The 217,906-nt window shown below is 63.9% G+C and carries 181 protein-coding genes and 3 tRNA genes (1 of these 184 only partly in view); 86 read left to right on the top strand and 98 right to left on the bottom strand.

Annotation, left to right across the window (positions count from 1 at the left end; all coding sequences use genetic code 11):
• From ilvA to C8K18_RS14080, 3 genes are all read left to right on the top strand, one after another.
• Nucleotides 1-975, top strand: a 975-nt coding sequence (gene ilvA, locus C8K18_RS14090; protein ID WP_107707805.1) for a threonine ammonia-lyase, biosynthetic, incomplete at its 5' end; no start/stop codon positions are given.
• Nucleotides 976-1,223: 248 nt separating this feature from the next.
• On the top strand, nucleotides 1,224-2,402 hold the full coding sequence (locus C8K18_RS14085) for a 4-hydroxybenzoate 3-monooxygenase (RefSeq protein WP_006052830.1): 1,179 nt from the start codon (nucleotides 1,224-1,226) through the stop codon (nucleotides 2,400-2,402).
• A gap of 154 nt (nucleotides 2,403-2,556) precedes the next feature.
• Nucleotides 2,557-2,808, top strand: a complete 252-nt coding sequence (locus C8K18_RS14080) for a hypothetical protein (RefSeq protein WP_006052829.1) — start codon at nucleotides 2,557-2,559, stop codon at nucleotides 2,806-2,808.
• A gap of 87 nt (nucleotides 2,809-2,895) precedes the next feature.
• On the opposite strand, the gene C8K18_RS14075 is transcribed toward C8K18_RS14080, so the two are convergent.
• Together C8K18_RS14075 and C8K18_RS14070 are read right to left on the bottom strand one after the other, a co-directional pair.
• Entirely contained in the window at nucleotides 2,896-3,165 is a 270-nt protein-coding gene (locus C8K18_RS14075) for a hypothetical protein (RefSeq protein WP_006052828.1), read from the bottom strand.
• Between the two features lie 114 nt (nucleotides 3,166-3,279).
• The gene (locus tag C8K18_RS14070) at nucleotides 3,280-3,654 is read right to left on the bottom strand and encodes a hypothetical protein (protein WP_029968545.1); all 375 of its coding nucleotides are present in this window, start codon (nucleotides 3,652-3,654) and stop codon (nucleotides 3,280-3,282) included.
• A 659-nt stretch (nucleotides 3,655-4,313) separates the two neighbouring features.
• Here C8K18_RS14070 and C8K18_RS14065 point away from each other — a divergent pair.
• Nucleotides 4,314-4,868, top strand: coding sequence for a cytochrome b (locus tag C8K18_RS14065; RefSeq protein WP_181324897.1), 555 nt, complete (start codon nucleotides 4,314-4,316; stop codon nucleotides 4,866-4,868).
• Between the two features lie 58 nt (nucleotides 4,869-4,926).
• Here the strand turns inward: C8K18_RS14065 and kdgR are convergent, their stop codons facing one another.
• The 3 genes from kdgR to kduI all read right to left on the bottom strand — a co-directional run bounded on the left by kdgR (nucleotide 4,927) and on the right by kduI (nucleotide 7,597).
• Nucleotides 4,927-5,805: a DNA-binding transcriptional regulator KdgR gene (gene kdgR / locus C8K18_RS14060; protein ID WP_107707804.1), complete on the bottom strand. Its 879-nt coding sequence runs from the start codon at nucleotides 5,803-5,805 to the stop codon at nucleotides 4,927-4,929.
• Between the two features lie 110 nt (nucleotides 5,806-5,915).
• Entirely contained in the window at nucleotides 5,916-6,716 is an 801-nt protein-coding gene (gene kduD / locus C8K18_RS14055; protein WP_006052823.1) for a 2-dehydro-3-deoxy-D-gluconate 5-dehydrogenase KduD, read from the bottom strand.
• A 44-nt stretch (nucleotides 6,717-6,760) separates the two neighbouring features.
• On the bottom strand, nucleotides 6,761-7,597 hold the full coding sequence (gene kduI, locus C8K18_RS14050) for a 5-dehydro-4-deoxy-D-glucuronate isomerase (RefSeq protein ID WP_107707825.1): 837 nt from the start codon (nucleotides 7,595-7,597) through the stop codon (nucleotides 6,761-6,763).
• 323 nt (nucleotides 7,598-7,920) lie between these two features.
• Here kduI and kdgT point away from each other — a divergent pair, with 323 nt between their 5' ends.
• The gene (gene kdgT, locus C8K18_RS14045; protein ID WP_053858142.1) at nucleotides 7,921-8,937 is read left to right on the top strand and encodes a 2-keto-3-deoxygluconate transporter; all 1,017 of its coding nucleotides are present in this window, start codon (nucleotides 7,921-7,923) and stop codon (nucleotides 8,935-8,937) included.
• 59 nt (nucleotides 8,938-8,996) lie between these two features.
• Here the strand turns inward: kdgT and C8K18_RS14040 are convergent, their stop codons facing one another.
• Together C8K18_RS14040 and C8K18_RS14035 are read right to left on the bottom strand one after the other, a co-directional pair.
• Complete coding sequence (locus C8K18_RS14040; RefSeq protein ID WP_258196115.1) at nucleotides 8,997-9,575, bottom strand: GNAT family N-acetyltransferase; 579 nt, start codon at nucleotides 9,573-9,575, stop codon at nucleotides 8,997-8,999.
• A 107-nt stretch (nucleotides 9,576-9,682) separates the two neighbouring features.
• Nucleotides 9,683-11,128, bottom strand: a complete 1,446-nt coding sequence (locus C8K18_RS14035; protein ID WP_107707802.1) for an NAD-dependent succinate-semialdehyde dehydrogenase — start codon at nucleotides 11,126-11,128, stop codon at nucleotides 9,683-9,685.
• Between the two features lie 306 nt (nucleotides 11,129-11,434).
• Here C8K18_RS14035 and C8K18_RS14030 point away from each other — a divergent pair, with 306 nt between their 5' ends.
• Both C8K18_RS14030 and C8K18_RS14025 read left to right on the top strand, forming a co-directional pair.
• A complete protein-coding gene (locus C8K18_RS14030) occupies nucleotides 11,435-11,638 on the top strand; it encodes a cold-shock protein (protein WP_006052818.1) in 204 nt (67 codons plus the stop codon).
• Nucleotides 11,639-12,119: 481 nt separating this feature from the next.
• Complete coding sequence (locus C8K18_RS14025) at nucleotides 12,120-13,007, top strand: ProQ/FinO family protein (protein WP_107707801.1); 888 nt, start codon at nucleotides 12,120-12,122, stop codon at nucleotides 13,005-13,007.
• Between the two features lie 31 nt (nucleotides 13,008-13,038).
• Here the strand turns inward: C8K18_RS14025 and C8K18_RS14020 are convergent, their stop codons facing one another.
• Nucleotides 13,039-14,379: a TAXI family TRAP transporter solute-binding subunit gene (locus C8K18_RS14020; protein ID WP_006052816.1), complete on the bottom strand. Its 1,341-nt coding sequence runs from the start codon at nucleotides 14,377-14,379 to the stop codon at nucleotides 13,039-13,041.
• A gap of 490 nt (nucleotides 14,380-14,869) precedes the next feature.
• On the opposite strand from C8K18_RS14020, the gene C8K18_RS14015 reads away from it, so the two are divergent.
• Nucleotides 14,870-15,616, top strand: coding sequence for a glucose 1-dehydrogenase (locus C8K18_RS14015; protein WP_107707800.1), 747 nt, complete (start codon nucleotides 14,870-14,872; stop codon nucleotides 15,614-15,616).
• Between the two features lie 73 nt (nucleotides 15,617-15,689).
• Here C8K18_RS14015 and C8K18_RS14010 read toward each other — a convergent pair whose 3' ends face one another.
• On the bottom strand, nucleotides 15,690-16,559 hold the full coding sequence (locus tag C8K18_RS14010; protein ID WP_107707799.1) for a LysR substrate-binding domain-containing protein: 870 nt from the start codon (nucleotides 16,557-16,559) through the stop codon (nucleotides 15,690-15,692).
• A 133-nt stretch (nucleotides 16,560-16,692) separates the two neighbouring features.
• Between C8K18_RS14010 and C8K18_RS14005 the strand changes: the two genes are divergently transcribed.
• Nucleotides 16,693-17,925, top strand: coding sequence for a 2-aminoethylphosphonate--pyruvate transaminase (locus C8K18_RS14005; protein WP_107707798.1), 1,233 nt, complete (start codon nucleotides 16,693-16,695; stop codon nucleotides 17,923-17,925).
• 40 nt (nucleotides 17,926-17,965) lie between these two features.
• The gene (phnX, locus tag C8K18_RS14000) at nucleotides 17,966-18,769 is read left to right on the top strand and encodes a phosphonoacetaldehyde hydrolase (protein WP_107707797.1); all 804 of its coding nucleotides are present in this window, start codon (nucleotides 17,966-17,968) and stop codon (nucleotides 18,767-18,769) included.
• Between the two features lie 26 nt (nucleotides 18,770-18,795).
• Here phnX and C8K18_RS13995 read toward each other — a convergent pair whose 3' ends face one another.
• The 3 genes from C8K18_RS13995 to C8K18_RS13985 are packed head-to-tail and all read right to left on the bottom strand — an operon-like array spanning nucleotide 18,796 to nucleotide 24,169.
• On the bottom strand, nucleotides 18,796-21,729 hold the full coding sequence (locus tag C8K18_RS13995; RefSeq protein WP_181324894.1) for an Hsp70 family protein: 2,934 nt from the start codon (nucleotides 21,727-21,729) through the stop codon (nucleotides 18,796-18,798).
• The gene (locus tag C8K18_RS13990; RefSeq protein ID WP_107707796.1) at nucleotides 21,726-23,585 is read right to left on the bottom strand and encodes an Hsp70 family protein; all 1,860 of its coding nucleotides are present in this window, start codon (nucleotides 23,583-23,585) and stop codon (nucleotides 21,726-21,728) included. Before C8K18_RS13990 ends, C8K18_RS13995 begins: the two co-directional genes overlap by 4 nt.
• Nucleotides 23,582-24,169, bottom strand: coding sequence for a DUF2760 domain-containing protein (locus tag C8K18_RS13985; RefSeq protein ID WP_107707795.1), 588 nt, complete (start codon nucleotides 24,167-24,169; stop codon nucleotides 23,582-23,584). The genes C8K18_RS13990 and C8K18_RS13985 overlap by 4 nt, the downstream gene beginning before the upstream one ends.
• A 468-nt stretch (nucleotides 24,170-24,637) precedes the next feature.
• Between C8K18_RS13985 and deoC the strand changes: the two genes are divergently transcribed.
• From deoC to C8K18_RS13950, 7 genes are all read left to right on the top strand, one after another.
• On the top strand, nucleotides 24,638-25,645 hold the full coding sequence (gene deoC, locus C8K18_RS13980; protein ID WP_029968522.1) for a deoxyribose-phosphate aldolase: 1,008 nt from the start codon (nucleotides 24,638-24,640) through the stop codon (nucleotides 25,643-25,645).
• Nucleotides 25,646-25,659: 14 nt separating this feature from the next.
• Nucleotides 25,660-28,074, top strand: coding sequence for an aldehyde dehydrogenase family protein (locus C8K18_RS13975; RefSeq protein WP_107707794.1), 2,415 nt, complete (start codon nucleotides 25,660-25,662; stop codon nucleotides 28,072-28,074).
• A 163-nt stretch (nucleotides 28,075-28,237) separates the two neighbouring features.
• Nucleotides 28,238-29,206, top strand: a complete 969-nt coding sequence (locus C8K18_RS13970; protein WP_107707793.1) for a ribokinase — start codon at nucleotides 28,238-28,240, stop codon at nucleotides 29,204-29,206.
• Between the two features lie 49 nt (nucleotides 29,207-29,255).
• Nucleotides 29,256-30,329, top strand: a complete 1,074-nt coding sequence (locus C8K18_RS13965) for an ABC transporter permease (protein ID WP_107707823.1) — start codon at nucleotides 29,256-29,258, stop codon at nucleotides 30,327-30,329.
• A 130-nt stretch (nucleotides 30,330-30,459) separates the two neighbouring features.
• Nucleotides 30,460-31,464, top strand: coding sequence for an autoinducer 2 ABC transporter substrate-binding protein (locus C8K18_RS13960; RefSeq protein ID WP_006052803.1), 1,005 nt, complete (start codon nucleotides 30,460-30,462; stop codon nucleotides 31,462-31,464).
• Between the two features lie 60 nt (nucleotides 31,465-31,524).
• Nucleotides 31,525-33,072, top strand: a complete 1,548-nt coding sequence (locus C8K18_RS13955; RefSeq protein WP_006052802.1) for a sugar ABC transporter ATP-binding protein — start codon at nucleotides 31,525-31,527, stop codon at nucleotides 33,070-33,072.
• 15 nt (nucleotides 33,073-33,087) lie between these two features.
• Entirely contained in the window at nucleotides 33,088-34,170 is a 1,083-nt protein-coding gene (locus tag C8K18_RS13950; protein ID WP_053858132.1) for an ABC transporter permease, read from the top strand.
• Nucleotides 34,171-34,248: 78 nt separating this feature from the next.
• Here the strand turns inward: C8K18_RS13950 and C8K18_RS13945 are convergent, their stop codons facing one another.
• Complete coding sequence (locus tag C8K18_RS13945) at nucleotides 34,249-34,974, bottom strand: DeoR/GlpR family DNA-binding transcription regulator (protein ID WP_006052800.1); 726 nt, start codon at nucleotides 34,972-34,974, stop codon at nucleotides 34,249-34,251.
• 250 nt (nucleotides 34,975-35,224) lie between these two features.
• Here C8K18_RS13945 and C8K18_RS13940 point away from each other — a divergent pair, with 250 nt between their 5' ends.
• The 4 genes from C8K18_RS13940 (at nucleotide 35,225) to C8K18_RS13925 (ending at nucleotide 38,912) form a co-directional block, all read left to right on the top strand.
• Nucleotides 35,225-35,476, top strand: a complete 252-nt coding sequence (locus C8K18_RS13940) for a DUF2934 domain-containing protein (protein WP_053858130.1) — start codon at nucleotides 35,225-35,227, stop codon at nucleotides 35,474-35,476.
• Nucleotides 35,477-35,529: 53 nt separating this feature from the next.
• Nucleotides 35,530-35,805, top strand: coding sequence for a hypothetical protein (locus C8K18_RS13935; protein ID WP_006052798.1), 276 nt, complete (start codon nucleotides 35,530-35,532; stop codon nucleotides 35,803-35,805).
• A gap of 186 nt (nucleotides 35,806-35,991) precedes the next feature.
• Entirely contained in the window at nucleotides 35,992-37,047 is a 1,056-nt protein-coding gene (locus C8K18_RS13930; protein ID WP_107707792.1) for a glycosyltransferase family 4 protein, read from the top strand.
• A 38-nt stretch (nucleotides 37,048-37,085) separates the two neighbouring features.
• A complete protein-coding gene (locus tag C8K18_RS13925; RefSeq protein WP_107707791.1) occupies nucleotides 37,086-38,912 on the top strand; it encodes an HAD hydrolase family protein in 1,827 nt (608 codons plus the stop codon).
• A gap of 47 nt (nucleotides 38,913-38,959) precedes the next feature.
• Here the strand turns inward: C8K18_RS13925 and C8K18_RS13920 are convergent, their stop codons facing one another.
• The 4 genes from C8K18_RS13920 to C8K18_RS13905 all read right to left on the bottom strand — a co-directional run bounded on the left by C8K18_RS13920 (nucleotide 38,960) and on the right by C8K18_RS13905 (nucleotide 45,217).
• Nucleotides 38,960-41,935, bottom strand: coding sequence for a winged helix-turn-helix domain-containing protein (locus C8K18_RS13920; RefSeq protein WP_107707790.1), 2,976 nt, complete (start codon nucleotides 41,933-41,935; stop codon nucleotides 38,960-38,962).
• A gap of 202 nt (nucleotides 41,936-42,137) precedes the next feature.
• Nucleotides 42,138-43,115: a helix-turn-helix transcriptional regulator gene (locus C8K18_RS13915; protein WP_107707789.1), complete on the bottom strand. Its 978-nt coding sequence runs from the start codon at nucleotides 43,113-43,115 to the stop codon at nucleotides 42,138-42,140.
• 428 nt (nucleotides 43,116-43,543) lie between these two features.
• Nucleotides 43,544-44,365 carry an alpha/beta fold hydrolase gene (locus C8K18_RS13910; protein ID WP_029968505.1) on the bottom strand — a complete coding sequence of 274 codons (822 nt, stop codon included), beginning with the start codon at nucleotides 44,363-44,365 and terminating at the stop codon, nucleotides 43,544-43,546.
• 333 nt (nucleotides 44,366-44,698) lie between these two features.
• Nucleotides 44,699-45,217 carry a Dps family protein gene (locus tag C8K18_RS13905; RefSeq protein ID WP_006049061.1) on the bottom strand — a complete coding sequence of 173 codons (519 nt, stop codon included), beginning with the start codon at nucleotides 45,215-45,217 and terminating at the stop codon, nucleotides 44,699-44,701.
• 295 nt (nucleotides 45,218-45,512) lie between these two features.
• Here C8K18_RS13905 and C8K18_RS13900 point away from each other — a divergent pair, with 295 nt between their 5' ends.
• The 10 genes from C8K18_RS13900 to C8K18_RS13855 all read left to right on the top strand — a co-directional run bounded on the left by C8K18_RS13900 (nucleotide 45,513) and on the right by C8K18_RS13855 (nucleotide 59,295).
• Nucleotides 45,513-47,384, top strand: a complete 1,872-nt coding sequence (locus C8K18_RS13900) for an amidohydrolase (protein WP_107707788.1) — start codon at nucleotides 45,513-45,515, stop codon at nucleotides 47,382-47,384.
• 72 nt (nucleotides 47,385-47,456) lie between these two features.
• On the top strand, nucleotides 47,457-48,926 hold the full coding sequence (locus tag C8K18_RS13895) for a mechanosensitive ion channel family protein (protein ID WP_107707787.1): 1,470 nt from the start codon (nucleotides 47,457-47,459) through the stop codon (nucleotides 48,924-48,926).
• Between the two features lie 211 nt (nucleotides 48,927-49,137).
• Nucleotides 49,138-49,779, top strand: coding sequence for a phosphohydrolase (locus tag C8K18_RS13890; protein ID WP_053858123.1), 642 nt, complete (start codon nucleotides 49,138-49,140; stop codon nucleotides 49,777-49,779).
• 24 nt (nucleotides 49,780-49,803) lie between these two features.
• Complete coding sequence (locus C8K18_RS13885; protein WP_006049057.1) at nucleotides 49,804-50,055, top strand: DUF1427 family protein; 252 nt, start codon at nucleotides 49,804-49,806, stop codon at nucleotides 50,053-50,055.
• Nucleotides 50,056-50,148: 93 nt separating this feature from the next.
• Nucleotides 50,149-51,117 (top strand): glyoxalase, encoded by a 969-nt coding sequence (locus tag C8K18_RS13880; RefSeq protein ID WP_107707822.1) that lies wholly within the window; start codon nucleotides 50,149-50,151, stop codon nucleotides 51,115-51,117.
• Nucleotides 51,107-52,723, top strand: a complete 1,617-nt coding sequence (locus tag C8K18_RS13875) for an alginate export family protein (protein WP_258196114.1) — start codon at nucleotides 51,107-51,109, stop codon at nucleotides 52,721-52,723. Before C8K18_RS13880 ends, C8K18_RS13875 begins: the two co-directional genes overlap by 11 nt.
• Before the next feature lie 52 nt (nucleotides 52,724-52,775).
• Nucleotides 52,776-54,503 carry an FAD-dependent oxidoreductase gene (locus C8K18_RS13870; protein ID WP_006049053.1) on the top strand — a complete coding sequence of 576 codons (1,728 nt, stop codon included), beginning with the start codon at nucleotides 52,776-52,778 and terminating at the stop codon, nucleotides 54,501-54,503.
• 11 nt (nucleotides 54,504-54,514) lie between these two features.
• Nucleotides 54,515-55,528 carry an MBL fold metallo-hydrolase gene (locus C8K18_RS13865; protein ID WP_107707786.1) on the top strand — a complete coding sequence of 338 codons (1,014 nt, stop codon included), beginning with the start codon at nucleotides 54,515-54,517 and terminating at the stop codon, nucleotides 55,526-55,528.
• Nucleotides 55,529-55,627: 99 nt separating this feature from the next.
• The gene (locus C8K18_RS13860) at nucleotides 55,628-56,167 is read left to right on the top strand and encodes a DUF3331 domain-containing protein (RefSeq protein ID WP_107707785.1); all 540 of its coding nucleotides are present in this window, start codon (nucleotides 55,628-55,630) and stop codon (nucleotides 56,165-56,167) included.
• 113 nt (nucleotides 56,168-56,280) lie between these two features.
• Nucleotides 56,281-59,295 (top strand): winged helix-turn-helix domain-containing protein, encoded by a 3,015-nt coding sequence (locus C8K18_RS13855; RefSeq protein ID WP_107707784.1) that lies wholly within the window; start codon nucleotides 56,281-56,283, stop codon nucleotides 59,293-59,295.
• Nucleotides 59,296-59,378: 83 nt separating this feature from the next.
• On the opposite strand, the gene C8K18_RS13850 is transcribed toward C8K18_RS13855, so the two are convergent.
• From C8K18_RS13850 to C8K18_RS13835, 4 genes are all read right to left on the bottom strand, one after another.
• Entirely contained in the window at nucleotides 59,379-60,314 is a 936-nt protein-coding gene (locus C8K18_RS13850) for a LysR family transcriptional regulator (protein WP_107707783.1), read from the bottom strand.
• Between the two features lie 131 nt (nucleotides 60,315-60,445).
• Nucleotides 60,446-61,357 (bottom strand): MBL fold metallo-hydrolase, encoded by a 912-nt coding sequence (locus C8K18_RS13845; protein ID WP_107707782.1) that lies wholly within the window; start codon nucleotides 61,355-61,357, stop codon nucleotides 60,446-60,448.
• A 76-nt stretch (nucleotides 61,358-61,433) separates the two neighbouring features.
• Entirely contained in the window at nucleotides 61,434-62,372 is a 939-nt protein-coding gene (locus tag C8K18_RS13840) for a LysR family transcriptional regulator (RefSeq protein WP_107707781.1), read from the bottom strand.
• Between the two features lie 123 nt (nucleotides 62,373-62,495).
• Entirely contained in the window at nucleotides 62,496-63,449 is a 954-nt protein-coding gene (locus C8K18_RS13835; RefSeq protein WP_107707780.1) for a 2-hydroxyacid dehydrogenase, read from the bottom strand.
• 424 nt (nucleotides 63,450-63,873) lie between these two features.
• On the opposite strand from C8K18_RS13835, the gene C8K18_RS13830 reads away from it, so the two are divergent.
• On the top strand, nucleotides 63,874-65,271 hold the full coding sequence (locus tag C8K18_RS13830) for an MFS transporter (RefSeq protein WP_107707779.1): 1,398 nt from the start codon (nucleotides 63,874-63,876) through the stop codon (nucleotides 65,269-65,271).
• A gap of 37 nt (nucleotides 65,272-65,308) precedes the next feature.
• On the opposite strand, the gene C8K18_RS13825 is transcribed toward C8K18_RS13830, so the two are convergent.
• Nucleotides 65,309-65,626: a zf-TFIIB domain-containing protein gene (locus C8K18_RS13825; RefSeq protein WP_107707778.1), complete on the bottom strand. Its 318-nt coding sequence runs from the start codon at nucleotides 65,624-65,626 to the stop codon at nucleotides 65,309-65,311.
• A 33-nt stretch (nucleotides 65,627-65,659) separates the two neighbouring features.
• Nucleotides 65,660-66,418, bottom strand: a complete 759-nt coding sequence (locus C8K18_RS13820; protein ID WP_044020922.1) for a TerC family protein — start codon at nucleotides 66,416-66,418, stop codon at nucleotides 65,660-65,662.
• Between the two features lie 143 nt (nucleotides 66,419-66,561).
• Between C8K18_RS13820 and C8K18_RS13815 the strand changes: the two genes are divergently transcribed.
• On the top strand, nucleotides 66,562-67,443 hold the full coding sequence (locus tag C8K18_RS13815; protein WP_006049042.1) for a LysR family transcriptional regulator: 882 nt from the start codon (nucleotides 66,562-66,564) through the stop codon (nucleotides 67,441-67,443).
• On the opposite strand, the gene C8K18_RS13810 is transcribed toward C8K18_RS13815, so the two are convergent.
• The 6 genes from C8K18_RS13810 to C8K18_RS13785 form a co-directional block, all read right to left on the bottom strand.
• Entirely contained in the window at nucleotides 67,416-67,877 is a 462-nt protein-coding gene (locus tag C8K18_RS13810; RefSeq protein WP_107707777.1) for a hypothetical protein, read from the bottom strand. The genes C8K18_RS13815 and C8K18_RS13810 overlap by 28 nt on opposite strands.
• A gap of 217 nt (nucleotides 67,878-68,094) precedes the next feature.
• Nucleotides 68,095-69,531 carry an aspartate aminotransferase family protein gene (locus C8K18_RS13805; protein WP_107707776.1) on the bottom strand — a complete coding sequence of 479 codons (1,437 nt, stop codon included), beginning with the start codon at nucleotides 69,529-69,531 and terminating at the stop codon, nucleotides 68,095-68,097.
• A 37-nt stretch (nucleotides 69,532-69,568) separates the two neighbouring features.
• The gene (locus tag C8K18_RS13800) at nucleotides 69,569-70,903 is read right to left on the bottom strand and encodes a glutamine synthetase family protein (RefSeq protein ID WP_029968479.1); all 1,335 of its coding nucleotides are present in this window, start codon (nucleotides 70,901-70,903) and stop codon (nucleotides 69,569-69,571) included.
• 30 nt (nucleotides 70,904-70,933) lie between these two features.
• Nucleotides 70,934-71,728 carry a gamma-glutamyl-gamma-aminobutyrate hydrolase family protein gene (locus C8K18_RS13795; protein ID WP_029968477.1) on the bottom strand — a complete coding sequence of 265 codons (795 nt, stop codon included), beginning with the start codon at nucleotides 71,726-71,728 and terminating at the stop codon, nucleotides 70,934-70,936.
• A 306-nt stretch (nucleotides 71,729-72,034) separates the two neighbouring features.
• On the bottom strand, nucleotides 72,035-72,268 hold the full coding sequence (locus tag C8K18_RS33690; protein ID WP_244230926.1) for a hypothetical protein: 234 nt from the start codon (nucleotides 72,266-72,268) through the stop codon (nucleotides 72,035-72,037).
• Nucleotides 72,269-72,542: 274 nt separating this feature from the next.
• Nucleotides 72,543-73,286 carry an SDR family NAD(P)-dependent oxidoreductase gene (locus tag C8K18_RS13785; protein ID WP_107707775.1) on the bottom strand — a complete coding sequence of 248 codons (744 nt, stop codon included), beginning with the start codon at nucleotides 73,284-73,286 and terminating at the stop codon, nucleotides 72,543-72,545.
• An 80-nt stretch (nucleotides 73,287-73,366) separates the two neighbouring features.
• Between C8K18_RS13785 and C8K18_RS13780 the strand changes: the two genes are divergently transcribed.
• Together C8K18_RS13780 and C8K18_RS13775 are read left to right on the top strand one after the other, a co-directional pair.
• Nucleotides 73,367-74,044, top strand: a complete 678-nt coding sequence (locus tag C8K18_RS13780) for a TetR/AcrR family transcriptional regulator (RefSeq protein ID WP_107707774.1) — start codon at nucleotides 73,367-73,369, stop codon at nucleotides 74,042-74,044.
• A gap of 242 nt (nucleotides 74,045-74,286) precedes the next feature.
• Nucleotides 74,287-74,628 (top strand): cupin domain-containing protein, encoded by a 342-nt coding sequence (locus tag C8K18_RS13775; RefSeq protein ID WP_006049034.1) that lies wholly within the window; start codon nucleotides 74,287-74,289, stop codon nucleotides 74,626-74,628.
• Nucleotides 74,629-74,649: 21 nt separating this feature from the next.
• Here C8K18_RS13775 and C8K18_RS13770 read toward each other — a convergent pair whose 3' ends face one another.
• On the bottom strand, nucleotides 74,650-76,122 hold the full coding sequence (locus tag C8K18_RS13770) for an HD domain-containing phosphohydrolase (RefSeq protein ID WP_107707773.1): 1,473 nt from the start codon (nucleotides 76,120-76,122) through the stop codon (nucleotides 74,650-74,652).
• Nucleotides 76,123-76,407: 285 nt separating this feature from the next.
• On the opposite strand from C8K18_RS13770, the gene C8K18_RS13765 reads away from it, so the two are divergent.
• Both C8K18_RS13765 and C8K18_RS13760 read left to right on the top strand, forming a co-directional pair.
• Complete coding sequence (locus C8K18_RS13765) at nucleotides 76,408-77,112, top strand: FMN-dependent NADH-azoreductase (RefSeq protein ID WP_107707772.1); 705 nt, start codon at nucleotides 76,408-76,410, stop codon at nucleotides 77,110-77,112.
• Nucleotides 77,109-77,567, top strand: a complete 459-nt coding sequence (locus C8K18_RS13760) for a cupin domain-containing protein (RefSeq protein WP_107707771.1) — start codon at nucleotides 77,109-77,111, stop codon at nucleotides 77,565-77,567. The genes C8K18_RS13765 and C8K18_RS13760 overlap by 4 nt, the downstream gene beginning before the upstream one ends.
• A gap of 74 nt (nucleotides 77,568-77,641) precedes the next feature.
• Here C8K18_RS13760 and C8K18_RS13755 read toward each other — a convergent pair whose 3' ends face one another.
• Nucleotides 77,642-77,953, bottom strand: a complete 312-nt coding sequence (locus tag C8K18_RS13755) for a hypothetical protein (protein WP_006049030.1) — start codon at nucleotides 77,951-77,953, stop codon at nucleotides 77,642-77,644.
• A gap of 289 nt (nucleotides 77,954-78,242) precedes the next feature.
• Between C8K18_RS13755 and C8K18_RS13750 the strand changes: the two genes are divergently transcribed.
• A complete protein-coding gene (locus C8K18_RS13750; protein ID WP_006049029.1) occupies nucleotides 78,243-79,595 on the top strand; it encodes an MFS transporter in 1,353 nt (450 codons plus the stop codon).
• Nucleotides 79,596-79,623: 28 nt separating this feature from the next.
• Here C8K18_RS13750 and C8K18_RS13745 read toward each other — a convergent pair whose 3' ends face one another.
• Nucleotides 79,624-82,140, bottom strand: coding sequence for a penicillin-binding protein 1A (locus tag C8K18_RS13745; protein ID WP_107707770.1), 2,517 nt, complete (start codon nucleotides 82,138-82,140; stop codon nucleotides 79,624-79,626).
• A gap of 320 nt (nucleotides 82,141-82,460) precedes the next feature.
• Here C8K18_RS13745 and fabV point away from each other — a divergent pair, with 320 nt between their 5' ends.
• Nucleotides 82,461-83,657, top strand: a complete 1,197-nt coding sequence (fabV, locus tag C8K18_RS13740) for an enoyl-ACP reductase FabV (protein ID WP_006049027.1) — start codon at nucleotides 82,461-82,463, stop codon at nucleotides 83,655-83,657.
• A 116-nt stretch (nucleotides 83,658-83,773) separates the two neighbouring features.
• On the opposite strand, the gene C8K18_RS13735 is transcribed toward fabV, so the two are convergent.
• Nucleotides 83,774-84,397, bottom strand: a complete 624-nt coding sequence (locus C8K18_RS13735) for a glutathione S-transferase family protein (protein ID WP_029968457.1) — start codon at nucleotides 84,395-84,397, stop codon at nucleotides 83,774-83,776.
• A gap of 344 nt (nucleotides 84,398-84,741) precedes the next feature.
• Between C8K18_RS13735 and C8K18_RS13730 the strand changes: the two genes are divergently transcribed.
• Together C8K18_RS13730 and C8K18_RS13725 are read left to right on the top strand one after the other, a co-directional pair.
• Nucleotides 84,742-85,107 (top strand): hypothetical protein, encoded by a 366-nt coding sequence (locus C8K18_RS13730; protein WP_006049025.1) that lies wholly within the window; start codon nucleotides 84,742-84,744, stop codon nucleotides 85,105-85,107.
• A 322-nt stretch (nucleotides 85,108-85,429) separates the two neighbouring features.
• Nucleotides 85,430-86,362, top strand: a complete 933-nt coding sequence (locus tag C8K18_RS13725; RefSeq protein ID WP_029968456.1) for a LysR substrate-binding domain-containing protein — start codon at nucleotides 85,430-85,432, stop codon at nucleotides 86,360-86,362.
• A gap of 121 nt (nucleotides 86,363-86,483) precedes the next feature.
• Here the strand turns inward: C8K18_RS13725 and C8K18_RS13720 are convergent, their stop codons facing one another.
• The 4 genes from C8K18_RS13720 to aldA form a co-directional block, all read right to left on the bottom strand.
• Complete coding sequence (locus C8K18_RS13720) at nucleotides 86,484-88,145, bottom strand: GMC family oxidoreductase (protein WP_107707769.1); 1,662 nt, start codon at nucleotides 88,143-88,145, stop codon at nucleotides 86,484-86,486.
• Between the two features lie 3 nt (nucleotides 88,146-88,148).
• Complete coding sequence (locus tag C8K18_RS13715; protein WP_107707768.1) at nucleotides 88,149-89,366, bottom strand: mandelate racemase/muconate lactonizing enzyme family protein; 1,218 nt, start codon at nucleotides 89,364-89,366, stop codon at nucleotides 88,149-88,151.
• Nucleotides 89,367-90,713, bottom strand: a complete 1,347-nt coding sequence (locus C8K18_RS13710) for a nitrate/nitrite transporter (protein WP_107707767.1) — start codon at nucleotides 90,711-90,713, stop codon at nucleotides 89,367-89,369.
• A gap of 94 nt (nucleotides 90,714-90,807) precedes the next feature.
• Complete coding sequence (gene aldA, locus C8K18_RS13705) at nucleotides 90,808-92,262, bottom strand: aldehyde dehydrogenase (protein WP_107707820.1); 1,455 nt, start codon at nucleotides 92,260-92,262, stop codon at nucleotides 90,808-90,810.
• A gap of 274 nt (nucleotides 92,263-92,536) precedes the next feature.
• Between aldA and C8K18_RS13700 the strand changes: the two genes are divergently transcribed.
• Entirely contained in the window at nucleotides 92,537-93,715 is a 1,179-nt protein-coding gene (locus tag C8K18_RS13700) for a porin (RefSeq protein WP_107707819.1), read from the top strand.
• 13 nt (nucleotides 93,716-93,728) lie between these two features.
• Here C8K18_RS13700 and C8K18_RS13695 read toward each other — a convergent pair whose 3' ends face one another.
• From C8K18_RS13695 to nirB, 5 genes are all read right to left on the bottom strand, one after another.
• Nucleotides 93,729-94,229 carry an MgtC/SapB family protein gene (locus tag C8K18_RS13695; protein ID WP_006049018.1) on the bottom strand — a complete coding sequence of 167 codons (501 nt, stop codon included), beginning with the start codon at nucleotides 94,227-94,229 and terminating at the stop codon, nucleotides 93,729-93,731.
• A 75-nt stretch (nucleotides 94,230-94,304) separates the two neighbouring features.
• Nucleotides 94,305-95,027, bottom strand: a complete 723-nt coding sequence (locus C8K18_RS13690) for a type IV pili methyl-accepting chemotaxis transducer N-terminal domain-containing protein (protein ID WP_107707766.1) — start codon at nucleotides 95,025-95,027, stop codon at nucleotides 94,305-94,307.
• A 37-nt stretch (nucleotides 95,028-95,064) separates the two neighbouring features.
• The gene (locus C8K18_RS13685; protein WP_006049016.1) at nucleotides 95,065-96,432 is read right to left on the bottom strand and encodes an MFS transporter; all 1,368 of its coding nucleotides are present in this window, start codon (nucleotides 96,430-96,432) and stop codon (nucleotides 95,065-95,067) included.
• 150 nt (nucleotides 96,433-96,582) lie between these two features.
• Nucleotides 96,583-96,936, bottom strand: coding sequence for a nitrite reductase small subunit NirD (gene nirD, locus C8K18_RS13680; RefSeq protein ID WP_006049015.1), 354 nt, complete (start codon nucleotides 96,934-96,936; stop codon nucleotides 96,583-96,585).
• A gap of 33 nt (nucleotides 96,937-96,969) precedes the next feature.
• Entirely contained in the window at nucleotides 96,970-99,510 is a 2,541-nt protein-coding gene (gene nirB, locus C8K18_RS13675; protein WP_107707765.1) for a nitrite reductase large subunit NirB, read from the bottom strand.
• Between the two features lie 773 nt (nucleotides 99,511-100,283).
• Here nirB and cobA point away from each other — a divergent pair.
• Nucleotides 100,284-101,063: a uroporphyrinogen-III C-methyltransferase gene (cobA, locus tag C8K18_RS13670; RefSeq protein WP_107707764.1), complete on the top strand. Its 780-nt coding sequence runs from the start codon at nucleotides 100,284-100,286 to the stop codon at nucleotides 101,061-101,063.
• 36 nt (nucleotides 101,064-101,099) lie between these two features.
• Here the strand turns inward: cobA and C8K18_RS13665 are convergent, their stop codons facing one another.
• Nucleotides 101,100-101,981, bottom strand: coding sequence for an MOSC domain-containing protein (locus C8K18_RS13665; protein WP_107707763.1), 882 nt, complete (start codon nucleotides 101,979-101,981; stop codon nucleotides 101,100-101,102).
• Between the two features lie 275 nt (nucleotides 101,982-102,256).
• Between C8K18_RS13665 and C8K18_RS13660 the strand changes: the two genes are divergently transcribed.
• Together C8K18_RS13660 and C8K18_RS13655 are read left to right on the top strand one after the other, a co-directional pair.
• The gene (locus tag C8K18_RS13660; protein ID WP_006049011.1) at nucleotides 102,257-102,661 is read left to right on the top strand and encodes a heme-binding protein; all 405 of its coding nucleotides are present in this window, start codon (nucleotides 102,257-102,259) and stop codon (nucleotides 102,659-102,661) included.
• A gap of 160 nt (nucleotides 102,662-102,821) precedes the next feature.
• Nucleotides 102,822-104,999, top strand: coding sequence for a malate synthase G (locus tag C8K18_RS13655; protein WP_107707818.1), 2,178 nt, complete (start codon nucleotides 102,822-102,824; stop codon nucleotides 104,997-104,999).
• Nucleotides 105,000-105,173: 174 nt separating this feature from the next.
• On the opposite strand, the gene galU is transcribed toward C8K18_RS13655, so the two are convergent.
• Entirely contained in the window at nucleotides 105,174-106,088 is a 915-nt protein-coding gene (gene galU / locus C8K18_RS13650; protein ID WP_006049009.1) for a UTP--glucose-1-phosphate uridylyltransferase GalU, read from the bottom strand.
• Nucleotides 106,089-106,374: 286 nt separating this feature from the next.
• On the bottom strand, nucleotides 106,375-106,545 hold the full coding sequence (locus tag C8K18_RS33300) for a hypothetical protein (protein WP_157140611.1): 171 nt from the start codon (nucleotides 106,543-106,545) through the stop codon (nucleotides 106,375-106,377).
• Nucleotides 106,546-106,765: 220 nt separating this feature from the next.
• Between C8K18_RS33300 and C8K18_RS13645 the strand changes: the two genes are divergently transcribed.
• Nucleotides 106,766-108,001 carry an acyltransferase gene (locus tag C8K18_RS13645; protein ID WP_107707762.1) on the top strand — a complete coding sequence of 412 codons (1,236 nt, stop codon included), beginning with the start codon at nucleotides 106,766-106,768 and terminating at the stop codon, nucleotides 107,999-108,001.
• A gap of 115 nt (nucleotides 108,002-108,116) precedes the next feature.
• Here C8K18_RS13645 and C8K18_RS13640 read toward each other — a convergent pair whose 3' ends face one another.
• The 3 genes from C8K18_RS13640 to C8K18_RS13630 are packed head-to-tail and all read right to left on the bottom strand — an operon-like array spanning nucleotide 108,117 to nucleotide 114,291.
• On the bottom strand, nucleotides 108,117-110,591 hold the full coding sequence (locus tag C8K18_RS13640) for a glycosyltransferase family 4 protein (RefSeq protein WP_107707761.1): 2,475 nt from the start codon (nucleotides 110,589-110,591) through the stop codon (nucleotides 108,117-108,119).
• Nucleotides 110,588-112,054, bottom strand: coding sequence for a flippase (locus tag C8K18_RS13635; protein ID WP_107707760.1), 1,467 nt, complete (start codon nucleotides 112,052-112,054; stop codon nucleotides 110,588-110,590). Before C8K18_RS13635 ends, C8K18_RS13640 begins: the two co-directional genes overlap by 4 nt.
• A 35-nt stretch (nucleotides 112,055-112,089) precedes the next feature.
• Nucleotides 112,090-114,291, bottom strand: a complete 2,202-nt coding sequence (locus C8K18_RS13630; protein WP_107707759.1) for a hypothetical protein — start codon at nucleotides 114,289-114,291, stop codon at nucleotides 112,090-112,092.
• 696 nt (nucleotides 114,292-114,987) lie between these two features.
• Here C8K18_RS13630 and C8K18_RS13625 point away from each other — a divergent pair.
• From C8K18_RS13625 to C8K18_RS13610, 4 genes are all read left to right on the top strand, one after another.
• On the top strand, nucleotides 114,988-116,085 hold the full coding sequence (locus C8K18_RS13625; protein WP_107707758.1) for an acyltransferase: 1,098 nt from the start codon (nucleotides 114,988-114,990) through the stop codon (nucleotides 116,083-116,085).
• A gap of 46 nt (nucleotides 116,086-116,131) precedes the next feature.
• Nucleotides 116,132-116,881 carry an SGNH/GDSL hydrolase family protein gene (locus C8K18_RS13620; protein ID WP_107707817.1) on the top strand — a complete coding sequence of 250 codons (750 nt, stop codon included), beginning with the start codon at nucleotides 116,132-116,134 and terminating at the stop codon, nucleotides 116,879-116,881.
• A gap of 38 nt (nucleotides 116,882-116,919) precedes the next feature.
• The gene (gmd, locus tag C8K18_RS13615; protein ID WP_006049001.1) at nucleotides 116,920-117,963 is read left to right on the top strand and encodes a GDP-mannose 4,6-dehydratase; all 1,044 of its coding nucleotides are present in this window, start codon (nucleotides 116,920-116,922) and stop codon (nucleotides 117,961-117,963) included.
• 247 nt (nucleotides 117,964-118,210) lie between these two features.
• The gene (locus C8K18_RS13610) at nucleotides 118,211-119,713 is read left to right on the top strand and encodes a Fic family protein (protein ID WP_107707757.1); all 1,503 of its coding nucleotides are present in this window, start codon (nucleotides 118,211-118,213) and stop codon (nucleotides 119,711-119,713) included.
• 24 nt (nucleotides 119,714-119,737) lie between these two features.
• On the opposite strand, the gene C8K18_RS13605 is transcribed toward C8K18_RS13610, so the two are convergent.
• The 10 genes from C8K18_RS13605 to C8K18_RS13560 form a co-directional block, all read right to left on the bottom strand.
• Nucleotides 119,738-120,904: a glycosyltransferase family 4 protein gene (locus tag C8K18_RS13605; RefSeq protein WP_006048999.1), complete on the bottom strand. Its 1,167-nt coding sequence runs from the start codon at nucleotides 120,902-120,904 to the stop codon at nucleotides 119,738-119,740.
• A 73-nt stretch (nucleotides 120,905-120,977) separates the two neighbouring features.
• On the bottom strand, nucleotides 120,978-122,207 hold the full coding sequence (locus C8K18_RS13600; protein WP_107707756.1) for a glycosyltransferase family 4 protein: 1,230 nt from the start codon (nucleotides 122,205-122,207) through the stop codon (nucleotides 120,978-120,980).
• The gene (locus C8K18_RS13595; RefSeq protein WP_107707755.1) at nucleotides 122,204-123,730 is read right to left on the bottom strand and encodes a glucose-6-phosphate isomerase; all 1,527 of its coding nucleotides are present in this window, start codon (nucleotides 123,728-123,730) and stop codon (nucleotides 122,204-122,206) included. The genes C8K18_RS13600 and C8K18_RS13595 overlap by 4 nt, the downstream gene beginning before the upstream one ends.
• A gap of 3 nt (nucleotides 123,731-123,733) precedes the next feature.
• The gene (locus C8K18_RS13590; protein WP_107707816.1) at nucleotides 123,734-124,939 is read right to left on the bottom strand and encodes a glycosyltransferase; all 1,206 of its coding nucleotides are present in this window, start codon (nucleotides 124,937-124,939) and stop codon (nucleotides 123,734-123,736) included.
• A 73-nt stretch (nucleotides 124,940-125,012) separates the two neighbouring features.
• A complete protein-coding gene (locus C8K18_RS13585) occupies nucleotides 125,013-125,945 on the bottom strand; it encodes a glycosyltransferase family 2 protein (RefSeq protein ID WP_006048995.1) in 933 nt (310 codons plus the stop codon).
• Between the two features lie 61 nt (nucleotides 125,946-126,006).
• Nucleotides 126,007-128,205, bottom strand: coding sequence for a polysaccharide biosynthesis tyrosine autokinase (locus C8K18_RS13580; RefSeq protein WP_107707754.1), 2,199 nt, complete (start codon nucleotides 128,203-128,205; stop codon nucleotides 126,007-126,009).
• Between the two features lie 43 nt (nucleotides 128,206-128,248).
• Nucleotides 128,249-129,484, bottom strand: a complete 1,236-nt coding sequence (locus C8K18_RS13575) for a polysaccharide biosynthesis/export family protein (RefSeq protein WP_029968417.1) — start codon at nucleotides 129,482-129,484, stop codon at nucleotides 128,249-128,251.
• Entirely contained in the window at nucleotides 129,478-129,915 is a 438-nt protein-coding gene (locus C8K18_RS13570; protein WP_107707753.1) for an exopolysaccharide biosynthesis protein, read from the bottom strand. The genes C8K18_RS13575 and C8K18_RS13570 overlap by 7 nt, the downstream gene beginning before the upstream one ends.
• A 53-nt stretch (nucleotides 129,916-129,968) precedes the next feature.
• Nucleotides 129,969-131,441 carry a UDP-glucose/GDP-mannose dehydrogenase family protein gene (locus C8K18_RS13565; RefSeq protein ID WP_107707752.1) on the bottom strand — a complete coding sequence of 491 codons (1,473 nt, stop codon included), beginning with the start codon at nucleotides 131,439-131,441 and terminating at the stop codon, nucleotides 129,969-129,971.
• Between the two features lie 31 nt (nucleotides 131,442-131,472).
• Nucleotides 131,473-132,870, bottom strand: a complete 1,398-nt coding sequence (locus tag C8K18_RS13560) for an undecaprenyl-phosphate glucose phosphotransferase (protein WP_107707751.1) — start codon at nucleotides 132,868-132,870, stop codon at nucleotides 131,473-131,475.
• Between the two features lie 668 nt (nucleotides 132,871-133,538).
• Here C8K18_RS13560 and C8K18_RS13555 point away from each other — a divergent pair.
• Entirely contained in the window at nucleotides 133,539-135,104 is a 1,566-nt protein-coding gene (locus C8K18_RS13555; protein WP_107707750.1) for a mannose-1-phosphate guanylyltransferase/mannose-6-phosphate isomerase, read from the top strand.
• Between the two features lie 115 nt (nucleotides 135,105-135,219).
• Here the strand turns inward: C8K18_RS13555 and C8K18_RS13550 are convergent, their stop codons facing one another.
• On the bottom strand, nucleotides 135,220-136,656 hold the full coding sequence (locus C8K18_RS13550; protein WP_107707749.1) for a transposase: 1,437 nt from the start codon (nucleotides 136,654-136,656) through the stop codon (nucleotides 135,220-135,222).
• A gap of 599 nt (nucleotides 136,657-137,255) precedes the next feature.
• Complete coding sequence (locus C8K18_RS13545) at nucleotides 137,256-137,552, bottom strand: YciI-like protein (protein ID WP_029968407.1); 297 nt, start codon at nucleotides 137,550-137,552, stop codon at nucleotides 137,256-137,258.
• Between the two features lie 467 nt (nucleotides 137,553-138,019).
• Between C8K18_RS13545 and C8K18_RS13540 the strand changes: the two genes are divergently transcribed.
• The 3 genes from C8K18_RS13540 (at nucleotide 138,020) to C8K18_RS13530 (ending at nucleotide 140,036) form a co-directional block, all read left to right on the top strand.
• On the top strand, nucleotides 138,020-138,313 hold the full coding sequence (locus C8K18_RS13540) for a PsiF family protein (protein ID WP_006048987.1): 294 nt from the start codon (nucleotides 138,020-138,022) through the stop codon (nucleotides 138,311-138,313).
• A 313-nt stretch (nucleotides 138,314-138,626) separates the two neighbouring features.
• Nucleotides 138,627-139,079: a hypothetical protein gene (locus C8K18_RS13535; protein WP_029968406.1), complete on the top strand. Its 453-nt coding sequence runs from the start codon at nucleotides 138,627-138,629 to the stop codon at nucleotides 139,077-139,079.
• A gap of 369 nt (nucleotides 139,080-139,448) precedes the next feature.
• Nucleotides 139,449-140,036, top strand: coding sequence for a YSC84-related protein (locus C8K18_RS13530; RefSeq protein ID WP_006048985.1), 588 nt, complete (start codon nucleotides 139,449-139,451; stop codon nucleotides 140,034-140,036).
• Nucleotides 140,037-140,414: 378 nt separating this feature from the next.
• Here C8K18_RS13530 and C8K18_RS13525 read toward each other — a convergent pair whose 3' ends face one another.
• The 11 genes from C8K18_RS13525 to mltG all read right to left on the bottom strand — a co-directional run bounded on the left by C8K18_RS13525 (nucleotide 140,415) and on the right by mltG (nucleotide 151,803).
• On the bottom strand, nucleotides 140,415-141,482 hold the full coding sequence (locus tag C8K18_RS13525) for a glycosyltransferase family 4 protein (protein WP_006048984.1): 1,068 nt from the start codon (nucleotides 141,480-141,482) through the stop codon (nucleotides 140,415-140,417).
• Between the two features lie 252 nt (nucleotides 141,483-141,734).
• Entirely contained in the window at nucleotides 141,735-142,901 is a 1,167-nt protein-coding gene (locus C8K18_RS13520; RefSeq protein ID WP_107707815.1) for an AAA family ATPase, read from the bottom strand.
• A 100-nt stretch (nucleotides 142,902-143,001) separates the two neighbouring features.
• Entirely contained in the window at nucleotides 143,002-144,411 is a 1,410-nt protein-coding gene (gene otsA, locus C8K18_RS13515; RefSeq protein WP_053858086.1) for an alpha,alpha-trehalose-phosphate synthase (UDP-forming), read from the bottom strand.
• Between the two features lie 290 nt (nucleotides 144,412-144,701).
• Nucleotides 144,702-145,940: a mechanosensitive ion channel family protein gene (locus tag C8K18_RS13510; protein ID WP_029968404.1), complete on the bottom strand. Its 1,239-nt coding sequence runs from the start codon at nucleotides 145,938-145,940 to the stop codon at nucleotides 144,702-144,704.
• 318 nt (nucleotides 145,941-146,258) lie between these two features.
• A complete protein-coding gene (locus C8K18_RS13505; protein ID WP_006048979.1) occupies nucleotides 146,259-146,615 on the bottom strand; it encodes a Rap1a/Tai family immunity protein in 357 nt (118 codons plus the stop codon).
• Nucleotides 146,616-146,791: 176 nt separating this feature from the next.
• Nucleotides 146,792-147,529 (bottom strand): ankyrin repeat domain-containing protein, encoded by a 738-nt coding sequence (locus C8K18_RS13500; protein ID WP_107707748.1) that lies wholly within the window; start codon nucleotides 147,527-147,529, stop codon nucleotides 146,792-146,794.
• 47 nt (nucleotides 147,530-147,576) lie between these two features.
• On the bottom strand, nucleotides 147,577-148,368 hold the full coding sequence (locus C8K18_RS13495) for a TatD family hydrolase (RefSeq protein WP_029968401.1): 792 nt from the start codon (nucleotides 148,366-148,368) through the stop codon (nucleotides 147,577-147,579).
• A 33-nt stretch (nucleotides 148,369-148,401) separates the two neighbouring features.
• Nucleotides 148,402-148,926, bottom strand: a complete 525-nt coding sequence (locus C8K18_RS13490; protein ID WP_107707747.1) for a GNAT family N-acetyltransferase — start codon at nucleotides 148,924-148,926, stop codon at nucleotides 148,402-148,404.
• A 104-nt stretch (nucleotides 148,927-149,030) separates the two neighbouring features.
• On the bottom strand, nucleotides 149,031-150,074 hold the full coding sequence (locus tag C8K18_RS13485; RefSeq protein ID WP_107707746.1) for a DNA polymerase III subunit delta': 1,044 nt from the start codon (nucleotides 150,072-150,074) through the stop codon (nucleotides 149,031-149,033).
• 97 nt (nucleotides 150,075-150,171) lie between these two features.
• On the bottom strand, nucleotides 150,172-150,792 hold the full coding sequence (gene tmk, locus C8K18_RS13480; RefSeq protein ID WP_006048974.1) for a dTMP kinase: 621 nt from the start codon (nucleotides 150,790-150,792) through the stop codon (nucleotides 150,172-150,174).
• Complete coding sequence (gene mltG, locus C8K18_RS13475) at nucleotides 150,793-151,803, bottom strand: endolytic transglycosylase MltG (RefSeq protein WP_029968395.1); 1,011 nt, start codon at nucleotides 151,801-151,803, stop codon at nucleotides 150,793-150,795.
• Nucleotides 151,804-151,880: 77 nt separating this feature from the next.
• On the opposite strand from mltG, the gene C8K18_RS13470 reads away from it, so the two are divergent.
• The gene (locus C8K18_RS13470; protein ID WP_029968394.1) at nucleotides 151,881-152,957 is read left to right on the top strand and encodes a folate-binding protein YgfZ; all 1,077 of its coding nucleotides are present in this window, start codon (nucleotides 151,881-151,883) and stop codon (nucleotides 152,955-152,957) included.
• A 137-nt stretch (nucleotides 152,958-153,094) separates the two neighbouring features.
• A complete protein-coding gene (locus tag C8K18_RS13465; RefSeq protein WP_029968393.1) occupies nucleotides 153,095-153,976 on the top strand; it encodes an NRDE family protein in 882 nt (293 codons plus the stop codon).
• Here the strand turns inward: C8K18_RS13465 and C8K18_RS13460 are convergent, their stop codons facing one another.
• The 5 genes from C8K18_RS13460 to C8K18_RS13440 form a co-directional block, all read right to left on the bottom strand.
• Nucleotides 153,977-154,936: an alpha/beta hydrolase gene (locus C8K18_RS13460; protein ID WP_107707745.1), complete on the bottom strand. Its 960-nt coding sequence runs from the start codon at nucleotides 154,934-154,936 to the stop codon at nucleotides 153,977-153,979.
• A 64-nt stretch (nucleotides 154,937-155,000) separates the two neighbouring features.
• Nucleotides 155,001-155,894 (bottom strand): SDR family oxidoreductase, encoded by an 894-nt coding sequence (locus C8K18_RS13455; protein WP_107707744.1) that lies wholly within the window; start codon nucleotides 155,892-155,894, stop codon nucleotides 155,001-155,003.
• 227 nt (nucleotides 155,895-156,121) lie between these two features.
• Nucleotides 156,122-157,120: an NADP-dependent oxidoreductase gene (locus tag C8K18_RS13450; protein WP_107707743.1), complete on the bottom strand. Its 999-nt coding sequence runs from the start codon at nucleotides 157,118-157,120 to the stop codon at nucleotides 156,122-156,124.
• 116 nt (nucleotides 157,121-157,236) lie between these two features.
• The gene (locus C8K18_RS13445) at nucleotides 157,237-157,722 is read right to left on the bottom strand and encodes a PaaI family thioesterase (protein ID WP_006048967.1); all 486 of its coding nucleotides are present in this window, start codon (nucleotides 157,720-157,722) and stop codon (nucleotides 157,237-157,239) included.
• A 126-nt stretch (nucleotides 157,723-157,848) separates the two neighbouring features.
• Nucleotides 157,849-159,396 carry a PLP-dependent aminotransferase family protein gene (locus C8K18_RS13440; RefSeq protein ID WP_107707742.1) on the bottom strand — a complete coding sequence of 516 codons (1,548 nt, stop codon included), beginning with the start codon at nucleotides 159,394-159,396 and terminating at the stop codon, nucleotides 157,849-157,851.
• Between the two features lie 213 nt (nucleotides 159,397-159,609).
• On the opposite strand from C8K18_RS13440, the gene C8K18_RS13435 reads away from it, so the two are divergent.
• Both C8K18_RS13435 and C8K18_RS13430 read left to right on the top strand, forming a co-directional pair.
• On the top strand, nucleotides 159,610-159,966 hold the full coding sequence (locus tag C8K18_RS13435) for a hypothetical protein (protein ID WP_107707741.1): 357 nt from the start codon (nucleotides 159,610-159,612) through the stop codon (nucleotides 159,964-159,966).
• Between the two features lie 68 nt (nucleotides 159,967-160,034).
• Entirely contained in the window at nucleotides 160,035-160,538 is a 504-nt protein-coding gene (locus tag C8K18_RS13430) for an LEA type 2 family protein (protein WP_006048964.1), read from the top strand.
• A 10-nt stretch (nucleotides 160,539-160,548) separates the two neighbouring features.
• Here C8K18_RS13430 and C8K18_RS13425 read toward each other — a convergent pair whose 3' ends face one another.
• The 3 genes from C8K18_RS13425 to C8K18_RS13415 all read right to left on the bottom strand — a co-directional run bounded on the left by C8K18_RS13425 (nucleotide 160,549) and on the right by C8K18_RS13415 (nucleotide 165,799).
• Nucleotides 160,549-161,727, bottom strand: a complete 1,179-nt coding sequence (locus C8K18_RS13425; RefSeq protein WP_107707740.1) for an acetyl-CoA C-acyltransferase — start codon at nucleotides 161,725-161,727, stop codon at nucleotides 160,549-160,551.
• A 116-nt stretch (nucleotides 161,728-161,843) separates the two neighbouring features.
• Nucleotides 161,844-163,928 (bottom strand): 3-hydroxyacyl-CoA dehydrogenase NAD-binding domain-containing protein, encoded by a 2,085-nt coding sequence (locus tag C8K18_RS13420; RefSeq protein WP_107707739.1) that lies wholly within the window; start codon nucleotides 163,926-163,928, stop codon nucleotides 161,844-161,846.
• Nucleotides 163,929-164,113: 185 nt separating this feature from the next.
• Nucleotides 164,114-165,799 (bottom strand): 3-(methylthio)propionyl-CoA ligase, encoded by a 1,686-nt coding sequence (locus tag C8K18_RS13415; RefSeq protein ID WP_029968383.1) that lies wholly within the window; start codon nucleotides 165,797-165,799, stop codon nucleotides 164,114-164,116.
• A 221-nt stretch (nucleotides 165,800-166,020) separates the two neighbouring features.
• On the opposite strand from C8K18_RS13415, the gene C8K18_RS13410 reads away from it, so the two are divergent.
• From C8K18_RS13410 to C8K18_RS13390, 5 genes are all read left to right on the top strand, one after another.
• The gene (locus tag C8K18_RS13410; RefSeq protein WP_107707738.1) at nucleotides 166,021-167,577 is read left to right on the top strand and encodes a YdiU family protein; all 1,557 of its coding nucleotides are present in this window, start codon (nucleotides 166,021-166,023) and stop codon (nucleotides 167,575-167,577) included.
• Between the two features lie 61 nt (nucleotides 167,578-167,638).
• Nucleotides 167,639-168,061 (top strand): peptide-methionine (R)-S-oxide reductase MsrB, encoded by a 423-nt coding sequence (gene msrB, locus C8K18_RS13405; RefSeq protein ID WP_006048959.1) that lies wholly within the window; start codon nucleotides 167,639-167,641, stop codon nucleotides 168,059-168,061.
• A 176-nt stretch (nucleotides 168,062-168,237) separates the two neighbouring features.
• Complete coding sequence (locus tag C8K18_RS13400; RefSeq protein ID WP_006048958.1) at nucleotides 168,238-168,768, top strand: septation protein A; 531 nt, start codon at nucleotides 168,238-168,240, stop codon at nucleotides 168,766-168,768.
• Nucleotide 168,769: 1 nt separating this feature from the next.
• Entirely contained in the window at nucleotides 168,770-169,081 is a 312-nt protein-coding gene (locus tag C8K18_RS13395; RefSeq protein ID WP_006048957.1) for a BolA family transcriptional regulator, read from the top strand.
• Between the two features lie 11 nt (nucleotides 169,082-169,092).
• Nucleotides 169,093-169,872 carry a peptidylprolyl isomerase gene (locus tag C8K18_RS13390; protein ID WP_006048956.1) on the top strand — a complete coding sequence of 260 codons (780 nt, stop codon included), beginning with the start codon at nucleotides 169,093-169,095 and terminating at the stop codon, nucleotides 169,870-169,872.
• A gap of 55 nt (nucleotides 169,873-169,927) precedes the next feature.
• Here C8K18_RS13390 and C8K18_RS13385 read toward each other — a convergent pair whose 3' ends face one another.
• From C8K18_RS13385 to purL, 3 genes are all read right to left on the bottom strand, one after another.
• Nucleotides 169,928-171,220 carry a HipA domain-containing protein gene (locus C8K18_RS13385; protein WP_107707737.1) on the bottom strand — a complete coding sequence of 431 codons (1,293 nt, stop codon included), beginning with the start codon at nucleotides 171,218-171,220 and terminating at the stop codon, nucleotides 169,928-169,930.
• On the bottom strand, nucleotides 171,210-171,497 hold the full coding sequence (locus tag C8K18_RS13380) for a helix-turn-helix domain-containing protein (RefSeq protein WP_006048954.1): 288 nt from the start codon (nucleotides 171,495-171,497) through the stop codon (nucleotides 171,210-171,212). Before C8K18_RS13380 ends, C8K18_RS13385 begins: the two co-directional genes overlap by 11 nt.
• Before the next feature lie 314 nt (nucleotides 171,498-171,811).
• Nucleotides 171,812-175,906 (bottom strand): phosphoribosylformylglycinamidine synthase, encoded by a 4,095-nt coding sequence (gene purL / locus C8K18_RS13375; RefSeq protein ID WP_107707736.1) that lies wholly within the window; start codon nucleotides 175,904-175,906, stop codon nucleotides 171,812-171,814.
• Nucleotides 175,907-176,256: 350 nt separating this feature from the next.
• On the opposite strand from purL, the gene C8K18_RS13370 reads away from it, so the two are divergent.
• The 3 genes from C8K18_RS13370 (at nucleotide 176,257) to pgi (ending at nucleotide 181,362) form a co-directional block, all read left to right on the top strand.
• Complete coding sequence (locus tag C8K18_RS13370) at nucleotides 176,257-177,564, top strand: FAD-dependent oxidoreductase (protein ID WP_107707735.1); 1,308 nt, start codon at nucleotides 176,257-176,259, stop codon at nucleotides 177,562-177,564.
• 245 nt (nucleotides 177,565-177,809) lie between these two features.
• Complete coding sequence (locus C8K18_RS13365) at nucleotides 177,810-179,396, top strand: bifunctional ADP-dependent NAD(P)H-hydrate dehydratase/NAD(P)H-hydrate epimerase (protein WP_006048951.1); 1,587 nt, start codon at nucleotides 177,810-177,812, stop codon at nucleotides 179,394-179,396.
• Between the two features lie 343 nt (nucleotides 179,397-179,739).
• Nucleotides 179,740-181,362, top strand: coding sequence for a glucose-6-phosphate isomerase (gene pgi, locus C8K18_RS13360; RefSeq protein ID WP_006048950.1), 1,623 nt, complete (start codon nucleotides 179,740-179,742; stop codon nucleotides 181,360-181,362).
• A 188-nt stretch (nucleotides 181,363-181,550) separates the two neighbouring features.
• Here the strand turns inward: pgi and C8K18_RS13355 are convergent, their stop codons facing one another.
• Nucleotides 181,551-182,237, bottom strand: coding sequence for an ABC transporter ATP-binding protein (locus C8K18_RS13355; protein WP_029968371.1), 687 nt, complete (start codon nucleotides 182,235-182,237; stop codon nucleotides 181,551-181,553).
• Between C8K18_RS13355 and C8K18_RS13350 the strand changes: the two genes are divergently transcribed.
• Together C8K18_RS13350 and C8K18_RS13345 are read left to right on the top strand one after the other, a co-directional pair.
• Complete coding sequence (locus tag C8K18_RS13350; RefSeq protein WP_044020871.1) at nucleotides 182,236-182,982, top strand: arylesterase; 747 nt, start codon at nucleotides 182,236-182,238, stop codon at nucleotides 182,980-182,982. The genes C8K18_RS13355 and C8K18_RS13350 overlap by 2 nt on opposite strands.
• Nucleotides 182,983-183,098: 116 nt before the next feature.
• Nucleotides 183,099-183,440 carry a hypothetical protein gene (locus C8K18_RS13345; protein ID WP_006048947.1) on the top strand — a complete coding sequence of 114 codons (342 nt, stop codon included), beginning with the start codon at nucleotides 183,099-183,101 and terminating at the stop codon, nucleotides 183,438-183,440.
• A gap of 188 nt (nucleotides 183,441-183,628) precedes the next feature.
• Here the strand turns inward: C8K18_RS13345 and C8K18_RS13340 are convergent, their stop codons facing one another.
• Both C8K18_RS13340 and C8K18_RS13335 read right to left on the bottom strand, forming a co-directional pair.
• On the bottom strand, nucleotides 183,629-185,569 hold the full coding sequence (locus tag C8K18_RS13340; RefSeq protein ID WP_107707734.1) for a SurA N-terminal domain-containing protein: 1,941 nt from the start codon (nucleotides 185,567-185,569) through the stop codon (nucleotides 183,629-183,631).
• Nucleotides 185,570-185,652: 83 nt separating this feature from the next.
• A tRNA-Asp gene (locus tag C8K18_RS13335) sits at nucleotides 185,653-185,729 on the bottom strand.
• Nucleotides 185,730-185,973: 244 nt separating this feature from the next.
• Between C8K18_RS13335 and C8K18_RS13330 the strand changes: the two genes are divergently transcribed.
• The 3 genes from C8K18_RS13330 to C8K18_RS13320 all read left to right on the top strand — a co-directional run bounded on the left by C8K18_RS13330 (nucleotide 185,974) and on the right by C8K18_RS13320 (nucleotide 188,812).
• Nucleotides 185,974-186,879, top strand: a complete 906-nt coding sequence (locus C8K18_RS13330; RefSeq protein WP_107707733.1) for a LysR family transcriptional regulator — start codon at nucleotides 185,974-185,976, stop codon at nucleotides 186,877-186,879.
• 116 nt (nucleotides 186,880-186,995) lie between these two features.
• Nucleotides 186,996-187,673 carry an HAD-IA family hydrolase gene (locus C8K18_RS13325; RefSeq protein ID WP_107707732.1) on the top strand — a complete coding sequence of 226 codons (678 nt, stop codon included), beginning with the start codon at nucleotides 186,996-186,998 and terminating at the stop codon, nucleotides 187,671-187,673.
• The gene (locus C8K18_RS13320) at nucleotides 187,670-188,812 is read left to right on the top strand and encodes a DSD1 family PLP-dependent enzyme (protein ID WP_107707731.1); all 1,143 of its coding nucleotides are present in this window, start codon (nucleotides 187,670-187,672) and stop codon (nucleotides 188,810-188,812) included. Before C8K18_RS13325 ends, C8K18_RS13320 begins: the two co-directional genes overlap by 4 nt.
• A gap of 35 nt (nucleotides 188,813-188,847) precedes the next feature.
• Here the strand turns inward: C8K18_RS13320 and C8K18_RS13315 are convergent, their stop codons facing one another.
• Nucleotides 188,848-189,351, bottom strand: coding sequence for a flavin reductase family protein (locus tag C8K18_RS13315; protein ID WP_107707730.1), 504 nt, complete (start codon nucleotides 189,349-189,351; stop codon nucleotides 188,848-188,850).
• A 125-nt stretch (nucleotides 189,352-189,476) separates the two neighbouring features.
• Between C8K18_RS13315 and C8K18_RS13310 the strand changes: the two genes are divergently transcribed.
• The 3 genes from C8K18_RS13310 to C8K18_RS13300 all read left to right on the top strand — a co-directional run bounded on the left by C8K18_RS13310 (nucleotide 189,477) and on the right by C8K18_RS13300 (nucleotide 192,267).
• Complete coding sequence (locus C8K18_RS13310; RefSeq protein ID WP_107707814.1) at nucleotides 189,477-190,259, top strand: SDR family NAD(P)-dependent oxidoreductase; 783 nt, start codon at nucleotides 189,477-189,479, stop codon at nucleotides 190,257-190,259.
• Between the two features lie 9 nt (nucleotides 190,260-190,268).
• Entirely contained in the window at nucleotides 190,269-191,639 is a 1,371-nt protein-coding gene (locus tag C8K18_RS13305) for a 3-deoxy-D-arabino-heptulosonate 7-phosphate synthase (protein WP_107707729.1), read from the top strand.
• Nucleotides 191,640-191,742: 103 nt separating this feature from the next.
• Nucleotides 191,743-192,267, top strand: coding sequence for a cyclophilin-like fold protein (locus tag C8K18_RS13300; protein ID WP_258196112.1), 525 nt, complete (start codon nucleotides 191,743-191,745; stop codon nucleotides 192,265-192,267).
• A 142-nt stretch (nucleotides 192,268-192,409) separates the two neighbouring features.
• Here C8K18_RS13300 and C8K18_RS13295 read toward each other — a convergent pair whose 3' ends face one another.
• Complete coding sequence (locus tag C8K18_RS13295) at nucleotides 192,410-192,685, bottom strand: DUF4148 domain-containing protein (protein WP_107707727.1); 276 nt, start codon at nucleotides 192,683-192,685, stop codon at nucleotides 192,410-192,412.
• A gap of 234 nt (nucleotides 192,686-192,919) precedes the next feature.
• Here C8K18_RS13295 and C8K18_RS13290 point away from each other — a divergent pair, with 234 nt between their 5' ends.
• The 6 genes from C8K18_RS13290 (at nucleotide 192,920) to C8K18_RS13265 (ending at nucleotide 197,482) form a co-directional block, all read left to right on the top strand.
• Nucleotides 192,920-193,813: a LysR family transcriptional regulator gene (locus C8K18_RS13290; RefSeq protein WP_107707726.1), complete on the top strand. Its 894-nt coding sequence runs from the start codon at nucleotides 192,920-192,922 to the stop codon at nucleotides 193,811-193,813.
• Between the two features lie 345 nt (nucleotides 193,814-194,158).
• Nucleotides 194,159-195,346: an MFS transporter gene (locus C8K18_RS13285; RefSeq protein WP_107707725.1), complete on the top strand. Its 1,188-nt coding sequence runs from the start codon at nucleotides 194,159-194,161 to the stop codon at nucleotides 195,344-195,346.
• A 212-nt stretch (nucleotides 195,347-195,558) separates the two neighbouring features.
• Nucleotides 195,559-196,140 (top strand): RNA polymerase sigma factor, encoded by a 582-nt coding sequence (locus tag C8K18_RS13280; RefSeq protein WP_181324891.1) that lies wholly within the window; start codon nucleotides 195,559-195,561, stop codon nucleotides 196,138-196,140.
• Between the two features lie 12 nt (nucleotides 196,141-196,152).
• Nucleotides 196,153-196,461, top strand: a complete 309-nt coding sequence (locus C8K18_RS13275) for a hypothetical protein (protein WP_006048934.1) — start codon at nucleotides 196,153-196,155, stop codon at nucleotides 196,459-196,461.
• 2 nt (nucleotides 196,462-196,463) lie between these two features.
• Nucleotides 196,464-196,760: a 4Fe-4S dicluster domain-containing protein gene (locus C8K18_RS13270; RefSeq protein ID WP_006048933.1), complete on the top strand. Its 297-nt coding sequence runs from the start codon at nucleotides 196,464-196,466 to the stop codon at nucleotides 196,758-196,760.
• Nucleotides 196,761-196,765: 5 nt separating this feature from the next.
• Complete coding sequence (locus C8K18_RS13265) at nucleotides 196,766-197,482, top strand: O-methyltransferase (protein WP_107707723.1); 717 nt, start codon at nucleotides 196,766-196,768, stop codon at nucleotides 197,480-197,482.
• 153 nt (nucleotides 197,483-197,635) lie between these two features.
• Here C8K18_RS13265 and C8K18_RS13260 read toward each other — a convergent pair whose 3' ends face one another.
• The 7 genes from C8K18_RS13260 to tig form a co-directional block, all read right to left on the bottom strand.
• A complete protein-coding gene (locus C8K18_RS13260) occupies nucleotides 197,636-199,258 on the bottom strand; it encodes an MFS transporter (RefSeq protein ID WP_107707722.1) in 1,623 nt (540 codons plus the stop codon).
• Between the two features lie 188 nt (nucleotides 199,259-199,446).
• Nucleotides 199,447-199,522, bottom strand: a tRNA-Val gene (locus C8K18_RS13255).
• A 59-nt stretch (nucleotides 199,523-199,581) separates the two neighbouring features.
• Nucleotides 199,582-199,854: an HU family DNA-binding protein gene (locus C8K18_RS13250; protein WP_006048930.1), complete on the bottom strand. Its 273-nt coding sequence runs from the start codon at nucleotides 199,852-199,854 to the stop codon at nucleotides 199,582-199,584.
• Between the two features lie 332 nt (nucleotides 199,855-200,186).
• Nucleotides 200,187-202,610, bottom strand: coding sequence for an endopeptidase La (lon, locus tag C8K18_RS13245; RefSeq protein WP_006048929.1), 2,424 nt, complete (start codon nucleotides 202,608-202,610; stop codon nucleotides 200,187-200,189).
• A gap of 198 nt (nucleotides 202,611-202,808) precedes the next feature.
• Complete coding sequence (gene clpX / locus C8K18_RS13240) at nucleotides 202,809-204,080, bottom strand: ATP-dependent Clp protease ATP-binding subunit ClpX (RefSeq protein WP_107707721.1); 1,272 nt, start codon at nucleotides 204,078-204,080, stop codon at nucleotides 202,809-202,811.
• 180 nt (nucleotides 204,081-204,260) lie between these two features.
• On the bottom strand, nucleotides 204,261-204,914 hold the full coding sequence (clpP, locus tag C8K18_RS13235) for an ATP-dependent Clp endopeptidase proteolytic subunit ClpP (RefSeq protein ID WP_006048927.1): 654 nt from the start codon (nucleotides 204,912-204,914) through the stop codon (nucleotides 204,261-204,263).
• A 171-nt stretch (nucleotides 204,915-205,085) separates the two neighbouring features.
• On the bottom strand, nucleotides 205,086-206,432 hold the full coding sequence (gene tig / locus C8K18_RS13230; RefSeq protein ID WP_006048926.1) for a trigger factor: 1,347 nt from the start codon (nucleotides 206,430-206,432) through the stop codon (nucleotides 205,086-205,088).
• A 399-nt stretch (nucleotides 206,433-206,831) separates the two neighbouring features.
• Between tig and C8K18_RS13225 the strand changes: the two genes are divergently transcribed.
• Nucleotides 206,832-207,977: a glycerate kinase gene (locus C8K18_RS13225; RefSeq protein ID WP_107707720.1), complete on the top strand. Its 1,146-nt coding sequence runs from the start codon at nucleotides 206,832-206,834 to the stop codon at nucleotides 207,975-207,977.
• A 64-nt stretch (nucleotides 207,978-208,041) separates the two neighbouring features.
• A complete protein-coding gene (locus tag C8K18_RS13220) occupies nucleotides 208,042-208,494 on the top strand; it encodes a MarR family winged helix-turn-helix transcriptional regulator (protein WP_029968344.1) in 453 nt (150 codons plus the stop codon).
• Between the two features lie 136 nt (nucleotides 208,495-208,630).
• On the opposite strand, the gene C8K18_RS13215 is transcribed toward C8K18_RS13220, so the two are convergent.
• Both C8K18_RS13215 and C8K18_RS13210 read right to left on the bottom strand, forming a co-directional pair.
• Entirely contained in the window at nucleotides 208,631-210,163 is a 1,533-nt protein-coding gene (locus C8K18_RS13215) for a DUF3999 domain-containing protein (protein WP_107707719.1), read from the bottom strand.
• Nucleotides 210,160-213,675, bottom strand: a complete 3,516-nt coding sequence (locus tag C8K18_RS13210) for a DUF2339 domain-containing protein (RefSeq protein ID WP_107707718.1) — start codon at nucleotides 213,673-213,675, stop codon at nucleotides 210,160-210,162. Before C8K18_RS13210 ends, C8K18_RS13215 begins: the two co-directional genes overlap by 4 nt.
• A 531-nt stretch (nucleotides 213,676-214,206) precedes the next feature.
• Here C8K18_RS13210 and C8K18_RS13205 point away from each other — a divergent pair.
• The 3 genes from C8K18_RS13205 to C8K18_RS13195 all read left to right on the top strand — a co-directional run bounded on the left by C8K18_RS13205 (nucleotide 214,207) and on the right by C8K18_RS13195 (nucleotide 215,341).
• Complete coding sequence (locus tag C8K18_RS13205) at nucleotides 214,207-214,494, top strand: hypothetical protein (protein ID WP_006048921.1); 288 nt, start codon at nucleotides 214,207-214,209, stop codon at nucleotides 214,492-214,494.
• A 345-nt stretch (nucleotides 214,495-214,839) separates the two neighbouring features.
• Nucleotides 214,840-215,067, top strand: a complete 228-nt coding sequence (locus tag C8K18_RS13200) for a hypothetical protein (RefSeq protein WP_053858052.1) — start codon at nucleotides 214,840-214,842, stop codon at nucleotides 215,065-215,067.
• Between the two features lie 34 nt (nucleotides 215,068-215,101).
• On the top strand, nucleotides 215,102-215,341 hold the full coding sequence (locus C8K18_RS13195) for a hypothetical protein (RefSeq protein ID WP_107707717.1): 240 nt from the start codon (nucleotides 215,102-215,104) through the stop codon (nucleotides 215,339-215,341).
• A 218-nt stretch (nucleotides 215,342-215,559) separates the two neighbouring features.
• On the opposite strand, the gene C8K18_RS13190 is transcribed toward C8K18_RS13195, so the two are convergent.
• Nucleotides 215,560-215,646, bottom strand: a tRNA-Leu gene (locus C8K18_RS13190).
• Between the two features lie 230 nt (nucleotides 215,647-215,876).
• On the opposite strand from C8K18_RS13190, the gene C8K18_RS13185 reads away from it, so the two are divergent.
• A complete protein-coding gene (locus C8K18_RS13185; RefSeq protein ID WP_107707813.1) occupies nucleotides 215,877-216,737 on the top strand; it encodes a squalene/phytoene synthase family protein in 861 nt (286 codons plus the stop codon).
• Between the two features lie 25 nt (nucleotides 216,738-216,762).
• On the opposite strand, the gene C8K18_RS13180 is transcribed toward C8K18_RS13185, so the two are convergent.
• Nucleotides 216,763-217,906, bottom strand: partial view of a DUF1501 domain-containing protein gene (locus tag C8K18_RS13180; RefSeq protein WP_107707716.1) — the 3' portion only. It continues 59 nt past the right edge of the window; only the last 1,144 of its 1,203 coding nucleotides appear in the window; its start codon lies beyond the right edge, outside the window; its stop codon occupies nucleotides 216,763-216,765.

The following is a 217,906-nucleotide window of genomic DNA, read 5'->3' as shown; positions in this document are numbered from 1 at the left end:
GGCGGACTCGCGGCGGGAGTCGCGGCGTATGTGAAATCGGTGCGCCCCGAGATCAAGGTGATCGGCGTGCAGACCGACGATTCGTGCGCGATGGCCGCGTCGTTGAAAGCGGGCGAACGTGTGACGTTGAACGAGGTTGGTCTGTTCTCCGATGGCACTGCCGTGAAGCTCGTCGGCGAAGAAACCTTCAGGCTGTGCAGCGAGTATCTCGACGACGTGCTGCTGGTCAACACCGACGCACTCTGCGCCGCAATCAAGGATGTCTTTCAGGACACGCGCAGCGTGCTCGAACCGGCGGGCTCGCTCGCAGTCGCGGGCGCAAAGCAGTATGCCGAGCGCGAAGGCATCGAGAACCAGACGCTGATCGCGATCACGTCGGGCGCGAACATGAACTTCGACCGGATGCGCTTCGTCGCCGAGCGCGCCGAAGTCGGCGAGGCGCGCGAAGCCGTGTTCGCAGTGACGATCCCCGAAGAGCGCGGCAGCTTCAAACGATTCTGCGAACTGGTCGGCACACGCAGCGTGACCGAATTCAATTACCGGATTGCGCAAGCCGAATCCGCGCATATTTTTGTGGGCGTGCAGATCAGGAACCGAAGCGAATCGGCGCAGATCGCAAGCGCCTTCGAGGCGCACAACTTCGCCACCGTCGATCTGACTTTCGACGAACTCTCGAAGCAGCATATCCGCTACATGGTCGGCGGACGCTCGCCGCTCGCACACGACGAACGTCTGTTCCGCTTCGAATTTCCCGAGCGCCCGGGCGCGCTGATGAAGTTTCTATCGTCGATGGCGCCCGACTGGAACATCAGCCTCTTCCACTACCGGAACCAGGGCGCGGACTATAGCTCGATTCTCGTCGGCATTCAGGTGCCTGAAACGGATAACGCGGAGTTCGATCGTTTTCTCGCGACGCTCGGCTATCCGTATTGGGAAGAGACGCAGAATCCGGTTTACCGGCTGTTCCTCGGCTGAACGTTATCGGCGCACTCGGGGTTTACCTTGAGCGCCTCACGTACGAGCAATCGCACCGCATAAACAGGCACTGCGCTGCAAGCGCCGTCAACAGGGCGTCGCGCCGTATCGGCGGCTTTGCGTGACGCTTGCAGCGCCGTCCTGCTATCTCAAAAGAAGATACAGCGTATCCGCCGTATCGCGTTGCGCGATAGCCGGGCCAATCGTCAAACTGGGCGCAAATCACATTCGCACTCAGGAGACACATCATGCGCACTCAGGTTGGCATCATCGGCGCGGGGCCCGCGGGCCTGCTTCTTTCCCATCTTCTTCATTTGCGCGGTATCGAGTCCGTCGTGCTCGAAACGCGCACGCGCGAGCAGATCGAATCGACGATACGCGCCGGCGTGCTCGAGCAGGGCACGATGGATCTGCTGACGCAAGCCGGCGTCGGCGAGCGCATGAAGGCGGAGGGCGCGCTGCATCACGGCTTCGAGCTTGCGTTCGAAGGCAAGCGCCGCCGCATCGATCTGACCGGACTGACGGGCCACTCGATCACCGTGTATGCACAGCACGAGGTCATCAAGGATCTGGTCGCGGCGCGCGTGGCAGCGGGCGGGGAATTGCGCTTCGGCGTATCGGAGACGTCGCTGCATGGCATCGACACCGACAAGCCGTCGATCCGCTACCGTCACGAAGGCGAACTCTGCGAGTTGCAGTGCGACTTCGTGATCGGCTGCGACGGCTCGCAAGGCGTTTCGCGCGCATCGATTCCGCAGGCATTGCGCCGCGACTTCGAACGCGTGTACCCGTTCGGATGGTTCGGGATCCTATGCGAAGGGCCGCCGTCTTCCGATGAACTCATTTATGCGCGCCACGACCGCGGCTTTGCGCTGATCAGCACGCGCTCGGCCAACGTGCAGCGCATGTACTTTCAATGCGATCCGAAAGATTCCGTCGATAACTGGTCCGACGACCGCATCTGGGCCGAACTGCATGCACGCGTCGATTCGCACGATGGTCAGCACGTGAAGGACGGCAAGATCTTTCAGAAGAACATTGTCGGCATGCGCAGTTTCGTTTCGGCGACGATGCAGCATGGCCGACTCTTCCTGGCCGGCGACGCCGCGCATATCGTGCCGCCGACCGGCGCAAAAGGGATGAACCTCGCGGTCGCCGACGTGCGGTTGCTCACGAAGGCATTGAACGCGTTCTACGTCGAGAACCGCAGCGATCTGCTCGAACGCTATAGCGAAACGGCGCTCAAGCGCATCTGGCGCGCGGAGCATTTCTCGTACTGGATGACGAGCATGATGCATCGGATCGAAGGCGCGTCGCCGTTCGAGCAGCAGCTTCAGGTGGCCGAACTCGAATACGTGACGACGTCGCGCAGCGCAGCCACGGTGATGGCGGAGAACTACGTCGGCGTGGCTGTGCCCCAAGACTGAGCGCAACGCCAGCGGCTGCGATTGTCGGTGCAACAGCAACAGTGAATTCAGGATTAGCGGATTTATCGTCTACGACGGTGCACCTACACTGCCTTCACCGCTGCAACGAATTCCGTTCGCGGCACACATAAGAAGCATGACTGGAGGTGGTCAAATGAAATCGCTCATTCAGGCTGTTGCAGTTGCCGTCGCGCTCGGCGCGCCGATCGTTTCGATGGCGCAGACGTCGGGGCAAGCCGCGCAGCAAGGCGTCGAGGTTATTCAAAGTCAGGCCGCGAGCCAGCAGGGCGCCGCGCGAGTCGAGAACAGCGGCTATGGTTCGGGCAGCCACGGTTCGTGGCAAGCGGGCCGCGGCGGCGACGTCACGTTCAGTTCGTATTCGCCGCCGGTTTATAACGCACGATAAAGTTTGTCGAAAGAGCAGGGCGCGGAGTTTTCGCGTTCAAACCGCAAACGAAAAAACCGCGTGACGCCCTAGGCGCCGCGCGGTTTTCTATTTCTGCATCGTGCCGGATTGCGGCGAGCGCAACAACGTCATCTCGTTGCGCAGCAGTGCGATGAGGTCGTCGTCGGTTGGTCGCGTGCCCCAATGCCGCGCGCCCGCGACGGACGCAATCGCCATCCACGAATGCGGTGGAAACCATTCGCGAACGAGCGCGCCGTTCTGCCGCAAGCACAACTGGCCGGTCTGTTCGCTGTACTCCGCGCAGACGAGCATGCCGTCGATCTGCGCGCTGACTCGTCGTGGATCAGTGCGTACCAAGTTGTCGCTCCTGCAAGCTGCCGATGCAAACGCAAACGCAGACCTCAATGCAAAGGCAAAGCCCAATGCAGCGCGGCGCGATCGTCATAACGTGTAGCGCCGCACTACGCGCGATCAATGATCGCCGCCGTGGCCGTGCCACTCGCCGCGGCCATGCCCTTCGCCGTGGCCGCGCCAGTCTCCGTGCGGACCGCGCGCGTCGCGCCATTCGCGTTCGCGATGACGCTCTTCCCATTCGCGACGTTCCCAATAGCGATGACCGTCGTAGTAACGCTCGCCATACCAGCCGGGACTGACGACGACCACCGGCGGTGGCGGCGCATACACCGGCGGCGGAGGCGGCGCGTAAACGGGCTCGGGCGCATACACGACGCCCGGAACGCCGATGTTCACGCCGACGTCGACGTGAGCGAGCGCCGCCGACGACGCCCCGATGCCGACACCGGCGACGATCGCAATAGAGAGCAAGCGGCTTCGTGATTGATTCATGGGGTGGGTTCCCGTGTTCTTATGATTGAGTGTGTAGGGCTCGGCGCGCGCCGCGATCAGTAACGGTCGTGGTAACGGTAATGGTTGTGATAGCCGCCATCGGGCACCACGATGCAACCGCTCAACGCGGTGCCGAGCGTCGCCGCCAGAATGACCAGCGCAAAAATTCGTTTCATGAGATTGCTCCTCGTTGCTGTTGATCCGAACTCTACTGAGAGGCGGTATTACCGTTGTGTTCGTGTGTAACAGGACGTGTCGCGTGCATCGCGTGGACTGTTTGTGCAGGGCGCGCGCAGGCGAGGGCGCATGAGGCGTGCGACGACCGCGGCTACGAAGTGCAAACGAGGGGCAAGCCATTGAGCACGCTATGAAAAGGCCGCGTACGCAGGTCTTGGATGAGCCGTGGCGCAACAAAGGCGTGGTGCAAGCAGCGCTGAAAAGCGGAAGGCAAGGCCAGACGCGGTCTATATACCGCGCGGATACATTCGGTTGCAGACTGGCGTTTTACGTTGATCGTTTGCGACGCGAGGCCTGAGATTGGTCAATCGGCCGGACCGCAGTTCAGCTTTTATTAATATTTGACCGGTAGCATACTGGCTCGCACGCTGGCGCCCGCCCCGTGCCCAACCCACGATGCCAAACGAGAAACGAGACGTCCTATGAAGATGCAATCCTTCGATACGAATGCGCGCCGTTATGCGACCGGCTATGACGGCGTCGCCCGCTTGCTTCACTGGCTGATCGTCTTGCTGATTGCGGCGCAGTTCGTGATCGGCTGGACCATGCCGGACATTCACAAGGGCACGCTGCCCGAAGGGCTGATTGCGTGGCATCTCGGTGTGGGCGCAACCTTGATTGCGGCCGTCGTGCTGCGAATCGTCTGGCGTGCCACGCATCGTCCGTCGCCGGCATCGGTGTCGCCGTTTTTTCGCGTCGTTTCGCACATCACGCATGGCCTGCTGTATCTCGCGCTTGTCGTCGTGCCGGTGCTCGGATGGGCGAACGCGTCATCGCGCGGCTGGACGATCAAGCTTTTCGGCGTGCTGCCGTATCCGTCGATTTCGCCGACCGGCTCGAGCGTCGGGCATGAGATGGGCGACATCCACGGGTATCTTGCGTGGGTCTTGCTCGTGCTGATCGGCTTGCATGTGGCGGGCGCGCTCTTTCATCGCTTCGTGCTGAAGGACGATGTGTTGCAGCGGATGCTGCCTTGAGCGGTGCGATTGCATGGACGCAACCTGAACGCAACCTGAACGCTGCATCGGCGCTCGATCAACCCGGTTCGGCGGCCGCATGCTCCGGCGCCGCTGCCTCGCGATAGCCGAGCCGCGTCGAGATCGCAAGGCCCGACTCGCGCAACAGCGCGACGTAATGCGACTTCGTATCGGCGCCGCAGCGCATGGTCGGAAATGAAATGGACAGGCCGGCGATCACGCGGCCAAAGCGGTCGAACACCGGCACCGCGATACACTGCAAGCCTTCTTCCTGCTCCTCGTTGTCTTCGCCATAGCCTTGCTCGCGAACGCGCGGCAGAATGCTCAGCACTGCCTCGGCCGACGACAACGTCTTTTGCGTCGACTTGCGGAATTCGACGTGAGACAGCACCTCGCGCGCGTCGGCCGGCTCCATCCACGCGAGCAGCACCTTGCCGATTGCCGTGCTGTGAAGCGGATTGCGCCGGCCGATCCGCGACTGCATGCGCAGCCCGTAATCGGCGTCGATCTTGTGGATATAGATGATCGCGTCTTCGTCGAATGCGCCGAGGTGCACCGCCTCGCGTGTGAGCTGGCCGATGCGGCGCATTTCGACGTCGGCTTCGCGCACGAGATCGACGCTCTCCAGCGCCTTCGCGCCGAGTTCGAAAAGACGGATGGTCAGACGGTAGCGCTCGGTCTCGACTTCCTGCGTCACGTAGCCGAGCGCCTTCAGCGTCTGCACGACGCGATGCACGGTCGTCTTCGACATGCCGAGCCGTTGCGACAGTTCGCTGATGCCGATCTGCCCGCTGTCGCCGATCGCGCCGAGGATCGCGAACACGCGGCCAATCGACGAAGCCGATTCGCCTTTGTCGCTGCCGCACTCGACGCTGTCCGCGTCGTGCGCAAGACTGGCGGGAACGTCCTTACGCTGCTGTTTGCCGGTTGCTGCCATTTCCGTGATTCCCTGATCGAACTTCTATCGAACCATATTCGAACGCTATTGCGTGCCGCGTTGCGGCGGACGCCGGGAGCATACCGCGTCTCGTCGCGTATGTTGAAGACTCAGCGCGCGAGCCATCCGCCGTCTACTGCGAGTGTATGCCCGTGCACGTAGTCCGACGCGGACGACGCCAGAAAAACCACCGGTCCCGCGAGATCGTCCGGCGCGCCCCAGCGGCCGGCCGGAATGCGGCTCAGGATTTCGTCGTTGCGCTGCGCGTCTTCACGCAACGCCGCGGTGTTCGCGGTGGCCATGTAGCCGGGCGCAATCGCGTTGACGTTGATGCGCTGCGCGGCCCATTCGTTGGCAAGAAGCCGCGTGAGGCCGAGCACGCCGCTTTTCGACGCCGTGTACGACGCGACGCGTATGCCGCCCTGAAACGACAGCATCGACGCGATGTTGATGATCTTGCCGCCGCTTTGCTGCGCGACGAATTGTCTTGCCGTGGCTTGCGCGAGAAAGAAGAGGCTTTTCAGATTGAGGTCCATCACGGCGTCCCAGTCGTCCTCGGTGAAGTCGAGCGCGTTCTCGCGACGGATGATGCCTGCGTTGTTCACCAGCACGTCGACGCGTCCGAACGCTTCGACCGCGGCCCGCACGATGTCGTCCACTGGCGCAATCGAGGCGAGGTCCGCGCGCACGTCCGCGAATCTGCGCCCCGCGGCGGCGACGCGCTCGGGCGTATCGCCCGCATCGGCACGCGACACGCCGACGATGTCGCAGCCCGCCTCGGCGAGCGCGAGCGCCATGCCCGCGCCGAGGCCCGCGTTGCTGCCGGTGACGATGGCGACCTTGCCGGTCAGATCGAACGGATGGGTCGCGGAGCGGTTGGTGGCGGAGATGTTCACAATGTCAAAGCCCATGTCGTGAGTTTCGTATGGCGAGCGGCCGATGCGATGCGATGCGCTCAGCGCAGATCGCGCACCGCGATATGGTCCATGTCGCTGAACACCTGGTTTTCGCCGACCATGCTCCAGATGAACGTATAGGCCCGCGTGCCGACGCCCGAGTGGATCGACCAGCTCGGCGAGATCACCGCCTGTTCGTTATGCACGACGATGTGCCGCGTCTCGCTCGGCTCGCCCATCATGTGAAAGACGGCGGCGTCGTCGGCGACATTGAAATAGAAATACACCTCCATGCGCCGCTCGTGCGTATGGCAGGGCATCGTGTTCCACAGACCGCCGGGTTCGAGCTTGGTCATGCCCATCGACAACTGGCAGGTCGGCAGCACCTCGGGCACGATGAACTTGTAGATGGTGCGACGGTTGCTCGTCGCGGCATCGCCGAGCGTTTGCGGCGACGCCTGCGCGAGCGAGATCGTGCGAGTCGGATGCGACTCGTGCGCGGGCGCGCAATTCAGGTAGAACTTCGCCGGCTGCGTGGCGTCGTCGCTGCCGAAAGCCACAGCTTGCGCGCCGCGGCCGATGTAGATCGCCTCCTCGTTACGCACCGTGTAGCGCGTGCCGTCGACGTCGACCCAACCGTCGCCGCCGATGTTGATCGCGCCCAGTTCGCGCCGCTCGAGCAGATAGCTGACGCCGATCGCCTTGCCGAGCGAGCCGGGCACTTCGACGGCGCGCGCGGCGGGCCACGCGCCGCCCACGATGATGCGGTCGATGTGGCTATAGGTGAGCCGCAGCGCGTCGCGCTCGAACACCTCGTCGACGAGGAACTCCTTGCGCAATCCGGCGGTATCGAGCGTCTTCGCATACTCGCTGTTGACGGCCTGCCTCACGTGCAGCGTTGCTTCCATGATTCTGTCTCCGGTGGGTGGGCGCCTTCCCGCAGTTACCCAGCTTAGCGGCGGCGCACGCATGGGCTCGACTGTAGCGCGTTATTCGCTATTTCGGAACAGTGGTCCATAAAAAATTGCGAAGCATGGGTGAGCCAGCGGAGGCCCGCCAGCATAGGCCGGGTAAACGATTATCCTCGTCGCGCAAAAAATCGGAACGACGTTCCTGACTCGATGCTATATTGCGCCGAAAGGGAGCAGCCGGCGTCAGACCGGTGCTTACCCAAGGTGGAGTTACCGGACAACTGGACGTCAAGTCCACGGAGGAGACAATGAAGCTCAAGAAGGCCATCGACCGCATTCCTGGCGGCCTGATGCTCGTGCCGCTGCTGCTCGGCGCCTGCGTTCATACGTTCGCGCCCGGCGCGGGCAAGTATTTCGGCTCGTTCACCAACGGCCTGATCGCCGGCACCGTGCCGATTCTCGCGGTCTGGTTTTTCTGCATGGGCGCGACGATCGACCTGCGCGCCACCGGCACCGTGCTGCGCAAATCCGGCACGCTGCTCGTCACGAAGATGGTCGTCGCGTGGATCGCGACCCTCGTGGCATCGCATTTCATCCCCATCGACGGCATTAAGGCCGGGCTCTTCGCCGGGCTCTCGGTGCTCGCGATCACGACGTCGATGGACATGACCAACGGTGGTCTCTACGCCGCGGTGATGCAGCAGTACGGCACGAAAGAGGAGGCCGGCGCATTCGTGCTGATGTCGGTCGAGTCGGGGCCGCTCGTCAGCATGATCATTCTCGGCGCGACGGGCGTCGCGTTCTTCGAGCCGCGTCTTTTCGTGGGCGCGGTGCTGCCGTTTCTGATCGGTTTCGCGCTCGGCAATATCGACAGCGATCTGCGCGAGTTCTTCGGCCGCTGCGTGCATCCGCTGATTCCGTTTTTCGGTTTCGCGCTCGGCAACGGCATCGACCTGAACGTGATCGCGAAGAGCGGCATGGCGGGCGTGCTGCTCGGCCTTGCGGTGATCGTCGTGACCGGCATTCCGCTGATTCTCGCCGACCGCTGGATCGCGGGCGGCAACGGCGCGGCGGGACTCGCGGCTTCGTCGACGGCGGGCGCGGCGGTGGCCAACCCGGCGATCATCGGCGAGATGATTCCGAGCTTCAAGCCGCTGGTGCCGGCCGCGACCGCGATGGTCGCGACCGCCTGCCTCGTGACCGCGATTCTGGTGCCGATGCTGACCGCGCTGTGGGTGCGCCGTCATCATGCGCGCGATACGTTGCGCGAGGAATTGCTGACGCCCGCGGCGACGCCGCTGAAGGAGAGCGACGTGCATGTGTGAGCGGGTGTGAGCATGCGCGCTGATGCTCGCTGACCGAGCGTAGAAACGCCGGGGCCGCTTTAACGCGGCCCCAGTTTCGTTTCGAGCATGGCCTTAACGTGCGCCCATTCGTCGTCGATGATGCTAAAGCGCACCGAGTTGCGCTTGCGGCCGTCCGGCATGATGCGCTCGTGGCGAACCACGCCTTCCTGCTTTGCGCCGATTCGCAGAATCGCCGCGCGCGACTTGTCGTTGAGCTCGTCGGTGGTGAACTGCACGCGCACACATTGCATCGCTTCGAATGCATGACGCAGCAGCAGATATTTCGCCTCGGTATTGACGGCCGAACGCTGCGCCGATTCGCCGAGCCACGTGTGCCCGATTTCGAGCTTGCGATTCGCGTAGTCGATTTTCCAGAACCGCGTGCTGCCGACCACCGCACCCGTATCGCGGCGCACGATCACGAACGGCATGACTGTTCCCGCGTCACGTCCGGCGAGCGCCGCGTCGATATAACCGTCGATCGTGCCGGGCCCTGGCACGACAGTCAGCGTCAGATTCCACAATTGCCCATCGGCGGCGGCTTCGAGCAACGCTTGCGCGTGATCGCGTTCCAGTGGCCGCAGTTCGACCGTGTTGCCCGTCAGCGTGGGTTGCATGAGTTCGCACCAAACATTCGTCGATGAAATAAAAAAGTCCGCGAGCATCAACTCGCGGACTCTCTACAGCCAGCAACGATCAGCCGTTGCCAGCGTTACCCCATGCGTTACGACGACATCACCGTCACGGCCTTCGTGACCAGATACGCTTCCATCGCTTCCGGTCCGCCTTCCGAGCCGTAACCCGAATCCTTCACGCCGCCGAACGGCATTTCTGGCGTCGGCGTGGCGGGCTGGTTGATCCACAGCATGCCGACTTCCAGTTGCTGCGACAGCAGATGCACGTTCGCGAACGACTTCGTGAACGCGTAACCTGCGAGACCGAACGGCAGGCGGTTCGCTTCGGCGATCGCTTCCTCGAGCTTGTCGAAACCGCGGATCGCCGCGATTGGGCCGAACGGCTCGTTGTTGAACACGTCGGCTTCGAGCGACACGTTGGTGAGCACCGTCGGCGCGAAGAAGTTGCCTTCGGTGCCGACGCGCTCGCCGCCCGTTTCGATCTTCGCGCCGGTCTTGCGCGCGTCGTCGAGCACCTTGCTCATCGCCGTCAGGCGGCGCGCGTTGGCGAGCGGCCCGAGGGTCGTGCCGTCCGCGAGACCGTCGCCGAGTTTCAGGCCCTCGGCGTGCTTGACGAGCGCCGCGGCGAACTCTTCGCGGATGCTGTTGTGCACCAGAAAGCGTGTCGGCGAAATGCACACCTGGCCCGCGTTGCGGAACTTCGCACCGCCCGCTGCCTTGACCGCGAGCGCGACGTCGGCGTCTTCAGCGACGATGACCGGCGCGTGGCCGCCGAGCTCCATCGTCGCGCGCTTCATGTGCGCGCCGGCCAGCGAGGCCAGTTGCTTGCCGACCGGCGTGGAGCCCGTGAACGTGACCTTGCGGATCACCGGATGCGGGATCAGGTAGTTCGAGATTTCGGCCGGATCGCCGAACACGAGGCCGACGGTGCCGGCCGGCACGCCCGCTTCGACGAACGCCTGCAACAGGCCCGCTGGCGACGCCGGGGTTTCTTCCGGCGCCTTCACGAGGAACGAGCAGCCGCTCGCGAGCGCGGCGCTCAGCTTGCGCACGATCTGGTTGACCGGGAAATTCCACGGCGTGAAGGCGGCGACCGGGCCGATCGGTTCCTTCAGCACGAGCTGCTGCGCGGCGAGATTGCGCGACGGCACCACGCGGCCATAGAGGCGGCGGCCTTCGTCGGCGAACCATTCGATGATGTCCGCGGCCGCCAGCACTTCGACCTTCGCTTCGGCGAACGGCTTGCCCTGTTCCTGCGTCATCAGACGGCCGATGTCGGAGGCGCGCTCGCGCACCAGCGCGGCTGCCTTGCGCATCACCGCGGCGCGCTCGTGCGCGGGCACCTTGCGCCAGGCTTCGAAGCCGCGCTGAGCCGCTTCGAGCGCCCGGTCGAGATCGGCGATGCCGGCGTGCGCCACCTTGCCGATGACCTGGCCGGTAGCGGGGTTCAATACGTCGAGAGTCTTGCCGCTCGCGGCATCGCACCACTCGCCGTTGATCAGAAGTCGGGTATCGGTATAGCTCGAAATTGCCATGCTGGTTCCTGTAAATGGGAAAACGACAGGCTGCGCTGCGCTCGCGTACAGAACCGAACGCGCGTGGCCGAGAATGGACTGCCGATAAGGAAACATCTTATCTGATTGCGCTCAAACGTACCGGCGGCCGCTCCGCTCGCGGCGGGCGCGGCACGCATCTTGCGACCCCAGTTTCCGGACGGCCGCCGCGGCCTGTGCGTCGACGCCAGGCGCTAGTCATGGAAAGCCCGGGGAGAGCGCCGGCGCGTCAAGTGGCGTACAGTCGAGCGGCAGTCCCAGTCAACCAGATGCACATGAGGAATCGACATGCCTACCGGTACAGTGAAGTGGTTCAACGACGCAAAAGGCTTCGGCTTCATCACACCCGACGACGGAGGTGAAGACCTGTTCGCCCATTTCTCGGAGATTCGCTCCGAGGGTTTCAAATCGCTGCAGGAAAATCAGAAGGTCAGCTTCGAAGTGAAGCAGGGGCCGAAAGGAAAGCAGGCCGCGGACATCAAGCCTATCTAGCCGGCGATGCGGCTAGCGCCGCGCACACGTTCGCGATCGTTGCGCGGCGCTTTGCATGATGACGGCGAGCGCCGCGCTTGCTGCGATCGCCGCAGCGCGTGGCGTCGTCGCGGACGCCGCGCTCGAGCGTCGCCGGCTTCGGTGAGCGCGGCCCGTCGTGCGCCGATGGGGTCGTCGTGGCCGCGCTGAGCGGCCCGCTGAGTGGAAACTTGCCGGCAAGTTAATCAGCATCCCGAAACCTTCTGCAACCCTCGTGCGGGCGATGCCGACGCAATGCCCGTGCGGACACCCGGTTCGCTCGCCGGGCGGGGAGCGAGCGTCCGAACGGTTATTGCACCTTGCATAATCCGCTGCGTTAGTGCCTAACGGCATCGCAAAGAGGCGCCCGCGCATGCTGGCAGCCCGCCCGGCGTTGCAATGCCGTCACTAATCTCTTACGGAGCGCTGCTACAATCTCCCCTTTCTTGATTGGTTGTGCGCTATGGGTTTCGAACAACTCGCTGAACTGAAGAAGCAACTGGCCGCGGCACGGGCCCAGGCTGCGCCGGCCGCGAAGGCTGACGGCAAATCCGGCGCGAGGCCCGAGGGCAAGCCGGATTCAAGGCGCGATGTCAGGAGCGATGGCAGGCCGGCTGCGAAATCCGCGAAGCCGGGCGCGGGCCCCGGTGCGGGCGCCCGACAGGGCGCGCGGCCTGCCGGCAAGCCGTCGCAGCCGTCACAATCGCGGCGCGGTCCCGGCGGGGGTCCCAATGCTGGCGCGCCGGCCGCGGACGCCAAGCCGGTCGATCCGGTGGTGAAGTCCATCGGCCGTCTGCAAAAGCGCTTCCCGAACGCGTTCCCGAAGAACCCGGCGCCGAAGCTGCCGCTGAAGGTCGGCATCTTCGAAGACCTCGTGGTGCATGCCAAGGAACTGTCGCTGAGCGAAGCGGAGTTGCGCGACGCGATCAAGACGTGGTGCCGCGGCAGCCGCTACTGGAAGTGTCTCGTGGAAGGCGCCGCGCGCGTCGACCTGACGGGCGCCGAGGCGGGCAAGGTCACGGCTCAGGAAGCGGCGGGCGCGCAGCGCCTGCAGGCGCATCGCGCGGCGAAGAGCGCGAAGAGTGCGGCGGCAGCGGCTGCGCCGGCTGCATCTGCTGCTTCCGCCGATGCGGTCCATGCGCAGAACCAAGCGCCTGTGGATGCGCAAGCGTCACAGCAGGGTTCGCAAGAAGCGTCGCAAGCAACCTCACAGGAAGCGTCGCAAGCAACCCCGCAACAAGCCGAGCCCAACGAGCCGCAATCCACCGCCGCCGATGCGCCGTCTGACGACAAACTCGCTGCGCAATCCGCCAACCTCTCCGAGACGGCGCCCGCCACTCGCGAAGCCTGAGCATCGGCCACCTGAATCACCCGGTGGCCGCTCAACGCACCGCCGCCCCCAGCCGGCCGCGCACGAAGCCGACGTGTTCGCGCAGCACATAGAACGCGTCGGCGTAAGCGAGCGGCATGCGCAGCCGATTCAACGATTCCTCGATCTGATCCAGTTCCGCGAAGAGCCGCTTGCGCTCTTCGTCGGTGGTTTGCGCGAGCGCGCCGCGCTCGATCGCGATCAGCGAACCATAATAGCGATAGATGCGCGAACGCACCCGCCAGCGATACAGCGCCGGAACCAGCCGCATCGCCGGAAAAAGCAGCACGGCGATCGGCAACAGCAGCACGAGCGTGCGGTCGCCGATGCTCGCGAGCCAGAACGGCAGCGTCCGGTATAGGAAGCTCTTGCCGGTGCGGTAGTAGCGCTGCGCGTCTTCGCTGATCTGATACTCGTGCGCGATCGGGCTCGGGAATTGTCCCGCGCGCTGCAGCAGGCCCGGCCTGCCGTGCACTTCCTGCGCCGCCTCGATCAGCAGATCGGAAATGGCCGGATGCAGATCGGTACGCGCGACAAGCTCGACGGTCGGGCTGATCAGATGTACGGTCTCGGGCGGAATCTTGTGCCGCAGATCCAGCACGCCAGGCGGCAGATCGATCTGATCCAGATACGGAAAGAGCCGCGTATAGGCGCTGGCTTCGTCGAAATTCATCACCGAAATGCCGGGCACGCGAAGCAGGCGCAGCATCAGCCCGCGGGTCGCGGAATCGCCGCTGAGAATCGCCGCATCGACCTCGCCCGCGACGAGCTGCGTGGCCGCTTGCAGACCGTCGCTCGGCACGAGCGTCGTATCGTCGCCGGACCCAATGCCGTTCGCGTCCAGCAGCTTCAGCGCGAGCAGGCGCGTGCCGCTGCCTTCGCGGCCCACGGCGATCCGCTTGCCTTCGAGCTGCGCGAGTTCCGTCACGCCGGTGCCGCGATAAAAGACCACGATCGGCACATAAAACACACTGCCGAGCGACATCAGCGACGACGTATCCAGACCGTCCGCCACGCCGCCTTGCACGAGCGCGAGGTCGACGTGCTGCTTCGGATCGAGCAGACGCTGAAGGTTCTGCACCGAGCCGTCGGATTCGAGTACGTTCAGTTTGATGCCGTTTTGCGCGAGAATTTTCTTGTACTGATCGGCGGCGGCGACAAACGAGCTATCTTGCGGACCGGCGCTGAGCGTGATCGTTTTCGGCGGCGCCGGATCGACGAGCCACACGATCAGCGTGACGACAAGCGCGACCGCCGCGGCGACGACAATATAGGGCAGCGTGTGATCGCGCCACTCGGCATGAAGCGATTCGCGAGGAAGCGGCGGAGGACGACGCGGACGTTGCGCTTTCATAGGCATGGCGTGCGGTAGCCGGGATCAGGGCATTGTCTACTGCGGCGGGCGGACTTGTCGTCGGAAGTTTGCTCTATTGTTGGTTGCCCTGTTGTTTGCCTGATTCGCGGCGCGCGTTGCAAAAGTCCTTTAATCGAAGGGCCATGCAATCGTTCTCAAGCAATGAGCAGCCCGAGCTGCCAAGGAGACGATCGTGTTGTCTGCTGCATTGGATACTTTAGGTGCATTGGCGGTGCTGCTGAGCATCGCTCTGCATATTCTCGTCTTCGGACGCAAGCGGTGAGCGCGACACATCGCCGGCCGACCGCATCTTTCCCATTGTTCGGCTGCCTTGACGTATCTATTCGCCTTGAGCCGCTTTATCCGCGTGGCCGTGGTGCTTACATTGTCACCAGTGTCAGCGCCGCAGCGTCCTGCTGAAGCAGCGTGAATGCCGCGATTCTCCGCGGCAGCACGCCGGCGCAAATCCAGTCAAAGGACGAACCAGATCATGAGTAAGCTCACAGGCAAGGTCGCAGTCGTAACGGGTGCATCGAAAGGTATCGGCGCGGCAATCGCAAAGGGATTGGCCGCGCAAGGCGCGTCGGTAGTCGTGAACTACGCGTCGAGCAAGGCCGGCGCGGACGAAGTGGTGGCCGCGATCACCGCCGCGGGCGGCAAGGCCCTCGCCGTCGGCGGCGACGTATCAAAAGCCGCGGATGCGAAAGGCATTATCGACAGCGCCGTCGAAACCTACGGCCGCCTCGATATTCTCGTCAACAACTCGGGCGTGTACGAATTCGCGGCGATCGAGGACATCACCGAAGCGCACTTCCATAAGCACTTCAATGTGAACGTGCTCGGTCTGCTGCTGGTCACGCAGGCAGCGGTCAAGCATCTGGGCGAGGGCGCGAGCATCGTCAACGTGAGCTCGGTCGCGAGCCGCATCACGCCGCCGACGAGCGCAGTCTATTCGGCGACGAAGGGCGCGGTGGACAGCATCACGGGCGTGCTCGCGAAGGACCTCGCGCCGCGCAAGATTCGCGTGAACTCGGTGAATCCGGGCATGGTCGTGACGGAAGGCACGCATAGCGCGGGCATCATCGGTTCGGACCTGGAGCAGTGGGCGCTGAGCACGACGCCGCTTGGCCGCCTCGGCCAGCCGGACGACATCGCGGACGTGGTCACCTTCCTCGCATCCAACGACGCGCGCTGGATCACCGGCGAAAGCCTGATCGTCAGCGGCGGCGTGCGTTAAGAATATCCATTGAAGTAGCGGCAAAGCGGCGCCCTCGGGTGCCGTTTTTTTTGCGCGTCGCTTTTTGCCTCGCTTATTCCTCGCTCCCCGGCAAGCGGACGGCAAAGAGCGCATCGAGCAGATTCGACCCCGGCCGTCCGGCGAGCCGCGTGAGCGATTCGGTCATCCGCACCTGACAATCGTCGAGCGGAATCATTCTGATACGCCGCGACGGGTTGAACTCCGCGCGCGCGATCACGCCGACGCCCATGCCTTGCGCGACGGCTTCCTCGAGCGCCTCGCGGCCGTCGACATACATGACCGGCTCAACTTGCAGCGACTCGCGCACCAGTTCGATCTCCAGCAATTGCTGCGTGACCGATTGCGGCTCGCGAAAAATCATCGGCTGCTGCACGAGTTCCCCGTAACTCAGCTTGCGTTTCTTCGCGACGGGATAGCGCACCGGCACCATCGCGACCAGCGGGTCGCGCCGCAACACGCGCGATTCGAGCCGGCTGTGAACCTGCGGCGCGGCGGTAATGGCGGCGTCGACGGCGCTCGACAGCACGCGCTGCATGCAGTCCGCCGCATTGGCGATGGACAGCGTCACCACGATCCCCGGATGCAGCTTGCGAAACGCGCGGATCAGCGCGACCGCGAGATCGGGCGCGTCCGCCGCGAGCGACAGCGACCCCGACTCCAGGCCGCCCGCCGATTCGAGCAACTGCCGCGCGTCGCGCTCGCAACCGAGCATCTGCCGCGTCACGCTGAAAAGCCGTAGCCCGAGTTCGGTGGTCTCGACGCCGCGCGGTCCGCGCTCGAACAGCTTCACGCCGTAATCCTGCTCGAGCCGCCGCACGTGGTCGGACACCGCCGGTTGCGAGAGCGACAACGCCTCGGCCGCCCGCGAAAAGCCGCCATGTTCCGCGACCGCATGAAACGCCCGCAATTGCGCGTATTGCACCTGAGCCTCCGTCGCAGCGAAACTCGCCAGCTATAAGTATTTACGATGAGCGCATCGATTATATCGATTTTACCGATGCACCACGTTTCGGTACTGTAGGCGCTATCTCAACCAGCCAGACCGGAGATTCGGCATGCAAAGCGCGACTGGCAATTCCCCGGCGACAGCGCAACAGAGCGCAAGCTGCGCGCCGCCGGCCCAAGGCGAGCCTTATCTGTTGACGCCCGGCCCGCTGACCACCGCCTTCTCGACCAAGCAGGCGATGCTGCGCGACTGGGGTTCGTGGGACGGCGACTTTCGCGCGATGACGGCGCAACTGCGCCGCAGCCTGCTCGACATCGCAGGTGACGCAAGCGACGCAGCCGGCGAATACGATTGCGTGCCGTTGCAAGGCAGCGGCAGCTATTGCGTCGAAGCGATGCTGGGCAGTCTGATTCCGCGTGACGGCCATGCGCTCGTGCTCGCGAACGGCGCCTACGGCAAACGCATCGCGACGACGCTGCGCTATCTCGGCCGCGCGCATACCGTGCTCGACAAGGGCGATTACTTGCCGCCGCGCGCCGCGGAAGTCGAACGCATGCTCGATGCCGAGCCGGCCATCACGCATGTCGTCGCCGTGCATTGCGAAACGAGCTCGGGCATTCTCAATCCGATCGAAGAGATTGCCGCAGTCACGGCGGCGAAAGGCCGCAAGCTGCTGATCGACTCGATGAGCGCATTCGGCGCGATGCCGCTCGACGTGCGCGAGATCGCGTGCGAGGCGTTCGTCTCGTCGGCGAACAAGTGTATCGAGGGCGTGCCCGGCTTCGGCTTCGTGATTGCGAAGAAGAGCGCGCTGCACGACGCGCGCGGGCGCAGCCATTCGCTCGCGCTCGACGTGCACGATCAATGGGACGTGATGAACCGCACCGGCCAGTGGCGCTTTACGCCGCCAACGCACACGGTCGCCGCGTTTATCGAGGCGCTGCGGCTTCACAAGCTCGAAGGCGGGCAGCCCGCTCGCCTCGCGCGTTATGCGAACAATCGCGACGTGCTGGTCGCGGGCATGCAGGAACTCGGCTTCGAGCCGCTCCTGAATGCACGCTGGCGTTCGCCGATCATCGTGACGTTTTTCTCGCCGGCGCATCCGTCGTTCAGCTTTGAGCAGTTCTACGAACTAATGAAGCAACAGGGTTTCGTCATTTATCCGGGCAAGCTGACGGTGGTGGAGAGTTTCCGCATCGGCTGCATCGGCCAGGTGGATGCGCAGGTGATGCGCCGCGTCGTGCAAGCCTGCGCGAGCGCGCTGCGGACGATGGGCGTCGATCACGCCGCGCCGCCGGCCGCGGCCATCGAAGAACGCAAGCTGCTGGCGGAGCTTGCATGAGCGATAGCAGACAACATCGAATGGAAGCGAACGAAACACGATGAAGCACGTCAAGGCGGTGATTTTCGACTGGGCCGGCACGGTGGTCGACTACGGTTCTCTTGCGCCGATGGGCGCGTTTGTCGAAACCTTCGAGCAGTTCGGCGTGCCGATCACGATCGACGAAGCGCGCGGACCGATGGGCATGGCCAAGCGCCCGCATATCGCGGCGCTGATGGCGCTGCCGCGCGTCGCGCGCGCATGGGCCGACAAGTATGGCCACGCGCCGGGCGACGCCGACATCGACGCCGTGTACGACGTGTTCGTGCCGAAGAATATCGCGGTGGCCGCGAGTTATAGCTCGGTGATTCCGGGCGTCGCCGAAGTGACGAGCGCGCTGCGCGGCGACGACATCCGCATCGGCACGACGACGGGCTACACGCGCGAGATCATGGCCGAGATCGTGCCGGGCGCGGCGGCCCAGGGCTTCTCGCCGGACAGCATCGTGTGCACGGGCGATACGCCCGAAGGGCGGCCGTCGCCGTACATGATCTACAAGACGCTGCCGGAACTGGGCGTGTGGCGCGCGAAAGACGCGATCAAGGTCGACGATACGGAAGTCGGCATCGAGGAAGGCATTAACGGCGGCACGTGGGCGGTGGGTGTCGCCGTCAGCGGCAATGCGTTCGGTATGGCGGAGGACGACGTCAAGGCGCTCGCGCCCGACGACTTCGCGCGGCGCCGCGCGGCCGCGATCGACAGATTGCGGGCCGCGGGCGCGCATTATGTGATCGACAGCGTCGCGGATCTGATGCCGGTGGTCCGCGATATCGACGCGCGGCTCGCGCGAGGCGAGCGGCCTTGAGGGGCGTGTTGGGCGCCGGTCCAAACTTAGTCGGAAATCAGCTTCAACCCCGCGGGCAAGGACTCGCCGAACACCCGGCCTTCGTCCGCGTTATCCAGTTCGACGACCTCGCCGACCATCGCGATCCACGCGCGCGGCGCGCTGGTCGCCTCCAACCTGCGAATCACGGCGTCGCGCAACTTGTGCGGCAGATCGCGCGAACGGTCGCCGGTCATGCGCGCGATCTGCACGGCGGCGAACGCGGCCGGGTCGATCTTCTTCCAGTCGAGCGCGAGAATCGCGTCGAGCCATCCACTCGCGACATCCGCCGGCACGACGTTATGCGCGCTGCCATAGAACGGCCGGCGCGCGCCGATCCGCCCGACGGCCCACCAGCTCTGATGATTCTCCGAAGGCTTGCGCAAACGCGCGAGCACCGACTCGCCGAGTTCGATCTTGCGCTCCACCGGAATGCGTTCCAGCGACGCGCTCAGCCGAACCATATCGGCGATGCCCGTTTTCGCGACGTCGAACGGCAGCTTGTGACGCGACTGCGCGGCCGTTTGCAGATAGGCCATTGCATCGAGCACGCGCAGTTGCGCGGTTTCGTCGAGGCCGCCCGCGGCGCGCCGCCACAGCGTCCACCATTCGGACCAGACCTGGCTTTCCTGGATGTACTGAATACCGTCGTCGAAGAGGGACCACAGTTGTTCGACGCGCCATTCGTCGAGCGGATAGCCAAAGCCTGGCCGCACGCAATAGCCGGCGAGATTCAGCCAGAGCCGCTCGTGATCCGCCGAGCGGCGCCGTCTGCGCGCGCGTTCCCACAGCGCGCCGAACAGTTCGCGTAGCAGCGCGCTGTTCCAGCTCTCGCGCGGGCCGAGCAGTTGTTCGAGCTGCGAGCGCAGACGTTTGACTTCTTTTTTATCGACGTCTTGCGAGCGCGAACCGAACGAGCGGTCGATCTGCGCGATGGCTTCGTCGAGCCGCGGATGCCGCGCCGCGGCGGCATCGTCCGCGAGGTTGACCTGCGCATGCTCACGACGCAACTGGAACTCAAGCAACCAACGCTCGGCAGGATTGTCGCGGTCGATGCAGTGGACTTCGAGCGTGCCGACTTCGGTCAGCGAGGTGGCGATGCGCACGGCTCGCTCGCGGGCGCTGCCCGCGCCCTGCGGCGGGACGATGGTGGCGATGGGCGGCAGGCGCACGAAGTCGCCGCCCGCAAGGTCGGCCAGCTCGCCTGGCGCATACACGGTGTCCGCGCTCGACGACACCAGGTGAAAGCGCACCGGATGCCCGAGCCGCAGCGCGAACGTGCGATCGGCGATGAGGATTTCGTGGCCCTCCTCGGTGCCGCGCGGCAGGAGGCAGATGCCGCGTTGGGTGGTTTGCTCGGGCGGTGCGGGTTGCGAACGCTGCCTTTCCTCGCGCGCGTCGGCGGGTTCGTCCAGTACGAGAAAATAGCTGCGCGGCGAACCGCCGCCGATCTTCGGCGCGCCGCCCGCGCGCGCGAGGCTATAGGCAACAGCGCCGCGCGCCACGGCGACGTCCGGATTGTCGTTCTCCAGCACATGCAGCGGTTCGCCGCGCCACGCGCCCAACGTATCGGCGAGGCGCTGCGTCAACGCCTGCGCGCGGAACACGCCGCCGTTGAGCAGCAGCGTATCGGGGACGGGGAGTGGGGCGGATTCATCTTTGTCCCGCCCCAACGCCTTGCGCGACTGCGCCTCGAAGCGGCCCAGAAAAGCGGCGATATGCCGTGTGACGGCGGCATCGGTTGCATACGGCAGACCGAACTCGACGATCGCGCCGCGCGGCCGGCCCGGCCGTTCGTGTGCAGCCACCGCCGGAAAAAATCCATCGACGATCACACGCTCCACCTCGTCGCGCGTGACCTGCGCCGTGCGCGCGCCGCCGACGAGCTTCGCGCCCGCGCCGAGCAGCGTGATCGACGCCGAGTCGGGCGCTTGCGGCCCGAGCAGCAACTCCTTCGCGCCGCGGCAGCGCTCGACCAGTTGCGACAGGCTCGCCGCCGACAAACGCGCGCGCTCGCCGCCGCCAGGCAGCCGCGCTTCGACGAGATGCGCGAGCGCGAGGTCCATGTTGTCGCCGCCGAGCATCAGATGATTCCCGACGCCGATACGTGTGAGCTGCGGCTCGCCGTCGGCCATGCTCACTTCGATCAGCGTCAGGTCGGTGGTGCCGCCGCCGACGTCGCAGATCAGCACGAGACGCGTGTGCGCCAGTTCGTCGGCAAGCCGCTCGCGATGATGGAACAGCCAGTCGTAGAACGCCGCCTGCGGCTCTTCCAGCAGCCGCAACGACGGCAGCCCGGCCATGCGCGCCGCTTCGACGGTCAGCGCGCGCGCGCCTTCGTCGAACGATGCGGGGACCGTGAGCACCACGTCCTGCTGTTCGAGCGGCGCGTCGGGAAAGCGCTGATTCCACGCCGCGCGCACGTGCGCGAGATAGCTCGCGCTGGCTTCGACGGGCGAGACCTTGCGGACATCGTAGGCGGCGCCCCAAGGCAGGATCGGCGCGACGCGATCGACGGCGGCATGCGAGAGCCAGCTTTTTGCGCTGGCGACGAGACGTCCGGGAACCTGCGCGCCGAGCACGCGAGCGAGCCGGCCGATGACGATGGACGGCGCGTCCTGATCGTCGGTGGAAGGCGCCGCGGCTCGCGCCGCGCTTTCGCCCGAGACCGAGACCGAGACCGAGACCGAGACGCTTGCCCCGACCGCCTGCACCCCGCATCCCGAGGTCCACGGCAACTGCAAATCCCCCGCATCCAGCTCGCCCGGCGCGGCGTGATACCGCATCGAAGGCAGTAGCGGCCGCGCGGCAACCTCGCCCGGACTAACAAGCTGCTCGATCTCGAAGACGCGAATCTCCTGCGAGCCGGCCTGCGCATACGCAAGCACCGTGTTGCTCGTGCCGAGGTCGATGCCGACGCTGTACCGCTTCATCTCAGTCATGCATTCGCGTTGCCGCGCACATCGAATTCGACTTTCCAGCGCTCGTCCGTTCCGCGCGGCACAGCTTCGAGTTCAAGCGTGCCCGCTTCGGTCACGCGCGCGTGCAGCTTCACGGGCACGACCTCGCCGGACGTGCGGCCGGAGGCGGGCAGCGTCGCCTGAATCTCTTCTAGCTCCTGCAACTCATCGGGGCCCCAGAAGTCGAGCAGCGTGCCGACCTGATCCTGACGACGCACCGACGATCCGAAGAAGCGGAAATGCACCGGCTCACCGACGACAAGCCCAAACTCCTGCGCGGGCAACTCCGCCTCGGTGCCTTCTTCCATGCCGAACGGCGCGACGCACAGCGCCTGGATGGGCGGCTCGAGGCCAGGGACGGCGGGCATCGCCGATTCGATCGCGATGTAGTACGCCCGCGCGGTGCCGCCGCGAATCCGCACGCCCTGGCCGCGCCGCACGTAGCCGTAATACGCCGCGCCGCGCGCGACGGCCAGATCGAGATCGGCGCCTTCCAGCAGGCGCGCGGGCGCCGCGCCTTCCGCGGCGAGCCAGCCGTTCAGCGTGCTCATGATCCGCTCGACGAGCAGCGTCGACTTGAACACGCCGCCGTTGAACAGCACCGCCGTCGGATGCAGGAAGCTCGCGCCTTGCACGGACGCGTCGGCAGCCGTCTCGCGCAAGCCTTCCAGTTCCGCGAGCGCGCCGACCTGACGGCCGAGAAACGCCGCCAGATGCCGCGTGATGCCCGCGTCCTGCGCATACGGCAAGCCGAGTTGCGTGAGGCCGGCGCGCGTGCGGCTCACCGGCCGCGCCGCGCTGTCCACCTGCGGGAAAAAGCCGTCGAGAATCGTCTGCGTCAACTCGGCGCGCGTGAGCTCCGTGCGGATCGATCCGCCGATCAGCTTCGAGCCGCGGCTCGGCACGACGAGCGGCACGGTGTCGGTGGTCGGGTCGCTTAGCAGCGTTTCCTTCGCCGAGCGGCACGCATAGGTGAGGGCGCGCAACTGCCACGCGTCGGCCTGGGTGCCTTGCGCCGCGAGCTTGCGCGCGACCACGTGCGCGAGCGCGAGGTCCATGTTGTCGCCGCCGAGCAGAATGTGTTCGCCGACCGCCACGCGATGCAGTTCGAGATTGCCCTCGCGCTCGACCACCGCGATCAGCGAGAGGTCGGTCGTGCCGCCGCCGACATCGACCACGAGAATGATGTCGCCGACCTTGACCTGCTTGCGCCACTGGCCGCCGCTCTTCTGAATCCAGCTATACAGCGCGGCCTGCGGTTCCTCGAGCAGCGTCATGCGGCCGTAGCCCGCGGCTTGCGCGGCTTCGGCGGTCAGTTCGCGCGCGGCCGGATCGAACGATGCGGGAATCGTCACCGTGATGTCCTGCTCGTGAAACGGCGCGTCTGGATGCGCGTGGTCCCACGCTTCGCGCAAATGCGTCAGATAGCGGACCGAACTTTCGAGCGGCGACACGCGCGCGACTTCGGGCGGCGCATCGCTCGGCAGGATCGCCGCGCGCCGGTCGACGCCCGGATGGCACAGCCAGCTTTTCGCGCTCGAGACGAGCCGGATCGGCGTCGCCGCGCCGCGGCTGCGCGCGAATTCACCGACCGCGAACTGGCGCTCGCCCGTCCACGGCAGATGCAGGTCGCCGGAACCGAGTTCGTCGGGATGCGGCAGATACAGGAACGAGGGCAGCAGATCGAGATCGGCAATTGCGCCGGGGCCCGTCAATTGCGCGATGGGCAGCACCGCCAGCGTGGTCTTCTCGCCGTCGCTTGCGCTGGTGTCGACGTAGGAGAGCGCGCAGTGCGTGGTGCCGAGATCGATGCCGATGGAATAACGCGCGCCGCTCATAGCTCCACCTCGGCCGGCGCGATGACCTTCGCGTTATGGCTTTCCGCGAGCTTCGGCAGACGCACGTCGTCGACGCGCCAGCCGCGGTGGCTGATGCTGCCGACAAACGGCGCGCGGCCGACCACGTTGCCCGTCAGACGGATCGCGCTCGCGTCGAAACCTTCCTGAAGCGTGACGCGGCTGCCTTCCGCCTCGTCGCGCACCGGGCGGATCGTGAAGTGCTCGCGCAGCGTCGCGCGGCAGCCTTCGTGCACGAGGCGCGCGGCGGCGCCGATGTCGGCGTCGCTGAAACGCTTGATGTCTTCCTCGACGAAATCGATGAAGCGCGCGTCGCGTTGCAAGAGGCCGAGCAGTTGCAGCGCGGCGTCGGGGCTGGCTTCCTTGAGCGTCGGCGCGGCCTTGGGGGCGGGGGCCGGCGAGGGCGCCTGGGTTTGCGTTTGCGCTTGAGTCTGCGTTTGCGCAGCCGCGCCGCCGTCGCGCACGCGCAGCACCGCGGCGGCGAATTCGCCATCGCCGAGAATGCGGAAAAACGCGCTGACGGCCAGCGAAATCCTGCCGAGGAAGGATGGGTTCGAATCGGTCATAAATGCTCCTGAGAGGCTCTGTTAGAGGACGAGCTGTCCTGTGTCCGGGAGTGGGCGCGGCGGGCGAAACGGCCCACGGCGCCCTATGGCGATGTTCGTATCGCGGAAAGCCTGCGACGCAGCGAGCGGTGCGCTTCGCTTGGCGCGACCGGCGCAATCCGCGCGCGCAAAACCCGTATTTTGCCTTGTGACGCGCCGGCTGCGGGCAAACCCGCACGTTCTCGCGTGAGAAACGCAGTCAGATTGGCGGCTTGGGAGGGGGCAGCCCAACAACCTCGCAACCTCGTTTGTGACATCTACATCACGTGCAAGCGCCTCGCCTCACATCCGCCGACCGCAGCAACGGCGTTCGCCGCCCGCAATGTGAGGATTTACCCGTACTGCGTGTGACAATCCTATCAAACGGAGTAACATAGCCCCGTCATTCGCCGGCTCGCCGTCGTGCCGCATTCCAACCCCGGACGCCTCATGCCTGATTCTTCTCCGTCGTCATCGGTCGTCGCGCTGCGCGGCGGGCCGCTCGTTCATCCGGTGCGCAATCCGGGCATGCCGTTCGACGCTTCGTGGCTCGACGGTTTGCGCGTCAACCAGTCGGCGGTCGAACGGCGCTCGGCCACACTCGTCACGCGCCGCAGCGTCAAGAAAGACGCGCAGGCCGCTTGGCTGCTGAAAGCGGTCACCTGCATCGACCTCACTACGCTCAGCGGCGACGACACCGAAGGCCGCGTGCGGCGCCTGTGCGCGAAGGCGCGCCAGCCGGTGCGCGCCGATATTCTCGACGCGCTCGGCATGGCGCCGCAGCGCATCACCACCGGCGCGGTATGCGTCTATCACCGCTTCGTCGCCGCCGCCGTGGATGCGCTAGAAGGCAGCGGCGTGCCCGTCGCGGCGGTGTCGACCGGCTTTCCGGCCGGACTGATTCCGCATCCGCTGAAGCTGAAGGAGATCGAGGCGTCGGTCGCCGACGGCGCCGCGGAAATCGACATCGTCGTCACGCGCGAATACGTGCTGACCGGCAACTGGCAGGCGCTTTACGACGAAGTGCGCGAGTTTCGCGCGGCCTGCGGCCCGGCGCATCTGAAGGCGATTCTCGCGACCGGCGACATCCGCACGCTGTCCAACGTGGCGCGCGCGTCGATGGTCTGCATGATGGCCGGCGCCGACTTCATCAAGACGTCGACGGGCAAGGAGGGCGTGAACGCGACGCTCGACGTGTCGCTCGTCATGGTGCGCATGATCCGCGAGTACCACGAGCGCACCGGCGTGCTCATCGGCTTCAAGCCGGCAGGCGGCGTGTCGAGCGCGAAGTCGGTGCTGGCGTATCAGATCCTGATGAAGGAAGAACTCGGCCGCGCGTGGCTCGAACCGGAGCTGTTGCGCATCGGCGCATCGAGCCTGCTCGCCGACATCGAGCGGCAACTCGAACATCACGTGAGCGGCCGTTATTCCGCTTTCAACCGTCACCCCGTAGCCTGAAGCAGACCCAACCCATGAGCGTAGCGGAGTATTTTTCTTCGATGGAATACGGCCCCTCGTCCGAGGGCGACCAGCCCGCGCGCGCCTGGCTCGCGCAACATGACGCGCGCTTCGGGCATTTCATCAACGGTGCGTGGCACGCGCCCGCAAGCGGCGCGCATTTTGTGTCACACGCGCCGGCAAGCGGCGAGCGCCTTGCCGAAGTCGCCCAGGGCGACGCGGCCGATGTCGACGCCGCGGTAGCCGCCGCGCGCGCCGCGCAACCCGGCTGGCTCGCGGCGGGCGGCGCGGCACGCGCGCGGCATCTGTATGCGCTCTCGCGCATGGTGCAGCGGCACAGCCGGCTATTAGCGGTGCTCGAAGCGCTCGACAACGGCAAGCCGATTCGCGAGACGCGCGACATCGACGTGCCGCTCGTCGCGCGTCATTTTCTGCATCACGCCGGCTGGGCGCAGTTGCAGGACAGCGAGTTCGCCGATCATGCGCCGCTCGGCGTGATCGGCCAGATCGTGCCGTGGAATTTCCCGCTGCTGATGCTCGCGTGGAAAATCGCGCCGGCTATCGCAACGGGCAATTGCGTCGTGCTGAAGCCGGCCGAATACACGCCGCTCACCGCGCTCCTGTTCGCCGAGCTCGCGCATCGCGCCGGCCTGCCCGCGGGCGTGCTCAATGTCGTGACCGGCGACGGCGCGACGGGCGCGGCGCTCGTCGAGCACCCGCAAGTGGACAAGCTCGCGTTCACCGGCTCGACGGAAGTGGGCAAGCTGATCCGCTCGGTCACGGCGGGCTCGGGCAAATCGCTGACGCTTGAGTTGGGCGGCAAATCGCCCTTCATCGTATTCGACGACGCGGACCTCGACGCTGCCGTCGAAGGCGTGGTCGACGCGATCTGGTTCAACCAGGGCCAGGTGTGTTGCGCGGGTTCGCGTCTGCTGGTGCAGGAGGGCGTCGAAGCGCGCTTCATCGCGAAGCTCAAGCGTCGCATGGAGTCGCTGCGCGTCGGAACGTCGCTCGACAAGAATGCCGACGTCGGCGCGATCGTCGATCAGGTACAACTGGAACGGATTCGCTCGCTCGTCGAAAGCGGGCGGCGCGAGGGCTGCGCGATCTGGCAGGCGAGCAATACGACGCTGCCTGCCAACGGCTGCTTTTATCCGCCGACGCTGGTCACGAACGTTGCGCCCGCATCGACTCTGGCTCAGGAGGAAATCTTCGGCCCGGTGCTCGTGTCGATGAGCTTTCGCACGCCGGAAGAAGCCGTCGCGCTCGCCAACAATTCGCGCTACGGGCTCGCTGCGAGCGTGTGGAGCGAGACCATCGGCCGCGCGCTCGACGTCGCGCCGCGGCTCGCGGCGGGCGTGGTGTGGATCAACGCGACGAACCTGTTCGACGCGGCGGTCGGCTTCGGCGGCTATCGCGAGTCGGGCTTTGGACGCGAGGGCGGACGTGAGGGCATTTACGAATATCTGAAACCGCGCGCGTGGCTCAATCTTCCGAAGCGCCGGCCGCCGAGCGCGACGCAAGAGGACAGCGACGGCGTAAAGACGGCTGCCGAGTGGGACACGACGAACACCGCGAACATCGTATCCATCGACCGCACGGCGAAGCTCTTTATCGGCGGCAAGCAGGTGCGCCCGGACAGCGGCTATTCGCTGACGATTCACGCGCCGGACGGAACGCCGGTCGGCGAGGTGAGCGAAGGCAATCGCAAGGACATACGCAACGCGGTCGAAGCGGCGCGCGCCGCGCACAAGTGGTCGCAGGCGAGCACGCATAACCGCGCGCAGGTGCTGTTCTATCTCGCCGAGAATCTCGCGGTGCGCGCCGATGAATTCGCGCATCGGCTCGTCTTGCGGCATGGCGTGACGGCTGACGCGGCGCGTGCGGAAGTGGAGGCGTCGGTCACGCGCCTCTTCACGTACGCGGCGTGGGCCGACAAGTTCGACGGCGCGGTGCATACGCCGCCGTTGCGCGGTGTCGCGCTTGCGATGCACGAGCCGCTCGGCGTGATCGGCATTGCGTGTCCGGACGAAGCGCCGTTGCTGGCTTTCGTTTCGCTGATCGCGCCGGCGCTCGCAATGGGTAATCGCGTGGTCGTGCTGCCGGGCGAGGCCGGTTCGCTCGTGGCGACGGACTTCTATCAGGTCGTCGAGACGTCCGACGTGCCCGGCGGCGTGGTGAACATCGTCACAGGCAAGCGCGCGGCGCTGCTGCCGGCGCTCGCGAGCCACGACGACGTCGACGCGGTCTGGTGCTTCGGCAACGCGGCGGATTCGGCGCTGATCGAGCGCGCATCGGTCGGCAATCTGAAGCGCACCTTCACCGACTACGGGCACCAGTTCAACTGGTTCGACCGTGCGAGCGAGGGCAGGCCGTTTCTGCGCCAGGCCGTGCAGGTGAAGAACATCTGGATACCGTACGGAGATTGACCGCACCGCAGCACACGCACCGCAGCGCAGAGCATGCGCGTCGATCACAAAATGAAGGAGACAACGTGCCGAACATTCTGGACTTCCTGCTGTTGACGAACGCTGCGCCATCGCACGCGGCGCGCCGCATGACGAAGCACGCGGCGCACGAAGGGCTGCCGTCATGAGCGCGCAGCAAGCGAGCGGACGCGTCGTCATTCTCGGCATCTACGTAACCGATCTGACGTTTCGCGCGGCGCGCATGCCTTCGATCGGCGAGACGATTGCGGGCTCCGCGTTCGCGATGGGCCCTGGCGGCAAGGGCTCGAACCAGGCCGTGGCAGCGGCGCGCGCGGGCGCGCAGGTCGTGTTCTGCACGCGCATCGGCGACGATGCGTTCGGCTCCATCGCACAGGCCACCTGGGCGCGCGAGGGCATCACGGCGCGCGCGTCGGTGGTGGCCGGCGTGGCGACGGGCGCGGCGCACATCTTCGTCGACGACACCACGGGCATGAACGCGATCATCGTCGCGGCCGGCGCGGCGGGCACGCTCGGCGCAGCCGACGTCGATGCGATAGAAGCCGACATTGCCGGCGCGCGCGTGTTCGTCACGCAGCTCGAGCAGCCGCTCGCGGCCGCGCGGCGCGGACTCCAAGTGGCGCGTAAGCATGGCGTCATCACGGTCTTCAATCCCGCACCGGCCATGCCGCTTGACGACGACATCTTCCCGCTGTGCGACTACATCACGCCGAACGAAAGCGAGGCGGCCGCGCTCACCGGCGTGCCGATCGCGAATGTCGACGACGCGCGGCGCGCGGCCGACGTGCTGCTCGCAAAAGGCGTGGGCGCCGCGATCGTGACGCTCGGCGAAGGCGGCGCGTTGCTGCACGACGCCACGCAATCGGTGTGGCTGCCTGCGTTCCGCTGCGGTACGGTAGTGGAAACGGCGGGCGCGGGCGACGGCTTCACGGGCGGCTTCGCGGCTGCGCTTGCGCGCGGCGAAGACCCGATTGCGGCGATGCGCTTCGGCTGCGCGCTCGCGGGCATCTCGGTCACGCGTGCGGGCACCGCGCCCTCGATGCCCACGCTTGCCGAAGTGAACCAGGTGTTGAGCGAGTACAGCGAGTCGGGCCAGACCGCGCAGGTGTCGTAACTCATCCGTGCAGTAACGTGCAGTGCAGTGTCAGGAGATCATGAGCGCCATGAAGTCTTCGTTTGCTGCGGGAAAACTGTTTGCCGACCGGCAACTCAACTTCCTTCTGATCGTCAACGTGCTCGTCGTGCTGGTCGCGACGTGGCTCTCGCGCGGCCAGTTCGTCGACATCGACAATCTTCAGTCGATGGGCGGCCAGTTGCCCGAACTCGGTCTGCTCGCGCTCGGCATCATGCTGTCGATGGTGTCGGGCAACGGCGGCATCGACCTGTCCGGTGTCGGCCTCGCGAACCTGTCGGGCATGGTCGCGGCGATCGTGGTGCCGCGCTTCGTCAACGGCGACGATTCACCGATGCTTTACACGTCGCTCTTTTGCGCGATCGTGCTCATCATGGGTCTGCTCGGCGGCCTGCTCAACGGCGTCGTGATCGCGCGCCTCAGACTCACGCCGATTCTCTGCACGCTCGGCACGCAGTTGCTGTTCACCGGCTTCGCGGTCGTGATCAGCAACGGCGCATCGGTGCACGTCGACTATGTCGAGCCGCTGTCGGACATCGGCAACGGCACCGTGTTGCAGGTGCCGATTGCGTTCTGCATCTTCATCGCCGCGGTGATCGTGCTGGGATGGCTGCTCAGGCGCAGTCCGTTCGGCCTGCGTCTCTATCTGATGGGCACGAATCCGAAAGCCGCGTTTTACGCGGGCATTCCGCGCGCGCGCATGCTCATCACGACCTATGCGATGTGCGGCGTGCTCGCCTCGCTTGCCGGGCTGATCAGCGCGACGCATACGTCCAGCGCGAAATGGGATTACGGCAACTCGTATCTGCTGATCGCAATCCTCATTGCGGTGATGGGCGGCGTGAATCCCGCAGGCGGTTATGGGCGCGTCGTCTGCGTGTTTTTTGCGGCGACAGTGCTGCAGTTTCTGTCGAGCCTCTTTAATCTGCTCGGCGTCTCGCAGTTTTTCGGCGACTGCGCGTGGGGCTTTTTGCTGCTGCTCTCGCTGGCCTTTGCGGGCGGCGAACGCGTGCGCGCAATCTTCGGCTTCGGCGGCAGTGGCGCGCGTCCGGCAACGGAACCGGCAGCGGCTCGCGCCGACGGCGGCACGCCGCCCAAGCGCTAACGCATAGCGAAGTATCGGTAAAAGCAAACGCAACGCAACGCAACGGATGAAGGCGGACAGGGTGCCCTCCCTGTTCGCGACGGCTGACACGGCCAGCACGGGCGACATCGAACGATAAAGGAGACATTGCATGAAACTGACTCGACTGGGTGCCGCGCTCGCAGCAGGCGCAGTGGCGGTGGGCGCGATCGCCGCGGCGCAGGCCGCCACCAACGAAACCATTGTCACGGTCGTCAAGGTGACGGGCATCAACTGGTTCAACCGGATGGACGACGGCGTCAAGGAATTCGCGAAGGAAAACACCGGCATCACCGCGTACCAGACGGGCCCGGGCCGCGCGGACGCGGCGCAGCAACTGAAGATCATCGAAGATCTGATCGCGAAGAAAGTCACCGCGATTGCAGTCGTGCCCTACGATCCGCCGACACTCGAACCGGCGCTGAAGAAGGCGATGGATCGCGGCATCAAGGTCGTCACGCATGAAGCGGACAACGCAAAGAACACGATGGTCGACATCGAGGCGTTCGACAACACGGCCTACGGTGCGGGTCTGAACGAACGGCTCGCGTCGTGCATGCATAACGAAGGCAAGTGGGCGGTGCTGGTCGGCTCGCTCGGCAGCCGTTCGCAGGTGCAATGGGCCGACGGCGGCATTGGAAACGCCAAGGCCAAATACGCGAAAATGAATCTCGTCGAGCCGAAGCTCGAAACCAATAACGACGGCGAGCGCGCGTACGAAGTCGCAAAAGAAGTGCTGCGCAAGCATCCGGATCTGAAGGGCTTCCAGGGTTCGTCGTCGCTGGATGTGATCGGCATCGGCCGCGCCGTCGAGGAAGCCGGCATGCAGGGCAAGATCTGCGTATACGGCACGGGTCTGCCCACCGAGGCGGGCAAGTTCCTCGAGAGCGGCGCGATCAACGGCATCGCGTTCTGGGACCCGAAACTCGCGGGCATCGCGATGAACAAGGTCGCGAAGATGCTGGTGGACGGCAAGACCGTGGAGAACGGCGCGGACCTCGGCATTCCGGGCTACACGAAGGTGACGGTCGCGAAAGGGCCGGGCAAGGGCATCATCGTGCGCGGCCAGGGCTGGGTGAACGTCGACAAGTCGAACTACAAGCAGTATCCGTTCTGATTCCGTTGTTCACTTCGGGGCGCGTCCGGTGGGCGCGCCCCGGCATCGCGACCGCTCATCATGAATCGACAAGACGTCTCTTCCGCCCAGTCTTCGCAACCCTTTCTGCAAGTGGTCGGCGTGCATAAACGCTTTACCGGCGTACATGCGTTGCGCGGCGTGAGCCTCGCGTTCGAACGCGGGCAGATCTATCACCTGCTCGGCGAAAACGGCTGCGGCAAGAGCACGCTGATCAAGATCATTTCCGGCGCGCAGCCGCCGGACGAAGGCCAACTCGTGATCGAGGGCGTGCCGCACGCGCGGCTCTCCGCGCTCGAGGCGCTCGCGGCCGGCATCGAAACCGTGTATCAGGATTTGTCGCTGCTGCCGAACATGAGCGTCGCCGAAAACGTTGCGCTCACATCGGAACTCGCGACGCATGCAGGACGGCTCGCGCGCACCTTCGATCGCCGCGTGCTCGCCGCCACGGCCGCGCGCGCGCTCGAAGCGGTGGGCCTGCCCGGCAACGCGGATTTCCAGGCGACGCTCGTCGAGCAACTGCCGCTCGCCACGCGGCAGCTCGTCGCGATTGCGCGAGCCATTGCGAGCGAGGCGAAGTTCGTCATCATGGACGAGCCCACCACGTCGCTCACGCAAAAGGAAGTCGACAATCTGATCGCGGTGCTCGCGAATCTGCGCGCGCAGGGCGTGACGGTGCTGTTCGTGAGCCACAAGCTCGACGAGTGCTATGCGATCGGCGGCGAAGTGATCGTGCTGCGCGACGGACAAAAGATGGCGCAAGGACCGATCGCGCAGTTCACCAAGGCGCAGATCAGCGAACTGATGACGGGCCGCCATCTGTCGAACGAGCGGTATCGCGAAAGCGCGCACGCGGACGACGTCGTGCTCGACGTGCGCGGCTTCACGCGCGCCGGTCAGTTCAGCGACGTCACGTTCAGGCTGCACGGCGGCGAGATTCTCGGCGTCACGGGACTGCTCGATTCGGGGCGCAACGAACTCGCGCGCGCGTTGGCGGGCGTCGCGCCGGCGCAAGCGGGCGAGGCGCGGCTCGACGGCAAGCCGATCGCGCTGCGCACGCCGTCGGACGCGAAACGCCACCGCATTGGCTACGTGCCGGAAGACCGGCTGAACGAAGGGCTCTTTCTCGACAAGCCGATTCGCGACAACGTGATCACCGCGATGATTTCGAGCCTGCGCGACCGCTTCGGCCAGATCGACCGCGCGCGTGCGCAGGCGCTTGCCGAGCAGACGGTGAAGGATTTGCAGATCGCGACGCCCGGCGTCGACAAGCCCGTGCAATCGCTTTCCGGCGGCAACCAGCAGCGCGTGCTGATCGGCCGCTGGCTCGCCATCGACCCGCGCGTGCTGATTCTGCACGGCCCGACGGTGGGCGTCGACGTGGGCTCAAAGGACATCATCTACCGGATCATGCAGCGGCTCTCGCAGCGCGGCATCGGCATCATTCTGATCAGCGACGACCTGCCCGAGCTTCTACAGAACTGCGACCGCATTCTGATGATGAAGAAGGGACGCGTGGCCGCCGAATATCAGGCCGACGCATTGAGCGAGGCCGATCTGTATCACGCGCTGCTTTCCGAAGCGGCCTAGAGGACGTCAACCGCCATGAACTCGCGCATCCAGCCGCGCATTGATTTGCCCACCGAATCGCCCATGAAGCAGACCATGACCACTCCGAATGTCGTCGAAGTCGCGCCGAGCGTCGAACCGGGAGGCTTGCGCATGCGGCTCGCGCGCAACCCCGAGTGGTTCACGGTCGCGCTGATCGTGGTCACGTGTCTGATCGTCGGCGCCATCAACCCGCGCTTCTTTCAGTTGGCGACGCTGTTCGATCTGCTGCATTCGGCAACGACCATGTCGCTGTTCGCGCTCGGCACGCTCGTCGTGCTCGCGTCGGGCGGCATCGACGTGTCGTTCACCGCGATTGCCGCGCTGACCATGTACGGCATCACCAAGGCCGTATTCGCGTTCTGGCCGGACGCGCCGTTCGCGCTGATTCTCGTAGCGGGTGCAGTGGGCGGCGTCATGCTCGGCGTCGTCAACGGCTTGCTCGTGCATCGGCTGAAAGCGCCTTCGCTGATCGTCACGATCGGCACGCAATACCTGTATCGCGGCTTGCTGCTGACATTTATCGGCACGACGTTCTTCATGAACATTCCGCACAGCATGGATCGCTTCGGCCGCATTCCGCTGTTTTTCTATCACACCGCGGACGGCTTGCGCGCGGTGCTGCCGGTCTCGGTGCTGGCGCTCGTCGCCGCCGCGTTCGTCACCTGGTGGCTGCTCAACCGCACGATGATGGGCCGCGGCGTCTACGCGATGGGCGGCTCGCTTGCGATTGCCGAGCGGCTCGGCTACAACCTGCGCGCGATCCATCTGTTCGTGTTCGGCTATACGGGCATGCTTGCCGGCATCGCGGGCATTCTGCATGTGTCGAACAACCGCCTCGCGAATCCGTTCGATCTGGTCGGCTCGGAACTCGACGTGATCGCCGCGGTGATTCTCGGCGGCGCGCGCATTACGGGCGGCACGGGCACGGTGGTGGGAACACTGCTCGGCGTGGTGCTGGTTACGCTGATCAAGAGCGTGCTGATTCTGGTCGGCGTGCCGACTACGTGGCAGAAGGTGATTATCGGCGCTTTTATTCTGCTCGCCGGCACGCTGTTCGCGCTGCAACGCAAGCGCTGAAAACGCGCCGCGCGGGGTTGCGTTCGTGCGAGCGGAAGGCGCGTCGCGATGCGCGCCTGCCGCTTCACGCTAAACGTATTACGTGCGCTTGCGCGGCGCCTGGCCTTCTTCGGTGATGATCGAATCGAAGTCTTCGATCTGTGAAAAGCGCACGGCTTTCACGACGCCGAACTTGCTTCTGTCCACGACCAGATGCCGCTCGACGGCGCTCGCCATCGCGGCCTGCTTCACTGCGACTTCGTGGAAATTCCAGCAGGTCACGCCGCGCGCGGTGTCCACGCCGCCCGCCGAGATAAACGCCTTGTTGATGCCCATGCGGCGCAGCATCTCGAGACTTTCCTCGCCCGCGAACGAATCCGACGAAGGCACATAGACGCCGCCGAGCAGAATCATGCGCACGTTCGGCTTGCGCCGCAAAATCTCCGCGACGTTCAGCGAATAGCAGACCACGGTCACATGGCGCTCCGGCGGAACGAGGCGCGCGAGTGCAGCGAGCGTCGTGCCGCAATCGATGAAAAGCGTCTCGTTGTCGCCGATCAATCCCGCCGCGATCGACGACGCGTCGGCCTTGGCCTGCGCGAAGTGATCCTTTTCCTGCTCCAGCGAATAGCCGGCGTTATTCGGCACGTCCGTCGCGCTGACGATATAGCCGCCGAGATACGTGAAGCGATCCGAATTCGCGGCAATGTCGCGGCGCACCGTCATTTCCGATACGCCGAGCAGCGTCGCGGCATCGCGCAGGCGCATCACGCTTTGCCGTGTCAGCGCGTCGGCCAGAGCGCGAAGGCGATCGGGTTTGAGCATGGAGGTCCTGGCGCGTGGAGAGAATGTGAATGTCGTTAGATTTGATTCATGCTTGCTGAAACGATTATAACGACAGGCTCATCGTGAGGCGAGCGGAAAGCCAACGCAGTCGCGCAAAAGCGCTTGCTTCGAGACTTCACATGCAGCGTGCGCACATCGCGCATGGGAACGCGCTTTGCTCACCTCACCGGCGCAGCGGCCCGCATCGCGTGCGCTGTTTCCACTGACGACAAACGTTTGGAGAATTGCCATGGACGGCCTGCCGGGCGAACCCACCGTAGAGGACCGAATCCGCAAGCGCGCGTATGAGCTATGGCAGAGCGACGGCTCGCCGGAAGGAAGCGCCGACGATTACTGGACACGCGCTCAGGCGCAGATCGAAGCCGAAGGCGATACGGGCAACGCCGAGCCGCCGGTTGCCGTCGACCAGTCGAGCAAGGGGCGACGCGCGGACGAAGCCGTCGGCGAAGACAGCGCACCGCGAGCCGATAACGGTTCGTGAGGGCACCTGGCAACACAACTGAGCGACACAACCACGACACGCGGGAGAACATCATGGATTTCGAATACGGAGGGTGCATCGTTCATCTGACGGCAGGCGTCGACGGCGGCGCGATCGTTGCCCACGCGAGGATCGAGGTCACGCCAGGCAGCGTGAGTTCGGGCGACGATACGCATGACATGGAGTTTCACCGCGATTTCGTCGATGAACACGAGGCGCTCGAATTCGCACGTGAACGCGCGACGGCATGGATCGACGAGCACGTCGAACGGGCAAACGGAGCGGAGCCCGCGGCGTCCGCCGATGGCTATAGCGGCCCGATCAGCTAGCGGCGCATGCAGTCCGCTCGGGTTCAGAATGACCACGCGACTGACCATTGCCGCGCGTACCGCTTAATTTCATCGCCGGCCTGTACATTTTTCCATCGGCGAAAAGTACTGCGGCTCGGGCGTGAGGGCGCCGGGCATGCACGATGCGGCGGCTTCCGAACATAGGTTCGTCGAATGGAGCAGGGCATGCGTATCGCGCAGGTTTCGCCGTTGTATGAGAGGGTGCCGCCCGTGGCCTATGGCGGCGTCGAAAGAGTGGTGGCGTGGCTCGTGGACGGTCTCGTCGCGCGAGGCCACGACGTGACGCTCTTTGCAAGCGGCGACTCGCGCACGCGCGCGCGGCTCGTCTCGGGCAGCGACTGCGCGGTTCGTCTGATCGAAGATACCGCCGACCCGCAGGCCTTCCATTTCGCGATGCTCGAGGACGTGGTGCGGCGCGCCGACGAATTCGACATCGTGCATTTTCATACCGATTACGCGAGCTTTCCGTTTGCGCGGCGTTTGAGCTGCGCGTCGCTGACGACCTTGCACTGGCGGCTCGACGTGCCTGGCTTGAGCACGCTTTACCGGCAGTTCGCCGACATGCCGGTGGTCTCGATCTCCGCCGCGCAACGCGCGCCGTTGCCGTGGCTCAACTGGCGCGCCACCGTGCATCACGGCTTGCCCGTCGACCTGCTGCGCTTTCATGAAGAGCCGGGCGACTACGTCGCGTTTCTCGGCCGCATCGCGCCCACCAAACGCCCCGACCGCGCGATCGAAATTGCGCGGCGCGCGGGCTGGCCGATCCGCATCGCCGCAAAAATCGACAACGGCGATCGTGCGTATTTCGAGCAGGAAATCGCGGAGCTGTTCGAGCTGCCGCATGTCGAGTATTGCGGCGAAGTCGGCGATTCCGACAAGAACGATTTCCTCGGACGCGCGCGTGCGTTGCTGTTTCCGATCGACTGGCCGGAGCCCTTCGGCCTCGTGATGATCGAAGCGCTCGCGTGCGGCACGCCGGTGATCGCCTTCGATCATGGCGCGGCGCATGAAATCGTCGAACACGGCGTGACCGGCTTTCTCGTTCACTCCGTCGACGAAGCGGTCGACGCGCTCGCGAAGATCGACACCATCAGCCGCGCCGCATGCCGCGCGGCCTTCGAGCGCCGCTTCACCGTCGAGCGAATGGTCGATCGGTACGTCCGCATTTACGAAGCGATGCTGCGCGACGCGTGCGACGCGCAACCGCTCGAGGCCGGCTGAAACAAGGCTGAACAACACGCGATCACGGAGCGCTTTCCATGCGATTTTTTGCCATTGCGACCGACTACGACAACACCCTTGCATCCGACGGACGCGTTGCCGACGCGACGTGGGCCGCGCTCGAACGCCTGCGCGCGTCGGGCCGCCAGGCGATCCTCGTGAGCGGCCGCGAGATGGACGATCTGCTCGCGATCTGTCCGCGGCTCGATCTGTTTTCGCGAGTCGTCGCGGAAAACGGCGGCGTGCTGTACACGCCGTCGACGGGCGCGCGGCGCCTGCTCGCTCCACCGCCGCCGTCGGCTTTCGTCGACGAATTGCGAAGCCGCGGCCTGCGCCATTTCAGCGTCAGCGAAACGCTCGTCGCGATGATGAAGCCCGCGGAACAGATCGCGCTCGCGGCGATTCGCGATCTCGGCCTCGGCTTGCAGATCATCTTCAACGGCGACGCGGTGATGATCGTGTCGCCGGGCATATCGAAAGCAACCGGCTTGCATGAGGCGCTCGACGAACTCGCGTTGTCGGCCTTCAACGTCGCCGGCGTCGGCGACGCGGAAAACGATCACGCGCTGCTCGACGCGTGCGGTTTCTCGGTGGCGGTGGCAAATGCGCTGCCGGCGTTGAAGCAGCACGCCGACATGGTCACGAGCCAGGCGGCTGGCGCGGGCGTCGCGGAACTGGTCGACGCGATCGTAAAGGACGACCTGCGCGAACGCGCGTGCGCCGCGCCGAAGAGCCGCGTGCTGATCGGACATGCACGCGATGCACGCGATGCACACGACACGCGCGAACCCGCGGACCGTTACTGCCCGGCGCACGGCACGGTCGCGCTGCTCGCCGGCGAATCGGGATGCGGCAAGTCGACCGCGTGCGCGGGTCTGCTCGAACGCCTCGCGGGCATGCATCAGCAGTTGTGCATCATCGATCCGGAAGGCGACTATCAGAACGACGAGGATACGATCGTGATCGGCGACGCGCACACCGCGCCGGTCATCGATGAAGTCGTGCAGTTGCTGTTGCGGCCTCCGCGTCCGGCAGTCGCGGTCAATCTGCTGCGTGTGCCGTTGCCCGAGCGGCCCGCGTTCTGCGCGTCGTTGCTGCTCGAAGTGCAGCAGTTGCGTCTGCGAACCGGGCGGCCGCACTGGCTCGTATTCGACGAGGCGCATCATTTGTTTCCGGCTGGCTGGGCCGGCGCGAACCAGGCGATTCCGCAGGCGCTCGAGACCGCGCTCGCGATCACCGTTTCTCCGCAGCAACTGGACGGCGCGTTCCTGCGTCAGGTGAACCTGATACTCGCAATGGGTCCGAGCGCCGGCAAAGCGGTGCAGGAACTCGCGAACGCCACGGGCCGCCCGGCGCCGCAGCTTCAGGAAACGCAGCTCGAAACAGGGCAGGCGTTGTTATGGCGGCTCGATGAGCCCGAGCCCGAAGGCGTGATCCGGCTCGAGCCGGGCAGCAAGCATCGCCTCAGGCATCGGCGCAAATACGCGGAAGGGCTGCTGATTCCCGAGCGCAGTTTCTATTTCCGCGGACCGCAGAACGCATTGAACCTGCGCGCGCATAACCTCGTGCTGTTCGTCGAAATCGCCGAGGGCGTCGATGCGGGCACCTGGCAGTATCACCGCGAGCGCGGCGACTATTCGCGCTGGTTCGAAAAGGAAATCGGCGATCCGGATCTCGCGGCGCAAGCGCGGCAGATCGAGCAGGACGCTTCGCTCGATGCAGCCGCGAGCCTCGCGCGCATCAAGGCCGCCGTGCAGGAGCGTTATACGCAGCCGGAGAATCCGTCGATGCCCGCGGTGCTGACGGCGAAGAATGCGGACGTGGCGACGGCAGATGGCGGAGACGCGGATGGAAAAAAAGAATAGTTCGGATGGCGTAATAAATCCGCGCTCGGGGCTTGCGCGACGCTAATCTAATCGACGCGCGCGAGGCTCGCGTTCGGTTTGCGCGCGGCTTTGCGACGACCATCCAGCGGTGCCGGACTTGTCAGCATCGGCGACGCAGTGCTCACCGTGCGTTCCGCTCCACGCATCGTGCTGAGCGTGTCGAACAGCGCACGCACATCGGCGGCATTGGACCGCACATCGAAACACAGCGCGAGGCGCTCGAGCATGTGCAGCGCGTGCGAATGGCGCTCCGCGTCGCGAGGTTCTTCACGCCACAGCGCGGCCAGCGAGAGCGACGCGCGCAGCTCCCACATTGTCGCGCCTTGCCTGCGGGCCATTTGTATGGCCGTGGTGAAATGCGCTTCGGCGTCGGCGGATCGGCGTCGTGCGCGCGCGGCGATACCGAGCACGCGCCACAGTTCAGGGACGAACATCATCTCGCCGTTGTTCTCGCAGAACTGCAACGTGTCGTTGAGCCGGCGCACCGCTTCGTCGATTCGTCCTGCTGCAACGAGCGCTTCCGCATAGGCCGCGATGAACAGCGTGATGAGCCGGCGAAAGCCCCGCGCGATCAGCGCGTCGAGCGAACTCTCCAGCAATGCGACGCCTCGCTGCAGTTGGCCGTCGAGAATGTCGCGATGCGCGGACAAACAGTTGCAGTAGTCGCGCCACACGTCGAGCCCATGCAGCGCCACCTGCGAGCGCATGATGTCCAGATACACGGCGGCGCGGCCGAGGTCGCCGCACATCAGCGAGAGCGGCGCGGCCGAAGCGCCGAGCGTATGCGTGAGCGACGGCTCCATGATGTCGGGCCGCACGAGGCCGACGAGCGTGTCGACGAGCCGCATCGCCTCGCCGCAATGTCCCTCGAGCCATGCAATGCGCGCGAGCGTGCCATTGCAGTAGACGAGCGGATCGACGGCAATCGTGTTGTCGCGCTGTCCGCTGTATTCGAGCTCGGCGAAGCGGTTTCTCGTGCGAAGCAGTTCGGCCTTGGCCTCCGCATGGCGGCCGAGGCAATGCTGCGAAATGGCGGCGATCTGATCGGCTAACGTTTCCTGCCAGGCGTTCTCGCGTTGCTGCGCGAGCTGCCGCAAGCGCACTGCGAATTCCGCCGATGCGTGGATGTTGCCGCTTGAAATCATCGTGGTCCACAGGCCCCACAGGGCGCGCGCGTGGTACGCGTCGTCGGCGCGTTCCGTTGCGAGCGCATAGACCTTGCGCCACAATTGCTCGGCTTTCGAGACCGAGCCGCGCACATGCGGCAACGCCGAAGCCAACGCCGCGCGCACACGCATTTCGTCGCGCGCATCGATGCTCGCGGCGGGCAGCGCGTCGAGCGCGTCGAGCGTGTCGACGGCGCGCGTCGCGCGTTCGCAGCATTCCGCGATCATGCCGCCGTCGAGCAGCGCAGCCGACAGCGTCGATGCCAACTCGACGCCGAGTTGCACATCGCCGTCGGGCGAAAACGCCCAGTCGTACGCATGGCGCGCGTCGTCGAGCGTGTGTTTGAGTGCGGCGGCGAGTGCGGCGGCGCTGTCCGCGTTGCCGCGCACGGTTTGCGCGGTGTGCGTGATGAAGCACTGCGACAGATAGCGCGCGTGGCGCACCGCGAGTTCCTGGCGCTCGCCTTCGGCTTGCAGCTTGTCGAGCGCGTATGCGCGGGTCGATTCCGACAACCGGTAGCGCGCGACCGGCCCGTCGAACTCCACATTCACGAGCGACTTCGCGAGCAGTTCGCTGATCGCGATGATCGCATCGGCGACCGTCAGCGACGCATCGCATGCGACCGCGCACATTGCTTCGAAGCTGAACACGCCGCCGAACACGGCGCTTCGCCTGAACAGTGCCTGCGACTTCGCGTCGAGCAGCGCGAAGCTCCAGTCGAAGGTCGCGCGCAAGGTCTGGTGACGCGGCAACGCAGTGCGATAGCCGCCCGCGAGTATCGCGAGGCGATCGTCGAGCCGTTGATACACGCCGACCACGCCGAGCGTCACGACGCGCGCGGCCGCCAGTTCGAGCGCGAGCGGAATGCCGTCGAGCCGCCGGCAGATTTCGCCGACGAGCCGCAGTTCGGCGCTGTCCGTGGCCACCTCGCGCTGCATCGAGTTGGCGCGCAGCAGAAACAGATTGACGGCGGAGCGCCGCAGGATGTCTGCATCGGCGCTGCCGGGCTGCGGCACGTCGAGCGGCTCGACGCGAAACACCGCTTCCGCCATGATCCGCAGCGGCTCGCGGCTCGTTACGAGCATGCGCAAATCCGCGTTGACGGCGGCCAATACTTCGACGGCCTCGGCGACGTGCTCGATCACGTGTTCGGCATTGTCGAGCACGAGCAGACGGCGTCCGGCGAGCGCGGAAGCGATTTGCGCGAGGCCCGGCGTGGCGTGTTCGACCGGCAGTCCGCAAGCTTGCGCGATGGCGGCGAGCACTTCGTCGCGCGTGCCGAGCGTCGCGAGTTCGACGAACCAGACCGGTTCCGTGAAGGGCTCAGTGACATCCGCCGCGGCCTGGCGCGCGGCTTCGACGGCGAGACTCGTCTTGCCGATGCCGCCCGCGCCGACGAGCGTCAGCACGCGCGTATGGGCCAGCATCGAGCGGATCTGGACGACGTCCGCTTCGCGCCCGACCAGTTGCATGCGCAACGGCGGAAGCGGGCGTCCGACCGGCGCGCATTGTGCCTCTGGCGAAGACGCCGCGATGCTCGCCGCACGGTGCCGCTGCACGAGCTGATAGCCGCGGCCAGGCACGGTCAGGATCAGGTCGCGGTCGGCGCCGAGAATCTTGCGCAACGCGGACAGATGAACCTGGATATTGTTTTCCTCGACGATGGTGTTCGGCCACACGGCGTCCATCAACTCGTCCTTGGTGACGAGGCGGCCGCCGGCCTTGACGACCATCGCGAGAATGTCGAAGGCGCGCGAGCCGAGCGGCACACGTTCGCTGTCACACCATAAGGTGCGCAGTTCCAGATCGATTTGAAAGCGGCCTAGTTCAATCATGTCGTTTTCAATTTCCGGACAACGGGCTGAGGGAAAAACGTGCAGGCGGTAGGGCAGAAATTACCGCGTCCGCGCCTCGGCGTCTTGTCGGTTAGTGCGATGCTTTGTAGGAAAGTCTCGCGATGGCGAGCGCAGACGGCTGTCATGCCGGCGGGGCGTTGCGTGCGGCGTGTGGCGCGTGACGTGCGGCGCCTGACGTGCCTTAACGCCCAGCCTGTCGACGCCAATGTCCAGGGGGCGTGCCGACCAGTTGCGAGAATGTGCGCGTGAAATGGCTCTGATCCGAAAACCCACAAGCCATGGCGATGTCGGACAGCGAACGGTCCGATCGTTTCAGAAGTTCGCGCGCCTGGTCGACGCGCCGCTCGAGCAGCCATTGATGCGGCGTGCGCTGCGTGGTCTCGCGAAACGCGCGAATAAAATAACTGCGCGACAGATTGCACGCGCCCGCGATCTCTTCAATAGAAACATTGCCCTGCGATCTGGCGAGCAGCATCTCCTTCGCGCGCGCTTCCTGCAAGGGTGAAAGACGGCGGCTCGCCTGACCCGTTCCACGCGCGGGCTCGCCATATCGATCCAGCAGATGCGTGCCGATGGTCACGCCAAGTTGTTCGACGAAAAGCGGGCTCGCGTTGTTCTCTGCGTCGAGTGTGAGCGCGAGCACCTGAGCGAGATGGCCGAGCACCGGGTCCTTGTGTCCCGCGACGGTCGCGATGCGTGCGAGGCCGCGGCCGCGTTCATGGCAGGTGTCGCTGACGAACGCGCGCGACAGTTCGATCAGCACGAAGTCGAAGCCGCCCAGCAGTTCGGCGCGATAGTCGTCGGCGAGATCGCGCACGTACACCGAGTCGCGCTCGAACTCATGCGTGGTCCATCGATGCTGCGAGTGGATGCGCCGCCGATGTCCCGTTCTCAGCGATACGCCGATCAGAAAGCCGCGGCCCGAGCCGTCCATGACGACCGGGTTCATGTCGCTGCCGAGCGTGCATTTGCGATAGAACCTGAACTCGCCGGTATCGAGTTCGCGGTCATGCTGCAAGCGGCTCGACAGACAGCCGAGCGAATCCTCGCGAGCCGCGGTGGCAGACCCTGTGGAAGAAGCGGTGGAAGAAACGGTGGAAGAAACGGTGGAAGAAGCCCCAGTGGAAGAAGCGGCGGATGCAAGCCTATCGTTGAGCATGGTCGTTACCCCTGTTCGTCGCAGCGCCCGACTGCATGCCGTTAATTTACTCGGAAATAATTAAATGTAAGTGAATTGTCATTATGCCGGGTTTTCCGGCGAATTGGGGATGGCGGCTCATTCGCCATATGCACAAACAATAGGCAAAAAGCGCGATAAGAAGCGCACAAGAAGGGCGAGAGCCGCGCCGGGACTGGCTTTGCGCGCAGGAGCGGGATGGCGGACGCCCGGCGGCAATTGATTTTGTGATTTCTTTAGACGTATTGCCGCAATCGAGCGCGTGTCAAAATTCAGCGCCGACAACAGTCATGTATTTGAAGTGCATCTATTAATCGGCAACGCGCGCTTTGCAGCCACGAAGAAGGCGCGGCGCCGCTGCAATCGCGGCGCCGCGCCTCAGCCATTAACGGCATTAACAGCTAACAGCATCAGCTCTGCAGGAACTCCAGCAGATCGGCATTGACCTTATCCGCGTGCGTCGAGCACATGCCATGCGGCGCGCCGGCATACACCTTCAGCGTCGCGTTCTTGACCAGCTTGGCCGACAGTCGCGCCGCGCCGTCGATCGGCACGATCTGGTCGTCGTCGCCGTGAAGGATCAGCGTGGGCATGTCCATCTTCTTCAGGTCCGGTGTGTAGTCGACCTCGGAGAACTGCTTGATGCATTCATACTGGCCTTTGATCGAGCCGAGCATGCCTTCGCGCCAGAACTCGTCGATCAGGCCTTGCGACACTTTCGCGTTCGGCCGGTTGAAACCATAGAAGGGCACCGCGAGGTCCTTGTAGAACTGCGAGCGGTTCGCCGCCACGTTCGCGCGAATGCCGTCGAACACGGACATCGGCAGGCCGTTCGGATGCGCTTCGGTCTTGACCATGATCGGCGGCACTGCGCCGATCAGCACGGCCTTCGCGACGCGCGCGCTGCCGTGGCGGCCGATATAGTGAGCGATTTCGCCGCCGCCCGTCGAATGGCCGACGAGCGTCGCTTCCTTCAGATCGAGCGCGTCGATCACCGCGGCGAGATCGTCCGCGTAGGTGTCCATGTCGTTGCCATGCGACGGCTGGTCCGAACGGCCGTGGCCGCGGCGGTCATGAGCGATCACGCGATAACCCTTCTGCACGAGGAACAGCATCTGCGGGTCCCAGGCGTCCGCGTCGAGCGGCCAGCCGTGCGAGAACACGACGGGCTTACCGGTGCCCCAGTCCTTGAAAAAAATCCGCGTGCCGTCTTTCGTCGTGACCGTGTTCATGCTGTGTCGCTCTCCGTGATGTGAGTGAGATGAGTTGCCCGCATGGCTCGCGCCGCCGGCCGATGCCGCGGCCATCGCGGCGCCGGGCGCGGCAAACGCGGCAACGGCCGCGCTTGCGCCCGCTGCGAGCAACTGGCGGCGATTGGCCGATGGAACTGCGGATGAGTTAGCCAAAATATTCTCCGTACCTGTGACGTTGTTGTGTGCCGCTTTCAATGCTACGGGCGCGCATAGTCGCCGTACTTCAGATTGCTTAATTGTTGTTAACCTCGTGTTGTTAACCTCGTGTTGTTAAGCGCGTGTCGTTAAGCCCGTGTCGCCCGTCACGCCTCATCACGCATGCCGTCCCGACTCGAACAGGAACCACACGCGCTGTTCGGCTTCGTCGATCCAGTTTTCGAGCAGGCTTGCCGTCGCGACATCGCCATACTCGTCGCACAGCGAATGCGTTTCGCGCATATAGCCGGCAAGCGCCAGGTTGTCCTCGCGCAACTCGGCGAGCATGTCGTCGGGCGTGACGAAGTCCGCGTCGTTATCGGCGATGCGCTGCAGCTTCGTGATGTGCCCGGCCGAGCGCAGCGTCTTTCCGCCGATCTTGCGCGCGCGCTCCGCGATGGGATCGGTGGTCGCGTAGATCTGGTCCGACTGTTCGTCGAGCAGCAGGTGATAGTCGCGGAAGTACGGGCCGGACATATGCCAGTGGAAGTTCTTCGTCTTCAGATAGAGCGCGAACACGTCGGCGAGCAGCGTGGTCAACGCGGCGGCGATGTCGCGCGTCGCGTCTTCGCTGAGGCGGGTCGGCGTCTTCAGCGGCGCCGCGCGATGCGCCGCGGCCTCTTTGATGTCTTTCATGGCGATTCCTTTTTAAAGGCGAGTGAGCAGCGGGTCGAACGTGTCGAAGCATTCGGTTTACCGCGCTGCCAGTGTAAAAACGCCGCCCGCAAAAAGTCCTGCAGAAAAGATGAAAAGTTCTGAGGCGCATCACCCTCTCGCCACGCATCGCCGGACAGTTCTTTTAAGAACTATTAAGGGCTTGCACAAGGACTCGGCAAAACCCCGCCGATAGACTGCCTCCCAGTTCGACTCGCCATGAGTGCGAGCCCCGCACTCATCCCAGTCTGCCTGTCCTTTCCCACTGGAGCCCGTCATGTCCCAGGACCCGTCAACCGGATTCACCCCGGCCGAAGTCGTTTTCTTCAACGGCAAAATCGCGACGCAGGACGACAAGCGTTCGTTCGCGGATTCGCTTGCCGTCGCGAACGGCCGTGTGATCGCCGCAGGTTCGCGCGATGCCGTGATGCGTCACGTGAACGACGCCACCCGCCATGTCGATCTGAAAGGCCGCACGGTCATTCCGGGTCTCAACGATTCGCATCTGCACATCATTCGCGGCGGTCTGAACTTCAACATGGAACTGCGTTGGGACGGCGTGCCGTCGCTCGCCGATGCACTCGACATGCTGCGCAAGCAGGTCGCGCGCACGCCGGCGCCGCAGTGGGTTCGCGTGGTCGGCGGCTGGAACGAATTCCAGTTCGCCGAGCGGCGCGGCCCGACGCTCGAGGAAATCAACGCGATCGCGCCGGATACGCCGGTGTTCATCCTGCATCTGTACGACAGCGCGCTGCTGAATGCGGCGGCGCTGCGCGCGGTCGGCTACACGAAGGACACGCCCAATCCGCCGGGCGGCGAGATTCAACGCGACAAGCGCGGCAATCCGACCGGCATGCTGATCGCGCGGCCCAATGCCGGGCTGCTGTATGCGACGCTCGCGAAGGGTCCGAAGCTCGCGCTGGAAGACCAGCGCAACTCCACGCGCCACTTCATGCGCGAACTGAACCGCCTCGGCGTGACGAGCGCGATCGATGCGGGCGGCGGTTATCAGGCCTATCCCGACGACTACGCGGTCATCATGGAGATGGCCAGGCGCAATGAACTGACCGTGCGCATCGCCTACAACCTCTTCACGCAGAACGCGAAGAAAGAGATCGAGGACTTTGCGAAGTGGGTAAAGATGACGAAGCCCGGCGAGGGCGACGACTTCCTGCGCGTGAACGGCGCCGGCGAAATGCTGGTGTTTTCCGCAGCCGACTTCGAAGACTTCCTGGAGCCGCGGCCCGATTTGCCCGACACGCTCGAAGTCGAACTCGAGGCGGTGGTGAGACTGCTGGTCGCGAACCGCTGGCCGTTCCGTCTGCATGCCACGTATAACGAGTCGATCGAGCGCTTCCTGAATGTGTTCGAGCGCGTGAACGCCGACATTCCGTTTAACGGCCTGCGCTGGTTCTTCGACCATTGCGAAACGATCACGCAGAAGAACATCGAGCGGGTGCGCGCGCTCGGCGGCGGCATCGCCATTCAGCATCGGATGGCGTATCAGGGCGAGTACTTCATCCAGCAGTACGGCGAAGAAGCGGTCAAGCACACGCCGCCGATCCGCCAGATGCTCGACGCGGGTCTGCCGGTCGGCGCGGGCACGGACGCGACGCGCGTCGCCAGTTTCAATCCGTTCGTGTCGCTTTACTGGATGGTGTCGGGCAAGACGGTCGGCGGCACGGCGATGTATTCGAGCGCGAACAAGCTCGACCGCATGGAAGCACTGCGCCGCTACACGGTGGGCAGCGCGTGGTTCTCGAACGAGGACGACCGCAAGGGCGCACTCATGCCGGGCCACTTCGCGGACTTCGCGGTGCTGAGCGACGACTACTTCAGCATCGACGAAACCAGTATCAAGTACCTCGAATCGGTGATGACGGTAGTGGGCGGCAAGGTCGTCTATGCGGCCGACGAGTTCGCGCCGCTCGCACCGCCCGACCTGCCGGTGAGCCCGTCGTGGTCGCCGGTCGCCGAGTTCGGCGGCTACAGCCGCTATAAGCCGACCGCGGTGGCCTGTGTGGACGGCTGCGTGAATCTGTGCGGCGTGCACGCGCATGCGCACGGCTGGGCGTGGCGCAAGAACGTGCCCGTTAGCGATTCGAACGGCTTCTGGGGCGCGCTCGGCTGCAGTTGCTTCGCGTTCTGACGCGCGGCGCACGCACCAGGCACTTCATGTTGCGCCCGGCTCTTTAATACATCGTCGCAAGCGGGAACCCTCATGCCGACTCTGACCGATGGCGTGCTCTATGGGCTCGGCATTCTGGTTCTCGACTTCCTCGCGTGGCGCTTCATGGGCCGCCGCAGCGAGCAGGCGCGGCTCGCGTTGCGCGCGCTGATGTTCGGCCTGTCGAGCTACGTGCTGTTTAGCCACGGGATGAATCCGCTGCGTGAGGCGCCGTGGTCCGCGGAACCGGTGCGCCATCTGCTCGCGCAGATTCTCGAGGTCGTGTGGTGGCTGCAGGGCGCGCGGCTTGTCACCGTCGTGCTCGACCGGATGGTGTTGCCCGACACCTGGCACAAGGAGCGTCTCTTTCAGGACGTGCTCGGCGCGCTGGTGTTTCTCGCGGCCGCGGTCGGCGCGATTGCGTTCGTGCTGCAACTGCCGGTGCGCGGGCTGCTCGCCACTTCGGGAGCGGTCGCCGTGGTGCTGGGTCTCGCGATCCAGAGCACGCTGAACGACGTGTTCTCCGGCATCGTGCTCAATGCGACGCAGCCGTTTCGCATCGGCGACTGGATCACCATCGGCGAAGTGGAAGGCCGGGTCGTGGAGAGCAACTGGCGCGCGACGAGCCTGCTCAACTCGCAGGGCAACATCGTCGTGATTCCGAACAGCGTGGCCGCACGCACGAACATCGTCAATGCAAATCAGCCGATGCACACGCACGGCGTGAGCGTGGTGCTGCCGGTCAAGCCGTCGGTTCGTCCCGCGACGGTATTGCAGGCGCTGATGCACGCCGCGGCGAGTTCGCCGGAAGTGCTGACCGAGCCGAAGCCGCTGGTGAGCGTGAAGCGCGCGACCAACGACGCGATCGAGTACGAGATCGTTTGTTATGTCGACGCGTGGACCAAGAAGATCGGCGTGCGCAACGACCTTTACGACCTCGCGCACCGGCATCTGCTATCGCGCGGTGTGGTGTTGCGGCCGTTGTCGGTGGCGGAACCCACGGGCGAGCCCGCCGACGAAAAGCAGCGACTGCTGCGCAACGTGCTGATCTTCCAGACGCTCGACGACGGTGAAATCGCCGAGCTTGCCGCGCAATTGACGCCGCACGAGTTCGACGCCGACGACACCATCTACAGCGCCGCCGACGAGGGCGGCCACGAGTTGCATATTCTTGCGCGCGGCGTCGCGAAAGCGGTCGTGACGAAAGAGGGCGTCGAGGTCGAGTTGCGCAGGCTCGCGCCAGGCGACTCGGTCGGCCAGTCCGGAATACTCGCCGGCGTCAGAACCGGCGTGATCGTGCGCGCACTGACGCGGGCCACGGTGTTCCGGCTCGACAAGGACGCGCTGACACCGATCCTCGCGCGGCGGCCGGATGTGGCGCGCGAAATGTGCCGGCTGCTTTCCGTCCATCACGAAAGCGAAAAGATGCTGCTCGCGCCGTCCGCGAATGCCGATGCGGGCAGCGGCGGCTTGCTGCAATGGATTCGCGACGGCGTGCGGCGCTTTCACGAACTCGCGCTGTAAGCGCGGGTGTGCGCTTGCGCTTATTTCCGCTTCAGGCTTTTTAAGTTTGCGCCAAGGCTTTTATCGGCGGCAATCGTTACGCTGTTCAAGGCTCGGTCGATGGCCTGCCGATGGCAGCCTTTCGCGTGTTCGCAGGAATCGCGCGAGGACTACGGCCCGATGAAGAGGCCCGCGCGGAGGCCCGCGCGATGCGCTACGTGGAGGAGATGAGATGAACAGGACCATAGCGGGCATCGCGATGCCGGACAGTGCGATGGCCCGCGGGGCAACCGAACGGGTCCGCGCGACGGAATCGGCGCTGATGTTCCATCACGCGCAGCGGGCGTTTTTATTCGGCGCGTTGACCGGCTATCGCGAGAACCTGGTGTTCGACATCGAACTGCTGTACGTGGGCGCGATGTTTCATAACGTGGGCCTGAATATCGTGCATCGCGGATCGTCGTGCCGCTACGAGGTCGATAGCGCGAACGCGGCGCGGGACTTCATGCGCGAGCACAAGGCCGCGGCGAGTGCGATCGACGAAGTCTGGCTGGCGGTCGCCCTGCATACGACGCCGGGCATTCCCGAGCATGTCGCGCCGCTCGCCGCGTTGCTTGCCGCGGGCGTGCAGATGGATGTGCGCGGCGCGTGCTACGACGAATTCGCCCCGCAGCAGCGCGACGAAATCGTCGAGGCGTGTCCGCGGGAAGCGGGCTTCAAGAAGCGGATTCTCGAGGAATACGCGCGCGGCATGGAGTTTCGTCCGCATACGACGTTCGGCACCGTGAACGCCGACGTACTGGACCGGTGGGACCCGAACTACCGGCGTCTGAATTTTTGCGGGCTGGTGCTCGGTTCGGAATGGCCGAACTGAGCATGGCCCCGATAGGAGATTGACATGGGCTACATCATTTCTTTGGGCGTCGGCTTCGGCGTCGGACTGCTCTACTGGCTGCTCAAGGTGCAGTCGCCGGCACCGCCGTTGATCGCGCTCGCCGGCCTGCTCGGCATGGTGCTCGGCGAACACGCGATCCCTGTCGTGAAGGGCCAGCTCTTCACGCCGAGCGCGGCGGTCCAAAGCGCGCCGCCCGCAGCGGATGGCGCCGCGCAAAAACCGCTCGCGCCGGGTGCCGCGAAAGAGGGTGGTTGATTCCAAGTTAGTGCGCAGTTGATTCCCACGTTAGTGCAGCGATTCCTCCGCTCCATTGCACACGCATTTTTCCAACACGATCAGGTCATGCATATGTTCCATTCGCTCCAGCGTTTTCGTCCTCTCGCGGCGGTGTCCGCCGCACTGCTCATCGGCCTAACCGGCCTCACGCCGTTCACATCCGCATTCGCCGATGCGGGTCCGCCCGAAGTGCCGAGCGCGAAGACTGCGCTTGCCGCGCGTCATCCCGATGTGTCGGTCGGTCCTCAATACGACACGACGCACGTGTATGTCGCTTCGGCGGATCTGGACGCGTTCGTCAACAGCTTCATCGCGACGTTCGGCGGCAAGGCGTCGCCGCGCGCGGTCTTCACCGTCACGCCGACGCCGAGCCGCACCGCTTCGCAATATGTGCAGACGCCGGTGGGCATGCTCTCGGTGTTCGGCTTCGAAACGCCGGTGCCGTATCCGTTCGGCAATGAGCGTACCGGCTATCTGGTCACCAATATCGATCAGGCCGTGAAGGCCGCGCGCGCGGCGGGCGCCGACGTGCTCGTCGACAGCTTCGACGATCCGATCGGCAAGGACGCGATCATCCAGTGGCCGGGCGGTCTGACGATGCAGCTCTACTGGCACACCAAGGCGCCCAACTATGCGCCGCTGCAAAGCGTGCCGGATAACCGCGTGTACGTGTCGCGCTACGAGGCCGACAACTTCGTGCGCCGTTGGGTGCACTTTTCGCACGGCAAGGTGCTGTCCGACAATCCGCGCGCCGATGGCGGCGTGATCGGCCGTCCAGGCGAAACGATCCGCGAGATTCGCATCGCTTCGGGCTTTGGCCGTATGGTCGTGTTCGTCACCGACGGCAAGCTGCCGTTCCCGTTCGGCCGCGACACCACCGGCTATGCCGTCGACGATGTCGCGCAGACGCTGCAACGCGCACAAGGGGCCGGCGCGAAGGTGCTGTATGCGCCGTACGCGCCCAATGGCAGCGCGGCGGGCAAGACCGCGATGCTTGAGTTCCCGGGCGGATATATCGCCGAAGTGCACGATGGCCGCTAAAGCGACCGCGATGCAGATGACGCAGACGATGCACGCAACGTCGGCGGCGGCGAGTTCACGCAAGGTGGAGACGACGGCGCGTGCTCGAACGGCGCGCCGTACCGCGCTGCGCGCGTGGCTTTTCGCCACGAGCGTGACGACGGGACTGGCAACGGGCCTGACTGCGGCTACGCCGGCTCTGGCCGCAGAGAGCGCGTCGGGCACCGCCGCGAATACGGCGAGCGCCACCAACACGGCGCTAGGCAGCGCCGACGACACAGCCCTCGTCAGCGCTCCCGCCACCAGCACGTCATGCGCGCGCCCAGCCGTGATGTTCAACCGCTGGCAGGAAAACTGGTCGGCGCTCGCGAATCCGTGCGTCCCGAAGCGTCCGTTCGATTCGCTGAAATACATCCCGCTGTTCGGCAATCCCGACGCGTACGTGTCGCTCGGCGTGGTGCTGCGCGAGCGGCTCGAAACCAACGACGCGCCGCTCTTCGGTCTCGGCTCGGGGCATGCCGACACGTATCTGCTGCAACGCCTCGAAGTGCATGCGGACGTGCGCCTCGGTCCCCACGTGCAAATCTTCACGCAACTCGAGGACGCGCATCCCTACGGCAAGAACACGGTCTCGCCCGTGGACAAGAATCCGCTCGACTTGCGTCAGGCGTTTGTCGCCATCGTGGAGCCGCTCGGGCCTGGCGTGATCAAGTTCCGCGTCGGCCGCCAGGAGATGGCGTTCGACTTGCAGCGCTTCATCTCCGTGCGCGACGGCCCGAACGTGCGCCAGGCGTATGACGCGATCTGGGCCGACTACGAGACCGGTCCGTGGCGCTGGATCGCCTACGCGACGCAGCCGGTCCAGTACCGCGACAACAGCGATTTCGACGATGTGTCGAACCGGCATCTCACGTTCAGCGGCGTGCGCGTGGAGCGCCAGGGCGTCGGTCCCGGCGACGTGTCCGCGTATTACTCGCGCTACAACCGCAGCAACGCGCGCTTTCTCGACGCGACCGGCGACGAGCATCGCGACGTGTTCGACGCGCGCTATGCGGGCAAGCTCGGTCACGTCGACTGGGACGTCGAGGGCATGTATCAGTCGGGGCATGTGGGCACGAAGACGATCGGCGCATGGGCGGTCGGCTCGCTCGCCGGCTACACGTTCGCGTCCGCGCCGTGGACGCCGCGCGTCGGCATCCAGGTCGATGCGGCATCGGGCGACAACCATCCGGGCGACGGCCGCGTCGGCACCTTCAATCCGCTGTTTCCGAACGGTTATTACTTCGCGCTCGCCGGCTACACCGGCTACGCGAACCTGATCCACGTGAAGCCCTCGCTCGTCGTCAAGCCGACCAGCAAGCTCTCGCTGCTCGCGGGCGTCGGTCTGCAATGGCGCGAGACGACCGCCGACGCGGTCTATCAGCAAGGCTCGGCGGTCGTGCCGGGCACGGCGGGACGCGGCAGCCGATGGACCGGTTTCTATACGCAACTGCGCGCCGACTGGGCCGTCACCGCGAATCTCGCGGCGGCGCTCGAAGCCGTGCATTTTCAGGTGGGACCGTCGCTGCGCGAACTCGGCGCGCGCAATGCCGACTATGTCGGCGCGGAGCTGAAGTTCGGCTGGTAGGTAAGAGAGAAGAAGAGAGCGGCAACGGGTCACGCATACAAAGGTCATCGCAATGAGCACTTCCGGTTTTTCGCTCGACGCCTCGCAACCGTCGGAGCTCGAGTTTCCTTATTCATCGCTCGAATACCGGCAACATCAAATGTTTCCGCGTCTGTCGGCGGCGGAGATTCAGAGCGTGCGGCGCTTTGCGCGGCCGATGAGCTTCAAGGCGGGCGAACTCATCTTCAAGACCGGCGAAGTCGCGCTCGGACTCTTCGTGCTGCTGCATGGACGCGTGCGGATTTTTTCGCGCGACAGCTTCGGCCGCTCGACGCTCGTCACCGAACACGACGACGGGCATTTCATGGCGGAGATGGCGCAACTGTCCGGCAAGCCGGCGCTGATCGACGGTCTCGCGCTGACGGACGCCGAGACGCTCGTGATCGAACCCGAGCGCCTGCGCGCGCTGATCGTCGCCGATGCGCAACTCGGCGAGCACATCATGCGTGCGCTGATCTTGCGGCGGCTCGGACTGATCGAGCAGGGCCTCGGGCCGATCATCGTCGGCAATGGCGACGATGCGCGGCTCGTCGGCCTGCAAGGCTTCCTGCGCCGCAATGCGTATCCGGCGACCGTGATCGACGCGCGCTCGGACCCGGAGGCGGTCGCGCTGCTCGGCGGCATGACGACCGGCCCCGGCGATTTTCCGCTGGTGTTCTGCCCGAACGGACATGTGCTGCGCGCGCCCGATGAAGCGCAACTCGCGTCGTGCCTCGGACTCGTGCCGACCTTCGAGCAGTCGCATCGCTACGACGTCGCGATTGTCGGCGCGGGTCCGGCCGGACTCGCCGCGTCGGTGTATGCGGCGACCGAGGGACTGTCCGTCGCCGTGTTCGATCAGCGTGCGCCTGGCGGCCAGGCGGGCGCGAGCTCGCGCATCGAAAACTATCTCGGCTTTCCCACCGGCATCTCGGGTCAGGCGCTCGCCGCGCGCGCATTCCAGCAGGCGCTCAAGTTCGGCGCGCATCTCGCGATTCCCGGCAAGGTCACGGAGGTGCGCCGCGATGACGGCATGTTCGCGCTGACGCTCGTCGACGGCCAGCGCATCAGTGCGCGCACGGTCGTGGTGGCGAGCGGCGCCGCGTATCGCAAGCCGACGGTGCCCGGCTTCGAGCGTTTCGAGGGACGCGGCACCTACTACTGGGCATCGACGATCGAAGCGAAGCTCGTCAAGGGGCAGGACATCGTGTTGATCGGCGGCGGCAATTCGGCGGGGCAGGCGGTGGTGTTTCTCGCCAACTTCGCGCGCAGCATCCGCATGCTGATTCGCGGCCGCGATCTCAACGCGAGCATGTCGAAGTATCTGATCGACCGGATCGGTTCGCTGCCCAACGTGTCGTTGTGCACAGGCTGCACGCTGAGCGAGCTCGAAGGCGACGAAGCGGGCCTCACTCAAGTGCGCGTGCGTCACGAAGCGAGCGGCGACGAAGAAGTCGTGGCCACGCGGCATCTGTTTCTCTTTATTGGCGCGGACCCGAAAACCGATTGGCTCACGGCGAGCGGCGTCGAACTCGACAATCGCGGCTTCGTCGTGACGGGTATCGCAAGAAGCGACGCGGGCGGCTCCGCGGCGGGCCTGCGCTATCCGCTCGAAACGAGCGTGCCGGGCATGTTCGCGGTCGGCGACGTGCGCTCGGATTCGGCCAAACGCGTGGCCGCGGCGGTCGGCGACGGCGCGGCGGTCGTCGCACAGATTCATGCGTATCTCAGCCAGCCGGCGAAAGTCGCGGCTCATTCCTGACGGAGCAGAAGATGAAGTCGTTTCAACGTAGCTGGACTTTGCATGCGGCCGCGCGTTGCATGATGATTTTGGGCATGGCCGCGAGCTTTTTATGCAGTGCGGCGTTCGCGGCCGCGCCGCAAGTCAAGACACAAGGGCCGGGCTTTTACCGGCTCATGCTCGGCAACTTCGAAGTGACGGCGCTGCTCGACGGCACGCATCCGTTTCCAATCGACACGGTGATCGAAGACGTGTCGAAGGCGGAGATCGCGCGCGACCTCGAACGCGATTTTCTGAGCGCGCCGGTGCAAGGCTCGATCAACGCGTTTCTGATCAACACGGGTTCGAAGCTGATCCTGATCGACACCGGCGCGGGGGTGCTGTACGGCGATTGCTGCGGCAAGTTGCTCGGGAATCTGCGCGCGGCCGGGTATCGGCCCGAACAGATCGACGAAGTGTTGCTCACGCATCTGCACAAGGATCATGTGGGCGGGATCGTGATCAACAGTGCGAGCAGCGGCACGATGGCGTTTCCGAACGCGCTCGTGCGAGCAAGCCGGGCCGAAGCCGACTACTGGTTGAATCCGGCCAACAAAGCGAAAGCGCCGGCTTTTCTGAGCACCTTCTTCGACGCCGCGAGCGCAAGCGTCGCGCCGTATATCGCGGCGGGCCGCTTCAAACCGTTCGATGTCGACGTCGATAGCGATATCGAACTCGACGCAGGCATCCGCGCCATCGCGTTGCCTGGACACACGCCTGGCCACACCGGTTATCTGATCGAGAGCGGCACGGAGCATCTGCTCGTGTGGGGCGACATCGTGCATGTGGCCGCGATCCAGTTGCAGAACCCGACAGCTTCGGTCGAATACGACACCGACGCCGCCGCTGCACAACGCTCGCGCCGCAGCGCGCTCGAACTCGCCGCGAATCGGCGCTACCTGATCGGCGCCGCGCATATCGCGTTTCCAGGCCTCGGGCATATTCGAAAAAACGGCGGCACGTATGACTGGGTGCCGGTCAACTACGAGGCCGCGCCTGGCCACTGATGCGGCCACTGATGCGGCCACTGAAGCAGCCGACGTTGCGAGGCGAGCCGCCTGCAATGTGGACCACCGGCGCATAGTCAACACTCGAGGAGAATCGCGATGCACATCGAATCCCCCGCCAAGCAATGCACGAATGCAGCCAGGCACGAAGCGGGCGTGCATCGTGACGAATGCCGTGCAGCGCGCGACGAGTGCGAGCATGAACCTGAACATGAGCACGAATACGCGCGCGACGGCACCAGCGCGCCCATCTGGAATCACGTGATCGAGCGGCTCCTCGCCGGCTATCGCGGCGACGCCGAAGGCGAGCCGTATCGCGTGCTGCCGCTCACGCGCGAGGCCGCCAACGGGCCGTCGCGGCATCGGCAGGTCGAGGTGATCGAGCGTCTGTCGGAGACGTCGATTGCGGTCCTCTGGCAGGACGCCACGCTGTGCCGTTATGCGGACCAGGTGTGGATCAGTTGCCGCGCGAGACTGAAGGGACGCTGCGCGCTGAGCGGCGCGACGATCCGCCGGAACGACATGATCTACAAGCCGAGAGTGCGCAGCGCGGTGCCGGTCAACGCCGCGGCGATGATTCTCGCGTCGGTGGTCGAGCTTCAGCACCCGCTCGTTCAGTACAAAAATTTTGAACGATAGGTTCAGTTTTTTCCGCGCATGCGTGATTACTGTTGGTCTAGACTTCGGGGACTCATCGCCGGGTAGCCATTGCCCGGCAGCATCTTCATCCCTCGTGCTCTGGATACCGCCTCATGATCCGCATCGGCCCGCTTCAGGTGGACCTGGCCAGTCGGGAACTGCTTCTCGACGGACAACCCGTGCGCATCGGCAGCCGCGCATTCGACATGCTCGCCGTCCTGATCGCCGCAAAAGGCGAACTGGTGTCGAAGAACGACATGTTGAAGGAAGTGTGGCCCGACACCATCGTCGAAGAAAATAATCTGCAGGTTCATATGTCCGCGCTGCGCAAGGTGCTGGGCGAGAGCCGCGGACTCATACAGACCGTCTCGGGCCGCGGCTACCGGCTCGTCGCGCGGCAATCGCCGGTGCGGCACGCGAGCGGCGTGACGTTGAGCGGTTTCGGCCGCGACCTGCAGGCGGCCAACGACCGCCAGAGCGCGGCCGCTCACATCCCGCACAATCTGCCCGCGAGCTTCTCGCCGCTGATCGGCCGCGACGACGCGCTGCGCGACGTCGCGCAGGCGCTCGCATCGGCGCGTCACGTCACGCTGCTCGGCGCGGGCGGCATCGGCAAGACGCGTCTTGCGGTCGAAGTCGCGCGCCGCCTGCTCGACGCGTATCCGGACGGCGTCTATCTGATCCCGCTTGCATCGACGTCGGACGCGAACAGCGTGCTCGCGATGTTCGCCGCGAGCGTCGGCGTCAGCAAGGCGAGCGGTCCGCTCACGCTCACGCGGGTCAGCAGCGAGTGGGGCGAGCGGCGCGTGCTGTGCGTGATCGACAATTGCGAGCATGTGCTCGGCCCGGCCGCCGAACTCGCCGACGCGCTGCTGAATGCGGGTCCGGGCGTACGCGTGCTGACCACGAGCCGCGAGCCGCTGCGCCTCGCGCAAGAGCACTTGTACTGGGTCGCCTCGCTCGATGTCCCCGCGCACGACGATCAAAGCCAGCAGGTACTCGAGCGCAGCGCCGTGCAGTTGTTCCTGTCGCGCGCCCGTGCGATGGACGCGCGTTTTTCGTCCGACGAACGCAGCATTCAATTGACCGGCACCGTATGCCGCCGGCTCGACGGCATACCGCTTGCGATCGAACTTGCGGCCGCGCGCGCGGCGACGCTCGGCATCGAAACACTCGCGGATCATCTGGACGACCGCTTCGACATGCTGACGGGCGGCAACCGCACGGCGCTGCCGCGGCATCAGACCTTGAAGGCCACGCTCGACTGGAGCCACGGCCTGCTCGACGACGCCGAACGCGCCACGCTGCGCAGGCTCGGCATCTTCGTCAACAGTTTTTCAATCGACGCGGCCATTGCCGTCGCCGCGGACTCTGGCTTGCAGCAAGCCGCGGTGATCGCGGCGGTTTCGGGTCTCGTCGAAAAGTCGCTGGTGGTCGCGCGCGTGGAGCGCGGCAAGGCGAGCTATCGGCTGCTCGAAACAACGCGTGCGTACGCGCTGCAAAAGCTCGACGACAACGGCGAGCGGCGCGCGGTCACGCTCAATCACGCGCGCTATTTCACCGGCTTGCTCGAGCGTCATATGTCGGCAGAAGCGCGCTCGGCGGAAGGCGATGCCGATGCCGACGCCGACCGCTGGCATGCGCGCATGCGCGGCTGGCTCGACGATCTGCGCGCGGCGCTCGGCTGGGCGCTTTCGTCGAAAGGCGACGACGCGCTCGCGGAAAAACTCGCGGTCAAGGTGGTCGCGTTGTTGTACGAGCTTTCGTTGGTGGACGAATGCTGCGCGTGGGCGCGCCGCGCGCTGGAAAGCGTCGCGCATACGCATGGTGCGTCGGGATCGACCCGGCATCTGCGCGTGCGCATGCAACTGCTCGCGGCGCTCGGTGCGGCGCTCGTCTACGTCAACGGACCGAACCGCGAAACGCTCGCGGTCTGGGCCGAGGTGCTGGCGCTCGCCATCGCGCTTGCCGATCGCGCATTCGAAGCGCGCGCGTTGTGGGGCATGTGGAACGCGAGCCAGTCGTCGGGCGCGGCGCGCAATGCGCTGGCGTTCGCGCATCGGTTTGCGTCGCTCGCGGCGCAGACCGGCGACACGAGCAACGGCATTCTCGCCGCGCGGCTTCTCGGCATAGCGTGGCACTACGCGGGCAATCAGCAGCAGGCGCGCGCGTCGCTCGAACGCTTTCTGCTGCAAGCGGATACGCTGCAGCACGGTTTGCCGCTCGGTCAATCCATCGATCAGGGCGTGGTCGGCCGCGCGACGCTTGCACGGCTGCTGTGGTTTCAGGGCGCGCGCGACGAGGCGCTCGATCTCGCGCAAGCCTGCGTCGCGAGCGCGTGCGCGGAAGACCAGGCGATCGTCACCTGCTACGTGCTCGTCGAAGCGGAGATTCCGCTCGCGTTGCTGTCGGGTCAACGCGAGCGTGCCGCAGACGCCATCGCGTTGCTGCGCGATGTATCGGCGCGCACGGGCCTCGGTGTCTCTCAAGCGTGCGCGCGCTGTTTCCAGGAGTACCTGCGTTCATTCGACGACGTGAGCCCCGCGCGTCTCCAGGCATTTCGCGCGGCGCTCGACGAACTCGACGCGCTCGAATACGCCGCGCAACGCGCGATGCTGGTCGCGCAGTACGCGCTCGCATTGGGCCGCGCGGGACGGCGCGAGGAAGCCATCGCCGCGGTGACGCGCGCGCTGGCCCAATGCGACGAAAGCGGCGACCATTGGTATGTGGTCGAACTGCGGCGCGTGCAGGGCGAGTTGCTGCTTCAGGATGCCGATGTGTTTTCAATTGGCAGCGCCGCGATGGATGCGAACGCGTGCCTGACCGCGGCAATGGAGGAATCGCTCGCGCAAGGCTGCGCTTCGTTGCAGTTGCGCGCGGCCACCAGTCTCGGCCGCCTGTGGTGCGCGCAAGGGCGTGCTGCCGATGCGGTGCGCCTGATCGAATCGGCGTGCGCCAAGCTCACCCAGGGGCTCGATTTCGACGATTGCCGGGCGGCGCTGCAACTGCTCGAAGCCGCGAGAGCTTCGGCCGCGATGGTGCCGCAATGCGCGCACAGAGAAGGCGAGGCGAGTGCGCCGCCGCCCGTCAGGCGTTCGCGGCAGCCGAGAGTGAGCGAAGGATGCTAGCCGGCGCGCGGCATTGGCTTTGAGCGGCCTGGGTTATGCCTGAGTCACGCCTGAGTCACGCCTGAGTCACGGGTGCGTCTGCATCACGGCGGACTGATCTGCATGTCGAGCATTTGCCGTTGCACGGCCTTGTCGATCAGGTCGGGATGATCGAGGCGCTCGACCCACCAGCGCAGCGCCTTGCCCGTCTCGTCGTCGCGCCATGCCAGATAAAAATGCGTGATCTCGCGCATGCCGAGCACTTCTTTCTGCACCAGGTCGCCGTTCCTGAGCGCCTCGACGGCGAGGCATTCGGGAATCGTGCCCGCAGCGAGCCCGCGCAACTGCGCGGCGAGCTTGGTTCCGAGCGTCGGCACGGTCAGCACTTCCTGATTGTCCGCGAGCGCGATGGTGCGCGGCGCGAGTTTGCGCGACGTATCGCCGATCGCCACCGCGCGATAGCGCGCGACCACGTCGAGCGTCAGCGGTCCGGGCATGCTTGCGAGCGGATGATCGGGCGCGACCACGAATACGTGCCGCAATGAGCCGATCGGCTTCGCGACAAGATTCGGAATCGGCGGCGGATCGCCCGCGGCGCCGACAATCAGATCCGCGCGGCGCGTGAGCAGTGCATCCCACGAACCGCCCAGCACTTCCGTCGACAGATTCAGGCGCGTGTCGAGCTTCAGCTTATAAAACTCGCCGACGTGATCCCACAGCAGCGCGAACGGAATGATCTCGTCGACGGCGACGTACAGGTCGGACTCCCAGCCTTGCTCGATGCGCTTCGCCTTGCATTCCAGATCTTCTGCTGCGGCCAGCAAACGGCGGCCTTCCTCGACGACCACGCGCCCCGCATGCGTGAGCGTGGCGCGCCGGCCACTGCGATCGAACAGCTTGACGCCGAGATCGAGCTCGAGCTTCTGCACCAGATACGTGAGCGACGACGGCACCTTATGCAGCGTTTCCGCGGCGCTCGCGAAGGTGCCGGTTCGATCGACGGCGTCAAGCACCTGAAGGACTTCAAAGGAAAGATTCATGACGAAGAAAGGCGAAGGACGACATCCATTCGAGCCGGGCGGCTGAAGCGCTCAGCATACTGGATTTCATCGCAGGCGCGGTGGCCTGGGCGCCGGCTTCTTCGTTGTTGTCTGTTCTTTTGTTGACGGCGCTATGCCGTGCGATTGTCGGACGACCACGCCGCGTGCGGGGCGGCAGTGGTGTCGACGGCCCGGCGCGCCGGCATGTTCGCGGGACGCTTCGCGAGCCGTTCGAACTCGGTCACGTCGTGACTGCAAAACACGCTCACCGCCTGGCTCGTCAATGCGAGTTCGCGCAACCGGCTTTGATTATCGAAGCGCGCCGCGCGATCTTTTTCGAGCATCCACTGATAAAAGCGCAGCCCCGGCGTGCAATGCGGTTCTGCATGCATTTCGGCGTGATGGAAATAAGCATCGGCCGCGTTGAACAGCCACCGGTCGCCCGTCGTATTGACGGCGATGCCCGCATGACCGAACGTGTGCCCGCGCAACGGCACGACGAGCAATTCGGGCGGCAGTCCGTCGAATTGCTGCACGCGCGAAAAGCCATTCCACGTTTCGCCTTCGCTTGCCTGATACACGCGCCATTTCGCGGACGTCGACCACTGCTGCGGACGAAACCGCTGCCGGTCCATCCACGTTCTTTGCTCGAACGCGTAATCGCGCTCGACGCGCAACAGGTGCACGGTGGCGTGCGGAAAGTCGTCGAGGCCGCCCGCATGATCGAAGTCGAGATGGCTCAGCACGATATGCGTGACGTCGCGCGGATCGAAACCGAGCCGCTGAATCTGCCGGATCGCGGTCATTTCCTCGCGGAAATCCGGGCTCACGAGTCCGAGAAAGAAACGGCTGATCCGCGAGCGCGGATCGGCGACGTCGCGCAGACCGAAGCCGGTGTCGACCAGCACGAGCCCCGCGGAAGTTTCGACCAGCAGGCAGTGGCAGGTGAGCAACCCGCGCTCGGCGAGCGAACGCGTGCGTCCGTCCATCAGGCGGCCGCCCAGCGGGCAGGTCGAAATGCAGTTGAGATGGTGCACGATCATCGCATTCGTCCCGTAACGGAAGGGGAAGGAGTGATGCAACATCGCGCAAGCGCTATACCTGATCGTGCGAGAGCGGCTATGGGTTCGGCGCGGCTTGCTTCGCGTTAGTGACGTTCGCCGTATTCGCAACATTCGCGAAATATTCCGCGGCCATCAGGCGGAATGCGGTGACGGCGGGATTGTCCTGATCCGCGCGCCAGGCCATGCTCATTTCCGCGTGAATCGTGTTGCCGGCGATATGCCGGAACTCGACATTGTCGTAATGAAACCGTTGCGCAGACGCGGGCAGAATCGCGAGCCCGAGTCCCGCGCGAACCAGCGACAGAATCGTGGGCGTCTGATCGATGTATTGCGCGATGTTCAGATTCACGCCTTCGGCCGCGAGCATGCCCATGATGCGGTCATGAAAGTACTTGCCTTGCGCGGGCGAATGCATGATGAACGGCTGCTCGTCGAGTTGCTTCAGTTCGATCCGCTCGAACTGGCACAACGCGTGGCGCCTCGGCAGCGCGACGATCAACGGCTCTTCGTCGACGAGAAGAAACTCCAGCTTTTGCCTCGATTGCAACGGACGCAGAAAGCCGAGGTCGATTGCATTCGCGGCGAACGCTTCGATCTGCGCGGCGGAAACGAGTTCGAGCAGTACGACGTCGATCTCGGGCAGCACGTCGGCGGCGGCGACCAGCAACTCGGGAATCAGCTCATAACCGGCCGCGCCAGTGAAACCGAGCCGCACGCGCCCCGTCTTGCCCTTGCTCGCGCGCCGTACGGTGCTTTCGGCCTGCTCGGCAAGATTGAGCAGACGCGTCGCGTCGGCGAGAAACACGCGGCCTTCGGTGGTCAGCTTGACGGTGCGGCCAATGCGTTCGAACAGCTTCACGCCGAGGTTGTCCTCGAGCAGTTGAATCTGTCTGCTCAATGGCGGCTGGGTCATGTGCAGCAGCGCGGCAGCGCGTCTGAAATTCAGTTCTGTCGCCGCGGCGACGAAGCAACGCACTTGTCCGAGATCGAGCATTCTTGTATCGGCATGGAAGGGAAGTCGACGCTCATTATAGGTGCGCGCGCTCCCCATCCGATCCGGACGCCGCGGCGAGCCGCGGGCCGGTGCTGCATCACGTCGCTGCGTCAGGTCGCTGCATCACGTCGTGAGACTGCCCTCGGGACGCTGCCCGGCGAGCGCCTGTTCGAGGCTTGCCAGCACCATTTCGCCCATCGCGGTGCGCGATTCGACCGTGGCGCTCGCGCGATGCGCCTGCAAAACAACGCGGTCCATGTCGAAGAGCGCGGGCGGCACGTTTGGTTCGTCGACGAACACGTCGAGTCCCGCGCCCGCGATCACGCCGCCTTGCAGCGCCTGCACGAGGTCGCTTTCCACCACGAGCTTGCCGCGCGCGACATTGATCAGGTAGCCGTTCTTGCCGAGCGCATCGAGCACGGCGGCATTGACGATGCCTTGCGCCTTGTCGGCGGCGGCGGCCAGCACGAGAAAATCGCAACCGCGCGCGAGCGACAGCAGATCGGCGACGAACGGATGCGGCACATCGTCCATGCGGCGCAAATCCGTGTATGAGATCGGGCAGTTGAACGCGCTCGCGCGCTGCGCAATCGCACGCCCAACCTTGCCCATTCCGACGATACCGACGCGCTTGCCGCTCAAGCGGCGCGACAGCGGCAACGCGCCCGGATGCGGATTCTTCTGCCAGTTGCCCGATTTGACGAACTCGTTGCCCGCGCAGATTTCGCGGCATACCGCGAGCATCAGACCAATCGCGAGGTCGGCGACATCTTCCGTCAACGCACCGAACGTCGCTGTCACCGGAATGCCGCGGGAGCGCGCGAATGCCAGATCCACTGCATCGGTGCCCACGCCGTTGACCGCGATCACTTCCAGAGCGGGCAAGCGCTCGATCAGGTCGTTCGAAATGCCGGTGTGGCCGCCTGTGATAACGCCTAGGATCGACGCGCCGTGCTCACTGATATAGGCATCCTTATCATTTTGTTCGAAGAGGCGATGCACCGTGTAGCGCGATGCGAGCGTGTCGTTGATCGCGGGAATCAGAATGGGGTTGAGTTGCAGAATGTTCGGTTTCAAAGCGGCGCTCCTTGTTGTAGTCGACGATCCGGCCGGCGCGGCGAGCGGCGCACGCATCCAGTCGCGATGTCGGCGGATGATGGGCCCTTTCACGAATCGCGTCCAATCCCAAAACGCTATCAGTTGATCCACGGATCGAAGCGTAACGGCGCGCTCGCCGGTGATTCAATCCAGGCATCAATTAATAGCGAGAAAAGATTGGACGGCCCATGACACCGCCCGCAGAATCGAAGCATCGGAAGGAGCATTCCTTCGGCTGCTTCCTCAAGGGAAGCGGCTAATAAGTTCTAAATACATCGGAGACAAAGCGTGAAAACATGCCGCTGCATGACGCCTCTCGCTGCATCAGGTTTTTTACCGATGCACCCGCCGTTGCACTCGCAATTGCATTCCCGTCCCGACGCAAGCTCGCGAGGGACTCGCCATGAATAATGCGGAGAGTGTGGTCGCGGATGCGAAAGCCGCGCCGCTTGCGCAAAAGCGCACGGGCCACCGCTGGATCGTGATGGGGCTGATCTTCTGCATCTGGGCGATTGCCTGCGCGGACCGCGCCAATTTCGGCTTTGCGCTGCCGTACCTGAAAAAGGAATACGGCATCACGAACACGCAGGCGGGACTCATCGTGAGTCTCTTTTCGTTTGCGTACGGCTTCGTGCAGATACCCGTCGGCCTGCTTTACAAGCGGCTCAGTGAAAAGACCACGGGCTTTCTGTTTTCGGTCTTCATGATTCTCACGTCGGTATTTACCGGGCTGATGGGCACGACGTCGTCGGTGTTTCTGCTCCAGGCGTACCGCGTCGGTCTCGGGTTATCCGAGGGTCCGTTGGGGATCGGCTGCACGAACGTGATCAACCGCTGGTTTCCCGCGAAAGAGAAGGGCACGGCCACCGGCCTGTGGATCGCCGCGTCCAAGCTCGGGCCGCTGATCGTGCCGTCGGTGTGCATCGTCGTGATCCAGTTGTGGGGATGGCGCGAGATCTTTTATGTTTTCGCGGTGCCGGGCCTTGTGCTTGCTGTCGTGTGGATGGTTCTCGTCACGAATTCGCCCAGTGAAAACCGCTTCTGTTCGGAAGCCGAGCAGCGCTATATCGCCGACGATACCCCGCGCCAGGGCCGGGGCGCCACCGCGTCGCGCCGCAATGAAGTCGCGCGTATTCCGTATCTCGACGCGTTCAATCGGACCAGGCCTGTCGCGCAACTCGAGACGATCCGCCAGGTGTTCGGATCGTGGAATATTCTGGGCGTCGCGATCGGCTATGGCTGCATGATCGGCATCGGCAATATTTTCATGTCGTGGATGCCGACGTACCTCGTCACGGTCAAGGGTTTTGCGTCGGTAAAAATGGGCTTTCTCGCGTCGGCGCCGTTTATCGGCGCGGTGGCCGGCAACATGCTCGGCGGCGTCATATCGGACCGGCTGCTCGCCGGCCGCCGCAAGCCGATGATGATGCTCGGCGCGCTCGGCACCATGCTGATGATGCTGCTGCTGATCGACGCGCCGGACAGCGTCGCGTATCTCGGCGTCGCGCTGATGCTCGCGGGCCTGATGCTTGGCATCGGCTTCGCCGGTTATTCCGCGTACCCGATGGGACTCGCGACCAAGTCCACTTATCCGACGGCCTTCGGCATCGTTAACTGTGTCGGGCAGATTGGCGGCGCATGCGCTCCGCTTGTCGTCGGCATTCTGCTCGACAAGTTCAGTTGGACGAGCGTGTTTCTGTATATGGTCGGCACGGCGCTGCTGTGTCTGCTGCTGCTCTTCAGCGTGGCCGAGCCGATTGCGACGCGGCGCGGTGACGGGCCGCAAGCGCGCGCGAAGTAGCAGGGCCACGCGAGGCGTATGACGCAGGTTTAAGCGCTCAATCGAAGTCGAACACGTCGAAAATCGAGCGCTTTTTCTTGTGCGTCCGATAACCCGATCGATGATCGTCGTAACGGCGTTGATCGTCGTAGACATGCCCGCGATCGCGATCCCGATAGTCGTCGTGGCTCGGGCGCGCGTGGGCAGGCGGGGCTGGCGCGGCTGGCGCGGCTGTTTCGGCGGCGTCTTGCGCGATCAGCTTGTCGAGCTCGCCGCGGTCGAGCCACACGCCGCGGCACTGGGGACAGTAGTCGATTTCGATCGAGCGGCGCTCGGTCATCAGCAGGTCAGGCGTTTTGCAAGCAGGGCATTTCATGGTGTCGCTCCTTGTTACGAGAGGTGGAAACGCTCATCGAGCGGTGCCCGCAGCGCGCTTCGACTTCGAGCGGCGCACGAGCATGTTCACTGCCTCGACGAACGCGGAGAAAGCCATCGCCACGTAGATATAGGCCTTCGGCACATGCGTTCCAAAGCCTTCCGCAATCAGCGTCATGCCGATCACGAGCAGGAAGCTCAATGCGAGCGTGACGATGGTCGGATTGCGGTCGATGAATTGCGACAGCGGGCGCGCCGCGAACAGCATCGCCATGACCGCGCTGATGACCGCGAGGAACATGATCGGCAAATGGTCGGTCATGCCGACCGCCGTGATGATGCTGTCGACTGAAAACACGATATCGAGCAGCAGGATCTGGCCGATGGCGCTCGCCACGGTCAACTGAACGGTGCTGCCCGCGCTGCGGTCTTCGTGGTCCGCCTGCGCGTGCACGACGTGATGGTGCATTTCACGCGTCGCTTTCCACACGAGGAACAGGCCGCCGCCAAGCAGAATCAAATCGCGCCATGAAAACGCGTGGTCGAACAGCGTGATCGCGGGCGCGGTCAGTTGCGCGATCCATGCGACCGTGCCGAGCAGGCCGAGCCGCAGCACGAGCGCGAGCATGATGCCGAGACGCTGCGTGCGCGCACGCTGCGCCACGGGCAGCTTGTTGCTGAGGATCGAGATGAAGATCAGGTTGTCGATGCCGAGCACGATCTCCATCACGACGAGCGTGAGAAGCGCGACCCATGCGGCGGGATCGGCAGCGAGTGTGAGCAGGGTGTCCATGAGTTCGTCGGCGAATGGGGTTGAATAACGGTGGAATAGCGATGCGATAGCGATCATGATCGCCCAATGCGTGGATCGGATAAACCAGTGTTAAGCTGATCGACATATCAGTTTTTCCGAAGCTAATTTATATCGGCCGTGCCATGCTCAACTACCGTCACCTGTACTATTTCTGGATCGTCGTGAAGGAGGGCGGCTTTGCGCGCGCAGCCGAGCGGCTCGATATGGCGGTTCAGACCATCAGCGCGCAGGTGCGCGAACTCGAAAAATCCATCGGGCGGCAATTGCTGAAACCGGCCGGCCGCGGCGTCGCGATGACCGAAGCCGGTGAGACCGCGTTCAGCCGCGCGGAGCAGATTTTTCAGCTCGGCGAGGCGCTGCTCGACGACATGCAAGAGGCGGGCGGCGAAGGCGTCGCGCGCCTTGCGGTCGGCCTGTCCGATGGCATTTCAAAGCTCGCGGCGCATGCGCTTCTCGCGCCCGTGCTCGGCACGCCGTCGCTCAGGCTGCTGTGTCACGAGGGAGAGCCCGCGCAGTTGCTGTCCGAGCTCGCGCTGCATCGGCTCGATCTGGTGCTCGCTTGCCAGCCGGCGCCGCACAATTCCGATCTGCGTGTGCTGAGTCAGCGGCTCGTCGGCTCGCCCGTCGACTGGTACGGTCCTGCGGAAATCGTGCGCAAATCCGCGCGCGCGAGTTTTCCGCACTGTCTTGCCGATTTGCCCGTGCTACTGCCCACGCGTCACGCCGCGTTGCGAGCGCGGCTCGATCGCTGGTTCGATTCGCACGGCATCCGGCCGCGCGTCGTCGGCGAGTTCGAGGACAGCGCGCTGATGGCCGTCTTCGCCGCGCGCGGCCTCGGCGTGTTTCCGCTCGCCGAACTGGGCGCGGAAGAGTTGTCGCTGCTGCGCGGTTTGCGCCCGCTCGGCCGCGCGGACGGCGTGGTCGAAGAGATTCACGCAATCCGCTCGCGCCGCGGGCAGCATCATGCGCTGGCTTCTCAGGTGATGGCGAGCGCGCGCTCGTAGTTGCGCATCACATGCGACGGAAAGCCGTGGCGACGTGCGACCGGTTTCAGTTGGTGTCCCCACGCATCGAACACCGCGGCGAGCAGCGCGATTTCGCCGTCCGCGAGATAGTCGTCAGCGACCGTCACCGCGACGCATAGGCGGATGACCTTGCGGCGCAGCGCGGGATCGTCTATTTCGTCGATCAGCGTGGCGAGCAGCGCGGTGTCCAGGCGGCCCATCGGTGGCGCGGACGATAGCTGCGCGATCGAGCGGTCCTCGCACAGCGTCTGCAGGATCTGCGCGAACTGCGCCGGCGCGAGGCCGAGTTCGCCGGCTATGTCGAGCTTCTCGAGTGCGCGTTCTTCCGAACTGCACACATGGCCGTCCGAAGTGAGCGCAAGCGCGACGATACGCGCTGCTGCCTCTTTGCTGTTAAGCGGATAGCTTCGCATGATCGGGTCCTTTCTCGGACAATGTCCGTGTTGATGATGAGCCCAGTCTGCGGCAGTATCCGTATCGGATAAACCTGTCAATCGCGAAGTTAAGGTGCGGAAAATGCGAAGTGTCACGAACCGCCGTTGCCGCGCGGTTTTCAGCGTCGGCGTCGGCGTGAGCGTCGGCGGCATGCGCGTGCCTGACGCATGCGCGCATGCCTGAAGCCGCAGTCCGTTATAAAAGGCCCAGTTGCCGTGCTGTCGCATCGACGGCCTTTTTCGCCTTCGCAACGATCTCGTCGATTTCCTCCCTGCTGATCACGAGCGGCGGCGACAGCAGCATGCGGTCGCCGGTTGCGCGCATGATCAGATTGCCGTTGAAGCAGAAGTCGCGGCAGAGCGTGCCGACATCGCCGCCATTCGCAAAGCGTTTGCGCGATGCAGGTTGTTCCGCGAGTTGCAAGCCGGCCACGAGTCCGGCGCCGGCAATGTCGCCGACAATCGGATGATTGGCGAACGTCTCACGCAGTTTTTTCTGGAAGTACGGACCGGTGTCCGTCTTCACGCGCTCGACAATGTTCTCGTCGCGCAGCAACCTGAGGTTCGCTACCGCAACGGCTGCGGCCACGGGATGACCGGAGTAGGTGAGGCCGTGATTGAACTCGCCGTTGTCGATAATCGCGGTTGCGATGCGATCGTGCAAACCGACGGCGCCCATCGGCACATAGCCGCTCGTGAGCCCCTTGGCGAGCGTGATGAGATCGGGCTCGAAACCAAAGTGCTGATGAGCGAACCATTCGCCGGTGCGCCCGAATCCGCCGATCACTTCGTCCGCGACTAGCAGCACGTCGTATTTGCGGCAAATACGCTGAATTTCCGGCCAATAAGTCGACGCGGGAAAGATCACGCCGCCCGCGCCCTGGAACGGCTCGCCGATAAACGCGGCCACGTTTTCAGCGCCAAATTCGAGGATCTTTGCTTCGAGTTGCTGCGCGCGAGCCAGCGCGAATTCCTCGGGCGTCTGGCCGCTTTCTGCTTCGCCGAAGAAATACGGTTGATCGATATGCACGATGTTCTCGACTTTCGACGGCATCTGCTCATGCATATAACCCATGCCGCCGAGCGTCGCGCCTGCGATGGTCGAGCCGTGATAACCGTTTCTGCGCGCAATCACGATCTTCTTCGAATGCCGGCGCTGCGTGGCCCAGTATTGATGAACGATGCGCAGCACCGTATCGTTGCCTTCCGAGCCGCTATTGCAGTAGAAAAAGTGATTGAACGGCTCGGGCGCGAGTTCGGCGAGTAAGGCAGACAACTCGATTATCGGCGGGTGCGTGGTCTTGAAGAACGTGTTGTAGTAGGGCAGTTCCTGCATCTGCCGATAGGCCGCATCCGCGAGTTCCTTGCGCCCGTATCCGACGTTGACGCACCAAAGACCCGCCATGCCGTCGATAATTTTGTTGCCATCCGAATCCCACAGATACACGCCGTGCGCTTTCACGATCACGCGACTGCCGCTGCGATTGAGCGCGCCCATATCAGAGAACGGATGAATGTGGTGAGCGGCATCGAGTGCGCGGAAATCGGCGGTAGTGCGTTGCTGCGCGGCAGGCGTGTTCGCCGCGAATTGCGCCGGCTGCATGTAAGCGATGTCTTCTGTCCGGTAACTCATGTTGCCTCCAGTGTTTGGCTTGTTGGCTTTGTGTGCGTTAGACGTGCAGCAGCAAATGCCGGCGTTCCCACGAACTGATCACGCGGAAAAACGCTTCGTATTCGGTCTCTTTCAATGCGAGGTAGGCCTTCACGAATTTTTCGCCGAGTACTTCGGCAATGGGTTCGCATGCGCTCATCAACGTTAGACCCTCTTCGAGATTGCGCGGCAATTGATAGGGCAATTCATAGCCGTCGCTAAGCAGCGGCTCGGTGGCTTCGAGTCTTTGCGTGATGCCCAGATAGCCGGCCGCGAGCGTCGCCGCAATCGCGAGGTACGGGTTGCAATCCACGCCCGGAATGCGGTTTTCTATGCGGCGCGCGGCGGGCCCGGAATGCGGAATACGAAAGCCGACTGTGCGGTTGTCGTAGCCCCACGCGACGTTGATCGGCGCGGCCATGAAGCGCGACAGCCGCCGATACGAGTTGATGTACGGCGCGAAAATCGGCATCAATGCCGGCGTGTATTTCTGCAAACCGGCGATATAGCTCGTGAAAAGCGAGGTCGGCTTGCCGTCCGCGGCGGTGAAAAGATTGCGGCCGGTTTCTTCATCGACGAGGCTCTGGTGCATATGCATCGCCGACCCCGGCTCGCTTTCCATTGGCTTCGCCATGAACGTCGCGTACATCTTGTGACGCAAGGCGGCTTCACGCACCGTGCGCTTGAAGAGGAACACGCTGTCCGCGAGTTTCAACGGATCGCCATGCATGAAGTTGATCTCCATTTGCGCGGCGCCCACTTCGTGAATCAGCGTATCGACTTCGAGTTCCTGCACCTCGCAGTACTCGTAAATGTCTTCGAAGAGCGGGTCGAACTCGTTGACCGCTTCTATCGAATAGGACTGGCGTCCGGTCTCGGGACGTCCGGTTCGGCCGATCGGCGGTTGCAAGGGCAGGTCCGGGTCCTTGTTCATGTCGACCAGATAGAACTCGAGTTCGGGCGCGATGACGGGCTTCCAACCTTTCGCGCGATACAACTCCAGCACACGGCGCAACACGCGGCGCGGCGAGATGGCAACGGGCGTGCCGTCGAAGTGCACGCAGTCGTGAATCACCTGAGCGGTTGGATCGACGGCCCAGGGAATCATTCGGATTGTCGTGGCGTCCGGAACGCACACCATGTCCGGATCGGTGACGCCGGTCAGCGTGCCGTCGTCCGGATAATCGCCGGTGACGGTCTGGATCATTACCGCTTGCGGCAAGCGCATCGACTCGCCGGATTCGAACTTGCTGCGCGGAATGATCTTGCCGCGCGCGATGCCGGCCATGTCGGGAATGATCGCTTCGATTTCAGTCACATGGTGCTTCTTCAGAAAATCGTCGATGTCATGCATGATTTTTCTCTCGGTTTTATAGCGCTACTGTTAGCCTTGCTTCGCGGCGACGGATGACGCGCCGTAACTCGTCGTCATGCGTAGCCGGTTGCGGCACGCGTCGCCGAACGCACGAAAAATCGCGGTGGAGAGCGCGTCGCTCGCATGCTTCCACTCGGGGTGCCACTGCACGCCAAGCGCGAAAGCACGCGCGTTTTTTACGCTGACCGCTTCGATCAGCCCGTCCGGCGCGGTGGCTTCAATCGCGAGGCCCGCGCCCAATCGCTCGATGCCCTGGCCGTGCAATGAATTCACGCGCGCTTCATTTGCGCCGCATGCGAGGCGCTGCAATAAGCCGCCTGGCGCGAGAGAAATAGAATGAGAGGGCGCGTATTGCACGTCGAGGCTGTCTGCTTTGTTCTCGCGATGGTCGGCAAAGCCCGCACTCGTATGCACGCTTTGATGCAACGTTCCGCCGAACGCCACGTTGATTTCCTGGAATCCTCGGCATATGGCGAGTACGGGCACGCCGGCTTCCATTGCGGCGCGCAGCAAAGGCAGCGTCGTTGAGTCGCGGGCCGCGTCGTAGAGCGTGTCCGGTTCGTGCGGCTCGCCGCCGTAGCGTTGCGGCTCGACATTTGAATAGCTGCCGGTGAAGAGGAGGCCGTCGACAGTGGCCAGTACGTCTTGCGCCGATTGACGCTCGCCGAACGCGGGCAGCAGCATGGCGAGCGCTCGCGAGCCATCCACGATCGCTGCGATGTATTTTTCGCCGGCCACGTGTGATGGATGCATGCCTATCGTCGTTCTGTCGGCGCTGATGGCAACCAGTGGTTTAGTTCGCATAACGAATAGATGTGTTTATCCGGCCACGAAATGCGGCGCGACATTCTTCGAAACACGGCGGGGCGCGAGTTCGCGGCCGCACGGCCTGCTTCAAGGCTTCGGAGCAGGGCAGGCGGTCGCCGTCAACGGAACGCGCCGCGCGTGACGATCTGATGAGCCGTTCGATGCCGCCCGCCGCGATGCGCGAGCGGGCGCACGCGTGCGCGACGGATGGACGTCAGGCAACGGCGCACGCAAGCAAACGCGCGATTCAGGCGAACGCGTTCACGCAGACGGACGGATCGAACGGCAAAAAGGAGGGAGGCGCTAGGGCAACAGCGACGCGACTTCGTCTGTACGCACCGCGATGAAGGCGCGCGCGGAGATAGAGTTGTGACGCCGAACTGAACGGCGGGAGATGATTGTAAAGACGATCTTGAAGACGGACAGGAAGCGGCGGAACGCAAGGCTGCCGCTGCTGCCGTTGGCGATGGCGCCGTCAGCGCGCGGACGACTCGCGTGACTGCGGTTCCATCTCACCAAAGGGCCACGGACTCTCACGATGACACTCGATTAGCGACGTTGAACGTATTGAACACGCTGCCTTGATCGCACGGGGCATTGACAGAAGCTGCGCGTCGGATGATCGTGTATTCGCTGCGTCGGAAAACATGATGAACGTGTTTTCCGACGGCGGTATCACGATCGCCTGTTAACCAGCATATACGAGCCGGTGATGCCGTCAAATTGTTTTCTGGATTGGTGGGCGCCGGTGGATTGTTGGGATGTATGCACTCGGCAATTTTGGAGCGCCGAAAAATCGTGCATTACCGACCTAAGTCAGCAAGCCCCCGTCGACCGTGAGAATTGTTCCAGTGACATGCCTTGCCGCCGGGCTCGCAAGAAACGTGACGGCCGCAGCGATGTCAGCCGGCGCGGCGAAGCGCCCGAGCGGCGCGAGGCTGCGTTGGAAGTCCGCGCTCTCGCCATTAGCCGGGTTCATTTCGGTATCGGTCGAGCCCGGTTGAACGAGGTTGGCAGTGATGTCTTTCGGGCCCAGTTCCTGAGCCAGCCCGCGTGTCAACGACTGTAGTGCGGACTTGGTCATGTAGTAGACCGTTCCCGCTGCGCCCACGATGCGATCAGCTCCGGCGGAGCCGATCGTGATGATCCGACCGCCCGCTTTGAGGTGAGGGATGGCTGCCTGCGTCGCGAGAATGGGACCGCGGACGTTGACCGCAAGGAGAGCGTCGATGTCCGCCAGGTCGAAGTCGGCGATCGTGTTGTAGCGAGCGATGGCAGCGTTGTTGACGAGAATGTCGAGCCCACCCAGCGCGCCAACGGCCTCATCGACCGATCGCCTGATGGCGGCCGGATCGGCAATGTCGGCTTGGATCGCGACACCGCGGCGGCCTAGCTTCTCGATTGACGCCACGACTGCCTGCGCGCGCCCGGCTGAGTTCTGAAACGTTAGCGCAACGTCCGCGCCTTCTTCTGCAAGCGCAAGTGCGATCGCGGCGCCGATGCCCCGGGACCCGCCGGTAACCAATGCCCGTTTTCCGACTAGATTGTTGTTCATTGTCCGCCTTTTATGTAGTGATCGATGCACAAATGGTAAAATCGGCGGTACGGACAGTCAAGATATTTGTGTAGTGATCGATGCAAAAAAAATCAGAGAAATCTCCGAGCACCGTTGGACGCCCACTTCGTGGCCGCGGCAGGCCACGCGCTTTCGATCGCGAGGCTGCATTGGCGCAAGCCATGAGGCTTTTTTGGATCAAGGGTTATGAGGCGACCTCAATCGCAGACCTGACCAATGCGCTCGGCGTCGGCCCGACCAGCCTCTATGCCGCTTTCGGATCGAAAGACGAGCTATATGCCGAAGCGATGCGGTTTTACTCGGAGACCTACGAGCATCTGGTGCTGGGAAGCTTTCGCAAGGCGGTCACAGCACGCGAAGCGGCGTTCGCCTATCTGTGGGACTCAGCCGTGGCGATGACTGGGGCCGATTGCGGTCTGCCGCACGGCTGCATGGTCACACTGGGGAGCGTCGGAAGCGACGGCCATGCCGAGCTCGGCGACTTGATGCGGGCCGCGCGAGGTGGAGCGTTTGATGTGCTCGTGTCGCGCCTGGAAAGGGCCGTTGCCGAGGGTGAGTTGCCGGGGTCCGTGGATATAGCGAAACTCGCGAGGTTCCTGCAAACAGTACAAAGCGGTATGGCGATCCGGGCGCGGGACGGCGCCGAAAGAGCAGAACTCCAGGCCGTCGCTGAGATGACGATGGCGGGATGGGAGGCGCTGGTTCGTCACTGCGACACACATGCAAAGCCTGATTAACATTGATTCGGACAGCGGAGTATCTCGCTGGGCTTGAAAACCGGCTTCGCTTCGCGTCAAGGTGTTTTCAGGCGCGCAGAATTTCGCTATTCCGGCTTCTTTCGACTGGAACGGAAACGTGCTTTAGAGGCACGCTCGCGCGTATCGGTCATTCGACCGATACCTCAGCGATCAGTCGGCTGCCATGATGCCGTTGGAGCCGCGGCGACACAACACGCTACTGACTCGCATCGGAGAATGAAATGAATGACAACGATATTCCGCTTGCCAACGGCAAGGTGCAGTACAAGACGCTATTGCGCGAGGAAGGGTGCTCGATCCTGCAAACGACGGTTCAAGCCGGCGGTGAAACGCAATGGCATCACCACACGAATGTCAGTGACCGGTTTCTCGTGATCCGGGGCGTCTTGACCGTCGAGTTGAATATCGACGGTCAGGTTCAGAGCACCGAGGTGCGCGAATTTTACTCGGTTGATCCGGGCACCGTTCACCACGTCAAGAACGAGACAAATGAGGATGTCGTCTATCTCACGGTCCAGGCGGGCGGCGTCCCGGACATTGTGCTGGCCGGATCGTCTCGCTGAGGGCAGGGCAACGCCATGCAGCTAGATCAGGCCCATCGTCGACGCCTTGAGTGTTGCTGCCGCGCGTGTCGAACACTCGAGCTTGCGAAACACGCTCTCGACGTGGGTGCGCACCGTGCTCGGACTCATCGTCAATTCCTGCGCGGCTTGCTTGTTGCTCGCACCTCGCGAGATCGCACGCAGGACGTCGATCTCTCTCGCAGACAGACGCGGACCATGTGACACACTTCTTGCCGCGCGCCTTGCGACGGGGATCCGTTCCGCCACCAGCGCGTCCACCACCTCGCGGCATAGCCGGCCATTGGCAGCCTCGTCTTGCAGCACGTGTGCGGCCGCCTCATCGGTCAGCGCGGCGCGCCACGGGCGCGTCGAGCGCAACGCAACCCATGCCACCGACGCAGCCAGCACACGAGCCTCCAACGTCAATGCCGGGTCGCGCACGCCGCGAAAATACCCCGAGCCGTCTTGCCGCTCGTACGCATGGGACGCAAGCACGGTGGCTTCGCCGAGCGAGCCGGTTTGCTTGCCGGCGCGTTCCGTCCAGTAGGGCACGAGCCGCACCTTTTCCCAGGCGCTCGGCGACAAGCGAGTAGGTAGGTTCCACACTTCATTCGGCACGGCGGCCCTGCCGATGCCATGAATCAATCCAGCCCGATAGACAAGCGCGCCTGCTGCGTCATCCGACGCGAATCGTGCGTAGCATTCGGCGGCCGTCACTGCGACCGCACGTGAAAAGCCCGTCATCCACGGCAATTTCAGATCGATGATGTCGGCGATCAATTCCGCCGACGTGGTCCGTTGCATATCGGCGGTCGCGAGCACGACGTCAAAATCATCCAGCGCCTGGCGCTCCAGTTCCGTCAGCCAACTGCCGGCGTGGCGCGTCGCGACTGCGACGAGGCTCTCCGGATACCGCGCGCCGGAGCGTTGTTCGATCAGCGCAAGCGCCGCTTCGACTCCATATGTGCGGCTGAACACCTCCAGGTCGCCAGCAAGCGCGACGACGAGTACGGATATCGGCACCGCCTCGCGGGCGAGTTGTGCGGGCACGCCGCTGCCGTCCCAGGTTTCGAAAATGTGGCGCAGCGCCGTTTCGGTCCCACTCGAAAGCCCCATTATTCGCGCGACCTCGCCGGATACTTCGCAGTGAGTTTGCGCGAGAGGCATCATCGCGGCGCCGACGCCGCCAATCGTCTCCGCGATGCCGGGCCTGCTCTCGAGCATCGCGGTCCGGACCGCGATGTCGTCGCCGAACACTGTTGCGAACCCTGCCGCGTTTGCCGTGCAACCCGACCAACGTAGCAGCGACACCTCGCGGACCGCGTCGCAGGCCGAGGCCTCGAGTCCGGCCGCTTGTGCGAGCCGTACTGCCAGCCAACCGGTGCGCAACGAATGATCGGTCGGCTGTCCCATGCTCAGATCGCCGATGAAAGCGAGAGCTCTTACCGCATCGAAAATACGCAGCGTGGCGTGGCTGGTCTGAAGGTCGAACATCGGATGGGATAGGGTACGTCGCCGGAATGGGCTAACAATCATACGCGACGGTTAGAAGCGCTGCACCGCAGTGCCTGGTGGATCGGAGGTGATGAAGTGTGCGCGCCGTCGAATAGTTGATTTGACATAAGATAAATTATCAACAAATTGTGTTGTAGTAGCTTTTTAGAAATGTCCGCCCGCAGCCGTCAACTGGCCACCTCAATTTCCCAAAAACCGGTCATTTCCCAAAGCCACTCCAGGCACTAATCTGACATCACCCATTCAACCCTGAAGGAACCGACGATGAAGCTCATGCATGTCGATGCCAGCGCGAAACGCGAGCGTTCGAACTCGCGGGCGTTGAGCCGTTTTTTTGTGGAACGTCTGCGCGCCGGGCACCCGGACTTGGAAGTCGATTATCTCGATGTCTCCGTCGATACGCCGCAGCACGTCGACGAAGCGTTCGCGATCGCAATCTACGCGGCGCCGCACGAGCGCACGCCGGCCATGAAGGCGCGGCTCGCGGTGTCGGATGCGCTCTGCCAGCGCGTGCTCGCCGCCGATGCGCTCGTGTTCGCGATGCCCATGTACAACTGGTCGATGCCGTCCGCATTCAAGACGTTCGTCGACGCGATTTCGCGCGCCGGCGTTACCTATAAGCATGGCGACGACGGCCGCATCGTCGGCCAGCTTGCGGGCAAGAAGGTGCTGTTCATCACGAGCCGCGGCGCGGACTTGCGGCCGGGCTCGCCGTACGCGTCGATGGACGCGCTCACGCCCGCGCTCAAAGCCGCGTTCGGATTTCTCGGCGTCGCGGCGCCGGCTTTCGTCGACGCGCAGCCGTTGCAGTTCGCGAATCAGGAAGCACGAGCCGAAGCGCTCGAACGCGCACGCGACGAATTATCGGCGGTGGCGGCTAGCTGGGCCAATTCGGCAAACGCGGCTTCGCATGCGAATAACGCAGACGCCGCACAACATGAAGACGCAGACTCGGAGATGACGCAATGAAACTACGTACCCTGATCGCCGCGGCAACGTTCGCCAGTTTCGGCATGCTCGCCAGCTCACAACTCGCGCTTGCCGCCGACTCAACCGGCCAAGCCGCCGCCGCTGCCGCCGCCGCTGCGGAGACCATCACGCCCGCCTTCGCCGAAGCGATCGCCAACGTGCCCGGCAAAAAAATGACTGCGCTGGTGGTCGATTACGCGCCAGGCGGCAAGTCGTCGCCGCATCGGCACGGAAAGGCTTTCGTGGTCGCGTATGTGTTGTCGGGCGCGATTCGCAGCGGCGTCGACGGCAAGGAAGCGCAGGTGTTCCATGCGGGTGAGCACTGGATCGAGAAGCCGGGCGCGCATCACACCGTCAGCGAAAATGCGAGCGATACGGAGCCGGCCCGCCTCCTCGCCATTTTCGTGGCGGACTCAAACGACAACAAGCTCGTCACATTCGACCACAAGAAATAAGCTACCAATAAGCCGCAAAATAAGCGGCAACCGCAGCGCCAACCGCGCAACACCCCTGCCGCACGCGCTTCGTTCTAGAACTTCGGATGACATTCGAAGTTCAGAGAAGACGCGTGCGTCGTCAGCATCGCCACCCCGCTCACCGATTCTTCCTTGACACTGCTTTGCATGCCGAGGCGCTCGCAGTAATCGCGCGCTTCGTTCAGCGCCTCGCCGTGTGCGCGGGCCCATGCCATGCGCCCGCCCGTCGCGCTCGCGGCGACCGTATACGTGCCGGGTTTATCGGTTGCGACGACATGCGTCGACGATGCGCAGCCGGCAAGCGCGCCGCCTGTCGCGAGCGCTGCGAGAGCGACGCGCGCCCAATCGCGTAGCTTATTCAACATGATGTACCTGAGTTTGCTGATCGTTGCGTGATCCGCCGACGGAGTCGTCGCGGATCGGTTAGATGGTTTTTCCGCGAATCGAATTATCCGGAATCTGCCGCTGGAGATCAGCCTCATGGGTCGAAAACACTGTTGCCTTCGCCCGAACAATCCGCGTGCGCTTACTGCCTGCGGCCTCGACGCATTGGCGCCCGCGGACTGTTTAAAGCACTTCCCGAAACGTGGCCGAGCGACTAGTCTGTAACGGCATCTTCTGAACCATCCGGACAATGAACTGGAGGAGACATCGATGGAACTCGAAGCACGTACCATGAAACGTGTGACGGTTCGGCTCGTGCCGTTCCTGATCGTCTGCTATTTCATCGCCTATCTGGACCGCGTGAATGTCGGCTTCGCCGCGCTGCAGATGAACAAGGCGCTCGGGCTTTCCGCGAGTGCATTCGGCTTCGGCGCGGGGATTTTCTTTATCGCGTACTTCTTTTTCGAAGTGCCGTCCAACCTGCTGCTCGAGAAATTCGGCGCGCGTCGCTGGATCGCGAGAATCATGTTCACGTGGGGCCTGCTCGCCGGCGCGATGGCGTATATCCCACATATCGCGCAATACACGGGGTTTTCGGCGGCGCATGTTTTTTACGGCTTGCGCGTTCTGCTCGGCGTGGCTGAAGCGGGCTTCTTTCCCGGCGTCATTTTCCTGCTCACATTGTGGTTTCCGGCCGCCTATCGCGGCCGCGTGGTCGGCTATTTCATGGCGGCGATTCCGTTATCCACGGTGATAGGCGGGCCCATTTCAGGCGCCCTGCTTTCCATGGATGGCTTCGGCGGGCTCGCCGGCTGGCAATGGGTTTATCTGATCGAAGCGGCGCCCGCGCTGCTGCTCGCGTTCGCGGTCTGGTTCTACCTGACCGACAAGCCGGCCGACGCAACCTGGCTTGCCGACGACGAACGCGAATGGCTCGTCGCGCGTCAGAAGCAGGAGCGCGAACATCGCGAGGCCGCGCATGCATTCAGCGTGAAGGAAGCGCTTTTCAATCGGCGGGTGCTTGCCATCGCGCTCATCTACTTCGGTGCAAACGCAACGAATTATGGCTTGAGCTTTTTCCTGCCGCAGATCGTGAAGTCGTTCGGCTTGACCAACTTGCAGACGGGCTTCGTGACGTCGTTGCCGTATATCGTCGGCGTGATCAGCATGGTCTATTGGGGACGTCATTCGGACCGCAAGCTCGAACGCAAACGCCATGTCGCTTTCGCGCTGACGGTGGCCGCGGTTGGCATCGCGGCGTCGGCGGGGCTCGATAATCCGGTGCAAAAAATGATCGCGCTGTCGATCGCCGGCTTCGGCATTTTCGGCTGCCTGCCCGTTATCTGGACGCTACCGGCCGCGTTCCTCTCGGGCGCCGCGGCGGCGGGCGGCATCGCCGCGATCAATTCGCTCGGCAACCTCGCGGGCTTCTTCGGACCTTACGCGATGGGCTGGATCAAGGACAGCACCGGCGGCTTCGGCGCGGGCCTCCTGTGCCTCGGAGGCGCGGGACTCGTCGGCGCGGCGGCCGCGCTGCTGCTGCATCACGATACGGCGCTGGAGACGTCGGCGGGCGGGGCGCAGCGGGAAGCGCCGGGGCGGCCAGGCGTGGCGGAATATTAGGCGAGCCTCACGTGGCTTGCGTCGACAGTCACTCCGACGCACCTGCTCCGCTTGGCTGACCTTCGACGCTCACCGCGTCCGGCGGCATCACGTCGTCGGGCGTGGGCGTCGGTGCCGACGCCGCTGTGCCGGCGCCGCGCGCTTCGCCGTGGACCGGCTCATTCAGAACCGCCGCACCTGAAGCCGCGCCAGGCGCCGTCAGCAACGGCGGCAGCGCCCGCGTGTCTTCGCTCGCCGCCGCGGCTGCCGAAGCAGCAGCCGACGCAGCCGCCCCCGCCTCCGACGAAACAACCTCAACCGGCGCGCGCCGCGTCGTATTCCGCGCAGTCACCGCCGCATCCGGCTTGATCGTCGGCGCCGTCGGCGGAAACAGTTGCTGGAACCACGCCCGCAACCGCTCCGAACGCTCGGCGAACCAGCCAGGCTGGTGCTCGGTGTCGAATTTGACGCGCGTGTCGACGAGCTTCGAGCGCTGCGCGCGCTGGAAAAAGTCGCCGACGATCGGCAGCGCGCTATGCGCCCCCTGCCCCCAGTAATCGCTGCGCAAGGTCACGCGGCTGTCGTTGAAACCGACCCACGCGCCGGCCACGAGTTGCGGATGGATCAGGATGAACCAGCCGTCCGCGTTGCCCTGCGTCGTGCCGGTCTTGCCGGCGACGTCGCCGCGCACGCCGAAGCGTCCGCGTATCGCCGATCCGGTGCCGCGATTGACGACGTCGCGCATCACGTCGACGAGCGTGCGCGCCGCATCGGCGGACAGTTCCTGCTGCGGCGGCGTCGGCGCGAAGTCGGCCAGCACCTCGCCGTTGCGGTCCTCGATGCGCGTGACCATCACCGGCTCCACGTATCCGCCGAGGTTGGCGATCGTGCCGTATGCCGAGACCATTTCCTTCAGCGTGACCGGGCTCGTGCCCAGTGCGAGCGACGGCACCGCCTCGAGCGGACTGTCGCGCACGCCCATCGCGCGGGCGAGCCGCGCCACCTTGTTCGGGCCGACTGTCTGCATCAGTTGCGCGGTGATGCGGTTGCGCGAATACGCAAGGCCGTCGCGCAGCGTGATGGGCCGCTCGCTCGGTTCGTCCTCGTCGCCCGGACGCCAGACTTCGCCGCCCGCGAGTTGAATTTCGACGGGCTGATCGAGCAAGGTATCAGACGGTTTCGCGCCCGCCTCGAAGGCCGCCGCGTAGACGAACGGCTTGAACGTCGAGCCCGGCTGACGCCGTGCCTGCTGGACGTGATCGAACGGGTCCTGGCTGAAATCGCGGCTGCCGACCCACGCGCGGATCTGGCCGTTGCGCGGGTCCATCGCGAGAAAATCGGCCTGCACGCGCGTTTTCGATTCGCATACCGACTGCACGAGGCCGCGGTTCGCCGACACGCGCTTGAGCGCGTCGTCGTCGGAGAGGCCCGTGTCTTTCGCGGCGCGATAGTCGGGCGTTTCGCGCAGGAACGTCGCGAGCAGATCCTTGCCGTTCGAACAACCGGCACGGCTGCCCCACGCCGCATTCGCGATGCCCTGCAACTGGTTGCCCTGCAAAATGACCGCCTGCGTGGCCATCGTCTGCAGACGCGAATCGATCGTGGTGCGCACCACGAGGCCGTCGGAGTAAAGGTTGTAGTCGTTGCGGTCGGCCCATGCCGCAAGCCATTTGCGCAGTTGCTGCGCGAAATGCGGCGCGGGCCCGGGCGGCTCGGTCTGCCGCTCGAAGTCGATGCGCAACGGCTTTTTACTGAACGTCTGATACGCGGCGGGCGTGAGCTTGCCGAACTTCACCATCTGCGCGAGCACCGTATTGCGCCGCTGCAATGCGCGCTCCGGATTGAGCACCGGGTTGTAATAGCTGTTGCCCTTCAGCATGCCCGCGAGCGTCGCGCTTTCGAGCACGTTCAGCTCCGACGCCGACTTGTCGAAGTACGTGCGCGCGGCCATCTCGATGCCGTACGCGTTGTACAGAAACGGCACGGTGTTCAGGTAGGTTTCGAGGATCTCGTCCTTCGTATAGAGCGCCTCGATCTTGAAGGCCGTGATCGCTTCCTTGAGCTTGCGCGTGAGCGTCGGCGCGCGGCCGATTTCGTCGGGATAAAGATTGCGCGCGAGTTGCTGCGTGATGGTCGAGCCGCCCTGCCGGTCGCCGGAAAACGTATGCAGCGCGGCCGATGCCGTGCGCCGCCAGTCGAGCCCGAAATGCTGATAGAAGCGATGATCCTCGGTAGCGATCAGCGCATTGACCACGTTCGGCGAGATGTCCTTCAGCTTGACCCACTCGCGGTTGGACGGCTTGAACTCGGCGAGCAGTTTGCCGTCCGCGGAGAGAATGCGCGCCGGCTGCTCGATCTTCGCCTTGCGAATATCGCCGATGCCCGGTGTGAACGGAATCAGGACCAGCACATACAGCACGAACAGCAGCGGAAGCGCCGCGCACGCCTTGAGCACGCCGCGGCGCGTCGGATGGCGCAGGTGCCACAGCGCCGCGGCCACGAGCGGGTTCACGCGGGTCAGACCTCGGTCGAGTGTCTCCAGAATCAGGGGAATAAGGCGCTTCACGCTGGCTACCGTCTGCGGGAAAAGGCTGAATCCTACCAAGATGTGCGGGTTGGGCTGATTTTTGCCCGTGCAGCCGTGGGACGGCGGTGGCTTTGTTGCGGGTTTGTTGCAGCTTTGTTGTGCGTTTGTTGCTGCTTTGCCGATGCTTTTCGGCGGCTTTGCCGGTTCTTGCCGCGGCTCGCCGCTCGTTTGTTGCTCGCTCGCCGCTCGTGTGCCGCTCGTCCGCTGCCTGTTTGCCGCTCCCCGCAGCCGATCCCGCGCGCCGCGCCAGCAGCCGCGCGGGCCACTATAATGTCGCCAATTCCGACAAGAGGTGCTTCATGATCATCAAACCGCGCGTGCGTGGCTTCATCTGCGTAACCACCCATCCGACGGGCTGCGAGGCCAACGTCAAGGAACAGATCGACTACGTCAAGGCACGCGGTCCCATTGCGAACGGCCCGAAGAAGGTGCTCGTGATCGGCGCATCCACGGGCTACGGACTGGCCGCTCGCATCAGCGCGGCGTTCGGCTGCGGCGCGGACACGCTCGGCGTGTTTTTCGAGCGCGGCGGCAGCGAATCGAAGGCCGGCACGGCAGGCTGGTACAACAGCGCGGCGTTCGAGAAGTTCGCCGCCGCCGAGGGCCTCTACGCGACGAGCATCAACGGCGACGCGTTTTCCGACGAAGTGAAGGCGCGCACCATCGAAGTCATCAAGCGCGATCTCGGCCAGGTCGACCTCGTGGTCTACAGCCTCGCCGCGCCCAAGCGCACGCATCCGAAAACCGGCGAGGTGTTCACGTCCACGCTCAAGCCGGTCGGCAAGGCAGTCACGCTGCGCGGCATCGATACCGACAAGGAAGTGATCAAGGAAACCGTGCTCGAACCCGCCACGCAAACCGAAATCGACCACACGGTCGCGGTGATGGGCGGCGAAGACTGGCAAATGTGGATCGACGCGCTGCTCGAAGCGGGCGTGCTCGCGGACGGCGCGAAGACCACCGCGTTCACCTACCTCGGCGAGAAGATCACGCACGACATTTACTGGAACGGCTCGATCGGCGCGGCCAAGAAGGACCTCGATCAGAAGGTGCTCGATATCCGCGCGAAGCTCGCGGCCAAAGGCGGCGACGCGCGCGTGTCGGTGCTGAAGGCGGTCGTCACGCAGGCGAGTTCCGCGATTCCGATGATGCCGCTCTATCTGTCGCTGCTCTTCAAGGTGATGAAGGAGAAAGGCACGCACGAAGGCTGTATCGAGCAGGTTTATGGCCTATACAAGGACAGCTTGTACGGCGCGGCGCCGCATATCGACGAAGAAGGCCGTTTGCGCGCGGACTACAAGGAACTGGACCCGGAAGTGCAGCAACGCGTGGAAGCGCTGTGGGGCCAGGTGACGAACGACACGATCTACGAACTCACGGATTTCGCCGGCTATAAGACCGATTTCCTGCGGTTGTTCGGCTTCGAGATCGCGGGCGTCGACTATGAGGCCGACGTGAATCCCGACGTGCAGATTCCGCGGCTTGTTCAGGTCTGAGTTTTTGCGGGTTTTAGCCGCGTTTTGAGAATGCGGGGCCGTTGCGCCCCGCATTGTTTGTCTCGTTTGCTTCCTCCTCTGCTTTTTCTCCCCCTCGCTCGCTGATGCTGTCGCGCTTACGGCGTGCCGTTGCGGCAGTACTCGCGATACGCATCGCGCGACGCAAGGCGCGTCATATAAGTGTCGACCGCGGGCAGATCGTCGCGTGCAATTGGGGTTTCGAGCCAACGGTTGATCGATAGCGCGATCGGAATGTCCGCGAGCGAGAAGGCGTCGCCCGCGATGAACGCGCCGGTGCGCTGCAATTGTCCTTCGACGATTGCCATGTGCTTCGCCCAGTTCGCGCGCGACGCCTCGATCTGCTGCGCATCGCGATGAGCCGGCGATTGCCGCACGAGCGCGAGAAACGCGTAGCTCCACGAGCGGTTCAGTTCGCTTGCCTGCCAGTCGATCCACTGGTCGCAGCGCGCGCGTTCGCGCGGGTCGGCCGGATAAAGCCACTCGCCGCCATAGCGCCCCGCGAGATAGCGGATGATCGAGTTCGACTCCCATAGAACGAAGTCGCCGTCCCTGATGACGGGAACCATCGCGTTCGGATTCAGCGCGAGAAATTCGGGGACGTTGGTTGGACGGAACCCCGCGCCCCAATCTTCCCGTTCGAACGCGAGGCCGAGTTCCGCGCAGGTCCACAGCACCTTGCGCACGTTGATGGAGGTAGGTTTGCCGAGAATCTGCAGCATGGGGCGTGGATGCGGTGGTGGAAGGAACCGTTACGTTAGCGCGTTGGCGGATTTTCTGCTGGGGCGCGGCGGGTGCCTGCGCGGTTGGGCGCGTTGCTTGCCGGGCGCCTCGTTACCGGCTCTTGCTGCTTGCTTGCCGCGCGCCTCGCGCTCGTGTCCGGTTTTGTGCCAACGGGGCGAGTGGGCCGCCGTTAAACCAGCGCCCGAACAAAGCGCCGCCCCGCGTGCGCCAGGGTACGCCCGGGAATTGCCGCTGATGAATTCTGCGTGATATTGTTAATCCATGCGGAGGACGGCCGCACGCCGCCTCCCCCGGAAAGCAATTTACCGCAGCGAGCGTCGCCATGAGTGATGTACGCCACCATCTGAGTCCGCGGGACCGTCTGGAGCTGTTGTGCTGGCTCACATGCGGCAGCCTCGGCGCTTACTACCTCAACGAGGACTGGCCCGACGCGGCGTTCCACGTGCAGGCCGCCCACAAATGGCTCGACCGGCGCGCGCGCGAGGCCGACTGGCTCGCCATCGCCAAGCTGTCGGCCACCGCGCTGGAAATCGCCCGCCGGCACGCGCGCTTCGTCGACACCGACTGGGCCCGCGACGCCGTCGAGGAAATTCTCGACACCGACGAACTCGATCCGCAAGCGCGGCTCGTCCGGCAGGTTCTCGCGGACTGCGAGAAGGCGCTGGCGGACCGGCGGACGGCGGACTGATTGCTGTAGGAGCGAGCAAGCTGGCGCCCCCGCGCGGTTTCTCCCCGTAAGCTCAAAAACGAACGTTTCGCACGAATCCCGACGCCGAACTCTGGCGGGGCGGGAAGCCGTTTCAGCAGCAAGTCCGCATCTCGCGCTTCGCCGTGCTGCCCGCCATCTCTTCAAACCCGCGAAAACACCTGCGCGACACGCCTTCCCTCCCGCGTCCCCTCCGTAAAAACACCCGCCCAAACCACCTCGCCTCCCTCTCCCCAGCCGCTAAAATACCGGGCACATCGCGCGTCGCGCTTCCCTCTCCCGGTCGAACATCTTGAAACGCAAAATGCCGGCGCTGAACGCGCTCAAAGCCTTCGAAGTGGCTGGCCGCACCGGCAGCTTCACGCGCGCCGCGGAATTGCTCAACGTCACGCAAAGCGCCGTGAGCCGGCAAGTGCGTCAACTCGAGGCGCAAATCGGCGAGACGCTGCTGCAACGCCATCATCACCATCTCGAACTGTCGGCGGCCGGGCGCGTGCTGTTGCAGGCGCTGCAGCAATCGTTCGACCGTATCGAACTGACGGTGCGCAGCCTGCAGGAGAAAACGCATCGTAACCGGCTGCGTATCAACGCACCGCCCACCTTCACGAGCCGCTGGCTGATGCCGCGTCTCGGCCGGCTGCGCGACGCGCACCCGCATCTCGAACTGAGCCTGTCGACACGCATCGACGACAAGCTCGCGGAATCCGGCGTGCTCGATTGCGCGATCCGCTTCGGCAACGGCGAGTGGGAAGGTTTCGACAATCGTCTGTTGATGAACGAACGGCACGTCGCCGTCTGCGCGCCCGCGCTGCTCGCGCGCCAGGCGGGGCGCGCGTCGATCGATCTCAACGAACTCACGCTGCTGCACGTATTGGCGAGCGCGGATCAGCGCTACCTCACGTGGCAACACTGGCTCAAGGCCGCCGGAATCGACAATGTGGATACGCGCGGCGGCTATGAATTCGATCTGCTCGACCACGCGATTCGTGCCGCCATCGACGGCCTCGGTGTGACGATCGCCGACCGTCACATGGTCGCGCGTGAACTCGCCGACGGGCAACTGGTGCAGGTGCTGAACGTGCACGTCGACGGCCATCAGTCGTACTGGCTCGTGACGCGCGCCGGGCAGGAGGAATTGCCGCACGTCGCGCTGTTTCGCGACTGGCTGCAACAGGAAATCTGGCTGGGCGAACGGTCTTTCGAGGGCTCGGAGGCGATGCCGCTCGGCGACGTCTAACGTGTAGTGAAACGCGCGGCGTCAACCGCGTTTGTTTTTCACAGAGTGCCGATAAAAAACGCACCGATCGCATTGCATCGGCGCGCTGTCCTCTTCAGCTTCAACACAACGCCGACATCCCTCAAGCGGCGCTAGCCCACTCCGCCACCTCAGCCTCGCGCGCGCCCTGCGCAGCGGCGTCTTCGAGAATCATGTCGGCGCCCTTCTCCGCGACCATCATCGTCGGCGCATTGATGTTGCCGGACGTGATGTTCGGGAAGATCGACGCATCGACGACGCGCAAGCCCGCCATGCCGTGCACGCGCAAACGCGCATCCACCACCGACGTCCGCGGATCGTCGCCCATCGCGCACGAGCCGCACAGGTGATAGATGGAGCCCGACTGCTCGCGGAAATATTGCAGGAAGTCCTCGCGCGACGCGACCTGCGGCCCCGGCGAGATTTCCTCGACTGTGATCTCCTTCAGTGCCGGCGAGCCCATGATCTTGCGCACGAGTTCGCAACCCTGAATCACCTCGTCGATGTCCTTCTGCGTGCTGAGCGCGTTCAGGCGAATCTTCGCGGCGTCGGCCGCGCGATTCGACGCGATTTCGATCGAGCCGCGGCTCGTCGGCCGGCAAGGGTTGAATGCGAGCAGGAAGCCCGAGTACGGCTCCGGTTCGAGATTCGCCTTGCTGCTCTTCGGAATCCGGTACGACAGCGGATTGAAGTAAAGCTGCAGGTTCGGCTGCGCCTCGCGTTCGCTGCCTTTGAAAAAACCGCCCGACTGATTCACGCTCATTGCAAGCGGCCCCTTGCGCGTGAGCAGATATTGCAGCCCGAGCTTGAGCTTGCCGAGAAGCGGCCGCATTTCGTCGTTGAGCGTTTTGACGTTCGCGCGGTAGTAGAAGCTCACGCACAAATGGTCCTGCAAATTGCGGCCGACGGCGGGCAACTCATTGACGGTGGCGATGCCGTGTTTCGTGAGCAACGCACTGTCGCCGACGCCGGATAATTGCAAGAGCTTCGGCGAATCGACCGCGCCCGCGCACAAGATCACTTCGCGATTCGCCATGAAACGCCGCACGACACCCTCCTGCGTGACGCTCACGCCAATCGCGCGCCGCTCGCCGTCGAACAGCACACGATCGACCAGCACGTTATGCTCGATCGTGAGATTTTTCCGCGCGAGCGCCGGATGCAGATACTCGAAGCTGCTCGACGAGCGCTGACCATTGCGCGTGTTGACATCGTAAATACCGGCGCCTTCGAATTGCGCGCCGTTGAAGTCGTCGCTGCGCTGATAGCCGGCCTGATCGCAGCCCTTCAGAAAGACGTGGCAAATCGGATGCACGGCGTCTTTCATCGGCGAGATGCGGATCGGCCCATCGGCGCCGTGATATTTCGTATTGCCAAGCGGATGCGATTCGAGCTTGCGGAAATACGGTAGCACGTCGCGAAACGCCCAGCCGGAGTTGCCCGCTGCCGCCCAATCGTCGAAATCGCCCGCTTGCCCGCGCACGTAAATCATCGCGTTGATGGAGCCGGAGCCGCCCTGCACCTTGCCGCGCGGACAATAGATAGGCCGGTTATCCAGTTCCTTTTCCGGCTCGCTGTAATACATCCAGTTATAGGTTTCGTTGTAGTAGGTCTTCGTAAAACCCACTGGAATCCTGAACCAGAACGAACTGTCCTTGCCGCCCGCCTCGAGCAGCAGCACCGAATATTGGCCCGACGCCGACAGGCGATTGGCGAGAATGCAGCCCGCCGAACCCGCGCCGACGATGATGTAATCGTAGTTCATGCTCTAACCCTTGGCCGGCGCCAGATCTTTCACGTCGACAGGTTGTGCGGCCATTTGCAGATGCAGACGCTCGCCCGTGTACGGCGTGTGCTGTGCGACGACTTCCATGTTCAGCTCGACGCCAAGCCCAGGTTCGCGCGACGGAATGATGTAGCCGTCTTCCCATTGAATCGGCTTCTTCAAAACCGCCGCATGAAAACCGTCCCACGTGCCGATGCTTTCCTGAATCAGGAAGTTCGGCGTGCATGTCGCCAACTGAATGCTTGCGGCCGCACCGATCGGACCGTTGTACAGATGCGGTGCGATCTGCGCGTAATACACCTCGGCGAGCGCGGCCACTTTCTTCGCTTCGAGCAGACCGCCCACGCGCGCCACGTTCAATTGCAGAATCGATGCAGCGCCCGCTTGCAGCAGCCTGAAAAATTCGTACTTCGTAGTCAGCCGCTCGCCGGCTGCAATCGGAATGCTCGTGTGCCGCGAGACTTGCGCCATCGCGTCTTCCTGGCCGGGCGGCACGGGTTCCTCAAACCATAGCGGATCGTATTTTTCGAGGCGCTTCGCAAGCCGGATTGCCGATGAAGGCACCATCTGTCCATGCGTGCCGAACAGCAGATCGGCCTTGCTGCCCACCGCTTCGCGCACGCGGCGGCAGAATGTCTCGCAGCGGTCGAGTACTTCCATCGACAGTTGATGCCCCGAGTACGCCGTGTACGGCCCGGCCGGATCGAACTTCACCGCGGTAAAGCCGCGCTTCACATTCCCGGCGGCGCATTCGGCGGCAAGATCGGGATCGTCGTAGTCGTATTCGCCGCGGCTGTTCTTCGGGTACAGGTACGTGTATGAGCGCAGACGCTGATTCACCATGCCGCCGAGCAATTCGTAAACCGGCTTGCCCGCTGCCTTGCCGATAATGTCCCAGCACGCCATTTCGAGGCCGCTCACCACGCCCATCATCGTCAGATCGGGACGTTGCGTGAAGCCGCTCGAATAGGCTTCGCGCCACAAGCGCTCAATATGATGCGGGTCCTTGTCGAGCAGATAGCGCGCAAACACATCGTCGACGATATGCGTCATTGCTTTCGGATGAAACGTCGCCGAATAGATTTCGCCGACGCCTTCAATACCGCAGTCGGTTTTCAGCTTGACGAAGATCCAGTACATGCCGCCCACGTGCGGCGGCGGTACGGCAACGATATGCGTTTCGAGCGAGACAACTTTCATTTACGCAACCTCTTTCCTGTTAAGCATGTTTCTCAACGCGAGCCCCGCAAAACCGCCGAGCGCAGCCATCGCCGCCACATAACCGAAATACAGCTTATAGCCGAATACGCCGGGGAACGTCTGCGTCAGATAACCGTTGATGAGCGGCAAAAATACATCGGGCGAATAACCGAGTACGGAGATGAGGCCGATGGCGAGGCCCATCGTCGAAACGGGGATGTTGCAGCGGTCCAGCAGCGACCAGTAAAGCCCGCGAATCGCGTAGGTCAGAATGCCGATGAACAGCACGAGGAACACCAGCAATACGTGGCTCGCAATGCGTGGTGCGGCCATCAGTCCGAGCAGGGACAGCGCGGCGAGAAACAGCGCGATGACCAGCACCGATACCTTCGAGTAACGGTCGCCGAGAAAGCCGCCGCCGATGCCGCCAATCGGCCGCATCCACAGTTTGAGCGTGGTGATCGTGCCGGCCATGACGACGGTCAGGCCGATTTCGCCTTCGTGCAGATAGGCGGAAAAGCTATACGTCGCCCAGAACACCTGGTAGCCGCAGAACACGATCGCCGCGACGAGCCACAACTCCGGAATCTTTGCGAGCGTGGCGAGATCGGCGAGCACGTTGTTGCGCCGGCGCGCAGCGCGATTGGCCGCGTCGTCACGCGCGCCCTGCTCGCCTTGCGGGTCTTTCACGAGAACCAGCACCACACCGAGCGCAATGCACAAGAACGCGTACATGTAGACGACCATTCTGAAACCCGCGGCGACTGACTCGCCCTTCGTCTGCGTCGCCCATGCGAACAGCGTGATGGCGACCGTCGCGAGCATCGCCTCGATGAGCCCGCGCCCGCCGTCGAGCAGACCGAAGAAGCGGCCTTGCTCGTCGGCGCCGGCGATCATCGTCACGCGTTTGATCACAGCGGCCCAGAACGTCAGGCCGGTCGACAAGCCCCAGCCGCCGAAGATCAGCATCAGCATCTGAAAAGAAGGCGCGGTCGAATACCAGAGCCCGAGCACGCCGGTTGCGATCAGCGAAAAGCAGATCAACAGGCGTGGCGCAATGCGATCCGCGAGCCAGCCGCTCGGCAGATAGCTGAGCAGAAAAATGGTGCCGAGCGATGAATACAGATAGCCGAGTTGACTATCGGTGATATGAAACACTTCGAGCATCGTCGGCTGATAAACCTGCCGCAGATACAGGATCGGATAGATCGCGCCGGCTGCGAGAACCAGCAACATCAGTTGCGTATAACGGCGCGCTTTGGTGTTTTGCAGCGCGGTTTGCAGGTCGTTTTCGTTTAACGCGAGTGCAGCGGCGTTCGAAGCGGATCGGACGGGTTGAGATGACACGTGAGCCTCCTGAGAGACCCCGCGCCGCATGAGCGGCCCGTGAGTCTCCAATATGTTTTGTTATGAATGAGCAGCGTTTTGCTGCGTGTTTGCATCAGTACTTCATGACGACAAGACGCGTCTGCGTGAATTCGAGCATGCCGTGCTTGCCGTCGTCGCCGCCGAGGCCCGAGCGTTTCCAGCCCGCATGAAAGCCCTGATATGGATCGGCCGGCGTGCGGTTCACATACAACTCGCCCGCTTCGATGCCGTTGGCGATCTTCATCGCGCTGCGATAGTTCTCGGTGTAAAGCACCGACGACAAACCGAACTGGTGATCGTTGGCCATCTCGAGTGCTTCGTCGAGCGTGCGGTATTTGACGACCGGCATCACGGGGCCGAAGGTCTCTTCCTGCACGATCTCCATGTCCTGCCGGCAGTTCGACAACAACGAGGCCGGATAGAAGAACCCTTTGCGTTCCGTCGATGCCGGCAGCTTGCCGCCTGTTTCCAGCGTCGCGCCTGCTGCAACCGCGCGCGCGACCATCGCGTGAATCGACTGACGCGATGCTTCATTGACGAGCGGACCCATCAGCGACGGCTGTTCGCCGCGGTCGCCGAACTCGACTGCGCTCATGTGGCGCTTGAGCAGCGCGACGAAGCGGTCATGCACGCTTTCCTGCACATAGACGCGTTCGATCGCCGTGCAAAGCTGGCCGCAGTGCGTGGTTTTCGACGCGACCAGTTCACGCGCGGCTTTTTCCAGATCGGCGTCGGCTTCGATAATGGCCGGCGTCTTGCCGCCCAATTCGAGCGACGGCTTCGCGATATTCGCCTTGCAGTAATCGAGCACCTTGCGGCCCGCGCCAACGCTGCCCGTCAACGTGATCATGCCGACCTTGGGATGCGTGCACAGCGCTTCGGCAGTCGCATGATCCATCGCGAGAATGTTGACGACGCCTGCGGGCAAACCGGCCTTCTCGACGGCCTTGGCGATTTCGAACGCCGAGGTCGGCGTGTTGTTGCTTGGGCGCACGACGACCGTGTTGCCCGCGATCAGCGCGGGCGCCACCTTGCGCATGAACGTGTAGACCGGGTAGTTGAACGGAATCAGGCACGCGACCACGCCGATCGGCTCGCGATGCAGCACGAGGTTTTCGTCGGGCGTATCGCTTGGAATCACTTCGCCTTCGATGCGCCGCGCCCACTCTGCGTGGTAACGCGTGATCTGCGCGGCGTAGATCGCTTCGTTCGTGGCATCGGCGAGACTCTTGCCCGATTCGAGCGCGAGCGCCGCGCCGATGGCCGGCGCGCATTCGGTGAGCGCGTCGGCGAGCTTGTGCAGCCACGCGCCGCGTTCCACCGACGGCAGCTTGCGCCACGCCTTTTGCGCGAGCGCGGCGGCATCGACGGCGGCCACGGCTTCCGCGCGAGTCGCGGCGGTGACGTGCGCAATGAGCGCTTCGGTCGCTGGGTTGTGGACGGCGATCAACGCCTGATGCGTGGGTGAACCGGCATCGGCGGCCGGTTCGAGAAAGCGGCCGTTCACATAGTTCCGGTCGAGTCGCATGTTCGTCTCCTTCGTTTTCTTGCCTGCGGAAAACGCATGCCTTGCGTTTCCGTCTTCATGCAAAAGTGCATGGACGGAATTTTTGTCGGCCTGATTACCGGCCACAAGCGAATAATTCGCTGGACAAACATTCGAAAAAATCACGTTTATCCAGGGATGTGCCTCATACGCGAGCCGCATCTCGAATAGCAGAATCCGGGCTTCGCCAAAAAGCAGCGGCCGCGCCGAGTCCTGGCATCGGGCCGCTCATTACCAACGTCTGGAGTTCACGATGATGAGAAAGAACCTGTCCGCCACGGCTACTGCCCAGGCCATCGCCGGCGCTATCGCCGCCCTCGCCTCGCTGGCCAGTCCCTGCGCGTTCGCGCAAAGCAGCGTGACGCTGTACGGCGTGCTCGACGAAGGCCTCGACTACACCAACAACGCCGGGCGCGGCGCGGTATGGGAAATGGCGAGCGGCTACGCACAAGGCAGTCGCTGGGGCCTGAAGGGCTCGGAAGATCTGGGCGGCGGGACGCAGGCCGTGTTCCAGTTGGAAAACGGCTTCGACATCAATTCGGGGCGGCTCGGCCAGGGCGGCCGCATGTTCGGCCGCCAGGCGTACGTGGGTTTGAGCGACAACCGGTTCGGCACGCTCACGTTCGGACGACAGTACGACTCCGTCGTCGACTACCTCGCGCAGACGACGGCGAACGGCAACTGGGCCGGCTATCTGTTCGCGCATCCGTACGACAACGACAACACCGATAACTCGTTTCGCCTCGGCAACAGCGTGAAATACGCGAGCCCGAACTTCGCGGGTCTGCAGTTCGGCGGCGTCTACAGCTTCAGCAACGACACGAACTTCGCGAACAATCGCGCGTACAGCTTCGGCGCGCAGTACGCGACCGGCGGCCTTCTGATTGCGGCCGCCTATCTGCAGGCGAATAACCCCGGCGTGGGCGCGACCGGCGCAATCACGGCGAACGACGCGAGCTTCATCGCCGGACGCATGCGGATTTTCGGCGGCGGCATCAACTATACGTTCGGCTCGGCCACCGCCGGTTTCGCTTATACGAACTCCAGCTACAGGAGCCCAACGGGCAACGGCTATATCGGCGTGCCGCTCGCGGCGGCGGGCGTGACGTTGAACACGCTGAAGTACCAGAACTTCGAAGTGAACGGCAAATACCAGTTCACGCCCGCGTTCTTCGTCGGTGCGCAGTACGTGTACACGATGGAGAATTACGACGCGTCGTCAGGCGGCGTGAAGCCGAAGATTCATTCGGCCGGTCTGATGGCGGACTACAACCTGTCCAAACGCACGGACGTTTACGTGCAGGGCGTGTATCAGAAGGTCACGGGAGACTCGACGCATTCGATCCTCGATAACGCGTTTATTCCGGGCGTACAGGCGCCGTCGTCGACGGGTACGCAGGTCGCCGCGCGAGTCGCGCTGCGTCATAAGTTCTAACGTCGACGAACGCTTATTTGCGTGGATGCGCGCGGCCTTTCACGAGCCGCGCGCTCGAGAGAATCAACAGTGCAATGACCACGCTGAGAATCGCGGTGGCTTCGCGCCCAAGGCCCGCCGCCATGCCCACACCCGCGCTCAGCCACAGGCTTGCGGCCGTCGTCAGGCCGCGCACCTCGCGCTGCGCACTGAGCTTGATGACGGCGCCCGCGCCGAGAAAGCCGATGCCCGACACGAGCCCTTGCAGCACGCGGCTCATATTGTCTTGCGAAAAGCCGGCTTGCAGCGGCACCACGACGAATAGCGCCGCGCCCACGGCGACCATCATATGCGTGCGCATGCCGGCATCGCGCCGCGAGATCTCGCGCTCGAAACCGATCACGCCGCCGAGCACGAGCGCGATGCCGAGACGCATCAGCACCTGAGTCAGATCGGCCGCGCTGCCGAGGTCCGAGAACTCACCCTTGGCCGTCTGCCACACCGTTTCCCACACCGTTTGCGATCCGCTGTTCATATGGCTGACCCGACGTTGGCGAAAACGTCAAGCATAGCCGGGATAGCATCGGGTGGGCAGACCTCGGCGCGCGGATCAGGCGGACGCGGTCTTCTTCACGAAGGCGCTCACCACGGACTCGAGTTCCTTCGTGATCGAGGTCATCACGCCCGCAACGACCGCGAACTCGCGACCGGTCACATTCGTGCGGCTCGCCACGATCTGACCGTTGAAGGACACGATATGCGCTTCCTTCGCGATCGACTTGATTCGTTCGATCAATTGCTGCTGCTCTTTTTTCTGCAAGCGGGCAATGCGCCGGCTCTCCTGTTCGTAGACCGCCGTGATGCCATGCAGGTCGTTCAGCAACGGATCGGCGCACGCGATCAACGCCTGCACGGCGTCTTCGGCGCGTGCCGAGTCGCGTGCCGAGTTGCGTCCTATCGCGTCGAGCGCGGCCGACGCCAATGCGATGAAGTCGGCGATTTTCTTCGCGACGTGTCCGTTGCCGTTGCCCTTGTCTTTGTCATTGCCCATGCCGTGAAAGGCCTCGCGCAACGCCGGTGAAAAGAGCCCCGGCAGACCGTCGCGGCCTTGCACGAGCGCCGCGTGGCTGTCCGCGAAAGTGCGCAGCGTGTCTCGCGCGATCGCGAGCGCGCCGTCGCTTTGACGCAGCGCGAGCATCGCCTTGAAGACGATGCGCTGCGAGAGCATCCGTTGACGCCCAGCGATGTTGATCAACGAGCTCAACACTTCGCTGGACACGTCGGTTTGCGCTGCGTCGGCCCGCACTGTCTGAATCCGTTCTATCGTGCTCACGCTATTTGTTTGTGAAGGTTCAGATCAAAGCGCCGCATCACTCCGTTGCATGCGCGTGCATGCCGGCAGATTGCATCGACCACGCCATCCACGGACGGCGCAGCGCGACGATCGCGAGGAACGCGCAGGCGGCAAGCGCGCCGAAGGTCGCAAAGCCCATCTGATACGAACCGGTGCTTTCCTTAGCGATACCCATCACGACCGGCAGATAGAAACCGCCAATCCCGCCCGCCGCGCCGACGATGCCCGACATCAAGCCCGTGCGGCCAGCCCAGCGATGCGGCACGAGCTGGAACGTTGCACCATTGCCGAGTCCGAACGCCAGGTACAGGCACACCAGCAGCGCGATGCCGCCTGCGAGCGAAGGCATGACTGCGGCGAACACAAGGTCGCACAGCGAAATCGTCGCGAGCAGCACCGTCAGCGCACGCACGCCGGACACCTTGTCGGCGATCAGGCCGCCGAGCGGACGCACCAGCGCGCCGGTTGCGGCGAGCAACGCCATGAAGAGACCCGCGTCGATCTTCGAGAGCTGATAGAGGTTGGTGAGCAGCAGCGAAACATACGAGGACATGCCGACGAAACCGCCGAACGTGATGCTGTACACGAGCATGATGACCCACGTATCGCGCTCCGCGAGCACTGAGCGATAGCGCTTGGGCAGCACCGCAATCGCGAGCAGCGCGCCGATCACCGGCAACAGCAGCACGCCGGTCTTGCCCGAACCGAAGATGCCCGCTTCGACGAGCAGCACGAGCACGATCAGACCGACGAGCGTCACCGCGAAACCGCCGAAGGCACGCAGCACGCTGCCTGTCTTCACGCCGGAGTCGTTGGCCCAGAAGTACAGCGTGATCGCGGCGATCGCGAGCAGCGGCAATGCGCCGCCGGTTGCGACCTGCCAGCCGTAGTGCGTGGCGAGCTGCGGAAACAGGAAGCCGTCGAGCACCGCGCCGATGTTGCCCGCAGCGGCAAGCCCCAGCACGAGGCCCTGCACTTTCGGCGGATAGTTGCTGCCGGCCATCGGCAACGCGACCGCGAAGCTCGCACCGCCCACGCCGAGAAACACGCCGAGCACAAGCAGCAGCGTGTACGACGGAACGAACGGCAGCACCGGCAACACGATGGTCGGCACCGCCGAGAGCAGCACGCCGAGCAGCGCAATGCGCTTGCCGTGCGCCGACTGATAGAGGTTGCCGAGCGTCACGCGCAGGATCGCCGCGGAGAGCACGGGCACCGCGACGAGCAGGCCCTGCTGCGCCGGCGTCATCGAAATGCTTTTGCTGATGAACGGCGCGAGCGGGCCATACAGCACCCACACGGTAAAGCCCGTGTCGAAATAAAGGAAACACGCCACCAGCGCGCGCCAGTCGCCGCTCTTAAGCGAGCTCATCACGTTTTTCATCAGACATCCTCATTAAACTGATTTTCGATCACCCGGCTGGCCGTATGCTTCGCCGCGCACCGGAATGATCACTCTGTTTGGACCCCGCGCTGTCAATGCAACGTCTGTGCCATGCGGGCCGTTCTTAATGCAGCGGTGAAACGTACCGGCTCAAACGGCGACCCACACCTGGCCGTTTTCGACGCGCGCGGGAAATGCGCTGACGGAATGCGCGGGCGCTTCGAGGCACTCGCCGGTGCGCAGATCGAAGTGATGCTTGTAGATCGGCGAAGCCACCACGACGCGCTCGCCGAGACTGCCGATCAGCCCGCGCGAAAGCACGGCCGCGCGCGAGCCCGGATCGAAGTTTTCGATCGCGTACACGGCGGCCTGATCTTGGTCCGTGTTCACGTGAAATACGGCGACCTGTTCGCCTTTGACGAGCGCGCAGACGCCCGTGTTCGGAACGATGTCGTCGAGCGTGCAAACAGGGGTCCAGGTTTGCGGCAAGCGGTCGTTACTCATGGCGGAGCTCCTCATTTTCGATGACGCTAAAAATCAAACGGTTTCGACTACGACAGGAATCGCAGCGAGCTTCGACTGACGTTCCTCCGGCGTGGCCGGGCGAATCTGTCCGCGCTCCTGAACGAACGTCACGGTGCTGTCGGCCTGATCGCTGTTGACAAAGTGACGGAAGCGCTTGCGCGTCTCCGGATCCGTGACCGCTTTCTTCCACTCGCATTCGTATGTGTCGACCACGCGCTGCATGTCCGCTTCGAGTTCCGTGGCGACGTCGAGCTTGTCGTGTACGACCACGTCGATCAGATACTGAAGCCCGCCTTCCAGGCTTTCGCGCCACACGCTGGTGCGTTGCAGACGGTCGGCGGTGCGTACATAGAACATCAGGAAACGGTCGATGTAGCGCACGAGCGTCTCGCGATCGAGGTCCGACGCGATCAGTTCCGCATGCCGCGGCTTCATCCCGCCGTTGCCGCACACATAGAGATTCCAGCCCTTCTCGGTCGCGATCACGCCGACGTCCTTGCCCTGCGCTTCCGCGCATTCGCGCGTGCAGCCCGACACGCCGAACTTGATCTTGTGCGGCGTGCGCAAGCCCTTGTAGCGGTTCTCGAGTTCGACCGCGAGCCCGACCGAATCGCCGACGCCATAACGGCACCACGTCGAGCCGACGCACGACTTCACCGTGCGCAGCGATTTGCCGTACGCATGCCCCGATTCGAAGCCGGCCGCGATCAGCTCTTCCCAGATCAGCGGCAACTGCTCGACGCGCGCGCCGAACAGGTCCACGCGCTGGCCGCCCGTGATCTTCGTGTAGAGGCCGTATTTCTTCGCGACCTGCGCGACGGCGATCAGCCCGTCGGGCGTGACTTCGCCGCCCGGCATGCGCGGCACCACCGAATAGGTGCCGTCGCGCTGGATGTTCGCGAGGTAGTAGTCGTTGGTGTCCTGCAACGACGCGTGCTCTTTCTTCAGCACGAATTCGTTCCAGCACGACGCGAGAATGCTCGCCACCACCGGCTTGCAGATGTCGCAGCCCAGACCGTGGCCGTGCCGTGACAGCAGTTCGCCGAAGCTGCGCACGCCTTCCACTCGCACGATGTGATAGAGCTCCTGGCGCGAATAGGCAAAGTGCTCGCATACGTGATTGTTCACGGCGAGGCCCTGCTTCTTCATCTCGGCCTTCATCACCTGCGTGACGAGCGGCACGCAACCGCCGCACGACGTGCCCGCGGTGGTCGCGCATTTCAATGCGCCGATGTCGGTCGCGCCCGCGCAAACGGCGGCGCACAGTTCGGCCTTCGACACGTTGTTGCACGAACAGATCTGCGCCGTGTCGGGCAACGCGTCGACGCCGAGGCCCGGTTTCGCGGCGCCGTCGCTTGGCGGCAGGATCAGGAATTCGGGCGACTCGGGCAGCTCGATACCGTTGAGCATCATCTGCAGCAGCGTGCCGTATTCGCTTGCATCGCCGACCATCACGGCGCCCAGCAACTGCTTGCCGCATTCGGAGACGACCAGCTTCTTGTAGACCTGCTTGCGCTCGTCGCTGAACTGGTACGCTCGGCTGCCCGGCGTCGTGCCGTGCGCATCGCCGATGCTCGCGACGTCCACGCCCATCAGCTTCAGTTTGGTGCTCATGTCGGCGCCCGCGAAGGCCGCGTCGTCGCCGAGCAGATGTTTCGCGGCCACGCGCGCCATGTCGTAGCCCGGCGCGACGAGGCCATACACCATGCCGTTCCATGCGGCACATTCGCCGATTGCGTAGATGTCGGGATCGCTCGTGCGGCACGCCGCGTCGATGGAAATGCCGCCGCGCGCGCCGACTTCGAGGCCGCATGCACGCGCCAGTTCGTCGCGCGGACGGATGCCCGCGGAGAACACGATCATGTCGGTGTCCAGATGCGAACCGTCGGCGAACTGCATGCGGTGCGTGCCCGCTTCGCCGTCGACGATTGCCGTGGTGTTCTTCTGCGTGTGGACCGTCACGCCGAGTTCCTCGATCTTCGCGCGCAGCACGCGGCCGCCGCCTTCGTCGACCTGCACGGCCATCAGGCGCGGCGCGAACTCGACCACATGCGTTTGCAGGCCCATGTCGCGCAGCGCCTTCGCGCATTCGAGACCGAGCAGCCCGCCGCCGACGACGGTGCCCGTCTTCGAGCGCGCGCCGCATTCCTGCATCGCTTCGAGATCCTCGATAGTTCGGTAGACGAAGCAATCGCGGCGCTCGCGGCCTGCCACGGGCGGCACGAACGGCGACGAACCGGTGGCCATCACGAGCTTGTCGTAGGCAAGCGTCTCGCCGGTGGAAAGCGCGACCGTGTGCGCGTCGCGATCGATCGACACGGCCTTCGCGTTCAGTTTGAGCAGCACGTTCTCGCGTTCGAAAAAGCCGGGCTCGACAAGCGAGAGGTCGTCGGCGGATTTGCCCGCGAAGAATTCGGACAGGTGCACGCGGTCGTACGCGGGACGCGGTTCTTCGCACAGCACGGTGATGTCGAGGCCGTGCGCGGCGTCTTGCGCCAGACACTCGACCAGTTTGTGACCGACCATCCCGTGACCGATAACGATGATTTTCATGACCGCGGTTTCCTCAATGTGCTGGGCATCGGCTGCCGCGCTGCCGTCATCGGCAAAGCGGCGCCGGAAATAAAAACGGCGTCCCGCGAACCCAGTCGATGACTGAATTCGGGGGACGCCGTTGTCCTGACCTGGGTGCTGCGGCGAGCGCTTTGTGTGCGCTCACGGCGGATCGTCGTTGATCCGATGGGACCGTTAAATGCAAGGGCTGTGCCAATCGGGTTTTATAGGCTCGTGAGCCTTGCAGCGCGTGGTTTTGCGAGGAATCGCGGCATCGTATGAAGGACTCGACGCGCGACGTATTTCGATGCACGTCAGCACAGCGATGGTGCGACGCAGCACTGTGTGCGTGCGAAACGTGCGTGGATCGGCGGCGCGGGAAGCGCGCTCCCTACCCGGCTTTTTCACGCGTGCAACGGCGACTCGAATGCGGGAGCGCGAGCGTCGGCGCGCGAGTCATCGGCGCTTTGCGTCCAACGAATACGCACGTCATTACCGCGCAAGCGCTTCGTTGGCCTGCTCCTTGCATAAACACGATGCGCGTCGCGTGCAACGTTCGACTCCGGCAACGCAGCCGGAGCGCAACACGCGACCGTCGCGCGAGACACAACGCAGTGCCTCGCGACGCATCGAACAAGTCAGCAACACAGCAAGCAACGGACAACGGCGTCCCCTCGTGATCATCGCGAGAGGACGCCGTTTTTGTTTTTGCGCCGGCGGCACGCGAGGCACACCAAAGCCGCCGGCCACCAGAGAATCAAAAGGACATCGCGATGAACACGAACTCCGGCAAGGTCACGTTATTGAGCGCCGGCCCAGGCGAACTCGATCTGCTCACGCTGCGGGCCGCGAAAGCGCTCGCCGCCGCCGACGTCGTGCTGCTCGACGATCTGGCCAATCCCGAGATCGTGTCGCTCGCGCCGCAAGCGCGCGTGATTCGCGTCGGCAAACGCGGCGGCTGCCGCTCGACGCCGCAGGCTTTTATCGAGCGCCTGATGCGGCGGTACGCGCAGAAGGGCTTGGATGTGGTTAGGGTGAAAGGCGGCGAAGCGCTGCTGTTCGGCCGCGCGGGAGAAGAACTCGCGAGCCTGCGCGAGGCCGGCATTCCGGTCGAGATCGTGAACGGCATTTCATCGGGCTTCGCTGCCGCGGCGGGCCTCGGCATTTCGCTCACGCACCGCCGTCATTGTCATGGCGTGACATTCGTCACCGCGCACAAAGAGGACCACGGCGAACCGGACTGGGCCGCGCTCGCCGCGACGCGCACCACGCTTGCGATCTATATGGGCATGCGGCGAATCGGCAGCCTCGCCGCAGCGTTGCTCGCGAGCCTGCCCGCCGACACCCCCGCAGCGGTCGTGCAGTGGGCCGGCAGCGCGAATGAACGGCGCTTGCTGACGCGCCTCGATCGTCTCGCCGCGGATGCCACCGACGAGGGCTTCGGCAGTCCCGCCGTGATCCTGGTGGGCGATGCGATCGGCGAAAGTGTGGAAGCGATGTGGGCGCAAGACGCGACATCGCACGATGAATCGGCGCGTGCTCGGGCTGCGTGACGCACGTCACGCGCGCGGCCGCGCTGCAAAACCCAGCTAATCGCCGAAGCCCAACTCCGCTTCAACCGTCTGCCCCACGCGCAGCCACGTGCCCGCCCCGCTCGCGACGACCGCGTTGTTGCCGAACGTGACCGCGCCGTTCCTCTGCGGATTCGCGCGATAGGCGCTCATCGTGTCGGTCGGTTCGTTCGGCCATTCGGAATCGCGCTCACCCTTCGCCTGGTCGATGGTCGGCATCGGACAGCGCGAGCATGGCTTCACAAGGCGCAGCTCGACGCGCGGCTCCGACGTTTGCGCGCCGTCGATCCCGAGCGTCTCCACATAATCTTCCTCATAAGCATCGAGCCCGTTCAGCACGATGTTCGGACGAAACCGGTCGATCGGAATCGACGGCGCGCCTTTCGCGTTCAGACGCGTGTTCAGATCGTCGAGCGAAGCCTGGCCGATCACGAGCAACGGAAAGCCATCGGCGAAATAAGTCGTGGCGCCGCCCACGCTCTGCGTGTAGGTGGGATCGACAATTCGCTCCCGCTCGGGATCGAAGCGCAGCAGCCGCACCGGCATGCCGAGAAACGCCGTGAACCAGGCGGCGCATTCGTCGCCGGTGTCGAGTCCGTAAGCCGCGTCGCGCCATACCTTTGTGGTGAACTTGTCCGCAGCGCCGAGTTGCGCGGCATCGAGCGGCGTGCGCAACTCGCTCATGCCGGGCGCGCGGATCACGAGTTCATGATCCGCAATCTCCACCTTGATGAGCGCCATGCGCGGATACGCGCGCTGCGTGAGCATCTCGCCGTTTGAATCGACGGCCATCCAGTAACGATCGTATTCGAGCCCCGTGGCCAGCAGACGCGCTTCATTCAGCGCAATGCCCGCGCAGGATTTGATCGGATAGACAAATAGCTCGCTGATGGTCGGCATGATGTGGGGTTCTCGCTGGTTTTTATGAGGCACTTGGGCGATTGTAAATCGGCAAATCGCGCCGCTTGTTCCTTTCGAGCCGCAAGCTTGCGGCGGCGGCCGTTTCCTCCCGTCGCTCGTGGAAGTAAAATCCCAAAGCTTGGCACGCAGCATGGCTGTCGACGCGGCCCGCGCTTTATTGCCCCGTTTGATAGCCACTGCAAGCATGAACATGCGCATGAGCCGGAAGAAGTGGCACAAAGCCTCCCTACCATGAACGAGACAGGAACCTGATTATGCTGAGCAAACCCGTACTGACCATCGCCGAAACGACCCGCATCCTCGAAGCCGCGCGTGCCGAAGCCGAGAAGAACCGGTGGGCCGTCGCGATCGTCGTGTCCGACGACGGCGGCCATCCGCTCGGCATGCTGCGTCTGGACGGCAGCGCGCCCGCGAGCGCCTATATCGCGACCGAAAAGGCCCGCACCGCGGCCATCGGCCGTCGCGAAACCAAGGTATACGAGGACATGATCAACAATGGCCGCACCGCGTTTCTCAGCGCGCCGCTCTCCGGTACGCTGGAAGGCGGCGTGCCGGTGATCGTCGAAGGCCAGGTGATCGGCGCGGTCGGCGTGTCGGGCGTAAAGTCCGATCAGGATGCGCAGATCGCGAAGGCCGGCATTCAGGCGCTCGGCGTCTGATGTCGGCAAGGCCATGAGCATGGCCCGTGCGTCACGAATGCCGTCGTGATCGCACGATCCGCGAACCGAACGCAGCAACAGCAGCAGACAGCTTGTCAGCAGTAGCCCCAACGCGGGCCGATACCCCACATCGGCCCCACTCAGACAGATGGAGCAGTCGATGACTCAGATGAACCCGCGTGGCGGCTTGCAGGTCGCCGCCAATCTCGACCAGTTCGTCGAAACCGAAGCCCTGCCCGGCACCGGAATCGACAGCGCCGCGTTCTGGTCGGGTTTCGACGCCCTCGTGCACGAGCTGGCGCCCAAAAACCGCGCGCTGCTCGCCGAGCGCGATCGCCTGCAAACGGAACTCGACAACTGGCATCGCGCGAATCCGGGCCCGGTGCGCGACTTGCGCGCGTATCGTGCGTTTCTGGAAGGCATCGGCTATATCGTGCCCGCGCCGGCCGGCGTGAAGGCGACGACCGCGAACGTCGATACTGAAATCGCCGAACAGGCCGGTCCGCAACTGGTGGTGCCGTTGTCGAACCAGCGCTATGCGCTGAATGCGGCGAACGCGCGCTGGGGCAGCCTGTACGACGCGCTCTACGGCACCGACGCGATTCCCGATACGAACGGCGCGGAGCGTCAGAAGAGCTTCAATCCGGTGCGCGGCGCGGCGGTCATCGCCTATGCCCGCAAGTTTCTCGACGAAGCCGCGCCGCTCGCGAACGGCTCGCATGCCGACGCGACGCGCTATAGCGTGCAGGACGGCAAGCTCGTCGTCGCGCTGAAAAACGGCACGAGCGAGCTTGCTGCACCCGCGCAATTCATCGGCTATCAGGGCGACGCAAGCGAGCCCTCGGCGGTGCTGCTCAAGCACAACGGCTTGCACCTCGAAATCCAGATCGACGCGAACGACTCAATCGGCAAGACCGACGCCGCGCATGTCAAGGACGTGGTGGTCGAAGCGGCGGTGAGCACGATCATCGACTGTGAAGATTCCGTTGCGGCCGTGGACGCGAGCGACAAGGTTCAGCTCTATCGCAACTGGCTCGGCCTGATGAACGGCGATCTGACCGAAGAGGTCACGAAAAACGGCAAGACGTTCACGCGCCGTCTGAACGCGGATCGCGAATACGTCGGCGCGGACGGCAAAACGCCGGTCAAGCTGCACGGGCGATCGCTGCTTTTTATCCGCAACGTCGGCCACCTGATGACCAATCCGGCAGTGCTGACGAAAGACGGCGCCGAGATTCCCGAGGGCATTCTCGATGCGGTCATCACGACGCTGTGCGCGCTGCACGACCGCAAAAACAGGCTCAATTCGCGCACCGGCTCCATCTATATCGTGAAGCCGAAAATGCACGGCCCGGCTGAAGTGGCGTTCGCGAGCGAACTCTTTGCGCGCGTCGAAGATCTGCTGAAGCTGCCGCGCAACACGATCAAGATGGGCATCATGGACGAGGAGCGCCGCACCAGCGTCAATCTGCTGGCGTGTATCGGCGAGGCGTCGGAGCGCGTCGCGTTCATCAATACGGGCTTTCTCGACCGCACCGGCGACGAGATGCACAGCGCGATGGAAGCCGGCCCGATGATGCGCAAGGGCGATATGAAGTCGAGCACCTGGATTGCAGCGTACGAGCGCAGCAATGTGCTGGTCGGTTTGCATGCCGGGCTGCGCGGCCGCTCGCAAATCGGCAAGGGCATGTGGGCGATGCCCGATCTGATGCACGCGATGCTCGAGCAGAAGATCGTGCATCCGAAGGCCGGCGCGAACACGGCGTGGGTGCCCTCGCCCACGGCCGCGACGCTGCATGCGCTGCACTATCACCAGATCGACGTGCAGGCGGTTCAGCAGGAACTCGAGCGCACCGATTACGCGAAGGTGCGCGACGAATTGCTCGACGGCCTGCTGACGATTCCCGTCGTCGAAACGGCGAAGTGGAGCGCCGATGAAATCCGCGCCGAGCTGGACAACAACGCGCAAGGCATTCTCGGCTACGTGGTGCGCTGGATCGATCAGGGCGTGGGTTGTTCGAAGGTGCCGGACATTCACGACGTCGGCCTGATGGAAGACCGCGCGACGCTGCGTATCTCGAGCCAGCACATCGCCAACTGGCTGCATCACGGCGTGGTCACGCGCGAGCAGGTCGAGGAGACCTTCAGGCGCATGGCGAAAGTGGTCGATCAGCAGAATGCCGCCGATCCGTTCTACACGCCGATGGCGCCGGGCTTCGACACGATTGCGTTCAAGGCCGCGCAGGCGCTCGTGTTCGAAGGACGTCAGCAGCCGAGCGGCTACACCGAGCCGTTGCTGCACAAGTTCCGTCTGGAAGTGAAGCAGGACCGGGCTTGAGGTTCGCCGTTGCTCGAAAGCATTGAAGTTCGAGCAGCGGCAGCCGCAAAAAAAGACGGGCGCCTCGTTGCTGCGAGGCGCCCGATTTCAATGCGCGCGATGTATTGCGCGCTTTCTGCGTGATTTACGTGTGGACCGCAGCGACCGTAGCAATGCTAGCGACCGCCGCCCGAATCAGGCCGCTTCAGCCGTGTACTCCGGCGGCACGCCGTGCGCGTTCGCCTGCAAATAAGCCTGCAAATAGGCTCCAAACTCGTCTTTCACTTCCGGATGACGCAGCGCGAACTCCACCGTCGCCTTCAGATAGCCGAGCTTGCTGCCGCAATCGAAACGCGTGCCGAAGTAGCGATAGGCGAGCACCTGCTCTTCGGTGAGCAGCGACTGCACGGCATCGGTCAACTGCAATTCGCCGCCCGCGCCGGGCTTCAGCGCGCGAATATGCTTGAAGATGGTCGGCATCAGCACGTAGCGGCCCACTACGCCGAGGTTCGACGGCGCCTTGTCCGGTGCCGGCTTTTCGACGATGCCCGAGAGCTTGATCACGTTGTCTTCCCACTCGCGGCCGTCGACCACACCGTATGAGCGGCTGTCTTCACGCGCGATGGTTTCCACGCCGATCACCGAGCTGTGATAGTGATTGAACGTATCGACAAGCTGGCTCATGACCGGCTTCGAGCTATGCAGCAGGTCGTCCGCGAGAATCACTGCGAACGGGCTCTGACCGACCAGCTTTTCCGCGCAGAGCACTGCATGACCGAGACCGAGCGCTTCGGCCTGGCGAACGTAAAAACAGTCGACATTAGCGGGCTTGATGCTGCGCACGAGATCGAGCAGCTTCTGCTTGTTGCGCGCTTCGAGCTCGGCCTCGATCTCATACGACTTGTCGAAATGATCTTCGATAGCGCGCTTGCTGCGGCCCGTGACAAAGATCATTTCGGTGATGCCGGCAGCAATCGCTTCTTCGACAGCGTACTGAATCAGCGGCTTGTCGACGATAGGCAGCATTTCCTTCGGACTTGCCTTGGTAGCCGGCAGGAATCGTGTCCCGAGGCCCGCTACGGGAAACACGGCTTTGGTGACTTTCAGCATGGTAGGCATTCCCAGATCGGTTAGAAATTGGTGTCGCGGGCATGGCGGCCGCTCGACGTCGCCGGAAAGGCTAACAAAAAAGCCACGCGAGATCACGCGTGAAATTTCTCAAACAATGCTTAATAAAACCGGTTTGCATCCATTGGAGCGGCGTGTAATGCGCAAGACAGGCAACAATTACATTGCAAAATCGAATTATTTTTAAGCAGTTGCGAAAAATTTACTCGTGGATTTTCTCGCGCCGCGCGCGCGAGTCCGTGCGCAACGAGGCGTGCCGCGGCCGGCTTTACGAACGGGCTTCTTCGTTTTCGTCGAGTTGCGGCAGCTTGCCCGGATTGATGCGAAAACGGCGGATCGGCTCATTACGCAGCGCTTCCCGGTAGGCGGAGGCGGCGACGAGGATCAGCAGCACGGCGATGCCGGCCAGCAAATGCAGGTTCATGACTTCACCTCTCATCAGGAGAATCCGTGCTTCAAAGTAGCATGACAAAACGGATAAATAATTATTCGATACGGCTCGTCATGTGTAATTACAATTCGTCACAAAATGGCCTTTTTAATGGAGAATATGGCCGATTTTTTTATCCATTTTTGGTGCGCGCGGTGCACTAGCATGTGATGCACCGCGCGCGCATCGCGCGAATCCGCATTGCACCACTTCGAATAAAGGACCGCGCATGAGCGACTCAGCACTGGATGCCGCCGGCTCATCCCTGCCCCTGTCTCCTACCTCAAAACCCGCGGCAAAACCCGCCACGCCGCGCGCGCAAAGCGACGCGCGCGCCGACAGCGCCGGCAAGGAACATGTGATCGACGCAATGCGAGGCTTCGCCGCGCTGCTCGTCGCGTACTTCCATTGCCGGCAGATCGAATGGGTCGGCATGCAGGCCTTTCACCAGAACGCCGGTCATTCATTCAGCCTGAATACGATTGCCGCCTATCTGACCTTTCCGATTGCGTGGGGCTCGGCCGGCGTGCCGATTTTCTTCGTGATCAGCGGCTACTGCATTCATCGCAGCGCCGCATTGCGGCTCGCCGCCAATCCCGCTTACCGGCTCGGCGGTGCGAACTTCTGGGCGCGCCGCTTTGCGCGCATCTATCCGGTGCTGCTCGCGGCATTGCTGCTGACGTTCGCACTCGACTGGTTCAGTCTGCAATTGCCGCCTGTGAGCCACAAGATTCGCGAGATCGGCCTCGAGGCATTTCTCGTCAATCTGTTTTCGCTGCAAGGCGTGGCCGGCAAGACCTATGGATCGAACGGCGCGCTGTGGACCCTCTCGCTCGAAGTGCAGTTCTATGCGATCTATCCGCTGCTGTTCGCACTGCGCCGGCGCATCGGCATGACGTCGGTGCTCGCGATAGTCGGCGTGGTCAATGTCGTGTCGGCTTATGCGCTCGAGCGGCACGACATTCAGTTCTTCACGTCATACTGGTTTTCGTGGACGCTCGGCGCATGGATCGCCGACGCGAAGGCGCACAGCGTGTTGCAAACGCGTTCGTCGCGGTGGCTTTACGCGCTCGCCGCGGCCTGCATCGCGCTCGGCTGCGCGGCGTTTCATTTCGGTCAGTACGGTGCGTTCCAGTTGTGGGCGATCGGCTTCGCGTTCTATCTGTACAAGGCGTTGGAACCCAACGACCGCAATAAGGGCAACGGCAGCGGCCGCGCCGGTTGGGGCCTGCGGCTGCTGTCGCGCTTCGGCGACTTCAGCTTCTCGCTGTATCTGATTCATCTGCCGATCTTCGTGCTGCTCTCGTCGCTGCTATTCCGCTCGTCGTTGCAGATGTCGATCTGGCCGTCGTTCGGCTATATGCTGGTTGCGGTGCCTGCCGCGTATGTGTTCTATCGTCTCGTCGAATTGCCGGCGATGAAGTGGTCGGCCAGTTTCAAACCGAAAACGAAAAGCGCGCTGTAACGTCCCTGATTAAAAAAAAACGGAGCAAGGCCGGCGAGTTCGTCGCTGACTCATGCTCCGCTTTCTTTCACGCAAGCGGCGCTTAAAACCGCGAGCGCCGTCCCTTCCTCAAGCTTCACGCATCCGCAGACTTCTTCGCCGACGCCGCCACGCGCCTCAGAATCCGCTCGACGCTCTCGACATACGCTTCCGTGCCGAAACGGCTCAGCGCCGTCCTGTAGCCGTTTTTAACGAGCCTCTCGCGCAGTTCCGCATTCGAGCGCAGTTCGGCCAACGCGTCGGCCAGCGCATGCGCATCGCCTGGCGTACACAGCACGCCGTTCTCGTAGTCGTCGACGATCTCCAGCACGCCGCCCGCGCGTGCGGCCACCACGGGCCGCTGCGCGAGCATGCCTTCGACGATCACGCGGCCGAACGGCTCGGGCGTGATCGACGTATGCACGACCGCATCGACGGCACACATGCACGCCGGAATATCGTGCTGAAAGCCGAGAAAATGCACGCGGCCACCGAGCTTATTCGCCGCGACGAACGCATGCAGTTCGATCTCGTACTGATCCTCGCCGAAGAGCGGCGCGCCGACCAGCACCGCGTGCATGTGCGGATTGAGGACCATCGCTTCGAGCAGCACATGCTGGCCTTTCCAGCGCGCGAGCCGGCTGAACGAGCCGACCAGAAACGCATCCCGCGGCAGATTCAGTCGCTCGCGCAGCGTCGCTTGCGGCACGTCGCGCAACGCGTCGAACGGCGCCGCGGAAATGCCGTTGAATACGACGTCGATACGCTTGTCGTCGAACTGCGTGAGTTCGGCAAAGGCACGCGCCGATGCCGCCGAATTCGCGATCACATGGCTAAGGCCGAGGCGCGCGCACCACTTGATGATCGCAAGCTGCTTGCCGCCGAAATGCTCGGGACTCACGATGTCGCGCAGATGCCAGACCACCGGCCGCCTCGCGAGCTTGCCCGCGACCGCGCCGATCACCATCGCGCGCTGCGTGTTCGCATAGATCACCTGCGCATTGCGCGCGCGTTTGGCCGTCGCCCGAACGAGCGACAACAAACCCTTCAGCGCCGCGCCCTTCGGCAGCGAGCCGCCCTGCTTGCGCACGTTGCGCAGCGCGCCGGCGTCGAGCACCTCGACGCTCACGCCCGCTTTGTCGAGCGCGGTGCGGAACGGGCCGTCGTCGAACAGCACGACCTCGATGCGCGAACGCAGCGCCTTGACGATCTCGAGCAGCGACAATTCGGCGCCGCCGAGCACGCCGCTTTGATCGACCGCGAGAATGCGCGGCGCGTTCGCCGTAGGCCCGGCGCGCTCTGGCGCATACGGCATGTACGGCGGCAGCGTCGCGTTGCGCAGCGCGGGGACAGCAGCGCGCACATGCGTGAAGAGGCGCTCGCGGAAATTGGCCGCGGAGAAACGCTCGGCGTTCGCGCGGCAATCCAGCGGCGAAAAACGCTTGACGTGTGCGTCGAAACGCTCGACAGCGGCAATGATCGCGTCCGCGCTTTGCTCGTCGAAGAACATGCCGGTCGCGCGCGGCTCGGTCACATCGCGCACGGTTTCGAGCGCCCCGCCCTTGCCGTACGCGATCACCGGCGTCCCGCACGCCTGCGCCTCCACCACCGAAATGCCGAAGTCTTCTTCTGCGGCGAACACGAAAGCCTTCGCGCGGCTCATCCGGTCCTTGAGCACCTCGAACGGCTGATAGCCCATGATCTCGACATTCGCGCCGGCCTTCGCGCGGATCTTCTGCATCTCGGGACCGTCGCCGATCACGACGAGTTTGCGCTCGGGCATACGCGCGAACGCCTCGACGATCAGATCGATCTTCTTGTACGGCACCATGCGCGATGCGGTCAGATAAAAGTCGTCCTTCTCCGTGCACAGCGTGAAAGCATCCACGTCGACGGGCGGAAAGATCACTTGCGCATCGCGCTGATAAACCTTCTTGATGCGCCGCGCGATGAACTCCGAGTTCGCGATAAAGCCATCCACGGAATTCGCCGTGCGGATGTCCCAGTTGCGGATGTAATGCAGAATCAGCCGCGCCATCGCGGACTTCAGGCCGCTCGTCAATTTCGACTGCTGCAAGTACTGATGCTGCAAATCCCACGCATAACGAATCGGCGAATGCACGTAGCTGATATGCACCTGGTCGGGACCGGTGAGAATGCCCTTCGCCACCGCGTGGCTGCTAGAGATCACGACGTCGTACGCGGACACATCGAGTTGCTCGATGGCGAGCGGCATCAGCGGCAGATAGGTGCGGTACTTCGTGCGTGCGAGCGGCAGCTTCTGGATAAACGACGTGGTCACGGGCTTGCCGCGCAGGAAGCTGCGGTCGTCGAGAAAATCGACGAGGCTGAACAGGTCCGCCTCCGGAAAGCACGCGACGATCTGTTCCAGCACCTTCTCCGCGCCTGCATAGGTGACGAGCCAGTCGTGCACGATCGCGACGCGCACGGTTTTATTGCCGCGCGATGCGGCGCGCGAGGGCGTGCCTATAGCGGGAGCCGTGGTCAGTTCGGCCAGTGCGCTGCGCGTCGGCGGTTGCAGCACGGCTTCTTCAAGGACTTCGTGGTTCATGCGCTTTTCCTCGGATTCAGTCGCAACAGCAGTGAACGCGCTAGATCGCGCAATGCGGGAGTCATCGTGATGGACCAGGCGATGTTCGCGCCGACCATCAGCACGCCGGCGACAATCGCCATCGCGAGGCCGGGCAGGAAGCCGGAGAGCCAGAGGCTCGCCAGCAGGAAAACGAGGTGAGCGAGCATGTCGAGCGCGATCTGCCGCGCGCGGATCGCGGAGAGCCGCAGCAGCACGACGTAGTCGAAAAGCGCGCGGCCGGCCACCGCGATCGCCGCGCCGGTCAGTCCGAAATGCGCGATGCCGAACCACAAAGCCCCTGCAAACAAGGGCAATTCGAACAGGCCGACGCGTGCGGCCGTGGCCGGATTGACCTGCGACTGGATCAGAATGCGCGTCACGCTGGCCTGACCCACGAGCCAGACGGCGACGATCATGATGCGTCCCACCGGCGCCGCGACGGTCGCAATCTCATTGCCCACCCACAGATGCAAAAACGGTTCGAGCACGAGCATCGCGATCAGCGCGACGGGCGTGAACACGCCGTTGAGAAATTCGAGCGATTGCTGCGTGATGGTGTCGGCGTCCGCGCGGCCGACAGCGGAGAGCCTTGGAAACAGCGTGCGCACCATCGCGGTCGGCACGATGTTCAAACGCGTGACGAGGTTTTGCGGCACCGTGTAATACGTGACGAAGCGCGCGCCGAGACTGGTGCCGAGCATCACGCGGTCGAGCGATTCGGCGATCATGTTGGTGACGCTCGCAATCAGCATCCAGCCGCCGAAGTTGAAAAGCCCCTTCGCCACGCCGAGCTGCGGCGGCAGAATACTGCGTATTTCAAGCACTTTTAGCGCCGAACGGCCGAGCAGGATCGCGGCGAGTATGCGTGCGAATACTGCGGCCGCGAGCACGTTCTGCAAATTCGCGCCGAGCCAGAGCGCCGCGCCGAGCGGCAAGAGCTGGAACAGGAAAGTGCCGATCGTCTGATTCGTGTTGTAGACGCCGAAGCGTTCCGCACCGTTGATCGCGCCTGCGAATACCCACGAGACATTGGCCAGCGGAATCGCCACCGCGAGCCACGGCAACGCCATGTAGACCTCGTGCTGCAATTCCGGCGATACCTTCGTGAAATACGCGGTGTAGAGAAACGCGCCGAAATAAATGATCAGTCCGCCGATTACACCGGTCGCGAGATTGAGCCACGTCGCGCTCCAGAACACGCGCGCGCTTTCGTCCTTGTCGCCCGACGCGCGCGCTTTCGAAATGTGATTCTGCGCGGCCATGCTCATGCCGAGATCGAGAATGCCGAAGTAGCCGATCAGCGTCCACACGAGACTGATCACGCCATAGCGCTCGACGCCCAGCAGTTTGATATACGACGGCACGGTCACGAGCGAGACGAAAGTCGGCAGCACGAGGCCGAAGAAATTGATCGCTACGTTCTTGAGAATGCCTTTGTCCATCGGATGCCCTGGGTTCGACTGCGATTGGTAATTCGTCACGGTTTCCAGCGGTACATGAGCACCTTGCCGCGCGCGTCTTCTTCGACGAACACGCGGTACTCGCCGTTGCTTCGCTTCGCCGCGCTGATGCCGTTGGGCACGTCGACCCAGCCGGACGCGCGGCCTACTTCGGGGCCCGGCCGAATCACGCCGACCTCGCGGCCGTTGTCCTTGTCCCACACGTGCACGGCGCCCACGGGTTCGACGCCGAAGATGTATTGCCCTTCGACCGTGAGCCCGATGATCGTCGCGATGGGTTTGCTCTGCGTCTGCCAGGGGAGCGTGATCGAATAGCGCTGCACCGGCTTGCCGCTCGACCACTTGTCGTAGCGCACGAGCACGCGGCCCACTTCCTTCCAGAAGCCGCGGTCGGCCGGCGTGTCCGGCGTATAACCTGTTACGTACAGCGTGTCGGTGTCGGGTTCGTAAATCGCGCGATGCAGCTCGGCGAACGGTTGCGGCATCGGGTATTGCGTGAGGTCGGAATACGAATAGAGCGGGTTGCCCTTCGCATCGATGCCACCGAAGCGGAAGCGATAAATGCCCTTCGTATCGCGTGTGCGCCAGATGTCGCCGGCGCTGTCGACCCACCAGCCCCAGCCACCCGCGAGCTTGGTGCCGGTCGTGTTGAGCGCGAACTCGTCGGAATTAAATTTGCCGTCGCCGTTTGCGTCGCGCCAGATCCAGTCGCCGCCCGGCGGCGCGTTCGGCACCTTCGCGACCGCACGCTCGCGGCCTGCGATAAAGCCCGACGGAATCGCCGTCTCGCCGTCGTGTTGCGGATCGAAGCGATAGATCTTCAGATGATCCGCATACATGTCCGTCAGATACAGAAACGTGCGGCCCTTCAGCTTGCGGGCAATCGGCAGGCCCGGATACTGGTCGGTGTGAAAGACCGGATCGTCGGGATACTTGAATCGGTTGGACAGGAATCCGACATATTTCCAGTCCTGTCCCGCGGGTTTCGAGAGGTCGAGTTCGAAGCGTTTGTTGCCTGTATAAACGCTGTCCGGACGCGACGGATCGATCCACGCGCCATCGACGAAAAGCAGTCCCTGAACGAGCCAGTTCTGTTTGCCGTCGGACGCGTAGCTTTCGAGCGTCGCGCCGAGGCCCGCGCCGATCGGCTCATAGCGCGGACCGATGCCGTTGGTCGACACGTACACATTGCCGCGCGCATCCACGCCCACACCGGTGAGTCCGTTAAAACGCCGCGGTCCCGGCCTTCCGGCGACGCCGCTAAAAATGCCGCCGCGCTCGCCGAGCGAACCGCTCTCTTCGTAGCGCCCTTCCTTCTTGCTGAAGAACAGCACCTGCTGACGCGGGCCGTTGTCGGCGATCAGCACACGGCCTGTTGCATCGACGGCCATATCGACCGCGAGCGTATCGGCGGGCAGTTCGAAGTTCTCGTCGATACGTTTTCCGCCTGACGTGTAGTGCTCGACATGCGGCGCGCGATCGTTGCGCGTGCCGCTCAGCACCCATAGCGTGCCGTCCGGCGCAAGCGCGAGGCGGCCCGGTTCGTGCACGCTCCACGTGGTCTTCTGTTGCATCGATTCCGCGTCGTACACCTCGATGCGATCGCGCGCAGTGTTCGCCGCGTAGAGCGTCGTTTCGCTCGCCGCGAGTCCGCCGATTTCGGCGCTCGTGCCGGTCGGCACTTCGTTCATCATCAGGAAGCCGGCTGCGAGCTGCGCATGCGGATCGGCGCTTTTCGCCGCAGGCTGAAACGGTGCGGCGCGTTTCGGATCGGCGATCTGCCGGCGCGAGATGCCGAACCACTCCTTGCCTTTCTCCGGCCACACCCCCGGCTGTACGAGCCGGCCTTTTTCGTTGCCGACTGCAATTGCGACAAACGCGTACTTGCGATTGATCGCGATCGCATTGCCGCCGCTGTTGCCCCAGCCGTGCGTGCCGCCTGCGAAGCCGAGCATCTTGCCGTTCTGATAGACGCTCGCCTCGGCACCGCTTTCGTCCCACGGCGCATTCGTGTAGACCTTGCCGTCGGGCGCGACGGCAATTGCCGTGATGTTGATTTGCGTCCAGGTGCCGTCGCCGAAGCCGAACGTATTGCCGATCCACGACGTCTTTGCGTTCAACGCCGTTTCGGCACGCGCGATCGAACCGGCCGATAGAGCGGCCAGCCCGGCAGCGCACGCGAATATCGCGAGACGGCGTTTGAACGTGAAGCGCAGCAAGGTATGTCCTCCAGTCGATACGGATCGATGCTTTAAAAACGATGAGGCTGATAGGCGAGCGCGCGCGAGCCTCACAGACGTACGCTGCTATCCGCACACACAGGCATTCAATGAAGGTGACGGCATGCGCCGCAAGTTGCCGATGAAAGACGAAGCGCGAACGTTCGCCTATGCCACGCAGGCCGCATAAGCCACGTCGAAATGCGATGCTCGGCGCACGCGCCGTCCTTGGCCACCCAATCCGCACGGTTCACATTACGCGTACAAAAGTCGGCGACGAAAGTCAAAAATAATTTAAAAATATTCCCGGCTTTATGCCGGGATAAAGAAATCGATTTAAAAATGGATTAAAAGAAAATTTGGCCGTGCCATGCTGTATAAGGAGCACGCTTGCGGATGCATGAGCCCATGTTTTACCGACTCCGCTTCACCGATCCGGCGAATTCACGCATGAACTCGGACTCGGGCTCCGGGTACAAGACAAGCATGAAAACCGCCTTCAAATGGATAACGAAACACCCTGTTGCAATCTGATTCACTTATCCATTTCATTCGCGTTTTTTCGCGATTTTCTTTTGCCTAGAATCGAATGCAGCCGGATTGCGCTCCGGATCGCGGCCGTTATCGGCGCGACGCGTCTTTCGCAATGCCTTGCGGCTTCTCGCGGCTTTATCCGCTTCACACCATGGACGGTTCATGACTGCTAGCGCCCTGCCCATAGCGCCTTCTCATTCACGCCGCATCGTGCAGCTCGACGGCTTGCGTGCGATCGCCGTGCTCGCGGTGTTCGCGCAGCACGCATTGAAAGCGCCGCTGTGGATGGGCGTCGATCTGTTCTTCGTGCTGAGCGGCTTTCTGATCACCGGCATCCTGCTCGAACGCAAGGCGCGCGGGCAGTCGTACTTCGGCTATTTCTATGCACGCCGCGCACGGCGCATTCTGCCGCCGTATCTGCTGCTGATGGCGGTGTCGTCGATCCTGTTCGGGTTCGGTTGGGCGCAGCACTGGCAGTGGTATGCGTTCTTCGCGACCAACATCGGCGATGCGCTCAACCAGAGCGGACACGACAGCCTGAATGTGCTGTGGTCGCTTGCCGTCGAAGAGCAGTTCTATATTGTGTGGCCGTTCGTGATTCTGCTCGTGCCCGAGCGCGTGCTCGCATGGGTCGCGGCCGCGCTGATCCTGCTCGTGCCGGTGCTGCGCGCGGTGGCCACGCCGTGGTTCGATTCGTTCTGGCCGATCTATTACCTGACGCCCTTTCGCATGGATTTGCTTGCGGCGGGCGCGCTGCTCGCGGTCGCCGTGCGCCGCGATCGTGACGCGCTCGAACCGTTCAAGGGCCTCGCAGTGCTCGGCGTGATTGCCGCACTCGCGGCGCTCGCGTGGCTGCATCTGCATTTTCCGCGTTTTCGCGCGGCCAATACGCCGCTGTCGAACGCGGGGCTTTACAGCATTTCGTTGGTGCTTTGCACGTCCGTCGTGGTCATCGCCCTGCAAAGCCGGGGCATCGTCAAACGGCTGTTGTGCAATCCGGTGCTGGTGTACATCGGCACCATCAGCTACACGATCTATCTGATTCACCTGAGCGTGCTGTATGCGTTGTGGCCGCTGAACATGAGCCGCTATGCGACCGCTACGCTTGCGCTCGCGATCACCCTCGCCTATGCAAGCGTCACATGGTTCGCGTTCGAGAAGCGGCTGATTTTCGGCTCGCGCGGCAGTCCGCACGCGACGGCCGGCGCGGGTGCGAGTGTGCCGCGCGCCGCGCCGCAAGCACCGCACGGCCGCGCATGAAGTGGCACATGAGGTGGCACATGAAGTGGCGCATGAGATGGCTCGCATGAAGCGCCGCGCATGCGCCGCCGCGGCAGCGATGCTCGCGCCGCTTACCGCACTCATCACGCTCACGGCATTTACCGCCGCAACGACCGCGCATGCTCAGGCCACGCAGCACCAGATCGTGATCGATGCCTACGGCGACTCGACGACGCTCGGCATTTCATGCAGCGAAGGCCGTTGCGCGCCGCAAGCGCAAAACGCCGTGGCCTATCTGCAGGACAAGCTGCAGATGCATTTCGGCGAGCGCGTGCGCGTCGTCAACTACGGCGTCGGCGGGACGATGGCGACGCAATTGCGCGACGGCACCGGCAACCGCCGCGCCGGGCCGACGGCCGGTTTGCCGTGGCGCGAACGGCTCGCGGCATCGCCCGCGCAAATCGTGCTGATCAACTACGGCATCAACGAAGTGATGCAGGACCAGACGCCCGAGCAGTTCTACGCAGCGCAGAGCGCGCTCGTGCAAACGGCTCGCGCGCTCGGCAAGGAGCCGGTGCTGGAGACGTCGAATCCGATGCCCGATAACCGGCTCAATGCACGGCTCGCGTCGATGGTCGCGGTGACGCGCCGCGTCGCCGCCGAGCAGCATGTGCCGCTCGTCGACCAGTTCGCGTACGTCAGCAGCCTGCCGGACTGGAAGACGCTGATGTCCGACGGCGCGCATCCGAAGCCGGGCTTGTACCGGCTCAAGGCCGAGCAGGATGCCGAGGTCGTCGAACCGCTGGTGCGGCGGCTCCTGGATGGCACGCTCTGAGGTGCTCTTTTTTCTTTTACCCATATCGAAGGCAAGCTATGAGCCAACCACGCAAAGCGATCATCACCGGTGTGTCCGGACAGGACGGCGCCTATCTGACCAAGCTGCTGCTCGACAAGGGCTATCAGGTGACCGGCACCTACCGGCGCACGAGTTCGGTGAACTTCTGGCGCATGCGCGAGCTGGGCGTGCTCGATCATCCGAATCTGCGTCTCGTCGAGCACGATCTGACCGATCTCGGCTCGACGCTGCGTCTGCTCGAAGGCGCGCAGGCCGACGAACTGTATAACCTCGCGGCGCAAAGCTTCGTGGGCGTCTCGTTCGATCAGCCGGTCACGACCGCCGAGGTGACCGGCATCGGCGCGCTGAATCTGCTCGAAGGCATCCGCATCCTCAATCCGAAGATGCGTTATTACCAGGCGTCGACGTCGGAAATGTTCGGGCTCGTGCAGGCGGTGCCGCAACGCGAGGACACGCCCTTCTATCCGCGCAGTCCGTATGGCGTGGCGAAGCTGTTCGCGCATTGGTCGACGATCAACTATCGCGAGTCGTATGGTCTCTTTGCGAGCAGCGGCATTCTGTTCAATCACGAATCGCCGCTGCGCGGCCGCGAGTTCGTGACGCGCAAGATCACCGACACCGTCGCGAAGATCAAGCTCGGCAAGCAGGACGTGCTGGAGCTCGGCAATCTCGGCGCGAAACGCGACTGGGGCTTCGCGCTCGAATATGTGGAAGGCATGTGGCGCATGCTGCAAGCCGACGAGCCCGACACCTTCGTGCTCGCGACGGGCCGCACTGAAACGGTCCGCGACTTCGTGCGCATGGCGTTCGCAGCGGCCGGTTATCAACTCGAATGGTCGGGCAAGGAAGAGCGCGAAACGGGTATCGACGTGGCGACCGGCAAGACGCTCGTGCGCGTGAATCCGAAGTTCTACCGGCCGGCCGAAGTGGATCTGCTGATCGGTTGCGCGGACAAGGCGCGCGAGAAACTAGGCTGGGAGCCGCGCACGAGTCTCGAGCAACTGTGTCACATGATGGTTCACGCGGATCTTGGGCGGAATGAGCATCAGGAGACGTTTTGAGGTAAGGGGCGCGGGGACGGCGTGACGGCTGTGGGGGCCGGCACGCGAGAGCCGCGTGTCGCGGTCGGAGAGCACGTCGTAAGCTGGTAAACGACATTTATCCGCGTTCCTTAGCTGGTTTACGACAAATTCGCCAATCCGCCCGTGCCGATTAGCTGGTAAACGACACGCCTCCCGGAGAGCGTTTTAGCTGGTAAACGACAAAACCGGTAGAATGGAAGCTGGTTAACGACAAATTCCCGGCTCCATGCCCTCCCTCAAAGTCGAAAAACGACAATCCGATGAAATTGTCTTCGCGGCCGGTGACACCGGCTTCGACCGCACGCTTCAAAGGCGCGCGAAGGAAGGCGGCCTGTTGCGCGTCGCGCGAGGCGTCTACGTCGAGCCCGGTAATCAGGAAGAGGTCGCGGGGCGGATTCGCCGAAACTGGCAGAAAATCGCCGCGCACGCGGTGCCTGGCGCGGTAGTCTCCCACCGTAGCGCATTCGCCGGCGGCATCACCGCGGCCAATGAAGTCGTACTCTCCCATCCCACGCGGTTTAACCGGCGTATCACCTACCCCGGCCTCACGCTCGTGCTGATGAAAGGCCCCGGGCCTATGCCCCGCGATCTGCGGCTTGGATCGCTCGATCTTTACTGGGCCTCGCAGGAACGTGCGCTACTCGAAAATCTCGCGCGGGGGGCGGCCGCAACCCGGGCGTCGCGCGAGGAGATTGAAGAACGCCTCGTTGCCTGCCTGAGCGCGAACAAAGAGCCAGGCCTCAACCAGATTCGGGATCGCGCTCGCGAACTTGTCGAACCGCTCGGCGCAGCAACGAGCTATGAGACGCTCAACGGACTGATAGGCGCGCTGCTGAGCACGCATTCAAAGGGCGTGCTCAAAACGAAGGCTGGATTGGCTATCGCCCAGGGCGCGCCTATCGACATGGCGCGCATGACGCTCTTCGGCACGCTGGCAACCGCGCTACGCACGGCGGTGTTGCCCGACATCGTGGACGTGGCCGTTGCGGGCGACAGCCGCATCCATTTCGCGTTTCTTGAATCGTATTTTTCCAACTATGTCGAAGGAACACGGTTCTCTGTCGAGGAAGCGGAAGGCATCGTCTTGCGCAATCAGATCGTTGCGCAAAGACCCAAGGATTCACACGACATCCTGGGCGTATTCAATCTGGCGTATCGCACCGAGACCCGCGCAATAGTGCCGCCAGTCGGTGAAGATTTCATCGACGTGCTTCAGGAGCGCCATCGGATCATGCTCGAGCGCAGACCTGAGGCAGACCCTGGCAATCTGAAGCTCGAGGCAAATTATGCGGGCACCACGCAGTTCGTCGAGCCCTCTCACGTTCGCGGCACGCTCGCCGAAGGATCTCGCCTCGCGTTGACCGTCCCCGAGGGCCTCGCGCGGGCCATTTTTTATCTCTTTCTGATCGCGGAAGTTCATCCCTTCGCGGACGGCAATGGGCGTCTGTCGCGGCTGATCATGAATGCGGAGCTTTCGCGGGGCGAGCGCGCTCGCATCATTATCCCCACGCTTTTCCATCCGCAGTTCGTGGACTGCCTGAGAGCCCTCACACAAAGCGGACGTCCCGAGCCGCTCATCAGTTCCCTCGCACGAATGGCAGCGTGGTGCGCGGGCTTCGACTATGCCGAACTTGAAGCAGCCGTGCCCGCCATGCGCAGCGCACACGCGTTCGAAGAGTCGCCGGCGGAATTCCGGCTGCTCAATGCGGACGGCAGCCGGGCCACGTAGTAGCGTCTCGTCCCGTCACAAAGCTCAGTGCACCCCACCCGCCCCAATCGCCTCCCCATAAACCGCAGCCACGCGCTTCGCGATCACCGAATTATCGAAGTTCTCACGCGCATAGCGCCGGCACGCGTCGGCGTCCGGCAGCTTCAGCCTGCCGCTTAGCGCACCTGCGAGACCCGCCGCGATGGCTTGCGCGCCCGTCTCCGGCAACACGAGATCGGGCGACAGCCCCGCCACCGCTTCCGGCAAGCCGCCGACCGGCGTTACCAGCACCGGCGTGCCCGACGCGAGCGACTCGACCGTGATGAGCCCGAAGCCTTCGAGCGCCACCGTCGGCACCACGCTGATATTCGCCGCACGATACAACGCCGCGAGATGCTGATCGGGCACGAAGCCGAGCAGCTTCACGTTGTCCTGCAAACCGGCCTCGTCGATGCGCGCCTGCAATTCGTCCGCGAGACGCCCCTTGCCCGCGATCAGCAGCAGCACGTCCGGATGGGCCGCCTTCAGCAGCTTGACCGCATCGATCAGATCCTCCAGACCCATGCGCCGCACGAGACGCCGCACCGCCAGCACGATCGGACGATCCTGCGGCAATTGCAGTTTCAGGCGCGCTTCGGCGGGTGTGATGGGCAGATTGAATTGCTCGACGTCGACGCAACCCGGCACCACGCGCACACGGTCCGGCGAAATGCGATAACGCGAAGTCAGAATCTTGCCGAACGCCTCCGACAAGACGATGAGCCGTGACGAACGCGCATACACGGATTGCTCGAGATAACGCTTCGCGCGCTGGCCGAGCGAATCGGCGCCTTCGACATGGCTCTCGTCGGCCCACGGTCCCTGAAAATGCGAGACCTGCGGAATGCCGCGCGTGACGTCGAGCCCAGGAAACGTATACAGCGCGAAGTGCGACGAGATCACGTCGGGACGCGAGCGGCCGATCTCCTCGCGCAGCGCGCGGCGTGCGGCCATCAAGCGCAATGGCAGCGATTGCCCGGCCGAACCGAAGCCGTTGATCGCACCGCCGGTATCGGCGGCCACTTTCGGCGAGCCGGCCACGACGCCGCGCACCGCGACGCCCGCGCCCGGCAGCGCGCCGACCAGCGAGTAATACATGCGGTCGAGGCCGCCCGCGCGCTCGGGGAACCAGTGCATCCCGATCTGCAGCGATTTGATTGAGCTCGTCGTCATTGTCATTGCCCCTTGTCGATTTCGTGAGGTATTCGTTGGATTGCGATGGTCGCGTGTCCGACGCGCCGTCGCTTCATTCGCCGCTCTTGTGGCCGGCCAGCGAGTTGAGCGTCAGCGCGTCGGTCTTCGCGACCGCCGCCGCGTCGGCCTCGCTGCGCCGGCGATTTTTCTGCTGCCCTTCGAGCTGCCGATACAGCGCAATGTATTGCGCGGCCATGCGCGCCCAGCCGAAGCCGGTCGCAAGTTCGTTGGCGGCTAGGCCCATGTTGCGGCGCGCGTTGTCGTCGGCGGCAAGGCGCGCGACTGCGGCAGCAAGCAAGCGCGGATCGTCGGGATCGTCGAGCACGATGCCGCATTCGGGCGTGATGATCTCGGCGCCGCCCGCGGTGCGCGCGGTCACGACCGGCAGACCCGCGGCCATCGCTTCGAGCAGCGACAGGCTCATTGCCTCATAACGTGATGGAAACACGAACGCATCGACGGAATGCATCAGCACGGGCATCTCTTTCACGAGCCCGAGAAAATGCACGCGATGCGCAATGCCGAGCGCCTTCGCTTCGTCCGGATAAGGACTGCCCGGCAGGAAACCGGCCACCGCGATATGCACATGCTCGGGCAAATGTTTGAGCGCGGCCAGCACCGTACCGAGGTTTTTGCGCGGCGTCCGCAAGTCACCGACGAACAGCAGCAGGAACGCATCGGAAGGCAGACCGAATTTCGCACGATCGCCGGTGGCCGCCGCAAAGCCCTGCGTATCGACGCCGTTATAGATCACGTCCACACGGTTATCCGGCGTGAGGCCGATCGCGCGGATTTCGTCGGCGACCTTCTGCGAGACCGCCGTGATCACCTTCGAGCGCCGGTAGGCCCAGCGCTCAAGCATCGCATTGCAGCGCGTATAGATCGACTGATACGCGGACCACACGCCCTTCAGCAGCCCGAACGGGTAGTACTTGCTGCCGAGCCAGCCGCTATGCACGAAGTGCGATGTGTTGACGTCGGCGGGCATCCACGTAATGAAGCCGTTCACATGCAGCACGTCGTATTCGCGGCGATGCGCGCGCAGCCACAGCGCGCTCTTGAACGCGAACACCTGCTGGCGCAACAGATTGGTGGGCCACCAGCGGCCGATTTTGATCGGCGCCCAGCGGACATTCGGATGAACGAGCAGCTCGGGCGCCACATGCGAAGCGATCAGCGTCACGCCGATGCCTTCGTCGAGCGCCGCGCGCGCGATCTCGTGGTTGACGCGCCCCTGGCCGTCGTTATGGCGCACAACGTGCGTGACAATGGCGACTCTCAATCAGTGCCTCCGTGGAAAATTGGCGTGCGCGATGGGCTATTGACCGCGCTGACGCGGTTGATCTTGTCGTAATGCACCGCGGAAAGAATCGAAAAAACGCTCATGAAAAGCAGCAGTCCGCCGGTGCCGACGAGCGAATTGGTGAACACGAGCATCGCGAAGGTCGCGAGGCACAGGCTCAGGCACGCGGACACGTATTTGTCGTGGCGCAATCTGAACGACGCGAGGACCGCGCGCGTGAGCAGCCACACGATGCCCGACATATAGAGCAGCGTGCCGGGCCATCCAAGCACGAACGGTATGTTCATCACGCCGCTATCGAAGTTGCCGTACTGGCCGAGTTGGCCGCCGTCGTTCGAGAGTTTCGTCGAGGTGCCGGTCGCGCCCATGCCTTCGCCGGAGACATCGGTGAAGGCGGTCTTCGCGAAGGTCGCGTAGAACTCGTTGCGCGCGGCATAGCTCTGGTCGTCGTTCAGATTGACGATGGTCGACAGACGCGCCTGCATCCGCTCGGCCACCGGACCCACCGCGAGCAGCGGCACGCATAACCCCGCAAGCAGTACCGCGCTCGCGACGATCCGCAAGCGCACCTTGTTGTTCGACTTGATCAACTGGATCAGCAGCGCGATCACCCAGCCGCCCCAGGTGGAACGCACGAGGCTCAGCGCAAACGAGAAGAAGCCGAGCGCCGCCGCGACCCAGCGCACGCGATGCGTGGCGGCCATCACGTAGACCATCGCGCCCATCATCGCGAACGCGAACGGTCCCGACGAATTCATCGTGCTGAAGACGCGCACGCCCATCGGCACGGGATCGCCTTGCGAGTTCATCTGCGAGCCGAGCATCCACAGCGCGTCCCACTGCGGCATGATGAAAAACTGGATCAGGCCGTAGCCGCCCATCACGAGCATGCCCCAGATAAACGTGTTGACGATGATGTCGCGATACTGCGGATACTGGCGCGTGTTCGCCATGATGTGAAAGCCGATCAGGATCGGATAGAGCCAGTTCGCGAGGTCGTAGGTGGCCGCGAGCGGGCCGCTCGACACCACGCCGACGAGGTACGCATAGACGAGGCCGAGCAGGATCAGCAGCACAGGCAGACCGCGTCGCTGGCCGAGCAGCCGGTAGTAGCGCAGCAGCGAGAACGCGCTGATCATCGTGACCGCGAGCGGCGCAACCTGGATCAGGCTCGTCGGTGTGAACGAGCCTTTCGACCAGTCGGCGAGACGCCGCACTTCCGGGCTCAGAAACCACAGCCACCACATGAAGCCGATGTAGCGCGCGGGGCTTTTGAAGTAGAGCCACAGGCCCGTGAGAATCGCGAGGACGGGAAACGCGAGCGTCAACACCGTGCCTTGATGCGCGACGATCAGCACCGCCGTGATGAGCCAGAGCATCGCCGATGGTAGCCATTCGCGGCGGCCTCGCCTTGCGCCCTGCACGGCCGCCGCCTCTACAGCGCTGGACATGCCAGGTATGCCGGGCGTAGGCGGAAAGTCCGCTCGCGGGAACATCGACATCGCTTACAGACCTCCGCGCGATTCTTGCGCGGCGCCGGCCTGCGCTTGCCTGCTTGCGGCGTTATTCGCGGCCTTGCTCGCGGCCTTGTCCGCGTCGGTGCTCTGCGCGCCCCGGCCGCGCACTCCAGCGCGTGCACGCAGCATCTCCTGCGTGATGCGTACATGCTGCATCGCGTAGTGCTCGGTCGTGAGATCGCGCGCGAGCAAACCGGCGGCGGCCGCTTGCGCCTGTCTCAGTGCATCCATTGGCGCGGCGGCGAGCTGATCGACGGCATCGCGCAACGCGGGCGGATTGAATGGCGGAATGTAGAAAGCCTCGCTCGCCGGAAAATAATCCTGCAAGGCGCCGACGTTGGTCACGACCATCGGCTTGCCGACCGCCGCCGCCTCGAGCATCACCGTAATGCCCGACGCGTGCGTATTCGGGCGCAATGGCACGACGATCACATCGGCCCAGTCATACAACTCATGCTGTTTCTTGATGCCGGAGAACAGCGCGATTTCGACGTTCGGCGCACGCAGCGAAGCGGGAATCCGGCGACGCGTGGCGAGCTTCACCGTGTAGCGCGCGTCGTTGCCGAATGCCTTGATGAGCGTCTCCCAGTCGCGGTCGCGGTCGTTGCCGATCGCGGCGATGCGGATCGGCGAATGCGGCTTCCATTCGGTCGGCGTCTTCACGGGGAAGTCGCGCGTGTTCAGTCCGTACAGCAACGGCCTGGCGTCGCGATCGAAATAGCGCTTGCACAGCGCGGCGTTTTCGCTGGCGAGCGTGGTCAACTGATCGGCGCGAGTCATCAGCTTGCGATACAGCCAGCGACGCACGATGCCATACGAAGGCCACTTGTCGAGCAGCCACACGCTTTGCGCAAGCAGCAGCGGCGACGCATTCGCGCCGGCCTTGCGGCCACTCAGCAGAAGCATCAGCGCGGCGGAAAGCCATTCCTGTTCGGTATGCGTCCAGATCACGTCGGCACTCAACATGTCCGCGCGATTGCGCCACGTGTGAATGAAATCGAAGCCGAGCGCCGCCTTCAGTGCGCGGCGCGCGAGGCGCACCGGTTTGCTTTCGCGCGCGTCTTTCGAATAGCTGAGCGCGAACGCGTCGGACTCGGCGTGGTGATAGCCGTACAGGCAACCGATGTTGTCGCCCGGTCGATAGAAACGCGGATCGGCGCCGTAAAACAGATGAACGTGAACCTTGGTAGTCATGTAGAGATTCCCTTTGCCGATGCCGATGCCCACGCGTCCAACCCGCTGCGTGCCGCTTGCATGAACCGCCGCTTCACGCGGTCCGCGACAGCGCGCGCCGCGCCTCGTGCGCGCCGGTTCGCACCGCGCGCCAGCGCGAGAGCTTCAAACGCGCCTGTTTCGACAGCAGCGCGAGCGCCGCATGCGTGAGCCCCGGATACACCTTCGTGCCGACGAGCGTCCACCACCACCACGCGGTTTCGCGGCGCAGCGGCGGCAACTGATCGCGCAGAATCAGATGGAAGTTGAACGCGGCGTTGCGCAACGCGGCCATGGTCTGCGCGTCGCGGCGGTCGTCGTCGAAACGTTCGGCGGGGAAATGATCGACCGCCACGCGCGGGTCGTACATCAGCTTCCAGCCGGCGTTCTTGACCGCGAGGCTGAACGCCATGTCGTTGTGAACCTGGGCGCCCGCGCCGCGCAGCCGTGCATCGAAACGGATGTTGCGCACCGCGTCGCGCCGATAGCTCATGTTGGCGCCCTTCAGGATGTCGACTTCGCGTGCGCCGCCCACGCCGAGATGATGATTGCCGATGATCTTGCCGTGCGCGGTGACCTTGCCGACCAATGGCCGCTCGCCGTCGAGCACGCGGCCTTTTTCGTGCACCCAGTCGCGGCCGCCGAGCGCGCCGAGCCGCGCATCGCTTTCGAACGCGGCGGCGATGCGCTGCACCCAGTCGGGATGCGGCGCGGCGTCGTCGTCGGTGATGGCGATCACGTCGCCGCTCGCGGCGTCGAGTCCGCGATTGAGCGCGGCGACCTGGCCGGGCACGTCGACGAGCGCCACCGATAGCGGCAGCTTGCCCGGCACCGCCGGATCGCGCAGACAGGTATGCGTCGCGTCGTCGTCGGCGCGCGCGACCACCACGACTTCGTCGGGCGCGCGCGACTGCCGTTGCAGCGCCGCGAGGCAACGCGCGAGGTCGGCCGGGCGGCGGTAAGTCGGAACCAGTACCGTCACTTTCATTGCGATGTCCTTGTTGCTGAGTCCTTGATGCGATGCGTTTCGCTAGCCGAGGCCGTTACGGTTACGTGCTCAGATATTCCTGCACCGCCGCGTAACTGCGGTCATAGCCGCCGCGAGCACGCGCCGGCATGCCGTTGAAGATGCCGCCCTGCACATGTACGCCGGCCCCGCGCAGACGCTTGAGCGAGTCGATGATCTCGCCCTCGCTGTGCATGCCCGAACGCATCACGAAGAACGTCGAGCCTGCATACGCGCCGATGATCGACGCATCGGTCACCGCGAGCACCGGCGGCGTGTCGATCAGGATCACGTCGTAGCGTTTCGCGAGGGCGTCGAGGTATTGCGGCAGACGCGGCGACATCAGCAACTCGGACGGATTCGGCGGACGGCGTCCGCACGAGATAAAGCTGAGGTTCTCGATCTCCGACGCGCGGATCGACTCCTCCAGCGAAATCTGACCGCTCAGCAATTCCGACAAACCGTTTTCCTGCGTGCCGCCGAGGTAGCGTTCGAGCACACCGCGGCGCATGTCGCCGTCGATCATCAGCACGCGCTTGCCCGAATGCGCGAGCAGCACGGCAAGGTTGACCGTGAGGAAGCTCTTGCCGACGCCCGCCATCGGTCCCGTGAGCATGACGATGCGATTCTTTGCATCCATGATCGTGAACTGCATCGACGTGCGCAGACTGCGCAGACTCTCCACGGTGACGTCCTTCGGCCGCGCATTGGCGAGCACGGAACGCAGGCGCTCGCCGCCACGCGCGAATCCGTTTTCGAGCAGCGTCTGCTCGGCGCTCATCGGCACAAGGCCGAACACCGGCAGACGAAATGCGCGCTCGATATGCTCGGGGTCGTCGATGCCTTTGAACATATTGCGGCGCAGGAACACGAAGCCGGTGCCCGCGATCAGCCCGAGGATCGTCGCCGCCGACAGGATCAGCGCCTTCTTCGGCTTGACCGGCGATCCGGGACGCAGCGCGGCATCGACGATATGCACGTTGCCGCCGGTGCCGGCCTTCTGCACCGACAACTCCTGCACGCGATTGAGCAGCAGCACGTAGATGTCTTCCGCGACCTTCGCGTCGCGCTGCAACTGCACGGCCTTGACCTCGGTGGCCGGCAGATCGCGGAAACGGTCCGCGTATTTCGTGCGCTGCGCCTGCAGCTCGGCCATTTGCTCGCGTGCGGCCTTCAGCATCGGATGGTCGTCGCCGTAACGTTCGGTGAGCTGCGCCATCTGCAGACGCAAGCCGGCAATCTGCTGTTCGTACTGCACGCTGCCTTCGAGATAAACCTTCGCCTCCTCGCTCGCGTTGATCGAGCCGGACTGACGCTGATACGCGGTCAGCGCGGCCTCGGCGCGTTCGAGATCGGACTTCAGGCGCGGCTCTTCGCTCTTCAGGAAGTCGAGCATCTTGCTTGCATCGGACTGCTTGTTCGCGATGTGCTGACGCACATACGACTGCGCGAGCGCATTAGCGACGAGCGCGGCATGCTCGGGGTTTTTATCCTCGAGTGAAATCTGGATCACGCCGGTCTGCTTGCCCTGCTCCTGCACGCTGATCGCGGATTGAAACGCGCTGATCGCGTCGAGATCGTTCGCCCGCATCACGGTGAATTCCTCGCCCGGACGCGCGACCAGCTTGCTGACCAGCATCGTCACGCCGCCGCCTTGCGCCTGCTGCCCGACCTGACCGCGCAGCAGCAGCGCGCCGTTCTCCGCATGCAGTTCGTAGCGGCCGCCGTCGAGCGCCTTCATGGTCAGCTTCTGGCCTTCGAGCGCGGGCAGCACGTCGATCGAATCGACATCGACGACCTCGCCGCCCCATGCATACGACGACAAGCCGAGCCACGGCTTCGCCGGCTCGCCAGGCGTCGCGACGCGCGCGGCGATGCTGCCGAGCAGCGGCAGCGTTTTCGGTGTGACGCTGAAGTTCAGCTTCATCTGCTCGACGACCGGCGCCACCACGCCGCGGCTCTTGATGATTTCGATTTCGGCGTCGGTCGGCAGCGAACTGGAGCCGCTCGTGATCGCGGCGCCGGTCTGCGTTTGCGTGAGCGCCTGCGACGTGTTGTCGGCCTGCTCGACGCGCACGTGCGCATCGGCCGAATAGATCGGCTTGGCGAGCACGCAGTACGCGCCGGCAATCGCGACGACCGCCGCCGCGATCGCGATGAGCCACCAGATGTCGTCGAGGATCACCTGCACCAGTTGCCCGAGGACCACGTCCTCTTCTTCGGTCCTGATCGGGCCGGCCATGTGTGGAGAGATTTGATTGCTCACAGTTCGATCCCGTATCTGGTTAGCGCGTCAGTTGCTTCAGGTAGAACAGCGTCTGCACGCTCGGCAACACCTGCTGCAACACGCGGTTGAACGTGGTCGAGGCGGCGGTGCCCACATACACGACATCGAGCGGCTGCAACTGGAACTGCGCGGACAGCATGATCGCGTCGGGCTGCGTCATGTCGAGGCGGTACACGTCCGGCGTTGTCGGATGCTCGCGCATGCCGCGCATCACGAAGATCTGCCGCGGATTGGCGTCGGTGTCGAGAATGCCGCCGGCTTGCGTGAGCGCGTCCGCGATCGTCAGACGGCCCTTGAGCATCGGCACCTGAATCGGCGTCTTCACTTCGCCCATCACGAAGATGCGGCTGTTGCTGCGATCCGGCACGTTGATGACGTCGCCGTTTTGCAGCATCACGTTCTGCGTGGTATCGCCCGCATCGAGCATGCGGTTCGCGTCGAGCACGTAAAGCGTCTTGTTGCGCGTGAGGCGCACGCGCTGGATGTCGGCGTCGGCAGTCGTGCCGCCCGAGCGCGTGAGCGCATCGACGAGCGTGAGCGGCACGTCGCTGACCGCGAGCGGGCCCGGCGTCTTGACTTCGCCGGTGACCTGCACTTTCTGGCCGCGATACGACAGCACGCGCACGTCGACCTGCGGATTGCGGATATAGCGCACGAGGCCGCGCGCAAGCTGATCGCGCAACTCGCCGACGGTCTTGCCCGCGGCCATGATGCGGCCGACGAACGGGAAATAGATGGTGCCGTCCGCGGCGACGGTCTGGCCGTACGGATCGGCCTGGCCCGGCAACGCGGCCGTGTACGGCTGCTGCAACGCGCCGGCGATGGTCTGCGTGCTGGTGCCGCCCGCCGACAGCGTGCTGCCCTGCGGCGTGGTCAATTCGGGGTGATCCCACACGGTGATGCCGAGAATGTCTTGCGGCGACAGCCGGTAGACGTACTGCGAAGGATCGCTGAAGGTCGAGGTCGGCAACGGACGCGGCGGTGCGCTGGCTTCGGCCTGCGCCTGGGCGGCGACGACGCTCGCGTCGATCACATGGACCGGATAGGTTTCGGCGGACTGGCTCTGACTCTGGTGCTGGCCGTCGTCTTTCAGACGCGACGTGTCGAGGTAATTACCCGGTGCGGTGGCGCAGGCCGACAGAAAGGACGTCAGCAAAAGCGTGGCGGCGAACTTCGTGATGAGCTTCGTTTTCGGGTTCGCGAATGTAGGTGTAGCGAGTGTTTTCATCAGCATATTTTTTTCAGCCATCCCATGACCAGATGTTCGATGAGCACGAGACTTTCCCTGTAAGCGGATTCCTCGCCGCCGTGCGGATCGGCGACGTCGGCCAGGTCTTCCCACTTGCCGAGCGGAAAGACCTTGCCGCGCGACGCCGGATCGAGTGCTTCGACTTCGCCGATCTGCGCGCGCTCGCTCACGAGCACGAGATCGGCGGATCGCACGAGCCGGCGGTCAAGCCGCCGCGAGTGATGCGCGCCGGACGCGACGCCGCGCTCGGCGAGCAGGCGCCGCATCACCGGGTCCATGCCGTGGCCGTTCATCGCGCGAATGCCCGCCGAATGAAACGCGATGGACTCCGACGCCTGACGCGCCTTGAACAGCATTTCGGCGGCCGGCGAACGGCACACGTTGGCGTGGCAGACGATCAGAACATTGGCGAACATGTCGGGCTCCGTGATGAGGCGCGTGGTGCGTGCGGGCGGCGTGACAGGCAGGCTTATTGGCCGGCCTGGGCCACGGCGAGCGCATCCGCTTGCGTACCGCCGTGCGTGTCGCCATGCACGGGCGGCAGGCCGTTCACGCCGACTCTTGCGGGCGCATTGCGCAGCGCATGCGGACGTCCGATCGCGTGATACTCGATGCCGAGTTCGAGCAGCGCGTCCGGTTCGTACAGATTGCGGCCGTCGAAAATAAGCGGCGTTTTCAGCATCGTTTTGAGTGCATTGAAGTCCGGGCTCTTGAACACTTTCCATTCGGTCAGGATCACGAGCGCGTCGGCGTCTTGCGCTGCTTCCATCTCTTCGTTCACGAACTGCAGACGCGCGTGCTGCTGCGGCACGTCCTTCAGATCGAGTGCAAACACGCGCTTCGATTCGTCGATCGCGACCGGGTCGTACGCCTTCACGCGCGCGCCGCGGCGCAGCAGTTCGGCAATCAGCGGACGGCTCGGCGCTTCGCGCATGTCGTCGGTATTCGGCTTGAACGCTAGGCCCCATACGGCGAACGTGCGGTCGGACAGGTCCTCGCCGAGACGCGCGACGATCTTCTGACCGAGCACTTTCTTCTGCGTGTCGTTGACCGCTTCCACGGCTTCGAGAATGCGCAGGTTCGCGTGGTGATCGGCGGCCGTGCGGATCAGCGCCTGCACGTCTTTCGGGAAGCACGAACCGCCGTAGCCGCAGCCCGCGTACAGGAAGTCGTAGCCGATGCGCGGGTCCGATCCGATGCCGCGGCGCACGGCCTCGATGTCCGCGCCGACGCGGTCGGCGAGATTCGCCAGCTCGTTCATGTACGAGATGCGCGTGGCGAGCATCGCGTTGGCCGCGTACTTGGTGAATTCGGCCGAGCGCACGTCCATGTACAGCGTGCGTTCGCGATTGCGATTGAACGGCGCATAGAGGCGCTTCATCAATTCGCGCGCCTTTTCTCCGGGCACGTCTTCATCGCAACCGAGCACGATGCGGTCGGGCCGCGTGAAGTCTTCCACTGCCGCGCCCTCTTTCAGGAACTCGGGATTCGACACCACCGAGAACATGTGACTGAGGTTGCGCGCGGCAAGCTCTTCGGCGATCGCGTCGCGAACGCGTGAAGCCGTGCCGACCGGCACCGTCGATTTGTCGACGATCACCTTGAAGCCCGTCATATGGCGGCCGATATTGCGCGCCGCGGCGAGCACGTATTGCAGATCCGCTGAGCCGTCTTCGTCCGACGGCGTGCCGACCGCGATGAACTGGATGTCGCCGTGCGCGACCGCCGCTTCGACATCGGTCGAGAACGTGAGGCGTCCGGCCTTGCGATTGCGCGCGATGATCTCCTGCAGGCCCGGCTCGTGAATCGGCACGCCGCCGCCGTTGAGCACGTCGATCTTGCGCCGGTCGACGTCAAGACAGAACACGTCGTGGCCGATGTCGGCCAGACATGCGCCCGTCACGAGGCCTACGTAGCCGCTACCGATGATCGTCAGGTTCATGTATTACCTCGCAGGAGTTTGGAGTGAGTGTTCAATATGCGTTGCTGCCGACAAAGCCCTTCCACAGCGTCAGCACGACGATCTTGATGTCGAGCCAGAAGGTCCAGTGCTGCATGTAGTAGAGATCGAGCTTGACGCGGCCCATCATTTTTTCGATGCGGTCGGTTTCGCCGCGATAGCCGTTGATCTGCGCCCATCCGGTGATGCCCGGCTTGATCCGGTAGCGGTGCATGTAGCCCTTCACCAGATCCTTGTAGATGTCGTCGTGTTCGAGCGCATGCGGACGCGGGCCGACCACCGACATCTCGCCGCGCAGCACGTTGATGAATTGCGGCAGCTCGTCGAGGCTCGTGCGCCGCAGGAATGCGCCGACCGCGGTGATGCGCGGATCGCGCCGCGTGGCCTGCGTGATCTTGCCGGCCTCTTCCTTGTGTACTTTCATCGAGCGGAACTTGTAGATCTCGAACTCGTTTCCGTCGATGCCCTTGCGCTTCTGGCGGAAGAACACCGGACCCGGCGAGCTGAGCTTGACGAGCACCGCGATCGCGAGCATCAGCGGCGCGAGCGCGGTCAACGCGGCGAGCGCGAACAGCCGGTCGAAGATGCGCTTGGGCAGCACGCGCAAATCGGTGATCGGCGAAGCCGCGAGGTTGATCGCCGGCACGCCGAGCAGCTCCACCATCGGCTGATTGAAAAGCGTGAGGCTGCGCACGTCCGGAATAAAGCGGATGTTCACGAAGTCGTTGCGCAGATCCATCACAATGCGATGTATTTCCTTTTCCTTCGAAATAGGCAACGCGAGCCACAATTCGCGGATCGCGCGCTGGCGCACGAGCTGGATCATGCGCTGATAGTCGCGCTCGACGGGCACGCCTTCTATCGCAGCGGCCGCGTCGGGATCTTCATAAGGGTTGATCGTGCCGTTCTCGTCGAACACCACGACGGGGCTGAAGCCGGCGTCCGGACGGCTGCGCATCTGCTGGATCAGAAAGCGCCCATACGGTGCGCCGCCGACGATCGCCACCGCGCGCTGATTGAAGCCTTCGCGGCGCAGCCCGCGCAGAATCGAGTAGACGATCACCTTGGTGACGATCAGCAGCACGATGGTCGCGGCCGCCCAATAGACGAGCCACAGCCGCGACAGACTGTCCGCGCGATGCAGGCTGAAGCTGATCAGCACGCCGGTGACTTCGACCATCGCCCAGCCGCCCGCGACGCGGCACAGCAGGTCGTAGAGCGGCTTGCCGCGCCATGACTGATAGATGCCGAGCGCGGGAAAGAACACGACGACGAGCAGCACGTCGAAGGCGAGCGACACGCTTTGCATGTCGTCCAGCCACACGACTTCTCCGTTGTGCACGGCCGCCGCGATCGCGGCGCCGAGCGCGACCATCGCGATGTCGATCAGTCTCGATAGAACGCTCAGCATGTGCTGCCCCTCAGTTCGTCAGTCAAGTGCCATCCTGCTGTTAGTCCGTTGCGTGCATCCGCCGGCCAGTTGCAATGCGCTGCACGGTCGTTTGGGCGTGGCACGCAAAAACGCCGGCAGCCGCGCCGGCAAATGAATTGCCCGACGCGAATCCGATTGAAGCCGTGCTAATTGCAATTACGCTTTCCGCTTTGCTAAACCGGACGCTCGGCCGCGGCGAAAAACGTGTCTCGGAATGAGTGAATGTCCTTCTACAGGTATAGATAAAGCGTTATTAAAATTCGCGCCGCAAGGCTGCAAAAATCTCAAAATGTATCGGTCAAAATTTCGGAATTTTTTGTGAATTTTGTGGGGTGTTTTTACCGGAATAGCGGCTTTGACCATGCTTTTGCGCCTTCATGACGGGCAACGGCGGCCTTTCTGTCGCTTTCCGGCGATGCCCGCCCGGTCTTGCGCCGTCATCATTCTCGTGCAGGCGCCGCGGTAAAAAAATAGCCCGCCGTTAATTTCCGCATAATTTTTCTTTTTATAAAATGGCCGCGACATTTTTTGTTCATCAAGACGTTAGCTCTATTCGGCTTATATATAGTTTCCAATTAACGGGCTTTTATTCATTTCGGTCTTCGTGATAAAACTGGACGCATCCATCCAGTCCCGAGGAGTCCATCATGACCGCTCCGGTTACGGCCACGTCCGCCGACACCCGGCCCACCCAGACGACGTCCGCGCACGTCAAACTGAAGGTTCATCCCGTCATTCTCGCGGGCGGCTCAGGCACGAGGTTGTGGCCGATGTCGCGCGAGCAGCATCCCAAGCAGTTGATCGGCCTGCTCGGCGAAGACTCGCTGCTGCAATCCACCACGCGCCGTCTCGACGCGCTCGAGGCCGGCTTTCCGCTCGCCGGGCAACTCGTCGTGGTGGCCAACGAGGAACAACGCTTCACGACCGCCGAGCAATTGCGCACGAGCGGCAAACCGACTCGCCTGATTCTCGAACCGGTGGGCCGCGACACGGCGCCGGCGCTGACTGTGGCCGCGCTATCCATTGCTGCGCAGGACGAGGACGGCATCATGGTGGTGATGCCCGCGGATCACGCGGTCACCGATCTCGAAGGCTTTCACGCCGCAGTCGCCGCGGGCGTGCAGCATGCGGCGGCGGGTCAGATCGTCACAATGGGCATCGTGCCGACGCGCGCGGAAACGGGCTACGGCTACATCCGCATTGGCGCGGCTCTCGGTACGCCTGGTAATCCTGATGAAACGCAAGCGGCTGACGCTGTGGATGCGAGTGCTTCGGTCACCGCGCACAAGCTCGATCGCTTCGTCGAAAAGCCGCATCTCGAACTCGCGCAACGCTATGTCGAATCGCGCGAATACTGGTGGAACAGCGGCATTTTCATCATGCGCGCATCGACGTGGTTGAAGGCGATCCGCCACTTTCAGCCGGCGATTCACGACGCCTGCGAAGCGGCCTACGCGGGCGGCAAGGCTGACGGCGATTTCTTCCGCCTGCAACGCGATGCGTTCAGCGCGTCGCCGTCCAATTCGATCGACTACGCCGTGATGGAGCAACTCGGCCAGGACCAAAGTGCGGCCGCGGGCGTGGTCGTGCCGTTGCAGGCGGGCTGGTCGGACGTGGGCTCGTGGGACGCGATCTGGGACATCTCCGAGAAAGACGCGGAGCAGAACGTGGGCCGCGGCCGCGTGATGTTCGAAGGCGCCTCCTCCACCTTCGCGCATTCGGAAGGACGCCTGATTGCCTGCGTGGGCACGCAGGATCTCGTCGTCGTCGAAACGGCGGACGCGATTCTCGTCGCCGACAAATCGCGCGTGCAGGACGTGAAGAAAATCGTGGGCCGCATTCGCAGCGAAGGCGGCATCGAAGCGGCCAATCATCGCAAGGTGCATCGCCCGTGGGGGAATTACGATTCCGTCGATACCGGCGAGCGTTTCCAGGTGAAGCGCATTGTCGTGAAGCCGGGCGCTCGCCTCTCGCTGCAAATGCATCATCACCGCGCCGAACATTGGATCGTCGTGCGCGGCACCGCACTCGTCACGCGAGGTGAAGAGCGCTTTATCGTCTCCGAAAACGAATCGGCTTATATCCCGCTCGGCGTCACGCACCGTCTCGAGAACCCGGGCAAGATGCCGCTCGAAATGATCGAGGTGCAATCCGGCTCGTATCTCGGCGAAGACGATATCGTGCGCTTCGACGACACGTACGGACGCCAGTAAAGCCGTGGGTCACACATCAGGCACGCGAGGTCGGTTGCGGGAACAGCGTTGAATCACAGCGAATGAAGCGGGAACCTGCGGCGGTTGCTCCAGACTGCCGCGGGGTGCTGCGTGCTCATCCCGCGTGGGAGATGAGTTCTGTGTACGACGGATAACGTTCTGCTCGATCTGCTGCGGCTGGATTGGCGGGCATTGCGGTTGCTGCCCCTGGTGCTACGCCTGCGCCTGATCCTGCATTGGTTGATGCGTTTGCGCTAGTCATCCCGCCATTCACCGCGCTGCCGACGGCAGCCGCGGCGGGTTCGCTCGTGTAGCGCCGCAGCGGTCCGCGAAACGCATTCAACGGACCATGCAACGGCGCTCCATGATGCGCGGCGACGGACTCGGGCACATGACGCATGCCCGCCGCCATCGGACGAGCCGGCGGCGCGGTATACGGCGAGTGAGCGGCAGAGACGTCCGACGTGTACACGGGCTTGTGCGTCTGCCCATGCATCGGCGCGCCGTACGCTTGCGGTGCCCGTACCTGCGGCGCTGCATAGGCCGCGGCCTGCATCGCGCATTCACGATCGATCCACTGCGCGGCCCACTCGAACGCATAATGCTCGGCCGCCTCGGCGTCCGTAAAGCGCGGGCCGACGAGGCCGGAACGCTCGACGCGCTTGCCGTCCTTCATGATCTCGGCCCATGCGCGATACATCGCGTTCGGCACCCGCTCGGCGGCGACATAGATCAGATAGCCGTGACGTTCGGCGACTTGCCGCCCGCGCGGCGCGAGAGCCGTCGACAGCGGGCTGCGTTGCAGCGCCGCTCCCGAGATTCCGCGCGCCGATGCAATGGCCGCGTCCAAGCCCTGCATCGCGGCACCGACCGCGCCGGCTTCGTTCATCGCGCGCAAGTCGGCGCGCAGCGCCGGGCGCGGCGCATAAGCGACCGATGGAGTCGGCAAAGCCGGCGCACGCGCGATGGCATGTGCGGCTTGTGCAGCGTAGGCATCTTGCCGATCCTGCGCGACGACGGGCGCGGCATGGTCGAAACCCGCCAGTTGACGCGTGATATCCGCGATCGGATCGGCCGAACGCCAGGGCCGCGCGTGCAACGCCTGAGCCTCGTGCAGCGCGTTGGCCGCGTGGCCGTTCGTGCCGGGCGCCTGCCACGACTCGGGGCTTTTCCACGACACGCCGCGCGGACTCTCGTCACGCATGCTGGCTGTATCCGCGACAGGCGCTGCGGGTTTGGCGGCGACGGGCGGCGCCGGTTGCGGCACGTAGGCGAACGTGCGCCCTGTTCTGGACAGAAGCCGAACCATCTCGAGCAGCGTGCCGTTCAGTTGCCATTCCTCGAAACGGCGCCGGCAAGTGGGCCCCGACGGATAACGGCCTGGCAGCTTCGACCAGGGCTCTCCGGTAGTGAGGATCCACAAAACCGCATTGGCCACGACACGTGGATCGGCGCGAGGCCGCCCACGTCGGTTCAGACGGACGGCCGGCTCATCGGAGACAAGCGCAGATAGCAGCGCCCATTCGTCATTGCTTAGCTCATCGAAAAACATGGATTTTCTCCACGCAGCCTGGCCGGGCCGCGGCTTTGGGTGGACCACGGATTCAGCCTTCACGATCCGTGTGTCACCCTCGGTTGCACAAATATGTCTTGTACGTTCTGTTGGCTGGTCAACCCCGCCCTGTGTTAGTGCGGTTTATCCCTATTGCGAAGCACAAAACGTGGTCTCACTCGTGCATGGGAGAATTGTGCACGAAGCATACCATCACCAGGGTTTGCGTGAATATCGGCGAGACAAGTGTTACGGATAGAAACAAACTTATGCTTTTCACTCGCTTAATTCACGTCATGCCGTAACGGAAATGCTTCATGCGATAGCGACGGAATTGCTATTGCCCACTCGACAGCCCACAAAAAAGCACAGCCAATGCGCGCTAAAGGCCTGCTAAAAAATGCGGCAGACACGCCGAATAAGCCGCCCGAATTCGACCGCATCACGGCGCAATAATTCAGGCATTCTTTGTCTGTCTGCCGGTGTGGCAGGTTCGTTGCACGCGCATCGAGTCAACGGTGCCAACGCTTGATGACATCGATGTGGCAACGCAGGCGAGCCGCTCGCTTGAGGCGTCGCCCGCGTGGTGTGTGGAACGGCTAGCGCACGGGATTCGCCGCGCCCTCGCCCGCCACGGTTTTCCATTCGCGTACGCGCCAGCGTGTAACAAGCCCCGCTCGCACGTACGGATCTGCCTGGGCGAAGGCTTCGGCGACGCGAGGCGTGTCGCTGTTAAAAAGCAGCATGGCCGTGTCGACCGGTTCGGTCAGCGCACCGCCCAACATCAGTTCGCCGCGCCCCGCCGCTTCCCATGCGAGTTTCAGATGCGCATCGCGGTACTCACCACGCCGTTCCAGATAGTCGGGCACGAGGTCATAGATCAATAGATAGTGCATGACGAATTCCTCCTTAAAAAAACACTACAGCGCCGGTGGTGAACGGACACGGCAACCTGTCAATAGCCGTTAAGGATTTCCCTGCGAATTTCCTTACCAATTGCCATTCATGTGCTACCGCAGCAAATGGACAATGCAGCAAAACAATGCAGCGCGAATTTTTCAACCGCTCGCAGCGGGCGATACGGTAGCGAATTGCAGTCCGATTGCATCATTGTTTAATCTGCAATGCATAACATAATCGCGTGTCCGGATTCGCTGCAATTCAACGCCAATCGACCTGAAATACGCACTCACTCCGCCTGGTCAGGGAAAACCAGCGGGCGCGGCTGTCAACGCAAACGCGGTTTTGACCGTTGATGCAGACAGCATTTGCCATAATGGACTTGCCGAGGGCCGGATGCCGGATCCCGTCGACGCCCACGTGCATGAAGACCAAAAACGTTTCCACACCGATGGAGTGTCACATGAAAATCCAATCCGCAATCGCTTCCCTGGTACTCGGCGCCGTCCTGGTTTCGCCGGCATTCGCGCAGAACAGCCAGCAGACGAAGATGGCCGACTGTAACAAGCAGGCCGGCGACAAAAAAGGCGACGAGCGCAAGGCGTTCATGAAGACGTGCCTGTCGGCGAAACCGGCCGCCGCGCCGATGAGCCAGCAGGACAAGATGAAGGTATGCAACACGCAAGCCACCGGCAAGAAAGGCGACGATCGCAAGGCGTTCATGAAGAGCTGCCTGTCGTCGGCGCCGGCTAACTGAACTTGGCTTAAACCCAACCAGATTCGACCAGGCGGGTTTCCAGCACGCTCGACCATGCGCCGCGCACTTCGCGCGGCGCATGTTTCCGCATCGGACTCTCGCATCGGACTCCAGCATCCCACTCTCGCATCCGATCTTTCGCACCACACCCCCTACGCTTTTCCGTTCCCCGCTTCGTCCGCCCTTCACAGTCCTCTCGCCCGAACGCGCCGTTTTTCTTCTATGATGGCTGCGGAGACGGCCCACCCCACACAACATTCATACGGGCCGCCATCTTGTCGTTGATGCCGCAAAGCATCGATTGGAGGCAAGGATGGTATCGAAGCATAAAAACCGCTGGTTGAGGCGGTGGCTGGTCGTCATCGTGTTCTGGGCGGTGCCCGTGGCGATCGTTGCTGTCAGCGAGATTCGCGAGGAGATGGCCTACAACGCCGTCGACCTGGACCGCGCGCTGACCACCTGGAATTTCACCGACGCGCAACGTGCGGCCGGCGCCCCCGCGCGCTGCCACGGCAAGCCGGAAGAGGCGCAAGCCGCCGGTTGTCCCGCCGACGTGCTCGCGGCCAACGCGCCGCGTCAGCAGGACGCCCGCAATGAATACAGCGTGCGCCGCTCCACCCTGATGGCTTATCTCTGGCATGCGTTCGTCGGCTACTGGATCGTGCCGGCGCTCACGCTGTTTGTTATCGGCGTGTTGATCGGCGCGGTGCGCCGCGCGCTCAGGCGGCCACCGGCGGTCAAGAGTCCGGCCAATCACGGCGGATAGCGCGCGCATCTGACTTCGGATTTGCGGCGTCGAGACAACAGTTTCGAGCCGATCGCGACAGAAAATGCGAAGCGCTGGAGTCGGTAAAAATGGGCGAATGCGGCGATTTTGGCTCGCGTGCCCGGCGGCTCGACCGAGCGCGATCCGCAGCACGGCGGCCCGTTTTCTGCGCGTTGATGCGCTCCGCGAGCGTCGCCCGGCGACCGGTCAAATTTACAGAAGACTCTTTTCGATTTGCCTCAAAGCCCCGCCGCATAAGGCTTTGAGGCTTGCGACCGAGGGCGCGTTTTGGCGTGCCGTGTGATATAACTCAGAGGCGACCGCGCGATTTGTTCGCGGTCGCGCCCCGGAACCATACGGAGAAAAACGATGCAAAGACGACACTTCATGTTGAAGACTACCGCTGCGCTCGCTTTCGGAGGCCTTGCTCTCGCCGGTTGCACAACCAACACCGGCGGCCACGACACCGCCGCCACCGATTCGTCCAAACGCCGCTCGATCGACGCCGACGTCGACGGCACCATGTCGCGGCTGTACACGACCGTGAAGGGCTCGCGCGAGCTCGTCGCCAAGGCGCGCGGCGTGCTGGTGTTCCCGTCGGTGCTGCAGGCGGGCTTCATCGTCGGCGGGCAATACGGCGAAGGCGCGCTGCGCGTCGCCGGCACCTCGGTCGGCTACTACAGCACGGTTTCCGGCTCGTTCGGGCTCCAGGCGGGCGCGCAATCGAAGGCCATCATCTTCCTGTTCATGACGCAGGATGCGCTCGACAAATTCCGCAATGCCGACGGCTGGTCGGTCGGCGGCGACGCCTCCGTTGCGCTCGTGAAAATGGGTGCGAACGGCGCGATCGATTCGAACACGGCAACCGCGCCGGTCGAGGTCTTCGTGCTGACCAACGCCGGGTTGATGGGCGACCTGTCGTTGCAAGGCACCAAGGTTTCGCGCCTGAAGATTTGACGCCGAAGGGTTGGCCCCCGGCGGTTGTGTCCGCGGGCCGACTCTGTGAGCGTGACAATGGCTCGACGAGCGACCGCCGCGTTGGTTGAGGCGGGATAGCGTCTTTGCGGCGGGACACGCAATGTGTCCCGCTGGGAGCGGGTTTGTGGAATGCGACCGCAGCAATGCAGCCATCGCGACAACTGAGTTGCCGCGAGCGCGCCAGATGCGCTATGCCAGCATCGGCTCATCGCACACGCGGCACAGCCTCTCGCAGTAAAAAAGCCGGCGCTCGGCACGAGCGCCGGCTTCGTTTCTCTCTACTGTTTTCGCTCAATCCCGCTTTGTCTGATCGCGCGAGCAAACGAGACAGCAGCACCGCGCGCCCACTCGCCGCGATCAACGCCCCGAGCTATCCACCACCTTGAAGCGCGAACGTTTCTGCGCGCGGATCACCGACTGATACGCATCCACGTACTGCTGCGCCATCCGGTGCGACGTGAAACGCTCTTCGAAGCGCTGCCGCACGCCCGCACGCGACATCTTGTGCAGCCGGTTGACCGCCGCGACCGCGCCGATCTCGTCTTCGACGATAAAGCCCGTCAGCCCGTCTTCGAGCACTTCCGGCACCGAGCCGCGGTTGAACGCGACGACCGGTGTGCCGCACGCCATCGCCTCGATCATCACGAGGCCGAACGGCTCCGGCCAGTCGATCGGAAACAGCAGCGCATGCGCGCCCGACAGAAACTCCGCCTTCTGATTGTCCGCGATTTCGCCGATGAACTCGACGTACGGCAAGTCCAGCAGCGGCCGGATATCGCGCTCGAAATATTCGCGATCGGCGGCGTCGACCTTGGCGGCGATGCGAATCGGCATGCCGCAGCGACCGGCAATGCGGATCGCCGTATCGACGCGTTTTTCCGGCGAAATACGGCCGAGAAATGCCAGGTACTTCTGCTCGACCGGCTGCGGCGTGTAGAGATGCTCAGGCAAGCCGTGATAGACGGTGGTGAGCCAACGCGCCTGCGGCAGCGGATGGCGCTGCGCATTCGAAATCGAAATTACCGGCGCCGAGCTGAACGTGTCGAACACCGGCTGCTGTTCGGGTAGGTCGAGACGGCCGTGCATCGTCGTGACGAACGGCGTGTCCTGGCGCTGAAACACCGAGAACGAGTAATAGTCGAGGTGAAAATGCAGGACGTCGAACTGCTCGGCCTGGCGGCGCACCAGTTCCATCAGCAACATATGCGGCGCGACGCGATCGCGAATGCCTGGGTCGAGGCGCAGCGCGCGCGGCCACACCGGCTCCAGTTTCGCACTCGTAACGGAATCGCCGCTTGCGAACAGCGTCACATCGTGGCCGAGCTCGACGAGCGCCTCGGTGATGTACGACACGACGCGCTCCGTGCCGCCGTATAGCTTCGGCGGCACCGATTCGGTCAAGGGGGCGATCTGCGCAATCTTCATAGTTGTCTCCGTGAACTGACGGCTCGTGGCCCGGCTTGTTCCGAGGCCGCGTTTTGCGGCGCCGTCAGTGGCGCCCTTTTGAGCGCCGGTCTTCGATCAGTGCACCGCGGCAGCACGCGCGCACCATAGGCATCGGAGCATTATTCCCTGGCAGGGACTAAAAAGCGCCCGTTATTGCATTTCCTGGGCGCTGTTACATTCAGCTTACAAGCGGCCTGGCACCGAAATAAACGCCGCATCGCACCGCGCGATTCAGCGCGACGGCCACTTCCAGGCCGGCATGTCGCGTTCGTCGGCGTCCGCGAGACGCGTGGCGCCGAAATGCTTTTCCAGCACCAGCGATTCGCTGGCGTCCTCGCGTTCGAGCGCCGCGATCAGCCGCGCTGCATGCGATACGACGAGCACCTGCGAGTGCGCGGCGGCCCGCGCGATCAGCCGCGCGAGCGCCGGCAGCAGATCGGGATGCAAACTGGTTTCAGGCTCGTTCAGCACCAGCAGCGCGGGCGGGCGCGGCGTCAACAGCGCGGCGACCAGCAGCAGATAGCGCAAGGTGCCGTCCGACAATTCCGCGCCCTTCAGCGGACGCAGCAGGCCGTGCTGCTGCATCAGCACTTCGAAGCGGCCGTCCTGCGAGGCAATGTCGAGCCGCGAGCCGGGAAACGCGTCGTCGATGGCAGCGTCGAGCGCGCTCGAATCGCCGATTTCGCGGATGGTTTGCAATGCGGCGGCGAGGTCCGCGCCGTCGTCGGAGAGCACCGGCGTATGCGTGCCGACTTGCGGCATGCGCGCGGGGGCGTCGACGTCGGTCCGGAAGTGATCGTAAAAGCGCCACGAGCGGATCTGTTCGCGCACCGCGATCATTTCGGGCGCGGAGCGCGGGTCGGCGAACTCCGTCATCATGCTGTCGAAACTCGCAACCGGCTGCGGCACCGTTTGCCACTCGCCGCTTTCATCGCGCGTGCGTAACGCCGGACCCTGCCTGTCGACGAGCAATGCGGACGGCCGCAGCACCGGCCCGCTCCAGATGCATTCGCGCTTGACGACGGGATCGAGCATAAAACGGGTGCTCTTATTGAGCAGCGGCAGCCCGAGATCGATCGCATAACTAAACTGCTCGCCCGCGAAACCGAGCCTGAGACTCACCGGCGTCTTGCGTGCCGTGGGTTCAACCTCGAATTCGCCGCTCAGCACGCCGCGCGAAAAGCGTTCGGGACCGGCCCATAAGGTGGACGGCAGGCCGCCTTCCCGTGCGAGCGACGTAATCACGCCGCCGCGCGCCGTTTCCGCAAGCAGACGCAGCGAACGGTAGACGCTCGATTTGCCGCTGCCGTTCGCGCCGGTAATGACGTTCAGCTGGCCGAGCGGCACGATCAATTCGCGCAGAGACCGGTAGCCCGCGATGGCGAGCGCACTCAGCACGCGGCCATCCGAAGATACGAGGCTTGCGGGCGCACGCACGCCTTGCTGGCCGACAACCTCCGCTGCCCGAGGCTGAAGGTTGCGTATTGCCGCAAGCTCATCACCTGTGCCCTCCGCCCACGGCCGGTCGTTGTATCGGCACGCTGCGCAGGTCGCGCAGGAAGCTGTCGCGCCACACGCCCAGATCGTTCTTGCGCAGCGCCGCCATGTTGATCTCGTGACGCCGCTGCCGTGCATCGAGCGGCATTTGCAGCGCCCGCTGCAACGCCTCGCACATGCCGATCGCATCGTGCGGATTGACGAGCAGCGCGCCCGTCAACTCCGCCGCCGCGCCCGCGAAAATCGACAGCACGAGCACGCCCGGATCGTCCGGATTCTGCGCGGCGACATATTCCTTCGCGACCAGGTTCATGCCGTCATGCAACGGCGTGACGAAACCGATCTGCGACTCGCGAAACAGCGACATCAGTTTCCAGCGGTCGTATTGCTGATTCAGATAACGGATCGGCGTGTAGTCGAGGCCCGAATAGCGGCCGTTGATACGCCCCGCTTCGTACTCCAGGTCCTGGCGGATCTTCTGATAGGTCGCGACGTCCGACCGCGTGGGCGGCGCGATCTGCACGAGCGTGACGTTGCCGCGCCATTCGGGCGAGCGTTCCAGCAGATGCTCGAACGCGCGAAAACGTTCGACGAGCCCCTTCGAATAATCGAGCCGGTCCACGCTCATGATCAGCTTGCGGCCTTCCAGGCTCTGCTTCAGGTCGAGCACGTGCTGACGGCTTTCGTAGCGCTTGGCCTGTTCGGCGATCTCGTCGGGAAACACGCCGATGCGGTAGACGCCCGTGCGCAGCTTGCGACCGAACGCTTCCACCATGCCATTCGACACCGTGCCGCGCGCGTGGCGCGTCACATAGTCGTGAAACGCCTCTTCGTCGGTCGCGGTCTGGAAACCGAGCAGGTCGTAGCACGACAGCGACTTCACCAGCTCCTCGTGCGGCGGAATATTCAGCAGGATTTGCGGCGACGGAAACGGAATGTGCAGGAAAAAGCCAATGCGATTCGTGATGCCCTCGCTGCGCAGCGCCTCGGCGAACGGGATCAGATGGTAGTCGTGAATCCAGATGACGTCGTCGGGCTCGAGCAGCTTGATGAGCTTGTGCGCAAGCCACGCGTTGACGCGCCGGTAACCGGCATATTCCTCGCGCTCGTAGCGCGCGAGGTCGTTGCGATAGTGGAACACCGGCCAGAGCGTCGCGTTCGAAAAACCGCGGTAGTACTGGTCGTAATCCTTGCGCGTGAGGCCCACGGTCGCGAAGGTCACCGCGCCGTCCTGTTCGAGCGTGGGTCCCGCGTTGGCGACGGTCTCGCTGACCACGTCGCCGCTCCAGCCGAACCACACGCCTCCCGCGTCTTTCAGCGCGCCGAACACGCCGACGGCGAGGCCGCCCGCCGATCCTTTGGTTTCCGTCGGCGTAGCGACGCGATTCGACACGACGATCAGTCGGCCCATGTTGCAAGTCCTCCTTGTTTCGCGCGGCATCTGACAGGGTGCAGCCCGCGCCCGCCACGCAGCGGACGCGTCGACATCGTTTTGCATGGTGCACGCCATGCCGCGCCAGGTTTATTCAATGAGTGGACGGTTCGACCCTTTGGCGAACGATCGGTTGCATCGTTTAGCCGGTTGGCCAGGGCAGATAGCGCACGGCGCGCACATTTCAGCGAATTCGGTTGCGCGCTTCCGATCGTCGCAGCACTGCCTGCCCGCGTTCCGCGCAGCGTCGCGCGGATTCTGACCTCGCGCTAGGCCGTTTCCTTCACTTTGTGGGGCGACCCAGCCGCCGACGACGGCCCAGGCCCAGGCCGGCTTGCCACCGGGTCCGCCTCAGTATGCGCCGCCGTGCTGCCGGCCGGCGTGCGCGTGCCGCGCGGCACCCAGTCGAGCGGTTCGCCCTTGCCGTTTTCGAGTTCCGCCGACACCTCCGCGCGCGCCCGCGGCAAATACTGCGGATAGTGCTTCTGGATGAAGTCGAGCAGCCCCTCGCGCACGCGGCAGCGCAGGTCCCAGTTCAGACCCGAATCGAGCGAACTGACGAGCGCGCGCAACTGCATCGAGCGCTCGGTGCCCTCGGTGACTTGCAGCACCTGCACGCGACGGTCCCACTCGGGCGCCGCTTCGACGATGCGCGCCAGTTCCTCGCGCAACGGCGCGAGCGGCATCCGGTAATCGACGTACAGAAACACCGTGCCGATGATCTGCGAACTGCTGCGCGTCCAGTTCGAAAACGGATTCTCGATGAACCATTGCAGCGGCACGATCAGCCGCCGCTGATCCCACAGACGCACCGACACATAGGTCCCGGTAATCTCCTCGATGCGCCCCCACTCGCCCTGAATCACGACAACGTCGTCGAGCCGGATCGGCTGCGACAGCGCGATCTGCAAACCCGCGATCAGATTGCCGAGCACCGGCCGCGCGGCAATACCGGCGACCAGACCGGCGACGCCCGCCGACGCCAGCAGGCTCGCGCCGATCTGCCGCACGTTCGGAAACGTCATCAACGCGCCGCCGACGCCGACGATCACGATCACCAGCATCACCGAGCGCGCCAGCACCCTCGCCTGCGTATGGATGCGGCGCGCGTGGAGATTGTCGGCGGTATCGAGCGGATGGGCCTGAATGATCGCCTCGCCGATGGCCGCCGCCGAGCGCACCGACAGCCACGTCAATGCGCCGATCAGCGCAATGGCCGCGGCGTCGCGCAACGGGCCGATAAAGGTGAGCGTGTCGGGCGCCTCCCACCAGACGGCTTCGAGCGAGAGAATCAGCAGAACGAACAGCGACGGCTTGTCGATATAGCGCAGCACGACACTCGTGAGCGGATAAGGCCGCGCGATCCGCGTGACGATGCGCGCGCCCACGCGGTGCGCGCCGATCGCGATCAGCACGGCGATGACCGAGACCAGCAACGCGCCGGGCCAGGTATGCAGCGGCGCTTCGGCGATGTGGTCCAACTGGTCGAGTCGATCGAGAAAAGCCATATAGGACAGTTTCCTCCTCGCTTGGATGGGGACAGGCCGGCCGTGTGTGACGCGGCGACGGCGTAGAGATGAGGCGCCCGGCCGGCACGCCCGCGAAAGCGCGGATCAAACGATGCGCCCCGCTATCAAAGCCGGCTGCGACCGCGCAAAGCGGCGCCCCGGCTCATGTTGAACGCGTGCACGGCATACGGCACACGCGGTGAGCAAACTCAGTGACAAAAAACCGGTGACAAAAACCCGTGAAAAAACAACAAAGCTGGCAACCCACACGCCCCGCGACACGAGGCCGCAAACCGCGCCAGCTCGAATCAACTCAAGTCAGCTTCCGCTTTTGCAAGGAAACGCCTTGCCGAGCCCCAGCGAAATCGCCGTGCTCGCGTTATAGCCCGCCACAATCGGATTTTCCGCGATGTATTTGCGCACCGCATCCGTCAACTGCGCCGAACGCGCGTCTTGCGGCAGGCAGAAGTACTGGCCGACGCGCGGCCCGGTCGTGCCGCCGATTGCGTCGATCGTGTTGAAAATGCCGTCGGCGGCGCCTTCAATGTACGCGGCGCACGCACTGCGCGACGCCACGTCGGTCTTCGTGCACAGCTTGTTGAGGTCGCCTCCCGTAAACGCGGCCGCCGACAACGGTACGGCAAACGCGCTGGCGAAAATCAAAGCCCGCAGCATGGTGTTCCTTTCCAGGTCGTTTATCAGGCGGTCTGTTGCCGCATCCCGAGGGCGCGCACACGAGAGGCGCGCCAAAGTCGTCATTCTGCACTGTTTTACGGGGCCGCAGCAGGCAGCCGCCGCTATCTTCAGGCATATAAGCGGCAAAACGCGCACAAGCCGCTTCGCCGCGCGCCTTACTTCTGCTGCATCTGTTGCAGGCGGGCGGTGAGGCCCTCGACCACGTCCGGCTCCTTGTAGGTCTTCGCGAAATCGAGCGCGGTCAGGCCGACCTGGTTCTTCACGGTCAGGTCCGCGCCGTTGTCGAGCAGCAGCTTCACCGTCGACACATGGCCGCCGCGCGCGGCCATCATCAGCGGCGTGGTGCCGTTCGGGGAGCCGGCGTCGACGTAAGCCGAATGGTCGAGCAGCAGTTTCACGATGTCGTCGTGGCCGTTCGCGGCGGCGTAGTGCAGCGGCGCCCAGCCCTTCTTGTTGACTTCGGCGTCTTTCGCGATCAGTTGCTTGACGAATTCCAGGTCGCCGTTCAGCGCGGCCATCATCATCGCGTTCTCGCCCGCCTTGTCCTCGATTTCAACGTTGGTCTTCGGGTTCGCGAGCAGCGCGGCGCCGACCTTGTCCGACTTCTCGCGCGCGGCGAGGACCAGCAGCGGCATGCCCTGGTTGTCGACGCTGTTCGGATCCATGCCCTTCGCGAGCAATTTCTTGACGCCGTCCACGTCGTCGAATTTCACCGATTTGATCAACGAGTCGATCGGCGCGGCCACAGCCGGCGCGGCGATCAGCGAACTCAGCGCGGCACAGGCGAATGTGGCGGCCAGGGCGGTGCGCGACAAACCGCGGCGGACGGACGAGACTGCCGTGGCCGTCGTGTCAGCGGTATGCGGTGTGTGGGTTAATGTGAAATATGTCATATTTTACTTTAGGGATGAGCCCTATCCTATTGATTTACTTACATTTTCTATGCGCCAGCCGGCGCGGGAATCTTGAAAAGGCGGAAGAAGTTTTGCGTCGTCGCGGCGGCGAGCGCCTCGTCCGTCATCTCGCGCTGCTGCGCGATGAAACGTCCGACATAACTCACGTACGCAGGTTCATTGGGCTTGCCGCGATACGGCACGGGCGCCAGATACGGCGAATCGGTCTCGATCAGCAGGCGCTCCAAGGGCACGCGACGCGCGACGTCCTGCACGTCCGTCGCGCTCTTGAACGTGACGATGCCCGACAGCGAGATGTAAAAATTCTGCGCAAGCGCCTGCTCGGCGACGCTCCACGGCTCCGTGAAGCAATGCATGACGCCGCCCGGCTCGCTCGCGCGCTCCTCGGCCATGATGCGCAGCGTGTCTTCCGACGAAGAACGCGTATGGATGATGAGCGGCTTGCCGGTCGCATGCGCGGCGCGGATGTGCGTGCGAAAGCGCTCGCGCTGCCATTCCATATCGGCGATCGAGCGGCCTTCCAGGCGGTAATAGTCGAGCCCCGTTTCGCCGATCGCGACCACTTTCGGATGTTCGGCCAGTTCGACCAGTTCGGCGACGCTCGGCTCGCGCATGTCCTCGTGATCGGGATGCACGCCCACCGACGCATAAACGTTGTCGTGCCGGCTGGCGATTTCAAGAACCGACGGCAGCGTTTCCAGATCGACCGACACGCACAGCGCATGCGTGACCGCGTGGCTGCGCATGTTCTCGAGCACCTGCGGCAGGCGGTCGGCGAGTCCTTCGAAATTGATGTGACAGTGTGAATCGACAAACATGACGATGTCCTGCAAAGGAATGCCTGAGGCGGATCAGCTTGCCGCGCCGTGCGCGTCGAGCCGCTTGCCGAGAATCACCAGATCGCGCTCGACGCCGTCCAGCACGGCCACGCGCGGCAGCGACCCCCACGTGTCGAAGCCGAAACCCCGAAAGAGGCGCAGGCTCGCCTCATTGTGGCCGAAGATGAAGCCGAGCACGGTGTCGATGCCGAGCGCCGGCGCCGCCGCGAGCGAGGCCGCCAGCAACTGCTTGCCGAGGCCCTTGCCGCGCGCGCGCTCGTCCAGATAGATGCTGACTTCCGCGGTGCGCTGATAGGCCGGACGGCCGTAAAAGTCCGAAAAGCTGAGCCAGCCGAGCAGGCGGCCGGGCGCTTCGGCGTCGTCGACGACCCAGAGCGGACGTTTCTGCGGCCCGTGCGCATGAAACCATGCCAACCGGCTCTCGACGCTGACCGGCTCCAGATCGGCGGTCACCTGGCGCGACGCGACCGTCGAGTTGTAAATGGCGACGATCGCGGGCAGATCGTCGAGCGTGGCATCGCGGTAAGACAGGCTCATGGTGCTTTCGGATTGGAATGAGAGGCTGGGTAAAAATTAACAAACGGTCCTTCAGACGACGCTTGCGGCATGGACGGCGTGGACGGCGTGGCGCGCCGCGGCCGTCATGCAAAAAGCTCGCGGTAGCCCAGAAACAGCTCCTCGAACACAAGCCGCGCGCTCAACGGATGATTTTCGACCGCGCGCTGCCGCGTCACGGTCCGCATGAAGCGCGCGAACGCGCTCGCGTCAGCCTGCGACGCGCAACGCGTCAACGCCGCCGACGCCTGCGGAAAGTAGCGCGGCGCGCCGGCCGCGCGCTGGGCGAGCAGATCGTACATCCAGCGCTGCAGCCAGCCGAGCACGAGCGGCACCGGCAGCTTCTGCAGCGCCTCGCCGCACGCAAAGGCGTCGCACTCGGGGCCCGCAGCCAGTTGCTTGAGCGTCCAGTCGCGCAGCGTGCGGTTTTCGTCGCTGGCGAGGGCGAGCGCGGTGAGCGGTGCGCCGCCCGCCTCGGCGAGCAGCGCCGGCGCTTCGGCCACGCCTTGCGCCGCGAGCCATTGGGTGGCGGCTTCGGGTGACGGCATGCTCATCGGCCATTGGCGGCAACGGCTGATGATGGTGGGCAGCAACCGGTCGATGCGTGCCGACACCATCAGGAACACGACGCCCGCTGGCGGCTCCTCGAGCGTCTTCAGCAGCGCATTGGCCGCGGCGATGTTCAGCCCTTCGGCGGGATACAGCACGACCACGCGCGCGCCGCCGCGATGCGAGCCCACGCCGACGAAGTCGAGCAAGCCGCGAATCTGCTCGATCTTGATCTCCTTGCTGGGTGCACGCGTTTTCTTGCCCTCGTCGGCGTCGGCCTTGTCGGCTTTGTCCGCTTTGTCGTCGGCGCCGTAGCCCAAGCCCGCCTCGGCGGCCAGCGCCTCGGGCACCACGATCCGGTAATCGGGATGGTTGCCTTGCACGAACCAGTTGCACGCGACGCACGCGCCGCACGGCTCGCCGTTCTCGCGCTGGTCTTCGCACAACAGGCCCTGCGCGAGGTGCTGCGCGAAGCGCAGCTTGCCGATGCCCGCCTGGCCATGCAGCAGCAACGCATGCGGCCAGTGGCCGCGCAGCTGCTGCAGGCGGTTCCAGTCATCGGCTTGCCACGGATAAATCATCGTTTGTCTTTTCGAATCAATCGGTTGGGGGCGTTATTTGATGCTTTGCCGGAGCTTTGGCGTGCGCTCGCCTGGATTTGACATTACTAATGCAAAATCAAAGACTTGCAATCAACTCTTCAAGCTGCTTCTGGATGCGGACAATGCTCTGCGAAGAGTCAATGATAGCGAAACGATACGGCGCTTCTTCCGCCCGGCGCAGATATTCGGCCCGCGTGCGCTCGAAAAAAGCCGCCGATTCGCTCTCGAAGCGATCCGGATCGCGCGCCGCGCTGCGCCGTTCGTTGGCGATTTCCGGCGCGAGGTCGAACAGCACGGTCAAATCCGGCTGGAAGCCGCCCTGCACCCAGCGCTCGAGCGTTTCCAGCTTGTCGCGCGGCAGCCCGCGCCCGCCGCCCTGGTAGGCAAAGGTCGCGTCGGTGAAACGGTCGGACAGCACCCAGTCGCCGCGCGCGAGCGCCGGCTCGATCACTTCCGCCAGATGCTGGCGGCGCAGCGCGAACATCAGCAGCGCCTCGGTTTCGAGATCCATCTTCTGATGCAGCACGATTTCGCGGATCTGCTCGCCAAGCGGCGTGCCGCCGGGTTCGCGCGTCATGACGACCGCGCGGCCGGTGGCCGCCACCTTCTGTTCCAGCCGCTCGCGGAACCAGGCGAGATGAGTCGTCTTGCCGGCGCCGTCTATGCCCTCGAACGTGATGAATTTGCCGCGCGCCATTTATTGCCCTCGAATGTATTTGTCCACGGCCTTGTTGTGATCGCCAAGGTTGTCGGAAAAGATGCTGCTGCCGTCGCCGCGCGACACGAAGTACAACGCGCTCGTTTGCGCCGGGTTCATCGCCGCCTGCAGCGACGCGACGCCGGGCAGCGAAATCGGCGTGGGCGGCAGGCCCATGCGCGTGTAGGTATTGTAGGGAGTGTCCGTCTGCAGGTCTTTTTTGCGGATGCGGCCCGCGTAGCTCTCGCCCATTCCGTAGATCACAGTCGGGTCGGTCTGCAGCGGCATGCCCACGCGCAGACGGTTCGCGAACACGGCCGCGACCATCGGACGGTCCGACTTTTTGCCGGTTTCCTTTTCGATGATCGAAGCCATGATGAGCGCCTCGTACGGCGTCTTGTACGGCAGGTTCGGCGCGCGCGCGAGCCATGCTTCATCGAGACGCACGCGCATCAGACGATACGCGCGGCGATACACGTCGAGGTCGCTCGTGTTCTTGTCGAACAGATAGGTGTCCGGGAAAAACAGCCCTTCGCCGTTGCCGATCGACGCTTCCGGTGCGCCGATTGCGCTCATCAGCTGCGCGTCGTTCATCGCGACGCTGTCGTGCTTGAGCGCCGGATTCGCGTCCAGCTCGGCGCGCATGCGCTTGAACGTCCACCCTTCGATGATGGTCGCGACGTATTCGTTGACGTCGCCGCGCGCGATTTTTTGCAGCACTTCGTAGGGCGTCACGCCGGTCTTGAATTCGTAATTGCCGGACTTCAGCTCGCTTTGCAGGCCGAGCAGCCGCGTCATCACGATGAATAGCTCGGGCTCGACCGGCACGCCGCCGCGATTGAGCTGCAGCGTGACGCTGCGCAGGCTGCTGTGCGGTTTGACGGTGACGTCGAGTTGCGCGGGATTCAGCTCGAGCGGGCTGTTGGCCCAGTGGTATCCGCCAGCGATCGCGGCTGCGGCCAGCACGAGGACAATCGAGCCGGCAACCAAACATTTCTTGAAGAGGGACATGAAAACGTGGCAGGGTTGGACTGCATATAATACTTGTTTGCCTTAGCTAAAGTCAGAATTGACTGTTCCCGGAATCCATGAACACACCGCTCGCTACCGCTTCAGGCACTGTCCCAGCTAACCCCGCAGTGCATCCGTCAGCCGCGGCCGTCACGGCGCTGCCGGTGTGGCCGCGTCCGTCCGCCGATGAGTTCGACGCCGCCCTCCAGCACGGCGCCTACGCGGTGCTCACGCAGTTCGGCGTGATCGACGCGACCGGCGACGACGCCGCGAGCTTCCTGCACGGTCAGTTGACGAACGACACGCAGCACCTCGACGCCGCCAACGCGCGCCTCGCAGGCTACTGCTCGGCGAAGGGACGCCTGCTCGCGTCGTTCCTGACCTGGCGCAGCGGCGACACGCTCCGTCTGCTGGTCTCAAAGGACGTACAGGCGGCGGTGCAAAAGCGCCTCTCCATGTTCGTTCTGCGCGCGAAGGCGAAGCTCGCCGATGCAAGCGGCGAGCTGGCGGTGATCGGCCTCGCGGGCGACGTGCGCAAGGCGCTGTCCGGCGTGTTCGACGCGTTGCCGGACGGCGTGCACGTCAAGGTGGACGGCGCGGCCGGCTCGCTGATTCGCGTGCCGGATGCGTTCGAGCGGCTCCGTTATCTGTGGATCGGGCCGAAGGCGCAGGTCGAAGCGCATCTGCCCTCGCTCGGCGAGAAGCTCACGCAGGTTTCGCCGGCCGTGTGGGACTGGCTCGACATTCGCGCGGGCGAGCCGCGCATCACGCAGCCGGTGGTCGAACAGTTCGTGCCGCAAATGGTCAATTTCGACGTGCTCGGCGCGGTCAATTTCCGCAAGGGCTGCTACCCTGGCCAGGAAGTGGTCGCGCGCAGCCAGTACCGCGGCACGATCAAGCGGCGCACGTCGCTCGCGAACGTGGCGGGCGAGCTCGATACCGTGAAGGCGGGCGTCGAGCTGTTTCACTCCGACGATCCTGGTCAGCCGTGCGGCATGGTGGTGAACGCGGCGTCGGCGCGGGACGGCGGCGTCGATGTGCTCGTCGAGATCAAGCTCGCGGCGCTCGAAAGCGGTTCGGTGCATCTGGGCGCCGCGGACGGCCCGGCGCTGCGCTTTCTCGCGCTGCCGTACGGACTGCCCTCCGAGGTTTGAACGGCGCTCCGCGGTACGCAGATGAGCGGCGCAGTGCGCTCGAAGCACGCGCCGCTTTTTGCCGGCGTCCTCGTCCGACTACTGTTCGCCATTGCGTTTTGAAGCAACATTGAAGCAACAACCGGGAGACGCCCCCGATGTGCCTGATCGTGTTCGACTGGCGACCCGATGCGGTCGACGGCCCGCTCTTCACGCTTGCCGCGAATCGCGACGAATTTTTCCACCGCACGGCCCAGCCGATCGGCTGGTGGGACGACGCGCGGGGCGTGCTGGCCGGCCGCGATCTGGTCGGCGGCGGCACCTGGCTCGGCATGTCGCGCCACGGACGCTTCGCCGCGCTGACCAACTACCGCGCGCCGCACGACATGCGCGCCGACGCGCCGACCCGCGGCACGCTCGTCAGCGACTGGCTGGCTTGCGAGGAGCCCGCATTTGACGCGGGACGGAATGGCGGCGAAAACCACGACGCAAACGACGGCGAACAGGAAACGCCCCTCGCCTATCTGCGCCGCGTCGCGCAAACCGGCGATCTGTACAACGGCTTTAATCTGCTGGTAGGCGACTGGACGCGCCGCGAGCTGGCCTGGTACTGCAATCGCTCGAATCTGGCGCCCGCGCTGCTCGCGCCGGGCACGCACGGCATCTCGAACGCGATTCTCGACACGCCGTGGCCGAAGCTCGTCAGGAAGCGCGCCGAACTGGGCGCGCTGCTCACGCGCAATTCGATGCCGCCGCTCGAACATCTGATCGACCTGATGCGCGATCCGCGCGTCGCCGCGGACGCCGAGTTGCCGTCCACCGGCATTGCGCTCGAGCGGGAACGGGCGCTGTCTGCGGCGTTCATCGAAACGCCCGGATACGGCACGCGCGGCACGACAGCGCTGCGCGTCGTCGCGAACGGCGAGATGGTCAGCGTCGCGGTGGCCGAGCGCAGCGACGACAACGGCTCGCACCGCATCGTGCGGCCAGGCGACTTCGAACGCAGCTTCGCGTTCAACGTCGAGCGGGAAATCGCCTAGTCAGTCCACGCCGAATGCCGCGCGCAATGCCGCGGCGGCATCGGCATGCGCGTGCGCGACCTCGGGCACGAAGCCGCCCATCTTGAAGAACTCGTGGATCATGCCCGGATAGCGCCTGAGCGTCAACGCGTTGCCGTAGCGGCGCAGCTTGTCCGCGTAGGCATCGCCTTCGTCGCTGAGCGGATCGTATTCGGCCGTCGCGATCCAGGCCGGCGCGAGGCCGCTGAAATCGGGCGCACCGCGCGTGCCGTCGAGCGGCGCAAAACGCCAGTCGTCGCGATCGCTCGTATCGCGCACATACTGCTCGAAGAACCATTGGATCGTCGTGCCCGACAGCAGGAATCCGTCGGCGAGGCGCGAGTGCGAATCGGTCTGCTGATAACCGGTCGTGCCGGGATAGATCAGCAATTGCAGCGCGAGCGCGATGCCTGCGTCGCGCGCGAGCACCGCGCACACCGTCGCGAGGGTGCCGCCCGCGCTGTCGCCGCCGACCGCGAGCCGGGCCGCGTCGATGCCGAACTCCGCGCCGTGCGTATGCAGCCACGTGAGCGCGTCGAAAGCGTCGTCGACGGCGGTCGGGAACTTGTGTTCCGGCGCGAGCCGGTAATCGACCGACAGCACCGCGCATTGGCCGTCGCGCGCGAACATCCGCGCGAGCGCGTCGTGCGTGTTCACGCTGCCGACCGTGAAGCCGCCGCCGTGATAGTAGACGAGCGCGGGCGCGGGGTTCGCCCAGCTCGGCTCTTCGGCGTGGTAAAGACGTGCGCCGATCGTCGCGCCGTCGCGTGTCGGAATGCGCAGGTCTTCGACGGAGAACATCGGCGCGCTGGCAATCTCGAGAATCGGCGCGCTTTTTTCATACGATGCGCGCGCCGCTTGCGGCGTCATCTCATGGAGCTTCGGGCGCTTTGCGCGCGCGATCATGTCGAGCACCTGCTCGATCTTCGGATTCAACGGCATGTGACGTGAGGTGGGTTGAAGAGAACTCGCGGGACGGCTCGGGCGGGCGGCTTCCGTACCGCATTCAAATCTCGCTGGCGCTTTTCACTTCCGGCTTCAGCGACATCGGATCGGTCGGATCGCGCAACTGCTCGATGTCCTCGTGACGCAGCTTGACGGTCGCCATGATGGCCGGGTGCGTGATGATATAGAAGCGCCGTGCGGCGATGGCGTCGAACGTGAGCGCGGCGACCTCGGCCGCGCTCAGCTTGCCTGCTCGCACCGCGCGCTGCAATTGCTTGCCGGCGGCGATCTGCGAGCGCGTCGGGCTGTTTTCGTTGCGCAGACCGGCGGGCCGCATGCGCTCGGCATCCGCGATGCCGGTCGGCGCGAAAGCCGGACACAGCAGCGAACAGCCGACCCGGACGTTGGTGTCGCGCCCGGCCTGCGCGAGTTGCAGGTCGTGATACAGCGTCTCGGTGAGCGACACGACGGCGTGCTTCGACGCGTTGTAGACGCCCATCGCAGGCGGCGACAACAGCCCCGCCACCGACGCCGTATTGACGATATGCGCCGGCTCGTTCTGCGCGAGCATGAGCGGCGCGAACGCGCGCACGCCGTGGGCGACGCCCATCACATTCACGCCGAACACCCAGGCCCAGTCGTTCGCCGAACTCTCCCAGAGGAAGCCGCCCGAGCCCACGCCCGCATTGTTGAAGAGCAGATGCACCTTGCCGAACGCATCGAGCGCGGCCTGGGCAAGCGCTTCGACCTGCGCCGCGTTCGATACGTCGGTCGGCACGCCGATCGCGTCGGCGCCCGCGGCGCGCAATGCATCGACGGTCTGGGCGAGCGCCTCGGGGTTCACGTCCGCGAGCACGAGCTTCATGCGAAGCGCCGCGGCTCGTTGCGCGAATGCCTGGCCGAAGCCGCTCGCCGCGCCGGTGATGACCGCGACCCTGGCGGGAAATTCGAACATCTGGCGACTCCTTTTTGCGTGGGGCTTGATGCGTGGCTTTTGAATGTGTGATTCGCGATGCGCGACTTCGACTGCGGTGACTTCGGCTGCGTGCCGTTTGATGCCTGATTTTGCCGCATGCCATCAACCCGCGACTTCCGCGCAACGCATCGCATCGCATCGACAAACGGCTCAACGAGCGACTCGCGCGTCCCACTTCACGCTTCACCCACCAAGCCGAGCCTCACTCAAATCAGCTTCACCAACTGCTTGCCGAAATTCTTGCCCTTCAGCAAACCAATGAAAGCCTCCGGCGCGGCATCGAGCCCTTGCGCGATGGTCTCCCGATATTGCAGCTTCTTCTGTGCGACGAGCGTGCCGAGTTCGTTGAGCGCCTGCGGCCAGACATCCATATGCTCGGTGACGATGAAGCCTTGCACCAGCAGACGCTGCGTCAGTATCAGCGACGGGTGCTTGAGCGGCACCGGCTGACCGTCGTAGCCCGCGATGTATCCGCACACCGCGATGCGCCCCGACGGGTTCATGCGCGCGAGCGTCGCGTCGAGCACTTCGCCGCCGACGTTCTCGAAGCAGCCGTCGATGCCGTCCGGCGTCGCCGCCTTCAGGTCCTGATACAGATTGCCGGCCTTGTAGTCGACGCAGGCGTCGAAGCCGAGCGTCTCCACGACATAGCGGCATTTCTCCGCGCCGCCGGCGATGCCCACCGCGCGCGCGCCGGCCTGCTTCGCCAGTTGGCCGACGACACTGCCCACCGCCCCGCTCGCAGCGCTCACTACGACGGTCTCGCCCGCCTTGGGCGCGATGATCCGGTTCAATCCATACCATGCCGTCACGCCCGGCATGCCGACGGGTCCGAGATAGGCCGACAGCGGCACGTGCGTGTCGTCGACTTTCTGCACGCCCGCGCCGTCCGACGTGCCGTATTCCTGCCAGCCGAATATGGCGACGACCTTGTCGCCGACCGCGAACTTCGGGTTCTTCGACTCGATCACTTCGCCGACCGTGCCGCCGATCATCACTTCATCGAGCGGCTGCGGCGCCGCGTACGACTTGCTGTCGTTCATGCGGCCGCGCATGTACGGATCGAGCGACAGGTAGTGATTGCGCACGCGGATTTCGCCATCGGCAAGCGGCGCGAGCGGCGTCTCCACGAGACGGAAGTTGTCGGGCGTGACAGCGCCTTGCGGACGCGAAGCGAGCAGGAACTGGCGGTTGATTTGTGGCATGTCGATCGTCTCCTTGGGTTGTGGATTGTGGACTACCGATTACGAATCAGCGACGGCGTGTTGCACTCGCCGATGGCATGTTCGGGCATGTTGCCGCCTCGCACCTTGCCACTCGCTCAACCGTCGCTAGGACCGGGTTTTGCCGACGGGTCGCTGCGCAAGCGCTGGCGCGTCACGTCGCGGCCCACGGCGAGGCGACGCATGTATTTGAACGTGCCGAGCGCCTTGCCGACGAAGTGGCCTTCGCTATCGCGGATCTCGCCTTCGCAATAGGCCATGGTGGTCGAACGATGCAGCACGCGCGCCGTCGCGCGCAACTCGCCGCGGCCTGGCTGCATGAAGTTGACCTTCATCTCGACCGTGACCACGCCGACACCGTCGCCGGCGAGACTGCGCGCGGCCATCGCGAGCGCGACGTCGGCGAGCGTCATCGTGACGCCGCCGTGCGCGACGTCCCAGGTGTTCATATGCTCGGGCAAGAGGGACAGCACCACTTCGCTGGCGCCGTCGGCCGCCGACACGAGCCGTGCGCCGAGCCGGTCGACGAAGGGACTTTCGGGCAACGACGCGCCGCCCGCAGTAGATGAAGATGAATCGGTCATTGCGGCTTTCGGTTTTCCTTGTCTTGACGTGCGGCGGCGCGTGCGCGTGTGCGCTGATGCAGCGGCGATGCGGGCACCTTCATGCACGCGCGACGCGACGCGCCGGAAGAGAAGAAATGATACCTGCTATGCCGTTTCGCAGTGGGAGCGAGGCGTGGGTTTGTCTGCCGCCGACGCATATGCCGACGCCCGCGCCGCCATCGCTGTCGCAAGCCGTCCGAGCCGGCGCAGCGCGTCATCGGCGAGATCGAGATCGGTGCTTGGACAACTGAGGCGAATGAAGTGATCGAAGCGGCCCGCGTTCGAGAACACGGTGCCCGGCATCACGCGAATGCCCTCTTTCAGCGCGGCGTCGAAGAAAGCGGCCGACGACACCTCGCGCGGCAGCTCGATCCAGAAGAAGATGCCGCCCGCGGGCGGCGTGAACCGCGTGCCCTCGGGAAAGGACGCGCCCAGCGCCGCCGCCATCCGCTCGCGCTGCATCCTCAGCCGGTCGCGCAAGCGCCGCAGATGCCGCTCATACGCGTTGGTCTGCAGAAACTCCGCGAGCACGACTTGCGACAACTGCTCGTTGTGACGCGACTGCGCGAATTTCAGCATGCCGATACGCGGATGCCAGCGCCCGCCGTTGATCCAGCCGATGCGCATGCCCGGCGCGAGCGTCTTGTTGAACGACGTGCAGTGGATCACGGTGCCGTCGCTGTCCCAGGCCTTCAGCGAGCGCAGCGGCTGCGTGCTATCGACCAGCTCGCGATACGGGTCGTCCTCGATCAGCGCGATGCCCGCCCGCGCGCACAACTCGACGAGCCGTGCCTTGTGCGCATCGGGCATCACGCTGCCGAGCGGATTCTGCAGGTTCGGCACCACGACCACAGCCTTTATGTCGGGATGCGTTTGCAACGCGAAGTCGAGCGCCTCGATGGCGAGCCCCGTGCTCGGGCTCGCGGGAATTTCGAGCGCGCGCAGCCCGAGACTCTCCAGCGCCTGCAACAGGCCGAAGAAACACGGCGATTCGACGGCGACGGTGTCGCCCGGTTGCGTCACGGCCCGCAACGCCAGGTTGACCGCCTCGATGCCGCCGTGCGTCATGATGATGTCGTCCGCGCCGACCTGGATGCCCGCGTCGAGCGCACGGCGCGCGATGATCGCGCGCAACGCGGGATCGCCCTGATCGGGCCCGGCTGCGGTCAACAGCGTCGGCCGCCGGCGCAATGCGCGCAGCGCGGCTTTCTGCAACGCGTCGGTCGGATAGAGATCCGGCGACGCGGTCGCGCCGCCCAGATTGAACGCGTCCGGATAGCGCTGATATTGCGAGACGATGGTTGAAATGACCGAGTGAATGCCGACGAACTGCGCGGCGCGAGGCATCGTTGCGAGGTCGGGTTCCGATGCGGCGGGCAACGCGGCGCTTTGCGAAGCGCGCACGAAATAGCCGGCGCGCGGCTGCGCTTCGATCAGCGCCTCGCGTTCGAGCACGCGATAACTCTCGGTGGCGGTCGCGAGGCTCACGCCGTGACGCTGCATGAAGGCGCGCATCGACGGCATGCGCTCGCCGGGGCGCAGCACGCCGTTGCGTATCGCGCGGCGATAGTGCGCGGCCAGTTGGCGGTAAAGCGGTTCGCTCGCGGTGGCATCGTTCGGCGGCGCGAGGGGCGTGCTGGTGTACGCGTGCATGGGCTTTTGTGCTTGCGTTCAAATTGATCGGCTCATGAGCCGATGGTGCGCACGGTCCGCGTGCGGCAACAGATACACATCGACCTCATTTCGACCGATACAGCGTATCAAAGAGCCGCGTTGTACCGGTGCAGATCGTCGGCGACTGCGGCTGTTTTCCGCGGCAGCGGGTCAATAAGCTGAATGGCATGCAAACGCACCAAAGGAAACGTTATGTCAGCTCACGCCAACATCAATGTGTGCCGTCTCGCTGCGGGCCAGGTCGCGCTGCACGACCTGCGCGCGAGGAGCGCCGTCGTCGCGGTCGAAGGCGATCTGCACCTCGTCGTCCGCGATCATTCGCTGTCGTGGCTCGGCGACGCGGTTCCGTCGACATCGATCGTGCTCAGCGAAGGCGAGTGCTTCGTGCCCATCGAACGCAGCATGGTGTCGATCAGCGCGTTGCATGGAAAAGCCGCGGCGTTCGCACTGCCCGCATCGCATGCAGCAGCTAGAAGCAATACGCAGCACGCGAATGGGATTCGCCAACTCGCCGCGTTTCTCAAAGCGACGCTGCGGCGCGCTGCCTGATGCGTTGCCGCGCGCCGCCTGTCGCCCGCTACAATGCATGACCCCATCCGCTCTTCGAGGTGCCGGTCATGTCCTTTGTCCGCAAGCTGTTCGGCGCGAGTCTGTTGCGCGTCGCCGCGTTGTGCGCGGTTCTCACGCTGACGCTCAGCGGCTGCGCGGGGCTGTTCGGCGGCGACCCGTTGCGCGTGAGCGTGGCGGGCATCGAACCGCTCGAAAGCCAGGGGCTGGAAGTGCGCTTTAACGTCAAGCTGCGCGTGCAGAATCCGAACGAATCGGCGGTGAGCTTCAACGGCGTGTCGCTCGATCTCGAACTGAACGGCCACTCTTTTGCGAGCGGCGTCAGCGATCAAGCCGGCACCGTGCCGCGCTATGGCGAAACGGTGCTGAACGTGCCGTTGACGGTGCCCGCATTCGCCGCGGTGCGCCAGGCCTTCGCGTTCGCCGGCGCCGCGCAGTCGGGACAGGTTCCGTATATTCTGCGCGGCAAGCTGGCGGGCGGCCCATTCGGCACCGCGCGTTTCGTCGATCAGGGCATGCTCAGCCTGCCGATGTCCGGCGCCGGCATGCCGTAATCACGCGACCTCAGACCACTTCAAAGAGGCCCGCAGCGCCCTGCCCGCCGCCGATGCACATCGTCACCACGACGAGCTTCGCGCCGCGCCGCGTGCCTTCGATCAGCGCATGTCCGGCGAGGCGCGCGCCCGACACGCCATACGGATGGCCCACCGCAATCGCGCCACCGTTCACGTTCAAGCGCTCCTGATCGATGCCGAGCTTGTCCGCGCAATACAGCACCTGCACGGCGAACGCTTCGTTCAGTTCCCACAGGTCGATGTCCCCGACTTTCAGACCGGCCTGCTTGAGCAGCTTGGGCACCGCGAAAACCGGGCCGATGCCCATCTCGTCCGGTTCGCAGCCGGCCACCGCGAAGCCGCGGAAAATGCCGAGCGGCTGCAGCCCTTCGCGTTCCGCGAGCTTCGCGTTCATCACCACGCAAGCCGACGCGCCGTCGGAAAACTGGCTCGCGTTGCCCGCGGTAATCACGCCGCCGGGCAGCGCCGTGCGGATCTTCGATACGCCTTCGAGTGTCGTGTCCGCGCGAATGCCCTCGTCGCCGCTGACGGTGACTTCCTTCGTATAAAGACGCCCCGTTGCCTTGTCGGCGACACCCGCGAGTACCGTCAACGGCACGATCTCGTCGTTGAAGCGGCCGGCTTCGAGCGCGGCCGCGGCGCGCTGCTGCGAGCGCACGCCGTATTCGTCCTGACGTTCCTTCGAAATCGAATAGCGTTTCGCGACGTTCTCGGCGGTCTGCAACATCGACCAGTAGATTTCCGGCTTGTTTTCGCTGAGCCAGCCTTCGGTCATCATGTGGCGGTTCATCTCGTTCTGCACGCACGAGATGGATTCCACGCCGCCCGCGACGAACACATCGCCTTCGCCGGCGATCACGCGCTGCGCGGCAAGCGCGATAGTTTGCAATCCCGACGAACAGAAACGGTTGACCGTCATGCCCGGCACGCTGACCGGCAAGCCCGCGCGCAGCGCGATCTGCCGCGCGATGTTCATGCCCGTTGCGCCTTCCGGATTCGCGCATCCCATGATCACGTCCTCGATGCGCGCCGGGTCCAGCTTCGCGCGCTCGACCACGGCCTTCGTCACGTGGCCGCCGAGCGTCGCGCCGTGGGTCATGTTGAAACCGCCACGCCATGATTTGGCGAGCCCCGTGCGGGCGGTCGATACGATTACGGCGTCAGTCATGCGAATCTCCTGCGTGTCAATGTCGATGGTGGCGCACGCGCTAATGCGCTAATGCGCGCGAGTGACCCGCGCCACCTTTGTCGTTCGATGCGAGCGTTTTTGCTCTACGCGTCAGCTCAGCCGTTAAACGTGCGGCCCTGCGCCGCCAGTTCGGCGATGCTCGGCGCAAGTTGCCACGCGTCGCCGTTCGGCTGCGATGCGTAGCGGCGTATCGCGCGCTCGACGTTGTAAAGCCCGACGGTATCCGCGTACAGCATCGGACCGCCGCGATAAAGCGGGAAGCCGTAGCCGGTCAGATAGACCATGTCGATGTCCGACGCTTTCGACGCAATGCCTTCCTCGAGTATCTTCGCGCCTTCGTTCACGAGCGCGAACACGAGGCGCTCGACGATTTCCTCGTCGCCGATCTTGCGCCGCTCGCTACCGGTTTCCTTCGAATAAGCGACGATCATTTCGTCCACCATTTTCGACGGATACGCGGTGCGGTCGCCCGCCTTGTAGTCGTACCAGCCGCCGCCGGTTTTCTGGCCGAAGCGCCCGGTCTCGCACAAACGGTCGGCGATCTTCGAGTAGTGCATGTCAGGCTGTTCCTGATAGCGGCGCTTGCGGATCGCCCAGCCGATGTCGTTGCCCGCCAGATCGCTCATGCGGAACGGCCCCATCGCAAAGCCGAATTTTTCGATGGCCCGATCGACCTGCGCAGGCAGCGCGCCTTCTTCAAGCATGAAGAGCGCTTGGCGGATGTACTGCTCGATCATCCGGTTGCCGATAAAGCCGTCGCACACGCCCGAAACAACCGCGGTCTTCTTTATCTTTTTCGCGAGCTTCATGACGGTGGCGAGCACGTCTTTCGCGGTCTTCTCGCCACGCACCACTTCGAGCAGCTTCATCACATTGGCCGGACTGAAGAAGTGCGTGCCGACGACGTCCTGCGAACGCTTCGTGAACGCGGCGATCTTGTCGACATCGAGCGTCGACGTGTTCGACGCGAGAATCGCGCCCGGCTTCGCGATTTCATCAAGACGCCTGAATACCTGCTCCTTGACGCCGAGTTCCTCGAACACCGCTTCGACGATCAGGTCGGCGTTCTTCAGGTCGTCGTAGGAAAGCGTGGTCGTGATGAGCGCCATGCGCTCCTGCAGCGCCTCGGGCTTGAGCTTGCCCTTCTTCACGCTCGCTTCGTAATTGTTGCGGATCGTGGCAAGACCGCGCTCGAGCGCGTCCTGCTTCATCTCGAGCAGCGTGACCGGAATGCCCGCGTTGATGAAGTTCATCGCGATGCCGCCGCCCATCGTGCCCGCGCCGATCACCGCGACCTGACGGATCTCGCGCACCGGCGTATCGGCCGGCACATCGGGAATCTTGCTCGCCGCGCGTTCGGCGAAGAACGCATGGCGCAGCGCGCGGCTCTCGGGCGTTTGCACGAGCGCGACGAAGCACTCGCGCTCGAATGCGAGGCCCTTGTCGAAGCCGTTTTTCACGCCGGCCTCCACTGCGTCGATACATTTGAGCGGCGCGGGAAAATTCTTCGCGATAGCCGCGACGCTGTTGCGCGCGAACTGAATGAAACCTTCCGGGTTTGGATGCTCGATCTCGCGATCGCGCACTTTCGGATGCGGGCCTTGTTTCGCACCGACCTTGCGCGCAAACGCGAGCGCGGCTTGCGTGAGATCGCCTTCGGCGAGTTCGTCGAAGAGACCGGAACCGGCCAGTTTCTGCGAGTCGACCGGCGCGCCGGACACGATCATGTTGAGCGCGGCTTCGAGGCCGATTGCCCGCGGCAGACGCTGCGTGCCGCCCGCGCCCGGCAGAATGCCGAGCTTCACTTCGGGCAATGCGATCTGCGCGCCGGGCGCGGCGATGCGGTAGTGCGCGCCGAGCGCGAGTTCGAGGCCGCCGCCCATCGCGACGCTGTGAATGGCCGCGACCACTGGCTTGGCGCTCCCTTCCACGGTCTTGATGACGGTGGCGAGCGTCGGCTCCTGGGTCGCCTTCGGCGTGTTGAATTCGGTGATGTCGGCGCCGCCCGAGAAGGCCTTGCCCGCGCCCGTCAGCACGATGGCCCGGATGGCCGGATCGCGCTGTGCGCGCTCGATGCCCTCGACGATCCCCGCGCGCGTCGACAGGCCGAGGCCGTTGACGGGAGGATTGTTCAGCGTGATGACGGCCACGCCGTCATGGATTGTGTAGTCCACTGCCATCTGCCTGCCTCCGTGCGATGCATTGCATCCATGAGATGAGGCGGCGCAGCGCGCGCCGCCCGTCCGGTTGATCGAGCCGGCGAATGGCCCAACTCGAATGCGCCGGCCTTCGTCTTCAGCTTAGGTCGGCGGTTCCGGTGTCAGCAGGCAGAATACACAAAAAAGCACGCTCGTTCAATTTGCGATCAGGCGGGGTTTCCCCTGGCGAGCGGGCAATCGCCTTCGTGCATGCGGTCTTCGAGCGCGGACGGCAGCACATGATCGCGGAAAATATCGCGCAGCTTGAGCTTCTGCAGTTTGCCCGTCGCCGTATGCGGCAGTTCGTCGACGAACACGACGTCGTCCGGAATCCACCACTTGGCGACCTTGCCGTTGTAGAACGCGAGCAGTTCGTCGCGCGTCACGTCGAGGCCCGCGCGCTTGACCACGACGAGGAGCGGCCGCTCGGTCCACTTCGGATGCGCGCACGCAATGCACGCCGCTTCGGCCACTGCCGGGTGCGCGATCGCGACGTTTTCCACGTCGATCGAACTGATCCATTCGCCGCCCGACTTGATCACGTCCTTCGAGCGGTCCGTGATCTGCAGGAAGCCGTCGTGATCGATGGTCGCCACGTCGCCGGTCGGAAACCAGCCGTCCACGAGCGGCGAGTCGTCCTTGCGGAAATATCGGTCGATCACCCACGGTCCGCGCACGTACAGATCGCCGAACGCGACGCCGTCCCACGGCAACTCCTGTCCGTCGTCGCCGACGATCTTCATATCGACGCCATAGAGCGCATGCCCCTGCTTCTCGAGCAACTTGCGCTGCTCCGCGACAGGCCGCTGCGATTGTTCCCACGTAAGTTTGGAGAGCGTGCCGAGCGGCGACATCTCTGTCATGCCCCATGCATGAATGACCTGCACGCCGTAGTCGTCGACGAAGCTGCGCAGCATCGCCGGCGGACACGCGGAGCCGCCGATCACCGTGCGCTCCAGCGACGAAAACCGCGAGCCGCTTTCGCGCAGATAGTTGAGCAGGCCGAGCCAGACGGTCGGCACGCCCGCCGAATACGTGACGCGTTCGCGCTCCATGAGTTCGAACAGCGACTTGCCGTCGAGGTCCTTGCCGGGGAACACGAGCTTTGCGCCGGTGAGCGGCGCGGCGTGCGGGATGCCCCATGCGTTGACATGGAACATCGGCACGACGGGCAGCACGGAATCGCGCGCGGACAGCGCCATCGCATCGGGCAAGGACGCGCCGAACGCATGCAGCACCGTCGAGCGATGCGAGTACAGCGCGCCTTTCGGATTGCCGGTCGTGCCCGACGTATAGCAGAGATACGACGCCTGCCGTTCGTCGATGGGCGGCCACTCGAAGTCGCCGTCGTGCGCGTTCACGAGCGTTTCGTAGCTGAGCACGGGCGTTTGCATGGCCGGCAGATGCGCTTCGTCGGCGAGCGCGATCCAGCCGCGCACTTTCGGACATTGCGGCGCGAGCCCGTCGACGAGCGGCGCGAACGTGGTGTCGAAGAGCACGTAGGCGTCGTCGGCGTGATTGACGATGTAGGCGATCTGATCGGGAAAAAGCCGCGGGTTGATCGTGTGGCAGACCGCGCCGAAGCCGGTCGTGCCGTAGTACGTTTCTAGATGCCGGTAGCCGTTCCATGCGAGCGTCGCGACACGCTCGCCGGGCTGCACGCCAAGCGCGATGAGCGCCTGCGCGAGTTGCTTCGCGCGCCGTTCGCAATCGCGATAGGTATAACGGTGGATGTCGCCTTCAATGCGCCGCGACACGATCTCGGCGGTGCCGAAATGCCGCGCGGCGTGCGCAAGCAGCGAGGACACGGTGAGGGGCACGTCCATCATCTGGCCAAGCAGCGGCATCGTCATAAAGAGTCGTCTCCTCGCCTTTTGCTTTTCAAAGAGTGCGGATCGGAAAGCGCCGTGCGCGGGAAATCCGCCGCGGCAGTGAAATTGCTGAAGCAGTCGGCAAGCGAGCCGGCGGCTCGCCACGCATCGGCAGCCACGCGGCCCGCGCGGCTTACGTGCCGGCCCGCCAGCAGCGCCGCGGGTGCGGACTTACAATATCGGTTAATAGTGAGGCGCTCAACATGTCGTTTTCCCCAAGCATTGCAGGCCTGTCCGGGCCTTTGGCGGCACTTTCCGAAGCTCTTTCCACCTCCAACGAAAACGCGTTCGCGCAGCTTGGCAGCACATTTGTCACGCGTTTGCCGGCCACGCCGCTCAACGCGCCGTACGTCGTCGGTTTCTCTTCCGAGACCGCGGCGATGCTCGGCCTGGAGCCGGGGCTCGAAAAAGATCCGGGCTTCGCCGAGCTGTTTTCGGGCAACGCCACGCGCGAATGGCCGGCAGACGCGCTGCCCTATGCATCGGTCTATTCGGGGCATCAGTTCGGCGTGTGGGCGGGTCAACTCGGCGACGGCCGCGCGCTCGGACTCGGCGAAGTCGAACATGACGGCCAGCGCTTCGAGCTGCAACTGAAAGGCGCGGGCCGCACACCCTATTCGCGCATGGGCGACGGCCGCGCGGTGCTGCGCTCGTCGATTCGCGAGTTCCTGTGTTCGGAGGCGATGCATCATCTCGGCATTCCGACCACGCGCGCGTTGTGCGTGATCGGCTCCGATCAGCCGGTGCGGCGCGAGGAAGTCGAAACGGCCGCCGTGGTCACGCGCGTCGCGCCGAGCTTCGTGCGCTTCGGCCACTTCGAGCACTTCTATTCGAACGACCGCACGGACGCGCTGCGCGCGCTCGCCGATCATGTGATCGAGCGCTTCTATCCGCATTGCCGCGAAGCCGACGACCCGTATCTCGCGCTGCTGAACGAAGCGGTGCTGTCCACCGCCGACCTGATGGTCGAATGGCAGGCCGTGGGCTTTTGCCACGGCGTGATGAACACCGACAACATGTCGATCCTCGGTCTGACGATCGACTACGGCCCGTTCGGCTTCATGGACGGCTTCGACGCCGGCTATATCTGCAATCACTCCGATTCGCAAGGCCGTTACGCGTACCGGATGCAGCCGCAAATCGCGTACTGGAATCTCTTCTGCCTCGCACAAGGGCTCTTGCCGCTGCTCGGCGAACGCTATGAAGAGAGCGTGCGCGGCGACAAGTCGATCGAAGACGCGCAGCGGGTGCTCGCCGGTTTCAAGGACCGCTTCGGTCCGGCGCTCGAGCGGCGCATGAGCGCGAAGCTCGGACTCGAGATCGAGCGCGACGGCGACGCGGCGCTCGTGAATCGCCTGTTCGACGTGATGCACGCGAATCGCGCCGATTTCACGCTGACGTTCCGCAATCTCGCGCGTCTCTCGAAACGTGACGCGAGCGGCGACGCGCCGGTGCGCGATCTGTTCCTCGATCGCGCCGCGTTCGACGCGTGGGCGAACGACTATCGCGCGCGGCTGTCCCATGAAACACGCGACGACGCGGCGCGCGCCATTGCAATGAACCGCGTCAACCCCAAATTCGTTCTTCGCAATCATCTGGCGGAAACGGCGATCCGCCGCGCGAAAGAGAAGGACTTTTCCGAACTGGAGCGTCTGGCCGCCGTGCTGCGCCGTCCGTTCGACGAACAGCCCGAGCATGAAGCGTATGCCGGCTTGCCGCCCGACTGGGCAAGCTCGCTCGAAGTGAGCTGCTCGTCGTGACGCGCGCGACGCCGCATCGCGCGAACCGCGCTCCCACCCAAGCCCGAGAGAGGAACCGACCATGAACAATCCCGACGACCTCAAGCACGACGCCCCGGCCGTACAGAAAGACGACGCCGAGTGGCGCAAGCAGCTTTCCGACATCGAATATCAGGTGACGCGGCACGCGGCCACCGAGCGTCCCTTCACCGGCCGCTATCACGATCACTGGGATCGCGGCATCTACGACTGTGTCTGTTGCGGCACGCCGCTGTTCGAGTCGGACACCAAGTTCGACGCCGGCTGCGGCTGGCCGAGCTACTTCAAGCCGATCAACGGCGAAGTGATCGCGGAGAAGACCGACCGCTCGCACGGCATGCTGCGCATCGAGGTGCAATGCAAGAACTGCGGCGCGCATCTCGGCCACGTGTTCGAGGACGGCCCCGCGCCGACCGGTCTTCGCTACTGCATCAATTCGGCTGCGTTACAATTCGAGCCCAAGTAACGCAGCGCGTGCGCTGATGGCGGGACCTGACGAGTGGTTGGCGGCCGCTTGCACGGTCCGCCAGGCGCCGTCGGTCGTGATGCTGAAGCTGAGCGCCCGGCGCAGCCAGCCAGTTGGCGGATCACGGCGCGGCGCCCCTGCCTCTCCGACCCACTTCCCGAGTTCCCCGTCCACACATGAAATTTCTGTTCGATCTGTTCCCGATCATCCTGTTCTTCGTCGCCTTCAAGGTGTGGGGCATCTTCACGGCGACGGCAGTGGCGATCGTCGCCACGCTGGTGCAGATCGCGTGGGTGGCCTTCCGCCATCGCAAGGTGGATCCGATGCTGTGGGTGAGCCTCGGCGTCGTCACCGTGTTCGGCGGCGCGACGCTCGTGCTGCATAACGACACCTTCATCAAGTGGAAGCCGACCGTGCTGTACTGGGCTTTCTCCGTCGTGCTGATCGTCTCGCAACTGGCCTTCAACAAGAACCTCATCGAAGCGATGATGGGCAAGCAGATCACGCTGCCGCACGCGATCTGGGGCAAGCTGAATGTCATCTGGGCGATCTTTTTCGTGCTGCTCGGGCTGCTCAATCTGTTCGTCGCGTACAACTACACGACCGACCAATGGGTCAATTTCAAACTGTTCGGCGCGACCGGCTGTCTGGTGGTGTTTATCGTCGGGCAAAGCTTGTGGCTGTCGAAGTACATGAAGGAGGAATGACATGAGCGACGTGTTCATGCACGCCACCACCGCCGAGCGCGCCGCGCTGATCGAGGCGCGTCTCACGGCTGCGCTCGCGCCCATCGCGTCGATCCAGATCACCGACGACAGCGCGCAGCACGCAGGCCACGCCGGAGCCTCTGCCGGCGGTCATTTCAGCGTCACGATCGTGGCCGCCGCGTTCGCCGGGAAGCCCCGCGTGGCGCGGCATCGCATGGTGTATGATGCGCTGGCCGACGCCATGCAGCGCGGCATTCATGCCCTTGCCATCACGGCTTACACGCCCGAAGAATTCGCTTTGTTGCCCCGCTAGGAAACCTTCCGATGACCTTGAAGAAAACCCGCCTTTGGGTATTGCTGGCTGCGTTTGCGGCCGCACCTGCATTCGCACAGAACATCGCCGTGGTGAACGGCACGCCGATTCCGAAAGCGCGCGCCGACGCGCTGATCGATCAACTGGTTCATCAAGGCCAGCAAAACACGCCGCAATTGCAGATGGCAGTGCGCGAAGAGCTGGTGAATCGCGAGATCCTGATGCAGGAAGCGCTGCGCCGCGGGCTGCCGAATCGGCCGGACATCAAGGCGCAAATCGCCGTCGCACAGCAAACGGTCGTGCTGCGCGCGCTGATCGAAGACTTCGTGAAGAAGAACACGCCGAGCGACGCGGAAGTCACCGCTCGCTATAACGCGCTCATCAAGGACGCGGGCGGCAAGGAGTATCACCTGCATCACATCCTCGTCGACAACGAACAGCAGGCGAAGGACCTGATCGCGAAGATCAAGGGCGGCGCGAGCTTCGAGGATCTCGCCAAGCAATATTCGAAGGACCCGGGCTCGGGCAAGAACGGCGGCGACCTCGACTGGTCCGATCCGAAAGCCTACGTGCCCGAGTTCGCGGACGCGGCCACGCATCTGCAGAAAGGCCAGATGAGCGAGACGCCGGTGCATACGCAATTCGGCTGGCACATCATCCGCGTGGACGACGTGCGCAGCATCACGCCGCCGCCGCTGGAACAGGTGCGCCCGCAGATCGTGCAGCAGATTCAGCAGGAAAAGCTGCAGGCGTTCGAAGAAGGTCTGCGCAAGAACGCGAAGATCCAGTAAGCGGCAAGCTGGTTCGCTTCATGGCCCCGTTCAGTCGATGACTGAACGGGGCTTTTTATTTGCGCAGCGCCCGGCTCATTTCAGCAAGCGGCATTGCAACGATCGAATCGAGCAGGCGGACTTCGCCGGCATTCGGCTGCGCGATTTCGTCGACGGCCCGCCGCGTGTTCTCCACCTTCGCGTCGGCCAGTGCCAGCATTTCGTCCAGCAATTTCTCGCAGCCTTTCAGAGGAAGGCGCAGTGCTTGCCCGAACTCGAGCATGTTCTTCCTGGAGATGTCGGCGAAACGCGTGGCCTGACCGACAGGCATGGTCAGATCGCAGTCGGGCCAGCGGTCCTGATTGTGCGGCTGGTAAGTCGGCGTGTGATAGACGACTGTGCTCACCAGGTCATAGAACGGCGCGAGCATGTAGCCCCGGAAAGTCGCGAAAAACGACACGTTCTTGAGATGCGAGTCCGCATTGCCGATAAGCACATTGAAGATGGCCCAACGGAACAGATGCAGCCGCGCGACGGCTCGCGTGCTGGTTATCTCGATGGCATCGCTCAATACCTGCGCGTTCGCGTTCCGGTATTTGAAGCTGCGGTCGTAGTTCAGCAGCTGCATCGCGTCGATCGTGTGCAGGCGCCGAACCGGCTCGCTGGAGATGTCGCGATCGAAGCGGTCGATCACATAACACGCCGACGGCACGCGCAGAAAATGCGTGGGCGGCACCGGCAGACCCATGGCCTGCGCCAGTCGCATGCAGAAAAATTCGTTGATTGCCGAATGCGGATAGCCCGTGCTTCGCATATCGGGCTTCAGCAAATGCATGGACGGCTCGCTGCCTAGCGGCTCGAGAAGCTCGTACTCCGGTGCATTGCCCCTTAACGTCAAAAGAAGCTTCTGCTGCGCGCCAGCCGCCGACATGCGCTTGGGTGCGGTGGCGGTCAGCGCACGTTCGGGCATGGCGCGAATGCGCGCGTCGAGATTGGCGTACGACAACGGTTGCAAACCGCCCGAAGCCTCGCGCTCGCCTTCCGCGAGCAGAGTCAGCGCGCCTGCCGATTCCCGGCCGTAGTAGGCGAGCAGACCCCACGCATCGTTTGCATCGACGGTGGCTTCGCGAGCAAGCGCCGCGCGCATTTCTTCTTCGGGCAACAGATTATCGAAGAACCATTGAACCGGCCTCTCGCTCGAGCCATCGACAAAAGACGCGGACTGGAACGCGAAAGCGGGCGAAAGCGCGAACGCGTCGCCGTAGCCGAGCCATTCCTCGTCGTAGGTGAACGACCAGACGCCGTTTTCATCGCTCACGGTGCCGACGCGTCGGCGGTTAGCGTATGCGACGAGTGTTCTAGCCGCCACGATTGCTCCGCCGGCGACGAGGTGCACCTGCGGCCGCGGCCGCAGGAAGATCGACGGGGGTCTCGGCGCGCAGTGTTATGCCGAGTTCGCCAAGCAGATGCAATACCTTGCCGATCTGCGCCGTCGTCTTGCCCGCCTCGATGTGGCTGATGAATTTGGGCGACAGGCCGGTGGCAAGCGCGACGTCGTCCCGCGTGAGCCCTTGGGCGAGCCGCGATGCTCGCGCAAGTTCGCCCAATTGCGCAATGTCAGTAATCAACACTCCGGATTCCCGCACTTTCGACTCCCTCGCCGTCCGTATCCGCTCGGGAACATTATGGCATAGCGCAGCGGTGCAAAGCCGTTTTCGTACCCGAGCGGATACGAAGCGGGTCAAAATGGGTGAAACCGGGTGTTTCGTACCCGAGCGGATACGAAACCGGTGAAAAGCGGGAGAAATGAGGTGTTTCGTACCCGAGCGGGTACGAAGAGAAGTGGACCGAAGCGGCCGCGTGGGCTAGGACGGCGACCTGCGGCTCGGCGCAGCGGAACAGGCTGCCGCGAAAAACGCGGCAGCCTGTTCTACGGCTCTACCGGCTACGCTCCAGGCGATCAGCCCAACCAGCGCCGTGCGTTCTGGAACACGCGCAGCCACGGGCTTGCGTCGGTGGCGCCCTCGCCCCAGCCTTCCGGATGCCAGCTCATCTGCACCGCGCGGTGCACGCGCTCGGTGTGCGGCATCAGCACCGTGAAGCGGCCGTCCGGCGTCGTGACCGACGTGATGCCGTCCGGCGAACCGTTCGGGTTGAACGGATACTGCTCGGTCGCCTGACCGCGGTGATCGATATAGCGCATTGCCACCGCGACCTTCGACGCATCGCCCTGCTGCGAGAAGTCCGCGTAACCCTCGCCGTGCGCGACCGCGACCGGAATGCGCGAGCCTTCCATGCCGGCGAAGAAAATCGACGGCGAAGCCTCGACCTGCACGAGCGAAAAGCGCGCTTCGAATTTCTCCGACTTGTTGCGCGTGAACTTCGGCCAGGCTTCGGCGCCCGGAATCATCGACGCGAGGCTGCTCATCATCTGGCAGCCGTTGCAGATGCCGAGCGCGAAGGTGTCCGCACGGCCGAAGAACGCCGCGAACATGTCGGCGAGTTGCGCGTTGAAGCGGATCGCCTTCGCCCAGCCTTCGCCCGCGCCGAGCGTGTCGCCGTACGAGAAGCCGCCGCACGCAACCGCGCCGGCAAAGTCAGCGAGGTTCGCACGTCCCGCGAGCAGATCGCTCATGTGCACGTCGTGCGCGTCGAAACCGGCGCGGTCGAACGCATAAGCCGTTTCCAGGTGCGAGTTCACGCCCTGCTCGCGCAGGATCGCCACACGCGGACGCGCGCTCTTGCCGACGTACGGCGCGGCGACGTCTTCGGCGGGATCGTACGTCAGCACCGGCGTGATGCCCGGATCGGCGGCGTCGAGCAGCGTGTCGTATTCGGCGTCCGCACAAGCCGGGTTGTCGCGCAGACGCGAAATGCGCCAGCTCACCTCGCTCCACGCGCGATGCAGTTCCACGCGAGGCGCTTCGTAGACCTTCTTCGCATCGCGATAAATTTCGATGACGTCGCGGTCGTTGATCTTGCCGATCACATGCGAGCAGGCCGCGAGGCCATGTTCGCGCAACGCGGCGAGCACCACGTCGCGGTCGGCTGCGCGCACCTGCACCACGGCGCCGAGTTCTTCGTTGAAAAGCGCGCGGATCGTGCGGTCTTCGCGGCGGCCGCTCGTCTGCTTCGCCCAGTCTTTGGCGTCGCCGTAATCGGACTCGTGATGCGGGTCGAGCACCAGCATGTCGACGTTCAGCGACACGCCGACGTGGCCCGCGAACGCCATTTCGCAGACCGTCGCCCACAGGCCGCCGTCGGAGCGGTCGTGGTAAGCGAGCAGCTTGCCGTCGCTGTTCAGCGACTGGATCGCGTTGAAGAAGCGCTTGATGTCTTCGGGCTCGTCGACGTCCGGCACCGTGTCGCCGATCTGCTGCGTGACCTGCGCGAGGATACTGCCGCCCAGCCGATGCTTGCCGCGGCCGAGGTCGATCGCGATCAGCACCGAGTCGCCCACGCCGTCCGCACCGCTCGCGCGACGCAGTTGCGGCGTGAGATGCCGGCGCACGTCTTCCACGGGCGCAAAGGCCGAGATGATGAGCGACACCGGCGCGACCACTTCCTTCGCGACGCCGCGGTCTTCCCATTTCGTGCGCATGGACAGCGAGTCTTTGCCGACCGGAATGCTGATGCCGAGCGCCGGGCACAATTCCATGCCGATCGCCTTGACCGTGTCGTAGAGCGCCGCGTCTTCGCCCGGCGCGCCGCACGCGGCCATCCAGTTCGCCGACAGCTTGAGTTTGTCCAGCGACGCAATCGGCGCCGCTGCGATATTCGTGATCGCCTCGCCAACCGCCATGCGGCCCGACGCCGGCGCGTTGATGACGGCGAGCGGCGTACGCTCGGCCATTGTCATGGCTTCGCCGCGGAAGCCCGCGTAGTCCATCGTCGTGATCGCGACGTCCGCGACCGGCACCTGCCACGGGCCGACCATCTGGTCGCGCGCGGTCGTGCCGCCCACCGAACGGTCGCCGATGGTGATGAGGAATGACTTGCTTGCGACCGTCGGATGACGCAGCACGCTGACCGCGACTTCGGAGAGCGCGATGCCGGTCACATCGACGGCTTGCAGTTTGGACTCGACGCGCTTGACGTCGCGATGCATGCGCGGCGCCTTGCCGAGCAGCACTTCCATCGGCATGTCGACCGGTTGATGCGCGTTGTCGTCCTTCAGTTCAGGATCGATCAGCTTCAGTTGACGCTCGGCCGTGGCCGTGCCGATCACGGCGAACGGGCAGCGCTCACGCTCGCACATGGCCTGGAACGCCGGCAAATCGGCCGGCGCAATGGCCAGCACATAACGCTCTTGCGCCTCGTTCGACCAGATCTCGCGCGGCGACAAACCGCTTTCCTCGAGCTGAATCTTGCGCAGATCGAACAGCGCGCCCTTGCCTGCTCCGTCGACCACTTCCGGAAACGCGTTCGACAAACCGCCCGCGCCCACGTCGTGAATGCTCAGAATCGGATTCTTGTCGCCGAGTTGCCAGCACGCGTTGATGACTTCCTGCGCACGCCGCTCGATTTCCGGGTTGCCGCGCTGCACCGAGTCGAAGTCGAGTTCGGCTGTGTTCGTGCCCGTCGCCATCGAGCTCGCCGCGCCGCCGCCCATGCCGATACGCATGCCGGGGCCGCCGATCTGAATCAGCAGTGAGCCTTCCGGCAAGTCGTGCTTATGCGTGTGCTGATCCGAGATATTGCCGATGCCGCCCGCGATCATGATCGGCTTGTGATAGCCGCGCACGAGGCCCGCCACGTTCTGCTCGTAAGCACGGAAATAGCCGCCCAGGTTCGGCCGGCCGAATTCGTTGTTGAACGCGGCGCCGCCGAGCGGTCCGTCGATCATGATTTGCAGCGGCGACGCGATACGGTCCGGGCGGCCATACGCTTCGTACTTATTGTTCGGATTGCGATGCGCGAGCGGCTCGGCGACATCGCGCGCGTTTTCCCATGCCTCGACGGCGTCGGGCAATTCCAGGTTCGACACCGTGAAGCCCGCAAGCCCGGCCTTCGGACGCGCGCCGCGGCCCGTCGCGCCTTCGTCGCGGATTTCACCGCCCGCGCCGGTCGCGGCGCCGGGGAACGGCGAAATCGCGGTCGGGTGATTGTGCGTTTCGACCTTCATCAGCGTGTGCGTGAGCTCGACGCTGCGGCGATAGTGCTCGGGCAATTCGTTCTCGCCGAGCTGCTCCGGCGTGCGCGGGAACCAGCGCTCGGCCATGCCGCCCGCCATGATCGCCGAGTTGTCCGAATACGCGACGATCGTGCCTTGCGAATTGAGCTTCTCGGTATTGCGGATCATGTTGAAGAGCGAGATGTCCTGCTTCTCGCCGTCGATGGTCCATTCCGCGTTGAAAATCTTGTGACGGCAGTGCTCGCTGTTGGCCTGCGCGAACATCATCAGTTCGACGTCGGTCGGATTGCGGCCGAGTTTCGTGAAGGCGTCGACCAGGTAGTCGATTTCGTCGTCGGCGAGCGCGAGGCCCAGTTCCGTGTTCGCGGTTTCCAGCGCGCCGCGGCCCTGGCCCAGCACGTCGACGGTTTGCAGCGGCCTGGCCGGCAGTTCGTCGAACAGATGCAGCGCGTAATCGCGCGACGGCGCGACGCTCTCGGTCATGCGGTCGTGCAACGCGGCGGCGACGGCCTCACGGGCTTCGTCGGAGAGCGCCTTCTTGCCGCCGAGCAGCCCGCTTTTCAGCGTGACCGTGTACTCGACGCCGCGCTCGATGCGGCGCACCTGCGTGAGCCCGCACAGATGCGCGATGTCCGTTGCCTTGCTCGCCCACGGCGACACCGTGCCGAAGCGCGGCACCACGAGGAACGTCTCTGCGGCGCCGCGCTCTTTGACTTCTTCGAGCGGATGGCCGTAGTGCATCAGCGCCTCGATTTTCGCGTTGTCTTCAGCGGAAAGCGGAGCGTGCGCGTTGACGAAGTGCAGGTATTGTCCGCGCACGCCCGTGATGTTCGGGTCGATGCGCGTGAGCGTTTCGAGCAGGCGGGTTTGACGGAAATCGGAAAGGGCCGAAGCGCCGGGGAAACACGAGAAGTGGGCCATGGACTTGACGTTGCGTCGCTCAATGATGCCGAAGAGTCGCGCGTGATGGCGACATGAGGCGGAAAGGAAGTCCGGGATTATACCCCGGGAACGGGCTTCCAGCGGCCCGCGCCGTGGGCTCGCCCGCGCTCCGCGAGGCGCTCTCGGCCATGCTCCGGCGCGCCGCGCGCGGTCGTTGACTGCTATCATTCGCCCTTTCATCAGATCGGTGCGAGCAAGGCGTGGCCTTGCGCCGGCCTCACGTCGCGAGCCGCGCCGGACTTCGTTCCGGAAGTCTTGGCTGCGCGCGAGGTGCGGCCGCGCCGCATGTCACGCCTCGGCGCCTCGCCCCGGCAAATCGAATCAGAACAATGGATGTCATCGTCATTGGCGGCGGGATTGCTGGCGTCGCCACCGCTTATCAGCTACGCGCGGCCGGCCACCGGGTATGCGTCGTCGAGCGCCACGCCACCGTCGCGCAGGGCGCCACCTATGGTCACGGCGGCACGGTCCTGCCGACGCCGCTCGACGTCTGGTTCGGCCCGACCTTCATGGCAAGCCGGCAGAACGCGAAAAACGGCGTGATCAGCAAGCCCGGCTTCAGCGGCCCGGCGCGCCAGTTCGTGAAGAAGCTCGCCGCGTTGCAGGAGCCGGACGAGTTCGGTCATCAGTACGAGATGCTGCGGCCGCTCATCGAGTCCTCGCGCGAGGCGATGGCGGACATGGAAGCGCGCTTTGGCTACGAGTTCGAACAGGCAAGCGGCCTGCTCTATCTGGTGCGCTCCGCGCAGGAGTGGCAGCAGTTGCAGCCCGCGCTCGGCCTGCTGGCGCTGCACCACGTGCCGCATCGCGTGCTCACTCCCGCGGAGTGCGCGGCCTATGAGCATTCGGTGCGCACCGAGCCGGAATTCGCGGGCGGCGTGGTGTTCGATCACGAACGAACCGCCAATTGTCCGCTCTTCACCAAGCTCATCAAGCAGACGCTCGACAACCAGGGCGGCGTGCAGTTCATGCTCGGCTGCGAGGTCTCGTCGATCCGCCTCGACGGCCAGCGCGCGGCGGTCGAACTTGCGCCGCGGCCGGGCGAAACTTCCCGTTCGCGCGAAGTCGACGTGATTCACGCGGACGCCGTCGTGGTCGCCGCCGGTCAAGGCAGTCTCGCGCTGCTCGAGCGCCTCGGCTTGCGACTGCCGCTCTATCCGCTGCGCATTCACACGCTGGTCGCACCAATCGCGCATGAGGAGTGCGCGCCGCACGTGGCCATCGTCGATGCGGTCAAGCGCATCACGATCAGCCGCATGAATCACCGTTTGCGGATTGCCGGCGGCGCGGTCCTGCAAGCCGCCAACCAGCTCGACAAGCCGCTTGGCGAGGCGCTGACCAAGGAAGCGCTCGCGCTCCTCGGCCAGGCCACGCATGACTGGATTCCCGGCGCCGCGCGCATCTCGGCGGCCTTGCCGTGGGAAGGCGTCAAGCTGTTGTCGCCGGACGGACTGCCCGTGGTCGGCAATGCGCTGCATCCACGGCTTTTCGTCAATGTGGGGCATGGGCCCGCGGGCTGGGGCCTCGCCTGCGGAGCGGGCAAGCTGGTCGCGGATCTGATCTCGGGCAAGACGCCGGATCTGCCGGCGGAAACGCTCGCCGCGTTGCAGGCCGAGCGGTTCGGGCAAGGGGTTTAAGCGCTGCGCGGGCCGTGGGACGTAGCCACGGTTTTGCGAATGCCGTTCGCGCCCGGCCAGCGCTAGCAGTGCCGCCGGCGCTTTGCATGGCCGCGGACCAGCTCGCCTCATCTCACTTCATCTCGCCTCGTCTCATCTCGCCTGGCCAAACTGCCACGCGGCGCGTCCATCGGCACTACCATAGCGATTCCAGAAGCTCTCGCGCCTGACCCAAGGTGCTCGCCTTGTTCTCGCCCTGCCTCGCCATGACCGATGCCGACCTCACGCCGCCAACGCTGATCCGCCCGCAAAACCGCGCGCTGCCGCTGCTCACGCTGACCGATCTGCGGATCGCCGAAACGCAAGCCGCGGCATCGCTGCCCGCGCACACGCTGATGGACCGCGCCGGCAAGGCGGCCGCCAGCTTCCTGCGCGAACAGATCACGCGCGACACGTCGACGGAAAAATCCCGCCAGCGCGTCTGGCTGATCGCCGGCCCCGGCAACAACGGCGGCGACGCGCTGATTCTCGCGACGCAACTGCACAAGGCGGGCATCGCCACGGAACTGTGCATGCCCGTCGAAGTGAAACCGGACGACGCCCGCTGGGCGCTCGACACGGCGCGCGCGAACGGCGTCTCGATCACCCAGGCGCCGCCTGCTTCGTTCGATGGGTACACGTGGCTTGTCGACGGCATGTTCGGCATTGGCCTCGCGCGCCCACTGGAAGGCGTGTTCGCCGACATCGCGCGCCGGCTTTCGCAGCGCACGCGGGCCCGGCCGCATGGCGGCGGCGTGCTGGCGCTCGACGTGCCGAGCGGCCTCGACAGCGACACCGGCACGATCGTCGGCGATGGCGACGCCGCGGTGCGCGCGACGCACACCGTCACGTTCATCGCCGGGAAGCCGGGTCTTTTCACCGCGCAGGGCCGCGATCTTGCCGGCGCGGTGACGGTCGCGCCGATCGGCATCGACAGCACGGCGCGCGCCTCGGTTCGGCTGAACGCGCCGGAACTGTTCGCGACGTTCCTGCCGCCGCGCGACTTCGCGACCAACAAGGGCACGTTCGGCAGTCTCGCGGTGGTCGGCGGCGACACCGGCATGTGCGGCGCGCCGATTCTGGCATCGCGCGCCGCGCTTTTCTGCGGCGCGGGCAAGGTCCACGTCGCGCTGCTCGGCGCGGGCGCCCCGCCCTACGACCCGCCGCATCCCGAACTGATGCTGCATGCCGTCGACGATCTGCCGCTCGACAAAATGGACGCGCTGGCGGTGGGCTGCGGCATGGGCCACGGCGAGCGCGCCACGCGCGTGCTGCGCGACGTGCTGCAACTCGACGTGCCGAAGCTGCTCGATGCCGACGCGCTCAATCTGATTTCGAACGACGCGGCGTTGGCCGCAGCCGTCACCGCGCGCGGCGTCGAAGGCGATCCGTGCGTGCTCACGCCGCATCCGCTGGAAGCCGCGCGCCTGCTCGGCACCGACGCCGCCGGCGTGCAGCGGGACCGCCTCGGCGCGGCGCGCGCGCTCGCTGCGCGCTTCGCGAGCGTGGTGGTGCTGAAGGGAACGGGCACGGTGATCGCCGCACCCGACGGCCGTCTCACGATCAATCCGACCGGCAATGCCGCGCTCGCGACGGGCGGCACCGGCGACGTGCTCGGCGGCATCATCGGCGCGTTGCTCGCGCAACGCCTGCCGGGCTACGAAGCGGCGCTCGCGGGCGTCTATCTGCACGGACTCGCCGCCGACACGCTCACCGCGCAAGGTCACGGCCCCGCCGGACTGACGGCGGGCGAACTCGCGCCGATGGTGCGCAGCCTGATGAACCGCATGTTCTATCCGTCGACGCAATCATGAGTGATGGCGCGCTGAGCGGCATCGCGCCGCGTGCGGCAAGAGGCGTCCTATACCGGGTGGCTAAAGCCCTGCCGCCTGTCACGCAACGCCGCTATACTGAGTGACTGCGTGACCCACTGTGTAGATAGACCGCGCTAAGCGATTATGTTCGCAGCGTGTCGCATGCAGTGCCTCGCGAATCGCGATGGATTCCACGAACCGCGGCGAAGCGCCGCATGGTGCCGCAGCTTCTGAAATTTCACCACGAACGCGGCCGTGCGGTCTCGCTCTAACAGCATCGTTGCATCATCCCTGGCGGCGCTTCGCGCGCGCCTTTCTTCGTGCCCCTGGTTAGACGGACGCTATGACCCAGAACTCGCTCCCCTCCTGGTCCTCGCTGCAAACGCATTACGAGCAGATTCGCAATGCACACCTGCGCGACTGGTTCGCCCCCGAGAACGATCCCGCGCCCACGCGTGCCGAACGCTTTGCGTTCGCCGGCGGGGGTCTCGCGGCCGACTTTTCGAAGAACCGCATCACCGACGACACGCTGAAGCTGCTCGTGCAACTCGCCCGCGAAGCGGGCGTCGAAAAGCGCCGCGACGCGATGTTCGCGGGCGAAGTCGTCAATCCGACCGAAGGCCGCGCGGCGCTGCATACCGCGCTGCGCGCAAGCAGCCCGAGCGCGCCGTTTCACGCGCAGGTGCAAGCCGAGCGCGCCAAGATGGCCGCGTTCGCCGACCAGGTGCGCAGCGGCGCGTGGACCGGCTACACGGGCAAGCGCATTCGCCACGTGGTGAACATCGGCATCGGCGGCTCGGACCTCGGGCCGAAAATGGTCGTGCACGCGCTGCATCATCTGGCTACGCCCGAGATCGCCATGCACTTCGTGTCGAATGTGGACGGCGCGGATCTCTACAACGTGATGCAGCAGATCGATCCCGAAGAGACGCTCGCCATCATCGTTTCGAAGACCTTCACCACGCTCGAAACCATGACGAACGCGCGCTCGCTGCGCGACTGGTTCATCGAGAAAGGCTGCCCGGAAAACGCGCTCGCGAAGCACTTCGTCGGCGTATCGGCGAACCCTTCGGAAGTGGTCAAGTTCGGCATTGCGCAAGAGAACGTGTTCGAGATGTGGGACTGGGTGGGCGGCCGCTATTCGCTGTGGTCGGCAGTCGGTCTGTCGATCATGATCGCGGTCGGACCGCAGCAGTTCGGCGAGCTGCTCGCGGGCGCCAACGAAATGGACGAACATTTCCGCACCGCGCCGCTCGACAAGAATTTGCCCGTGCTGCTCGGCATGATCGGCATCTGGTATCGCAACTTCTTCGGCTCGCAGAGCTATCTCGTCGCGCCGTATTCGGAAGCGCTGCACTACCTGCCTTCGTATCTTCAGCAACTGGAGATGGAGAGCAACGGCAAGTCGGCGCGTCTGGATGGCGCGATGGTCGACTATCCGACCTCCGCCGTGACGTGGGGCGAGCCGGGCACGAACGGCCAGCATGCGTTCTTCCAGATGCTGCATCAAGGTCCGACCATCGTGCCGATCGACTTCGTCGCCGTGCTGACGCCTGAGCATCCGCTCGTCAACCATCATGCGAAGCTGCTCGCCAACTGCTTCGCGCAAAGCGAAGCGCTGATGCTCGGCCGCACGCTCGAAGAAGCGAAAAAGGTCGCCGGTCCCGACAAGCCGGAGCTCGCGCCGCACCTCGTGTTCCCGGGCAACCGTCCGACCAGCACGCTGATTCTCGATGCGCTCACCGCGCGTTCACTCGGTGCGTTGATCGCGCTGTACGAACACAAGGTGCTGGTGCAGGCGTCGGTGTGGAACATCAATCCGTTCGATCAATGGGGCGTCGAGCTGGGCAAGATTCTCGGCAAGGTGGTTGAAGCGGATCTCACCGCGGCAAGCGTCGATGAAAAGAAACACGATTCGTCGACGTCGGCGTTGATCGCAAGGGCGCGGGCGGCTTTGAAGCGCTGAGATTGGTGCGCTGGTCGAACCGGCGCATTTGCGGTCGGCGTGTTCGATATGCGTTGCGCTGTGTGAAGTAGAAAGCGGGCCTTTAGCGGCCCGCTTTTTTTCGACCTAACGGCATGTGTCGCGCTTACTGGTTGTAGCTCGCTGACGAGCGCGGTCTTAACCGCGCTCGTGTGCCTCCTCCACCCCGCTCACGCCAGACGCCCCGCTTCGATCGTCACTGTCGTATCGCAGCGGCGCGCCAGTTCGACGTCGTGCGTGACGAGAATCAGCGTTGCGCCATTCGCGCGATTCATCTCGAACATCAGGTCGATCACCGCGTGGCCGGTCGCGGCATCGAGACTGCCGGTCGGTTCATCGGCGAAGAGAATGGCCGGGTGCGTGACGAACGCGCGCGCCAGTGCGACGCGTTGCTGTTCGCCGCCCGACAGCAGCTTCGGATAATGACCGGTGCGCTGTCCGAGGCCGACTTGCTCGAGCAGCCGGCGCGCGCGCAGCGCGGCCTCGCGGGTGCCGATACCGCCTTGCAGTTCGAGCGGCAACGTGACGTTTTCGAGCGCGGTCAAATGCGGCATCAACTGGAACGACTGGAACACGAAGCCGACCGAGCCGCTGCGCAATGCCGCGCGCTCGTCTTCGTTCAATGTCGTCAGCTCGCGGCCGAGCAGACGAACCGAGCCGGCGCTCGCGCTGTCCAATCCTGCGAGCAGGCCGAGCAGCGTAGACTTGCCCGACCCGGACGCGCCGACTATCGCGACACTGCTGCCGGCCTGGATAGCCAGGTCGATGTTGTCGAGAATGGTCAGTTCGCCCGTTGCATCCTTAACCTTCTTGCACAAACCCCGCACTTCAATGACTGGATCAGTTTTGTTTAGCATGGTGAAGCGTAGGTTGAAAGTGCGCGCCATCAGGCGTTGCGCCAACGCCATTATTCCGGCAACGAGCTCAGTGGTAATCGGCTCGGTCGTATTGGCCGCGGCCTTGCTATCGGCGAGTTTCGCGGTTCGCGCGGCTAATGTACCCAACGCAGCCAACGCACCGAATGCGCCCGAAGCGGCCAGGCCGGTGATCGTCGTATTGGGCGACAGCATCTCCGCCGAATACGGCCTGCCCCGCGATACGGGCTGGGTTGCGTTGCTGCGCCAGCGCCTGACCGAAGAGCGAATCGATTATAGCGTTGCCAACGCGAGCATCAGCGGCGACACGACAAGCGGCGGACGAGCCCGCTTGCCGGCGCTCATGCAGCGTTTGAAGCCAAGCATTGTGATCGTGGAACTGGGTGCGAACGACGCGTTGCGCGGCGTGCCGCTCGCCACGACCGAAGCGAACCTGCGCACGATCATCGAAGAGGCGCAGCAAGGTCACGCGAAGGTCGTGCTCGTGGGCATGTACGTGCCGCCTAACTACGGCCCCGACTATACGCAAAAGTTCCACGGCATCTATGGCCAGCTCGCGAAGCAACTGCGCGTGCCGCTCGTGCCGTTTCTGCTCGCCGGCATTGCCGACAAGCCCGATATGTTCCAGGCGGACCAGATTCATCCGACGCAGCAGGCACAGCCAGTGCTACTGAACAACGTGTGGCCTGCTGTGAAGCCACTCCTTCGTGCAAGTTCGCCGCGCTAGGCAGGCGGCTAGCAACTTGTGTCCGACATCACGGGAACACGGATCGGCGCGCTCTATCTCACGCTTCGCAATCCCGTGTACCCGGCTCGATTCTGAGCGACTTCTGAGGAGATAACGTGAAATACCTACCGTTAATCGCTTTGACCGTGGCAATTTCTGCCTGCGCCGCTCAACCGCCGGCTGGCGTCCAATCCGTTGGACAAAGCCAGCAACCGCCGAAGGCCGTGGCGACCTGCATCGCGCAAAAGTGGGCGGACGGCTCGCAGCAGCAGGTGGTGTCGCAAGACACGCTCGCTAACGATCAGGCCGTCGACGTGTATGTGCCTGGCCAGCAGCCGCCGAACGGCGCGGCCGCTGTCGTGCGTCCTTCATACTCCGGCAAGGGTTCGTGGGTCGGCTTCCGCGCAAACGGCGCAGCAGGCAGCGACGCCACCGGCGCGATCAGTTCGTGCCTGTAATCGCGAGGCGCTGACCAGCGCCAGGATCGTTCGACGAGCGCTCAGTTGTCGAATGAAGCTTGTCGAATGAATAGTGTCGCGAAATGCAAAAAGCCCCGCGGTTGCGGGGCTTTTTGCATTTGCGTGCTGCTGACTAGCAGGCTGCAACCGGGCTACAACGAGGCGGCAACGACGCTGCAACGCGAGCCTTACTGGTCGCTCGCCTGCGCGTTGCCGCTGCTTTCGAGCGAGCCGTACAGCTTCACCTTCGAGCGGGCGCGCAGTGCCTCGACATAGGCCTCGGCTTCCGACTGCGATTGCACCTGCGCGATCTGCTGCTGAGCCGCAGCCAGACGCTGCGGGTCCACCGCCCCACCCGTCACGACCGCGTTCACCCGATAGATCGCGTAACCATCGTCGCCGAGATCGACGCCTACGTAGGCGGGCAACTTTTGCGCGTCCGCCTTGTAGATCGCGCTCAAGGCCGCCGGAGGCATGCCTTGCGCGTCGTTGCGCGACACTTTCAGCGGCGACGAGAAACCCGTGGTCGCCTTCGACTTCTCGAACTCCGCGAGCTTTGCGATGCCGTCCTTATGCGCGGCTTCGTTCGACTGGGCCGCGATGACCTTCTGACGCACGGTGTCCTTGATCGCGTCGAGCGCCGGCACGGCCGCGGCCTTGTAGTCGGTGACGCGCGCCGCGATCAGCGTGTTGCCGCCGACGTCGATTGCCTGCGTGTTGTTGCGCGCATTGACCGAGTCGTTCGCGAACACGGCGGCGAGGAACTTCGCGTTGTTCAGCGGGCTGTCGGGCGGCAGCTTCGGATCGGGCTGCGGCGTGACAGTGGCCGTCTGCAACTGAAGCTTGTACTTGTCGGCGGCCGGTTGCAGGCTCTTCGCCTTCTCATAGACGATGGACGTGAAACCTTCCGAGTCGTCGCTGAACGCCTTGCTGGCGAGTTGGGTCTTCAGGTCGCGCGCGATCTGATCTTTCACTTCGTCGAACGGCTTGGTAGCGGCCGGCTTCACGTCCGTCACCTTGACGATGTGATAGCCGAAGTCCGTTTGCACGATGCCGCTGACCTCGTCCTTCTTGAGCGCGAACACCGCGTCGTCGAACGCCTTGCCGCCCGCGATCATGCCGCGGCCAAAGTAACCGAGATCGCCGCCCTTCGCCGCCGAGCCGGGGTCTTGCGAGTTCTGTTGCGCGATCTGAGCGAATTGATCAGGATGCGCCTTGATCTGTGCGAGCAACTCGTCGGCCTTCTGCTTCGCCTTGGCCTTGTCCGCCGCGCTCGCGTCTTTCGGCGCTGCGATCAGGATATGGCTCGCGCGCACCTGGCCTTCAGTGCGGTAGTGCGCGATGTTGTCGTCGTAGTATTTTTTCAGCTCGGCGTCGCCGGGCTGCACCGACGCGGCGACCGTGGCCGGCGACATCACCAGATACTGGATGGTTGCCGTGGCCGGCGTCGCGAAATCGTTGCGATGCGCGTCGTAATAGGCTTGCAACTGCGCGTCGGTAGGCTGCACCTTCGCGGCATAGTCGCGCGGATGGAACGCGATGCCCTGCACTTCGCGCTGCTGCTCGGCGAGTTCGGTCAAATGCTGCGCGAGCGTTTTCGACGTGAAGGCGCTGCCCTGAATGGCGGCGGGCAACTGCTGCGTGGCGATGCTGTAGCGCACGCGCTCGTCGTACTGATCGGGCGTCATGCCCTGCATGGCGAGCAACTGCTTGTAACGGTCGACGTCGATCGAGCCGTCCGGATTTTTCAGCGACGAGATGACCGGATCGTTCAGCAGCACGCGGCGCACGGCGTCGTCGGACGCGGTGAGGTGCAGGCGCTGCGTTTCATCGGCCAGCACGCGTTGTTCGATCAGGCCGTCGAGCATCTGGCTGCGACGCTCCGGCGTGTCGAACGCCTTGATGTCGAACTGCGCGCCGAGCATCTGCCGCGCGCGGTCGAGCTGCTGACGCATCGCGTTGTCGTACTCTGCCCGCGTGATCTTGTGACCGTTGACGCTCGCGACGTTTGCGCTTTCGTCAAAGAAGCCGCGAAAGCCCTGAATGCCCACAAAACCCAGCCCCGGCACAATGACGAGGATGAGCATGAACATCATCAGGCGTTTGTGATTACGGAAAAAATCGAGCATGCGTGAGTGCCAAAAACAGAACGCCCGATCTTACAACAGCGGGCAATAAAAAAGGCGAACCGGAGTTCGCCTTTCAAGGATACTGGCGGAGTGGACGGGACTCGAACCCGCGACCCCCGGCGTGACAGGCCGGTATTCTAACCGACTGAACTACCACTCCTTCTACTACACACTTCTGCCTCTTCGCTGCGCTTCTTCTTGCAAGCTGCAGCTTGCCGGGACTGCCCAAATTGCGGCGAAATCGCGGCAAAAAATGAATTGTAGCTGAAGGCGCCGCGTGTCCGCAACTTTTGCGTCCCAGGGTTCGGGCGGCTCCCGATGCGATTCAGGCAAGGTTCGGCGCGTACCTGAGCGGTCCGGCTCACAATCCAATCTCCGTCACTGATCCAGTTAGCGTCACCCAAATGACCGATACCGCCGATATCCGCTTCCTCCTTACCATCCAGCAGAACGGAAGCCTGATCGCCGCCTCGCGCAAGCTCGGCCTCACCGCTTCGGCCGTAACGCAGCGCCTGCAACAGATCGAAAAGAAGCTCGGCAGCAGGCTCGTCGAAAGAACCGCGCGCAAGCTGACCTTTACCGAAGAAGGCACGCTGCTCTGCCTGCGCGGTGCGGAACTGATCGAGCAACTCGACACGCTGCTGGAAGATCTGCGGATTCATCATGGAGGACTGGTCGGCACATTGAAGGTCAATGCGCCGCTCGGTTTCGGCCGGCGCTACCTCGCACCGGTCATTGCCGATTTCCAGCAGGAAAACCCCGACGTCGATGTCGCGCTCACACTATCCGACCAGCCGCTCACCGAAGCGGCGGACCGGTTCGACGTCGTGGTTCACATCGGTGAGTTGCGCGCATCCAATCTTGTCGGCCATACGATCGCACCCAATGCGCGGTTCGTCTGCGCATCCCCTGCTTTCGTGAAGCGTTTCGGCAATCCCGAGCAGCCTGACGACCTCGCGGGACTGCCGTGCATCGTCCTTCGCGAAAATCAGGAAGACGTGTCGCTGTGGCATTTCAGCAAAGGCAAAACCGGCCGCAGCGTCCGCGTGACGTCGAAACTGAGCTGCAACGACGGCGACGTGATCCGCCGATGGGCGTGCGAGGGGCGAGGCATCATTCTGCGTTCCGAGTGGGATGTCGCGGACGATATCCGGCAAGGCCGGCTGGTGAGGCTGCTGCCCGGCTGGAAAGCACCGGATGCCCACGTGATCGCGCTGACTCACAACCGTTCAGGCTTGCCGAGAAGAACCCGGAATTTCATGCAGTATCTGCAGGCGCGCTTCAAGCCGCTTCCGCCGTGGCGCGTTTGAGCGCGCATCGCATGTTCATATTTTTTGAATCATTGAGTTAGCGCAGCTAAATTCACAGCGGGCTGCTGAAACCTATAATCGAATCGTCCCTGGATTCCGATTGGTTATCAACGTCCATGTCCGCGAAAGATTCCTCACCTCAACCCGGCTATCCGAAAGCCGTCCTGTTCGACCTGTTGACCGCCCTGCTCGATTCGTGGACGCTCTGGAATCGTTGCGCCGGCTCCGAACAGGCAGGCAGAGCGTGGCGCGCGGAGTACCTGCGCCTCACCTACGGCTGCGGCCAATACGTCGAGTACGAAACGTTGGTCAAGCGCGCGGCGCAATACGTCGGCCTTCCCGACTCCGCGCCGCAAGCGCTCGAGGACAACTGGCTCGAGCTGACGCCGTGGGAAGGCGCATTGGCTGCGCTGCAACAGCTACAACCTCACTGCAAGCTCGCAGTGGTCACCAATTGTTCGGCACGACTCGGCCGGCACGCCGCATCGATTCTGCCCGTGCAATGGGACGTGGTCGTGACAGCGGAAGAAGCCGGTGCCTACAAGCCCGACCCTCGTCCCTATCAGTTGGCGCTCGACGCGCTGAACGTGTTGCCTCACGAAGCGGCATTCGTCGCGGGCTCGAGCTACGACATGTTTGGTACGGCTGCCGTCGGCTTGCGGACGTACTGGCATAACCGGATCGGCCTGCCGCTCGTCGCCGGCGCACAGCGGCCGGAAATCGAATCGCCGGCACTCGATTCCCTCGCCGCCTGGGCGAGCCATTTCGCGCCGAACAACCCGCAAACATCATGACACTGGATTCACAGGAAACGCCCGCGGCCATCGTCGATGTCCGCAAGATGAAAAAGAATATCGCCGCGATGCAGGAGCGGATGAACGCGCTCGGCGTGAAATTCCGCCCGCACGTGAAGACATCGAAATGCGTCGAGGTGGCACAGGCGCAGATCGCCGCCGGGGCTCGGGGCATCACCGTTTCCACGCTGAAAGAGGCGGAAAGTTTTTTCGCGGCCGGCATCGTCGATATTCTTTATGCGGTCAGTATCGTTCCGTCGAAGCTGCCTAGAGTCATGGCGCTGCGGAAGCGGGGATGCGATCTGAAGATCGTCGTCGACAATGCCAGCGCCGCGCTCGGCATCGTGGAGTTCTGCAAAACAGCGGGCGAATCGCTGGAAGTGTGGATCGAAGTGGATACCGACGGCCATCGCTCCGGCCTCAAGCCCGACGAAGATGCGTTGCTGGAAATCGGCCGCATTCTGCACGCGGGCGCGATCAAGGTCGGCGGCGTGTTGACGCATGCCGGTTCGAGCTACGAATTGAATACGCCCGAAGCGTTGGCGGCGCTCGCTGAACAGGAACGCGCCGGCTGCGTGCGCGCCGCGCAACGCCTGCGCGCGGCCGGCATTCCGTGCGAGAGCGTGAGCGTCGGCTCCACGCCGACGGCGCTCGCCGCACGCAGCCTCGAAGGCGTCACCGAAGTGCGTGCCGGCGTCTACGCATTCTTCGATCTCGTGATGCATAACGTCGGTGTGTGCGCGATCGACGATATCGCGCTGAGCGTGCTGACCACGGTGATCGGCCATCAGGAGGACAAATCGTGGGTGATCGTCGACGCGGGCTGGATGGCCATGAGCCGTGACCGCGGCACGTCGAAGCAGTCACGCGATTTCGGCTATGGACTGCCGTGCACGCTCGACGGCACTCCGCTCGACGGCTATCTGATGATCGGCGCAAACCAGGAGCACGGCATCCTTGCACCGGCCGATGCCGGCCACGCTCCTGATCACGGCGATCTGAAGGCCCGCTTTCCGATCGGCAGCCGGCTGCGCATCCTGCCCAATCACGCGTGTGCAACGGGCGCGCAGTTCCCCGAATATCACGCGCTGCAAGCAACGGGAGAACTCGCCGTGTGGAGCCGCCTGCATGGCTGGTGAAACTCGCGGACCTGCTTGTGAGCCCGCGCCCGCGGCTAGCCAAACTCGTCCGGATAAAGCGCCGCGCTGCCGTCGAGATTGCCGGTTTGCGCGTAGATCAACGGCTCGCCGTCGCGGCGAACTATCGCTCCATCAACGACACGGCCGATGACCAGGCGATGATCCCCCGCCTCGACGTCGTTCGCCACTTCGCACTCGAAGTGCGCGAGCGCCTCGAGGAGCAAGGGCGCACCCGTTCGGCCCGGTTGCCACGACACGGACGCGAGTTTGTCGACGGTGCGGCCCGACTGCGTGCCGAAGTGTTCCGCGAGCGGCTGCTGGTCCGCACTCAACACGTTGATGGCGAAGACCTGGCCGCTTCGCAGCAGTTTGTACGACTCGTGATCCGTGCCGATCGTGATCGCGACGAGCAACGGCGAAAACGAAACCTGCATGATCGAACTGGCGGTGAACGCGTTGCGTCGATTACCATCCGCAACGCCGACGACATACACGCCGGCCGTCAAATGCCTGAAAAGTTCTGCGATGCGCTCGCTCATCGTGGACTCCTCTTAAGTGCGAAGAAGCGTGTTTCATCATAGCGCCGCTCATGCGTTGCGGCTCGCGCATCGGCTGGAACGCGGCTTGCGGCGCGAAGGTGTTTTACAGCGATCTTCATTTCATCATGAAAGACTCTTTCATCTACAACCGGTTCAGTTCAAAAGTGGTCGTCGTGACAGGCGCCGGGTCCGGGATCGGCGAAGGTGCGGTGCGGCGCTTTGCCGGAGAAGGCGCGTCGGTCGTGTTGGCCGGACGCACTCGCGAGAAGCTCGAGCGGGTGGCGCGCGACCTCGACGCTCAACGCACGCTCGTTCACCCCTGCGATGTCTCCAGTTACGAGGCCGCCGAGCAACTGATGGCCGCGGCAATCGCGCGCTTCGGCCGTATCGACGTGCTCGTCAATAACGCAGGAATCGCGCCGACTGGCCGCATCGACGAAGCCTCGCTCGACGACTGGCGCGCGATCATGTCGACCGATCTCGACGGTGTTTTCTATTGCAGCCGCGCGGCGATTCGTCATTTGATCGACGCGCGCGGCTCGATCGTGAACGTGTCGTCGGTGTCCGGGCTGGGCGGCGATTGGGGCATGAGTTTCTACAACGCGGCCAAGGGCGCGGTCACCAATTTCACGCGGGCGCTTGCCCTGGATCACGGCCGCGACGGCGTGCGAGTCAACGCGGTCTGTCCAAGCCTCACCGCGACCGACCTCACGCAAGACATGCTCGGCGACGAAAAGCTGATGGCAAAGTTTCGCGAGCGCATTCCACTCGGCCGCGCAGCCGAGCCCGCTGACATCGCGGCGGTCATCGCTTTTCTCGCCAGCGACGACGCGCGTTTTGTGACCGGCGTGAATCTGCCCGTCGACGGCGGTCTGAGCGCGTCGAACGGCCAGCCGCCGCAAGCGTGAGCGCGACGCGTGCCTGCGCTGCTCGATGACACGCTGAATCGCGTCGTGCGGCGTTATCGCTTGCCGGCCGACGCCTGCAAATTTCCGCCGACGCCCGATGCCAGTCCTGCTGAGGCGCTCGCGATCGTCATCGAGCGGGCTCGCGAAGCCGTGGTCCGCGGCGAAGCGCCCGATGCGGAATTGAAGCGTCGTTTCATCGCAGCGCTCGCTCAGATGATTCGTGACGCGATGCGTGCCGAATCCGGCGACCCCGTTTTCCAGGCGATGGCGTTTCGTCATCGAACGGCTGAGGTGCGCGAGTACGCGTCGCTGGCAGCGCGTGCCGCGCGGGACCGCCGTACGATTCACGCGGCCGTGAACGCCATCGCTCATCCGGCGAAGCAGCAACGAACTCCGCCGGGGCGGCAACGTGATGCGTTGGCTTTGTTGCATGCGTCCGCGGCGTCGGGAGCGTGGTCGGAGTTCGACGCGACGCTGCGGCGGCTTTGCGTCGAGCATTGCTCGGGCGAGTTTCCGTTCGAGCGCAGCTTGACGCAATTGCTCGACAGTCCCGAATTGTCACGCTTGCGGCGTCTCGAACTGCTCGCGTCCGATGATCGTGTGCGTCAATATCAGTCGCTGTGGGATCGGCATGCTCATCGTCCGGGAAGCGCGGCGGCGATTGCCGTCGGCGTTGCATCGAAAGAACGCGGCGCCCAGGTTGAAGCGTTAGCCACGCACGCGCTCGATCTATTGGCGCGACGACTGAATGAAGCGGAAGGCTCGCTCGCGTCGTATTGTGTCGTCAACTCGATGCGTGTTCCGGCCGCGATGCCCGCGAGCCACGAGCGTGCAAAAACCGAGTGGGACGTCGTGCTGTTAAGACGTGCAAAGGCGAATGGCGAGACGGAGGCCTGGGACGTGTGCCTGCTCGTGGAGGCAAAGGCATCCGTTGACGCCGCGACCACCGACTTCCCGCGTCTTTTGCGCGGTGTGAATCTGCTTGCCCACGCGGATGAAAACACGGTCTATTCGTTCCTCACTCAGCAAGGCACGGTGAGTGTGCGTGGCGCTTCACTGAGCGCGCTGCGAACGGACGACGCAAGTCTCGCGAAGACCGTGCTCTATTGCTGTGACGCTCCTGCTGAAGCGACTCCGCGTTTGCTTGGTGCCGCCGCTCGTATGCAGTTGTTGTCGGCAGAGGCCAGTCTGGTGTTTGCAAATGTTCTCGCTACCGAACACGATGCCGATTCAAGCGCTCTAGAACCAGTCTGGCAGCAGTTACTCGAATCTCCGAAATGGCATGCCCTGCTCTACCAGTATCCGACGCTGCGCCGGGTTCGCGAGCTGATGGTTCATGCGGAAGATCTTCGATCGGCGGTCATGGCGGCGCTGTATTGATGACGCCGATTCATAGCCTCAAGAAAGCACAGCAACTTAATCTAAAGAAGACTCTCGGATAAAGTGGACAGCGACGTGGACTTCCTAGGCAAAGGAGCAGCTTTTGGACACGAAGGTTTGCCGAACAGTTGCACTAGCTGTTGCATTTGCAACGACTGCTCTCCCCTTTGCGGTCCGTGGCGCGTCCGCATTAAAGAGCCAAACGAATCCTGCTTACGTACAGACCGCTTCAGCAAAACAAGCCGCAACCATGTCGAACAAATCGACCGCGCTGGCCCGAATCAGACTGAGCTTCGACGGTAAGCAAGCGGAGGTCGAACTCAACGACAACCCTGCCAGCCGCGACTTGGCTTCCATGCTGCCGCTCACGCTGAACTTCCGGGACTACAACGGAGTGGAGAAAGTCGCCTATCCTCCGCGCAAGCTCTCAACCAAAGGCGCGTCCTTTGGATTGACACCCTCAGTAGGCGACTTTGCGTTGTATGCGCCGTGGGGAAACCTCGTGGCCTACTATCGCGGGTTTCGACATTCCGACGATCTGGTTCATCTCGGCCGCTTCACTTCCGGTATAGAAGAACTGTCGAAGATGGACGGCGAGTTCAGCGTCCGTATTGAAGCTGTGCAGTAGTCGGCTTTTGAACTTTCGATGCCGTTCCGTCGTTTTCTCGAACATAAAGAAAGAGGCTATGGGACTCGCATCCCATAGCCTCTTTTTGCTTGCGAGCGGCGGCAGATAACCGATAGACAACTATCGTCGCGCAATACAGCGATCAGTTGCAGTGAGCGTTGTCCTCGCTCTTATTGGCCGCGAGTTGGCTCGACGTGCGTTCCGCTTTCGCGAGCGTCACCTTCGCGGACGCTGCGTGCGCGTCGTCCACCCAGGTCCGCGGATTCATGCGCGCGGGGTTATATCCTGCTGCCGCGTAGTCGGCCGTTTCCTGACGGACCTGCTCACGCGTCAGACCTTGAGCGGACGATTGCGCCGAGGCGAGCATAGGCGCAGACATGGCGATTGCGATAAGAGCAAGTTGAAGTTTGCGTTTCATGGTCGTAGCTCCAGAAAGTTGGGCAAGGTTTGCCTGATAGCTTCGATGAAGCAACGGGCGTCGCTTCGGTTCATGCACACTTTAAGGATTTCTACTGATTCGATTAAGTAGACGCCTTCCATTGAGCCTATTAGTATCATTCATGAATCACGAGATCGAAGCGACGCTCGAACACGCAACGCGCTGCTCGCCCTTGGCACCGGATGTTTGCTCACAAAGAATGGATGATGCGAGATGCCTCGAGAAAACCTGAATGACATCCTTGTGTTTATCGCGGTCGCACGCGAGAAAAGCTTTACGCGTGCGGCGGCAAAATTGGGCGTTTCTCAATCGGCGTTGAGTCATACCATCCGCGATCTCGAGGCGCGACTCGGACTGCGCCTCCTCACGCGAACGACCCGAAGCGTTTCGACCACTGAAGCGGGCGAAGAACTTTTTCAGGCGGTGGCGCCGCGCATCGAGGAGATCGATGCCAGCATTGCGGCTTTATCGGATTTCAGGGACGAGCCCGCTGGGATCATTCGCATCACCGCAACGGATCATCCGGTGGAGACGGTCATCTGGCCGAAGCTGCGAAAACTCTTGCCGTCCTACCCGGATATCAAGGTCGAGGTGACCGTCGACTACGGTCTTTCGAACATCGTCGAAGAACGCTATGACATTGGCGTCCGATTCGGCGATCAGGTCGCAAAGGACATGATTGCGGTCCGTATTAGCCCGGACATTCCGATGGCTATCGTCGGCTCACCCGGCTACTTTGCAAATAGAGAACTTCCGAAAACCCCGGAAGATCTTCTCCGCCACGAATGCATTAGCTTGCGCATGACGACCACGAAGGCGCTGTACGCGTGGGAATTGAAAAAGGGAAAGAGAGAGACGCAAGTGCGCGTTGCAGGACAGGTCACCGTCAATACGCAGCCTCAAATGATCCAGGCCGCGCTGGACGGCTTTGGACTGACTTTCGTCCCCGAAGATGCCGTAATCCAACACATGCGCAATGGCCATTTGCTAAGCGTTTTGAGAGACTGGTGCCCAGTCTGGCCCGGCTACCGAGCCTACTATCCGAGCCGCCGTCAGACGTCGCGTGCTTTCTCGCTTGTGATCGATGCATTGAAACACCAAAGCTAAGTCGACTCCCAATTCGCCGGACCGATTGATCACAACAGCTCATAAGTCCAATCGACCGGCTTGGGTTTATCCGAACTGCCCGCGCAGCTAGACTAACCTCAGCCAGTCAGGCATTCACTCGCTGACTTCAGTCTTTTAGTCAACACGCGCCCGCTGCATTGCTTTAACGGATCGCAGCGCCGGCGACTCGCACGTCCATTCACTGCTTGAGCGCGCATCGTCGCGCCTGAACGCCGTAGTCAGGCATTGTCGACTGCCAATTCATTGGCCGGTCGCGCATTCCTTTTATCGAAGCACGTTCAAGTACCGCAGAGAATTGGCGCGCAAAATGAACGAGGAAATCCGATGTCCACAGTGTCGAATCAATCCGCTATTTCCAGACGCCAGGTATGGAGCGCGGTCGCCTCGATGGCGATGTGCGCGGCCATGCTGATAGCGTCCGAATTCATGCCCGTTAGTCTTCTGACGCCGATTGCGTCAGACCTGCGTGCGTCAGTCGGTATGGCGGGCCAGGCCATTTCTATCTCGGGCCTGTTTGCTGTTGCGACAAGCCTGATCATTCCTTCGGTGACGAGCCGTCTCGATCGACGTCATGTGCTGGCCGGACTCGCGGGGCTGATGCTGATGTCGTTGGTGCTGATCGCCGAGGCCGGCAGCTTCGAGATGTTGATGGCTGCTCGCGCGCTTCTCGGCGTGACAGTAGGCGGCTTCTGGTCGCTTGCAACCGCAACGATCATGCGACTCGTGCCCGAGGAATCGGTGCCGAAGGCGTTAGGTGTTCTTTATACGGGCAACGCCGTCGCGACGTCATTTGCCGCGCCCATTGGTAGTTATCTGGGCAGTGTCATCGGATGGCGAGGTGTGTTCTGGGCACTCGTCCCAATCGTGGCAATCAATCTGGTCATGCTGCTGGTGACGCTTCCGTCTATGAAGAGCCGCGCATCGCCGGACGGCGGCGCGAACGCGCTTGCACTCCTGCGGCGCCCACATGTGTCGTTTGCAATGCTCGCCGTCATGCTGACGTTTGCCGGCGCTTTTGAAGTCTTCACGTACTTCCGGCCGTTCTTTGAAACCTACACGCACGTCGGCGTGCTACGGCTATCAGTCCTTCTGCTAGGCATGGGACTCGCCGGTTTCGCCGGCACGTACGGTGCGAGCGCACTGATCGGTAAACGCCTCTTCCATCTGTTGATGGCTTTGCCCGTTGCACTGGCCGTCGTGACGCTCATCATGCTTCCTGCGGGTCACTCGTTCGGCGCAGCGGCATTGCTGGCAATTGCGTGGGGCGCCGTTAATGCAGCCATTCCGGTCGCTTGGTCGACGTGGCTTTCAAAAGGCGTGAAGGACAAGCCGGAAAGCGGCGGAGGCTTGATGGTTGCGTCTATCCAGCTATCCATCATGGTGGGCGCGGAGCTAGGCGGCACACTACTCGATCATTATTCGATCGGCGCGACCTTCTTGTCCGGCGCGGCGCTGCTGGTTCTTTCGGCGATTGTCGTTGGCAGCGGCAGGCGTCTCAGGCCTGCGGTGTGATAGACGATGCAGACGTTGCGCAGTTCGTGCGCGGCACCAGCGTCATCGCTTGTCCGGCTAACGGCCATCTTACGTTTCCAGTTTGCGCGTCCGAGCCCTGCCGCGTACAGTTGATTATTCTTCTATCGGCGGCAACGAGCGGCCGCAGTCGCCCGACAAAACATTTTTCACGCTCGCCACAATATTCGCGTTCCTGAAACGTCTTCAGGCGCATGGAACCGCCACCTACCTCGCAGCCGATGACCGACCGAGACAGCGACATCACCGCGACCGTGGTGCGTGAGCGCACGAGGCTCGTCAATTTCATCCGGCGTCGAATACGCGACCCGGATGATGCCGAGGACATCCTGCAGGACGTGTTCCACGAATTCGTGCAGGCTTACCGGCTTCCCGCTCCGATCGAACAGGCTAGTGCGTGGCTTTTCCGCGCCGCGCGCAACCGCATCATCGATCGTTTTCGCAAGAAAAGAGAGCAGCCGCTGCCCGATCCGTTCGAGACCGACGACGACGCCGGCAGCGAGTATCGCCTCGACCTCGCGCTGCCGGCGCACGATGCCGGTCCCGAAGCGCTCTACGCTCGCGCTCTATTGCTCAAGGCTTTGCAGGACGCGCTCGATGAGTTGCCGCCCAATCAACGTGACGTATTTATCGCCCACGAGCTCGAGGGGCGTTCCTTCAAGGACATGGTCGCGCAAAGCGGCGTGCCGCTTAATACGCTGCTCGCGCGCAAACGCTATGCGGTTCTCCATTTGCGCGCTCGACTGCAAGTCATTTACGACGAACTGGATCTTTAAAGGAGTCAACGGATGAAATTCCGAATCAGATGTGCCGGCAAAGCGCTGCTTGTGGTGGTCGCCATCGCCGCGCTCGGGTGGGTGGTCATGACGCTATGGAATTGGGTGATTCCTGCCCTATTCGTCGGCGCCCGTGCGATCGATTTCGCTCATGCGTTGGGCTTGCTGGTCTTGAGCCGCATTCTCTTTGGCGGATTCCGCGGACATGGCGGCTGGCGCGAACGGCGTCACTGGCGCAAATGGGAAGCGATGACGCCCGAGGAACGCGAGCATTTCCAGACGGCGTGGCGCTCGCGCCATGCCCCGCGTAAGGAGGATTGAACATGCGCGAGAACGCGGTGCGCGACTGCAAACAGGAGCCGGGCGTGATTGCGCCTGTCGTCGATCTGAGACGTTGCGAAGGCAAAGGCGATTGCGTGAACGTTTGCCCGGAGAATGTGTTTGAGATCCGGCGTATTGATGAGGCCGATTACCTCAGCCTCGGTTTGATGCATCGCCTGAAGCAGCGCGTGCATGGAATGAAGGTCGCCTACACGCCGAATGCGGACGCCTGCCGCTCGTGCGGTCTTTGCGTGACGGCATGCCCTGAACGCGCGATCAAGCTCGCCAGAACGGCATAGCGCATATGAGTCCATCAACCACAGTGCTTTTGCGCGAGCTTCACGAGCAGAGCCAGTCAGAAGTGATAGCCCGCGCATACGCGCAGTTTCAGGGGTCGAGCGAGGAGTTTCTGACTCTCGTCGACGAATACGAAACGCTCGCACCCAGATTGCGTGGCCGGTTTCTCGAAACGCTCGGGCTATCCAGCGAAGATTTCGAGTCCTCGCAAGGCACGCCTCTCTCGTTAGCTGTCTCGGCGGAGACGGGACGGTTCTTGCGCAACATGGTGCTGTCGCACAAACCGGCTCGAATCCTCGAACTCGGGAGTTCGTGCGGTGTGTCCACGTTGTATCTCGCCGAGGCTCTTCGCACGTCAGGCAGCGGCATCGTTGTGGCGACTGAAGTCGATCCGCTGAAGTGCGTACGTCTTCGGGACAACATCACGACGGCGGGCGTCGATGCTTATGTCGATCTGCGGGAAGGCGATGTGTTCCAGACCGTCACCGAGCTGGACGGCACGTTCGACATGGTGTTCATCGACGTATGGGCCAACGCCTATCTGAATCTGTTCAAACGGATAGAACACCTGCTGCGCCCCGGATCGATCGTTCTCGCCGACAACATGTACACAGCCGAATACGCGGTTCGGCCGTACAAGCAATATCTCGATGGCGACCCGCGCTTCTCGAGCACGACCTTGGGCTTTGAATCGGGGATCGAGTTTACGGTCGTGGTTTGCTGAATGAATCGGGAGTGGGCTCGCGTTCTTGCGCCATGCAATCGGGATGATTCCAGTGCGCCGTGATTGATCGCTGCTTGCCTGAAGGCGCCCGGTCTCAGCCGGAGATCGAAGCAGAGAGTCCGCGAGCAAACGCGTCCGGTGAAGCGAAGCCTCTCACTTGCGCCGCTGGATGGTTGCCAACGCGAGCCCCGCTCCTGCGAACGCGCACGCGGCGGACACCAGCGCGACTGCGCGCAGCGCGGCAACGATGGCGTCGGCTTCCGCTTGCGCCGTCGGCGTCTGCGGCGTCTGCTGCGGCGTATGGGCACCGCCGGCTTGCGCACCGGCTGCCGCGTTCAACCCCGATAACTGTGCGCTCTGGCGTGCATCGTGAGGAACGTGCAGTGCGTCCAGCCGCGCGGACAGCGCCGCGTCGTGCGACCACACAAACACGATGCCGAGCACCGCAACCGCCAGCAGGCTCGCCACGCGTGCGACCGCGTTGTTGATACCGGACGCCACGCCCGTGCGATGAGCCGGCACTGAGCCCATCACGGTCGTCGTGAGCGGTGCGACCGTGATCGTCATGCCGAGGCCGAGCACGGCGAGCGCAGGGAAAAATCCGGCCCAATAGCTGCCGCGCACGAACGGCATCGCGAGCATCGCAAAGCCGATTCCGGCGATGGCCGGGCCAACGCTCAATAGGACCCGCGAACCGAAGCGGGTCGTCAGGCCGCCGGTCAAGCGCGACAACGAGCCGATGATGACCGGCACCGGCAGCAGCGCCGAGCCCGCTTCCGTTGCCGTGTAGCCATGTGCGCGGATCAGCGTGAACGGCAGGAAGAAAAATACCCCGCCCATACCGAAGTAAAGCAGCAGCGTGACGAGATTCGCGCCGGTGAAATCGCGCGAGCGAAACACCTCGAGCGGCATCATCGGGTCACGGCTCTTCGCTTCGATCATCAGGAATGCGGCCAGCACGAGCGCGCCAACGCCGATCGCGCACAGTACGAGCGCATGCGCGAAGCCACGCGCCGACGCCTCGGTCAGGCCATAGGTCAATGCCGCGAGCCCCGCTGCCGCACTCAACGCGCCTGGCCAGTCCAATTGTTGAGGCGCATCGGGCGTGTGGCTGTTCGGCACCGACGAAACCGCGAGCGCAATCGTCGCCGCTGCAAGCGGGACGTTGAGAAAGAAGATCGCGCGCCACGAGAATGCGTCGACGAGCAGGCCGCCGGCCACTGGCCCCAGCGCCGACGTAATCGCGCCGACGCCTGCCCAGGTGCCGATTGCCCGTCCGCGCTCTTCGCCGTCGAAGATCGCCCCGATGATCGCAAGACTGCCGGGTACGAAGAGCGCCGCGCCTATGCCCTGCACCGCACGCCCGGCGATCAGCGAGCCCGCGTTCGGCGCGAGCCCACAAGCGGCCGACGCGAGCGTGAAAACCGCGATGCCCGCGATGAACACCGTGCGATGGCCGAGTTTGTCGCCCATCGATCCGCCCACCAGTACGAGCGATCCGAGAAACAGAAGGTAGGCATTGATGATCCACTGCATCGCCGCGACGCTCGCGCCGAGCTCGCTCTGAATGGCGGGCAACGCGACGTTGACGACGGAGCCGTCGATAAACGCCATGCTCGAGCCGAGGATCGTCGCGGCGAGCGCCAGACGCTTGCGCCGGCACGGGCTGTCGAGTGCGGTGGGCTGCATGCGGATGATGAGTTCGTCGCACGGGCTCGCTTGCGCAGCGACAGCGTGCGCGCGGTGTGGGTCGCTATGAACGTGCGGGTCGGCCATGCTCGCTCCGGTGCCGGTCGATGGTGACTAGCATAGCAACTGGGGCGCAGGAGCGCAGGTGTGGGTGCTCGTGGACTTGCGCGCCGCGCCACGGCCAAGAAAAAACCCGCAGAGCCAATAGCTGTGCGGGTTTTCGGATACTGCGGCAGAACACTACGGAACTGCGTGGAAGCAGGTCGCGAAACGAATGGTGGGTGCTGAGAGGCTCGAACTCCCGACCTACGCCTTGTAAGGGCGCCGCTCTACCAACTGAGCTAAGCACCCGTTTCGCAGACTTCTGATGCTGCTGCCTCGCTGTTGCCTTTGCCGAAGCAGCAAGCCCGTTAGTTTAGCGCATCCTTTAGGGCTTTGCCAGGCCTAAATTTCGGCACTTTTGCCGCCTTGATCTTGATCGCGTCGCCGGTGCGCGGATTGCGTCCCGTGCGCGCCGTACGCTTGCCGACGGCGAACGTGCCGAAGCCGACTAGCGTCACCGAACCGCCTTTCTTCAGCGTGCCTTTTACACCGCCGATCACTGCGTCCAGCGCGCGGCCGGCCGCAGCCTTGGAAATTTCCGCCTGCTGCGCAATGTGGTCGATCAATTCCGTCTTGTTCATCCTACCCCCGCGAATGTTTTAGAAGCGAAACGGCGCGTGCAGCGCCTGACATCGTGTGGCCGGCGCAACGCCGGGCCGAGTCATTAGAATTGGCCGAAACCGCCGTGTCAACCGGGGTTGAGCCTGATTTTGCAGAGATTCGAACGGACTTGCTTATCGCCGCGATGCTTGCGCCTTTCGATGCGCGCACAACCAGTTTACAGCTTCACATTTCATTGCCCAAATGAATACCGTGTCGCTGCAAATTTCTTTGCACTCGAAAGAAAACAGGCAATAAAAAACCCGCGGCGATAAGGCCGCGGGTTTTGTGCAGCGAAACTACCGCTGAAGGTTTAGTGCTTCACGACTTCGGTTGCGCCGGAGTCCTTGCCGGGTTCGGCAGCGACCGGCGACGCAGGCTTCGCCTCTTCTTCCGGCAACGCTTCAGGCACACGTTCGAGCGCCAGTTCGAGCACCTTGTCGATCCAGCGGACCGGCACGATTTCGATTGCGTTCTTCACGTTGTCCGGAATCTCCGTCAAGTCCTTGACGTTTTCTTCCGGGATCAGCACGAGCTTGATGCCGCCGCGATGCGCTGCCAGCAGCTTCTCCTTCAGACCGCCGATCGGCAGCACTTCGCCACGCAACGTGATTTCACCCGTCATCGCGACATCGGCACGCACCGGAATACCGGTCAGCACCGACACCAGCGCGGTGGTCATCGCGATACCGGCCGAAGGACCGTCTTTCGGCGTGGCGCCTTCAGGCACGTGAATGTGAATGTCCTGCTTCTCGAACGCTTCGTCCTTGACACCGAGACGACGCGAACGCGAACGCACAACCGAGCGCGCTGCCTCGACCGATTCCTTCATCACGTCGCCGAGCGAACCCGTGCGGATCACATTGCCCTTGCCCGGCATCACGGCGGCTTCGATGGTCAGCAGATCGCCGCCCACTTCCGTCCACGCGAGACCCGTGACCTGGCCAACCTGATTTTCCTTCGCGGCCAGACCGAAGTCGTACTTGCGCACGCCGAGGAACGTGTCGAGGTTGCTGCCGTCGACCTTCACCGCGCCTTCCGCCTTCTTCAGCAGAAGCATCTTCACGACCTTGCGGCAGATCTTCGAAATTTCACGCTCGAGCGAACGCACGCCCGCTTCACGCGTGTAGTAACGAATGATGTCGCGGATCGCCGTTTCCGTCACATCGACCTCGCCATCCTTGAGGCCGTTGTTCTTCTTCTGCTTGGGCAAAAGATAACGTTGCGCGATGCTGACCTTCTCGTCTTCCGTGTAACCCGACAGACGGATCACTTCCATCCGGTCGAGCAACGGCGGCGGAATATTCAGCGAGTTCGACGTCGCCACGAACATCACGTCCGACAGATCGAAGTCGACTTCGACGTAGTGATCGGCGAACGTATGGTTCTGTTCCGGATCGAGCACTTCGAGCAATGCCGACGACGGATCGCCGCGGAAGTCCTGGCCCATCTTGTCGACTTCGTCGAGCAGGAAGAGCGGATTGCGCACGCCGACCTTGGTCAGGCTTTGCAGAATCTTGCCCGGCATGGAACCGATATACGTACGACGGTGACCGCGAATCTCGGCTTCGTCACGTACGCCGCCGAGCGCCATGCGCACGAACTTGCGGTTCGTGGCGCGAGCGATCGACTGGCCCAGCGACGTCTTACCGACACCCGGAGGCCCAACGAGGCACAGGATCGGCGCCTTCACCTTGTCGACACGTTGCTGGACCGCGAGATACTCGAGAATGCGTTCCTTCACTTTCTCGAGACCGAAGTGGTCTTCGTCGAGCACGCGTTCCGCATTCGAGAGGTCGTTGTTGACCTTGCTCTTCTTGCGCCACGGCAAGCCGATCAGCGTGTCGATATAGTTGCGCACGACGGTGGCTTCAGCCGACATAGGCGACATCAGCTTGAGCTTTTTGAGCTCGGCGTCGGCCTTCTTCTTGGCTTCCTTCGGCATGCGGGCAGCCGTGATGCGCTTCTCGAGTTCTTCGAGATCCGCACCTTCTTCACCTTCGCCGAGTTCCTTCTGGATCGCCTTGACCTGCTCGTTCAGGTAGTACTCGCGCTGGCTCTTCTCCATCTGGCGCTTCACGCGCCCACGGATGCGCTTTTCGACCTGCAGGATGTCGATCTCGGCTTCGAGCTGCGCGAGCAGATGCTCGAGACGCTCGATGACCGGGAACATCTCAAGAATGTGCTGCTTCTGGTCGAGCTTCAGCGGCAAATGTGCCGCGATGGTATCGGCCAGACGCCCGGCTTCGTCGATACCCGACAGCGACGTCAGAATCTCCGGCGGAATCTTCTTGTTCAGCTTCACATACTGATCGAACTGCGACACGATCGCGCGGCGCAGCGCTTCAGTTTCAGCGCTGTCGGCGTGGTCGGGTTCGAGCGGCATGACTTCGCACGAAAACTGCGTTTCCTGTTCTTCGATGGAAAGCGTTTTCGCGCGCTGCAAACCCTCGACGAGCACCTTAACGGTGCCATCGGGCAGCTTGAGCATTTGCAGGATGTTGGCAACACACCCTACTTCGTACATGTCCTTTTCGGTCGGCTCATCTTTCGCAGCCGTTTTCTGGGCGACGAGCATGATGTGCTTGCCGCCTTCCATCGCTGCCTCGAGAGCCTTGATCGACTTCGGGCGGCCTACGAAGAGCGGAATCACCATGTGCGGGAAAACGACTACGTCACGCAGCGGGAGCAGCGGGAGCGTAATGCGTTCCTGCGGAAGGAGTTGGGTTCCTGACATTTCATTTCCCCATGAGTGGAATCAGTTCGTTCGATAGGTGAGGCCGGCAGAAAATATTGCAAGCCTCCGCGTGTGGGAAAAGTTCAGTGACTCCGAAGGTTCAGTGACTCCATTGTGAAAACAATCTTTCTGACCACACGATAAACGAAAAAGCCGTTCACGTCGCCATGAACGGCTTTTTGCGGTATCCGAAGCCGATCAGTTCGAACCCGCGACTTTGGGCGCGTCTTCGTAGATCAGTAACGGTTTGCCGTCGCTGTCGATCACATTGTCGTCGATGATGACCTTGCTGACACCTTTCATTTGCGGCAGATCGTACATCACGTCCAGCAACGCCTGTTCCAGGATAGAGCGCAGTCCGCGCGCGCCCGTCTTGCGACGGATCGCCTTGCGCGCCACAGCCTGCAACGCGGCCGGACGAATTTCGAGTTCGACCCGTTCCATGTTGAAGAGCTTGTGGTACTGCTTCACCAGCGCATTCTTCGGTTCGACGAGAATTTTCATCAGCGCCGCTTCGTCGAGCTTGCCAAGCGTGGCGACCACCGGCAGACGGCCGATCAGTTCGGGAATCAAACCGAACTTGATCAGATCTTCCGGTTCCACTTCGCGCAGCACTTCGCCGGCGTCGCGATCCTGCTTGCTCTTCACGCTCGCGCCAAAGCCAATGCCGGTCTTTTCAGTACGATCGACGATGACTTTTTCGAGGCCGTCAAATGCGCCGCCGCAGATGAACAGAATGTTGGTCGTATCGACCTGGATGAAGTCCTGATTCGGATGCTTGCGGCCACCTTGCGGCGGCACCGACGCCATCGTGCCTTCGACCAGCTTCAGCAACGCCTGCTGCACGCCCTCGCCCGACACGTCGCGGGTAATGGACGGGTTATCCGACTTGCGGCTGATCTTGTCGATTTCGTCGATATAGACAATGCCGCGCTGGGCCTTGTCGACTTCGTAATTGCAGTTCTGCAGCAGCTTCTGGATGATGTTCTCGACGTCTTCACCCACGTAACCCGCTTCGGTGAGCGTGGTTGCGTCCGCAATGACAAAGGGAACGTTCAGAAGACGCGCGAGCGTTTGCGCGAGCAAGGTCTTGCCGGAACCGGTCGGGCCGATCAGCAGGATGTTGCTCTTGGACAGCTCGATCTCGTCTTTCTTGTCGAGATGTTTCAGGCGCTTGTAGTGGTTGTACACCGCGACCGCGAGAATTTTCTTCGCGCGTTCCTGACCGATCACATACTGGTCGAGGATTTCACGGATTTCCTGCGGACTCGGCAGATCGGACTTGGACAAGCCCGCCTCGATACCCGCGCCTGCTGCTTCGTCGCGAATGATTTCGTTGCACAGGTCGATACATTCATCGCAGATGAACACCGACGGGCCGGCAATCAGTTTCTTGACTTCATGCTGGCTCTTGCCGCAAAACGAGCAATACAACAGCTTTTCGCTGTTAGAACCTTTCTTGTCCGCCATAGATGTGTGAGCCTCCGGACACTCGATTACATGATACGCCGTTTGCCCCAGCCTCGCAGTTGGGCGCGGCGGGGCTGAGCAAGGTGACGGCGTTTGCCGCAGGCGCTCGGACGAGTCTTGATTATTTCACAACCGATCAGGCGCCGGATTTGCCCCGAATTAGGGCAAATCCGTACCCGATCAAGGACGCTTGTGGGCTACCTGATCGACCAGACCGTACGCTTGCGCGTCGTCGCCGGACATGAAGTTGTCACGGTCGGTGTCGCGCGCAATACGCTCGACCGGCTGGCCGGTGTGGTGCGCCAGCAGATGATTCAGCCGCTCCTTCAGGTAAAGGATTTCCCGAGCCTGAATTTCGATGTCCGACGCCTGACCGCGCGCGCCGCCAAGCGGCTGGTGAATCATCACGCGCGAGTTCGGCAGCGCGAAGCGCTTGCCCTTCGCGCCTGCTGCCAGCAGGAACGCGCCCATGCTCGCCGCAAGCCCCATGCACAGCGTGGAGACGTCCGGCTTGATGAACTGCATCGTGTCGTAGATCGCCATACCCGCTGAAACCGATCCGCCCGGGCTGTTGATATAGAAGTAGATGTCCTTGTCCGGATTCTCGCTCTCGAGGAACAGCATTTGTGCGACGACGAGATTGGCCGTCTGATCGTTCACCTCGCCGACCAGGAACACAATGCGTTCCTTTAGAAGACGCGAGTAGATGTCATACGAGCGCTCGCCCCGACCGCTCGTTTCCACGACGATCGGCACCAGTCCGAGCGCCTGCGCTTCGAGATCCCGGGACGACTGGGAGGTCAACGTGTCCAGCATTTGGGCGCGAAAGGTCATGCAATGGATCCTTGTCTGGAAATATTCTAAATATTTGATGCTAGACAGGTGTGGTCGACCAGCCCGTATTCAAGTGCGCGCCGACTGCACGACAGGCAGTACAAAAATGCCGCACAAAAAAACGGCGTGCGGGCCGTCGCTCCGACAGCCGGCACGCCGTTGCAGCGACGCTTACGCTTGCGCCGTTGCGCTTGCCAGTTCTTCGAAGCTCACTTCCTTGTCCGTCACCTTGGCCTTGCTCAGCACGAATTCGACGACGTTGGCTTCAACGACGTACGCTTCCATTTCAGCAAGGCGTTGCTGGTTCGAATAATACCAGCGGACGACTTCCTTCGGGTCTTCGTAGCTTTTCGCGAATTCGTCGACTTCGGCGCGGATCTGTTCCGGCTTTGCCTGCAGGTCGTTCGCCTTCACAAGCTCGGCCAGCACGAGACCCAGCTTCACGCGACGCTCGGCCTGTTCCTTGAACATAGCGGCAGGAATCGGCGCATCTTTAGCGTTCGGCACGCCGCGCTGCTCCAGATCCTGGCGAGCCATCGCGACGAGGCGTTCCTGATCCTGTTCGATCAGCGCGTTCGGCACGTCGAGTTCCGAGATCTTGAGCAGCGCGTCCATCACCTGATTCTTGACGATGGCTTGCGTGCGGCGCTTGGCTTCGCGCTCCAGATTGTCCTTGATCTCGGCGCGCATCTTGGTCAGATCGCCGTCTTCAATGCCGAGCGACTTCGCGAATTCAGCGTCGATTTCCGGCAGATGCGGCCACTCGATCTTCTTCATCGTGATCGTGAATTGCGCGGTCTTGCCGGCCACTTCCTTGCCGTGATAGTCGGCCGGGAACGCCAGGTCGAATTCCTTCGACTCGCCGACCTTCAGGCCCGTAGCCGCCTTTTCGAATTCGGGCAGCATGCGGCCTTCGCCCAGCACGAACGCGAAGTCTTCGGCGCTGCCGCCCTGGAACACTTCACCGTCAATCTTGCCGACGAAGTCGACCGACACGCGATCGCCTTCCTTGGCCGCCGTATCCGCGCCGCCGTCGCCGTGCTCGCCGGCTTCGCCGCGAGCGTGGAAATGCACGCGCTGCTTGCGCAGGATTTCCAGCGTGCGGTCGATTTCCGCTTCGGTGATCGTGGTCGTGGTGCGCTCGATTTCAGCCGTGGCGACATCGCCCAACTTCACTTCGGGATAGACCTCGAAGGTCGCGTCGAAAGCGTAATCGCCTTCAGTCGCGTCGACCTTCGGCGCAAAGCTCGGCTGACCGGCGACGCGCAGGTTTTCGGCGCGGCTGATGTCGAAGAATTCCTTGCCGACCTTGTCGCTCAGCACTTCCGCTTCCACCTGGCCCGAATACTGTTGCGTCACCATCTTGAGCGGCACCTTGCCCGGGCGGAAACCCGGCATGCGCACGTTCTTCGCGAGTTGACGGATACGCGAGTCCACTTCCTTCTGCACGGCGTCCTTCGGCAGGGAAATCGTTACGCGGCGTTCGAGCTTGCCGAGGTTCTCAACAACGTTAGCCATGGCTTCAATCGTCCTAAAATTATTCGAGCGAATTCAGTTATCTTCTCGTGCCGCATTTGCGCGCCTGCGCCGCGGGCTTGCAGGCCGCCGGCAGCACGGTTGGGTCCAAAGAGCCGAATATTTTAGCAAACTATTTGCGCGCCTAGCCGGGATTCGATGATTACGCGCGTTTTTATCGGCATTCGGAGCCCTTTCCGGGCTGTTTTCGAGTCGGTTTCGCACTTCGCCGGCGATGCCGCCGCGCTACCGGATCGCAATTTCCACAATGCCGCCTATGCCTTTCGGCATATTTAGTCGGCGCGGCCATGCTGATAAGCTAGCGAACGCGCTCGGAGCGGCGCCGCGTCCGCTTCACCGCCGCCTCCCGGCTCGTAACCATTCCAACCATTCAGAGACACCATGCCGAATTCGCCGTCCACGCCTGTCGTCGTCATCGCCCCCGATTCCTTCAAAGGCTCGCTCAGCGCCGAACAGGTCGCGCAGGCGATCGCGTCGGGCGTGCGGCGCGCCCGTCCGGACGCCGAAGTCCGTATCTGCCCGATGGCGGACGGCGGAGAAGGCACGCTCGACGCCATGCTGACGAGCGGCGGCGAGCGCCGCACGCTGAGCGTGCGCGGTGCGGCCGGGCCGGTGCGCGACGCGCTGACCGGCGTGCTCGCCGACGGCAGCGCGATCGTGGAAACCGCGGAGATCGTCGGCATCACCGATCCGGTCGGGATGGGCGTGCCGGTTCAGGCGCGCAACACGCGCGGCATGGGCGAAGCGATCAGCGCGCTCCTCGACGCGGGCGTGCGGCGATTTTTCGTCGCGCTCGGCGGCAGCAGCACGAACGACGGCGGCGCGGGCCTTCTCGTCGGACTCGGTCTGAAACTCTTCGATGCGCAAGGCGGGGAACTCGAGCCCTCGCCCGAGCAACTCGCTCGCGTCGCGCGCGTGGACGTGTCGCAACTCGACGCGCGGCTCGCGGGCACGCAATTCATCGGCATGTCCGATGTGGACAATCCGCTGACCGGTGAGCATGGAGCGACCGCCGTCTTCGGCCCGCAAAAGGGCGTCAAGCCGGAACAGGTCGCGACGATCGACGCCGCCCTCGCCCGCTATGCGGATCTCCTCGAAGCGGCGCTCGGGCGCACTGCCCGCGATCTGCCCGGCGCGGGCGCCGCGGGCGGCCTGGGCTTCGCGTTGCACATGCTCGGCGCGCAGTTCGAGCCGGGCGCGGAAACGGTCGCGCGGCAACTCGGGCTCGACGCCGCGCTCGAAGGCGCGAACTGGCTGATCACCGGCGAAGGACGCTCGGACGTGCAAACGCTGCATGGCAAAGCGCCCTTCATCGCGTGCCGTCATGCGCAAGCCGCAGGCGTGCCGGCCACACTTTTGTCGGGCGCCGTGGACTCCGCCGCGTTGCCGCGCCTTGCCGAATTTTTCAGTGGTTGCTTCTCGCCGGCACCCGGTCCGATCACGCTTGAATTCGCGATTCGCGACGCCGCGCGGCTCCTGGCGGATGAGGCCGAACAACTGACGCGTTTGAAGTACGGCGCGCGTTGACCAGGCGGCATGGTTGCGGCAACAATCACAGCGCCACAACCACGCCACTCATCACGGGAAGACCATGAAGGACTCCGCCAAAGCTGGCCTGGAACAGCTCCTCACTTATCGTCTGCATGTACTCAACAAGCTTGCTGAGCGCGGCATCAGCGAGCGCTACCAGGACAAGCTCGGCGTAACGTTGCCGGAAGCTCGCGTGATTGCGTCGGTGGGATCGTTTGGACCGTTCTCGATCATGGAACTCGCGAGGCATGCCAATCTCGACAAGAGCCAGGCGAGCCGCGCCGCCGAAGGTCTGATCAGACAGGGACTCGTCAAACGCGAAGCGAGTGCCGACGACGGACGCGTGGTGCTCGTGTCGCTCACGCCCGAGGGCCGCGCGCTGTATCGCAAGGTGATGCCGATCGCGCGCAAGTGGAATGGCGACCTGTTCGATTGCCTCGACGAAAACGAAAAGCTCGCGCTAGGCGAAGCGCTCGACAAGGTCATCGAGATGATGACTACGCGCGACGCGTGAAGCCTGTGAAACGCTGCTCGAGTCTGAAACCGGCAAGCGTCAGACATGGCGCGCGGCGCTTCAAATTTGCGACGAATGCCGCGCTCATGAACAGAGGTGGATAACGCGTGTCGTTCGTTGCGAACGCACGCGCGTCTCAGTCGTTGCTCTCGCGCCGATGCCCAGGTTCCGGCGCGTGCCCTGCACCACCGGACACCGCGTTCGCATTATCCTGGGGCGAAGCACTTGCCGGGCCGTTTAGATCCGCTGCCGCAGCCGCCGTACTGGCAAGACCTCCTGACATCGCGCCCGATGCGCTTGCCGCGGCATCGCCCGCCGGCACCCGATGCGACACGCTGCGCGCCAGACGCCACGCGATCGCCGCGAGCGAGCCGACGGCCAGTAGCAACGCGGCCCACAGCACATAGCGCCGATACGCATCCGCATTCGCCGGCGACGGCGCATTCGCATTCGGCGCAAGCGCGAGCGGCTCGCCGACGCGCGCGGTGGCAATCGCCGAGGACGCGTCCATCAGCAACTCATCGCGCCCGACCGCGGTCGACACTGCGGACGCATTGCCCACGCCGAGCGTGAAAGGCGCCGATCCGCGCGCGACGAACGTCAGCGTCGCCGGACGCCAACCCGCTGCAACAGTCAGCACGCCGCTGCCGAGTCCGCCGTTACGCGCATCGACAACCACCCGCCAGTGACGGTCCGTATCCGGCGTCAATTGAAGCGACGGATTGTTCTGTTCGACGTCCCCGTTATGCAAACGGAACAGCGTCGCATTCGACACCTCGCGCCACGCCCCGCCCAGTTCGCCGCGCGAATAGACGACCGCGGGCGCCACCGTGTTGGGCTGCGGCAGATTGAGCCGCAGCCGGTCGACCGGAAACGGACCGTTGGTGCTAAAGAAATATTCGCCGGCCTTCGGACCCGCGCGCGCGACGATGCCTTCGCGCCACTCGCGCTGGCTGTCCGCCAGTTGCGTGCGCCCCGCGCCGGCCGCCTGCACTTCCACGTCGATCGATTCGAGGTACGGCGCGCCGTCGAGCCAGCGCAAGCGCAGGTAACGCGCGTGCGCACCGTTCAGTTCGATCCGGTCCTGGCTCAGCGTGCTGCCGTTGTAGCTGACCTTGAGCAGTTGCGCATCGCCGGCCGGTTGCCAGTTGCGCAGATCGTCGCTCGATTCGACCGACACACGCCCCTGGTAATTGTCGTCGCGCAGATGGATCAGCAGCGCGCTCGCGCGGCCTTCGTGCGACGCCTGACCGGCATCGATCAGATCGGTGTCGTGCTGCGCGCGCCCAGGCGGCGCGGCGGTGGCACGCAGCGATCCGTCGGCGGCGATCGTCACGCCCAGCGGCGCGCCCGCCTGACCTGCGGCGGCGGGACGAAGCGGGAACCAGCGGGCCGGACGCAGCGTCGGCGGCGTGCGGGCCGGCTCGCGCGGCCCCTCGAGCGAGTACGGCACGGGCTCGCCCGCGCCGTTGAAAACGCGCACGTCGCCGAGATCGTTGCGCTGGCTGGCCGCATAGACCGCGGCCGGCAGCGTCACGCTGTAGTAGGCCGCGCCGTCGTCGAGCTGAAGCGCAAAGTGCCGCGCGAAATCTTCGGCCCACGCGGGCGCCGCGGTCCACGCGCACACGAGCGCGGCACACCAGCCCGTCACTTTCAGAAGATGCTTCATTGTTCAGTTTCCCTGACCATCGGCTTGGGCGGCAGCGGCGAGAAGTAGCCGATCAGCAGCAACATCAGGCCGATACCGATAAACGATACGATGCGCTCGATCCCCGTCACGTGCGACAGGTCGAACAGAAATAATTTGACGACAGTCGCGCCGAGCAACCCGCCGCCGATGAACCACACGATACGGCTTGCGCGTCTCGTCGCCCAGATCATCGCCGCCAGCGCGCACAGCGTCCAGAAGACCGAGACCGACGCCTGCACGAGCATCGACTCGGACATCTGCGCGAACTCGTACGGCACGCCGATCCAATGATGCAGCGTGCGCAGCAGCATCGCATTCAACCACACGAAGCCGGTCGCCCCGGCCGCGACTTGCAGCGGCAGCCGGTAGCCGTCGAGCGGCACGCCGAGACGGTGAACGCGCACGAGCCAGAGCGCGGCCAGTGCAAAGACCACGGCCTGCACGAGATCGAGCGGATTCAATAACGGCAGCCGCGCCCACGCGCCGCCGTCCTGCGTCAGGTTGGCGTAGAACGTCCACAGCCACATCACGAGCACGAGCGGCGTCGACGAAATTGCGCACAGGCGCACGATGCTGTCGCGTCGCGCGAGCCACAAACCGGCGAACGCGAACGCGCTCCATCCGACCAGGAACACCTGCTGCAGCGTGAACGACGCGAGCACCGCGGTCACGTCGTACGCCGCGTCGAAATGATGATGCAGCGTGCGAAGCAGCAACGCATTGAACCACAGGAACAGCGTCGCGAGCACGGCATAATCGAACGCGCGCGGGTGCCATTGCACGCCCAGTGCGCGCAGCCGTCGCAGCCACACGGCGCCCGCGACGAACACGAGTATCTGTGCGACGTCGAGCGGATTGACGATGGGCAGCCAGAAGAGCGGCGCGGCGCTGCCGTCGCTCGTCACGCTTGCAATGGTCCACGCCCACAGCAACGCGGCGAGCGGCGCCGCGGCCCACACCTGATAGGCCCGAGTGAAGCGCGCAACCGGCCAACGCAGACGATGCCCCACGCCGGCCAGCAGCAACAGCAGCGCGCCGAAGCCATACGCCCACGCGCTCCAGCTCCATGCACCTTCGGGCACGTAAGCGCGCAACGCCCAGTAGCCTTCGAGCGCGGCGAGCGTGCCGGCGGTCCAGAACATCAGCGTGTGCAGCGGCGCGAGAATGCGCTCGCCGACGTCACGTTGCTGACGCCATAAAAGCGCGTAAGTGGCGACTGCAACCAGCAGACAAACCAGCCAGCCATAACCGCTGACCGGCCTCATGTTCAATGCAAAAAGTTCGAGTGTGAGCGCGGCGAGAACAGGCACGAGCGCGAGCGCCGGCCACTCGGCGAGCGGCCAGCGCAGCTTGCGGCGCGCGCCATGAGCGAGCCATGCGCTCAACGCGGCGAACAGCGCGACGAGTGCGATGCCGACTCGGTCGCGGTCGTCCGGAACGTACGCATGGACGTAGCTCTGTATCTCGTTGAGCCCGCCCGCCACCCACCACAGCAGACCCCACAGACTCGCGACCACGCCAATCTGCGGCAGCCACGCGTGCCAGTCGCGTGCTTCGCTGCGGCCGTGCAAACGCCATCCGGTGAAGATGCCGGCGAGCGCGATCAGTACGCTTGCCAGATACGCGCCGTTCAGCACCGGCAAGCTCGCCGCGTGGCTGAACGACAAAACCGTGCCGACGACAAACGCGCCCGCCGCGGCCAGTTGCATCAGCAGGCCGAAGGCGAACGCGACGAGGCGTCGTTGCCGCACGGCGAGCCATGTCACCGCGGCGCCTTCGATTGCCCACGTCGCGCTCGTCGTCGGTCCGGTGAACGCGAGCGGCACGGCGAGCGTCGCGAAGATGACGGCGAGCGCGAACATCGAGTCGAATAGCAGGCCGAGACGCGCGCGGCGCGGCGCGAGCCAGCCCGCTATCGCCAGATAGAAGACGGCGAGCGCGACGGCGCTCCATGCGAGCCCGAACTCGGTGCCTCGCATCAGCGCGGACTGCAGGCCGATTGCGACGAGCGGCGTGCCAAACACGAGCGTGCCGTCGACGTAATGCCTGAGCGTCAGTTCGCGGCGCACCGCGTAGAGCAGCGCGATACCGACATACATCAGGAAGAAGAGGATCAGAAACGGCTCGGTGCTCGCGAGGAGTTCCGGACGATATGCCGTCGCGCCCCACGCCGCGCCGATCGAGAACGTGAAGACAAAGCCGAGCAGATTCAGCGGACGCCATGCCTTGAACCACGCGATCGCGAAGATGCCCGCGTTGAGCAACGCGTAGTAGCTAAAGAGCATCACATGACTGCCGCCGCCGGTGGACAAGAGGAGCGGCGCGAGGAAGCCGCCCGCGCTGCCCATGAACGCGAGCGAAGGCGCGTTCTGCCGTACCGCGAGGAACGCGCTCAGCGCGCAGGTGGCGATCATCAGCGGCAAGGCTGCGCCGGCGGGCAGCAGATGATAGAGCCGGGTCGCGGCGAACACCGTCAGGTACAGCGCGCCGACGCCGCCGCCTTGCAGCACGAGCCCGTACGCGCCGCGACTGTCGCCGATGCGCCAGCCGAGCACGAGCAGGGCCGTCGCGGCGAGCGCGACGCCTGCGAGGCGGAATTCGATCGGCAGCAGGCTGTTGTCGGCGGCGTATTTCAGCAGGAAGGCAATGCCGAAGAACAGCACGACGATGCCGACGCGCACCACCGTATTGCCGCCGAAGAGCCAGTCGCGGCCTGCTTTGAAAAGGCGCTCGACGACGCCGGGCCCGCGTGGAGGTGCGGGTGGGAGGTTGGGTTGTGCGGGGGCGGCGAGGTCAGGTTGGGTATGCGCGGCGGCGGCGGGTTGCGGTTGGGCGGGTTGTGCCGCGTCGGTCGCAGTGGCTTGCGGGAGGCCCGCGAGGTTCGGTTGTGCTGGCGCGGCGGCGTCGGCTTGGGTGCGCGCGGCTGCGTCGAGTTGTGCTTGTGCTTGTGCTTGTGCTTGTGCTTGTGCTTGTGCGGCGGCGTCCATGCCGGTTGACGTTTCTGTCTGCCGAACAATCGACGCGCCCGCCTCCCCGCCCGCTGGCGCAAGCGCCGCCGACGCTCTCGCCGTGAGCTTCTCAGCTTCTTGCGGCGCGATTGCATAGCGATGCTCTGTGGTGCCTGCCGCAACTGAATCGGGCATCGTTGCGGCGTCTGATGCGTGCATCGGCGCTGGCGCTCGAGCGTCGTCGTCGGCTGATGCAATACCCGCTGCCTCACGCAATTGCCGGATCTCGCCGCGCAGCGAAACGAGTTCACGTTCCAGCCACTCGACGCGAGCCGCCAGGTCACGAGGCGCGCCGGGCGCATCCGTGGCGGTAGCGCCCGGCAATGGCGACTGCGCAGTGCCCGCTGGATTTCTCTTGCGCAAGCGCGCCAGCGCAAAGCCCGCGAGCGCGCCGAAGAATGCGCCGTAGCCGAGCGGAAGATCGTTCGACAACGAAGCCAGCATGCCGACCACCGCGCCCAGCACGGCAAATATCACGCTCATCGCATCCCTCTTTTATTGTGTTTTCCGGCGATACCCGTTTGATCGCAACCTCGGTCGCGCGGATTATCCGCGAATACGGCATGTGGAATCAGCGAAAATCGGCGCGCAGAATAACATGCAAAGCGACGTGCAAAGCGGGCTTTTCAAGCAGCTATCCCCCGATAGATGATGACGAGCGGCAGGCAAGCCAATTGAACGCGGATGTCGCCACGTCTCCGACAACACTTGCCGAAATTTCATCGCTCATTATGCGGCTGATGTGCGTCGATTAATTAAAGCGAATCGCTTACCGAATCGAACCGTTATTGTCAGCGTTTTTGCCAGCGCCTTTGCCGAGTCAATTACCCGAACAACGGCACGCGATTATCCGCGCGCCGCATTCTCACTGATCGCGACGCTGTCTTCGCGGCAAAACGCCAACCGTGTCAAAATCCCGGGTCCGCCGCGTGCGCCGGGTTATCGCTTCCATTCAGGTCGATGAACCGCGCGGCGCGCGAGCCCAGTCATCCAACTCTATTCAGGGAAGTTTCAGTGGACATCAACAAACAGGTCGCGGCGCTCACGGCGTCGGAACTCCAGACGGCCGGTGCGAGCCAGGCGACGGCGATCGCGGTAAGCGTGCTGTTGCGCCATCTGCGTTCGCCGGAACTGGTGAAGCTGTTGTCGTCGGCATTCGAAAACCATCAGGCGGTCATGCTGCAAACGCCGTGGCCCGAGCCGATGTTGCAGGCTTTCGAATCGACGCGGCGCTTTCTCGAGGGCGCCGCGCAAGCCGATCTGCCGGGCACGCAGGCGCCGCCCGCCACACCGGAAGCCTGAGCGGCCTGACCTCGCCATGCGGGCCTCTACGGGCCTGCATCGCGCGCGCCGCCTATCCGGGTCACCAAAAAAGAGTCACCCAAGGGCCACCCAAAAAAGAGCCCCGGCGAGTGCTGTGACCTGACGGGGGTTCTCACTACACATCGCGACGATCGCGAACACTCGGCGTCGTACCGCTTCAGGCCGCCGTCAATTCCTGATTGCAGCCTCGCCAGCAGATTGTCGGGCGCGCTTTTGATTCGTCCCGCATGACGGTACGGCACAACTTTCCGAAATTGGAAGTTACGACATCAGAAAATCGGAGTATCTTTCCGATCAACCAAAAAAAATACCAAAGACCAAGAGATGGCAGATAACGAACCGACCAAGCCGGACTACCTTCTGTTCGATGAAATGAAGGAAGTCAGCGCGACCGTGCGCCGCACTCGCTCAGCGCAGGGCAAAAAGAATCCCGAGGACCTTCCGTTCGGTACGCCCGAGTGGATCGAGGTCAGCACGGACCTCATGCGGGACATGTGTGTGGCGATGGGTGGAGATCCCGACGCATGGCCGGCACTCCCGAATATCGAGTGATTGATAACCTGCGGAACCGGACCGACGGTCTCATTTGTACAGGTGGGCCATAGCGGACGGCCCGCTGTTCATCGACCCAACGACGCGCGAACGGTACGCCGGCTCGCACCAGATTTACCGCGTCTGGCAAACGGCGCGCAAGCGCGCCGGCGACGATTCTTCAGGCGCAAAGACCGTGGATAAGTTTGGAAAAGAAAACGGCGAAAAGAATGCAGCGATGCACGGAAAGCTTCTTGAGCGCGCAGGCCTTCAACAGGTTCCGATTCCGGCCTAGCGCCGCGGACTCTATTTCTCGGACTCTATTTCTTCTTGAGGCAGCGGAATATCCAATACATTGGAAAGACAGAAGATGTCTATACGCGGCGCGGGCAGCACATCAACGTCAAGAAATTCGATGATGTTATGTTCCTGCCGACAATCCCGGATTCGCTTCAAGGCCGCCGGTCAACCACGCCAAGGAAATCCGCAGACCGCTCTATATCGAGAAGTTAATGGTGCGAGGGAGGGGACTCGAACCCCTACACCCTTGCGGGCGTCAGGACCTAAACCTGGTGCGTCTACCAATTTCGCCACCCTCGCAGCCGGGCCAACGTTGTACGTCTCGCCCGATGTCCTGCATGCTTTCCGGCGCGTTCAAATGTACGCGCCCAAAAGCGTAAGCGCGAGATTCTAACGCATTGATTCGCGCTTGTCTGCAACTGCCGGGCATCCGGCTCGCGCCTCTGCCGTTGCCCCGCCGATGCTACAATTTTCGGCTTCGCGCACGCATGCCGTGCTCACTTCGCCTGCCCTTCCCCACATTCCAAGCCGTGAATTTCGACGAATATTGCCAGCAAAAAGCGGCGCCCCCTGGATCGAGCGCCTACTACGCGCTGCGGCAAGCACCGGCCGCCAGTCAGCCGCGCTTGACCGCGCTCTTCGCACTGCGCCGCGAGTTCGAGGAAACGGTCAAGGAAGTGAGCGACCCCGCGATTGGCCGCACGAAGCTCGCGTGGTGGCAAAACGAACTCGGCGCGTTGGCTGCGGGCTCGCCCACGCATCCGGTTTCAAAGGCGCTCGCGGCTTCGCTGCCCGACGTCAAAGCGGAATACCCCGCGTTGCAGACGCTGCTTGGCGGCTTCGAGATGGATCTCGACCAGGCGCGTTACCTGGACTATCCGAATTTGCGCCGCTACGTGCAGGCGGTTGGCGGCACTTTTGCCGCGCTTGTGGCGCGCGCAGCGAGCACGAATGGATCCACCAGCGCACACACCAGCGCACACACCGACGGCGCGCAGGCTCCGGGCTGGTCCGCACCGTTAGGCGAAGCGCTGCTGCTCGCACAACTCGTGGCGGAAACGGGCAACGATGCGCGCCACGGCCGCATCTACATTCCTATTGACGAAATGCAGCGCTTCAGTGTGACAGCCGCGGACCTGATCAATCGAAAATATTCGGATGCGTTCACGGAGCTCATGCGCTTTCAGACGAAGCGTGCCCGCGATGCCTTGCATAGCGCGCTCGCCGCGGTGCCGCGCAGCGAGCGCCGTTCGCAGCGCACGCTGCTTGCGCAGGCCGCGCTCGCTGGCGCGTTGCTCGATGAAATAGAGCGCGACGGTTATCACGTGCTGCATCAACGTATCGCGTTGACGCCGGTCCGCAAGCTGTGGATCGCGTGGCGCGCGAAGTAAGCGCAAGGAGCGGAGCGCGCCGTCGTCAGATGTGCAGCAAAGGGAGTGGCTCGAACTGCTGCCGCAAGATCGCCTGTGCGTCGACACGCCACCAGCGCGCGAGCACCGTCGCGTAAAGCTGTCGAAAATCGACGCCGACCGGCAGCTCCCCATTGCCGTCGAGCCGCGCCAACTGCGGCGGCACGCCGTGCAAGCCGCCGCGCACTCGTCCACCCATCATGAAATGCGGCGCCACGGTGCCGTGGTCCGTGCCGGCGCTGTCATTCTCACGCGGATGCCGCCCGAACTCGCTGTACGTCATCACGAGCGTGTCGTTCCAACGGCCCAGTTCGACAAGCGCCGATCGCATTGCAGCCAAGCCTTCAGCAAGTTGCGTCAGCAACAGACGGTGGCGCTCCGGCTGATTCTGATGCGTATCGAAGCCGTTTAGCGTCAGGCGGATTGCGGTTGCGGGGGCGGTCGTGTCCGCTTGCGCAGCATGTAGTCGCAGTGCCTGCCCTTGCTGTGCTTGCACGCGCAACCTATCGCGGGCCGCGAGCATCTGCATCGCGCTCTTTATCGACGCGCCGAACGAACTGCATGGAAACGCGGTCGTCAGTCGCGTTGCGTCTTGTGCGCGCAGCGGCCGACCACATAGTTGAGCGATGCCTTTCCCGGCCTCTACAACTTGACCTCGACCGGCACGCGCCCCATCACCACCGCCCTGCGCCAACGGTCCCATTTCATCGCTGCCGATCACGACGCCCTCAGCGGCAAAACCAGCCGCCGCCGACGCGCTGTCGAACGCGCGACTGAGCCAGCCTTCGCGCAGGTACTGATCGGAGCGCGATGCCGTGTCCCATATCTGCATCGAACGAAAATGCGAGAGGTTGGGCGCCGCGTAACCGACGCCCTGAACGATCGCAAGCTGCCCGCTTCGCCACAAAGGCATCAACGGTTCGAGCGACGGATGCAGCGCCGTGCGTTCGTCAAGTTGAATCGCGTGCTCGCGTCTGATTGCGATGCGCTTACGGAGCCGGTAGTACGCCGGATCGGCGAACGGAATGACGGTGTTCAGACCGTCATTGCCGCCCTTCAATTCGATGAGGATCAGCAGCTTGCCGTTATCGCGTGCGAACGCTGGAACGTGACGTGCCGTGTGCGCGGCGGGCTCAGCGCCGAATGTGCGA

Source organism: Paraburkholderia sp. GV068 (assembly GCF_003058125.1).
GTDB lineage: Bacteria > Pseudomonadota > Gammaproteobacteria > Burkholderiales > Burkholderiaceae > Paraburkholderia > Paraburkholderia graminis.
The sequence above is the reverse complement of the archived record's forward strand: the minus strand, read 5'-3'. Positions and strand labels throughout refer to the sequence as shown.

What these genes read in the sequence shown, in the direction of transcription:
- nirB (WP_107707765.1), bottom strand. Translation starts at nt 99,510, where the DNA reads ATGAAAATCATCGTTATCGGTCACGGGATGGTCGGTCACAAACTGGTC.
- C8K18_RS13275 (WP_006048934.1), top strand. Translation starts at nt 196,153, where the DNA reads ATGAAATTCCGAATCAGATGTGCCGGCAAAGCGCTGCTTGTGGTGGTC.
- C8K18_RS13260 (WP_107707722.1), bottom strand. Translation starts at nt 199,258, where the DNA reads ATGGCCGACCCGCACGTTCATAGCGACCCACACCGCGCGCACGCTGTC.
- C8K18_RS13425 (WP_107707740.1), bottom strand. Translation starts at nt 161,727, where the DNA reads ATGACTGACGCCGTAATCGTATCGACCGCCCGCACGGGGCTCGCCAAA.
- C8K18_RS13945 (WP_006052800.1), bottom strand. Translation starts at nt 34,974, where the DNA reads ATGCTCAAACCCGATCGCCTTCGCGCTCTGGCCGACGCGCTGACACGG.
- C8K18_RS13995 (WP_181324894.1), bottom strand. Translation starts at nt 21,729, where the DNA reads ATGACTGAGATGAAGCGGTACAGCGTCGGCATCGACCTCGGCACGAGC.
- phnX (WP_107707797.1), top strand. Translation starts at nt 17,966, where the DNA reads ATGAAGCACGTCAAGGCGGTGATTTTCGACTGGGCCGGCACGGTGGTC.
- msrB (WP_006048959.1), top strand. Translation starts at nt 167,639, where the DNA reads ATGAACAATCCCGACGACCTCAAGCACGACGCCCCGGCCGTACAGAAA.
- C8K18_RS14020 (WP_006052816.1), bottom strand. Translation starts at nt 14,379, where the DNA reads ATGAAAGCGCAACGTCCGCGTCGTCCTCCGCCGCTTCCTCGCGAATCG.
- C8K18_RS13590 (WP_107707816.1), bottom strand. Translation starts at nt 124,939, where the DNA reads ATGACTACCAAGGTTCACGTTCATCTGTTTTACGGCGCCGATCCGCGT.
- C8K18_RS13885 (WP_006049057.1), top strand. Translation starts at nt 49,804, where the DNA reads ATGGGCTACATCATTTCTTTGGGCGTCGGCTTCGGCGTCGGACTGCTC.
- C8K18_RS13270 (WP_006048933.1), top strand. Translation starts at nt 196,464, where the DNA reads ATGCGCGAGAACGCGGTGCGCGACTGCAAACAGGAGCCGGGCGTGATT.
- C8K18_RS14030 (WP_006052818.1), top strand. Translation starts at nt 11,435, where the DNA reads ATGCCTACCGGTACAGTGAAGTGGTTCAACGACGCAAAAGGCTTCGGC.
- C8K18_RS13695 (WP_006049018.1), bottom strand. Translation starts at nt 94,229, where the DNA reads ATGAACAGCGGATCGCAAACGGTGTGGGAAACGGTGTGGCAGACGGCC.
- C8K18_RS13765 (WP_107707772.1), top strand. Translation starts at nt 76,408, where the DNA reads ATGAAGCTCATGCATGTCGATGCCAGCGCGAAACGCGAGCGTTCGAAC.
- C8K18_RS13585 (WP_006048995.1), bottom strand. Translation starts at nt 125,945, where the DNA reads ATGAAAGTGACGGTACTGGTTCCGACTTACCGCCGCCCGGCCGACCTC.
- C8K18_RS13465 (WP_029968393.1), top strand. Translation starts at nt 153,095, where the DNA reads ATGTGCCTGATCGTGTTCGACTGGCGACCCGATGCGGTCGACGGCCCG.
- C8K18_RS13500 (WP_107707748.1), bottom strand. Translation starts at nt 147,529, where the DNA reads ATGACATATTTCACATTAACCCACACACCGCATACCGCTGACACGACG.
- purL (WP_107707736.1), bottom strand. Translation starts at nt 175,906, where the DNA reads ATGGCCCACTTCTCGTGTTTCCCCGGCGCTTCGGCCCTTTCCGATTTC.
- C8K18_RS13760 (WP_107707771.1), top strand. Translation starts at nt 77,109, where the DNA reads ATGAAACTACGTACCCTGATCGCCGCGGCAACGTTCGCCAGTTTCGGC.
- C8K18_RS13210 (WP_107707718.1), bottom strand. Translation starts at nt 213,675, where the DNA reads ATGAGCGTGATATTTGCCGTGCTGGGCGCGGTGGTCGGCATGCTGGCT.
- C8K18_RS13730 (WP_006049025.1), top strand. Translation starts at nt 84,742, where the DNA reads ATGAGTGATGTACGCCACCATCTGAGTCCGCGGGACCGTCTGGAGCTG.
- C8K18_RS13890 (WP_053858123.1), top strand. Translation starts at nt 49,138, where the DNA reads ATGAACAGGACCATAGCGGGCATCGCGATGCCGGACAGTGCGATGGCC.
- C8K18_RS13805 (WP_107707776.1), bottom strand. Translation starts at nt 69,531, where the DNA reads ATGAGTTACCGGACAGAAGACATCGCTTACATGCAGCCGGCGCAATTC.
- C8K18_RS13545 (WP_029968407.1), bottom strand. Translation starts at nt 137,552, where the DNA reads ATGCACTATCTATTGATCTATGACCTCGTGCCCGACTATCTGGAACGG.
- C8K18_RS13820 (WP_044020922.1), bottom strand. Translation starts at nt 66,418, where the DNA reads ATGGACACCCTGCTCACACTCGCTGCCGATCCCGCCGCATGGGTCGCG.
- C8K18_RS13640 (WP_107707761.1), bottom strand. Translation starts at nt 110,591, where the DNA reads ATGAACCACGAAGTCCTTGAAGAAGCCGTGCTGCAACCGCCGACGCGC.
- C8K18_RS13310 (WP_107707814.1), top strand. Translation starts at nt 189,477, where the DNA reads ATGAAAGACTCTTTCATCTACAACCGGTTCAGTTCAAAAGTGGTCGTC.
- C8K18_RS13350 (WP_044020871.1), top strand. Translation starts at nt 182,236, where the DNA reads ATGGTGAAGCGTAGGTTGAAAGTGCGCGCCATCAGGCGTTGCGCCAAC.
- C8K18_RS14015 (WP_107707800.1), top strand. Translation starts at nt 14,870, where the DNA reads ATGAGTAAGCTCACAGGCAAGGTCGCAGTCGTAACGGGTGCATCGAAA.
- C8K18_RS13830 (WP_107707779.1), top strand. Translation starts at nt 63,874, where the DNA reads ATGAATAATGCGGAGAGTGTGGTCGCGGATGCGAAAGCCGCGCCGCTT.
- C8K18_RS13250 (WP_006048930.1), bottom strand. Translation starts at nt 199,854, where the DNA reads ATGAACAAGACGGAATTGATCGACCACATTGCGCAGCAGGCGGAAATT.
- C8K18_RS13750 (WP_006049029.1), top strand. Translation starts at nt 78,243, where the DNA reads ATGGAACTCGAAGCACGTACCATGAAACGTGTGACGGTTCGGCTCGTG.
- C8K18_RS13220 (WP_029968344.1), top strand. Translation starts at nt 208,042, where the DNA reads ATGAAGGACTCCGCCAAAGCTGGCCTGGAACAGCTCCTCACTTATCGT.
- C8K18_RS13570 (WP_107707753.1), bottom strand. Translation starts at nt 129,915, where the DNA reads ATGTTCGCCAATGTTCTGATCGTCTGCCACGCCAACGTGTGCCGTTCG.
- C8K18_RS13865 (WP_107707786.1), top strand. Translation starts at nt 54,515, where the DNA reads ATGAAGTCGTTTCAACGTAGCTGGACTTTGCATGCGGCCGCGCGTTGC.
- C8K18_RS13575 (WP_029968417.1), bottom strand. Translation starts at nt 129,484, where the DNA reads ATGCTGATGAAAACACTCGCTACACCTACATTCGCGAACCCGAAAACG.
- C8K18_RS13355 (WP_029968371.1), bottom strand. Translation starts at nt 182,237, where the DNA reads ATGCTAAACAAAACTGATCCAGTCATTGAAGTGCGGGGTTTGTGCAAG.
- C8K18_RS13485 (WP_107707746.1), bottom strand. Translation starts at nt 150,074, where the DNA reads ATGATTTATCCGTGGCAAGCCGATGACTGGAACCGCCTGCAGCAGCTG.
- C8K18_RS13985 (WP_107707795.1), bottom strand. Translation starts at nt 24,169, where the DNA reads ATGACCGATTCGAACCCATCCTTCCTCGGCAGGATTTCGCTGGCCGTC.
- C8K18_RS13265 (WP_107707723.1), top strand. Translation starts at nt 196,766, where the DNA reads ATGAGTCCATCAACCACAGTGCTTTTGCGCGAGCTTCACGAGCAGAGC.
- C8K18_RS13655 (WP_107707818.1), top strand. Translation starts at nt 102,822, where the DNA reads ATGACTCAGATGAACCCGCGTGGCGGCTTGCAGGTCGCCGCCAATCTC.
- C8K18_RS14040 (WP_258196115.1), bottom strand. Translation starts at nt 9,575, where the DNA reads ATGCAACCCACGCTGACGGGCAACACGGTCGAACTGCGGCCACTGGAA.
- C8K18_RS13990 (WP_107707796.1), bottom strand. Translation starts at nt 23,585, where the DNA reads ATGAGCGGCGCGCGTTATTCCATCGGCATCGATCTCGGCACCACGCAC.
- C8K18_RS13850 (WP_107707783.1), bottom strand. Translation starts at nt 60,314, where the DNA reads ATGAATCTTTCCTTTGAAGTCCTTCAGGTGCTTGACGCCGTCGATCGA.
- cobA (WP_107707764.1), top strand. Translation starts at nt 100,284, where the DNA reads ATGAACACGAACTCCGGCAAGGTCACGTTATTGAGCGCCGGCCCAGGC.
- C8K18_RS33300 (WP_157140611.1), bottom strand. Translation starts at nt 106,545, where the DNA reads ATGAGAGGTGAAGTCATGAACCTGCATTTGCTGGCCGGCATCGCCGTG.
- C8K18_RS13215 (WP_107707719.1), bottom strand. Translation starts at nt 210,163, where the DNA reads ATGAAGCATCTTCTGAAAGTGACGGGCTGGTGTGCCGCGCTCGTGTGC.
- C8K18_RS13295 (WP_107707727.1), bottom strand. Translation starts at nt 192,685, where the DNA reads ATGAAACGCAAACTTCAACTTGCTCTTATCGCAATCGCCATGTCTGCG.
- C8K18_RS13290 (WP_107707726.1), top strand. Translation starts at nt 192,920, where the DNA reads ATGCCTCGAGAAAACCTGAATGACATCCTTGTGTTTATCGCGGTCGCA.
- C8K18_RS13645 (WP_107707762.1), top strand. Translation starts at nt 106,766, where the DNA reads ATGAGCGACTCAGCACTGGATGCCGCCGGCTCATCCCTGCCCCTGTCT.
- C8K18_RS13930 (WP_107707792.1), top strand. Translation starts at nt 35,992, where the DNA reads ATGCGTATCGCGCAGGTTTCGCCGTTGTATGAGAGGGTGCCGCCCGTG.
- C8K18_RS14085 (WP_006052830.1), top strand. Translation starts at nt 1,224, where the DNA reads ATGCGCACTCAGGTTGGCATCATCGGCGCGGGGCCCGCGGGCCTGCTT.
- C8K18_RS13935 (WP_006052798.1), top strand. Translation starts at nt 35,530, where the DNA reads ATGGATTTCGAATACGGAGGGTGCATCGTTCATCTGACGGCAGGCGTC.
- C8K18_RS13965 (WP_107707823.1), top strand. Translation starts at nt 29,256, where the DNA reads ATGAAGTCTTCGTTTGCTGCGGGAAAACTGTTTGCCGACCGGCAACTC.
- C8K18_RS13665 (WP_107707763.1), bottom strand. Translation starts at nt 101,981, where the DNA reads ATGCCGACCATCAGCGAGCTATTTGTCTATCCGATCAAATCCTGCGCG.
- C8K18_RS13910 (WP_029968505.1), bottom strand. Translation starts at nt 44,365, where the DNA reads ATGAACACGGTCACGACGAAAGACGGCACGCGGATTTTTTTCAAGGAC.
- C8K18_RS13780 (WP_107707774.1), top strand. Translation starts at nt 73,367, where the DNA reads ATGCAAAAAAAATCAGAGAAATCTCCGAGCACCGTTGGACGCCCACTT.
- C8K18_RS14070 (WP_029968545.1), bottom strand. Translation starts at nt 3,654, where the DNA reads ATGAATCAATCACGAAGCCGCTTGCTCTCTATTGCGATCGTCGCCGGT.
- tig (WP_006048926.1), bottom strand. Translation starts at nt 206,432, where the DNA reads ATGGCTAACGTTGTTGAGAACCTCGGCAAGCTCGAACGCCGCGTAACG.
- C8K18_RS13315 (WP_107707730.1), bottom strand. Translation starts at nt 189,351, where the DNA reads ATGAGCGAGCGCATCGCAGAACTTTTCAGGCATTTGACGGCCGGCGTG.
- C8K18_RS13505 (WP_006048979.1), bottom strand. Translation starts at nt 146,615, where the DNA reads ATGCTGCGGGCTTTGATTTTCGCCAGCGCGTTTGCCGTACCGTTGTCG.
- kdgT (WP_053858142.1), top strand. Translation starts at nt 7,921, where the DNA reads ATGAAGCTCAAGAAGGCCATCGACCGCATTCCTGGCGGCCTGATGCTC.
- C8K18_RS13860 (WP_107707785.1), top strand. Translation starts at nt 55,628, where the DNA reads ATGCACATCGAATCCCCCGCCAAGCAATGCACGAATGCAGCCAGGCAC.
- fabV (WP_006049027.1), top strand. Translation starts at nt 82,461, where the DNA reads ATGATCATCAAACCGCGCGTGCGTGGCTTCATCTGCGTAACCACCCAT.
- C8K18_RS13735 (WP_029968457.1), bottom strand. Translation starts at nt 84,397, where the DNA reads ATGCTGCAGATTCTCGGCAAACCTACCTCCATCAACGTGCGCAAGGTG.
- C8K18_RS13725 (WP_029968456.1), top strand. Translation starts at nt 85,430, where the DNA reads ATGCCGGCGCTGAACGCGCTCAAAGCCTTCGAAGTGGCTGGCCGCACC.
- C8K18_RS13840 (WP_107707781.1), bottom strand. Translation starts at nt 62,372, where the DNA reads ATGCTCGATCTCGGACAAGTGCGTTGCTTCGTCGCCGCGGCGACAGAA.
- C8K18_RS13470 (WP_029968394.1), top strand. Translation starts at nt 151,881, where the DNA reads ATGAACACACCGCTCGCTACCGCTTCAGGCACTGTCCCAGCTAACCCC.
- C8K18_RS13920 (WP_107707790.1), bottom strand. Translation starts at nt 41,935, where the DNA reads ATGATTGAACTAGGCCGCTTTCAAATCGATCTGGAACTGCGCACCTTA.
- C8K18_RS13825 (WP_107707778.1), bottom strand. Translation starts at nt 65,626, where the DNA reads ATGAAATGCCCTGCTTGCAAAACGCCTGACCTGCTGATGACCGAGCGC.
- C8K18_RS13320 (WP_107707731.1), top strand. Translation starts at nt 187,670, where the DNA reads ATGACACTGGATTCACAGGAAACGCCCGCGGCCATCGTCGATGTCCGC.
- otsA (WP_053858086.1), bottom strand. Translation starts at nt 144,411, where the DNA reads ATGGGCCGACTGATCGTCGTGTCGAATCGCGTCGCTACGCCGACGGAA.
- clpX (WP_107707721.1), bottom strand. Translation starts at nt 204,080, where the DNA reads ATGGCGGACAAGAAAGGTTCTAACAGCGAAAAGCTGTTGTATTGCTCG.
- C8K18_RS13925 (WP_107707791.1), top strand. Translation starts at nt 37,086, where the DNA reads ATGCGATTTTTTGCCATTGCGACCGACTACGACAACACCCTTGCATCC.
- C8K18_RS13770 (WP_107707773.1), bottom strand. Translation starts at nt 76,122, where the DNA reads ATGTTCGACCTTCAGACCAGCCACGCCACGCTGCGTATTTTCGATGCG.
- C8K18_RS13905 (WP_006049061.1), bottom strand. Translation starts at nt 45,217, where the DNA reads ATGAAAGACATCAAAGAGGCCGCGGCGCATCGCGCGGCGCCGCTGAAG.
- C8K18_RS13390 (WP_006048956.1), top strand. Translation starts at nt 169,093, where the DNA reads ATGACCTTGAAGAAAACCCGCCTTTGGGTATTGCTGGCTGCGTTTGCG.
- C8K18_RS13325 (WP_107707732.1), top strand. Translation starts at nt 186,996, where the DNA reads ATGTCCGCGAAAGATTCCTCACCTCAACCCGGCTATCCGAAAGCCGTC.
- aldA (WP_107707820.1), bottom strand. Translation starts at nt 92,262, where the DNA reads ATGCGACTCGACCGGAACTATGTGAACGGCCGCTTTCTCGAACCGGCC.
- C8K18_RS13495 (WP_029968401.1), bottom strand. Translation starts at nt 148,368, where the DNA reads ATGTTTGTCGATTCACACTGTCACATCAATTTCGAAGGACTCGCCGAC.
- C8K18_RS13400 (WP_006048958.1), top strand. Translation starts at nt 168,238, where the DNA reads ATGAAATTTCTGTTCGATCTGTTCCCGATCATCCTGTTCTTCGTCGCC.
- C8K18_RS13810 (WP_107707777.1), bottom strand. Translation starts at nt 67,877, where the DNA reads ATGCGAAGCTATCCGCTTAACAGCAAAGAGGCAGCAGCGCGTATCGTC.
- C8K18_RS13775 (WP_006049034.1), top strand. Translation starts at nt 74,287, where the DNA reads ATGAATGACAACGATATTCCGCTTGCCAACGGCAAGGTGCAGTACAAG.
- C8K18_RS14080 (WP_006052829.1), top strand. Translation starts at nt 2,557, where the DNA reads ATGAAATCGCTCATTCAGGCTGTTGCAGTTGCCGTCGCGCTCGGCGCG.
- C8K18_RS13975 (WP_107707794.1), top strand. Translation starts at nt 25,660, where the DNA reads ATGAGCGTAGCGGAGTATTTTTCTTCGATGGAATACGGCCCCTCGTCC.
- C8K18_RS13285 (WP_107707725.1), top strand. Translation starts at nt 194,159, where the DNA reads ATGTCCACAGTGTCGAATCAATCCGCTATTTCCAGACGCCAGGTATGG.
- C8K18_RS13815 (WP_006049042.1), top strand. Translation starts at nt 66,562, where the DNA reads ATGCTCAACTACCGTCACCTGTACTATTTCTGGATCGTCGTGAAGGAG.
- C8K18_RS13700 (WP_107707819.1), top strand. Translation starts at nt 92,537, where the DNA reads ATGAGAAAGAACCTGTCCGCCACGGCTACTGCCCAGGCCATCGCCGGC.
- C8K18_RS13460 (WP_107707745.1), bottom strand. Translation starts at nt 154,936, where the DNA reads ATGCCGTTGAATCCGAAGATCGAGCAGGTGCTCGACATGATCGCGCGC.
- C8K18_RS13450 (WP_107707743.1), bottom strand. Translation starts at nt 157,120, where the DNA reads ATGCCACAAATCAACCGCCAGTTCCTGCTCGCTTCGCGTCCGCAAGGC.
- C8K18_RS13430 (WP_006048964.1), top strand. Translation starts at nt 160,035, where the DNA reads ATGTCCTTTGTCCGCAAGCTGTTCGGCGCGAGTCTGTTGCGCGTCGCC.
- C8K18_RS13580 (WP_107707754.1), bottom strand. Translation starts at nt 128,205, where the DNA reads ATGGCCGGCCCGATCAGGACCGAAGAAGAGGACGTGGTCCTCGGGCAA.
- C8K18_RS13365 (WP_006048951.1), top strand. Translation starts at nt 177,810, where the DNA reads ATGACCGATGCCGACCTCACGCCGCCAACGCTGATCCGCCCGCAAAAC.
- C8K18_RS13370 (WP_107707735.1), top strand. Translation starts at nt 176,257, where the DNA reads ATGGATGTCATCGTCATTGGCGGCGGGATTGCTGGCGTCGCCACCGCT.
- C8K18_RS13950 (WP_053858132.1), top strand. Translation starts at nt 33,088, where the DNA reads ATGAACTCGCGCATCCAGCCGCGCATTGATTTGCCCACCGAATCGCCC.
- C8K18_RS13660 (WP_006049011.1), top strand. Translation starts at nt 102,257, where the DNA reads ATGCTGAGCAAACCCGTACTGACCATCGCCGAAACGACCCGCATCCTC.
- C8K18_RS14065 (WP_181324897.1), top strand. Translation starts at nt 4,314, where the DNA reads ATGAAGATGCAATCCTTCGATACGAATGCGCGCCGTTATGCGACCGGC.
- C8K18_RS13535 (WP_029968406.1), top strand. Translation starts at nt 138,627, where the DNA reads ATGGTATCGAAGCATAAAAACCGCTGGTTGAGGCGGTGGCTGGTCGTC.
- C8K18_RS13880 (WP_107707822.1), top strand. Translation starts at nt 50,149, where the DNA reads ATGTTCCATTCGCTCCAGCGTTTTCGTCCTCTCGCGGCGGTGTCCGCC.
- C8K18_RS14035 (WP_107707802.1), bottom strand. Translation starts at nt 11,128, where the DNA reads ATGGCAATTTCGAGCTATACCGATACCCGACTTCTGATCAACGGCGAG.
- C8K18_RS13785 (WP_107707775.1), bottom strand. Translation starts at nt 73,286, where the DNA reads ATGAACAACAATCTAGTCGGAAAACGGGCATTGGTTACCGGCGGGTCC.
- C8K18_RS13800 (WP_029968479.1), bottom strand. Translation starts at nt 70,903, where the DNA reads ATGCATGACATCGACGATTTTCTGAAGAAGCACCATGTGACTGAAATC.
- C8K18_RS13550 (WP_107707749.1), bottom strand. Translation starts at nt 136,656, where the DNA reads ATGTTTTTCGATGAGCTAAGCAATGACGAATGGGCGCTGCTATCTGCG.
- C8K18_RS13280 (WP_181324891.1), top strand. Translation starts at nt 195,559, where the DNA reads ATGGAACCGCCACCTACCTCGCAGCCGATGACCGACCGAGACAGCGAC.
- C8K18_RS13625 (WP_107707758.1), top strand. Translation starts at nt 114,988, where the DNA reads ATGACTGCTAGCGCCCTGCCCATAGCGCCTTCTCATTCACGCCGCATC.
- C8K18_RS13605 (WP_006048999.1), bottom strand. Translation starts at nt 120,904, where the DNA reads ATGACGACGAGCTCAATCAAATCGCTGCAGATCGGGATGCACTGGTTC.
- C8K18_RS13755 (WP_006049030.1), bottom strand. Translation starts at nt 77,953, where the DNA reads ATGTTGAATAAGCTACGCGATTGGGCGCGCGTCGCTCTCGCAGCGCTC.
- gmd (WP_006049001.1), top strand. Translation starts at nt 116,920, where the DNA reads ATGAGCCAACCACGCAAAGCGATCATCACCGGTGTGTCCGGACAGGAC.
- C8K18_RS13340 (WP_107707734.1), bottom strand. Translation starts at nt 185,569, where the DNA reads ATGCTCGATTTTTTCCGTAATCACAAACGCCTGATGATGTTCATGCTC.
- C8K18_RS13845 (WP_107707782.1), bottom strand. Translation starts at nt 61,357, where the DNA reads ATGATCGTGCACCATCTCAACTGCATTTCGACCTGCCCGCTGGGCGGC.
- C8K18_RS13960 (WP_006052803.1), top strand. Translation starts at nt 30,460, where the DNA reads ATGAAACTGACTCGACTGGGTGCCGCGCTCGCAGCAGGCGCAGTGGCG.
- C8K18_RS13440 (WP_107707742.1), bottom strand. Translation starts at nt 159,396, where the DNA reads ATGCACGCGTACACCAGCACGCCCCTCGCGCCGCCGAACGATGCCACC.
- C8K18_RS13915 (WP_107707789.1), bottom strand. Translation starts at nt 43,115, where the DNA reads ATGCTCAACGATAGGCTTGCATCCGCCGCTTCTTCCACTGGGGCTTCT.
- C8K18_RS13560 (WP_107707751.1), bottom strand. Translation starts at nt 132,870, where the DNA reads ATGCTGAGCGTTCTATCGAGACTGATCGACATCGCGATGGTCGCGCTC.
- C8K18_RS13940 (WP_053858130.1), top strand. Translation starts at nt 35,225, where the DNA reads ATGGACGGCCTGCCGGGCGAACCCACCGTAGAGGACCGAATCCGCAAG.
- C8K18_RS13620 (WP_107707817.1), top strand. Translation starts at nt 116,132, where the DNA reads ATGAAGCGCCGCGCATGCGCCGCCGCGGCAGCGATGCTCGCGCCGCTT.
- C8K18_RS13555 (WP_107707750.1), top strand. Translation starts at nt 133,539, where the DNA reads ATGACCGCTCCGGTTACGGCCACGTCCGCCGACACCCGGCCCACCCAG.
- C8K18_RS13525 (WP_006048984.1), bottom strand. Translation starts at nt 141,482, where the DNA reads ATGAAGATTGCGCAGATCGCCCCCTTGACCGAATCGGTGCCGCCGAAG.
- pgi (WP_006048950.1), top strand. Translation starts at nt 179,740, where the DNA reads ATGACCCAGAACTCGCTCCCCTCCTGGTCCTCGCTGCAAACGCATTAC.
- C8K18_RS13720 (WP_107707769.1), bottom strand. Translation starts at nt 88,145, where the DNA reads ATGAACTACGATTACATCATCGTCGGCGCGGGTTCGGCGGGCTGCATT.
- C8K18_RS13445 (WP_006048967.1), bottom strand. Translation starts at nt 157,722, where the DNA reads ATGACCGATTCATCTTCATCTACTGCGGGCGGCGCGTCGTTGCCCGAA.
- C8K18_RS13895 (WP_107707787.1), top strand. Translation starts at nt 47,457, where the DNA reads ATGCCGACTCTGACCGATGGCGTGCTCTATGGGCTCGGCATTCTGGTT.
- C8K18_RS13395 (WP_006048957.1), top strand. Translation starts at nt 168,770, where the DNA reads ATGAGCGACGTGTTCATGCACGCCACCACCGCCGAGCGCGCCGCGCTG.
- C8K18_RS13855 (WP_107707784.1), top strand. Translation starts at nt 56,281, where the DNA reads ATGATCCGCATCGGCCCGCTTCAGGTGGACCTGGCCAGTCGGGAACTG.
- C8K18_RS13330 (WP_107707733.1), top strand. Translation starts at nt 185,974, where the DNA reads ATGACCGATACCGCCGATATCCGCTTCCTCCTTACCATCCAGCAGAAC.
- C8K18_RS13565 (WP_107707752.1), bottom strand. Translation starts at nt 131,441, where the DNA reads ATGAACCTGACGATCATCGGTAGCGGCTACGTAGGCCTCGTGACGGGC.
- C8K18_RS13900 (WP_107707788.1), top strand. Translation starts at nt 45,513, where the DNA reads ATGTCCCAGGACCCGTCAACCGGATTCACCCCGGCCGAAGTCGTTTTC.
- C8K18_RS14025 (WP_107707801.1), top strand. Translation starts at nt 12,120, where the DNA reads ATGGGTTTCGAACAACTCGCTGAACTGAAGAAGCAACTGGCCGCGGCA.
- nirD (WP_006049015.1), bottom strand. Translation starts at nt 96,936, where the DNA reads ATGAGTAACGACCGCTTGCCGCAAACCTGGACCCCTGTTTGCACGCTC.
- C8K18_RS13970 (WP_107707793.1), top strand. Translation starts at nt 28,238, where the DNA reads ATGAGCGCGCAGCAAGCGAGCGGACGCGTCGTCATTCTCGGCATCTAC.
- C8K18_RS13540 (WP_006048987.1), top strand. Translation starts at nt 138,020, where the DNA reads ATGAAAATCCAATCCGCAATCGCTTCCCTGGTACTCGGCGCCGTCCTG.
- lon (WP_006048929.1), bottom strand. Translation starts at nt 202,610, where the DNA reads ATGTCAGGAACCCAACTCCTTCCGCAGGAACGCATTACGCTCCCGCTG.
- C8K18_RS13715 (WP_107707768.1), bottom strand. Translation starts at nt 89,366, where the DNA reads ATGAAAGTTGTCTCGCTCGAAACGCATATCGTTGCCGTACCGCCGCCG.
- clpP (WP_006048927.1), bottom strand. Translation starts at nt 204,914, where the DNA reads ATGACCTTTCGCGCCCAAATGCTGGACACGTTGACCTCCCAGTCGTCC.
- C8K18_RS13685 (WP_006049016.1), bottom strand. Translation starts at nt 96,432, where the DNA reads ATGAAAAACGTGATGAGCTCGCTTAAGAGCGGCGACTGGCGCGCGCTG.
- C8K18_RS13875 (WP_258196114.1), top strand. Translation starts at nt 51,107, where the DNA reads ATGGCCGCTAAAGCGACCGCGATGCAGATGACGCAGACGATGCACGCA.
- C8K18_RS14005 (WP_107707798.1), top strand. Translation starts at nt 16,693, where the DNA reads ATGCAAAGCGCGACTGGCAATTCCCCGGCGACAGCGCAACAGAGCGCA.
- C8K18_RS13410 (WP_107707738.1), top strand. Translation starts at nt 166,021, where the DNA reads ATGTCGTTTTCCCCAAGCATTGCAGGCCTGTCCGGGCCTTTGGCGGCA.
- C8K18_RS13510 (WP_029968404.1), bottom strand. Translation starts at nt 145,940, where the DNA reads ATGGCTTTTCTCGATCGACTCGACCAGTTGGACCACATCGCCGAAGCG.
- deoC (WP_029968522.1), top strand. Translation starts at nt 24,638, where the DNA reads ATGCCTGATTCTTCTCCGTCGTCATCGGTCGTCGCGCTGCGCGGCGGG.
- C8K18_RS13435 (WP_107707741.1), top strand. Translation starts at nt 159,610, where the DNA reads ATGTCAGCTCACGCCAACATCAATGTGTGCCGTCTCGCTGCGGGCCAG.
- C8K18_RS13635 (WP_107707760.1), bottom strand. Translation starts at nt 112,054, where the DNA reads ATGGACAAAGGCATTCTCAAGAACGTAGCGATCAATTTCTTCGGCCTC.
- galU (WP_006049009.1), bottom strand. Translation starts at nt 106,088, where the DNA reads ATGCTGAAAGTCACCAAAGCCGTGTTTCCCGTAGCGGGCCTCGGGACA.
- C8K18_RS13200 (WP_053858052.1), top strand. Translation starts at nt 214,840, where the DNA reads ATGGCAGATAACGAACCGACCAAGCCGGACTACCTTCTGTTCGATGAA.
- kdgR (WP_107707804.1), bottom strand. Translation starts at nt 5,805, where the DNA reads ATGGCAGCAACCGGCAAACAGCAGCGTAAGGACGTTCCCGCCAGTCTT.
- C8K18_RS13595 (WP_107707755.1), bottom strand. Translation starts at nt 123,730, where the DNA reads ATGTCGATGTTCCCGCGAGCGGACTTTCCGCCTACGCCCGGCATACCT.
- kduD (WP_006052823.1), bottom strand. Translation starts at nt 6,716, where the DNA reads ATGGGCTTTGACATTGTGAACATCTCCGCCACCAACCGCTCCGCGACC.
- C8K18_RS13225 (WP_107707720.1), top strand. Translation starts at nt 206,832, where the DNA reads ATGCCGAATTCGCCGTCCACGCCTGTCGTCGTCATCGCCCCCGATTCC.
- C8K18_RS13420 (WP_107707739.1), bottom strand. Translation starts at nt 163,928, where the DNA reads ATGGCAGTGGACTACACAATCCATGACGGCGTGGCCGTCATCACGCTG.
- C8K18_RS13870 (WP_006049053.1), top strand. Translation starts at nt 52,776, where the DNA reads ATGAGCACTTCCGGTTTTTCGCTCGACGCCTCGCAACCGTCGGAGCTC.
- C8K18_RS13530 (WP_006048985.1), top strand. Translation starts at nt 139,449, where the DNA reads ATGCAAAGACGACACTTCATGTTGAAGACTACCGCTGCGCTCGCTTTC.
- mltG (WP_029968395.1), bottom strand. Translation starts at nt 151,803, where the DNA reads ATGTCCCTCTTCAAGAAATGTTTGGTTGCCGGCTCGATTGTCCTCGTG.
- C8K18_RS13610 (WP_107707757.1), top strand. Translation starts at nt 118,211, where the DNA reads ATGCCCTCCCTCAAAGTCGAAAAACGACAATCCGATGAAATTGTCTTC.
- C8K18_RS13455 (WP_107707744.1), bottom strand. Translation starts at nt 155,894, where the DNA reads ATGTTCGAATTTCCCGCCAGGGTCGCGGTCATCACCGGCGCGGCGAGC.
- C8K18_RS13955 (WP_006052802.1), top strand. Translation starts at nt 31,525, where the DNA reads ATGAATCGACAAGACGTCTCTTCCGCCCAGTCTTCGCAACCCTTTCTG.
- C8K18_RS13415 (WP_029968383.1), bottom strand. Translation starts at nt 165,799, where the DNA reads ATGACGATGCCGCTGCTTGGCCAGATGATGGACGTGCCCCTCACCGTG.
- C8K18_RS13795 (WP_029968477.1), bottom strand. Translation starts at nt 71,728, where the DNA reads ATGCGAACTAAACCACTGGTTGCCATCAGCGCCGACAGAACGACGATA.
- C8K18_RS13490 (WP_107707747.1), bottom strand. Translation starts at nt 148,926, where the DNA reads ATGAGCCTGTCTTACCGCGATGCCACGCTCGACGATCTGCCCGCGATC.
- tmk (WP_006048974.1), bottom strand. Translation starts at nt 150,792, where the DNA reads ATGGCGCGCGGCAAATTCATCACGTTCGAGGGCATAGACGGCGCCGGC.